Raw genomic sequence first — 191,038 nt, forward strand, 5'->3', positions numbered from 1 at the left:
CCCTACTCGACCTTCCAGCTCAATGGCGCACCGCTGTATCACCTGCCCACGCTGAGCTTCTTCGAACACTCCCAGCTCTTCCGCCTGGACGACACCATCGACCGCATGGAAGTGCTGCGCGGCGGCCCCAGCCCCATCTTCGGCAGCGGCCAGCCGGGCGTGACGGTCAACTTCATCCAGAAGGACGGCCGCAACCCAGAAGCCGGCCTGCGCGTCACCACCGGCACCGGCAACCTGAAGCGCGTGGATGGCGTCTACGCCGGCAAGCTCAGCGACCAATGGAACATCATGGTCGGCGGCTTCTGGCGCGAGAGCGATGGCGTGCGCGACACGCAATTCCCCGCGGACAGCGGCGGCCAGGCCAGCGTGGTGCTGAGCCGCAAGCTCGACAACGGCAGCCTGCAGCTCTATGCGCGCGCCCTGCGCGACCGCAACGCCTTCTTCACGGCGATTCCCGTCGTCGGCTCAGCCGACGGCAAGAGCGCGTCCAGCTACCCCGGCTTCAACGCCAGCAAGGACTATTTCTACGGCAACGAGCTGCGCAACATCGTGCTCGAGACCGGCCGTGCCTCGGGCCGCACCCTGCCCAATGGCAAACCCGAGATCATGCGCAGCACGGTGACCAAGGACCTGGCCGACGGCCGCGGCGCCGACGTGCAGACCTATGGCGCCAACCTCGACACCAAGCTCGGCGACTGGACGCTGACCAACAAGCTCAGCCACACGACGGGCGACACGCCGACCTACGCGCTGTTCTCCGGCGCCAACCCGCAGACGCTGTCGAGCTACATCACGTCGCAGGTCACCGCGGCCAATGCCGATGCCGCCGTCGTCGCAGCCGCCGGCCGCGTCGCCACCACGGGCACCGCCACCTTCACCAATGGCGGCGGCGCGGTCACGGGCACCACGCCCGTCATCGTCAACGGCATGTGGGCCGTCGACAAGGCGCTGCGCTCGACCAGCAACGAGACCCGCCTGTCCCGCGAGATCGCCCCGGGCAACAACCTGACCCTGGGCCTCTATCTCGCCGGCTACAGCTCGCATGACATGTGGACCCTGGGCCAGGCCCAGCTGATGACGGTGCAGTCCCATGCCCGCCTCGTCGACGTGATGCTGGACAACGGCGTCAAGGCCTCGCGCAACGGCTATGTCTCGCCGCCCTTCTCCTTCGACCTGGACGCCAGCTACAGCGGCAACACCCGCGCCTTCTTCATCGCCGACGAATGGCAGCTGACCAAGGAGCTGCGCGTCGACCTCGGCGCCCGCCGCGAGACCCAGCGCATCACCGGCACCATCGCCAACGTCAGCAATGGCGACCTCGATGCCGACCCGACGACGATCTACAACAACAACCTGGCCTACTTCAACGGCACGAACACGCTGATCGACAGCAAGCTGAGCCGCAGCTCCTTCACCGGCGGCGCCAATTACGCCTTCACGCGTGACTTCAGCGCCTTCGTGCGCGTCAACAAGGGTCATCGCCTGCCCGACTTCGACGTGCTGCGCGGCCGCGGTGCCAACGAGAGCCGCGACTCGGTCGAGGACATCACGCAGTTCGAGATCGGCCTGAAGACAGCCACCAAGCTCTACAGCGCGTTTCTCACGGCCTACCAGAACAAGCTGACCAACTCGCAGACCCAGCAGTTCACCAATGCCGGCAATGTCGTGCTGCGGCCCAACAGCAAGGCCTCGGGCGTGGAGTTCGAGCTGGCGCTGCGCCCCGGCTACGGCTTCGAGATCGCGGCAACGGGCAATCTGCAGGACGCCAAGTACAAGGACTTCCAGCAGTTCAGCGGCAACCGCGTCGAGCGCGCGCCGAAGTTCCAGGCCCGCCTCACGCCCAGCTGGCAGACGCAAACGGGCTTTGGCCAGCTGCGCACCTTCGCCACCTTCAGCCATGTGGGCGAGCGCTTTGCCGACCAGACCAACACGCTGAAGCTGCCGGCCTACCGGACGATCGATGCGGGCGCCGTGTTCTCCATGGACAACGGCCTGGAAGTGCGCCTGACCGGCACCAACCTGACCAACAAGGTCGGCCTGACGGAAGGCAACTTCCGCGTGCCGGGCCAGGGCGTGGGCCAGGACGGCGTCTTCCTCGCGCGGCCGCTGTTCGGCCGGGCCTATGAGCTGAGCGTCGGCTTCCAGTTCTGACGAGGCGCCAAGATGGCGACGCCTGAACTCCAAGCCCCACTCGACATGACCACCACTTCCATCCCCCTGTCGAGCGGCGGCCTGCGCATCAGGCTCGCCATCATCCTGACCTACATGCTGTTCGGCGCGCTGCTGAACAGCGTGGGGGCGGTCAACCTGCTGGTCGTGCAGACGCTGGGTGTGCCACGCGCCGAGGCCGCCCTGCTGGACGCTTGGAAGGACCTGCCCATCGCGTTCACGTCCTTCCTCGTCGCCTCGCTGCTGCCACGCCTCGGGCTCAAGCGCGCCATGCTGCTGGCCCTCGCAGCCGTCGGCGCGGCCTGCCTGGCCATGCCGGTGCTGTCGGCCTTCTGGGCCATCAAGCTGCTGTTCTGCACGCTGGGCGCGGGCTTTGCCCTGGTCAAGGTGTCGGCCTATTCCATGATCGGCCTGGTCACCCAGGACCGCGCCGGCCATGCGCGCTTCACCAACCTGCTCGAAGGCCTGTTCATGGTCGGCGTGCTGGGCGGCTTCCTGCTGTTCAGCCAGGCGGCGCACTCCCAGGGCCAGGCCTGGCTGCAGGTCTACAACATCCTCGCCGCGCTGGCCGCCGGCGCCTTCGCGCTGCTGCTGTTCAGCCCGCTGGACGAAGGTCCCATCCAGTCGCCCGACACGACGCTGCGCGAAGACCTCGTCGCGATGGCGCCGCTGCTGAAGCTGGCCCTGGTCGTCGTCTTCCTGCTGTCGGCCTTCCTCTATGTGCTGATCGAGCAGGGCATCTCGACCTGGCTGCCCAGCTTCAACAACGAGGTGCTGCATCTGCCCACGGCCATGAGCGTGGGCCTGGCGGTCATCATGCCGGCCACCACCGCGCTCGGCCGCCTGACCAGCGCCGCCGTCATCGGCCGCCTGGGCTGGTTTGCCGTCGTCATCGCCTGCCTGGTCGGCATCGCGGCACTCATCCTCATCGCCCTGCCGATGGCGAAAGGCGCCCAACCGTTGACGGGCGATGTCGACTGGCTCAATGCCCCGCCCGCCGCCTATCTGCTGCCGCTGACCGGCCTGCTGCTCGCGCCCATCTACCCGGCCATCAACTCCGCCATGCTGAGCGCGCTGCCGCAGCGCCGGCACGCGGCCATGACCGGCCTCATCGTCGTCTTCTCGGCCCTCGGCGGCACGCTGGGCAGCTTCATCACCGGCCGCCTGTTCGTCGCCTTCGACGGCACCACCGCCTTCGGCCTGCTGCTGGTGCCCGTCGCGGCGCTGGCGGTCTCGCTCACCCGGCTGCGCCGGCATCTCGTGTCATGACTTCCCGCTCCCAACGCCCCGGCGACCTGTTCGCCGCCGCGCCCATGCATACCGTCGCCCCGGCCCGCAGCACCACCGCCACGCCGCACGAGCTGTACGACGAACTCTTCGTCGCCGTGCAGATGACGCACGTCTTCGGCGACGGCAAGAGCTTTGTCGACGCCCGGCCCCGGACCGCGCCGGACCTGATCCGCGCCCGCTTCGAGGCCGAGCGCCGCCTGCCGGGCTTCTCGCTGCCGGACTTCGTGCACGCCCACTTCGAGCTGCCCGGCCACGAAACCCCCGTCGGCCCGCGCCTGGGCATCCGCGAGCACATCCAGGCCCTGTGGCCACTGCTGGTGCGCGAGCACCCCCAGGCCCAGGACGGCGAGAGCCTGCTGGCCCTGCCGCGCCCCTACGTCGTGCCGGGCGGGCGCTTCCGCGAGCTGTACTACTGGGACAGCTACTTCACGATGCTGGGCCTGGTGGCCGATGGCCGACGCGACTTGGCCGAGCACATGCTCGCCAACTTCGCCCACCTGATCGCCACGCACGGCTTCATCCCCAACAGCAGCCGCAGCTACATGCTGAGCCGCAGCCAGCCTCCCTTCTTCTTCCGCATGGTCGAGCTGCTGCACGCCGACGACCCCGCCGCCGGCTTCGCCACCCATCTGCAGTCGCTAAAGACCGAGCACGCCTTCTGGATGGCCGGCGAGTCCACGCTGGCACCCGGCCAGGCCCACCGCCGCGTCGTGCGCACGGCCGACGGCGCCCTGCTGAACCGCTACTGGGACGACCGCAGCACGCCGCGCGAGGAGAGCTGGCGCGAGGACGTGCTGACGGCCGACGCCGCGAAAGGCCGCATGCCCCCCGACGTCTGGCGCGACCTGCGCGCCGGCGCCGAGAGCGGCTGGGACTTCTCCGGCCGCTGGTGCGCCGACCCTGCCGACATCGCCACGATCGAGACGACGGCGCTGGCACCCGTCGACCTGAACGCGCTGCTGGCCGGCCTGGAGGCGGCCATCGCCCTGGGCGCCGCGCGCGGCGGCGACACCGCCACGGCGCAGGCCTTCGAAGCCCGCGCCACAGCCCGCCGCCAGCTGCTGCAGACCCGCTTCTGGCGTTCGGACGCCGGCCACTTTGCCGACCTGAACTGGCGCCAGTCCGGCGACCCACGCCCGCTGACGGCCGCCGCCCTGGTGCCGCTCTACCTCGGCCTCGCGACGCAGGCGCAGGCCGACGCCATGGCCGCCCAGGTGCAGCGTCATCTGCTCGGTGCCAACGGCCTGCTGACGACCGCGCTCACGACCGGCCAGCAGTGGGACGCGCCGAATGGCTGGGCACCGCTGCAATGGATGGCAGCCCTCGGCCTGGCCCACTACGGTCACGAAGCACTGGCGCGAGATATCGCGAGCCGCTGGTGCGCCAGCGTCCACCGCGTCTATCTCGCCACCGGCCGCCTGCTGGAGAAATACGACGTCGCCGAGGACCGGCCCGGCGGCGGCGGCGAGTACGAGACGCAGGACGGCTTCGGCTGGACCAACGGCGTCTACGTCGCCTTCCAGCATGGCCTGCTGAAAAGCCCCGCCCCCTGAGCCTCGGGGTCGGCCGCAGATCGGCCCGTCATGACCTCGGGCTAAGCTGGCGCCCGTCATGCCCGCCGACACGCCCGCGCTCAGCCCCGCCGCCCTCGCCCGCTGCATTCCCTTCGTCGTCTTCATGGCGCTGCTGGCCCTGCGCGGCTATCTGCCGGCCGACTTCGGGCTGGACGCGCGCTGGATCTACGGCGTCCAGACCCTCGTCGTCGCCGGCCTGCTGGCCTGGTATTGGCGCGACTACGGCGAGCTGGTGCGGCAAAACCTGCCCGAGGCCCGCGAGGCGGGCTGGGCCGTCGTCGTCGGCATCGCCGTGTTCGCGATCTGGGTGCAGCTGGACGCGTCCTGGATGCAGCTCGGCACGGCCACCGCCGCCTTCGTGCCGCTGGACGCCGACGGACGCCTGATCTGGTCCCTCGCCGTGCTGCGCCTGGCCGGCGCGGCCCTGGTCGTGCCCGTCATGGAGGAGCTGTTCTGGCGCAGTTTCCTGATGCGCTGGGTGCAGCACCCCGGCTTCGAGCGCGTGGACCCGCAGACCGTGGGCCTGCGCGCGGTCGTGGCGTCCACCTTCGTCTTCACTCTGGCTCACACGCTGTGGCTGGCCGCTGTCGTGGCCGGCCTGGCCTATGCGTGGCTCTACCGCCGCACCGGCAAGCTCTGGACCGCCGTCATCGCGCACGCGGTGACGAACGGGCTGCTGGGCATCTGGGTCATCGCGACCGGCCGTTGGGAGTTCTGGTAAGGCCCAACCCGGGGCGTTCGAGATCCCGGAAGGCCTCGAACACCCACGACCGCAGCCCGATGACGACGCTGTAGGGCCGCTTGTCGGCCGAGGGCAGCTTCTGGTCCAGCAGGTGCTGGCGCGCGAAGTCGTCCGCCGCGCGCTGCAGCCGCTCGGCCAGTTCGCGCGCGTGCCCTGCGCCGAACTCGCCGTGCACCAGCGTCAGCAGCTCGCCCTCGCCATCGAAGCCGCCTGCGAAGAAGTCGGCCATGACCCGCTCGCGAAAGAAGGTCATCACCGGCCCTTGCGGGCGCCAGCGCAGCGTCTTGGCGACCTTGAGCTTGTAGCGGTTTTGCGGGCGCAGCTCGATGACGCCCAGGCGGTCCAGCTGGGCCAGGGCCGCGACGGCATCCGCCTCGCTGATGCGGTAGCGCGCCAGCACGTCCTCCAGGACCCAGTGGCTCAGGCAGCAAATCGCGACGAGCAGCAGTTTGGGGTCGGCCACCACGGCGCGCTCCTGCTCCAGGCTCAGCTCTCGCAGGGCCGGCGCTTGGGCTGCGAGACGCCCGGCCAGCTCGGCGAACTCCAGCTTCAGCACGCGGCAGATCTCGTCCACGCGCGACAGCGGCATCTCCCCGCCCGGCGCCAGCATGCGTTTGACGCTGGACTCCGACAGGCCCAGCGCGTCGGCCAGCTCGGCATAGCTCAGCCCCTGCGTCTTCAGCTCGGCCTTGATCAGGGCCACCAGCGATTGCGTGCTCGACATGAGGCGCGACGGTAGCGCATGACGACACCGTCGCGGGCCATGAGCCGCCCTTTTCCGCCCGGCGCGGCGTTGCCGGGTCGCGTCAAACGCTACTTTTCGGCGCTTGCCACGCGCCTCGGAACTATTCCCGAGGCCGCCGCCGCCGGCTTCACGCAAGATCGCGGCCATTTCCACCCACGCCAACACGACACCACCATGGCTCAAGTTCACATCCGCCGCGACACCGGCGCCTGGCGCCTGCAGGTCTGGGTCTCCTTCGGCCTCAGCGTCATGCTGTGCGGCTCGGGGCTGGCCTGGCTGCCGGGGCAGGACCTGGACCGTGCCTTCATGGTCATGGGCTATGTGTTCTGCCTGTCCACGGCCTTCGCGCTGGCCAAGTTCATCCGCGACAACCAGGCCGCCCAAGTCGACACGCCGATGTGGCGCCTGGTCGTCTGGACCGGCTTCGCGCTGGCCATGGGCCTGACCGGCTGGGGCCTGTGGCGCATGGAGATCCAGCCCGTCTGGAAGGCTTACCTGGGCGTCAGCTGGCTCTATCTGATCTCCAACGTGTTCACGCTGGCCAAGATGCTGCGCGACGCCCATGAGGCCGACATGCTCGAAGCCCGCCTGCAAGGCCGCCGCGAGGCCGCGATGCAGGCCGACGCCGGCACCCAGTAACGCCAGGAGCCCGACATGAAGCACTTGTTCGCCACCACCACCCTGGCCCTGGCCGCCGCCGCGCTGGCGCTGCCGGCGCAGGCCCAGTCCGAGGTCAGCCTGGCCGTGTCGATGGCCCCCGTCGTGCTGTCGGTCGGCGCGGTCAGCGCCACCGGCGGTGCGTTGAGCGCCGTCCCCGCCGGCCTGCTGTCGGCCGGCGTGACGCTGGTGGTCGTCAGCGTCGAGCTCGTCGGCGGCGCGACCATCTGGGTGCTGGAGCGCGCCAGCGACGGCGCCCGCATCAGCCTCAAGGTGGCCGGCAAGCTGGCCGAGGGTGTCGTCGTGTCGGCCGGCGCGACGGTGGCGGTGTCGGTCATCGGCACCGGCACGCTGCTGTCGGCCGCGGGCCAGGTCATTGCCTTCATCCCCAACGAGATCGGCAAGGCCCTGCTCTACAACGAACAGGTGAGCCGTTGAGGCTGGCCCTGGCCCTCGCCGCGCTGGCCCTCGCCACGCCGGCCCACGCCGGCCGGCCCTGCGACGAGAAGCCCCCCACGCGCCGGCAGGTCGAGCAAGGCCTGAACCTCGCCCAGGCCACGGCCCGCCAGCTCGACGCCAGCGGCGCCCAGGTCGTCGTGCTGGCGCGGGCGGGGCAGGACCTAGGCAAGTACGGCCTGCGCTGGTCGCACCTCGGTTTCGTCTACCGGCAGGACGACGGCGTCTGGCGCGTCATGCACAAGCTCAACCACTGCGGCACCGACCACGCGGCCCTGTACCGCCAGGGCCTGGGCGAGTTCTTCCTCGACAACCCCTACCGCTACGAGGCCGCGTTCGTCGTGCTGAGGCCTGAGCTGCAGCAGGCCCTGCTACCGGTGCTGGCCGACAACGCCCGCGTCACCCGCTTCAACGAGCGCCGCTACAGCATGGTGGCCTATGCCTTCGGCACCAGGTACCAGCAGAGCAACCAGTGGGTGCTGGAGACACTGGCCGGCGCGGCGGCACCCGGCGTCGTCAGCCGGCGCGCCGCCCAGGACTGGCTGCAGAACCAGGGCTACCAGCCCACCGACCTGCACCTGTCCACGCTGACCCGCCTGGGCGGCCGCCTCACCCTGGCCAACATCGCCTTCGACGATCATCCGAGCGCGCGCCGTTTCAGCAGCCACATCGACACGGTCACCGTGGACTCGATGTTCGCGTGGCTGCCGCGCGCCGGTCTTTCACAAGCTCCCCAAACCGTCCAGCCATGAGCCAAGAACATCCCAACCAGTTCGCCCTGCTGGGCCAGCGCCGCTTCGCGCCCTTCTTCTGGACGCAATTCCTCGGCGCCGCGAACGACAACGTCTTCAAGTTCGCCTTCACGCTGATGATCACCTACCAGCTGCAGCTGGAATGGCTGCCGCCCAAGATGGCTGGCCTGGTCATCGGCGCGCTGTTCATCCTGCCCTACGTCCTCTTCTCGGCCACCAGCGGCCAGCTGGCCGACAAGCACGACAAGGCGCGGCTGATGCAGCTCGTGAAGAGCCTGGAGATCGCCATCATGGTGATCGCAGCCTGGGGCTTCTACGCCGCCAACGTGCCGGCACTGCTGAGCTGCGTCTTCCTGATGGGCCTGCACTCCACGCTGTTCGGCCCGGTCAAGTACGCCTACCTGCCCCAGCAGCTCAGCGAGCGCGAGCTGACCGGCGGCAACGGCATGGTGGAGATGGGCACCTTCGTGGCCATCCTGCTGGGCCAGCTGCTGGGCGGCATCCTCGTCGACACGCCCGTCGTCGGCCCGCAGCACGTGGCCTGGGCCTGCCTGGCGCTGGCCATCGCCGGCCGCGCCACCGCTCAGGGCATTCCCGCCAGCCCGTCCACCGACCCGGATCTGGTCATCAACTGGAACCCCTTCACCGAGACCTGGCGCAACCTCAAGCTCGCCCACGAGGGCGTCGCGGTGTTCCGCTCGCTGCTGGGCATCTCGTGGATGTGGTTCTTCGGCGCCGTGTTCCTCTCCAACTTCCCGGCCTTCGCCAAGGAGGTGCTGCACGGCAGCCCGCAGGTCGCGTCCCTGCTGCTGGCGGTGTTCTCCATCGGCATCGGCATCGGCTCGCTGCTGTGCGAGATGCTGTCCAAGCGCCATGTCGAGATCGGCCTGGTGCCGCTGGGTGCCATCGGCATGAGCGTGTTTGCCATCGACCTCTATTTCGCGGCGACCGGCCTGCCTGCGGCCGAGCCCTACAGCGTCGGCGCCTTCCTCAGCGTGGCGGCGCACTGGCGCGTGCTGGCCGACCTGACGCTGCTGGCGCTGTTCGCCGGCCTGTACAGCGTGCCCATGTACGCGCTGATCCAGCTGCGCGCCCAGCCCAGCCACCGCGCCCGCATCATCGCGGCCAACAACATCCTGAACGCCGTCTTCATGATCGCCAGCTCCGTCATCGCCGGCGCCATGCTGGGCGCGGGCCTCTCCATCCCGCAGGTCTTCCTCGCGGTGGGCATCGCCAACGCGGTGGTGGCCTTCTACATCTTCCTCATCGTGCCGGAGTACCTGCTGCGCTTCGTGGCCTTCGTGCTGACGCGGCTGGTCTACCGCTTTCGCATCGTCAACGACGAGCGCCTGCCCACCACGGGCGCCGCGGTGCTGGTCTGCAACCACGTCAGCTTCGTCGACGCGGTGCTGCTGATGGCCGCAAGCCCGCGGCCGATCCGCTTCCTGATGGACGCGCAGATCTTCCGCATCCCCGTGCTGGGCTGGATGTTCAAGCTGGCCAAGGCCATCCCGATCGCGCCACAGAAGACCGACCCGGCCACCTACGAAGCCGCCTTCACCGCCGCTCGCGCCGTGCTGGCGGACGACGAGATGGTCTGCATCTTCCCCGAGGGCGGCATCACACGCGACGGCGAGCTGCAGCCCTTCAAGGGCGGCGTCATGAAGCTCGTCGAGGGCCTGCCTGAGGTGCCCGTCATCCCGATGGCGCTGGGCAATCTGTGGGGCAGCTTCTTCTCGCGGGTGGAGGGCGGCCAGGCGATGGTCAAGCCGCTGCGGCGCGGCATGTGGAGCCCCGTCAGCCTGACGGTGGGCGAGCCGGTGCCGGTGGCCGGCATGTCCCCCGAGAGCTTGCGCGGCCGCGTGCAAGGCTTGCTGCAGGCCGGCGCATGAACCTGCTCGGGCGCGTCCTCGCCATCGCCGTGCTGGCCGTGGCAACGCTGGGCTTCGGCGCCATGGGCCTGTGCGGGGGTCTCTGGTCCGTGGCTGCCATTCCGGCGATGGTCATGTCGGGCGGCGGGGGCACCGTCGCCTTGCTGCTGCTGTCGCTGCCTTGCGCTTTCGGTGGCTTCTACATGGCCAAGCTGTGCGCGCGCAAATTGCAGGGCTTGACGCAAAGGTCTCCCACGGACGAGGAATCCCCATGACCCAAGACCCCGGCAGCCGGGCGCTGCGCTTGCTCACCCTGGCCGTGCTGGCCGTGGCCACGCTGGGCTTCGGCGCCGCCGGCCTGTGCGGCGCGGCATTCACGCTGATGTCACTGCCCGACATGTTCTCCAACCGCACCGAGAACTACGCCGGCGCCGCACTCGTCATCGCCGTGCCCAGCCTGCTGATCGGCGGCGGCCTGGCCTGGGCCTGCGGGCGCCTGCTGTGGCGCATGTTCAAGCGCCAGCCTTGATCGCCGAGGCCACCACCGCCGGCTGGGCGCACAGCGGCTTCGCCTGGGCCGGCATGGCGCTGGGCGCCGCGATGTGGCGCGCCAGGCTGCGGCGCCAGCCCACGGGCGGCGCGCTGGCGCCGGGCAACTTCGCCGTGCTGGTGGGCCTGCTGGTCGGCGCGGCGCTGGGCAACAAGCTCGTCTTCCTCATCGAGCGGCCCGACGTGGCCTTGGCGATGTGGCAAGGCCAGGCGGCCTGGCCCGGCCAGAGCATCGTCGGCGGCCTGCTGGGCGGGTTGATCGGCGTGGAGATCGCCAAGAAGTTCACCGACCAGACCCGCAGCACCGGCGACGCGATGGTGCTGCCCATCGCCATCGGTCTGGCCATCGGCCGCATCGGCTGCTTCCTCGCCGGCCTGCATGACGACACCTACGGCCTGCCCACCGCCTTGCCCTGGGGCGTGGACTTCGGCGACGGCACGCCGCGCCACCCGACCCAGCTCTACGAGATCGCCGTCGTGCTGCCCCTGGGCCTGGCGCTGCACCGCGCGCGCTTCGCCACGCCGGGCCTGGCCTTCAAGCTCTTCCTGGGCGGCTATCTGCTGTGGCGCTTCGCCGTCGAGTTCCTCAAGCCCGTTCCCGTCGCCTGGCCGCTCGGGCTGTCGGGCATTCAATGGACCTGCCTCGCCGCGCTGGCCGTCTACCTGCCCCTCACGCTGCGGGCCGCCCGCAGGACACCATGACCCGCAAAGTCCGCCCCTATCTTTTCTACGACACGACACAGTCCGTCTGCACCACCTGCCTGCGCCCGGTGGAGGCCAAGATCGTCATCAAGGACGACCAGGTCTACATGGACAAGTGGTGCCCCGCGCACGGCACCGAGCGCGTGCTCGTCAGCGACGACGCGGCGTACTACCGGCAGTGCCGCGAGGTGTTCGTGAAGCCGCCCGAGATGCCGCAGCGCTTTGCGACGCCCATGAAGTACGGCTGCCCCTACGACTGCGGCCTGTGCCCCGACCACATGCAGCACAGCTGCCTGTCCCTCATCGAGATCAGCGATCACTGCAACCTGCGCTGCCCCACTTGCTACGCGGGCTCGGGGCCGGAGCGGCTGACGCACCGCACGATGGACGAGGTGGTCGCCATGCTGGACGCCGTCGTCGCCAGCGAGGGCGAGGCCGACGTGGTGCAGATCTCCGGCGGCGAGCCCACGCTGCACCCGCAGTTCTTCGACATCCTCGATGCCGCCCGCGCCCGGCCCATCAAGCACCTGATGGTCAACACCAACGGCCTGCGCATCGCCCAGGACGCGGCCTTTGCCGAGCGGCTGGCGGGCTACGCACCGGGGCTGGAGGTCTATCTGCAGTTCGACTCGCTGAAGCGCGAGGCACTGATGGACCTGCGCGGCGCCGACCTGCGCCGGCCGCACGACGAGGCACTCGCGCGGCTGGAGGCGCTCGGCCTGTCCACGACGCTGGTGATGACCGTGAAGCGCGGCGTCAACGACGACGAGATCGGCGACGTCATCCGCCACGGCCAGAGCTACGCCTGCGTGCGCGGCGTGACGCTGCAGCCCATCCAGAATGCCGGCCGCGTCGAGGCCTACGACGCGGCGAAGCACCGCCTGACCGTCAGCGAGCTGCGCCGCCGCATCGCCGAGCAGAGCGGCATCTTCACGCCCGCCGACGTGCTGCCCGTGCCCTGCAACCCCGACACGCTGGCCATGGCCTATGCCTTGCGCGGCCCCGACGGCCTGGTGCCGCTGACGCGCTACCTCGATGCCGCGACGCTGCTGTCCGGCGACCGCAGCACCATCGTGTTCGAGGGCGACCCGGCGCTGAAGGCCTCGGTCTTCAAGCTGTTCTCCACCAACCACTCGCCCGAGAGCCAGTCCAACTGCCTGTCCGAGCTGCTTTGCTGCCTGCCGAAGATCGCCGCGCCCCAGCTCAGCTACCGCGACGTCTTCCGCGTGCTCATCGTGCAGTTCATGGACGCGCAGTCGCTGGACATCCGCGCGCTGAAGAAGAGCTGCATCCACATCGCGCAGCCGGACGGGCGGCTCATCCCCTTCGAGGCCTACAACCTGTTCTACCGGGACGGCCGCGCGCAGCAGCTGGCGGACATCCGCGCCGAGCTCGACCACGCCCGCGCCCTGCGGACGGCCGCGGGCTTGCAGATCCATCCGGCCTGAGCGGCCGCGCGGGCCGGTCCTGCGGATCAGTTCACGGAGGTCGCCACTGGCGCAGGGCGGCGTGCCGCCATTTCGCGGCCAGGCGCGTAACAATCGATTTCAACGTCCTCAGACCTGGAGTCGGGCACCCGTGTGCCCGCGCAAGCAAGATGAAGTCATTGCTCTTCGCGTTGGCCGCCTTCGGGCTGGCCCTGTCGGCATCGGCGCAGCCGACCGAATACCGCTTCTCGCCCGTGAACCAGGCCAACATCGCGACGGCGGCGTCCTACTGGAACCCCATCGTGGCCTATGTGTCGGAGAAGAGCGGCGTGAAGCTCGTGCTCAAGCTCGGCCGCACGTCCGCCGACACCACCTCCTACGTGCTGGCGCAGGAGGTGGACTTCGCCTTCACCAACCACCTCTTCAGCCCCGAGCGCGAGCAGCTCGGCTGGAAGGTCTTCGGGCGCCGCAACACGCCTGCGCCGCACGGCCAGATCGTCGTGCCGGCCGAGTCGCCCGTCACCGACCTGGCCCAGCTCGAAGGCAAGGAAGTGGGCTTCCCCGGCCCCGAGGCCTTCATCGCCTACAAGACCACCTACGCCCAGCTGCTGCAGCGCAAGATCAACGTGCGCACGGTCTTCGGCGGCAACATGGACGGCGCCTTCGCCCAGCTCTTCAGCGGCAAGGTGGCGGCCGTGGGCGCCAACTCCCAGCTCGTCGAGGGCTACACCAAGCGCGAGGGCCGCAAGTTCCGCGTGCTGTGGAACTCCGAGCCCTATCACGACCTCGCGCTGATGGTGGCGCCCAAGGTGCCCGAGCGCGACGCCCAGGCCGTGGCACGGGCCTTCGTCGGCATGGCCAGCGACCCGCAGGGCCGCGACATCCTGGCCAGCGCCAACAAGCTCATCGGCCTGCCCCCGGATGCCGTCTTCATCGCCTCCGACGGCCGCGAGTACGCCTCCTACCGACGTTTCTACCAGACGGCCCCCGTGGCGCTGCGCTGATCCCCGGCGCCGACTGCGACCCCCGATGCGCAGCCTCGCCGCCCTGCTGCCCCGCTCGCTGCTGAGCCGGGTCATGCTGCTCTATCTGGCAGCCCTGCTGCTGCTGGGGATGCTGGGCTTCGGCGCCTTCCTGGCCTACGAGATCCGCTCGAACCTGGACGATGCCGAGGCCGGCTCGCAGGCGCTGTCGGCGCTGCTGACGCCGGCCGTGTCGGATGCCGCCGTCATCGGCGACTACGACACCATCAAGCGCACGCTGGACCGCGCCATCGCCCACCCGCTGTTCGAGCGTGCCGCCTTCATCGACCTCAAGGGCGTGCGCATCGAGGTCGTGCGCCAGGACCGCCCCAGCCCGACGCCGCCGGACTGGCTGGTGCACCGCGTGGCGGCCGAGCTGGACGCCGTCAGCGCGCCGCTGGTCGTCGGCGGCCGCGACTACGGCATCACCCGGCTGCACATCTGGAGCGAGCGCATCGCGGCCGACATCTGGCAGGTCATGCGCATGGGCCTGGCCCTTGCCCTGTTCGGCCTGCTGGCCGGCGCGGCCCTCGTCTGGTGGCCGCTGCGGCGCTGGCTGGGGCATCTGGCGCGGCTGCAGACGCTCGGCGCCCAGCTGCGCCAGGGCGAATCGCAGATCCAGCCGCTCAGCGCCGTCGAGGCGCCGCTGGAGTTCCAGCGCACCTTCGAGGTCCTCAATCAGGTGGCCGCTTCGCTGCAGGCCGAGCGCGCCCAGGCCGCCGTCACGCTGGCATCGATCGCCGAGGGCGTGGCGGCCGTGAACCGCCCGGGTGAGGTCGTGCTGGCCAACCCGGTGCTGGGTCATCTGCTGGGCCAGCCCAGCCAGGCCTTGCTAGGGCAACCGGTCGCCGGCCTGTTGCCCGAACTCGCCGAGGGCCTGCAGGCGCCGGGCGAAGGGTGGCACGGCCGCCGCTTCGAGCGCGGCGACCAGGTGCTGGAAGCCAGCCTGACGCTGGTGCGGGACGAGCAGGGCGAGGCCGCCGGTGCCGTGCTCGTGCTGCGCGACGTGACCGAGCAGCAGGCGCTGGAAGACCAGCTGCGCGCCGAGCTGGCCGCGCGCGCCCACGCGATGCAGACCATGAGCGAGCTGCTTGGCTCGGCAGGCTCGCCGGCCGACGCCCGGCAGGTGAACGCCGTGGAAGCCCTGTCGCGCCAGGTGGGCGACCTCGTCGTGCGCCTGCGCCTGCAGGCCGACCAGCTGCACGCCATCTTCAACCTCAGCCCCGACGGCTTCATCTCCTTCGACGCCGAGCGGCGCGTGCAGTACGTCAGCCCCGCCTGCGCGCTGCTGACGGCGCTGGGCAACCGCCAGGTGCTGGGCCAGGACGAGGCCGGCCTGGAGGCCTTGCTGCAGGGCCGCATCGAGCATGCCGACAGCCAGCGCCCGCTGCGCCTGCAGGACCTGCGCGACCAGCCGCGCACCGTGCAGATGGCCCGGCCCATGCCGCGCATCCTGAGCTTCGCGCTGCACGACGGCGGCGGTGCCCAGACCTCGCAGATGCTGCATATCCGCGACGTCAGCCAGCAGTTCGAGCTGGACCGCCTGAAGAGCGAGTTCCTGACCACCGCGGCCCACGAGCTGCGCACGCCGATGACCAGCATCTTCGGCTTCTCCGAGCTGCTGCTGCACCGCACGATGAAGCCCGAGGTGCAGGCCGACCTGCTGCAGCGCATCCACCGCCAGAGCAAGGCCATGGTGGACATCCTCAACGAGCTGCTGGACCTGGCCCGCATCGAGTCACGCCGCGCGCTGGACTTCGAGTTCGCGCCGGTCTGCCTGCGGGACCTGGTGCGCCAGACCGTCGGCGACTTCGGCGCCCCTGAGGGCCGCGCGCCCGCCGAGCTGCAGCTGTGCGAGCCGGCGCCATGGGTGCAGGTGGACGCCAGCAAGCTGGGCCAGGCGCTGCGCAACCTGCTGTCCAACGCCTACAAGTATTCGCCCGGCGGGGGCCGCGTAAGCGTGCGCGTGCTGCCCCCGGCCGCGGGTCATGCGGGCATCGAGATCGAGGACGAGGGCATCGGCATGACGCCCGAGGAACTGGCCCACGTCACCGAGCGCTTCTACCGCGCCGACAAGTCCGGCGCCATTCCCGGCACGGGCCTGGGCATGGCCATCGTCAAGGAGATCGTCGAGCTGATGGGCGGCACGCTGCATCTGGCCAGCGAACCGCAGCGCGGCACGCGCGTGACGGTGCGGCTGCCGACGATCCCCGCACCCTAGGCGCGACGCAGGACCCGCCGCCAGCGGCGGCGCAGGCCGGCCTTCATGGCCCGCGCCGTGCGCCACACGGCGCTTGCGCGCACCCAGGCCAGCAGCTCGGTCTTCCAGGCGGTCCAGCGCGCATGCAGGCGGGCGAACCAGGGCAGCTGCATCAGCGCCGGCTGGATGAGCTGGAACAGCCAGGCCAGCAAGGCCGTGCCGACCAGCTTGGCCGCGATGACGACGCCCACGCCCAGCACGATGCGCCCCTGGGCCACCAGCCACAGCGCCGCGAGCTTGACGGGCAGGATCAGCAGGCTGGGCAGCAGCAGCACGACGAAGGCCCAGCGCGGCGGCAGCCGCTTGAGCAGGACCTCGACCTGCCGGATGACCGGCAGCCGGGCCAGCAGCGCGAAGGCCCGCCGCAGCGGCTCCCAGCCCCATTCCTCGAAGAGGATGAGCAGCGCGAAGACGACGCGGAACAGCCAGCGCAGCGGGGCGAGAAGGAACTTCAGCATGCGGCCATCTTCAGCGGGCAGCCCGGCCGGTGACGAAGGTCAGACCCCGCGCGCGCGGTCGGCGTGGAACCGGGCCCGCCAGGCCTCGAAACGGCCGGCGTCCAGCGCGTCGCGCATCTCCTGCATCAGAGCCAGGTAGTAGTGCAGGTTGTGGATGCTGGTCAGCATCGGGCCGAGCATCTCGCCACAGCGGTCCAGGTGGTGCAGGTAGGCACGGCTGAAGCCGGTGCAGCATTCGCACGTGCAGGTCTCGTCCACCGGCTTCTCGTCGGCCTTGTAGCGGGCATTGCGCAGGCGCAGGTCGCCGAAGCGCGTGAACAGATGGCCGTTGCGCGCGTTGCGGGTGGGCATCACGCAGTCGAACATGTCGATGCCCTGGCTCACGCCCTCCACCAGATCCTCCGGCGTGCCCACGCCCATCAGGTAGCGCGGCTTGTTGGCCGGCAGCTGGTGGCCGGTGTGTTCGAGGATGCGCTGCATCTCCGCCTTGGGCTCGCCCACGCTCAAGCCCCCGATGGCGTAGCCCGGCAGGTCCAGCTCGGCGAGCCCCGCTAGCGACGCATCGCGCAGGTGGGTGAACATGCCGCCCTGCACGATGCCGAACAGCGCGTTGGGGTTCTCCAGCCGGTTGAACTCGGTGATGCAGCGTTTGGCCCAGCGCAGGCTCAGCTCCATCGACGACTTGGCCTCGCGCTCGGTGGTGAGCACACCCTTGCTCTCGTAGGGCGTGCACTCGTCGAACTGCATGACGATGTCGCTGTTCAGCACCGTCTGGATCTGCATGCTGACCTCGGGGGTCAGCAGCAGCTTGTCGCCGTTCACGGGCGAGGCGAACTTGACGCCTTCCTCGCTGATCTTGCGCATCGCGCCCAGGCTCCAGACCTGGAAGCCGCCGGAGTCGGTCAGGATGGGCTTGGTCCAGCTCTCGAAGCGGTGCAGGCCGCCGAACTGCCTGACCACGTCCAGGCCCGGCCGCATCCACAGGTGGAAGGTGTTGCCGAGGATGATCTGCGCGCCCATCTCCTGCAGCGAACGAGGCGTGACGCCCTTGACCGTGCCGTAGGTGCCCACGGGCATGAAGATGGGCGTCTGCACGACGCCGTGGTTGAGCGTGAGCGTGCCACGGCGCGCGCGGCCTTCGGTCTTGAGGAGTTCGAACTTCAGCATGGGGGCGTGATTGTCGCAGCGGGGTTGGCATCAGGGTTGCAATCGATGCCAGGCTTCATCCCCTCGCACTAGGCTGGACGCGAATCCCGTCTACACCCACTATCGGCACATGCTTCAAGCGCCGACCCACGCCCTGCTGGCCGGACTACTGCTGGCCTGGACCGGCCTGGCCGCCCAGGCCTGCGGGCCCTACACCGCCGCGCTGTATCCCTACGCCCGCTTCTACTACGAAGACCCCAGGCTGGGCCCCAGCGGCATCGACAAGGACATGTTCGACGAGCTGTCGCGCCGCTCCGGCTGCCAGCTGCGTACGGTGGTGGAGTCGCGCGTGCGCATCTGGGACCAGATGCGCCGCGGCCTGGTGCAGCTGACGCTGTCGGCCATTCCCAGCCCCGAGCGGCGCGAGATCGCCGAGATGGTCCCCTATGCCCAGGGCCGCTATCACGTGCTGATGCGCCGCGAGCTGGCGGCGCGTGTGCAGAACATCCCGGCCTTCGAGGCCGACACGGCGCTGAAGCTGCTCGACGTGCGCGGCTACGTGCACGGCCCGACCATCGACGCCTGGGTGCTGCGCCTGCGCAGCCAGGGGCGCCTGATCGAGACCGGCGACTTCAAGACCGCCGCGCGCATGCTGCGCGCTGGCCGGGCCGATGCGCTGCTGGCCCTGCCCAGTAGCTGGGGCACGGCCATGGCCGCCTTCGACGACCCCGACGAACTGGTGGCCGTCGACGTCACGCCGGGCGAGCGCAGCGCCGTCGCGCTGGCCATGGCCCACGCCATGCCGGAGGCAGACCGCCTGCGCCTGCGCCGCGCACTGCAGGCCATGCTGGCCGACGGCAGCGTCCTCGACATCCTGCGCCGTCACCTGGGCGAGAAGGCCGCACGCGGGGCCATGTACACCGGCGACTGACGGCAGGGCGCGCGGACAATCGCGCCATGTCCCTGACCCTGGCCGCCCCGGCCTTGCACGAACTCGTCGTCAAGAAGAGCCGCTTCCTCGGCCGCGTGGAGCCCTGCGCCGACCGCGCGGCGGCGCTGGCCCGCGTCGCGGCGCTGCGCGCCGAACATCCCGGCGCCGCCCACGTCTGCTGGGCGCTGCTGGCCGGCGGCCACTCGGCCGCCAACGACGACGGCGAGCCCGGCGGCACCGCCGGCCGGCCCATGCTGGACGTGCTGCGCCACCAGGGCCTGGACGGCGTGCTGGCGACCGCCGTGCGCTACTGGGGCGGCGTCAAGCTCGGCGCCGGCGGCCTGGTGCGGGCCTACACCGACTGCATCGCCCAGGCGCTGCTGACAGCCGAGAAGGTCGAACGCGTGGCGCAGGTGGAACTGGGCTGCGAGCTGCCCTACGAGCTGGAGGGCCGGCTGCGCCGGCTGGCCGAGCAGCATGGGGCGCAGCTCGTCGACGCGCGGCACGAGGCCCGCGTGCACATGCGCTTCACCCTGCCAGTCACGGCGCGGGCAGCCTTCACGGCGGCCGTCGACGAAGCCGCTCAGGGCCGCGTGGCCTGGGCCCGCGAGAGCAGCATCGCGTCGCCGTAGCTGAAGAAGCGGTAGCGCTGCGCGATGGCGTAGCGGTACAGCGCCATGACCAGCTCATGGCCGGCCAGCGCACTCACCAGCATCATCAACGTGCTCCTGGGCAGGTGGAAGTTGGTGACCAGCCGATCCACCACGCGGAACTCGAAGCCCGGCGTGATGAAGATGTCGGTCTCGCGGGCGCCGGCCTGCAGCTCGCCGCCACGCGCAGCAGACTCCAGGGCGCGCAACGTCGTCGTGCCGACGGCGACGACACGGCCGCCCCGCATGCGGCAGGCAGCGACGGCATCCACCGTGGCCTGCGGCACCTCGAACCATTCGCTGTGCATCTTGTGCTCGTCGAGCTTCTCGACGCGCACCGGCTGGAAGGTGCCGGCCCCCACATGCAGCGTCACATGCGCGCGCTCCACGCCGCGCTGCGCCAGGCGAGCCAGCAAGGCCTCGTCGAAATGCAGTGCCGCCGTGGGCGCGGCCACGGCACCGGGCTCCTTGGCGAACACGGTCTGGTAGCGGCGCTCGTCATCGTCGCTGTCGGCATGGGCGATGTAGGGCGGCAGCGGCACATGGCCATGCGCCTCCAGCAGCGCGAACGGGTCGCCGGCGAAGCGCAGGTGGAAGAGCCCGTTGTCGGGCCCGCAGCGGCCCAGCACCTCGGCATCGAAGGCATCGGCAAAACGCACGCGGCTGCCCGGCTTGGGGCTCTTGCTGGCGCGCAGATGCATCCAGACCTCCTGCGTGCCCGGCAGCACGCGCTCGACCAGGGCCTCGACCGAGCCGCCGGTCGCTTTCATGCCGAACAGGCGTGCCTTGATGACGCGCGTGTTGTTGAACACCAGCAGGTCGCCCGGCGCCAGCAGCTCCGGCAGCTCGCGGAACACGCGGTCCACCGGCTCCGTGCCCGTGGCATCCAGCAGGCGCGACGCGCTGCGCTCGGCGGCAGGGTGCTGGGCGATCAGCTCGGGGGGGAGGTCGAAATCGAAATCGGCGACCGTGTGGGCCGGCGGGGCGGGGTGGCTCATGAGCGCTTGAGGGCCGGACAGACCCGTGCCAAACCAAAGGGGAGGCGGATTCTCCCATCGCCCCGGCTTGACGCAGCTCAAGGCAGTGCCGCCGGCGCGGTGCCAGCATGAGCACAAGGAGCTTCCATGACCACTGCCCTCACCCCCGGACAGCACGCCCTGCTGGAAAACGAACTGCAGATCGCGCGCCAGCGTGCCCAGGCCGCGCTGCAGGCCCAGCGCGAAGGCGGCGACCGCATTGCCCATGCCGCCGCGCTGCTGGCGGACGACCCCCATGACCTGCGCGAGCACGGGGCCGACCGCGAGCTCGACCAGGCGCGCGACGACCACCTGCTGGCCGAACTGCAGGCCATCGACGACGCGTTGCTGCGGCTGAAGACGCCCGGCTACGGCCGCTGCGTCGACTGCGCCGCCGTCATTCCCTTCGACCGGCTGCAGCGCCAGCCCCAGGCCCTGCGCTGCGTCGACTGCCAGACCACTGCCGAAGCCGCCCACTGACATCCCCCAGGAGATCCCAGATGTTCCACGCCGTCGTCCACCTCGACCACCACCACGCCCAGGTGCTGCATTTCGACGCCCATCAGGTGCACGCTGCCCGCATCGAGCCGCATGACCGGCGCGCCCATGGCCATGACGAGCACGCCGAACACGCGCTGTTCGAAGCCATCTGCCAGGCCGTGCAGGACACGCCCGAGGTACTGGTGACGGGCTCGCACATCGTCATCAGCCAGTTCCGCCACTACGTCGAGGCCCACCGGCCCAGGCTGGCTCCGCGCATCGCCGACTACCGTCCCGCCGCCGAGCTGAGCCAGGGCCAGCTGCTGGCGATGGCGCGCCAGTTCTTCCTCGCCCACGACCGCATGGCCGGCGTGCCCACACCGAGCTGAGCCGGCGCCGAGACGGCCGGCCGCGGGAAATCGCACGCCCGCAGCCGCCGGCTGCAAAGGCTTGTCATCCTGGCGACCTAGACTCGCCCGGACCCAGCCCTTGCCGACGTGAAACGCCGCTCCTGCCTCGCCCTGCCCGCCCTCCTCGCTGCGCGACCCGCCGTCGCCGACGAGGCCGTGCTGCTGGGCATCACGGAAAATCTGCCGCCGCTGAACTACCAGGACGACGGCGGCCCGCAGGGCTTCAGCGTCGAGCTGCTGCGCATGATGGCGGTGCAGGCCGGCATCAAGCTGGAGCTGCAGGTGCTGCCCTGGCAGCGCGCCATGCAGGCGGCCGAGGCCAACGCCCGCAGCGTGCTGTTCTCGCTGACACGCACGCCCGAGCGCGAGGCCCAGTTCCAGTGGGTGGGGCCGATCGCGCAACGCCGCATCCTGCTCTACAAGCTGGCCAGCCGCGGCGACCTGCAGCTGACGCAGCTGAGCGAGCTGGGCGGCGCCCGCATCGGCGTCGTGCGCGACTCCGCTGCCGACAAGCAGCTGCAGGCCGCCGGGCTCAAGCCGGGCCAGCAGCTGGAGCACGGCCTGGACGACGCCACCAACGTGCGCAAGCTGCTCGCCGGCCGCATGGAATACGTGGCCCTGCTGGACTGGGCCGCCGCCTGGAACCTGCGCCAGCTGCAGCTGCCCTACGGCACGCTGCAGCCGGTGATGGAACAGGACGCGACGCGCAGCTATTTCTACGGCCTGCGCCCCGACGCCGACCCGGCCCTGGTGCGCCGGCTGCAGGCGGCGCTGGACGCGCTCAAGCGCGACGGGCGCTACGAGAAACTGCGGCAGCGCTATTTCCGCTGAACGCGATCAGCCGGCGAGCTGCTGGTGCACGCGCTGCGCCAGCGGCTGCAGCTCCGTGGAGGGCTGGGCGCTCAACGCATAGCCGAACTCGCCGTCGGCCCAGTACAGCGTCGTGCGGCCATCCTGCTGCAGCAGCCGGAACTCAGCGCCCGCCGGCGTGGCGCCCGGCGCGAACACGGCCACGTACAGCGTCAGCCGGTCGCCATCGGCGTTCTCGTACATGAACTGGGCGCGCGGGCTGCCGGGCTGCGCCGCGTCGCCGGGCAGCAGGCGGCCGCCCAGCAGGGCGTAGCCGCGGTCGGTCAGCACGGGCACCTTGAGCGGGCGGCCGAGGCGCTTGCTGAGCCATTGCACGAGGTGGGCCTGCTCGGCGGCCGACACCTCCACCGGATGGCGCTTCTCGGCGCTGTAGACGGCAAAGGCCACACCGGCCTCACGGGCGAACTCGGGCACGCCCGCAGCACGGCCGGCGAAGGAGGCGGCCGGCCAAGCCGGGGCGCCAGCGTCGTGGCGCCCCCACTGGTAGCCGCCTGTGAGGCCCAGCGCCAGCAGCAGGCCCGCGGCCAGGGCCTGGGGCAGATGGCCGCGCCAGCGCTGGGACGCGGCTGCGCGCAGCACGATGCCGCCGAGCTCGGGGGGCGTGTCGTCCAGCGGCCAGTCGCGCGCCAGGCCCCGCAGCGCCTGGCGCTGGGCCTGCCATTGGGCCACGCGGGCTGCGGCCTCTGGGTCGGCGCCCAGCTGCTCCAGCACGGCCACGCGCTCCTCGGGCGGCAGCAGACCGTCGACGAAGGCATGCAGCCGGGCCTCCTCGGCGGACAGCGCGGGCGGAGAGGCGGCGTCGGTGGGGGGGGTGGGGGAACTCATCGCTTCATCCGCGTCAGGGGCACGATCTGGGCACCGGCGCGCGCCGCCGGCGCAAGGCGCAGCCGCAAGGCTTCACGCCCCCGATGCAGGCGCGACATGACGGTGCCGGCCGGCACACCCAGGATCTCGGCGGCCTCGGCGTAGGTGTACTCCTCGACGATCACCAGCAGCAGCACCGCGCGCTGGCCCGGCGGCAACGCGGCGAGGGCGCGTTCCAGGTCCAGCCGCTCGCCGGCCGGCGCGGCCGGGTCGGGCCGCTCGGGCAGCCCGTCCAGCGCCGCGTGACCGTCGTCGAGGTGCCAGTCGCGCAACTGGTTGAGGTGCAGGTTGTGCATGATGGACAGCAGCCACGACCGCAGCGCCGTGCCGGGGCGCCACAGGCTCCACTTGCGGCAGGCGCGCTCCAGCGTGTCCTGCACCAGGTCGTCGGCCCGCGTGGCGTCGCCGGTCAGCAGCCGGGCATACCGGCGCAGGGCCGGGATGTGGGCAAGCAGCTGTTCGACGGCCACGCCGAGCGTCCGATGTCAGGGCTTGGCGAGCTGCCAGACCTTGTTGAAGCCGTCGCCGCTGCGGTCGCCGGGCTTCTGGTCCTTGGCCCAGAAATACAGCGGCTTGCCCTTGTAGGCCCACTGGCGGGCACCGTCGTCGCGGGTGATGACGGTCCAGTCGCCGCTGGCGGCCGCACCGGCGGCCGCGGCCAGCGGCGGCCAGTTGGCGGCGCAGGGGCCGTTGCAAACGCTCTTGCCGCTGCCGGCGGCGTCCTTGTCGAAGGTGTAGAGCGTCATGCCGTTGGCGCCGACGAAGACGCCGTCGGCCACGTTGGCAGGGGCCGGCGGCGTGGACGCGCAGGCGGTAACGATCAGCAGCGCCGCGGCGGCGCTCAGAAGGCGGAGGTTCATGTCGGAGCCCGAAAGAGTTGAAGGGACATGACGGTAAACACGCGGGGGCCACCAACTATTCCATGCCGCCAGAATGCCGGCCATGACCGCGCCGCCGCCGCCCCTGGACAAGCCCCCGTCCGCGCCGAAATCCGCGCCCCAGAGGGCCATGGAAAAGCTCGGCCTCGTGCGCGACATCGACCTGGCCCTGCATCTGCCGATGCGCTACGAGGACGAGACGCGGCTGACCCCCATCGCCGCGCTGCGCGAGGGCGAGCCGGCGCAAGTGGAAGGCGTCGTCGTCGACTGCCAGGTCGAGCTGCGCAGCCGCCGCCAGCTGCTGGTGCGGCTGAAGGACGACTCGGGCACGCTGCTGCTGCGCTTCCTGCACTTCTACCCGTCGCAGCAGAAGCAGATGTCGGCCGCAGCCCGGCTGCGCGTGCGCGGCGAGGCGCGCGTGGGCTTCTTCGGCCGCGAGATGGTGCACCCGGTCGTCAAGGTGGTGGACGACGGCACGCCGCTGGCCACGTCCCTCACCCCCGTCTACCCCGCCTCGGCCCAGCTGCCCCAGGCCTATCTGCGCAAGGCCGTGGCCTCGGGTCTGGCGCGGGCCGACCTGCGCGAGATCCTGCCGGCCGGCGTCGTGCCGCGCGGGCTGCCGACGCTGAAGGACGCGTTGAACTACCTGCACCACCCGCCGCCGGACGCCTCGCAGGACGCGCTGCACGAGCACCATCATCCGGCCTGGCACCGCCTCAAGTTCGAGGAGCTGCTGGCCCAGCAGCTGTCGCAGCTGCAGGCCCAGCGCGAGCGGGCGCTGCTGGTGGCCCCCGCCCTGCGCACGCGGCCGGGCGGCCTGCACGAGAAGCTGCTGGCCGCCCTGCCCTTCGAGCTGACCGGTGCGCAACGGCGCGTGTCGGAGGAGATCGCACAGGACCTGGCCCGCCCCCAGCCCACCCACCGCCTGCTGCAGGGCGACGTGGGCTCGGGCAAGACGGTGGTGGCCGCGCTGGCCGCGGCGGTGGCCATCGACGCCGGTTGGCAGTGCGCGCTGATGGCGCCCACCGAGATCCTGGCTGAGCAGCATTTCCGCAAGCTGGTGCAGTGGCTGGAGCCGCTGGGGCTGAAGGTGGCCTGGATCACCGGCAGCGTGAAGGGCAAGGCCCGCCAGGCCATGCTGGACGCGGCCGCCTCGGGCGAGGCCCAGCTCGTCATCGGCACCCATGCTGTCATCGAGGACAAGGTGCGCTTCGCCCGGCTGGGCCTGGCCATCATCGACGAGCAGCACCGCTTCGGCGTCGCACAGCGGCTGGCGCTGCGCAACAAGCTCAAGGCGATGGACCTCGAACCTCATCTGCTGATGATGAGCGCCACGCCGATTCCCCGCACGCTGGCGATGACCTACTTCGCCGACCTGGACGTCTCCACCATCGACGAGCTGCCACCCGGCCGCAGCCCCATCGTGACCAAGCTGTTCACCGAGTCCAAGCGCCACGACGTCATCGACAAGATCCGCGGCGCGGTGGCCGACGGCGCCCAGGTCTACTGGGTCTGCCCGCTGGTGGAGGAAAGCGAGGCGGTGGACCTGCGCAACGCCACCGAGACGCACGCCGAGCTGAGCGCGACGCTGGCCGGCACGAACGTGGGCCTGCTGCACGGCCGCATGTCGCCGGCCGACAAGGCCGCCGTCATGGCCCAGTTCTCCAGCGGCGCGATGAGCGTGCTGGTGGCCACCACCGTCATCGAGGTGGGCGTGGACGTGCCCAACGCCAGCCTGATGGTGATCGAGCATGCCGAGCGCTTCGGCCTGGCGCAGCTGCACCAGCTGCGCGGCCGCGTGGGGCGGGGGGCGAAGGCGAGTGTGTGCGTGCTGATCTACAGCCCGCCGCTGTCCGACACCGGCAAGTCGCGCCTGAAGGCCATGGCCGAGACGACCGACGGCTTCGAGATCGCGCGCCGCGACCTGGACATCCGCGGCCCGGGCGAGTTCATGGGCTCGCGCCAGAGCGGCGCCGAGCTGCTGCGGTTTGCCGACCTGCAGGAGGACGCACCGCTGCTGGTGGCCGCGCGCCGTCTGGCCCCCGAGCTGCTGGACCGCGACCCCGCCGCCGCCGCCGCGCAGGTGAGGCGCTGGCTGGGGACGAAGGCGGAATACCTGAAGGCCTGATCAGCGCTGCACGCGGCGGGCCAGCGGGTCGCCGAACACCTTGAAGGCCAGCCAGCTGGCGTCGCCGCTGGCCATCGAAGCCTGCCGGGCCGCCAGCGATGCGGCGGCCAGTGTGCTGCCGTCCAGCAGCGAATCGTAGAAGGCCGTGGCGAACGCGTTCGACGCCCGGTCACGCACCGGCCACGACGCGCCGACGACGGCGCCCGCGCCGCGGTCGATCAGACGCCTCGGCCAGCCCCCCCAGGCCGTGAGGCTCAGGCCCATGCGCCCGGCCGCGCAGGCGTTCAGGAACACGAGGGGCCGGCGCGCCTCCAGCCGGGCCACGCTGCCCAGCATGCGCGCGCTAATCCCGACGGGGCTGACGCGCCCCTTGACCAGCTCGTCCGTGATGTAGAGCGTCGCCTCGTCGATCTGGCCCTGCTCGGCGTCGCCATGGCAGGCCAGATGCAGCACGTCATAGGTCGGATGCTCCAGAGCCTCGGCCAGGGCGTCGAAGTCGGCGGGAATGCGCGTCGGCGCGATCTGGCGCTTCGGCAGCTCCTGCGTGAAGTAGGCGACGTCCTCGACCACGTCGTCCGCCGGGTTGTTCGGGTAGGTCGCGGCCAGGTAGCTCCAGTGGTCGAGTGCCAGTTCACGCACCGCACCGCGCCCGCTCAGCCAGCGCACGAGCCCATGCTCGCCGAGGTAGCGGTCGTCGTCGCTCGTGCGCCCCGGGTCGTGCAGCCTGAGCAGCTCCCAGGGCACGTAGGGCTCCCAGGACATAAGGCGGATGGTGCCGGCGCGCTCGCGCTCGCGCCACAGCAGCTGGCGCAGCTCGGCGGGCAGCAGCTGGGTGCACAGATCCTCGGCGCTGGCTCGCAGCTCGGCGTCGAAGGTCCGGGCCTGCAGCGGGCTGCGCAGCACCTTGTTCGACAGCCGTTCGTAGGTGCGCTGGACAAAAGCCAGCTCCGACGCCGCCGCGCCGCCGTCGCGGTCCAGCAGCGGCGCGGACAGGAACTCGGCGTGATCCAGGTCCAGCGCCTTGCTCGTCACGCGGTAGCGGTAGCGCCGCTCGGCACCGGCCGTGACAGGCTCGACGTCCAGCCACAGCATGGGGGGCTCCGCCGCGCTGCCCCTGGGCGCGCCGGCCGCCTGGGCGCTGGCGCGCGGCAGCACCAGCGCGCCGACATGCACCCACAGGCGCAGCTGGCCCAGCTCGCGGCCATCCTGGCGGAAGACAACCGCCAGCTCGGTCGTACCTTCACGCAAGGCGCGGATCTCGAAGGCCCCGGGTTCCGGCTGATCGCCCTGCGGGACGGCCAGGCGCAGCAATTTCGGCCCTGTCACCTCGATCGCGTCGCCCAGCACGCTCAGCAGCACCGTCACGGGCCTGGCGGTGCTGGCCGAGGTCTTCAGCCCCGGCACGCCCGGCAACACGGGGCCGCGGCGCGCGATGAAGACCTCCACGATGTCCTCGCCGCCCTGGCGCATCGACTGCGGTGCCTTGGCCTGCAGCCACACGGAGGCCTGGAAGTCGTCCGAAGCGGGCACGGGTGCCACCGGCCGGGCGATCTCGGGCGGCGCCAAGGGCGCCATCGGCGCCTCGCGGGTCGTGCCGCCGAAGCGGCCCGCCGCGGGCGCGGCGCACTCGATCACGTCGACCGGCTGCTGGGTCTCGTTCAGCACGACGCACCGCGTGCCCGAGCCCTGCACGAAACCGGCGGCCGGCCGGCCCCAGCGGTCCGTCACCGGGCTCGCCGGCTGCCGCCCGAGGTCCAGCGCCTGTGCCAGCGTGGCCGCGTCGAACGAGGCATCTCCTCCGGCCAGCAGTTTCAGGAGCTCGTGCACGCGCCAGGCATGGAGCTGGCTCGCTGCGTCGCCGGCGCCCTCGCTCACGACGACAAGCCAGGCAGTCACCGGCAGCCGCTGCAGCAGCCGGCGCGCGGCGGCGCCGCTTTGCCGCGCCGACAGGGCGTGCACCGCCGCCATCAGCGCTGCCCCACCACGCCCACGGCGTCGGCAATCGGCTGCACGCCTTCGCCCGCCACCTCGACGCGATACGACCCCGCCGGCAGCGGCGCGAAGCGGGTCACGTAGTCGCCGTCGTCGCGATCGGCCAGGCGAGCGGCGGCCACCTGCAGACCACTCGTGCTGTCGATGACGCGGGCCTCCAGCAGGCGTCCCGGCTGGTCGGCGCCCACGCGCAGGGGCAGGGGCTCGTCGCCGAACAGCATGTCCGGCATCTCCAGCGACAGCGGTGCGCGCCCATCCGTGGCCAGGTATTTGCCCAGGTTGATCGACAGCCCAGTGATGACGCCTTCGACATGGTCCAGCACCGCATCGCTGTTCTGCAGCGCACCGTGCAGCGCCGCCGTGTACATGGCCCCGGCGCCGCTGCCGTCCTCCGGTGGCAAAGCCGCCACGCGGGGCACCGTGCCGTCGCCCGTCAGGTCCTCGCCGCCGAGATGCTGGTGCGCCACCAACTGCCCGCCGTGCAGGCGCGCCGACTGCAGCGTGGCCTGCGTGATGCCGACGACGGGGAACAGCGCATAGCCCCGCGGCCGGCTCTCTGCAGCGGCGCGGATCTCGGCATGGAAGGCCAGGGCGGCGGCGGCCCGCGCGGCGTCGACATGCGGCAGCCCCTGGACCTCGCCGGCGCGCTGCGCCGGGCCGTCGCTGCGGGTGAGCACGGGATAGATGGGCAGCAGCTGATAGACCGACGTGCAGCTGCGCACGAACTGCGTCAACGCGCCGAGCGCGACGGAGCCCATGCGCAGACCGTTGGCCAGCACGTCCAGCGCCTTGGGTGCGCCGCGATAAGGCGTGCCGAAGGTGATGAGGGCGCGCGTGACCTCGGCCCCCTTGAGCACATGCAGGTAGTGGCGGGCGACAAGACCGCCCATCGAATGCGCCAGCAGGATCAGCCGCGCATTCGGGTGCCCGGCGCCGCGCCAGCGCCGCAGCCATTCGCCGGCCAGCCGCGCCAGCCGACGCGCGGAGCTGCGGTTGCTGCGCCGCCAGTCGTAGGGGAAGTGGAAGTAGTTCTCGCCGTAGGTGACGTCAAAGCGCGACTCGATCCGCTCGCACAGCCGGCTGTAGCCGTCGATCTTCCAGAACCCCGGCAGCAGATGGAGGTCGGGCAGCAGCTGGCTCGCGTGGATGCCGTCGTCCAGCATCTCGCGCTCGTCGTCGTCGTCCTGCAGCATCAGCCCCTGCGCGATCGCCTCGCCGCCGGTCCACAGCGCCCGCGCGATGCCGCCCGGGGTGAAGCCCCAGACGACCTCGTCCCCCTTCTTCAGCACGCTGCCCATGATGCCGGGCAGCACGACGATCACGTCCGTCATCGGGTGTTTGGTCATGGCGTCTGCATCCTCTTCAACCCCAGTCGCCCACCAGCATGAACGGCGCCCAGTAGTAGGGCGCATCGAACACCGGCTGCCCGGCGCCCATGCCTTGTGCCGCGGCCAAGACGGCCAGGCGCTCCGCATCGGCGTCGCCCAGCAGCGACTGCCATTCGCCCAGCGTGCGCCGCCGCAGCGCCAGCGCGGCCTGGCGCAGCGCCTGCGCCTTGCGCCAGCGCGGCGCGGGCTGCAGCAAGGCGTCGTAATAGCCGTCGACGAGCAACCGCGTCGACAGGTCATCGACGCGCCACAGGCTGGCCAGCACGGCGGCCGCGCCGGCGAACAGGAAGCTGCGCACCAGGCCGCTGGGCTCGTCGCCGGACTGCACCTGCGTGCGCCCGCTGACGCAGGCACTCAGCACCACGAGCTCGGCGGCAATGCGTCGCTTGCGCACCTCCTCGGCGCTCAGCCAGCCCGAGGCGGCGTCATCGGGCGCGAGCTGCAGGCCGGTGCGCTCCGGATCGTCGGCATCGAAGGCGGCATGGCAGGCCAGGTGCAGCACGTCGAGCGTGCCGCCCGCGGCGGCGAGGGCGGTGTCCAGCGCCTGCACCGTGGCCAGCGGCCCCAGCAGCGCCTGCGCCCCGAAGCGGGCCGCCACGGCACCGGCCTCGGCGCGGGCGTCGGCGAGATCGCCAGCGGTGTCACCCAGCACGATGGCCTGCCGGTAGCCGCCACGGCGTCGCGAGCGGCACACGCCCATCACCGAGGCACTCGGCGAGTAGACGACTGGATGGCGTTCCAGCAGCGCGCGGCCATCGTGCAGCAGGGCCGCGTGCAGCGGCAGCTGGTGCATGGGCCCCCAGGGCACGATCCAGAGCAGGTCCTCGTCGCGCGCGATCTCGGCCGCGGGTGCCAGCAGAGCCGTCAACGTGGCCTGCGGCTCGGGGGCCGGCGCGTGGTGCAGCCAGGGCGCCGACTCGGCAAGCTCATTCAAGTCCGCCACCGTGACATCCAGCGCAAAGGGTTGCGCCGCCGCCATGCCGGCGCGCCAGGCCCAGCAGACGAGGCTGCCGTTCAGCCCGTAGTACTCCAGCAGGACGACGGCGGGCGAATCAGTCATCGAGCAGTGCTCCGATCTGCGCCGCGTCGAGCACCTGGCCCAGCGCGTCGGTCCGCGCGGCCAGGACGGCGGCGTCCATGCGCTGGTCCAGCCGCTCGATCGCGGCGTTCACGTCGGAGATGGCTTCGTCCAGCCGCGCGGGCGACATGGTGCGGCGCCCGCCGACGCTGGTCTGCGTGAGCGCCAGCGACGGGTCGAGCACCTGCAGCTCAGCCAGCCTCGCCGCATCGACATAGCCGATGCCGTAGCGCTGCATCTCCGCGTCCAGCTGGCGCAGCAGCCGCCGCCGGTCCTGCGCCGCAGTGCGGGCCTGCACGAGCGCGACGGCGGCGGGCGGCACGACGGGTACGTCGCTGGCCAGGCGGTCCAGCGACTCGCGGGCGCGGGTGCGTTCGACGAGGGACAGCGCCTGCATCGAGTCGTCGCGAAGAATGGCGAACTCGATGGCCAGGTTGAACACGGCGCCGAAGCGCGCATACCAGGTGCGGCGCGGCTCGGCGGCGCGCAGCGTGGCGCCGAACCCTTCGGTTAGGCGGATTGCCGCCATCGCCTGCCGCCAGGCTTCGTCGAGCTGGCCCTGCTCCTGCGCCAACCGGGCCCGCAGCACATGCCAGCCGATGCGGTCGATGACGCTCAGCCCGACCAGCGACGCCAGCTCGCGCATGCTGAGTTCGCGCGCCTCGTCCAGCCGGTCGAGCTCGATCAACAACTGGGCAAGGTTGGCGGCGACCACGCGCAGCCGCGAGGGATCGGCGCTGCGCGCGAACTCCATGGCCTGCAAATAGGCCTCGATCGACTCGTCCTTGCGGTCCAGCGCGTGCAGCAACGAGCCGCGAAGATTGGCCAGCGCGGCCTGGTGGCGTGTCTGCGCCATCGGCACCAGGCGCTCGGCGAGCTCGAGCGCCCGTGCCGGCTCGCCGTTGTCGCGCAGCCGGGCCGCGAGGTTGATGAAGCCTTGCAGGTAGTTGGGGTTGGGTTGCGCTTCCAGGTCCGGGCTGCGGTCCAGGACGTCCAGGAACTCCTCCCTGCGGCCCAGCCGCCCCAGTACATCCAGGCGCATCAGCTCGCTGCTGATCATCAGTTCCATCGAGAACAGCGGATACAGCAGCCGGTATTCCTGCTCCAGGACGAAGGCCGACGAGCCGCGCTGCTCCGACTCGCTGCGCTGTGACTGCGCCTGCTCCTGCAGCACGCCGGAAGCCGGGCTGTTGATCAGCTGCAGCAGCATACGCACGCTCTCAAGATGGTCGAGCGCGCTCTGCAGTTCGAAGACGCGCAGCAGGTTGTCGGCCAGGTACGAGTCGCAATGGCCGGCGCACACCGGCCAGCCCTGGGCCAGAAAGTCTTCCTTGAGTTGCCGCAGCGCCGGCACCGACCGCGAGTACTGGCGCTGGTTGCCCCAGGTCACCGCTTCGTCCAGGCGCACCAGCAGGTCGCGCAACCCGGGGCATGCCGCATCGAGCGGCTCGCCCACCTCGGCCAGATGAATCAGCGGCACGACGAACAGCGGCGTCGGCGCCAGCCGGTCGATCAGCCAGCGCAGCAGCGGCAGCGCATCCGCCGCGGCAGGTTGCGCCGTGGCAGCGCGTGACAGGTCGTTGATCGCATCGCGGATGCGCAACGGGCTCAGGGCGTCGTTCCAGGCGGCTTCGCGCGGGTCGATGCTGGCCGTCAGCAGGAGCTTGCCGCGGCGGTACAGCAGGAAGGCGACGTCCGGATCGCGTTCCAGCAGCCAGTTGTACTCGTCCAGCGCGATGCTGCAGCGCAAGGCCGTGTCGGCCGCGACGGCGCGCAGGCTGTGCGCGGCGGGCAGGTCCGGCGCGCCATCGAGCACCCGCTGCATCAGGTCCATCACGGCCTCCGCGTACTCGGGATGCACGGACATCGGCGCGACCAGCTCGATGGCTTCGCCGACCTGCGCGAGCCTTACCGCGTCGCCTGCCGCGGCCAGGCGGGCCTGGGCATCCGCTGGATTGCGGCCGACGGCGGCCAGGCGCGCCGCCCGCGCATCGGCGGCATCGCCGGCCGCCTCCAGCAGCTCGGCCTTGCGCAGCAAGGCCAGGGCAGCCGTGGCATCGTCGCTCTCGCGCTCGACGCGCTCCAGGTCGCGCAGCGCCGCCTCCCTGCGCCCCAGACCGGCGCAAAGCATCGCCCGCTGGAACAGCGCGAAGTCGAGCTGGTCGCGCAGCGGCGGCGCCCGCTGGTACGCGCGCCGGGAGATGTCCTGCGATTCGCCGGCTTCGGCAGGAGCCTGCGCGGCACCGCGCTGCTCGAGCATGAGGATGAGCCGGCCCAGGTCGTCGATGGCGTCGCCGGGACGATCCATGGCGCGGTAGATGCTCACGCGGAAATCGCGGTACTTCAGGTCCTCGGGCGCGAGTTCGATCGCCCGATTCACGGCGGCAAGCGCCGCTTCGGCCTGGTCCATCGCCAGCAGCGCGCCGGCCAGGTTGGCATGGGCCGACGCGTTGTGCGGGTCCGCGGCGGCAAGCGCCCGCCAGGCGCGCTCCGCCTCGCGCGGCAGTGCCTCGCGCTCGGCGGCCGACAGCTCGGCGTCTTGCAGCAACGTCATGGCGCTCAGGCCCAGGAAGCGCAGCGCGGCAGCATCGTCCGGCGCCCAGTGCAGCCAGCCGCCAGCGAGCTGGCGGGCGAGGCGGCTGTCCTCGCGGTGGTAGTAGACATGCCCCGTCAGCCAGCCCAGCTGCTGCGCGAAGGCTTCGTCAGGCGGCGCGGCGAAGCCATGGGGGTCGGCGCCTGTGCGCCGCGCCGCGAGCTGCGAGGCCTGCAAGGCGTAGGTGATCGCGGCGTCCAGGTCGGCCGGCGCGCCGTCGGCACCGGACAGCATCAGCGCGATGAGGTTCAGCAGCGCCCACAACTCGGCGTTGGTCGAGCCCGCGTCGCGGCTGGCGCGCCTGACCTGGGTGAGGGCCTGCAGGCCGATCTCCGACTGGCCGTCGGCCAGAGCCTGCTCGGCGAGCAGGTTGGCGGCGTTGATCAGCGCGCCGAGACGGTCGTGCCGGCCCGCCGTCCAGGCCTGCCACTCGACGGCGAAGTTCGCTTGCGCGTCACGCAGGGCTGACATGGCGCGCGGCACGAGGCCATCGGCCCTGGACGCACAGGCGCGGCACGCAGATGGCAGTGAGGCAGGCGGGTTTCATGCCGGTCGATGATGGCACAGCCGCCTGCGCTTGGCTTCCTCAGCAATAGGGGCGCAGCTGGGGCCGCAGGCCCGCAGCGTTCACTTGCAGGTGAAGCTCTTGGCGTTCACTTCCTTCACATTGCCGGCACCGCAGGTGGCCAGGGCCTGCTCGCTCATCTTGGCGACCGCATTCGTGTCGGGCGGCACATGGCTGGGCGAAGCGAACACGCAGGCGCTGAGCAGGGCGGCAGCGGCCAGGGCGAGGGCGGCGGAGGCGATGCGGGTCATGGGTCGTCGTCGTCGGAGTTGAAGAAGGCCGCAGCCTAGGCGAGCCGCCTCAAGGTGTCGCGCAGCCTGCGACGAGCTGCACGACGGCAGGGTCAGGCTGCAGCGGCGCCCGACACGCCGAGGCAGACGCCCAGGTCACGGGCCGTGGCCAGCGTGTCGCCGTCCAGCGGCACGGCCTTCATGCGGCCGGCCACCTCGACCAGCGGCACGGGGCGCACGTCGCGGCCGTCCAGCGCCACCATGACGCCGCTCTGGCCGGCCTCCAGCGCCCGCACGGCGGCGGCGCCGAAGCGCAGTGCCGCGACGCGGTCGAAGGCGGTCGGGCTGCCGCCGCGCAGCAGATGCCCGAGCACGACGCAGCGCGCGTCCTTGCCCGTCAACCGCGCCAGCGCCTGGGCCACCTGCTCACCCATGCCGCCCAGGCGCTCGGCATGGCCGGCCTCGGCAGGCGCACACAGCGCGCGCACGCCGTCGCGGGGGTAGGCGCCCTCGGCGACGACGACGATGGAGTAGGCCAGGCCCTGGGCCTCGCGCCGGGCAATCAGGTCTGCCACCGGGGCCAGGTCGAAGGGCAGCTCGGGCAGCAGGATGGCGTGGGCGCCGCCGGCCAGGCCGGCGTGCAGCGCGATCCAGCCGGCGTAGCGGCCCATGACCTCCACGGCGATGACGCGGTGATGGCTGGCGGCCGTCGTGTGCAGGCGGTCGATGCACTCGCTGGCGAAGCCGACGGCGGTGTCGAAGCCGAAGGTCATGACCGTGCCGTCGAGGTCGTTGTCGATGGTCTTGGGCACACCGACGACGCGCAGCCCGCGCTGGGCCAGGCGGTGGGCGATGGCGAGCGACCCGTCGCCGCCGACGGCCACCAGCGCGTCGATGCGCTCGCGGGCCAGTGCGTCTAGCAGGTCCTGCGAACGGTCGACCTGCGCCACGCTGCCGTCGGCCCGCGGGGTGGGGAAGGCGAAGGGGTCGCCCTTGTTGGTGGAGCCCAGCAGCGTGCCGCCCAACGCGGCGATGCCTTCGACGCGTTCGCGCGTCAGCTCGATGCAGCCCTCGCCCGGGCGGTAGCGCTCGGGGCGCAGCAGGCCGTCGTAGCCGTCGCGGATGCCGCTGCAGGTCCAGCCACGCTGCAGCGCGGCGCGCGTGACGGCCTGGATGACGGCGTTCAGCCCGGGCGCATCGCCGCCGCCGGTGGTGATGGCGATGCGGCGGATGGGAGGAAGCGGGGAGGCCATGGGCGCGAGTCTGCCACCCCGCGGCCCCTCACCGGGCGGCCGCCAAGAAGCCCTTGACCTCGCCGACCAGCCAGTCGGCGTCGTCCCACATGAGGAAGTGATAGCCGCGCTGGCTCATGGACAGCTTGGCGCCGCTCAGGCCGGCGTACTGGACCTCGAAGATCTTCCGGGTGCTTTCCAGCGTCGAGCCCATGGGCTCGAAGGCCGCCCAGGCGCCGAGCACCAGGGTGGGCGCGGTGATCTTCGACAGCAGCGGGCGCAGGTCGTCGCCCCACAGCTCGGACATGGCCTGGGCCGAGGTGGCGCGATCGCTGGCCAGGCTCCAGCCGTAGACGCGCTCGTTGTTGGCCGGGTTGCGGCTCATGCCCATGGTTCCTTGGCGGGCGCCGGCTTCCCACTGCTCCTTGCTGGCGCCCAGCATCTGCTGGCGCATGGCGACGGCCGCGCCCTTGGCGGCCTCGGGCGTCATGCCGCGCAGGCCGGCCAGGAAGGGCAGCGAATCGACGATGACGAGGCGCTCGATGCGGGCGGGTTTGTCGATCGCCATCTGCAGGGCCAGCACGCCGCCCAGGCTGTGGCCCATGACGACGGGCTTGTCGAGCTTGCGGTCGTCCAGGTAGGCCAGCAGGCGGTCGCGCATGCCACCCAGGAAGTCGTCCGTCGTCACCGCCGGCGCGCCCGCGAAGCCGGGCAGTTGCACGATGTGGCATTGCACGGCGGGCTGCAGCGCGGCGCAGGTCTCGGTCCAAGTGGCGGCGGCGCTGTTCAGGCCCGGAATCATCAGCACCGGACGGCCGCTGCCGACGACCTCGACCTGCAGACCGCGGAACTCGACCGGCGCGGCCTGGCTGTTGCTCACGTGCAGGGCGGTGGCGATGGCCACGGCGGCGCCGAAGAGGCCCATCCAGGAACGGTTGCGACGCGACATGCTTGTCTCTCCATCAGGGTTGCGATGGCGGGCATGTTGCCGCCGTTCCCGCGGGTCGCGGCGCCCGGATGACAAACGGCGAGCCAGGCGGACGAATGGCCAGCCGACGGGGTGGACGGCGCCCTACTTCAGGCGCTGCATCCAGTAGATCAGCACCTCGGTGCGCGGCTCGATGTCCGTCGGGCTGTAGGTGTAGGTCGGCACGACGTTGATGGCATCCATCGTGTTCAGGCCCGAGATGATGCGGCCGAAGACGGCATAGCCCGGGTTGGCGGCGTTCTGGTAGTCCAGGCTGGTGTTGTCGTTGACGTTGAAGAAGAACTGGCTGGTGGCCGAGTCGGCATCGCTGCGCCGGGCCATGGCGAGGGTGCCGCGCAGGTTGGACAGGCCGTTGTTGCTCTCCAGCCTGATGGGGGCGTAGAGCGGCGTCTTCGTCACCATGCCGCTGGTGTAGCCGCCACCCTGGATGACGAAGTCGCGGTCGACGCGGTGGATCAGCGTGTTCGTGTAGAAGCCCGCGGCGACGTATTTGTAGAAGTTGGCAACGGTCTGCGGGGAATAGCTGTCGTAGAGCTCGACGACGATCTCGCCGCTGCTCGTCAGCATGCAGACCGTGCCCCATTTGCTCGCCGCCGACGCGGCCAGGCCGGCCGGGCTGCAGGACAGCGTGGGCGGGTTGGGATTGGGATTGGGGCGCGGATATTGCGTGCCTCCGCCGCCGCCACCGCCACCGCCTCCGCCGCCACCACCACCACCGATGTCGACCTCGACGCCGCCGCCACAGGCACTGAGCAGGGCGGCCATGCCGACGGCGGCAAGGAGACTCAGAAGGCGGGTGGGCAGGCGCATGGGCTTCTCCGGTGGCGAACGGCTTGCTGGTCTCAACGCCAGCCTTCGCGCGCTGTTGACTCTGCTTACAAGCCTTTACGTGCGCTGGCTATAGTCCGCGCCGCCCGCCACGAGCGGACCTTTGTTCCACCCTTTGGTCGTTCCCCCATGCCCCTGCTCAGCACCCGCCGCTCCGCCCTTCTGCTCGCCTCCAGCGCGCTCATCGCCAGTCTCGGTCTCGCCGCCTGTGGCGGTGGCGGCAGCAGCTCGGGCACGCCGTCCAACAGCAACGACGCCTATGGCTGGGCCGGCGTCACGGCGCTGAAGATCGTTGACACCACGGTGGGCACGGGCGCGTCGGCCGAGACCGGCAAGACGGCCACGGTGACCTACGCCGGCTACCTGTACGACGTGCGCGTCGGCGACACCCGCGGCACCAAGTTCGACAGCGGCACGTTCTCGTTCAAGCTGGGCACCAATGCCGTCATCTCGGGCTTCGAGACCGGCGTCACGGGCATGAAGGTGGGCGGCAAGCGCACCGTCACCATCCCGGCCAGCCTGGGCTACGGCAGCACGGGCGCCGGCAACGGCGCCATCCCGCCCAACGCCGCCCTGGTGTTCGACATCGAGCTGACCGCCGTCAACTGAGTTCGATGTTGTCGATGAGCCGCGTGGTGCCCAGCCGCGCGGCGCCGAGTGCCACCAGGGGCTGGCCGTCGACGGCAGCCCCGAGGTCGTGCTGGCGGCGCAACGTCAGGTAATCGGGCGCCCAGCCGGCATCGCGCAGGGCCTGCATCGCGTCGGCCTCCAGGGCCGCCAGGTCGCGCTCGCCGGCCTGCCAGCGGGCGATCAGGGCCTTGAGGGTGCGTGACAGGCGCAGCGCCTCGACCTTCTCGGCTTCGCTCAGGTAGCCGTTGCGCGAGGACAGCGCCAGGCCCTCGGCGCTGCGGCGCGTCTCGCCGCCATGGATGGCGATGGGCAAGGCCATCTGCGCCGTCATGCGGCGCAGCACCATCAGCTGCTGGTAATCCTTCTTGCCGAAGACGGCCAGCGTCGGCTGCACGATGTTGAAGAGCTTGTGCACGACGGTGCACACGCCGGTGAAGAAGCCAGGGCGGAAATGGCCTTCGAGGATGTCGGCCAGCTCGGTGGGCGGCACCACCTTGTAGCCCTGCGGCTCGGGGTAGAGGGCCTTCTCGCTGGGCGCGAAGACGATGTCGCAGCCGGCACCCTCCAGCAGCTGGCAGTCGCGCTCCAAGGTGCGCGGGTAGGTGTCGAAGTCCTCGTGCGGCGCGAACTGCAACCGGTTGACGAAGATGCTGGCGACGACCGCGCCCGCCGGGCCGACCAGCTCGCGCGCCTGCGTCACGAGGGCCAGGTGGCCCTCGTGCAGATTCCCCATGGTCGGCACGAAGCCGCGCTGGCGCTGCGAAGCGAGGGCGTCGCGCAGCTCGGGAATGGTGTGGATGACCTGCATGTCAGAACCCGTGCACTTCGTTGACCGGGAAGGTCTTGGCCTTCACCTCGTCCACATAGCCCTTCACGGCGGCCAACACGGAGTCCTTGCCGGCCATGAAGTCCTTGACGAAGCGGGGCTTCCTGCCCGGTGTGATGTTGAGCATGTCGTGCAGCACCAGCACCTGGCCCGAGCAGCCCACGCCGGCGCCGATGCCGATGACGGGCACCGGCGAGGCGGACGTGATCTCGGCGGCCAGCGCGGCCGGCACCATCTCGTACAGCAGCATGGCCGCACCGGCCTCGACCAGCTCCATCGATTCGCGCTTGATGCGCGCCGCACCGGCCTCGTCGCGGCCCTGCACCTTGAAGCCGCCCAGCGCGTTCACCGTCTGCGGCGTGAAGCCGAGGTGGGCGCAGACCGGGATGCCACGTTCGGCGATGAAGCGCACGGTGTCGGCCGTCCAGCCGCCGCCTTCGAGCTTGACCATGTGGGCGCCGGCCTTCACCAGCGCCGCGGCGCTCTTCCACGCCTCTTCCTTGCTGACGTGATAGCTGTCGAAGGGCAGGTCGGCAATGATCCAGGCCCACTTGTGGCCGCGCGACACGCAGAAGGTGTGATAGACCATGTCCTCCAGGCTGACCGGCGCCGTGGAGCCGCGGCCCTGCAGCACATTGCCCAGCGAGTCGCCGATCAAGAGGATGTCCACGCCGGCCTCGTCCAGCAGGCTGGCGAAGGCCGCGTCGTAGCAGGTCAGCATGGCGATCTTCTCGCCGCTGGCGTGCATCTGCGCCAGGCGCGGCAGGGTCATGGGCTTGCGGTCTGCGGTCATGTGCTTCTCCGTAGAAACCCCGATGGGGCTGCCGAGGCGGCCGCAGTGTAGCGTTCGGCCCTATGACCCTGACCGAGCTCCGCTACATCGTCGCCGTCGCCCGCGAGCGCCATTTCGGCCGCGCGGCGGAGGCCTGCTTCGTGTCGCAGCCGACGCTGTCGGTCGCCATCAAGAAGCTGGAGGAAGAACTCGATCTGAAGATCTTCGAGCGCGGCGGCAGCGAAGTCAGCGTGACGCCGCTGGGCGAGGAGATCGTGCGCCAGGCCCAGTCGGTGCTGGACCAGGCCGGCGCCATCAAGGAGATCGCCAAGCGCGGCAAGGACCCGCTGGCCGGCGCGCTGCGCCTCGGGATCATCTACACGATCGGCCCGTACCTGCTGCCCGAGCTCGTCAAGCACACCATCGAGCAGTACCCGCAGATGCCGCTGATGCTGCAGGAGAACTTCACGGTGAAGCTGCTGGAGATGCTGCGCACCGGCGAGCTGGACTGCGCCATCATGGCCGAGCCCTTCCCCGACGCGGGCCTGGCCACGGCGGCCCTGTACGACGAACCCTTCGTCGTCGCGCTGCCCGCCACCCACCCGCTGGCCTCGCGCGAGGACATCTCCGCCGAGGAGCTCAAGCGCGAGACCATGCTGCTGCTGGGCACGGGCCATTGCTTCCGCGACCATGTACTGGAGGTCTGCCCCGAGTTTGCGCGCTTCTCCAGCGATGCCGAGGGCATACGCCGCAGCTTCGAGGGCTCGTCGCTGGAGACCATCAAGCACATGGTGGCCTCGGGCATGGGCGTGACCGTCGTGCCCCAGCTGTCGGTGCCCCGCGAGGCCCGGCCCTTCGCCCGGCCGCCCCAAGAACGGCAGCGCGCCCTCGGGGGACCGACCAGCTATTCGCTGGGCGTGGGAGCTGACATTGCGCACCTGCGCTTCGTGCCTTTCAGCGAGCCCATCCCGACGCGCCGCGTCGTGCTCGCCTGGCGGCGCAGCTTCACGCGCTACGAGGCCATCGCGGCGCTGCGCAACGCCATCTACGCCTGCCAGCTGGACGGCGTGACGCGGCTGAGCTGAGCGACCTCACCCACCCCTAACCCTGAACTCGCGCAGGACACTCGGCTTGCACGAACATCGGGCGCCGTCCGATGATGATTTTGGCTATTGTTAGATTAGTTCTATTTGAAACAAATGGTCGATAGTTGTCATTAAGCTTTGGCCTTCCCCCCGACACCAGGAGCCGACATGAGCGACCCGACCCCCGCCAAGCCCGCAGGCAAGTGCCCCTTCCACCACGCCGCCGGTGGCGGCACGACCAACCGGGACTGGTGGCCCGAGCAGCTGCGCGTGGACCTGCTGAACCAGCATTCGGCCAAGTCCAACCCGCTGGGCGAGGGCTTCGACTACGCCGCCGCCTTCAAGTCGCTGGACTACCGCGCGCTGAAGGCCGACCTCGTCAAGCTGATGACCGACAGCCAGGACTGGTGGCCGGCCGACTTCGGCCACTACGGCCCGCAGATGGTGCGCATGGCCTGGCACGCGGCCGGCACCTATCGCACCGTGGACGGCCGCGGTGGCGGCGGGCGCGGACAGCAGCGCTTCGCGCCGCTGAACTCCTGGCCCGACAACGTCAACATCGACAAGAGCCGCCGCCTGTTGTGGCCCATCAAGCAGAAGTACGGCCAGAAGATCTCCTGGGCCGACCTCTTCATCCTGGCCGGCAACGTGGCGCTGGAATCCATGGGCTTTCGCACCTTCGGTTTCGCCGGCGGCCGCGAGGACGTCTGGGAACCCGACCAGGACGTGAACTGGGGCGCCGAGACGAAATGGCTGGCCGACGACAAGCGCTTCCACGGCGACCGTGAGCTGGACAACAACCTCGCCGCCACCCACATGGGCCTGATCTATGTGAACCCGGAAGGCCCCAACGCCAGCGGCGACTACCTGGCTGCGGCCAAGGACATCCGCGCCACCTTCGGCCGCATGGCCATGGACGACGAGGAGATCGTCGCGCTGATTGCCGGCGGCCACACCTTCGGCAAGGCCCACGGCGCCGCGCCCGAGCACCACAAGGGCCCCGAGCCCGAGGGCGCCGGTATCGAGGCCCAGGGCCTGGGCTGGCACAGCGATTTCGGCAGCGGCCACGGCAAGGACACCATCTCCAGCGGCCTGGAAGTGACCTGGACCAAGACGCCGGCACTGTGGAGCAACGGCTTCTTCGAGCACCTGTTCAAGTACGAATGGGAGCTGACGAAGTCGCCCGCCGGCGCCAAGCAGTGGGTGGCCAAGGACGCCGAGGCCGTCATCCCCGACGCGCATGTGAAGGGCCTGTTCCACAAGCCCACCATGCTGACGACCGACCTGACGCTGCGCTTCGACCCCGAGTTCGGCAAGATCTCCAAGCGCTTCCGTGAAGACCCACAGGCCTTCGCCGAGGCCTTCGCCCGCGCCTGGTTCAAGCTGACCCACCGCGACATGGGCCCCAAGGCGCGCTACCTGGGCCCCGAGGTGCCCCAGGAAGACCTGATCTGGCAGGACCCGCTGCCCGCCGCGACGCTCAAGCCCACGGCGGCCGACATCGCCGCCGCCAAGGCCGCCATCGCAGCAGCCGGCCTGTCGGTCAGCGAGCTGGTGTCGGCGGCCTGGGCCTCGGCCTCCACCTTCCGCGGCGGCGACAAGCGCGGCGGCGCCAACGGCGCCCGCCTGGCACTGGCCCCGCAGAAGGACTGGGCGGTCAACCGCGGCGTCGCCAAGGCCGTGGCCACGCTGCAGGGCATCGCCGGCAGGCTGTCGCTGGCCGACGTCATCGTGCTGGCCGGCAGCGTCGGCATCGAGCAGGCCGCCAAGGCTGCGGGCGTGGCCGTCGAGGTGCCGTTCGCGCCGGGCCGGGTCGACGCGACCCAGGCCCAGACCGACGTCGAGTCCTTCGCCGTGCTCGAGCCGCTGGCCGACGGCTTCCGCAACTACCGCCCCAGCCCCATCGGCGCGCCGACCGAGGCCTTGCTGATCGACCGCGCCCAGCTGCTGACGCTGACCGCGCCCGAGCTGACCGTGCTGGTGGGGGGCCTGCGCGTGCTGGGCGCCAACTTCGACGGCGGCCCGCACGGCGTGTTCACCGACAGGCCCGGCACGCTGAGCAACGACTTCTTCGTCAACCTGCTCGACATGGCCACGGCCTGGAAGGCGGCTGACGCATCGGGCGAGATCTTCGAAGGGCGCGACCGCAAGACCGGCGCCGTGAAGTACAGCGGCACGCGGGCCGACCTGGTGTTCGGCTCCCACTCGGTGCTGCGCGCCTACGCCGAGGTCTACGCAAGCGCCGACGGGCAGGCGAAGTTCGTCGCCGACTTCGTCGCCGCGTGGACCAAGGTCATGAACCTGGATCGCTTCGACCTGGCCTGAAAGCGGGCCCGGGGGGCCTCAGCCGGCCAGCCGGAAGGCCCCCACCGCGGCCGCGAGGCGCTCGGCCTGCTGCTTGAGCGCCTCGGCCGCCGCCGCAGACTCCTCGACGAGGGCGGCGTTCTGCTGCGTCAGCTCGTCCAGGTGGCCGATGGCCGTGCTGACCTCGCTGATGCTGCCGCTCTGCTCGCGGCTGGCCGCGGCAATCTCCTGCATGATGCCCGTCACCTGGCCGACCGAGCCGACGATCTCGTTCATCGTCTCGCCGGCCTCGTTGACGAGGCGCGCGCCGCTCTCCACCCGCTCGACCGAGGCCGAGATCAGCGTCTTGATCTCCTTGGCCGCGTCGGCCGAGCGCTGCGCCAGCGAGCGCACCTCCGAAGCCACCACCGCGAAGCCACGGCCCTGCTCGCCAGCCCGCGCGGCTTCCACAGCGGCGTTCAGCGCCAGGATGTTGGTCTGGAAGGCAATACCGTCGATGACGCCGATGATGTCGGCGATGCGGCTGGAACTGCTGCTGATGTCCTGCATCGTGCTGACGACGCGCGACACCACGTCGCCGCCGCGCTGGGCCACCGTGGACGCCGCCGACACCAGCTGATTGGCCTGGGCCGCGCGCTCGGCGTTGAGCTTGACCGTGTCCGTCAGCTGCTCGGTGGAGCTGGAGGTCTGCTCCAGGCTGCTGGCTGTCTGCTCGGTGCGCGAGGACAGGTCCTGGTTGCCGACGGCGATTTCCTGCGAAGCCGTGCGCACCGACTCGCTGCTGTCGCGGATCTCGCGCAGCACGCCGCTGAGCTTCTCGACAAATGTGTTGAAGCTGCCGGCAATCTCGGCCAGCTCGTCCTCGCCGGCGGTGCTGACGCGCCGCGTCAGGTCGCCGTCGCCGGAGGCGATGTCCTGCATCACCTCGTTGAGCTGGGCCAGCCGGCGCAGGCGCTGCGCCACCAGGCCGCCGATGACCAGGCCGGCCAGCACCAGCACGACCGCCGCCGCCAGCAGCGAACTGACGGCCAGGCTGCGCAGGCCGGCGAGGGCCTCGGACCGGTTCAGCGCGATGACCAGCACCCAGTCCGTGCCCTTGACCTCGGCGGCCAGCAGCTCATGCGCCACACCGTCGACGTCGGCGGCCTCCAGCTTCGCGCCGGCGGCCAGCTGGCGCAACCGCTCGGCGGACAGGCCGGCCACGGCGTCCCTGGCCGGCGTGCCCCCGCGCTTGAGGTCGGGGTGGGCGATGAAGTTGCCGTCCTTGTCGGTCAGGAAGGCGAAGCTGCTGGGCGTCGGCCGGATGGACTTGACGATGTTGACGACGTTGTCGAGGAAGACGTCCCCCGCAGCCACGGCCGTCGCCTTGCCGCCCTCCTTCACCGCGACGGCGAAGGTCACCACCATGCGCTGCGTCGCGGCGTCCTTGTAGGGCGAGGTCAGCACCGGCCCGCTGGCGCCGGCGGCCAGCAGATACCAGGGCCGGCCGGTGGGGTCGTAGCCCTCGGGGAGCTGCTGCGGCGCGTTGAACAGAATCCGCTTGTCGGCGAAGGCGATGTAGCTGTTGTCGAAGCCGCCGGAGTCGTGGGCCTGCACGAGGAACTTGACCGCGTCGCCCTCGGGCACAGTGGCCACCGGCATCGTCGAGCGCACGACGGCGGCCTTGGAGGCCGCCCAGTCGGCGATCGCCTGGGCCTGGGCCTGGGCGAGCCCCAGCGTGTTCTGCTGCAGGTCACCGAGCACCCGGCTGCGCGCCGTCAGGTAGTTGGCCACGGCCAGGGCCAGCAGGCCCAGCATCATCGCGACGACGGCGAGCGCGACGAGCTGCGCGCGCAGGGACTTGAACTTCGCAAGCATGGCATCCCTCCAGAAGCCGGCTGCCAGGTTTTTTGCGGCGCCGCTGCCCACCCTTGGGCCGACTCTATCGACCGCCCCGCGCGTCGTCCATCCACCCCCGCGCCCACCGGCGCCGCGCGAATCCGTTAGGCTCAGCCGGTCACGTTCACGGAGCTGCCATGGCCAAGAAATCCACCGCCCCCGCCCCCAGCATCGGCATCAGCGAGAAGGACCGCGCCGCGATCGCCGCCGGCCTGTCCAGGCTGCTGGCCGAGACCTACACGCTGTACCTGACGACGCACAACTTCCACTGGAACGTCACCGGGCCGATGTTCAACAGCCTGCACGCGATGTTCATGGCCCAGTACACCGAGCTGTGGAACGCGGTGGACCCCATCGCCGAACGCATCCGTTCCCTGGGCCATGCCGCGCCCGGCAGCTATGCCCAGTTCGCCAAGCTCAGCGGCCTGCCCGACGCGCCGGCCACGCCGCCCAAGGCCATGAAGATGGTCGAGCTGCTGATGCAGGGCCACGAGGCCCTGGCCCGCACGGCACGCGCCCTCTTCCCGCTGCTCGACAAGGCCGGCGACGAGCCCAGCGCCGACCTGCTGACCCAGCGCCTGACGGTGCACGAGCAGACCGCCTGGATGCTGCGCAGCCTGCTCGAAGAGTGATGAAGGTCGCCGTCCTCACCTTCGACGGCTTCAACGAGCTGGACAGCTTCATCGCGCTGGGCCTGATCAACCGGCTCTACGCCCAGGGTTGGTCGGCCGCCATCACCAGCCCGAGCGCGCAGGTGACGTCGATGAACGGCGTCACCATCAACGCCCAGCAGCCGCTGGAGTTCGCCAACGAGGCCGACGTCGTGCTGTTCGGCAGCGGCATCCACACCCGCACCATCGCCAACGACAGCGCCCTGTTGGACCGGCTGCAGCTGGACCCGCTGCGCCAGCTCATCGGCGGCCAGTGCTCCGGCACGCTGCTGATGGCTCGCCTCGGGTTGCTGGCCGACATGCCCGCCTGCACCGACTCGACGACCAAGCCCTGGGTCGTGGAAGCCGGCGTGCGCGTCGTCGAAGAGCCCTTCCACGCTCGCGGCCCCATCGCCACGGCCGGCGGCTGCCTGGCCTCGCAGTACCTGGCCGCCTGGGTCATGGCCACCCGCGCCGGGCTGGACGCGGCGCGCAGCGCGCTGCACTACGCGGCGCCGGTGGGCGAGAAGGACGCCTACGTCGAGCGGCTGCTGGGCGTCGTCAAGCCTTTCCTGCCGCCGGCCTGACGGCGCTCGTCGCCCGGCGCAGCCGGGCGATGCCCTCAGCGATGGAGCCCACCGTCACCTGGTGGTACTCCGAGCCGGCGGGCAGTTGCTCCATCAACCGGCGGTGCGCCTTCGGCAGCGCGTGATAGGGCAGATAGGGCGCCACATGGTGCAGCGCATGGAAGCGCAGGCCCACGGGGCAGAGCAGCAGCGTGATGAGCCCGTTGGAATCGACGTTCAGCGAATCCAGCAGCTGGCCACGCGCATCGCGGCCCTGGGCTTCCTCGACGTAGAGATGCGTGCCACCCAGCGCGCGGATGGTGTTCAGCGTCGCGATGGCGATGACCAGCAGGGCCCAGGCCACCACCCATTGCCAGCCGGCCAGCACACCGACAGCGGCCAGCAGCCAGGCCCAGGCGCAGCACCACCACTCGACTGCCATCGCTTCGGCGCGCGCACTCTCCTTGATGGCCGGCGCATGGAAAGGCATGCGCAGGGCCATGTGCACGAACTCCGGAATCATCTTCTCGCGGATGGGCGGCAGCACGGTGGCCAGCGGCGTCAGGATGGCGAAACGCACCCACAGTGCCAGCGGCAGCGCGAGGTTCAGCGCGAACAGCTTGGCGCTGGCCGCACCGGCGCGGCCATGGAACTGGTCGTATTCGCCGTCCTCCGGCGTGCCGTAGGTCAGCTTGTTGTGGTGCCCCTGGTGGATGGGCAGGTAGAGCAGGAAGGGGATGAGCAGCGGGATGCCGGAGACCGCATGCCAGGCATGGCGGAAGGCCTTCATGCCCTGCTGATGGAAGATCTCGTGGATGAAACCCAGCGTGCGGTAGAGCAGCAGCACCGCCGCGACGAAGGCCGCCACGCGCAGCGCCACCGGGCCTGGCAGCACGGCGACGGCGAAAGCCGGCCAGCCCAGGCCGGCACACAGCAGCAGATCGGCGAAGTAATGCGCCTGATTGGGCTCACGCAGGTCGGCCACCAGCTCCTGCACCCGCTTCATGTCCACCTGCTTGTCCATTGCATCCTCGTCTCGCAAAGCCCGCCAACGATAATCCAGGGCTAGCCCCTGCTCCAGCTCTTTCATGTCCGAACCCATCGCCAGCCGCATCGAGACGGAAGTCCGCCGCCGCCGCACCTTCGCCATCATCAGCCACCCCGACGCCGGCAAGACCACGCTGACGGAGAAGCTGCTGCTGTTCTCGGGCGCGATCCAGATCGCCGGCTCGGTGAAGGCGCGCAAGGCCTCGCGGCACGCCACGTCGGACTGGATGGAGATCGAGAAGCAGCGCGGCATCTCGGTGGCCTCGTCGGTCATGCAGATGGAGTACCGCGATTGCGTCATCAACCTGCTGGACACCCCGGGCCACCAGGACTTCTCGGAAGACACCTACCGCGTGCTGACCGCCGTGGACGCGGCGCTGATGGTCATCGACGCGGCCAACGGCGTCGAACCGCAGACGCGCCGTCTGCTGCAAGTCTGCCGCGCCCGCAACACGCCCATCCTGACCTTCGTCAACAAGATGGACCGCGAGGTGAAGGACCCGCTCGCGTTGATGGACGAGATCGAGCAGGAACTCGGCATGACCGTCGTGCCCTTCACCTGGCCAGTCGGCATGGGCAAGCAGTTCCACGGCGTCATGGACCTGCGCCAGCAGCGCATGCGCGTGTTCGCGCCCGGCGAGGACCGCGTGGCCGGTACCGAGGAGGTGCTCGAAGGCCTGGACAACCCCGCGTATGCGGAACGCTTCGGCATGCAGTACGACAACGCCAAGGGCGAGATCGAGCTGGTGCGCGAAGCCGCCCCCGAGTTCAGCCATGACGACTTCCTGAGCGGCCGGCAGACGCCCATGTTCTTCGGCTCGGCGGTCAACAACTTCGGCGTGCAGGAGGTGCTGGACGCCCTCGTCGAGCTGGCGCCGCCGCCGGACGTGCGCGAAGCCATGCAGCGCACCGTCAAGCCCGAGGAGCCCAAGTTCACCGGCGTGGTGTTCAAGATCCAGGCCAACATGGACCCGGCCCACCGCGACCGCATCGCCTTCGTGCGCGTGGCCTCGGGCCGCTTCGAGCGCGGCATGAACCTGAAGGTCGTGCGCTCGGGCAAGACGCTGCGCCCCAACAGCGTCGTGACTTTCATGAGCCAGAAGCGCGAGCTGCTGGACGAGGCCTTTGCCGGCGACATCATCGGCATCCCCAACCACGGCGTGCTGCAGCTGGGCGACACCATCACCGAGGGCGAGGCGCTGCAGTACACGGGCCTGCCCTTCTTCGCGCCGGAAATGTTCCGCTCGGTGGAAGTGGCCGACCCGCTCAAGACCAAGCAGCTCAAGGCCGGCCTGCAGCAGCTGGGCGAGGAGGGCGCCATCCAGGTCTTCCGCCCCGTGGCCGGCACGGTGCTGCTCCTGGGCGCCGTCGGCCAGCTGCAGTTCGAAGTGGTCGCGCACCGGCTGGAGCACGAGTACGGCTGCAAGGCGCGCATCATGCCCAGCCGCTTCCAGGTGGCCCGCTGGGTGACCTGCGACGACCCGGCCGAGCTGAAGCGCTTCATCGACGCCAACGACCACCGCATGGCCTACGACGCGGTCGATGCGCCCACCGTGCTGGTCGAGTACGCCCCCGAGCTGCGCGCCATCGAGGCCAACTGGCCCAAGATCAAGTTCCACGCGCTGCGCGAGCACGCGGGCCTGGTGTTCCAGCAGCGGCTGGACGGCTGAACGGCGGCGCGGACGCGCCTCTAACATCCGGCGATGCCGCCTTCCGTCGCCCACCCCTGCCCGTCTTGCCGCCAGCCCATGCAGGCGCGCGTCCTGCCCGGCAACTACGGCAGCCAGGTCGAGATCGACTTCTGCTTCGCGTGCCACGGCATCTGGTTCGACCACCTGGAGAACATCAAGCTCGCGCCCGCGGCCATCGCGACGGTGTTCAAGGAGATGCACGGCCACCAGGACACGCCGCGGCTGCCGCTGGCCCAGTGGCTGGGCTGCCCGCAATGCCGCAGCGGCCTCGTGCAGGGCTTCGATCTCGTGCGCAGTGGCCGCTTCATCACCCACCGCTGCCCCCAGCAGCACGGCCGCTTCAGCAGCTTCGCGTCCTTCATGATAGAGAAGGGCTTCGTGCGCCAGCTGACCCGCCCCGAAATCGCCGACATCGCGGCCAAGGTGGCTGTCATCCACTGCAGCAGCTGCGGTGCGCCGGTGGACCTGCGCCGCGAGGACGCCTGCTCGCACTGCCGCTCGGCGCTGTCGCTGCTGGACCCGCAAGCCGTCGAGAAGGCCCTGGAAGCCCATGCCCGGGCGAGCGCGGCACGCCCGCGCGTCGATATCGCGGACGCCCTGGTCGCCATGGCGCGGGACCGCTCGCGTGAAGCGCGCCAGCCGGTGCGGCCCGGCGGTGCGCACCTGCTGGACGCCGCCTTCGCCGTGGACCTGCTCAGCGTGGGCCTGAACCTCGTCAGCAGCCTGTGGGACGACTGAGCGACACCATGGCCAGACCCACCGACTTCGACCAGGGCCTGGCCCTGCACCAGCAGGGCCGCCTGGCCGAGGCCGAGCCGCTCTACCGCCGCGTGCTGCGCACGGCGCCCACCCATTTCGACGCCCTGCACCTGCTGGGTGTGCTCTGCGGCCAGACCAGCCGCTTCGACGAAGCCCACACGCTGCTGACCCGGGCGCTGGCTCAGCGCCCCGACAGCGCGCCGGCCCTCAACAACCTCGGCAACACGCTGGGCAGCCTGGGCCGTCACCAGGAAGCCGTGCAGGCCTTCGAGCGCGCGCTGGCCCAGCGCCCCGGGGACGCCAAGGCCTTGCGCAACCGCGGCACCAGCCTGCGCGCGCTGGAGCAACCCGTGCAAGCCCTGGCCAGCTTCGACGCCGCCCTGGCCCTGCAGCCCGACTACGCCGACGCGCTGATCGGCCGCGCCGAATGCCTGCTGACGCTGCACCGCCGCAGCCAGGCCGTCGAGGCCTTCCAGCAGGCGCTGGCGCTGGGCAAGGACGCCGATCAGGTCCGCTACGCGCTGGCCTCGCTGGGCGTGGGCAGCGCGCCGACGACGGCGCCGGCTGAGTACGTCGAGGCCTTGTTCGACATGTACGCGCACAACTTCGACCAGCACCTCGTCGAACGACTGGGCTATCGCACGCCCGAGCTGCTGCATGCCGAGTTGCTGCTCGCCCGCCCGCCCGGCGGCGCCGACGTCATCGACCTCGGCTGCGGCACCGGCCTGTGCGGCCCGCTGCTGCGCCCGCTCGCCCGCCACCTCGTCGGCGTGGACCTCTCGGGCCTGATGCTGGCCAAGGCGCGCGAGCTGGGCCTCTACGACGAGCTCGTGCAGGGCGACGTCGCCGGGGTGCTGGGCGAGCGCCCGCAGCGTTTCGACATCGCCGTCGCCGCCGACGTCTTCGTCTACATCGGCGACCTGGGCGCCGTCTTCGCCGCCGCCTTCGCGGCGCTGCGGCCGGGCGGCCTGTTCGCCTTCTCGGTCGAGGCCTGCGGCGACGGCGAGAGCGAGGATTTCCGCCTCGGTCCCACGCGCCGCTACGCGCATTCGCAGGCCTATCTGCAGCGGCTGGCTGACGCCCAGGGCTTCGCCGCCGAATCCGCGCAACACTGCGTCATCCGCAAGGAAAGCGACGCGGGCGTCGAGGGCTGGCTGATGGTGATGCGGCGCGGCTGACCGGCGCTGCGATGATGCTGCTTCTTTCCCCGTCTCCCACCGCATCCCGATGAGCAAGCGCCTTCTCCCCGTGGTCCTGGCCCTGGCTGGCACCTTCGCCCAGGCCGCCCCCGAACTCGAAACCGTCGTCGAGGGCCTCAAGACGCCCTGGGCCCTGGCCTTCCTGCCCGACGGCCAGTTCCTCATCACCGAGCGCGACGGCGCCCTGCGAACGGCCCGGCCGGGCGGCAAGCCCAGCGCGCCCATCGCCGGCGTGCCGGCCGTCGTTGCCGAGGGCCAGGGTGGCCTGCTGGACGTGCAGCCGGACAGCGACTTCGCGCGCAACCGCACGATCTACTTCTGCTTTGCCGAGCCCGGCGCCGACAAGAAAACCAACAGCACCGCCCTGGCGCGCGCCCGGCTGAGCGAGGACGCCAAGCGGCTGACCGACGTGAAGGTCATCTTCAGCCAGCTTCCGAAGATGGACAGCAAGCACCACTTCGGCTGCCGTATCGCCGAGGCGCCCGACGGCAAGCTCTTCCTGAGCCTGGGCGAGCGCTTCAAGGGCATGCAAAGCGCGCAGACGCTGGACAACCACCTCGGCAAGATCGTGCGCGTGGGCAAGGACGGCAGCGTTCCCACCGACAACCCCTTCGTGAACACCCCCGGCGCCCTGCCCGAGATCTGGAGCTACGGCCACCGCAACTCTCAGGGCCTCATCATCGACGCGCAGGGGCGCCTCTGGGAGCACGAGCACGGCCCCCAGGGTGGCGACGAGCTCAACCTCATCGGCCCCAAGCTGAACTACGGCTGGCCCGTCATCACCTACGGCGAGAACTACGGCGGCGGCAAGATCGGCGACGGCATCTTCGCCAAGGCCGGCATGGAGCAGCCCGTCGTCAAGTGGGTGCCGTCCATCGCGCCGGCCGGCCTCGTGCGCCTGAAGAGCGCCAAGTACGGCCCGACCTGGCAGAACAGCTTCTTCCTCGGCTCGCTGAAGTTCGGCCACCTGGAACGCGTCAAGCTCGACGCCGACAACCGCCCCGCCGAGCAGGAGCGCCTCTTCCCCGACGCCGGCCGCATGCGCGACGTGCGCGAGGGCCCCGACGGCCTGCTCTATCTCGTGCTGGAAGCGCACGGCCGCATCGTCCGCGTGAAGCCCTGAGCCGCCAGGACCCGGCGGGGAAGGCCGGACCGGCTCAGTATTTCTTCGGCAGTTCCTGCGGCGGCGCGTAGCCGGGCACGGCCCGTGCCGCGCCGCCCGTCAGTGCGGCTTGGCGCGACAGCAGCTTCCAGGGCGAGCTGTCCGTCTGCCAGAGATCGACGACGAAGACCGGCGCAGGGCCCCGGACGCGCGGCTGCAGCAGGAAGCTGGCCTGCAGGCGGCCCGGGGCGAACTCGCGCGCCGCCATGAAGCGCACCGCGTAATCGCCCGCACCGGGCCGCTGCGTCATGGCATCAACCCAGTCCTCCAGGGGCACGGCCTCGGCCGGGCGCTGGGCGACGAGCATCTGGAAGTCGTCGTCCAGACGCTGCTCCAGGCCGCGCGCGTCCCGCGCTCGCGCGAGCGCCAGCAACTCCTCCTCGGCCTGCGTGGCCAGCTGCACGAGGCGGGTCGGCAACGGTGCGGCGGGGCCTGCCGCTCCGGCCGCCGCCGCGGCCAGTGCGAGCAGCAGGCCGGCCGCGCTCACTGCAGCTTGTTGACGTAGTCCGTGTAGCACTTGTTGTCGGCGGCGGACAGGTTGCGCTGGATCAGGTAGCTGCGGGCGCCCAGCGTCTGGTTGTAGTAGGCACCGTTGGCAGCCTGCTTCTGGTTGCTGCCGAAGGTCCAGGCGCATTTGTCCGCGTTCTCGGCGCCGCTGGCGTCGTACCAGGCATTGGCGTTCGGATCGGTCAGCGTCTCCTCCAGCTCATGCGCCACGACGGAAGCCATGCCATCGACGCCCGGGTTGCCGTTCGGGCTGGTCGTCTGCGCAGCGCAGGCGCTCAGACAGCGGTTGGCGTTGCCGACGAAGCTGAACTTGACGTTCTGGCCGGCGATGACGGCCGAGCTGTGCCAGCCGCAGTACTTGTTGCAGAAGCCCGAGGATTCCGCGACGTCGGTCGAGGTCAGCACGAAGTAGATCGCGTTCGGGTCGGCGGCGCCTTTCTTCGTGATGTAGGACTGCACGACGGACTGCACGCGGGCATCGGACAGCCGGGCGCCCTGGCTGTACGCATCCGTGCCCTCGTTGTAAGTGCCAAGCAGCGCCGACACGCTGCCGTTGGACGAGGTGTAGCTCTTGCTGATGCCCAGATAGTTGGAGCCGCTCAGTCCCGCGAACAGGTCGCGCATGATCTGCTGGCCGGACGCCGTGTCGCTGCCGTTGCCCTGATTCCAGTTGCCGTACCAGATCACGTGGATGTTGGGCTGGCCGACCATCACCGGGCCGCCATGGTTGGTGATGGGCGACAGCGCCGCCGTGCCGCCGACGGTGGGCGCGTAGTTTCCGGACGCGTCGGGATTGGGGCGGTGCAGCACATGGCGATCCGGGTTCAGTTCGGGCTCGGCAGCGGCGGCGGCGGCGGCGAAGGCGAGCCACAAGCTGGCGGTGAGGAGGCCGAGGCGGGTGAGGCTTTGCATGAGGGATTCCTGTCAGCGCGGGTGGATGATGAGGATGCCGCCGGCACCGAAGGCCTCCCGTCGAGGCGCGGTACCGTGCAGGCGCCGCTCACGTTAAGGGGCGCTGCGCCGAGCCCGCCCGCGGATAACCCTAGCGAAGGCTGCAGGAGGCCGTCTTCAAGCTGACGCCGGGCCGTCGGCAGCCGCGGCGCCTGCGGCCGGGGACAATCGCCGGCCGCACTGCGCCTCCCGACATGCCCGCGCCCGACTGGTTCTCGCTCGCCCAACTGCCGGGCTATCTCGCCTTCGTGCTGGGCGTCGGCTGCTTCCTGCAGACCGACGACCGGCGTTTCAAGCTCTTCATGACGGGCGAGTGCGTGGCCTACGTCGCGCACTTCGCGCTGCTGGGCAACCCGACGGCGGTGGCGAGTTCGCTGCTGTCCATGCTGCGCTCGGTGCTGTCGCTGCACACGCGCTCGAAGTGGGTGGCGGTCGTCGTCGTGGCGGCCAACCTGGGCTTCGGCCTGGCGATCGCGCACAGGCCCAGCGACTGGCTGCCGCTGACGGCCTCCTGCCTGGGCACCATCGCCCTCTTCACGCTGCAGGGTGTGCCGATGCGGCTGCTGATGCTGTGCGGCACGGGCCTGTGGATCGCCAACAACCTGATCGCCGGCTCGATCGGCGGCACGGCGCTGGAGGTGGTCGTCGCGGCGGTGAACCTGACGACCATCGCGCGTCTGCTGCGCGAGGGTCGACAGGCGGCGGTCAGCGATTCGCCGAGTAGTTGACCGGCAGCCAGTCGTAGCCCTTGCCGTCGGCGCGCAGGCGGCCGATGCCGGGGAAGCTGATGTGGGTCACGGCAACGTAGTAGCCATCCTTGGCGGCGGCCGCGTAGGCCTTCTTGCGGGCAGGTGCCGCGGCCTTGGGGTCGCTGTCGAACTGGATGGTGACCGCGGGGTCGGGGAACTGCACGGCGGCGACGTGCATCAGGTCGCCCCAGAACATCATCTTCTGGCCCTGGCTCTCGGCAACAAAGTTGCTGTGGCCGGGCGTGTGGCCGTAGGCCGGGAAGGCCTTCACACCGGGCACGATCTCGACGCCATCCTTGCTGCCATCGAAGGGCTTGAAGCGGCCCGCGTCCGCAAAGCCCTTGACCAGCGCCGCCACGGCCTTGCCGCCATCGCCGCCCTTGGCCACCTGCTCGGGCGCCAGCCAGAAGTCGCTGTCGCGCCTGTCGATGCGCAGCTGGGCATTGGGGAAGGCGGTGCTGGAGGCGCCGCCGACGTGGTCGCCGTGCATGTGGGTGATGACGATCTCGTCGACCTGCTCGGGCGCATAGCCGGACGCCTTGAGGTTGGCCAGCACGCGACCGGCCGTGGGGCCGAAGAGGCCCGCGGTACCGGTGTCCACCAGGACGATCTTGGCACCGGTGTTGACGAGGTAGGCGTTTACCGAGGTTTCCAGCGGCACGCCGAGGTAGGCGTGCTGCAGGGCGCGGACCGTGTTGGCGGCGGGCTGCTGCAGCAGCTTGTCGACGGGCAGGTCGATGGTGCCGTCGGACAGGGCGGTGATCTCGAAGTCGCCCAGCTGCAGGCGGTACCAGCCGGGCGCCTGGCCCTTGAGCTGCGGGCCGGCGGCGAGGGCCGTCGTGGCGGTGAAACCAAGGGCGAGGGCGGCGGGCAGCAGGCGTTCGAGCATCGTGGTCTCCAAGGGGGGTGAAAAGGTGCGGCGCAGGATAGCGGCGTCCTCGTGGCCTCGCAGTCCCAAGGGTCGTTGTCCGGGAAGCGGACAGCGCCGCCGCCATCGATTGACTGGATTTCAGACATCGCCACGGTGCAAGACGGCCAAAACGCGGGTTAGCTCGCAAGGGTTTGCCTGTAACTTGCCCCGACTTGGCGCGGGCACGGCTTTTGCGCTGGAGGGGGCTGGCACCCGAAGACATCAAACCAGGAGACAACGCCATGCCCCGACGCCACCCGGCGCGCACGCCGCTGCATTTCGCCATCCTCGCCGCCCTCGGCGCCGCCCTGCCCGCCGGCGCCCAGACCACACCGGCCAACGAAGTCGCAGTGACGACGCTGGACGTCGTCAAGGTCACGGCGCGCAAGCGCGAGGAGACGCTGCAGGACGTGCCGGTGGCCGTCACAGCGCTGACGGCCGACCAGCTTGACAAGCTGGCCATCAAGGACCTCGGCGACCTGCAGGGCCAGGTGCCCAACCTGACCATCTACGCCGCACGCGGCAGCAACACGACGATCACGACCTTCATCCGCGGCGTCGGCCAGGCCGACCCGCTGTGGGGCGTGGATCCGGGCGTGGGCATCTATTTCGACGACGTCTACATTGCCCGCCCGCAGGGCGCGCTGCTGGACGTGTACGACGTGCAGCGCGTGGAAGTGCTGCGAGGCCCGCAGGGCACGCTGTACGGCAAGAACACCATCGGCGGCGCGGTGAAGTACGTCTCCAAGCCGCTGCCGCAGCAGACGGAGGGCTCCGTGACGCTGGCGGTCGGCAACTACGGCCAGGTGAACGCCAAGGGCGGCGCAGGCACGGCCGTGGCCGATGGCCAGTTCCGCTTCCGCGTGGCCGGCGCCAGCCTGAACCGCGACGGCTACGGCAGGAACCTGACCGACGGCAGCCCGGCGAGCGACCAGAACACCACCAGCGGCCGCTTCTCGGCTGGCTGGTTCCCGACGGGCTCGACCTTCAATGCCCAGGTGTCGGTGGATCGCACGATCGATGCCTCGCACATGCGCGGCTTCCAGCGCCTGAACGTCAGCGCCTTCGACCCCGCCAAGACACCCGCCACCACGGGCCGCTACGACATCGCCAGCGGCATGCCCAACGCCAACCGCACGACCAGCGAGGGCGAGTCGCTGACGCTGAACTGGGGCGTCAGCGATGCCTGGAGCCTGAAGTACATCCTGGCCCACCGCGCGTCGGACACCAACACCTCCATCGACTTCGACGGCCTGCCCAACAAGATCGCCGACGTGCGCGCCGAGTACCACGACAGCTCGCAGAGCCACGAGCTGCAGGCCATCTACGAGGGCCAGAACCACTCGGGCGTCGTCGGCCTGTACTACTTCGACGGCCGCGCCGGCGGCACGGTGCGCAACAACTTCTTCAACGCGAGCTTCGGCACGACCAACGGCCTGGTCTACACCGAGGGCAAGGCCGTCTTCGGCGACTGGAGCTGGCGCCTGACGCCGCAGTTCAGCGTCAGCGCGGGCCTGCGCTACACGGATGAAACCAAGCGCGCCGTCGTGCTGAACCAGGCCTTTGCCAACGACACTTTCAGCGGCACGCCCATCGCGGTGCCGGCCAACTTCGACAACAGCCGCTCGGTCACCAACACCTCGCCGCGCGTCTCGCTCGAATACAAGGCCAGCAAGGAGATCAAGCTCTACACGACGGCCTCGCGCGGCTTCAAGAGCGGCGGCTACAACATCCGCGCCAACACACTGGCCTTCCCGACGTCGAGCAAGCCCTTCAACGACGAGAAGCTGGACTCGCTGGAGCTGGGCGCCAAGATGATCCTGGACGGCGGACGGCTGGAGCTGAACACGGCCGTCTTCCACAACAAGTACAAGAACGTGCAGCTCTCCGTCTTCACGAGCTACACCCAGGCCAATGGCCAGCCGGGCTTCTTCGGCGACTTCACGAACGCCGGCAAGGCGACCGTGCAGGGCGCCGAGGTGGAGTTCCTGTGGACGCCGACGACGGCCTGGCGCATCAGCGGCAACCTCGCCACGCTGGACGCCAAGTACGACGAGTACATCGACCGCGGCGTCAACGTGGCCGATCAGAAGAAGTTCACCAACACGCCCAAGTTCCAGGCCAGCCTGAACATCGAGCATGCGGCCAAGCTGGCTGTGGGCACGCTGCGCTCGCGCCTCGGCGTCACGCATCGAAGCAAGGTCTATCCGACGACGGACCTGTCCGAATCGTTGGCGCAGGACGCCTACACGTTGGTCAACGCCGGCCTGATCTGGGAGAAGGACGCCAAGCTGAGCTTCTTCCTGCAGGGCAGCAACCTGGGCAACAAGGCCTACAAGACGGACGGCTACAACATCGCCGCGCTGAGCGTGCTGGACGCCTTCTATGGCCCGCCGCGCACATTCACGATCGGCGGGACGCTGAAGTTCTGACGACGGTGAAGCCACACGGCTTTGCGGGCGGCCCGGTGGGCCGCCCTTTGTCGCTTCAGGACGCGCGGCCGGCGCGGTACATTGCGCCGGCCATGCCGCTGTCCAAAAACCAGACACCCGCCGCCCTCGACATCCCGCAGGACGTCGACGGCCTGCTGCGCCTGGCCGCGCAGTCGATGTTCGACGTGCTGGCGCGGTCGACGGAAGGGATGATGGTCATCGACCGTCACCACCGCGTCGTCTGGATCAGCGACGGCTACAAGCGCTTCCTGCCGGCGCTGGGCTTCACCGGTGAACACGAGTTCGTCGGCAAGCGGGTCGAGGACGTCGTGCCCAACACGCAGATGCTGCAGGTGCTGGAGACCGGCAAGCCCGTGCTGGTGGACCTGCTGACCAACAAGGCCGGCACCTTCCTCGTCAGCCGCCTGCCGCTGAGGAACGACGCCGGCGAAGTCATCGGCGCGCTGGGGCTTGTGCTTCTCGATCACCCCGAGACGACCATGCAGCCGCTGATACAGAAATTCGGCCGGCTGCAGCAGGAGCTGGAGGACACGCGGCGCCAGCTGGCCGCCCAGCGCCGGCCCAAGCACACCATCACCAGCTTCATCGGCGCCAGCCCCGCGGCGCTGGAAGTGAAGCGCCAGGCCCGCCGCGTGGCCCAGACGGATTCCACCGTGCTGCTGCTGGGCGAGACCGGCACCGGCAAGGAGCTGCTGGCCCACGCCATCCACTCGGCCTCCAAGCGCGCGCACCGGCCGCTGGTCAGCGTCAACATCGCCGCTGTGCCGGAGACGCTGCTGGAGGCCGAATTCTTCGGCGTCGCGCCCGGCGCCTACACAGGGGCGGAGCGCAAGGGCCGCGACGGCAAGTTCAAACTGGCCGACGGCGGCACCCTCTTCCTCGACGAGATCGGCGACATGCCGCTGGCCCTGCAGAGCAAGCTGCTGCGCGTGCTGCAGGAGCAGGAGGTGGAGCCGCTGGGCAGCAACACCGTCATCCGGGTGGACGTGCGCGTCATCGCCGCGACGAGCCGCGACCTGGCCGCCATGGTGGCCGCCGGCAGCTTCCGCGCCGACCTCTACTACCGCCTCAACGTGCTGCCCATCCGCGTGCCGGCGTTGCGCGAGCGCCTGGACGACATCGAGGCGCTGGCCGAGGCGCTGGGCGAGGACATCGCCCGGCGCAGCGGCATGCCGCAGAAGCTGCTCAGCCCCGACGCCATCGAATGGCTGATGCAGCAGCCCTGGCCGGGCAACATCCGCGAGCTGCGCAACACGCTGGAGCAAGTCAGCCTGATGAGCGACGACATGCAGCTGACGGCGGCGCACTTCCAGGGCGGCGCGGCGTTGCCGGCCGCGGCCGAAGCGCCCGTGGCCACGGCACCGCAACCCGTGGCCGCCACTGTGACCACCGCCCAGGCCGTCGCGCCGCTGCCGGAACTCATCGAAGCCCTGGAGCGCGACGCCATCGCGCGCGCCCTCCAGGCCACGGGCGGCAACCGCATGGCGGCCGCCCGGCTGCTGCAGATTTCCCGGGCTTCGCTGTACGAGCGGCTGGCACGCTGGCCCGACCTGGAAGTCCAGGTTTCAGGCAACGCCTGAATTTCGGACACTCACGCCGTCCCTACCGGCCGAAAACCTCGGGACAACCCGGACGAAATCCGCCCCCGGCGCCCCTTCCCCGCCGGGCACGGCCCTTGCGAAAAGGGAAGACACCGTCTGCCGACAGAGCAGACACGACGAACTTCAGGAGACAAGCCCATGCGCTTCACCACGCGCCGCTTTGCCATCGCCGCTGCAGCCGCCATCGCGCTGCCGAGCCTGGCCTTCGCCGCCGGCAACGAGATCCGCATCGCCCACGTCTACAGCAAGACCGGCCCGCTGGAGGCCTACGGCAAGCAGACGCAGATCGGGCTGATGATGGGACTGGACTACGCCACGGGCGGCACGATGACCGTCGCGGGCAAGAAGCTGGTCGTCATCGAGAAGGACGACCAGGGCAAGCCCGACGTGGGCAAGAGCCTGCTGGCTGCCGCCTACGGCGACGACAAGGCCGATATCGCGGTGGGCCCGTCCTCTTCCGGCGTGGCGCTGGCCATGCTGCCCGTCGCCGAGGAGTACAAGAAGATCCTGCTGGTGGAACCCGCGGTGGCCGACTCCATCACCGGCGACAAGTGGAACAAGTACATCTTCCGCACCGGCCGCAACTCGTCTCAAGACGCCATCGGCAACGCCGTCGCCTCCGACATCGCGGGCCTGAACATCGGCATCCTGGCCCAGGACTACGCCTTCGGCCGCGACGCGGTGAAGGCCTACAAGGAAGCGCTGAAGAAGGCCAAGATCGTCCACGAGGAATACCTGCCCACGGCGACGACCGACTTCACCGCCGGCATCCAGCGCCTCGTCGATTCGCTCAAGGACAAGCCCGGCCCCAAGGTCATCGCGGTCGTGTGGGCCGGCGCCACCACGCCCTTCGGTGCACTGGCTGCGCTGGACCTGCAGAAGCGCTACGGCATCGCCGTGGGCTCGGGCGGCAACATCCTGCCGGCCATGACGGCCTACAAGCAGTTCCCCGGCATGGAGGGCGCGACCTACTACTACTTCGGCATCCCCAAGAACCCGGTCAACGAGTGGCTGGTGGCCAACCACTACAAGCAGTTCAAGGCACCGCCCGACTTCTTCACGGCAGGCGGCATGAGCGCCGGCATCGCGCTGGTGGAAGCGCTGAAGAAGACCAGCGGCGACACGGCCACCAACAAGCTCATCAAGACCATGGAAGGCATGAGCTTCGAAACGCCCAAGGGCAGGATGACCTTCCGCACCGAAGACCACCAGGCCATGCAGTCCATGTACCACTTCCGCATCAAGGTGGACCCGGCCTTCGCCTGGGGCGTGCCGGAGCTGGTGCGGGAGATCAAGCCGGAAGAAATGCAGGTGCCCATCCGCAACAAGCGTTGAACGAAGCGGGCGACGGCAAGTGCTTGAGACCAAGAACCTGACGATCCGCTTCGGCGGCCATGTGGCCGTCGACGGCGTGAGCTGCGTCTTCCAGCCCGGCACGCTGACGGCCATCGTCGGCCCCAACGGCGCCGGCAAGACGACCTACTTCAACCTGATCTCGGGCCAGCTGTCCGCGAGCAGCGGCGAGGTCTGGCTGGACGGCGAGAACCTCACGGCGCAGCCGGCGCCCGTGCGCACGCGCCGCGGCCTGGGCCGCGCCTTCCAGCTGACGCAGCTGTTCGCCCACCTCACCGTGCTGGAGAACGTGCGGCTGGCCGTGCAGGCCCGGCACGGCAAGGGGCTGCGCATGCTGTCGGTGTGGCTGTCGCACAAGGAGTTGATCGACGAGGCACGGGCCATCCTCGACCGCGTGCGCCTGGCCTCGCGCGCCGACGACCTCGCCGCCAGCCTGCCGCACGGTGACCAGCGCAAGCTCGAAGTGGCGATGCTGATCGCGCTCGACCCCAAGGTCTATCTCTTCGACGAGCCGACCGCCGGCATGAGCGTGGACGAGGTGCCCGTGGTGCTGGACCTGATCCGCGCGCTGAAGGCCGAGAAGCGCCACACGCTGCTGCTGGTGGAGCACAAGATGGACGTCGTGCGCGAGCTGGCCGACCGCATCATCGTGCTGCACCAGGGCAAGCTGGTGGCCGATGGCGACCCGGCCACCGTCATCGCCTCGCCCATCGTGCAAGAGGCTTACCTGGGAATGGCGGCATGAGCGCCGAGAGCTGGGCCGCTCCCGATCCGACGCGCGTCCCCCCGGGCGAGGGGCCGACACAGACATTGCTGTCGCTGAAGGGCGTGCACACGCACGTCGGGGCGTATCACATCCTGCACGGCGTGGACCTCGACGTGCCGGCCGGCCAGGTCACCATGCTGCTGGGCCGCAACGGCGCCGGCAAGACCAGCACGCTGCGCACGCTGATGGGCCTGTGGACGGCCAGTGCCGGATCGGTGACGTTCAAGGGCGAGGACATCACCCAGTTCGCCACACCCGACATCGCCGCACGCGGCATCGCCTACGTGCCCGAAACCATGGGCATCTTCGGCGAGCTCAGCGTGGCGGAGAACCTGCTGCTGGCGGCGCGCTCGGCCAAGCGCCTGGCCGATCTGGACGCGAAGCGCCTGGACTGGCTGTTCGGCCTCTTCCCCGCGCTCAAGACTTTCTGGCAGCACCCGGCCGGCAAGCTCAGCGGCGGGCAGAAGCAGATGGTGGCCATCGCCCGCGCGCTGATCGAGCCGCGTGAGCTGCTGGTGATCGACGAGCCCAGCAAGGGGCTGGCGCCGGCCATCGTGGCCAACCTGATCTCGGCATTGCGGCAGCTCAAGGGCACGCAGACGACGGTGCTGCTCGTCGAGCAGAACTTCCGCGTCGCCGCGGAACTCGGCGACCAGGTGGCCGTGATGGACGACGGCCGCATCGTGCACCGCGGCGCCATGCGCGAGCTGATCGAAGACTCCGGCCTGCAGCAGCGCCTGCTCGGCCTCTCCCTGGCGGCCCACCAATGAAGCTCGACCCCCGACCGCTGACGCTGCTCGCCGCACTGATGCTGCTGGCCCTGCCGCTGACCGGCAGCGCCAGCACCTGGCTCAACCTGACCCTGGCCGGCCTGGCCATGGGCCTCATCATCTTCGTCATCGCCTCGGGCCTGACGCTGGTGTTCGGCCTGATGGACGTGCTGAACTTCGGCCACGGCGTGTTCATCGCGCTGGGTGCCTTCATGGCCACCACAGTGCTCGCCGCGCTGGCGCCCTGGGCCACCAGCCCCGACATCGCCGCCAACCTCGCGGCCCTCGCCGCCGCCTGCCTGGCCGGCATGGCCATCGCGGCGGCCGTGGGCGTCGTCTTCGAACGCGTGCTGGTGCGGCCCGTCTACGGCCAGCACCTCAAGCAGATCCTCATCACCATGGGCGGCATGATCATCGGCGAGGAGCTGATCAAGGCCAGCTGGGGTGCACAGCTGATCCCGCTGGAGCTGCCGCAGACCCTGCGCGGCATCTTCCTGCTCGGTGACGTGGCAGTGGAGAAGTTCCGCGTGCTGGCGATGGTCGTCGGTGTCGTCGTGCTGGTCGGCCTGCTGCTCGTGCTGAACCGCACCAAGATCGGCCTGCTGATCCGCGCTGGCGTGCAGGACCGCGAGATGGTCGAGGCGCTGGGCTATCGCGTGCGGCGCCTCTTCGTCGGCGTCTTCGTCGCCGGCGCCGCACTGGCCGGCCTGGGCGGGGTGCTCTGGGGACTGGTGCAGCAGGGCGTCACGCCGCAGATCGGCGCGCAGGTCAACCTGCTGCTCTTCATCGTCATCATCATCGGCGGTCTGGGCTCGACGGTGGGCTGCCTGGTGGGCGCCCTGCTCGTCGGCCTGGTGGCCAACTATGTGGGCTTCATCGCGCCGAAGGCGGCCCTCTTCTCCAACATCGGATTGATGGTCGCCGTGCTGCTGTGGCGCCCGCAGGGCCTGTACCCGGTGGGAGCCAAGTGATGCTGCGTGCTCTGCTCTCCCACGACCTGCCGCGCAGCAAGCCGCTGGCGCTGCTGCTGGCGCTCTGTTTTCTCGGCCTGCTCGGCGCGCCCTTCATCTTCCCCGGCACGCAGGCGCTGAACGTCGCGGCCAAGATCCTCGTCTTCATCCTGCTCGTGGCCAGCTACGACCTGCTGCTGGGCTACACCGGCATCGTCAGCTTCGCGCACACGATGTTCGTCGGCATCGGCGCTTACGGCATCGCCATCGCATCGACGCGACTGGGTTCGGACTGGTCCTCGCTCGCCATCGGCTTCGTCGCCGCGCTCGCGCTGAGCGCCGTGCTGGCGCTGGCCATGGGCCTGGCCAGCCTGCGGGTCAAGGCCATCTTCTTCGCGATGATCACGCTGGCCGTGGCCTCGGCCTTCATGACGCTGGCCTCACAGTTGAGCGACCTGACCGGCGGCGAGGACGGCCTGAACTTCCAGCTGCCCGAGGCGCTGAGGCCGTCCACCGAGTTCATGGAGGACCCGGTGCTCGGCGTCATGCTCGACGGCCGGCTGCTGACCTACTACGTCCTATTCGTCGCCGTCGCCGCCCTCATCGCCCTGCTGCTGCGCATCGTCAACTCGCCCTTCGGCCGCGTGCTGCAGGCCATCCGCGAGAACGAGTTCCGTGCCGAGGCCATCGGCTACCGCACCGTCGTCTACCGCACCGGCGCCAACGTCATCGCGGCCCTGGTGGCCTGCTGCGGCGGCGCGCTGCTGGCGCTGTGGCTGCGCTACACCGGCCCCGAGACGGCCATGAGCATGGAGATCATGCTGGACCTGCTGCTCATCGTCGTCATCGGCGGCATGGGCACGGTCTACGGCGCCGTCATCGGCAGCGTGCTCTTCATCGTGGCGCAGAACTATCTGCAGGCCCTGCTCAAGGGCGCAGGCTCGCTCGTCGAGGGCGTGCCCGTGCTGAGCACGCTCGTCTCGCCCGACCGCTGGCTGCTGTGGCTGGGCCTGCTGTTCGTGCTGGCCGTTTACCACTTCCCCGGCGGCATCGTCGGGCGGCTGCGGCTGGCGGCATGGGCCCGCGGCAGGAACGGGAGGAGAACAAGAGCATGAAGTCCCGCTACGTCAACTGCCTGGGCCGTGAGCTGCACCTCACCGAGTGGGGCGACCCGTCGGCGCCGACCGTCATCGCCTGGCACGGGCTCGCACGCAGCAGCCGCGACTTCGACGACTTCGCCGCCGCGCTCGCCAGCCGCTGGCACGTCGTTTGCCCCGACACCCTGGGCCGCGGCCTGTCGCAATGGGCGATCGCCCCGGCCAGCGAGTACTGCCTTGCCTTCTACGTCGAACAGGCCGAGGCGCTGCTGGATCAGCTCGGCCTGGGCAAGGTGTACTGGGTCGGGACGTCCATGGGGGGCGCCATCGGCACGCTGGCCGCGGCGACCCGCTTGCGCGGGCGCATCAAGCGCCTGGTGCTGAACGACAACGGCCCCGAGCTGGCCGCGCCGGCCCTGGCGCGCATCAAGGCCTATGCCGGCCAGCCGCCCAGTTTTGCCACCGTCAGCGAGCTGGAAGGCTATTTCCGCGAGATCTACGCCAGCTTCGGTCACCTGAGTGACACGCAATGGCGCCACCTGACCGAACACTCGCTGCGCCGCCTGCCCGACGGCCGCGTGACGACGCACTACGACCCCGCGCTCGTGGCGCAGTTCGAACACCACCCCGACGACTACCTGCTGTGGCAGGCCTGGGACCAGCTCGACCTGCCCGTGCTCTGCCTGCGCGGCGAGGAATCGACGCTGCTGACCGCCGAGACCGCCCAGGCCATGCGCGAGCGCGGCCCGCGCGCGGCGGTGGCCCTCATCCCGGGCTGCGGCCATGCCCCGGCGCTGAACACGCCGGAGCAGATCGGCTTGATCGAGCGCTTCCTGTCTGCCGATCAAACCCCGTGAATGCCCGTAAGCCGTCGTCACGCATGAAGGCCTAGAGTCGCGCAGCCAACCCCCACGTCCATGAGCGAATTCATCCTCGAGACCCAGGACCTGACCAAGGAGTTCAAAGGCTTCACCGCCGTCGACTCGGTCAATCTGCGCGTGCAGCGCGGCCACATCCATGCGCTGCTGGGCCCCAACGGCGCGGGCAAGACCACCTGCTTCAACCTGCTGACCAAGTTCCTCACGCCGACGCGCGGCCGCATCGTCTTCGCCGGCATCGACATCACCGGCGAATCCTCGGCCCAGATCGCCCGCCGCGGCGTCATCCGCAGCTTCCAGATCTCTGCCGTGTTCCCCCACCTCACGGTGCTGGAGAACGTGCGCATCGGCCTGCAGCGCTTCACCGGCACGAGCTTCCATTTCTGGAAGGGCCTCGCCGGCCTGAAGACGCTGGACAGCCGCGTGCTCGACCTGCTGGAACTCGTCGACCTGCGCGACATGGCGAACGTGAAAGCGGCCGACCTGCCCTATGGCCGCAAGCGCGCGCTGGAGATCGCCACCACCATGGCCATGGAGCCGCAGCTGATGCTGCTGGACGAACCCACCCAGGGCATGGGCCATGAAGACGTGGACCGCGTGACCGCCCTCATCAAGCGCGTGGCCGAAGGCCGTACGGTACTGATGGTGGAGCACAACATGAAGGTGGTGGCCAGCATCGCCGACCGCATCACCGTGCTGGCCCGCGGCGCCGTTCTGGCCGAGGGCGACTACGCCACCGTGTCCAAACACCCCGCGGTGCTGGAGGCCTACATGGGCACCGAAGCGACCGAACTGCAGGGAGCGCACTGAGATGGCGACTCCAGCACTTGAGATCACCAACCTCCACGCCTGGTACGGCGAGAGCCACATCCTGCACGGCATCTCCTTGAGCGTGCAGCCCGGCCAGGTCGTCACGCTGCTGGGCCGCAACGGCGCCGGCCGCACGACGACGCTGCGCGCCATCATGGGCCTGACCGGCGCGCGCAAGGGCTCGATCAAGGTTCACGGTGAAGAGACGATAGCCCTGTCCACGCACCGCATCGCCAACCTCGGCATCGGCTACTGCCCCGAGGAGCGCGGCATCTTCGCGTCGCTCACCACCGAGGAGAACCTGCGCCTGCCGCCGCTGCTGAAGGCCAGGCGCGGCAAGGTCATGAGCGAGACCGAGATCTACGCGATGTTCCCCAACCTCGCGGAGCGCCGCCACAGCCCGGGCACGCGCCTGTCGGGTGGCGAGCAGCAGATGCTGGCGGTCGCGCGCATCCTGCGCACCGGCGCGGACATCCTCTTGCTGGACGAGATCTCCGAAGGCCTGGCCCCCGTCATCGTGCAGGCCCTGGCCCGCATGATCCGCGCGCTGAAGGCCCAGGGCTTCACCATCGTCATGGTTGAGCAGAACTTCCGCTTCGCCGCCCCGCTGGCCGACCACTTCATCGTCATCGAGCACGGCGAGGTCGTGCTGTCCTTCCCCGCAGCCGACTTGGCCGTACACCAGGCCCAGATGGACGAGCTGCTCAGCGTCTAACCCGACAACCCCCTGGAGACAAACCATGAAGAAGACCCTCATCGCCGCCGCACTCGCCAGCTGCGGCTTCGCCGCCCAGGCCCAGATCTCGGGCGACGTCATCAAGATCGGCTTCCTGACCGACATGTCCAGCGTGTATGCGGACATCGACGGTGCCGGCGGCGTGGAGGCCATCAAGATGGCCATCGCCGACATGAAGGGCATGGTGGCCGGCAAGAAGGTCGAGATCATCTTCGCCGACCACCAGAACAAGGCTGACGTCGCCTCTGCCAAGGCCCGCGAGTGGATCGACACCCAGGGCCTGGACCTGCTCATCGGCGGCACCAACTCCGGCGCCAACCTCGCCATGGCCACCGTGGCGGCCGAGAAGAAGCGCCCCTTCATCTCCATCGGCGCCGGCAGCTCGGCGCTGACCAACGCCAATTGCACGCCCTACACCATCCACTACGCCTACGACACCGTGGCCCTGGCCAACGGCACCGGCGGCGCGGTGACCAAGGCGGGCGGCAAGAACTGGTACTTCCTGACCGCCGACTACGCCTTCGGCGCGGCCCTGCAGGCCGACACAACGGCCGTGGTGCAGAAGAACGGCGGCACGGTCAAGGGCAGCGTCAAGCACCCGCTGAACGCCAGCGACTTCTCCAGCTTCCTGCTTCAGGCGCAGGGCTCGGGCGCGCAGATCCTGGGCCTGGCCAACGCCGGCGGCGACACCATCAACGCCATCAAGGCCGCCAACGAATTCGGCATCACCAAGGGCATGAAGCTCGCCGGCCTGCTGATGTTCATCAACGACGTGCATTCGCTGGGCTTGAAGACGACGGAAGGCATGTACCTGACCGACTCCTGGTACTGGAACCAGACGCCGGAAGCCCGCGCCTGGAGCCGCCGCTTCTTCGAGAAGATGAAGCGCATGCCCTCCTCGCTGCAGGCCGCCGACTACTCGGCCGTCACGCACTACCTGAAAGCCGTCGAAGCCGCCAAGACCGACGACGCCGACAAGGTCATCGCCCAGATGAAGGCCACGCCCATCAACGACTTCTACACCAAGGGCACCATCCGCAAGGAGGACGGCCGCGGCATCCACGACATGTTCCTGATGCAGGTGAAGTCGGCCAAGGAATCCACCGAGCCGTGGGACTACTACAAGGTCGTGGCCAAGATCCCGGGCGAAGAGGCCTTCACCAAGCTCGCGGACAGCAAGTGCCCGCTCGTCAAGAAGTGATCCCCTGAGGGTGCGATGACTGAGTTCTTCGGTATTCCCCTGCCGGCCCTGCTGGGCCAGCTGCTGCTCGGCCTGGTGAACGGCTCGTTCTACGCGATGCTGTCCCTGGGCCTGGCGGTCATCTTCGGCATGCTCAACATCATCAACTTCGCCCACGGGGCGCTGTACATGATGGGGGCCTTCTTCGCCTGGATGGGGCTGGAATACCTGGGGCTGAACTACTGGTTCATGCTCGGTCTCGCGCCGCTCGCGGTGGGCGTCATCGGCATCGTCATCGAACGCACGATGCTGCAGTGGCTCTACAAGCTGGACCACCTCTACGGCCTGCTGCTGACCTTCGGCATCACCCTCGTCATCGAGGGCGTGTTCCGCAGCTTCTACGGCGTGTCGGGCCAGCCCTACCAGGTGCCGGACGCGCTGCAGGGCGCCACCAACCTCGGCTTCATGATCCTGCCCAACTACCGCGGCTGGGTCGTCGTCGCCTCGCTGGTGGTGTGCTTCGCGGTGTGGGCGCTGATCGAGAAGACGTCGCTCGGCGCCAAGCTGCGTGCCGGCACCGAGAACCCCAAGCTCGTGCAGGCCTTCGGCATCAACGTCCCCGCCATGGTGACGCTGACCTACGCCGGCGGCGTGGCCCTGGCGGCCTTCGCCGGCGTGCTGGCCGCGCCCATCCTGCAGGTCTCGGCGTTGATGGGATCCAACCTCATCATCGTGGTGTTCGCCGTCGTCGTCATCGGCGGCATGGGTTCCATCCTCGGCTCCATCCTGACCGGGCTGGGCTTGGGCATCGTCGAGGGGTTGACCAAGGTCTTCTACCCCGAGGCCTCCAACACGGTCGTCTTCGTCGTCATGGCCATCGTGCTTCTGGTTCGTCCCGCCGGCCTCTTCGGTAAAGAGAAATGAACAAGAAGCTCATCGGCTACGCCGCGCTGTTCATCGGCATCGCGCTCTTGCCCGCCTTCGGCGCCTATCCCGTCTTCGTGATGAAGGTGCTCTGCTACGCGCTGTTCGCCTGCGCCTTCAACCTGCTGGTGGGCTTCACCGGCCTGCTGTCCTTCGGCCATGCGGCCTTCCTCGGCACGGCCGCCTACGTGACCGGCCATGCGCTCAAGGTCTGGGGCCTGCCGACGCCGGTCGGGCTCATCGTCGGCATGCTGGGCGCGGCCGGCGTGGGCCTGCTGTTTGGCCTGCTGGCCATCCGCCGCTCGGGCATCTACTTTTCGATGATCACGCTGGCCCTGGCGCAGATGCTGTACTTCTTCTTCCTGCAGGCGCCGTTCACGGGCGGGGAAGACGGCCTGCAGAGCGTGCCGCGCGGGACATTCCTGGGCATCGACCTCCACAGTGACCTGACGCTGTTCTACGTCGTGCTGGGCATCTTCATCGCCGCCTTCTGGCTGATCTACCGCATCGTCCATTCGCCCTTCGGCCAGGTGCTGACCTCCATCCGCGAGAACGAGGCCCGCGCCACCTCGCTGGGCTATGACACCGGCCATTTCAAACTGCTGGCCTTCGTGCTGTCCGCCGGCCTGGCCGGCCTCGCGGGCGCCACCAAGACCCTGGTGCTGGGCTTCGCGACGTTGACCGACGCGATCTGGACCACCTCCGGGCTCGTCATCCTGATGACGCTGGTGGGCGGCATGGGCACGCTGGTCGGCCCGATGGTCGGGGCGCTGGTCATCATCGCGCTGGAGAACAAGATCGGTGACCTCGGCAACCTGCTGGCCGACCTGACCGGCGTGGCCTGGTTCAACAGCCTGGGCGAATCGGTCAGCCTCGTCACCGGGCTGATCTTCATCGTCTGCGTGCTGGCCTTCAGACGCGGGCTGGTGGGCGAGGCGATGGCGCTGCTGGAACGCAAGCCGAAGGCTTCTTCTTCCTGAACACCAGCACGTTGCCCGCCATCACGAGCAGCAGGCCCGCCAGGGCCGGCGCCGTCCACACATAGCCCTCGGCCCAGGCCGACACATTCAGCGCCACGACCGGGAACAGCACCGTGCTGTAGGCCGCCCGCTCCGGGCCGAGGCGCCCCACCAGCGTCAAATAGGCCGTGAAGCCGATGACCGAGCCCGGGATGGCGAGATACAGCAGGGCGCCGACGTAGCGCGTGCTGGCATCGAACACCAGCGGCACGCCCGCCACCAGCGCATAGCCCGTCAGGATGGCTGTGCCCACCGCCATGCCCCAGGCGTTGGTCTGCACCGGCTTCAGCCCGGCCTTCTGCAACGCGGCCGACAGCAGATTGCCCGTCGAGAAGCACAGCGTGCCCCCCAGCGCCCAGGCCAGGCCCGCCGCCGTGGCATGCCCGCCGCTGATCTCCGGCCAGAACAGCAGCACCAGGCCCGTGAGCCCCAGCGCTCCGCCCGCCAGCACCTGCGGTGCGATGGCCCGGCCATGCACCACGCGCGCCAGCAACGCGTTCCACAGCGCCGCGCTGGAGAACACCACGGCCACCAGCCCGCTGGCCACCGTCTGGCTGGCGTTCAGGAAGCAGACGAAGTTCAGGCAGAACAGGCACAGGCCCTGGGCCAGCACCCAGCCCAGCGCCTTGCCGCGCGGCACCACAAGCTGGCGCCGCCACAGCAGCCACACGAACAGCACCAGCGCCGCCAGTCCGAAGCGGTAGGCGATGGACAGCGCGATGGGCACGGCGCCCAGCTGCCACTTCAGCGCGATCCAGGTCGTGCCCCAGATCAGCACCACCAGCACATAGAGAAAAGCATTCATGCCGCCAGCATGGCCGCTCGGCCGCCGATGCGATTGCACATTCCTGCGCATCGTCGCCCCTGCCGGAGCACAAGGAAGGGCTGCGGCTCTAGCATCGCCGCATGCCTGACCTCACCGCTGGCGCAACCGCCCACCAGCCCGTCTTCGACGTGCTGGGCCGCTCCCACGCCCGCCGCGAACGTGAGCTGGCGCTCGCCAACGGCCTGCGGCTGGTGCAGTGGTGCAACCACGGCGGCCGCATGGACTACCAGCGCCCCGGCCACCACACGCTGTCGGTCTATCTGCAGGGCGGGCACGACACCCACCTCATCGAGACCCCGCGCGAGACCGGCCACCCGGGCTGCCACTGCATCCTGCCCGCCGAGCACGAGTCGCGCTGGAACGTCGCCGGGCCGCTGCGCTTCGTGCACCTCTACCTGTCGGCCGGCACCTGGGCCGACCGCATCGTGCGGCTGATGGACGCCGAGCCCCGCGCCATCACGCTGGAGCAGCGCATCTTCGGCGAGGACGCAACGCTGGCCACCTGGGCCCAGGGCGTCGCCGCCTGCGACTGGGCCGACCCCACCGAACGCCTGCGCATCGACGCCCTCAGCCAGTCCGCGCTGGACCACCTCGTGCTGCAGGCAGCCCAGCCCCGGCAGCGCGAGCGGGCAGAGCGCCAGGGCCGTTCCCTGGGCGGCCTGTCCGGCGCGGCGCGACGCCGGGTGCTGGCCTTCGTCGACGCCCACCTCGACAGCCCCGACCTCAGCCTGCCCCGCCTCGCCGCCGAGGCCCATCTGTCCGAGTTCCACTTCGCCCGCATGTTCCGCGCCTCCATGGGCTGCACGGTGCACGACTGGGTGGCCGCCCGCCGCCTGGACCGCGCCCGCGCCCTGCTGCGCGAAACTGTCCAGCCGCTGGCCGACATCGCTGCCGCCTGCGGCTATGCCGGTGCCAGCCACCTCAGCCGCCACGTCAAGGCGTCCACGGGCGCCACGCCGGGCCAACTTCGGCACGCGCTGCGCGGGCGCTGACTGCTGCCAGTACGCCGTCAGCATTCACGCACGAGTTAGGGGGACCGCACCCGCCGGAGATGGCCCACCATCGAGCCATGGCCACGTCCGCCCGCTTCAAGTTCACCGCCACGTTGCTCGTGTCGGTGCTGGCTGTCGTGCTGACGCTTTTCGTGCCCGGCGAGAACGACGCGGCCGACAGCCCCGTGCGCACCGCCAGCCTGCTGCCGCCGCCGCAGCGCTGAGCCGCGCCGCGACGCCCCGATGGCGTGACAAACGACGCCTCCCAGCCCACAGATCGACAGCCCCGTTCGCGAAGCAGACACTCACTGGCGCGATGATGTGTGCCTTTGAAGTAGCACCCGCGCCCCGACGATGAACGAGCTGTTGACCTGGACCCTGGCCGCCGTGGCGGCTGCCGTCGTGCTGCTGCTCCTCTGGCTGGGCCGGCGCCGCCAGCAGCAGGCCCGTGCCGACGCCGAACGCCGCGAGGCCCAGCGCGTCGCCCAGGAGCAGGCCGAGTACGCCGCGCACGCGTACCGGCCGCCGGCTGACCCGGCCCGCGAGCAAGCCGATGCCCAGGCCTTGCGTGAGGTCGAGGAAGCCGTCGCCCGCCGCCTGGCCGAGCAGCGTGCCGAGGAAGAACGCATCGAAGCCGAGCGCGTTCGCGCCGAACGCGAGGAGGCCGCCCGCCTCGAAACCCAGGCCCGGGCCGCCCGTGAGGCGGCCGCCGCCGAGGCGCTGCGCCTGGCCGAACAACGTGCCGAAGCCGAGCGCCTGGCCCGTGAGGCCGCGGAACAGGCCGCCAGGGAAGCCGCCGAGGCCGCCGAAGCCGAACGCGTCGCCCAGGAGCGCGCCGAGGCGGAGCGCCTGGCCCGTGAGGCCGCTGCGCGCCGGGCAGAGGAACAGGCCAGGGCACAGGCGGAAAGCGAGCGCCTGGCCCGCGAGCAGGCCGCACGCGAGGCCGCCGAGGCCGAGCGCCAGGAAGCCGAACGCGTCGCCCGCGAAGCCGAAGCCCTGCGCCTGGCCGCCGAGGAAGCGGAGCGCGAAGCCGCCCGCCGCCTGGCGGAACAGCAGGCCGCGGCCGAAGCCGAACGCGCCGCTGCGGAGGCTGCCGCAGCAGCAGTCCGGGCCACCCGCGAGCTGCGCGCCGACGAGACCCTGGTGCTCGTCGCCGACGACTCCAAGATCGTGCGCGTCAAGATCAGCCGGCTGCTGACCGGCCAGACCTACCGCGTCGCCCTCGCCGAGAGCGGCGAGCAGGCCCTGGAGCTGCTGGCCGCGGAGCGCCCGCACGTCGTCATCACCGACGTCGAGATGCCCGGCATCGACGGCTTCGAGCTGACCCGCCAGGTGCGCGCCAACGCCGCCTGGGCCGACCTGCCCGTGCTGATGATCACCTCGTCCGACGACAAGCGCGAACAGGCCGACGCCGCCGGCGTGACCCAGCTGCTCGGCAAGCCCTATTCGGAAGAAGCGCTGATCGCCGCCATCGAGCGAGCGCGCCTGGCCGTGCGCGTGCCGGCCTGAGGTTTCGCCCGGCCGCGCAAGGCAGCGGTCCGAACAGCCGGTGTCGGTCAGGCACCGGCAGCCGCGGAATGCCGCTATGGTCGGGCCTCACGCGCCACCCCGACCGCGGCCATGGAATTCCAACGATTCACCGCGCCCGACCCCGCGGCGCTTGAAGCCGGCATTGCCGAACAGCGCATCCAGCTTGCGGCCGCCGCACGGGCAGGCGATGCGCTCGCTGTGGTCGACCACACGGCCGATCTCGGCAGCCTGCTGACGACGGCGCGACGCGACGCCGAGGCGCTGGAATTGCTGCAAACCCAGCTCGACCGCGTCGAGACCTTCTCCGGCTCCGAGGTGGCCGGCTGGTTCTGGAACGCCTACGCCACGGCCCTGCAGTACAACGGCCGGCGCGACGAGGCCGAGCCGGCCTTCGCCCACGCATTGGCGCTGTCACGCACCGGCGGCTGGCAGCGCCTGCAGTCCTTCGTGCTGCAGCACTGGGGCCGCAGCCTGGTCGAGCAAGGCCGGCTCGACGACGCGCAGGCCCGCTTCGAGGAAGCCCTCGCCCTGCGCCGCCAGCTGGACGACCCGCGCACGGCCGCCACGGAGCGGGCCCTGACGGGCCTGGCAGAACTGCGCGAACGACCGGACGTGCATCGATCGGGCTCGCCCACCCCGGGCAGGGGGCTGGAACTGCCCTGACACCCTCCCTACACTGGACCGCGCTGGTGATGCAGCCGGCCAGTCGAATCGGCTGCGTACGTGGCGCGCGGGGAGCGCGTCGCCGAAACGGAGGAATGGAATGATCACGACAACCATCCTGCGATTGCGCGGCCTCGGTGGCAGGACCGCCTGGCTAGCCGCCCTGCTGGGCGCGCTGCTCGCGGCACCGCCAGCCCATGCGGCTCGCGATGCGCTCGAGAACCGCTACGACATCAAGGTGTACGCCAATGCCGGCAAGCCCGACCTGACGGTCGACCCGATCCGGCTCAAGTCCCAGCTCAACGTCATCGATCGCTACTTCGACCCCGACAACGCCAGCGACCGCTGCGCCGTGGCCGAAGGCGCCGTCGGCGGCTACGGCTGGCGGCGGCTGATGGTGTTCGACGTCGTCATCGTCAATGCCGGCGACGGCGACCTGGTGGTGGGCGACCGCAGCGATCCCGCCAACCCCTATGCCGGCGCCTTCTATTTCGACGCCTGCCACGGCCATTACCACATGGCCGGGTTCTCCGAGTACCGGCTGCGCTACAAGTCGGACGGCAACGTCTCCACCATCGGCCGCAAGCAGGGCTTCTGCTTCGAGGACTCCTTCAAGTACAGCGGCAGCAAGAGCGCCGGCTTCCATTGTGGCTACCAGGGCATCACCAGCGGCTGGGGTGACTGGTACTACAAGCAGCTGCCGGGCCAGTGGATCGACGTCACCGGCGTGTCCGAGGGCGACTACGAGCTCGAGGTGGAGATCAACCTGCAGCCCGATCCCTACAAGTTCGACCAGGGCGAAAATCGCTACCCCGACGTTGTGCGCGTGCCGGCCAGCGTGCCCAAGCGCAGGGAACGCTAGGCGCGGCGAGGGACCGGCGCCCCTCGCTCAGCGCGGCACCGCGGCCAGCAGCTTGCCGATGAACTCGTTCAAAGCCGGCCCGTTGTCTATCCACCGCACCACGGCCACGACATCGTTCTCCCAGTCGATGTAGATGATGTTCTGCCCGTTGCCGCGGAAGGTCACGCTGCTCTCGGGCGCGGCCGGCAGGGCCTTGCGACCCGTGTTGAGGAACCAGTTGCAATAGCCGTACTCGGCGTTGTCCGGCCCCGGCTGGCGGGCCTTGGCGATCCAGTCGCGGCTCACGATCCGCCGCCCCGCCCACTCGCCCTGGCGCAGGAAGAGGTAGCCGAAGCGCGCCATGTCCCAGGCGTCGATGAACATGCCGCCGCCCCAGTGGCCGCCGCCGCTGACCGACTGCATGCGCTGGCCGTCCAGCTCCACCCAAGAGTTCTCGTAGCCCTGCCAGCGCCAACGGCTGGACGCGCCGATCGGGTCCATGACCTGCTCGCGCAGCACCTCGGGCAGCGGCCGGCGCCAGACCTGCAGCGCGGCCAGGGCCAGCACGTTGACACGCACGTCGTTGTACTTGTAGTGCGTGCCCGGCCCGTAGACGGGCCGGTTGGGCCAGTCCTCGGGCGTCTTGCCCACGGGGCGGTCGGCCCAGTCGGGCTTGCCCCACAGCGTGCCCTGCCAGTCGCTGGTCTGGCGCAGCAGGTGCTCCCAGGTGATGGGCGCGTTCTTGGCCGAAGTGAACAGCTCGACGCCGGGCGGCATGGCGTCGGCCACGCGCTCGTCGGTGCCCTTGATCAGCCCCTGCTGCCAGGCCAGGCCCACCACCGTGGACAAAAAGGTCTTGGTGATGCTGTGGCTCATGTCCACGCGCCGCGTGTCACCCCACTCGGCCACCACCTTGCCGCGGCGGATGACGAGGCCGTTGATGGCGGCCCGCTCGCGCGTGGGGCCGATCTGGCCGCCGAAATAGGGCTCGGCCTTGCCGAAGGTCTGCGCCAGCGCCAGCGCCTGGTCGCGCGGCAGCGGGTTCTCGTGCGCCTGGGCGTAGGCGACGGCCTCAGCCAGCCTAGCGGCATCCATGCCCACCGCGGTGGCTTCAGCGCGCTGCCAGTCGCCGCGCGGCGGGAAGTAGGCCGGCTCGGCGGCAGCGAGCGTCGAGGCGAGGGCGGCGAGGAGGACGAGGCGGCGGTGGAGGCTCATCGGACCATTGTGGCGAGGTGCTCCGGGTCGAACGCCGCACCGCGAGGGGCTATTTCTTCGTCGCCCGGGTCATCAGGTAGTGCTGGCGCACCACGTTGTTCTCGAAGTAACGCGCAACGAAGCCGTCGAGCTCAGCCCTGAAGGCCGCGAGCCTGGCCGGCTCGTCCTTCAAGGCGGCCACCAGTTTCACCACCGGGCCTAGCGTCTCCTCGATGCCTTTTCGGTAGTGCTGCGGGCTCAACGCCGGGAACAGCATGACCGAGCGGTCGAAAACGACGTCCGTCACGGCATCCCCGAGCCGCTGGCGGACGATGTTGGGATCGCCCCATTGCGGGGGCGGGGCTGCTCCCGGCGGCGGCGGGACGAACCTGCCGACCAGCGCGAACATCTGCCCCACGTAGTGTTCCGGCGGCCACGTGGAAAACGCAATGGTGCCGCCAGGCTTGAGGACGCGCAGCATCTCCGCGATGGCGACATCCGGCCTCGGCGCGAACATGTGACCGAACTGGCTGATCACCGCATCGAAGGTCGCGTCCGCGTAGGGCAGGGCTTCGACATCGCCCTCCGTGAATTCAATCTCGACGCCGGCCAGTGCCGCATGCTGCCTGCCGTGCTGGATCAGCACCGGAGACAGGTCGAGCGCGCGGACCTTCGCGCCTGCGCGCGCTGCCGTCAGCGCCGCCACGCCAGTGCCGCAGCCGACATCGAGCACGAGCTGCCCCGGGCCGATGCGCGCGTGCCTGACGAGTTCCGCGGCCGTCATCGTCGTGACGGCTTCGAGTGGCGCGAAGAGCGACCAGCCCTCTCGCTGGATGGCCTTGAGCTGGGCAAACGGATCGTCTGACACGGTGGACTCCTTCCAGGGGCGGCGATGGAGGACGCGATTGTTGCCCCCAAGGACGCGACCCGGCAAGAAGCGAGACGTTACGTTCCGCCCCCGCGTCCCGCCTCGATCCCGGAACCTCCCTCTCCGGCTTCGTCGTTCAACTTCGGCCGGACCCCATACAGACGTCGCGACAGCGCGCCGCCGCGTTCGATCAGAAAGCTGCACAGCCGCCCCGCATAGCCCACAGTCACCGCCTCGCGCACCGAGGGCCGCCCGGCCAGGGCCTCGCGCCAGGCCTGCACCCGCGGCATGCCTTCGAACAGGCCCTCAGGCGGAATGACGGCGAAGTAGCGGAACACCGGACCGAAGGCAGCGTCGACGAGACCGAAGCGCCGACCGGCGAACCAGGGGCCCGCTTCCTCGCGTTCGGCCAGCGCGGCTTCAAGCTGCTCGAAGCGACCGCGCAGCGCGGCATAGGCGCGCGTCAGCGCCGGCTCGTCCGCCGCGCTGTAAAGCACGGCGATGCCGCTCAGCACCGCCGAGCCGAACTCCACCCAGGCTCGCTCGCGGGCGCGGGCCAGCGGGTCCTGTGGGTGCAGGCGAGGCGGGCGCGTCTCGTCGAGGTACTCACAGATGACGGCAGACTCGAACAGCGCCTCGCCGCCCACCCTGAGCACCGGCGTCTTGCCCTGCGGCGACAGGCGCAGGAACCAGTTGGGCTTGTTCGCCAGGTCCACGTCCACGCGCTCGAAGGCCACGTACTTCTCCTTCAGCACGATGGCGGCGCGCTGCACGTAGGGGCACAGCGCATGGCTGACCAGTACCAGGCCGCTCACGCCGCCGCCGGCGTGAAGCGGCGGCTGGTGCGCAGCGCCGCGGCGCCATCGCCGGCCAGCCATAGCACGACCGACATCGCGGCCAGGAAGACCGGGTACTCCCAGCCCCCGCCCGATGCATTGAAGACCCAGCCGTTGGGTGCATGCACCCAGGCCGCGCCGACCAGGATGGGCAACAGGCCGAGCGCGACCTGCCGCGGGTAGACGCCCGCCAGCAGCAGCGCGCCGCCGAGGGCCTCGGCCGCGAAGACGGCATAGGCCAGCGCGCCCGGCAGGCCCTGGCCGGCAAAGAACTGCGCCGTGCCCGGCAGCGTGAAGACGAAAAGCTTGAGCCCCGCGTGGGCCAGGTACATCAGGCCAAGGGACAGGCGCAGCAGCAGCAGGCCCAGAGGGGTCGAGGAGGCCATGGACATCTCCAAAACGGTGTTGCGATGCAGCCAATGTAGGCAGGCAATCCGCGCATGAAGATAAGCAGGCAAGACAACTCCGATTGCAGCCATGCAATACGCACTCGCCCCCGCCGACCTCGCCCTGGTGCTGGCCCTGCACCGCGCCGGCACGCTGGCCGCGGCCGGCGAGCGGCTGGGCGTCAATGCGTCCACGGTGTTCCGCATGCTGCAGCGCCTGGAGCGTGGCCTGGGCCAAACCCTGTTCGAACGCGGCCGGCGCGGCTACAAGGCGCTGGCGCTGGCGCGCACCCTCGCCACCCAGGCCGAGCAGGTGGAGGCAGCGCTGGAGGCCGCCCGCGCCGCCGCCCAGGCCCAGCCCGGCCAGGCCGCCGGCACGGTGCGCATCACGACGACCGACACGCTGCTGCATGGCCTGCTCGCGCCCGCCCTGGCCGCCCTGCACAGGGCCCAGCCGCGGCTGCAGTTCGAGCTGCACACGGGCAACGAGCTGGCCAGCCTCACGCGGCGCGACGCCGACATCGCGCTGCGCGCCACCAGCAAGCCCCCGGTCCACCTGATCGGCCGCCGCGTCGGCCCCATCCGCGTCGCCCTCTACGCCGCGAAGTCCAGCGCCATCAAGCACTGGGACCAGGTCGAGGCGGGCGCCGCCGCCTGGGTCGCGCCCGACGACGGCCTGCCCGAGCACCCCTCGGTGCGCTGGCGGCAGAAGCACTTCCCGACGCTGCAACCGGCCTTCCGCACGGGCAGCGTGCAGAGCGTGGCCGAGCTGGTGGCCCTGGGCGTGGGCGTGGGCGTGCTGCCTCTCCTCCTCGCCGAGCCGCGGCGCGAACTGCGCCGGCTGACCGAGCCGCTGGACGAGGCCCAGACCGATCTATGGCTGCTGACCCATCCCGAGACCCGCCATCTGCAGCGCGTACACACGGTCTACGAGCACCTCGCCCGCACGCTGGCCCTGGATTGAGCAGGATCAAGCCAGGGGCGCTTGACCTTGCCATCATGGGAGGGTTGACGATGCCCGCCTCCACCGCCACTCCCGCCACGCCATGAGCACCACCGCCACCCTGAACGACGTGACACTGCAGGTCAGCGGCATGACGTGTGCCTCCTGCGTGCGACGCGTCGAGAAGGCCTTGCAGGCCGTGCCCGGCGTGCAGGCGGCCAGCGTCAATCTCGCGACCGAGAAGGCCTCGGTCCAGGCCCTGCCCAATGTGCCGACCGAAGCGCTCCAGGCTGCGCTCGACAAGGCCGGCTACCCGGCCACTGTCGTCGAAGCCGATGCACCGCCCCCTCCCGAAGCGCCCGCCGGCCTGCCCGCCTGGTGGCCGGTGGCCGCCGGCGCGGCGCTGACGCTGCCGCTGGTGCTGCCCATGCTGGGCGGCCTGTTCGGCGTCATGTGGATGCTGCCCGGCTGGCTGCAGCTGCTGCTGGCCACGCCGGTGCAGTTCGTGCTGGGCGCGCGCTTCTACAAGGCCGGCTGGCACGCGCTGCGCGCCGGCAGCGGCAACATGGACCTGCTGGTGGCCCTGGGCACCTCGGCGGCCTATGGCCTCTCGGTCTTCCTGATGTGGCGCCACCCCGGCCATGCCCATCTCTACTTCGAGGGCTCGGCTGCCGTCATCACGCTGGTGCTGCTGGGCAAGTGGCTGGAGCAGCGCGCCAAGCGCCAGACGACCGACGCCATCCGCGCACTCAACGCGCTGCGGCCCACCACGGCCCGCGTGCTGCGCGGCGAGGTGGAAGTGGAGGTGCCGGTGGCCGAGGTGCGGGTGGGCGATGTCGTCGTCGTGCGGCCCGGTGACCGCATCCCCGTGGACGGCGAGATCGTCAGCGGCCGCAGCCATGTGGACGAGTCCCTCATCACCGGCGAGAGCCTGCCGGTGGCCAAGGCGGCGGGCGAGCATGTGACCGGCGGCGCCATCAATGCCGAGGGCGCGCTGACGGTGCGCACGACGGCCGTCGGCGCGGAGACGGCGCTGGCCCGCATCATCCGCATGGTGGAGTCGGCCCAGGCCGCCAAGGCGCCCATCCAGCGCGTGGTGGACCGCGTCAGCGCCGTCTTCGTGCCGGTCGTGCTGGTGGCTGCGGCGATCACCTTCGCCGGCTGGTGGCTGCACAACGGCGACGCCGAGCAGGCCCTCGTCAACGCGGTGGCCGTGCTCGTCATCGCCTGCCCCTGCGCGCTGGGCCTGGCCACGCCGACGACGCTGATGGCCGGCACCGGCGTCGCAGCCCGCCAGGGCATCCTCATCAAGGACGCCGAGGCGCTGGAGCTGGCCCACGCGGTGACGGTCGTCGCCTTCGACAAGACCGGCACGCTGACGGTAGGCCAGCCCACGCTGACCGCCGTGCTGCCGGCCGAGGGTCAGAGCCGCGACACGCTGCTGCAGCTGGCCGCGGCGCTGCAACGCACGAGCAGCCACCCGCTGGCGCTGGCCGTGCTGGCCGAGGCCCAGGGCCTGGCCGCGCTGCCCGTGGAGCAGGCCGGCGCGCTGCCGGGCCGCGGTGTCGAGGGCGTCGTGCAAGGGCGGCGGCTGTCGCTGGGCAGTGCCCGCCTCGCGCAGGAGCTGGGCGTGGCCAGCGGCGCCCTCGCGGCGGAGGCGCAGCGGCTGGAAGCCCAGGGCAACACCGTCTCCTGGCTCATCGAGGGCAGCCGGCTGCTCGGCCTGCTGGCCTTCGGCGACCGCATCAAGGACACGGCCGCCGCCGCCGTGGCGCAGCTGCAGGCGCGTGGCATCCGCACCGTCATGCTGACGGGCGACAGCCGCGGTGCGGCGGCCGGCGTGGCCCAGACGCTGGGCATCACCGAGGTCCACGCCGAGGTGCTGCCGGGCGACAAGGCCGCCACCGTGCAGCAGTTGCGCGCGGGTGGCGCCGTCGTCGCCTTCGTCGGCGATGGCCTCAACGACGGGCCGGCGCTGGCGGCGGCCACGGTCGGCTTCGCGATGGCCGGCGGCGCCGACGTGGCCACCGAGGCCGCCGGCGTCACGCTGATGCGCGGCGACCCGCGCCTGGTTGTCGACGCGCTGGACGTGTCGCGCCGCACCTACGCCAAGATCCGCCAGGGCCTGTTCTGGGCCTTTGCCTACAACGTCGTCGGCATCCCGCTGGCGGCCTTCGGCCTGCTCAACCCGGTCATCGCGGGCGCCGCGATGGCCTTCAGCAGCGTCAGCGTGGTGGCCAATGCGCTGACGCTCAAGCGCTGGCGCGGCACGGCCACGGAGGTGCGGCCATGAACATCGGCGAAGCGGCGCAGGCCTCGGGCGTGTCGGCCAAGATGATCCGGCACTACGAAAGCATTGGCCTGTTCGCGGCGGCGGCACGCAGCGAGGCCGGCTACCGCGTTTACGGCGAGCGCGAGCTGCACCTGCTGCGCTTCATCCGCCACTCGCGCGACCTCGGCTTCTCGCTGGAGCAGATCCGCGCGCTGCTGGGCCTGTGGCAGGACCGCGCCCGCCCCAGCCGCGAGGTGCGGGCGCTGGCGCAGAGCCACCTCGCCGAGCTGCAGGCCAAGCTGGCGGAGCTGCAGGCCATGAAGACGACGCTGGAACAGCTGGTGCATAGCTGCCATGGCGACGACAGGCCCGACTGCCCCATCCTCGACACGCTGGGCGCCGACGTCGTAACAAAGCGCTGACACAACCGCGCTATCGTTGGCCATCCTCATCAGCCCGCGAGCCCACGATGCGCCTCGTCCTCCTCGCTTCATTCGCCCTGGCCGCCGCCTCCGCCGCGCAGGCCGACTCCTTCGTCTCCTCCGCCGCCGGCGCCGGCTCGGCCTCGTCGGGCAGCGTGTCCGACTCCTTCAAGCAGTCCTCCGGCAGCAGCAGCGGCGGTGAACGCCGTGCCGAAGGCCGCTACCGCGTCACCGAGGTCGCACAGGCCGAAGAGGCCGGCAAGCTGCGCCTGAAGCTGGAACGCGAGGGCGCCGCGCCCGTCGAGCTGACGCTGCCCCAGCAGGCCCTGGCGGCGCGCACCGTCAACGTCGGCGACGAGGTGCAGGCCACGCCCCAGGCCTACGGCATCGCCTTCGCCCACGCTGACACCGGCCAGGCCTTCTACCTGGTGCTGGAAGACGCCTGGCACCGCGAGCTGGCAGCACGCGTCGTCAAGCCTTGATCCGTACCGCGCTGGCAGCGGCGCTGCTGGCAGCCGCGGGCGCGGCGCAGGCCGGCTCGCTGCCGCCGCGCGGCTGTGACCGCCCCGTCAACGTCACCGCCACCCAGCAGGACCGGCTGCTGCGCTTCGCCGCCGTCGTGCGCGAGGCCCTCGCCACCTCGGGCGCCAGCGCCGCGCTGATCGCACGCTCGGGCACCGACCTGTCGCGCTTCGGCCTGCGCTATTCGCACGCCGCCGTCGCGCTGGCCGAAGGCCTGGACACCCCCTGGGCCGTGCGCCAGCTCTACTACGCCTGCGAGGAGGGCCAGCCCCGCCTGTTCGACCAGGGCCTGGCCGGCTTCGTGCTCGGCAGCGACGACGCGACCCAGGGCTATGTGAGCCTGCTGCTGCTGCCGCCCGAGGCCGCCACGCCGCTGGCGCGGGCCGCCCTCGACAAGCCCCTCGCCCTTGGCCTGCTGAACGCGCGCTACAGCGCCAACGCCTACCCCTTCAGCAGCCGCTACCAGAACTGCAACCAGTGGGTGGCCGAGCTGCTGGCCGCAGCCACCGCCGGAACCACCGCGCGCACCGACGCTCAGGCCTGGCTGCGCTCCCAAGGCTATGCGCCCGAGCCGGTGCACGCCTCGCCCTGGCTGATGCTGGCCGGCCGCTTCGTGCCCTGGCTGCATTTCGACGACCACCCGGCCGAGCTGCTCGACGCCGGCACCGTGCAGACCAGCCTGCCCGCCAGCCTCGAAGCCTTCGCGCTGCAGAACTGGCCCGCGGCGCGGCGCATCGAGCTCTGCCACGGGCCGCAGGGCGTCGTGCAGCGCGAAGGCGGCGCGCCGCTGGCGCCCGGCTGCATGCCGCAGCCGGGCGACCGGGTCACGCCGCTTGACTGATCAGGCGGTCACTGCGACGGGCGGCTGTACCTGGTTGCGCCCGGCCTGCTTGGCGATGTACAGCTGCTCGTCCGCACGCTTCAGCAGCGATTCGCCGCTTTCGTCAGGCTGCCGCTGAGCGACGCCCAGGCTGACGGTCACGCGCAGCCGCTGCCCGTTGTCGATCACGACGCCTTCGCTCTGATCGACCAACACCCGCAGGCGTTCCGCCACCTCAAGCGCCTGAGCCAGCGTTGTCTCTGGCAACACCAGCACGAACTCTTCGCCCCCGTAGCGCGCCACCCAATCAGAGCTCTCGCGCAGCGTGCTGCGCAACCACTGCCCCATGGCCGCCAGGACACGATCACCCGCCGGGTGGCCATGGCTGTCGTTGACGGCCTTGAAGCGATCCACATCGCAGAACACCACCGACAACGGTCGCGCATACCGCTCGGCATGGGCCAGCGCTTCCGGGTACTTCTGCGTAAACGCCAGACGGTTGTGGCAACCGGTCAACGGGTCAGTCACGGCCAGCGTCTTGAGGGTGTCCAGGGCGGTCTGCAACTGCTCGGTGCGTTCGGCGACGCGGGCGTCGAGCTGATGCACATGCTCGGCCACACGCTTGTGCAGCCCGGCCAGGCTGGCAGCCACGCGGTCGAGCTCGTCGGGTACCCGGCCGGCGGGCGGCATCCAGGTCGGGGCCGGCTCGCCGGCGCGCAGATGGTCCAGGCTGGCAGACAGCGCGGCCAGCGGGCGATGCACGCGACGGTGCACCAGCACCAGCGCCATGCCCAGCAACAACGTCGTCAGCGCCAGGCCAGGCAGCAAGGCGCGAAGCACCTGGCCGACCGCCTCGCGCCGCAGCACCGCGGCATCGGGAAAGACCAGCAGCTCACCGATCACAGCGCCCACGGAGCGGGTGTCCACTGACCGGGCCCAGGTCGTGATGCGCACGCTGGGCGGACGGGGCCCCGTGCGGATGGGAAAGACCAGGGGCTCGACACCCTCCGCCAGCGAGGCCTGCCCAGCTGCGGCAAAGGGACGGGTCCCGCCACGCTCACGCACCACCAGATACCCGACGCCTGGAATGCCCATGGCTGTGTCGAGATGGCCCTGCGTCAGGTCGGGCGAGACCTGCCACAGCGTCTCGGCGATATTGCCGGCCATCGACTCGACATAGCGGCTCAGCGCAGCCTGCAGGCGCTGCTCGGCGTCGTGACGGGCCCACAGCCCCATCGCGGCGGCCCAGACCACGCCAAGCATCAGGCCCCACAGGGCGATTGCCTTGATGAGGCGCCTTGCGAGGGGCTGGTGGCGCGCTGCGGTCATGGGAGTCGAAAGGGCATGAAAGCCGCGATGTTAGGCACCGCCGGCACCCGCACCGTTGGCGAGGCGCGGTCTCTTTTCACGATGTCACCGCTTCGAGTCGGGGCGGGCCGAATGCCGAAACTCGACAAAACTGCGGATGTCATCCGCGCCGCGGCTGCGCACAGTCCGCCCCCACAAGATCACTTTGTTGACCAGGGGGCCCTATGGACGAATTGCTGGACCGGGACGCCGACGCGGCGACCACCGACACGACGACGACGGACACCACGACCGACAGCGGCGGTGCCGAGCTGCGCGGCTCGTCGTTCGACTACCTGACCCAACCCGGCGCCGACCTGGCTGCCAAGGCCCAGGCCTTCCATGCCTGGGCGCAGACGCGGGTCAGCCACGGCGTCTTCCCGTATGCCAAGCGCCTGGGCGGCCGGCCGGGCGCAACGGCCGAGCTGACGCTGCTGGACGGCCAGCGCCATGCGGGGCTGAACTTCTCGTCGCAGGAATACCTGTCGCTGGCCCGCCACCCCAAGGTGTGCGCCGCGGCGCAGGCGGCGATGGAGCGCTACGGCGTGCACAGCGCCGGCTCGACGGCGCTGGCGGGCAACGTGGAAGAGGCCACGGCGCTGGAGGCCGAGCTGGGCGAGCTGCTGCGCATGCCCGAGGTGCTGCTGTTCCCGACCGGCTGGGCCGCGGGCTTCGGCGCCATCAAGGGCCTGGTGCGCGAGACCGACCACATCGTCATCGACCAGCTGGCACACAACTGCCTGCACGAGGGCGCGCGCGCGGCCACGCCCAACATCCACCTGCACCGCCACCTGGACGTGGACCACGCCGAACGCCTGCTCAGGCGCGTGCGCCAGCGCGATCCGCACAACGGCATCCTGGTCGTCACCGAGGGCTGCTTCTCGATGGACGCCGACTCGCCCGACATCGCCCGGCTGCAGGCCGTGGCGCGCGCCCACGGCGCGCTGCTGATGGTGGACGTGGCCCACGACCTCGGCAGCCTGGGCGCCGGCGGCGGCGGCCAGCTGGAGATGCAGGGTGTGCTGGGCCAGGTGGACCTGGTGATGGGCTCGTTCTCCAAGACCTTCGCGTCCAACGGCGGCTTCGTCGCCAGTCATGACCGCGCGATCAAGGAATACCTGCGCTTCTACGCGGCGCCCAACACCTTCTCCAACGCGCTGTCGCCGGTGCAAGTGGCCATCGTGCGCGCCTGCCTGGCCATCGTGCGGTCGAGCGAGGGGGCGCTGCGGCGCGAGCGGTTGATGCAGGCCATCCTCGGCCTGCGCGGCGCGCTGACCGAGCAGGGCATCACCGTGCTGGGCCATCCCTCGCCCATCGTGCCCGTCATGCTGGGGCCCGACGCGCTGGCCCGCGTGGCCAGCCGCGAGATGGCGCAGGCCGGCCTGCTGGCCAACCTCGTCGAGTATCCGGCGGTGTCGATGAACAGCGCGCGGCTGCGCATGCAGGTCATGGCCGACCACACGCCCGCGCTGGCGCAGACGGCCGCGCGCATCGTGGCCGATGCGCTGCAGCGCGCTCGCGCGCTGACGGGCGAGCTGCAGTGATCAGGGCCGCGAGGGAATCTTGAGCCCGCGCTGCACGGCCGGCCGCGCGAGGAAGGACTGCAGCACGCGGTCCACGTTGCTGAAGTCGACATAGCCCACCAGGTCGGCAGCGCCGTAGAAGCCGATCAGGTTGTTGACCCAGGGGAAGGTGGCGATGTCGGCGATGCCGTACGCGTCGCCCACCAGCCACTCGCGCCCGGCGAGGTGTTCATCCAGCACCTTCAGCAGCCGGCGCGACTCGGCCACGTAGCGGTCGCGCGGGCGCTTGTCCTCGAAGTCCTTGCCGGCGAATTTGTGGAAGAAGCCGACCTGGCCAAACATCGGCCCGATGCCGCCCATCTGGAACATCAGCCACTGCAACGCCTCGAAGCGCAGCGCCGTGTCCTCAGGCAGCAGCTGGCCGGTCTTGCTGGCCAGGTAGACGAGGATGGCGCCGCTCTCGAACAGGGCCAGCGGTTTGCCGCCCGGGCCGTGGGGGTCGAGGATGGCGGGGATCTTGTTGTTCGGGTTCAGCGACAGGAACTCGGGACTGTTCTGGTCGTTGCTGTCGAAGCGCACCAGGTGGGGCTCGTAGGGCAGGCCCGTCTCCTCCAGCGCAATGGACACCTTGACGCCGTTGGGCGTGTTCAGCGAGTAGAGCTGCAGGCGGTCCGGGTGCGCGGTGGGCCATTTCTTCGTGATCGGGAAGGCGCTGAGGTCGGTCATGGGGCGGCGCGTCGAAATGCGGAACGGCGATTGTGGAGTTGCGAGAATGCCCCCATGACTTCTGTTCCCGCCCCGGCGCCGTCGCGCCTGGCTCTGTACCTGCAGCTGATTCGCTGGGACCGCCCGGCCGGCTGGCTGCTGCTGCTGTGGCCCACGCTGTCGGCGCTGTGGATCGCCGCGGATGGCTGGCCGGGCTGGCATCTGCTGCTCGTCTTCACCCTCGGCACGGTGCTGATGCGCTCGGCCGGCTGCTGCGTCAACGACGTGGCCGACCGCGAGTTCGACCGCCACGTGCAGCGCACCGCGCAGCGGCCGGTGACGACGGGCGCGGTGTCGGTCAAGGAGGCGCTGCTGCTGGGCGCGGCGCTGTCGCTGGTGTCCTTCGGCCTGGTGCTGACCACCAACCCGCCGGCCATCCTGCTGAGCTTCGCGGCACTGGCCGTGGCCATCGCCTACCCCTTCGCCAAGCGCGTGCTGGCCATGCCGCAGGCGGTGCTGGGTGTGGCCTTCTCCTTCGGCATCCCGATGGCCTTCGCCGCGGCGCTGGGCGGGGTCGAGTGGCATCTGCATTCGGTGCCGCTGTCGGCCTGGGCGCTGCTGGTGGCCAATCTGTTCTGGGTGCTGGCCTACGACACCGAATACGCGATGGTGGACCGCGAGGACGACCTGAAGATCGGCGTGCGCTCCTCGGCCATCGCGCTGGGCCGCTGGGACGTGGCCGGCATCATGGCCTTCTACACCACCTACCTGGCGATGTGGGCCGGCCTGGGCCTGCGCCTGGGCCTGGGCCGCTGGTTCCTCGCCGGCATCGCGGCAGCGGCGGCGCAGGCGGCGTGGCATTTCACGCTGATCCGCCGGCGCGATCGCGCGGGCTGCTTCACGGCCTTCCGGTCCAACCACTGGCTGGGCTTTGCCGTGTTCGTCGGCACGGCCCTGGACCTGGCGCTGCGCTGATGGACACGCGGCGGCGCTTCCTCGGCTGCGGCGGCGCGCTGCTGGTGCCGGGCTGGGCCCATGCCCAGGCCGCCGCGTCGGCTGCGGGCGACACGCTGGTGCTGGCCAATGCCGTCTACCCGCCGCTGGTCAATCCGCAGGGCCATGCCAGCGGCGAGGGCGTGGACATCGAGATCGCCCGCGAGGCGCTGCGCCGCGGTGGCTTCGCCGGCACCCTCGACGTGCAGTGGGTGCCCTGGAAGCGCGTGCTCTTCATGCTGGAGCGCGGCCTGGCGGACTTCACGACGACGGTCAACCACAGCGCCGAGCGCGACCGCTTCCTGCGCTGGAGCATGGCCTACCGCGCCGGCGTGCGCTATCACTTCTACAGCCGCAAGGGCGCGGGCCTGAAGCTGCAGCATCTCGAGGACCTGCACGGCCACAGCCTCGCGCTGAGTGCCGGCTTCATCTACCCCAAGGCGGTGCTGGAGATGGCGCACGACCGCGTCGAGTACGGCCGCGACGTGGGCGGTGCGGTGCAGCTGGTGGAGCGCGGGCGCGCCGAGATCGTCATCGTCAGTGCCTTGGCCGGCACCTGGGAGATCCGCCAGCTGGGGCTGGCCGACCGGCTGGAGCGCCTGGCGCTGGAGTACTTCAACCCCGAGCCCACCTTCATGGCCTTCTCCAGGCACAGCCAGCGCGGCATGGCCGCGCTGGCGGCCATGGACGCCGGCCTGGCCAGCATGCTGCGCGACGGCAGCATCACGCGCATCGAGAAGCGCTACGTGCGCTAGGCCTTCGGGAAGCGGGCGCGGATCTCGTCCATCCAGCCCAGCAAGGCCAGCGTTTCTGCATGCGGCATGCGCGGGCTCTCGACCAGGCCGGCGCGGATGCATGCTTGCGCCTCGGCGATCTCGCCCTCGAAGCCGTTGACGGCGTAGGGCGCCGCCATGCGCTCCGGGGGCGCCTTGCGGGTGACCAGCTCGACCGCCTCCGAGCCCCAGAAATCCACCGGGAAGCGCAGCGCGGCCTTGGACCCCAGCGCCTCGAAGGCGTTGACGGAGGCCGCGTCGAAGCCGCAGCGGAACTGCGAGGTCACGCCGCCGGGGAAGTGCAGCGTCACGTGGACGGCCGCGTCCACGCCGGTCGGCGCGATCTTGGCCTGCACGTCCATGGATTCGGGCTCGGGGCAGACGCCGCCGTTCATCTGCTGCAGCACCCAGCGCGTCACTGCCAGGTTGTAGATGCCGATGTCCCACAGCGCGCCGCCGGCGAGCAGAGGATTCCACTGGCGGTGCAGCGGGTCGTACACGGACGCGAAGCAGAAGCTGGACTGCATCGCCCGCAGCTCGCCGATGGCGCCCTCGCGCAGCAGCCGGCCGGCCAGGTCGTAGGCCGGCAGGAAGCGCGTCCACAGCGCCTCCATCAGGAAGACGCCTTTCTCGCGCGCCAGCTCGACGAGGGCCTGGCCCTCGGCACGCGTCGTCACCAGCGGCTTCTCGCACAGCACCGGCTTGCCGGCCTCCAGCGCGGCGCGGATGTACTCGCCGTGGTTGGAGTGGGGCGTGGCGATGTAGACGGCGTCGATGGCCGGGTCGGAGAGCAGGTCCGCCAGCGCTGTCGTCACGCGCGCCAGTGCGCCGTCGCCCCGCCACTGCTCGGCATAGGCCTGGCCCTTGGCCGCGTCGCGCGCAAACACGGCGGCCAGGCGCGCGCCCGGCACGGCGGCCAGCGCGCCGGCAAAGCGGTTGGCGATGCCGCCCGGGCCGATGACGCCCCAGTTGAAGAGTTGGTTGTCGTCATGAGCCATGGTTGCCTAGCGCCTTCACGAGATCGGACTGGGTGAGGATGCCGACGAGCCTTGCCTGCTCGCCGACGATGGGAATGTGGTGATGGCCGGTGTCGGAGAACAGCGGCACGAGTTCGGCGATGGGCCGCTCGGCGCTGGCCACGCGCACCTGCCGGCTCATGATCTGGCCGACCACCTCGGGCTTGGTCGAGTGCGTGGCCGGCGAGGGCTTGAGCAGGGTCTGCAGCCGGCCGCCCAGGCCCTCGCGGCGGTCGGCCTCGGCGGCGCGCATGAAGTCGGCGCGCGTGACGATGCCGACGATGCGCTGCACGCGGTCCACCACCGGCAGGGCCTTGATGTTGTGCTCCTGCAGCAGCGCCCAGGCGTCGGCCAGCGGCGTGCCGAACTCGGCCGTGACGACGGGGCTGGACATGATGTCCGCGCAGCGCAGGCCGCCCAGGCGCTTGCGGTAGCTCATCAGCTCGGCCTCGTGCAGCAGGCCGGCGAGGTCGTCGCGCGGCACGTCCAGCACCTGGTTGTAGCGGGCCAGCACGGCGTCCAGCTCGGCGTCGCCGAAGCGCGGCAGCGCCAGCTGCGCGCCGGTGGGTGTCTGCACATGCTGGGCGTGCGGGTAGCGGCGGCCGGTGAGGCTGTTGTAGGCCATGCCAGCCAGCACCAGCAGCAGTGAGTTCAGCGCCACGGGCTGCAGCGCGAAATGCCAGTCGCGCGTCGCCGTCAGCACCATCAGCAGGCTGGCCGCGCCGCCGGGCGGGTGCAGGCAGCGCAGCAGGAACATCAGCGCGATGGCCAGCGCCACGGCCACCGCGGCCACGGCCAGCGGCGGCAGCGGCAGGGCGTGCAGGCAGGCGATGCCGACCAGGGCCGACACGGTATTGCCGCCGACCACGGCCCAGGGCTGGGCCAGCGGACTGGCCGGCACGCCGAAGACGAGCACCGCGCTCGCGCCCAGCGGCGCCACCAGCCAGGGCAGGCCCGGCGCCATCGTCATCTGGCTCAGCAGGCCGGCCAGCAGCAGGCCAAAGCCTGCCCCCAGCACGACGCGCAGGCGCTCGCGCGCGTTGACCGCCTGCGGCGCGGGCCTCAGCGCGTTCAGCCAGACAAGGACACGGTCAGGCAAGGAGGCAGAGGACATGGACGGCGGCAGGGCAAGAAGGCCGGGGCCGCCGATTGTGTCCGCCGCCCGCGCCGGCGCCGGTTCAAACGGGTTTCATCAGCCCTTGCCCAGCAGCCCGCTCATCTGCACCTTCAGCACCTGGGCCTGGGCGCGGCGCTCCTTGGTCGCGGCACGCTGGTAGGCGGCCTCGGCCTTCTCGCGCAGCGCGACGGCGCGCTCCAGCGCCTCCTGGTAGCGCTCGACGGTGTAGGTGTTCTCGGTGCCGATGTAGACGCTGCGGGCCAGCGGCGTCTCGCCGAAGCGCGGCAGCGTCACCGCGAAGCTGCAGTCCCGCACGCGGCTGCCGGCGCGCTGGCGCACGATGGGGCCGGAGATGCCCGAGGGCAGATCGCTCTGCTTCTTGCGGCTGGGCGTGCGGCGCAGCCGCGACGGCGCCGGCAGCGTCGCAATGCGCTTGAGCAACTCCTTGGTGGCCATCGCCAGCGCCTTGCGGGCGCCGCTGCCGTCCTGGCTGTGGTCGGAATACAGCTTGGTGCCGCCGTAGCGCAGCTGCCAGCCATGGGTCGACAAATGATCGATTCTTTGAATGCATTGCGGCACGACAAAGCGCTCGCCGCTGAAGATCACCACGTCACGCGTGTTCATTACTGCCCCCAGTCATCCAGCCCGCCTTTGCGTCTTTGCGCGGCGGGTCTACTAACGCCCCTCTGGTACGGACTGAGTTTATGAGCGTTTATGGGGTCGCCGCTAATTTATGAGTCCGTGAAAACACTTCCACGCGACAGCGTCAGCTCATTGACAGCTAAATACCGACCCGGCCGATCGCGAGGCGCCGGACCTCGGGAAAACACGGTCCGCGCCGACGCTAGCGGCCGCGGCGCCCCGGCCGCTGGCCTGCCAGCGCCGGTGCGAACAGTTCCATGACGCGCAATTGCGCGCCGCTGCGGCTGAACACCGAGTTGCGCGACCACAGCATCTGCGGCGAGGCCGGCACGCCGGTGGCCGCCAGCCATTGCCGCCCGGCATGGCGGCGCGTGAGGCCCTGGCGCGCGAGGCGGCGCGGCTGCAGCTCGCTGCGGCTGATGCGGTGGTCGTCGTAGAGCAGATGGGCCAGCGGCCGTGTGCCCAGGCCCTTGAGCGCCCGCCAGGGGCCGGTGGTGGCGCGCTGGTGCACGGCCGAACGGGCCCAGACGAGCGGCTCGCCGTCGACGCGCAGGATGACCTCGCGTACGACGGTCAGGCCGCGCGGCGGCAGACCCAGGGCCGCACGCTCCAGCGCCCGGAACGGCGCCACGCCCTGGCGCAGCAGCTGCACCTCGAAGCGCTGGCCCAGGCGGGCCAGGCGGCGGCTCAACGAGCCCGGCGCCCGCAGCCAGTCGCGCAGGCTGTCGCGGGTGGCGATGCCCACTCAGCCGAACTCGCGGCCCAGCTCCGCGGCGCGCTTCTGCGCGGCCAGCACGGCGCGGCGGATGGCGGCATCCACCGCGTCTGCCTGCATGGACGTGATGGCCGCATGCGTCGTGCCGCCCTTGCTCGTCACGCGCTCGCGCAGCGTCGTGGGCGACTCGTCGGACGCCAGGCCCAGCGCTGCCGCGCCGGCGCAGGTCGCCAGCGCCAGGCGCCGGCCCTGCTCGGCGGTCAGGCCCATGTCCAAGGCCGCGGCCATCATGGCCTCGACAAAGAAGAAGAAATAGGCCGGGCCCGAGCCCGACAGCGCCGTCACGGCGTCGAGGTCGTCCTCGCGCTCGACCCACAGCGTCTGGCCGGTGGGCGCCAGCAGCCGCTCGACCGCCGCGCGCTCGTCGGCCGACACGGCCGGCCGCGCGTACAGGCCGGCGATGCCCTTGCCAATGAGGGCCGGCGTGTTGGGCATGCTGCGCACGACGCGCTCGCTGCCGGTGAACTTGACGAGGGAAGCCGACGGGATGCCCGCCATCACCGATAGCTGCAAAGCCCCGCCCAGCCAGGCCTGCAGCGGCTCGGCCGCGGCCGTGAAGAGCTGGGGCTTGACGGCCCAGACGACGGTGGACGCCCGCGCCAGACTGGCATCGCCCGCGGCCAGGGCCTGCACGCCGAACTGGCCGACGAGCTTCTCGCGCTGCGGCGCATAGGGCTCGACGATGATGAACTGCGCGGGGCTCATGCCGGCGCGCAGCAGGCCGCCGATGACGGCGCTGGCCATGTTGCCGCCACCGATGAAGGCGATCGTTTCTGCACTCATGGTGCGCAAGTCTAAGGGCCTGGTTTTGCCGGGGCCGGCGGGAAACAAAACAGCGACGTCGTGCGGCTATCGTTGCGGCTCATGAGCCTTCCCCGCCCGGACCGCCGCCTGCTGCTCGTCGCCACCCTTGCCCTGGCCGCCTGTGCCGGCGGGCCGCCGCCGCCCAGGCCCTGGGCCGAGACGGCGACGCGCGAGCTGAACCTGGCGCTGGGCAGTTTCGAACTGCTGGGCCGGCGCCTGACGCTCACGCGCAGCCACTCCGCGGCGGGGCCGCTGCCGGTCGTCGTCTACCTGCCCGGTCTCGGCCAGGACAGCGAGGCCGGCCAGCGCTGGGCCGCGGCCTGGGCCCAGGCCGGCTATGCGGTGCTGGCCGTGCAGCCACTGGAGGAAGACGCCACCGCCTGGCGCTCGCCGCTGGCGCGCACCGGCGAGTTCCGCGCACTGGGCGAGCTGCACTACGGCGACGCGATGCGCGCCCATCGCCTGGCTGCGTTGGGCCGCCTGCTGGCTGCGCTGCAAGCCAGCCCGCAGGCGGCCGGCGTGGCGCTGGACTGGCAGCGCGCGGCGGTCGCCGGCTACGAGACCGGTGCGCAGACGGCGCTGGACCTGGGCCGCGAGGCAGGCGGCTGGCAGCCCCGCGCGGTCGTCGCCATCAGCCCGCCGCCGATGGAGGCCGCCGCGACCACGCCGCCGGCCCTGCTGCTCACCAGCGACGCCGACGGCGATGCGCTGGGGCTCTTCAGGCACCCGGCCGAGCGCCGCCGCGCCTTCGACATGCTGCGCCCCGGCGCCGGCTGGCTGCTGAGCGCGCCCGGCCTCTCGCATGCGGCGCTGTCGGGCACGCTGGCACCGGAGGGCTGGCACGCCCAGGACCAGCACCGCGGGCGCGACGCCGCGGGCGGGCCGCAGCAGCGCGGTGGCATGGGGGGCGTCCAGCACGGCCCGGCCGGTGGCGCGCCGCGCGGCCCCCGCAGCGGCAGCGCCACCGAGGCCGCCCAGGCTGATCTGGGTGAGGCGATGCGCCTGAGCACCGCCTTCCTGGACGCCTGGCTGCGCGGCGCGGCCATGCCAGCCAGCCCCTGGCTGGCCGCGCGCTAGGACCATGAGGAAGATCCTCGTCTGGGTCGTGCTCGGCGTGCCGCCGCTGCTGCTGGTGTACTGGGACGACCGACACGGTCATCACCTGCCCAAGTGGCTGCTGATGCTGTCGGCCGCGCCGCTGGTCATCGCCCTCTTGCTGAGTGACGACGACGACGAGGCGCCGGGGCCCATCGGCAACTTCGTGCTGTTCATGATGGGCATGTTCGGCGTCTTCATGGGCATCGTGGGATTCCTGCTGCGCGACGCACCGGTGCTCTACGGCATGGGCAGGATGTTCGTCTGGATGGTGCCGGTCGGCCTGGTCATGGGCATCGTCGCGGTGATCCGCGGGCTGCGCGACTGAGGCGTCGTCTAGACCACGCGTAGAGCGATCAGGTCGCGCGCCGTCTGCACGATGGCCTCGCGTGGCGGTCGCGGCACCCAGCCCAGCAGCTCGCGCGCATGGCTTGCGTCCTGATGCCGCGCGGTGCCCAGCTCGCTGGCGGCGTTGCGCACCAGCGGGCTGAACTTCGCCATCAGTCGCACGCTCCAGTCGGGCAGCGTCAGCGTGGGCACGCGACGGGCCTCCTCGCCCAGCTCGGCCCGCAGGATGGCCGCGATCTCGCGCAGCCACAGGAAGCCGCCACAGGCGATGAAGCGCTCGTCCGCCATGCCGGGCGCCGTCAGCGCGCGCCAGTGCAGGTCGGCCACGTCGCGCACGTCCACGATGCCGAAGCCGATGCGCGGCAGCGCCGGCATGCGGCCCTGCAGCAGGCTCTGCACGATGACGACGCTGGCCGAGTAGTCGGCGCTGGCCACCGGGCCCAGCACGACGGAGGGATTCACGGTGCAGAACTCCAGCCCGCCGCCCTCGCGCGCCACCCATTCGCGCGCGGCACGCTCGGCCACCGTCTTGGACTGAATGTAGGGCGGGATGCCCGGGGTAGCCAGATTCGTCCAGTCACTCTCGGTGAAGCGGTGCTCGCCGGGGCCGTGGCCGTAGGAGATGGCAGCGACGGACGAGGTCATCACGACGCGCCGCACGCCGGCATCGCGCGCGGCCTTCAGCGCCCGCAGCGCGCCGTCGCGGGCCGGCACGATGAGTTCGTTGGCATCGCGGGGCACGCCGGCGGGCAGCGGCGAGGCCACGTGCGCGAGATGGCTGCAGCCGGCCGCAGCCTCGGCCCAGCCGGCATCCAGCATCAGCTCGGCGGCGAAGCAGCGCAGCTGATCGCGCCTGTCGCCGCGCTGCGCGCCGAGCAGCTGGCGCAGCGCCGGCTCGCGCGCGAGGTCGCGCAGGGTGGCGTTCACCTGCCAGCCCTGGGCCAGCAGCTGGCGGATCAGCACGCCGGCGATGTAGCCGGTGCCACCGGTGACGAGGATGCGGGGCGGGGTGCTCATGCGGCCGATTGTGCGGGCCGCCCATGACCGACGGCACCCGCGGGCGACTGCGCATTGCCTTCGCCGGAGCAGCCGCGGACAGTCACGGCTTTTCCAGATCCGGGATTCCGACTTGACCTCCGCCACCCTGACCGCGGCCATCGACGCCACAAGCGACGCCCGCGCCCGCCACGACCGGTCCTTCCTGGGCCACCCCGCCGGCCTGGGCTGGCTGTCCTTCTGCGAGCTGTGGGAGCGCTTCAGCTACTACGGCATGCAGGCGCTGCTGGTGCTCTACCTGAGCAACTACCTGTTCATGCCCGCCAACATCGGCCAGGTGGCCGGCATGGATGCGCTGCGCCATGCCATCGAGAACGTCACCGGCCCGCGCTCGCCGCAGCAGCTGGCGTCGGCCGTGTTCGGTCTCTACGTGGGCCTGGTCTACCTGACGCCCATCTTCGGCGGGCTGCTGGCCGACCGGCTGCTGGGCCGCACGCGCACCGTCGTCATCGGCGCGCTGCTGATGGCGACGGGCCATTTCCTGATGGCCTTCGAGACGGCGCTGCTGCCGGCGCTGGCCTGCCTGCTGATCGGCGTGGGCTGCTTCAAGGGCAATATCGCCGCCCAGGTGGGCGACCTCTACGCGCCGGGCGACAAGCGCCGCGCCAGCGCCTTCCAGATCTTCATGCTGGCGGTCCAGATCGCCGTCATCGCCGCCCCCATCGTCTGCGGCACGCTGGGCGAGAAGGTGGGCTGGCACTGGGGCTTCGGCTCGGCCGGCGTGGGCATGCTGATCGGCCTGTTCGTCTACCTCGCCGGCCGGCGCTGGCTGCCGCCCGAGCCCGCACGCGGCGCGGCCAGGGCCGCCGAGGCCAGGCAGCCGCTGGGTCGGCGCGCCGTGCTGCAGGTGGCGCTGCTCGTGGCCATCATCCCGCTGCTGATGCTCTCCATCGTCGGCAACCAGCAATACAACAACGGCTTCCCGCTGTGGTCGCAGCAGCACATGGACATGACGGTGGGCGGGTTCGAGGTGCCGGTGACCTGGCTGCAGGCCGTGGACGCGCTGCTGAGCACCACGACGATGCTGGCGTCGCTGGCCTTCTGGCGCTGGTGGGCCACGCGGCGTCGCGAGCCCGACGAGATCTCCAAGATGGCCCTGGGCTGCTTCGTCGCCGCCGCGGCGCCGGCGCTGCTGATGATCCCGGCGCTGGCCATCGAAGGCGGCGGCGCGCGCATCAGCATCCTGTGGTCATTCGCCTATGCCTTCGTCAACAACATCGGCTTCGCCAACATCATGCCGGTGGGCTTGGCGCTGTACTCGCGCGCCGCGCCGCGCGGGCTGCAGGGCGTGATGATCGGCATCTACTACCTGCACCTGTTCTTCGGCAACAGCTTCGTCGGCTGGCTGGCCGGGCTGCTGGAAACCATACCGGGCTCGAAGTTCTGGGGCCTGCACGCCGTGCTGGTGGTGGCGGCCGGCGTGGGCCTGCTGGCGGTGAAGCTGGTGTTCGGCCGGCTGCTGGCGCCTGATGAGGACGCTGCCCGTCCCTAAACTGCGCCGCATGATCACCGTCCACCACCTCAACAACTCCCGCTCGCAGCGCGTGCTGTGGCTGCTCGAAGAGCTGGGCCTGCCCTACGAGGTCCAGCACTACCAGCGCGACGCCAAGACCTCGCTGGCGCCGCCCGAGCTCAAGCGCGTGCATCCGCTGGGCAAGAGCCCCGTCATCACCGACGGTGGCCTGACGGTGGCCGAGAGCGGCGCCATCCTGGAGTACCTGGTGGACCGCTACGGCCAGGGCCGGCTCAAGCCCGCCAACCAGGCACCCCAGGACGAGGACACGCGGCGCTATCGCTTCTTCATGCATTTCGCCGAGGGCTCGGCGATGTCGCCGCTGCTGATGAAGCTGGTGTTCTCCAAGATCCTCAAGTCGCCCATGCCGTTCTTCGCCAAGCCCATCGCCAAGGGCATCGCAGCGAGGGTGCTGGGCGGCTTCGTGCAGCCCAACATCGACGCGCAGCTGCGTTTCCTGGAGGCCGAGCTGGCCTCGCGGCCCTGGTTCGCCGGGCCGGAGTTCACGGCCGCCGACGTGCAGATGAGCTTTCCCATCGAGGCGGCCGCGGTGCGCGGCGGCGACATGGACGCCTACCCCAGGCTGCGCGACTTCCTCGCGCGCATCCATGCGCGGCCGGCCTACCAGAGGGCCCTGGAGCGCGGCGGCCCGTACAGCCTGATGAGCTGAGCCCCCTACACTTCGCCCACGCCGCAGCACGCGGCTTCCCCGTCTTGCCCCGCAGGCCTGTCGCCCGGCCGCTGTGAATCAGCGGCGCTGACCTCCCCGTGTCGCATTGCGCTCGTGATTCATCACGGCAGGTCACCCGGAGGGCACATGCCCGGCTATGAAGTCAAAGTCCAGACGCTCGCCATCGACGGCGCAGCGGATCTGCAGATCCGCTCGCTGCTGGACCACCAGCAGTTCGCCGACCCCGCCGGTGCGGCCCAGGCCCTGGGCATCTCGTCCGCGCAATGGCCGCTGTTCGGCCAGGTCTGGCCGTCGGGACTTCAGCTGGCCGCTGCGATGGCCGTGCGGCCGCTGACCGAGGGCGAGCGCATCCTGGAGATCGGCTGCGGCCTGGCCCTGGCCAGCCTCGTCTGCCACCGCCGCGGCGCCGAGGTCACGGCCAGCGACATCCACCCGCTGGCCGGCGCCTTCCTGCTGGAGAACCTGCGCCTGAACGAGCTGGCCCCCATGCGCTACTGCCATGGCGACTGGAGCGAGGATGCCGTGGCACCCGCCAGCGGCCAGCCCCGCGTGCAGGGGCGCTTCGACCTCATCATCGGCAGCGACGTGCTCTACGAACGCGACGACGGCGGCGCGCTGGCGGCCTTCATCGAGAAGCACGCCCTGCCGAGCTGCGAGCTGCTCATCGTCGACCCCAACCGCGGCAACCGCACAGCGTTCGGCAAGCGGATGGCGGCGCTGGGGTTCGAGTTCAGCGAGACGCTGCTGGCTGCGGAAGCGGGGCGGCCGGACTATCGCGGGCGGCTGATGCGCTTCGTGCGCGCCTGACGCGCTAGCGTGCGCCGGGGCCCGCGCACCACTGCTGCTCGCAAGGCACGCCGTCGCGGTTGCCATCCATCTGTGTGCCGGGGCAGTGGTTGATGAACCAGGTGGCCTCGGCGCAAGACCTCATCTGCGAGCAATGGGTCCGGCCGTCACAGCGGAACCCGGCCGGCGAGCCGATTGTTTCCGGCTGCTGAGCCGGCACGACGGCGGGCGGCATGCTTTGCAGATGCCGTCGATTCGCGCCGGCCTGGTAGCGCTCATAGCCCCAGGTCACGGCGCCAGCGACCAGGCACAGCACCAGGCCGGCACCAAGCCAGCTTGTCCAACGCGATGGCGCGGGGCCTGTGCGCCCGCGCCTGGGCGGCTGCGCCGGCCCAACGGCGCTGCGGATCACGTCCACGGCCTGCGGCTTGCCGTCCTTGCCCCGGCCCAGCTCGAAGCTGAGCGTCTCGCCGACCACCGGCCGCGAGCCGTCGCGCGGAAAGGCGCCGATGTGCACGAAAAGCTCTGCACCACCCCGCGTCGGCGCGATGAAGCCGAAGCCGCGCTCGTCGTTCCAGGAACGCAGGATGCCGGTCGATCTCATCGCCGCGCATCCTTCGGCCCGTACGCCACCACCCTGCACCCCGCCCCCTGCGGGTTCTCGCAGCAGGCCGCCAGCTGCTTCAGGCTCTCGCTGAACTGCGCGTCCCACTGCGCCCGGCTATGCAGATTGCCCGGGCTCATCCAGTGCGATTGCGGAAACCTCTTCGACCATTCGTCGCCACCCTCCTGCGGCGCGCGGCCGGTGGACTGTCTCATCGCCACCTGGCAGGAGTTCATATTGCCCATGCGGTGGCAGGCCGTGCAGGTGTTGCCGCGCGTGGTGATGCCGAAGGCATTGAGCTTCGCCCAGGCGCGCTTGAAGTCCTCGCCAATGGCCTTGGGCTGGTAGAAGCCGAAAGGGTCGCCGGGCAGCTGCGTGGTCTGCGCGATGTAGGGCGAGACCATGAACGGCCCGCTGTCGTGGCAGCTGATGCAGGCGGGTTGGCTATTGGCGACCTTGGCGGGCGTCAGCCAGACCTTGTCGGCGGGCACCGCGGGGCGCTTCAGCGTGCTGGGCGACGGCACGGCGCGGCCGTCGATGCCTGTCCCCTCGCTCAGCGGCGCCTGGGCCTTGGCGGTGAACCAGCAGGTCTTGCCGTCCTTGAGGCTGTGCGAGATGACGTTGATCTCGTCGAACAGCCAGCTGCCCGCGGGGCGCGCCACCTGCTTGCGGCAGACGGCGCTGATCTGCGCGGTCTTGTCGTCGCGCAGCACCAGCGCGCGGCTGCCTGGCACGCAGGGACTTTGCGCATCGGCCTGGGGCAGCAGCGAGGGGCGGTCGCAGCGCGCGGGCGCGGGCTGGGGTGGCACGGGCTTGCCATCGGCGGTGATGGGGATCTCCTCGCCGGCCATGCAGTCGAAGGCCGGGATCTCGGCGATCTGCTCGGCGCACTGGCGGCCGTACTCGAACAGTGTCTCGGCCTGGGCAGCGCCCGCGAGAAGTAGCAGCAGCAAGGCTCTCATGCGACCACCAGCCCCTTCTCCGCCAGCACGACGGCGCGGATGGCCTGGTGGTAGCGGGCATAGCCGGTGCAGCGGCAGATGTGCTGGCCGACGGCGTCCTCGATCGCGGCGTCGAGCTGGTCGCGTTGGACCGGCTGCACGCGCAGCCGGGCGAGCAGCATCTCGGTGGCCATGACGAAGCCCGGCGTGCAGTAGCCGCACTGGAAGGCGAAGTGATCGAGGAAGGCCTGCTGCACGCGACTGGGACGCTCCATGCTGCCGGTGCCTTCCACCGTCGTGATGGACTGGCCTTGCAGCAGGGCGACGGGCGTGGAGCAGGCGAGCATGGGCTGGGCCTGGCTCGGGGGCGCGCGGCGGGCGGCGACGGTGCAGGCCTTGCAGACGCCGATGCCGCAGCACAGACGGGTGCCGGAGAGACCGAGTTCCTCGCGGAGGAAGTCGATGAGGGGGAGGTCGGTGGGGACCTGGGTGTCGACGGGCTTGCCGTTGACGTGGAATTGGACTTTCACGAGATCGGTCATGGCTTTGCCCCTTCGGCTTGCTGCCAAGCGCGGTGCCGGGATTTCGCCCCGGCGGGCGACCTACTTTCTGTCCCGCCAGAAAGTAGGCAAAGAGCTCCCCCCGACGGCACCGCCCTTCGCTTCGCTGCGGGTTCCCTGCGCTGCCCAGGCCTTGAGGAGGGCCCGCACGAAACTCGCGCCGCTACGCTCTGCTCAAACAGTCGTGCGGAGTCAGAAGTTGAAGTGCGCTTCGCGCACGCCCTCAAGTCCTTCCGCTGCACGGCGGTGCTAAAGGGGGTAAGAGGAATACCTCGGTGCGAACGGCTTCCGGGCTTGGCGACAAGGCTGTTCGGCTGTTCCTTCACCCCTCTTTGGAGGAGCCGAGAAGCGCAGGAGCCCGAGGCGCGGGCGAAGCACGCTTCGTTGACTGACTCCGCGCAGCTGTTTGACCGCAGCGTAGCGGAGGGAGTTCTGCGCGGGCCTCGGGTTCCGAGCATCGCAGGGGACCCCGCAGCGCAGCGGAGGGGCGACGGAGCAGGGGCGCCTTTTTGCCTTCTTTTTGGTCGCTCAAAAAGAAGGTCGCCCGCCGGGGCGACGTCCCGGCTGAGCCTGGCCACAAACCCGCTCATCGCAAAGCCCTCTCAATGTCGGCGGCAGTGATCGGCAACGCCCGAAACCGCTTCCCCGTCGCATGCGCAATCGCATTCCCCACCGCCGGCGCGATCGGGCACAGCACCGCCTCGGCAATGCCCTTGGCCGTCGGCTCGTCGCTCGGCAGCGTCGTGATGTTCAGCCGCCCGAGCGGCACATCCCCCGACAAGGCCACGTGATAGCGATCCAGGTTCCAGCGCCCATCGCCCGCCCCGCCCGCCTCCAGCGGCAGCTTCTCAAGCAGCGCATAGCCGATGCCCATCGCCACGCCGCCCTGGGCCTGCCCCTGCAGCAGGTCAGGCTGCAGCACGCGGCCGGCATCCACCAGCAGCTCGACGGCCACCACCCGCGGCTCGAAGCTCCCGGGCCCGATCTCCACCGCCACCAGCGCGCCCGACGGCGCATACAGGCTGCGGCCATACAGCGCCGCCTCGGGGTTGGGCGGGATGACGTTCTGGCGCAGCACGGCCGTCCAGCTCGAAGAGCCCCCCGCGCGCAGCGACAGGCCATCGATGGGCAGCCACGGCGTCGCACCCGTGGGCAGCGCATAGCTGGCCGACACCCAGGCGCCTTCGTAGAGGCCGTGCACCATCGCCGCAGTCGTGTGGCCGCCCGCGTGGGCCTTGGCCGCCAGCGCGGCCAGCGCCAGCGGGGCCAGGCCCGGCGCCACGAGCCGGCCCGCGTCCCAGCGCGTGCGGCCCTGCAGCTGCGCCAGCGGCAGGCCCCACAACGCCGCCGCGGCGGGCAGCAGGCCGGCCTCGAACAGCACGCGGCTGGCCTGCTCGGTGACGTGCACCTGATGGAAGGCCGTCAGGCAGGCGCTGCTGGACATCGCGAAACCCGCCGTCCAGTTGGGCTTGCTCCAGTCGCCGCCGGCATAGGTGCTGACGTCCAGCGCGTTGAAGCTGCCGACGTCGCCCATGACGATGTCGTGGGCGTTGCGGCCCAGCCAGGCAGCGGTGGAGATGGCCAGCGTCGTCGCCGAGCCATTGCCCATGTCCACGCAGTTGGTGCGCACGGCGAGCCGGCCGTCGGGAGCAAGCGCCACCTCGGCCATGACGCCGTCCTTGCCCGTGCCATAAGCCTGGTTGGCCAGTGCGAAGCCCACGCCGTAACGAACGCCCTCCCGCGCCTTGCGGGCCTTCACGGCCTCGCGGTCGCGCCACAGTGCGTGCTCGCGCGAGCGGCGGCAGATCTCGCGCAGCGTCATGGCCTGGACCAGCGGCGCGCCGGTGATGGTGCGGTCGCCCTCGCGCAGCGCGTTCAGCTCGCGCAGCACGATGGGGTCGCGCTTGAGCGCCACGGCCACCTCGTCCACCAGCGTCTCGACGGCGAAGCTGGCCTGCGGCCCGCCGAAGCCCCGCATGGAGCCCGCCACGACGCCCAGGCTGGGCTGGGCGGCGGCATCCACATAGGCCTGGCGGATGTCGTAGCCCGACAGGCCGCAGTAGCCCGCGAGCATGGCGACGAACTGGCTGTAGTTGTTCTGCCCGCCCGAGGGCAGCACCTGGCGGCTGCCGAAGGCGAGGAAACGGCCCGTCGCGGGGTCCACGGCGATCTGCTGCGTGATGCGGCTGGCCAGCTGCTTGAGGCCGCCCTGGAACTGCTCGTAGCGGTCCTGGGCGATGCGCACCGGCCCGTCGGCCAGCGCCGCCGTGACGGCCAGCAACGGCGGGAAGGTGGACACGTCGCGCCCGCCGAAGCCGCCGCCCGGGTAGCAGGAGTTGAGCACCACGGTGCCGACGGCGATGGGGCAGGGCGGGCCGAACATCGCCAGGCTGTCGCCCGCGTCGCCGTTGGTGGCCTGGGTGCCGAGCACGAGGTGCAGCGTGCCGCCGCCGCTGCGGTCCAGCCAGGCCAGGCCCGCCTCGGGCTCCATGAACATCGGGTCCAGCACCTGGGTCTCGTAGGTGCCCGAGAGCTTGAGCAGGGCCGGGTCCTGCAGCTGCGCGTCGATGCGCGCGCGCAGCGCCTTGGCCGTGCTGTTGCAGGGCTGGGCGGCGGAGTCGGGCGCATAGGGGTCGGACTCGCAGCCCACCTGCACCTGTGAGAAGGGCGCGAGGCCCGGTGCGTCGAAGCGCGTGAGGTAGGTCGCCGGCGGGTAGGGCGTGGCGGGCTCGGCCGGGATGGCATCGCCGCTCTTCACGACGCCGGGCTCGAACTGCAGGGCGCGCTTGGCCCGACGAAATGCGTTCTGGTCGGCGAACACGAGGATGGCGACCGGCTGCCCGTAGAACTGCGGCGCCGTGCCCCAGGGCACCAGCAACTGCTTGACGCCGTTGGCGCCGGCCATGGAGAAAGGCAGGCTCAGGTTGAGCGAGGCGAGGTCGCGCTGCGGCCAGGGGTAGCCGGGCAGCGGTGCCTGGGTGATGGTCAGCAGCGGGGCGACGCCGGCAGCTTCCAGGCGCGACAGGTCCAGGCCCGTGAAGGCTTGGCCGGGCCGGGTGGCGCGCAAGATGAGGGCCATGCGCTCGCTGCGCGGCCAGCCGGGCATGTCGGCGGCGCGGAAGTCGCGGGCGTAGATCTTCTGGCCCGTGACCTTGGCCAGCCCGTCGATGCGGAAACGCGCCTTGCCGGGGCCACCGGACCAGTCCGGCGCGCTGGGCGGCGTGAGCGGCTGGGTGGGTGTGCCGACCGGCTGCGGCAGCGTGCCGGGCCGCTTCAACGCGGCCGGCCGGGCCAGGGCCAGCTCGTGCACCAGCAGCGTCACCGCTGCCGCACCGCTGCCGATGACGCGCCGCCGCGTCAGCTGGAATGGACCGTTCGGGGTCTGAGACACGCCTGCCTCCCTCCAATCAACTGGGGGACGAGTGTGTCACCGCCGTGTGGCGGCGATGAGAGGGCCAGCCCCCCGCAGTTCTGCCGGGTTACGCGGTGGGGCGGCTGCGGTAGAAGGTCAGGGGCTCGGCCTTCAAGGCCTTCAGCACGTTCTTGCGCATCGCGCCGACGACGTGCATCTCGCAGGGCTTGCAGTCGAAGCGCAGCGTCAGCGTGTCTTCGCCGTGCTTGAGCGTCAGCGGCTCGGCGCGCACCGTGCCCTGCACGCCGGTCACGCCCTTGGCCTGCTTGGGGCAGAGGCTCAAGGACCAGCGCACGCAGTGCTTGGTGATCATCAGCGGTACCTCGCCCAGCTCCTCGTGGCTCTCATAGGCCGCGGCGATGAGCTTGACGCGGTGGCGCGCGTAGAACTGCGCGGCACGGCCGTTGTAGACGTTGGCCAGATAGGTCAGCGAGTCCTCGGGGTAGGGCACGGGGGGCTCGACGGGCGTGGCGCGCGGCAGGCGCTCGAAGGCCGCCTCGCGTGCCGCTTCCAGCGCCGCGATGCCGTCGCGGCGCAGCGCGTTGAGCTTGCTGGCGGGCAGGAAGAGCGGCTCGCCGCGCATCGCCAGGCGAACGCGGCGGGCCTCGAAGATCGTGTCGCCGAGTTTGCCCAGGCCTTCCTTCAACTGCGCCTCAGCCTGCTTGGCATCGCGCGCCGGCTCGTGGGCGGCGGCCAAGTGCACGGCAGCCTTGGCACCGGTCTCATCCTTCAGGCTCAGCTCGAAGCCGCCCTGCACCTGGGCCAGCGTCAAGTCCACGGCGATGCGGCGCTCCGCGCTGGGCTTCGCCAGCAGCCGCTCCCAGGCCATGTCGCGGTTGCGGCTCAGCGCCGTGCCGGGGAAGAGATCCTTCAGATCGCCGAAGGCCTGGCCTTTCGAAAGATTCGGCTCGATGCGCCACAGCGTGCCGCCGAGCGGCGTGGCCACGTTGACGGGTACGCCCTGCAGCTCGCCCTGGCGGTCCCACCAGGTCAGCGCATCGCCGTTGTTGACGACGCGGGTCGCGTCGCCGGTGTCCACGTCGAAGTCCTCGGCGCCCACGCGCTTCACCTCTCCCAGCGGCATGCCGGCATGCTTGGGCGTGTCGAAGGCGCCGATGTCGATCTGGCGGCCGTTGACGAAGTAGTCCGTCCCGCCGCGGTTGAAGGCCTGTTCGGGCTCGGGCGCGAACGTGAACGTGCAGCGGCCGTGGCCGGTGCGGGCCAGCTCGGGGCGGCGGGAGAGGATGGCGTCCAGCAGCGTGCGGTAGTGGGCCGTCACGTTCTTGACGGTGGCCATGTCCTTGTAGCGGCCTTCGATCTTGAAGCTGCGGATGCCGGCGTCGATGAGCGCCTCCAGGTTGGCGCTCTGGTCGTTGTCCTTCAGGCTCAGCACATGCTTGTCGTGGGCAACGACGCGGCCCTGGGCATCCGTCACCGTGTAGGGCAGGCGACACTCCTGGCTGCAGCTGCCGCGGTTGGCGCTGCGGCCGGTGTGGGCATGGCTGATGAAGCACTGGCCGCTGTAGGCCACGCACAGCGCCCCGTGCACGAAGAACTCCAGGTGCGCCTGCTGCACCTCGGCCTTGATGGCGCGGATCTGCTTCAGGTCCAGCTCGCGGGCCAGCACCATCTGCGAGAAGCCCACGTCCTGCAGGAAGCGCGCCTTCTCGGGCGTGCGGATGTCGGTCTGCGTGCTGGCGTGCAGCTGCATCGGGGGCAGGTCCAGCTCCAGCAGGCCCATGTCCTGCACGATCAGCGCGTCCACGCCGGCGTCGTGCAGCTGCCACGCCAGGGTTCGCGCTCCCTCAAGCTCGTCATCGCGCAGGATCGTGTTCAAGGTCACGAAGATGCGGGCGTTGAAGCGGTGGGCGTGGCGCGCCAGGCGGGCGATGTCCTCGATCGGATTGCCGGCCTTGTCCCGCGCGCCGAAGCCCGGGCCCCCGATGTAGACGGCGTCGGCGCCATGGTTGACGGCCTCGATGCCGATGTCGGCATCGCGGGCGGGGGCGAGCAGTTCGAGTCGGGTGGGCGAGACGGCGGGCATGCCGAATTTTACGAAGCCGGCCCCTCGTCCTTGATCTGGTTTGTTGCGACGCAGCATGAGTCGTACTAGTCTTTCCCTGGTGCGCCGCACGGGCGCCAAGGGAGAAGAAGACATGAAGACCTGGATCGAGCGCCTCGGTGTGGGCCGCAAGCTGGCGGCCGTGGCATTGGTCAGCGCGTTGATGGGGCTGATCCCCTCGGTGCTCTATCTGCGCCTGGCCCTGGTGGTCGAGACCCAGCAGAGCAAGGAGGCCAGCGCCCTGCCCGCCGTCACGCTGGGCCTGAAGCTGGCCCGCCTGACCGCGCAGCACCGCGGCCTCGCCAACAGCCAGCTCAACGGCGACGCCACGGCCGAGGCCAGGCGCGCGGCCGTCTGGCGTGACCTGCAGGCCCTGAAGGCGCCCAGCCTGGACGCCACGCGCGCGGCGCTCGGCCCGGCCCTGCTGAGCGGCCTGGAAGACTACTGGCGCGCCCAGGAACAGCTGGCGGGCGAGATCGGCAACCGCGGCCTGGCCGCGGCCGACAGCTTTCGCCGCCACACCGAGCTGATCGACGCCCGCCTGGCCTGGGTCTACGACGCGGCGGTGGCTTCGGAGCTGGTGCTGCACCCGCTGGCGAACGGCTATTTCCTGCAGGACGCCGCGCTGCAGCACCTGCCGCGCAGCGCCGAGCTGCTGGGCCGGCTGCGCGGCGCCGGCATGGGCATGCTGGCCAAGGGCGAGCTGGCGCCGGCCGACCGCCAACGCCTGCTGGTGCTGCTGGAACGTGCCCTGGTGGACCAGGCCAACGCCGACCGCGCGCTGCGCCATGTGGCGCTGCCGGGCAAGACGGGCGAGCAGCTGGCGGCGCTCTCGGCCCAGGTCAAGTCCAGGCTGGGCGAGGCCCGGCAGAAAGCCCTGCAAGGCCTCATCGAGCCCGAGGCGCCGCAGCTGCAGGCCCCCGACTGGTGGGCCGTGACGACGGCGGCCATCGACGCGCAGTACGCCCTCGGCGACGCCGCGGTGGCCGACCTGCAGCAGGATCTGCAGCAGACGCTGGCAGAGGACCGCCGCAACATCGCCCTCTGCCTGGGCCTCATCGCGGCGCTGGCCTCGGCGGGAGGCTGGCTGCTGTGGACCATCGCCCGGCAGACCTCGCGCTCCATGGGCCGCGCGCTCGGTATCGCCCAGGCCGTGGCGGAGGGCGACCTGGCCCACCGGGCCGAGGTGGACCGGCAGTCGCGCGACGAGGGCGAGCGCCTCACCGCCGCGCTGCTGGACATGGCCGCGCGGCTGAGCGAGGTCGTCGGCAGCGTGCGCAGCCGTGCCGACGAGGTGGCCAACGCCAGCCAGGAGATCGCCGCCGGCAACGCCGACCTGTCGGCGCGCACCGAGAACCAGGCCAGCGCGCTGGAGCAGACCACCGCCGCCGTCGACACCGTGCGCCAGGGCCTGGAGCATGGCGCCGCGCAGTCGGGCCATGCCGCGGAGCTGGCCGGCGAGGTGCGCCAGCTCGCCGAGTCCGGCGGACGCACGGTGGCCACGCTGGCCGAGACGATGCGCGAGATCCTGACCAGCTCGCAGCGCATCGCCGACATCATCGGCACCATCGACGGCATCGCCTTCCAGACCAACATCCTGGCGCTGAACGCCGCCGTCGAGGCGGCGCGGGCCGGCGAGCACGGGCGCGGCTTCGCCGTCGTCGCCGGCGAGGTGCGGGCCCTGGCCCAGCGCGCCGGCAGCTCGGCCAAGGAGATCCGCACGCTGATCGGTGCCAGCGTGGAGCGCGTCGGCGCCGGCCACGCCCAGGGCGAGGAGGCGGCCGCGCTGATGCAGCGCGTGGTGGACGCCGTGGGCCGCGTGGCGGGCCTGATCGGCGAGCTCAGCACGCTGTCGCGCGACCAGCACCTCAGCATGGACGAAGTGGGCGTGGCCGTGCACCAGATGGACGACATGACCCAGCAGAACGCCGCGCTGGTGGAGGAAAGCGCCGCGGCGGCCGAGAGCCTGCGGCGCCAGGCCGAGGCGCTGCGCGAGGTGATGGCGCGGTTCAGGACCGCGCAGCACTGACTAGCGCGTGAGCCGGTAGATCAGCAGCGCCGCGCGGATGGCGCCGCGCTCGATGGACGCGATCTCCAGCCACTCGTCGGGCGTGTGCGCGCCGCCGCCCGCGGCGCCCAGGCCGTCCAGGCTGTCGATGAGGGGCGCGACGAATTGCACGTCGCCCGCGCCACGCTGGCCCGGCGGGAAGGGCACGACGGCGCCCAGCCCCGCATCGGCGCTGGCCTGGGAGTAGGCCTCCAGCAGCTTCAGGTTGCCGGGCGTGGGCGCCATCGGCGGGTAGTTCTCGTGGAAGATGATCTTGGAGCGCGTGCCGGGCAGGGCCTGCTCGACGATGGCCTGCATGCGCTCGCGTGCCTTTGCGCCCTGCGCGGCCGTCAGGTAGCGCAGGTCGCCGCGCACCTGGGCGTCGCGCGGGATGACGTTGGTCTTGCCGAAGGCCTGGCCCTGGCTCTCGGCGTCGTCCCACTTGGCGCTGGTGCCGGCCACCAGCGTCGCGGCATTGAAGGTCAGGTCGGGCTCGATGAGCTGCTCGCGGAAGGCGTTCAGCACGCGCGCGGCCTCATAGACGGCGCCGAAGCCGTCGCGGCCGAAGACGCCGGCCGAGTGGCCGGTGCGCGCCGTCACGTCAAGCCGCCAGCCGCCCGAGGCGCGGCGGCCGATGGTGGCAGCGTCGCGCCCCTGCTCGTCACGCGTGGCGCCCTCGAACGCAAGGGCCACGTCGCTCTGCCTGGCGGCGTCGATGAGGGCGGCTCGCGCCACCTCGGCCGGACTGCCGACACGCTCCTCGTCGCCGGTGAACACGGCCCGCACGGTGCGCCCCTGCAGCGCGCCGGCCTCGCTCAGCGCCCGCAGCGCCAGCAGGATGACGACGTCGCCGCCCTTCATGTCCGACACGCCCTGGCCGCGCACCTTGCGGCCGTCGGTTGCCCAAGGCGTCACGGGGCTGTCCTTCTCGAAAACGGTGTCGAGGTGGCCGATCAGCAGCACGCGCTTGCCCCGGTCGCCCTGGCGCTCGGCGACGAGATGGCCGGCACGGCGCATCTCCGCGGGCACGTCAACCCAGCGCGTCTTGAAGCCCAGGGCCTCGAACTCGGCGCCGTAGACGGCCCCGACCTCGCGCACGCCGGCCGGATTCAGCGTGCCGCTGTTGATGAGCACGCTGCGCTCCAGCAGCTTCAGCGCGTCGGGCGTCAGGCGCTGCACGTTCGCCACGATCTGCGCCTCCTGGGGGTCCAGCCCGGCGGCCAGCGCCGGAGACGTGACGAGCAGCAGGGCCAGGGCGGTTCGGATAGCGTGCGGGATCTTCATGCCTTGAGTGTCACCCGCCCGCCATGCAACGCCGCCTGCTGCTGACCCTGCCCCTCGTGCCTTGCCTGCCCGCATGGGCCGCCAGGCCCTCCACGGCCCTGCCCAGCGTGCAGGTTCTGCCCGAGCCGCTGGCCATGCCGGGCCTGGCCCGCACGCGCACGCTGCGCCTGTGCCTGCCGCCGAGCTACGCGAGCGAGCCGCAGCGCCGCTACCCCGTCATCTACATGCACGACGGCCAGAACCTGTTCGACGCGGCGACGAGCTTTGCCGGCGAATGGGGTGTGGACGAGACGATGGAAGCGCTCGCGAAGGCCACCGGCTTCGAGGCCCTCGTCGTCGGCGTCGACAACGGCGGCATGAAGCGCAACAGCGAGATGGCGCCCTACGACCACAAGGAGCTGGGCAAGGCCGAGGGGCCCGCCTACCTCGACTTCATCGTCAACACCGTCAAGCCCTTCATCGATGCCGGCTGGCGCACCCAACCCGGGCGCGAACACACCGCGCTGATCGGCAGCTCGCTGGGCGGCCTCATCAGCCACGCGGCCCTGCTCGGCCATGGCGATGTTTTCAGTCGCTACGGCCTGTTCAGCCCGTCCTACTGGGCCGCACCCCAGCTCTTCGACGCCACGGCCAAGGCCCGGCTGCCCGCCGGCACCCGCATCCACCTCTACTGCGGCGGCCGCGAAGGGGGCAGCATGGCGGGGCAGACCCGCCAGATGCACGGGCAGCTGGCGCGCCAGCTGCCGCCGGCCGGGCTGAGCCTGAACATCGCCGAGGCCGCCGGGCACAACGAGGCGGCCTGGCGGGCCGAGCTGCCGTCGGCCCTGAGGACGCTGTTCAGCTTGTGAAGGCGTCGTCCACGGCGTTGCTGCGCGCGATGACCAGCCGCTTCTCGGCGCGCCAGGCGGGCAGGCTGTCCGGCGCCTCGCGCGGCGACAGGCCGTTGGCGCGGATGGCGCCCACATAGCCGTCGCGGCCCTGGGCCTTGGCCGCGTAAAGCGCCGAGTCGGCCAGGGCCAGGCAGGCGCGCCAGTCCCACAGCCGCGGGTGGCGCGGGTCCAGCGGGAAGGCGCAGAAGCCGATGGACACGGTGACGTGCACGGTCTCGCCGGGAGCGATCTCGAAGGGCTTGTCGCGCACCGCGGCGCAGACGCGCGCGGCCAGCTCGGCGGCGTCGCGCCGGTCGGTCTCGCGGGCCAGGGCCAGAATCTCCTCGCCGCCCCAGCGCACCAACGAATCCGTCTCGCGGAAGACCTGGCGCAGCCGCTGGGCCAGCTGCACCAGCACCGCGTCACCGGCCGCATGGCCGTGCAGGTCGTTGACGCGCTTGAAGTGGTCCAGGTCCAGCACCATCAGCACCAGGTCGGCGTCGGGCCCCGGGCCCTGCCCGTCGGTGGTCTCGAAACGGCGCAGGCACAGGCGCAGGTCGTCGTCCAGGCGCAGCTCCAGGTAGCGGCGGTTGCGCAGGCCGGTCAGCGCGTCGGTCAGGCTGAGCTCGCGCAGCTCGGCGGTGCGCTCGTCCACCAGCGCCTTCAGCTCGGCCTGGCGCCGGCGCAGCAGCCGCGTGCGCCAGCGCATCCAGCCCCAGATGCCGGCCAGCGCCCCCAGCGCGCCGCCGATGCGCGCCCAGTCGGTCTCCCACCAGGCCGGCTCCAGCATGACGGGCAGCTGCAGCTGCTCGGTGCCCCACAGACTGTGATGGGCCGTGGCGCGCACCTGCAGCACGTAACGGCCGGGCTTGAGCGGCCCGAAGCTGGGGTTGCGGCCGCTGGCGTCCACGCGGGTCCATTCGCCGTCCAGGCCCTCCAGCCGGTATTCGTAGCGCAGCCGCGCCGGGTCGGCGTAGTCCAGCGCGGCGAACTCCACCGACAGCGTGCGCTTGCCGGGCGGCAGCTGCAGGCCCTCGCGCAGCGAGCGCGGCTGCTCGTGCGGCTGGCCGTTCACGCGCAGGCCGCTGATGACCAGCGGCGGGTTGGACGGCTGCGGCGCCCAGGCATCGGGCTGCACGCGCAGCAGGCCGCGGCTGCCGCCGAACAGCAGGCCGCCACCGGGCAGCTCGGTGCTGGCAAAGAACCAGAAGCTGCCGAAGTTGGCGCCCTCGGCGCTGCCGAAGCTGTCGAGCCGGTCGGCGGCGGGGTCGTAGACGTAGAGCTGGCTCCAGATGCGGCCCTGGCCGTCCTCGTGCAGGTTGCCGCCGAACACGCCCTCCACGCCATGGCGCTCGCTGATGCGCTCGAAACGCGCGCGGCCCTCGGCGTCCCAGCCCTTGAGCCGGTGCAGGCCGCTGACGGGCGTGTCCACCCACAACCTGCCGTCGCGCCCCCACAGCAGGCTCATGACGATGGGGCTGGCCAGCGCCTCGGTGGGCGACTGCGGCACCACTTCCAAGCCGCCCGGCTCACCCTTTGCCGCCTCGCGCTCGCGGAACAGGCCTTGCTGGCCACCCACCCAGAGCCTGCCGTCGGGCGCCGTCTTCAGCACATAGATGCCGCCGTGCAGCAGCGCGCCGCCCAGCGGGTGCACGCGTTCCAGCGCCGCCGCGGTGCTGCTGGCGAGGCGGTACAGGCCCTCCTGCATGCCCAGCCAGAGGCTGCCGTCGCCGCGCAGCATCAGCTGCTGGGCACGCCCACCGTCCAGCGGCCAGTCGCGCAGCAGGCGACCGTCAGCGGCCCGGTGCTCCAGCCGGCCGGCGGCGGCCATCCAAAGGCTGGCGTCGGGCGCCTCGGCCATGATCTCGACGACGCTGCGCCGCTCGCGCGGCCATTCGCCTAGCGTGGCCAGCTCGCGGCCGGGGCGGCCGTCCAGGCGCACGACGTGGCCGGTCTGCGTCGGCGCCAGCACCTCGCCGTTCTTCAGCGCCAGCACGGCGCGCACGTCGGCCTCGGCCAGCGGGCTGGCGGTATCGGCATCGGGCCCGCGCACGGCCAGGGCCGGGTGGTTGAGGTGGCGCTGCACGCCCAGGCCGTAGCCGCTGACCCACATCGCGCCGCTGCGGTCGCGCAGCAGGCCGCTGATGTCGTTGCCGGCTAGGCCCATGGCGCGGCGCGGGTCCTGGCGCAGCTCGGCCTCGACGGCGCCGCTGGCCGGGTTGACCCAGAACAGCCCCACCTTGGCCCCCACCCAGAGCCTGCCGTCGGCGGCTTCGGCGACGGCGTTGATGGGCATGTCCAGCGCCTGCACCCAGCGCACCTGGCCCTGCTCGACGACGCCCAGGTGCCCGTCCTGCGTGCCCAGCCAGACGCGGCCGGCGCGGTCCTCGGTCAGCGTCTGCACGGGCATGCCGTCGGCCAGGCCGGGCAGGGCGATGTTCTCCCAGGCCCCGTTGACGAGACGGGCCAGACCGCGCCAGTGGCCGGCCCAGACGACGCCGTCCCTGCCCACGCACAGCGCCAGCACGCGGGCCTCGGCCTGGTCGCGCCAGCGCAGCTCGTGGGCCTCGTAGCGCCGGGTGGCAGGGTCGTAGCGGTACAGGCCGCGGCCCAGCGTGCCGACCCAGATGGCGCCGTCGCGGCCCTGGGCCAGCGCGCGGATGGAGGGATGGGGCCCCGCGCCCCCCTGGGCGCTGCCATGGCTCTCGACGCGGTCCCGCTCGGGGTCGTAGGCCACCAGGCCCTGGAACTCCGTGCCTATCCACATGCGGCCGTCAGCGGCCGGCGCCATGGCCCGCACCCAGCCCAGGCTGCGCTTGGCCACCGTGTCGCCGGCGAACTCGATGGGGCGCAACCGGTAGCCGTCGTAGCGCGTCAGGCCCTTATTCGTCGCGATCCACATGAAGCCGGCGCGATCCTGCGCGATGGCCGGAACCGAGTTCTGCGGCACGCTCACGCTGCGGAACTGCACCTCCATGGGCCCCACGCCGGCGCCTGCCTGGGCCATGCCCAGGCCCAGGGCCATCCACAGGGCCGCCAGGCCACGAACTAGGGGGTGCATGGGGCGGCATCCTAAGCGCCGGAGGCTCCGGCACCGGGCCGCCGGGGCCTTAAACCGGGGCGAATGCGTCAACCACGACACGCCCATCCAGCAAACGCAGCACGCGCGAGGCCTGGGCGGCGTGTTCGGCCGAGTGCGTGACCATGACCAGCGTCGTGCCTTCGGCGTTGAGTTCGCGCAGGATGCGCATGACCTCGGCGCCATGGGCGCTGTCGAGGTTGCCGGTGGGCTCGTCGGCCAGCAGCAGCGCCGGGCGGGCGGCGATGGCGCGCGCGATGGCGACGCGCTGCTGCTGGCCGCCGCTCAGCTGGCTGGGGCGGTGGCCGGCGCGGTGGGCGAGGCCCAGCCGGGCCATGACCTCGTCGACGCGCACGCGGCGCTGGCGGGCGGGCAGCTCGCCGTACTCCAGCGCCAGCGCGATGTTCTCGGCCACCGTCAGGTCGTCGATGAGGTTGAAGCTCTGGAAGACGAAGCCGATGCGGCCCCGGCGCAGCGCGTTGAGCTGGCGCTCCCCCCAGCCGGCGACGTTGTGGCCGTCGAACCAGTACTCGCCGCCGCTGGGCGCGTCCAGCAGGCCCAGGATGCCCAGCAGCGTGGACTTGCCGCAGCCCGAGGGGCCGGTGATGGCGAGGTATTCGCCGGCCTCGATGTCGAGGTCCAGGCGGTCCAGCGCCGTGGTCTCGATGTCGCCGGTGCGGAAGGTCTTGGTGAGGTGTCGGAGTTTGAACATGGTTCAGTTCAGTTGAAGAGCGGAAGCGCCCGCGAAGGCGCGGTAGGGAGAGACGACGACCTGCTCGCCGGCCTTCAGGCCGCCCAGCACCTCGACGACGCCGTCGGCGCGCCGGCCCAGCTGCAGCGGGCGGCGCTCGGCATGGCGGCCGTCGGCGTCGAGCACGAAGGCCCAGGCGCCGCCGGTGTCGGCGTAGAAGCCGGCATCGGGCAGCAGCAGCGCGTCCCGGGCCTGGCCCAGGGTCAGGCGCACGTCCAGCCCCTGGCCCACCTGCAGGGCCGGTGGCTCGGCATCGAAGGCCAGCTCGACGGCGAAGCGGCCGTCCTTGACCTGGGGGTCGATGCGCACGAGGTGCAGCGCATGGCTGCGGCCCTCATGCAGCAGTTCCGCGGCCAGGCCTTCGCGCACGCGGCTGAGATGGAACTCGTCCAGGCGCAGCTCCAGCTTGAAGCGGCCCAGGCTGTCCAGGCGGGCGATGCGGCTGCCGCTGCGCACGCTCTCGCCCACCTGCAGCGCCAGACCCGTCACGCGCCCCGCCACCGGCGCGCGCACGGCCAGCCCCTCGCTGGCGGCGCGCATGGCGGTGAGGCGCTGATCGAGATCGGTGACGGCGCGCTGCATGGCCCGCACCGACTGCTCGCGCGTGGCCAGCTCCTCGCGCCCGTCGGCCTGCAGCTGCGCGTAGAGGCGTTCGGCCATGGCGAGCTTGTCGGCCGATTCCTCCAGCGCCGCCGGCGACAGGAAGCCCGTGGCGGCCAGCTCGCGGTTGCGCTGGTGGGCGCGGCGGGCACGCTCCAGCTCGAACTGGCCCTGGGTCAGCTCGCGCCGCTGCTGGGCCCGCGCCTGCATCCAGGCAGCGCGGAAGGTGGCGAGGTTGGCGAGCTGCTGGGCCGCCTCACTGGAGCGCGCCATCAGCTCCTGCGCTCGCTGGCTGCTGGCCAGCACGACCAGCAGCTGGCCGGCCGCGACGCTGGCGCCGTCACCCACCAGCACCTGCTCGACGCGGCCGTCCTCGGTCGCGTCCAGCAGCACGGACTGCAGCGGCTGCACGGTGGCACGGCCGGGCACGACGTCGCGGAAGCTGCCTTGCCTGGCGGGGGCGATCTCCACGTCGGCCCGCGCCACCGGCACGCCGCGCGGCCAGGCACGCAGCAGCAACCCGGCCAGCGCGACCAGGGCCACGGCCGCGAGCACCCAGCGCCAGATCCTGCGGGGCAACGCCACGCGCCGGTCCATCGCGGCGCCGGAGGTCAGCACTGCCGTCATCCGCGCAAGGCCTGCAGGGGGCGCAGCGCCAGCGCGGCGACCAGGTGGCGAGCCACGGCCAGCGCCGTCACGGTGGCAAGCAGGGCGACGGCGGCCAGCAGCACCCACAGCGAGGCCGGCCCCACGGGCGCGCGCTCGACGAAGTCCGCCAGATAGCGCTGGCTCAGCCAGGCCGACAGCGGCAGCGCCACCACGCAGGCCGCCGCCAGCACACCGCCGAACTCGCGCGCCAGCAGCGCCGCCACGGCCGCCGGGCCGGCGCCGTGCAGCTTGCGCAGCACGATCTCGCGCTCACGCAATCGCAGCGTGTAGGCGGCCAGCGCGTAGATGCCCACGGCGGCCAGCCCCAGCGCCATCAGCCCTGCAACACCCGCCAGGCGACCGAGCCGCGCGTCGTCGGCCACCCGCTGCAGCACCATGTCGCGCGCCGGCAGCGCGTTGGCATTGGCGTCAGGGAAGTGCTTGTTGACGAGGGCCGACAGCTTGTTGCGCGTGGCGAGCGGGTCGCGTGTATGCACGCTGATGACGCCGGCGCCACGGCTGGACACCGGCGAGAGCGCATGCGGCTGGGCCGGGCTGCGCGGGTCCTCCAGCCGGATGTCATCAATGACCGCGACCACCGTGGCCGGCTTGCCGTCACGGTACGTCGGCGCCACGCCCAGCGTCTGGCCCACCGCTACCTCGGGACTGGCAAAGCCCAGCGCGCGCACGGCGCTGCGATCCAGCACGACGGCGTTCTGCGCCGTCTCGGCCACGTGGTCGTCCGACAGCCGGCCGGCGACGATACGCATGCCGTAGGTCTGCAGGTAGCCCGGCGTGAAATCCACGCCCCCGCGCAGGTTCACCGCCGTGCCGCCCGGGCCGCGGAAATCCGAATACCAGCTGGAGAAATCGCGTCCAGGTACGTCGTCGGCCGCCGCTGCGGCGATGACCTCGGGCCAGCGGCGCACCTCGTCGAGCAGCGCCTCCGACTGCGCGGGCTCGCACCACCAAGGCAGCTCGATGGCCACGCGGTCCTGCAGCTCGAAGCCTCGCGGCATCGTGCCGGCGTGCTCCGTCTGCCACATCACCGTCAGCGCCAGCGACGCGAACAGCGCGGCAGCGCCGAACTGGCCCGTCGTCATCAAGCGGCGCAGCCAGCGGCCGGCGGCGCCCTCGCTATAGCTGCGGCCGGCCAGCGACTCGGCGGGCCGCACGCGCAGCGCGATGCTCGTCAGCGGCAACGCGCTGAGCGCGGCGATGGCGACGCAAAGCAAGCCGGTCAACACCACCATGCCCGTACCCAGCACCGGCGCATGGAAGGCGTGCTGCATCAGCGCCTCCACCAACGGCACGGCCCACCAGGCCAGCAGCAGGCCCAGCGCACCGGCCAGGCCCACAACGACGCCGGCCTCGCCAAAGAACTGCGCCGCCAGCCGCGCCGTACCGGCGCCGAGCGACTTGCGCAGCCCGATCTCGCGCTGGCGGCGCAAGGTGCGCACGCTCCACAGGTTGATGAAGTTGATGACCGCCAGCGCCAGCACGCCAGCCGCCGCCGCCGCCAGGCCGCCCAGCTGCAGTCGGCGCTGCGGGCTGCCCGCGCCGTGCAGGCCCACGTCCACCACAGGCATCGCGCGCAAATAGGCCCAGGCGCCACCGCCCTTCAGGAAGTCGGCGGGCAGGCCCGGGGGGGTGGGCTGCTGCGCCAGCAGGCGTTGGGCCAGGTCCGTCATCTGCTGCGCCGCGGCGCCAGGCCGCAGGCGGGCGAACAACCGGCCATTGGGCGCGGTCCAGCTGTCCGACAACTTGAGGTAGGCCTTGGCCGCGGGCGAGTGGAAGCTGCCCAGGATGTCGAAGGTCAGCGCGCCGTTCAGGTTGGGCGTGGGCAGCACGGCCTTCACGGTCAGCGGGAACTGCATGGCCGGCGCGCTGCCGTCGGGCGCGGGCGGCAGCGAGATGGTGAACGTGCGACCGAGGACTTGCGCCGTGCCGAAGAGTCGTTCTGCGGCGTCCGCGCTGAGCGCCACGGACTCCGGCGAACCCAGTGCCGCCCGCAGGTCGCCGGCCAGCGTGCGCAGGCCGAACAAGGCCTGCACGTCGCCATCGGCCAGCGCGATGACGAGCCGGCTGCTGCGCTTCAGGCCCTTGGCATCGGCGGCCTGCGCGGGCAGCTGCGTGTAGAGCACGCGGGTCATCGCTTCGACCGGCGCGCCGTTGGCCAGCAGCGCCGCGTGAAGGGGCACGGCCGGCACCGTGGGGAACCAGTCGGTCGTGCTGCCACCCGGGCCGCGCACCCGCCACTCGAAAGTGACCAGGCGATCCTGCTCGGGCAGGTCGCCGTCAGGCCGCAGCGTGTCCTGCAGAAAGCTGGCCGTCAGCAGCGTGAGCGCCAGGCCCAGCGCTAGGCCGGCGATGACGAGGGCGGCCGGGCCGGGTTCGGCGCGCAGCTGGCGCCAGGCGCCGCGCCAGAGGATGGAAGAGGGAAGCAGCTTCATGAGCGCTTTGGTGCAAGAGCCGGGCCAGGGGTCCTTCCCCTGGAGAAGCACGCCGCGATGTCCGCTAGTGAACACCTGAGGTGTTCGCTTCCGGACACCGCCTTGCCCGGCCCCGGGGCCGCGCTTAGAGTCGCGGCCGCCCATGACCATCCTGATCCTCGACGACGACCCCGACGTGGCCCTGGCCGCGCGGCTGGCGCTGCGCAAGCTGGGCCCGGTGGCCGTGCGGCATTCGCCTGCCGAGCTGGCCGCGGCGCTGGACGAGATCGCCCCCGACGTGCTGCTGCTGGACATGAACTTCATGCCCGGCGCCAGCGACGGCGCGGCGGGCCTGGCGCTGCTGCGTGACGTGATGGAGCGGCGCCAACCGCCCGCCGTCATCGTGATGACGGCCTATGCCGAGGTGGAGCTGGCCGTGCAGGCGCTCAAGGGCGGTGCAGTGGACTTCATCACCAAGCCCTGGCCCAACGAGCGGCTCGTCGCCTGCGTGCAGGCGGCGCTGGCGCGACGCGCCCCGCCACCCGCGGTGGGCGAGCTGCTAGGCGAGTCGGCGGCGATGCAGGGCTTGCGCGCGCAGATCGCCCAGGTCGGTGCCAGCGAGGCCAGCGTGCTCATCCTGGGCGAGAACGGCGTCGGCAAGGAGCTGGTGGCGCGCGCACTGCATGCCGCTTCACCACGCGCTGCCGGCCCGCTGCTGGCCGTGGACATGGGCTCGCTGCCCGAGGCGCTGGTGGAGAGCGAGCTGTTCGGCCACAGGCGCGGCAGCTTCACCGATGCCCGCGAGGCGCGGCCGGGCCGCTTCGTCGCTGCGGCGGGCGGCACGCTGTTCCTGGACGAGATCGGCAACCTGCCCTTGCCACAGCAGGCCAAGCTGCTGGCCGCGCTGGAGCGCCGCGAGGTGACGCCGCTGGGCAGCGACAAGTCCGTGCCCGTCGACGTGCGCGTGCTGGCCGCCACCAATGTGCCCGAGGCCGAGCTGTTCGATGCGCGGCGCTTCCGGCCCGACCTGCTGTACCGCCTCAACACCGTGGTGCTGCGCGTGCCGCCGCTGCGCGAGCGCGGCGCCGCGGACGTGGCGCTGCTGCTGCGCCACTACCTCGCGCAGTTCGCCGGCGGAAGGCCGGCACGCGAGCCCGACGCCGAGGCGCAGGCCCGGCTCTGCGCCTACGCCTGGCCGGGCAATGTGCGCCAGCTGCGCCAAGCCTGCGAGCGCGCGACGCTGCTGGCGCGCGGGCCGCGCTTCACCTGGGCCGACTTCGGGCTGGGCCACATCGCGCCGCCCGGCCCGGCGCCGGCGCCGGGGCTGGACCTGGCCCAGCGCGAGCGCGAGGCCGTGCAGGCCGCCCTGGCCCAGGCCGAGGGCAACATCAGCCAGGCGGCCAAGCTGCTGGGCGTGAGCCGCGCAGCGCTGTACCGGAAGCTGGACAAGCATGGCCTTTGATCGTGCTCGCGTCGTTGCTGCGGCACTGCTGCTGGCCGCGGGCGCGGCTGCGGCCGGTGCCTCGCTGGATTCGCCCCGCCTGCTCGTCGCCTGCGCCCTCGCCGGCCTGGCCGCCGCGGCCTGGGGCTGGGCCGCGCTCGGCCGACTGGCGCACCGGCCAACGCCGCTGCCCCCCGACCCGCCGCCAGCGCCGCGGCCCGACCTGGGCGCGGCCCTGGAACACGCGCCGCTCGCGCTGTGGCGACTCGTGACCGGCACCCCGCCGCTGGCGCTGAACGCCGCTGCGCGCCGCCTCGCGGCGCCGGGCCGCGCTGTGGAGCCCGCAGCCCTGCTCGCGCTGCTGGATGCCGAGCCAGGCCGCCGCGTCGTCACGCTGCCGACCGAACACGGCCAGGAGCGCGCCGTGCTGGCGGTGTCGGCCCTGACCGTGCAGGGCGAGGCGTGGCGGCTGGCGGCGCTGGCGCCGATCGAGTCGGAGCTGGAGACCGAGGCCCTGGCCGCCTGGCGCCAGCTGGTGCAGGTGCTGACGCACGAGATCATGAATTCGCTGACGCCCATCGCCTCGCTGGCCGCGAGCTCGCCGGCGCTGCTGGAGGCCGGCGAGCTGGACGAGCTGCAGGTGGCGCTCGCGACGTTGGCGCGACGCGCGGCGCACCTTCAGGCCTTCGTCGAGCGCTACCGCAGCGTCAGCCAGCCGCCGACCGCCACGCTGGCCGACACGCCGCTGCTGCCGCTGCTGCAGGCCGTGCAGGGTCTGGTGGAACCAGCCTGGGCCCGGGCGGGTGGCCGCGTGGCGCTCAGCGTCGAGCCAGCGAGCCTCTCGCTGCGCACCGATGCGGCCCAGCTGGAGCAGGTGCTCATCAACCTCGCGCAGAACGCGTTGCAGGCCTGCGCCGGCCGGCCCGCGCCAGCGCTGCTGATCGAGGCCCGCCTGAGCCGCGGCGCCCGGCTGCGGCTGACGGTGGCCGACAACGGCCCGGGCGTCGCGCCGGGGCTGGAGTCGCGCATCTTCACGCCCTTCTTCACGACCCGCGAGGGCGGCAGCGGCGTGGGCCTGGCCGTGGTGCGCCAGCTGGTGCACGGCCTGGGCGGCACGGTGCGCCACGCCAAGCGGCCCGGCGGCGGCGCCTGCTTCGTGCTGACCTTCTGAGCCAGGGCACGCCGGTCAGATGAGATAGCCGCCCGCGACCTCGACGGTCTGCGCGTTGATCCAGCCGCCGTCCTCGCCCAGCAGCGCGGCGATGACGCGGGCCACGTCCTGCGGCTCGCCGACGCGGCCCAGCGCCGTCTGCCCCGCCAGAAAGGCCTCGAAAGCCTCGCTCAAGCCGCCGCCCAGCTCGGTGCGGATGGCGCCGGGCGAGACGGCGTTGACGCGGATGCGGCGCTCGCCGAACTCCTTGGCCATGTAGCGCGTCAGCACCTCCAGCCCGCCCTTGAACGCAGCATAGGGCGCCACGCCGGCGGTGGCGACGCGCGTGGTGGCGCTGGTGACGTTGACGATGGCCGCCCCCGGCCGCAGCAGCGGCAGCAGCGTCTGCGTCAGGAAGAACGGGCCCTTGAGGTGCACGTTCATCAGGCCGTCGAACTCGGCCTCGGTGACGGTGGCGATCGGGTTGAAGAGGCCGTGGCCGGCGTTGTTGACGAGGCCGGCGAGCTGCGTGGTGCGCCAGCGCGCGGCCAGCACCTCCTGCACCGCGGCACGGAAGGCGGCGAAGCTGCCGGCGTCGCCGACGTCAAGCCGCAGTGCGACCGCCTGGCCACCCTCGTCCTCGATGCGGCGCACGACGGCCCGGGCCGCCTCGGCCTGGGCGTGATAGGTCAGGATGACGCCCTGGCCGCGCCGCGCGGCCTCCAGCGCCGTGCTGGCGCCGATGCCGCGGCTGCCGCCGGTGATGACGATGGTGTTGCTGAGGGTGTTCAAGGCTGGACTCCGAGGGGATGGGAAGGCCCCGAACGATAGGAATCGCGGCGGCGGCGCGCGCGCCGCTTCCTGGCGGATTCCTGCCTGTTCCTGCCGGCCTGCGCCGCGGCGGGCGGCAGGCAGGGTCCAATGCCGGCATGCATCAGCAACTCGACGAGCTGCGCCGGCTGGCCGCCCGCGCGGAGAACCGCCGCACGGAGACGGGCATCCCGCGCGTGGCCATGGTGCAGGGCGCCATCCCCGAGCATGAGCTGGCCGCGGTGTACGAGCCCATGGTCAACCTCATCCTGACGGGCGGGAAGTCCATCACCGTGGGCGGGCGGACGCTGCACTACGACCCCGCGACCTATTTCGTGATGTCCGTCGACCTGCCGGCCGCCGGCGCCGTGCGGGCCGCCGCCGATGGCTCGCCCTACCTGGCCGTGGCGCTGTTGCTGGACACGGCCGTGCTCGCCGAGCTGCTGGCCGGTCTGCCCGATGCTGCCCACGCCGCGGCCGACGACTCGGGCTTCTGCGTGGCGGCGGTGACGCCCGAGCTGCTGGATGCCTGGGTCCGCATGCTGCGGCTGATGGACCACCCGACCGACATCGCCGCGCTGGCGCCGGCCTTCGAGCGCGAGATCCTGTACCGCGTGCTGCAAGGCCCCATGGGCTGGATGCTGCGCGGCATCGCAACACCCGACTCGGCGATGGCGAGGATCCACAAGGTCATCCGGCGCATGCGGGCCGACTTTGCCCGGCCCCTGCCCGTCGAGGCCCTCGCGGCCGAGGCGGCCATGAGCGTCTCGGCCTTTCATCGCCGCTTCAAGGCCGTGACCGCCCTCAGCCCGCTGCAGTACCAGAAGCAGTTGCGGCTGCTGCAGGCGCGCCGGCTCCTCCTGGGCAGCGGGCAGAGCGTGACCGCGGCCGCCCACGAGGTGGGCTATGAGAGCCCGACCCAGTTCAGCCGCGAGTACGCGCGCGCCTTCGGCCGGCCTCCCGCCCGCGACGTGGCCCGCCTCGCCGCCGGCTCCGAGGTGTGAACAGCGGGCAAGTCGTGGCGATATGCCGGCTTTCCTCTGTGGTGAGACCCAGTGGCGGGTGTTAGGCTGCCCGCCATCAAACCCCGGGGATGGAGATGTTTCACGAGTTGCAGGAGTTGTTGGGCGCCTATCTGATGCCGGTGCTGATCGCGATACCGCTGGCCATCATCGTGCTCATCGCCGCCTTCAAGCGTGACGACTACCGTCCGACACGCGAGTACACGCCACCGCCCCGGCCGCCCGAGGGCGTGCCGCGCGCCACGGCACCGGTGGTGCTGCCGCCGCTGCCCATCAGTCCGAATGCCGGCCCCAATGCCGGCCCGTCGATGGCCAGCGCCTTCGTCACGGCGCCCACGCCCATGCAGCCGCCGGCCGCCGCGCCGGTCGTGCCCGAGGGTCCGCCCACGGTGCTGGTGGCCGACGACTCGGCCGTCGTGCGCACCAAGCTCAAGCGGCTGCTGGAAGGCGCCGGCTTCACGGTGGTCCAGGTCAACGACGGCAACGAGGCCCTGGCCCAGCTGGACGAGAAGCCCGAGATCGCCGTGCTGATCACCGACCTCGAGATGCCCAACAAGGACGGCTTCGAGCTGATCGCCGACGTGCACGGCAGCCTCGTGACCGAGGACCTGCCCGTCATCGCCATCACCGGCCACGACGAGCTGCACGGCCGCGTGGGCCAGATCGAGGGCGTCTACGGCATCTTCAAGAAGCCCTGGAACGACCGCGAGCTGCTCAAGCGCGTGGAGTCCCTGGTGCATCTGCGCTCCGCCGCTTCGCGCCGCGGCCGCCGCGTCAGCGACCTGCGCCCGCCCGCAGCCTGACGCCCCTCGTCCGGCCGGTCCCACGAGGGCAGGGCGATGCTCCCGGCATCGAGCCGCGTGCACATCACGCAGGACGGAAGCTCCACTTCATCCGGATCTCGGCCTGCCCGCTGCCCGCAGGCAGGCGCGCCTGGTCCTGGCCCTCGGCGCTGAGTTGCTGCAGGCGCTGCTGCAGCCAGGGCTGGGCTTCGCGCCACTGCAGGCCGATGCGGCCCTCCTGGCGCTGGGCGCGACGGTTGGTTTCCTCGCGGGTGCTGATGCCCTGAACGTCCTGCCGGACCATGCCCAGCGCCGTCCAGAGGCGGCCGTTGCGGGTGTCGAGCACGGCCATCAGGCTGGGGCAGGGGGTGTCGTCGCGACGCGTCTCCTGGCCCTGGGCCGTCTCGGTGTACGTGACGACGCCCTGCACGTCGTCGAACCGGCCCTTGACGCGATCGTCCAGCCGCGCCGTGGTCTGCAGGCCACAGGCCATCACGCCGTTGAAGATCAGATAGGGCGTGGCCGGGCCGCCGTCATCGGGCGCGTCCTCGCCGCCGCCGGCCTGCCGGCGGGCCTGGGCGCGGCAGGCCTCGCGGGCCTTGCCGGCGGCTTGCTTTTCGCAGGCGGCTGCGGCGTTGCCGTAGGCCTGCAGCCGCGCTTGAGCGCCGGGGTTGGCGCCGGGCATGGCCGCGGCGCTGAGCGCCGAGGCCTCGCGCATCAGGCAGGCGCTGTCCTGGCCACAGCGGGCCTGCAGGGCCTGCGCCTTGGCCTGCATGGCCTGCCAGTCCGGCATGGCGGCCATCGGCGCGGCGGCCGTGTGGCGCTGGGCCGCTTCGGCCTGACGGCGTTGGTCGTCGAGGTCCAGGGGGTTGAGGGTCGTGGGCACGCCGTCGCTCTGCAGCAGGGCACTGAACTGCCAGCGCTGGCTGAGCGTCTGCTCGCCGCGCTCGGCGCCGGCCTGCACGGGTCCCTGGCGCTGCAGTTCGACGTCCAGCACGAGGCGGCGCCGCTGGGCAGCCTCGGCCTGGGTGTTGTCGGCCAGCAGCCAGAAGGCGGCCAGGGCGAGCAGCAGCGTGAGGCCGCTGCGTGGGGGAGTCGGGGAGGCGGCTGGCATGGGGGGCTCCGTCAAGGCTGGGATGGCCGGCATCGTCGGCCGCCTGGCGCGCCGGCGCATCGCCCATGAAGAGCCAGCGACGGCGATGGCACCGATGGCTCCCGCATGGCTCTCGCGAGCGCCGGCGCCTGCGCCGTGCACGAATTCACCCCGTTGACCGACGGTTACTCGACCACCGGCGCGCCCAGCAGGGATGATCCGAAGGACATCCTTCAGGAGCCGCTCGAATGTCGTACATGGACCCGATGGACCAGCAGGCGCTGGACGTCAAGATCTCGGAGCTGCTGGTGGCTACGGCCGACGGCCATGACCCCGATCTGGACCGCAACATCAGCGACGTGCTGCAGATGCTGCGCAAGCAGCTGCGCATGGACGTGGTGTTCGTGTCGGAGTTCGTCGACGGCGAGCGCGTCTTCCGTTTCGTGGATGGCGGCGTGCCGCTGGGCCTGCACGCGGGCGACTCCGCACCGCTCGAAGAGAGTTATTGCCAGCGTGTCGTCGAGGGCCGCATGCCCGAGCTGGTGACCGATGCGCGCGAGCTGGTCGCGCGTGGCGAGTTGTTCGATCCCGGCATTCCGGTTGGCGCCCATCTGAGCACGCCGGTGGTGCTGCCGGACGGCCGCGTCTACGGCACGGTCTGCTGCTTCAGCGCCGAGGCCCAGCCCGACCTGCAGCAGAGCGCACTGGCCTGCCTGCGCCAGTGCGCGCGGCTGGTGGCGCGCAAGGTAGAGGTCGAACCCCACGCCGGCTTTGCGCCGACCCAGCAGGACTGGCCGGCAACGGAGCGGGCACCCTTCCCCGGCGGCGCCGGGGAGGACTGATTCAGCGGCCGGGCTGGGCGCGCGGGCTGATCAGCGCGGCGGCCGCGGCCAGGCCGAGGGCAAGCAGCAGCACGGGCAACACCTGGCGCGTGGCGGGGTCGAACAGCAGGCCGGCGCCGGCCAGCGCGGCGCTGCTGGTTAGCGCATCGCTGAGCTGCAGCGAGGACGTGTTGGCGCCCTGGGCCTCGGGCGCGGACAGCTTGAGCAGCAGCACCGACAGCATCGGGAACGACAGGCCAATGCCCAGGCCGACGACGGACCAGCCCGCGAACACCCACCACGACGGCAGCGCCAGCAGCAGCGGCGCGATGACGACGGCCAGGCCGGCGGCCGCCAGCGCGAAGCCGCCCGGCAGCAGACGATGGCGTGCCTCGGCGCCGTGCACACGCGCCTGCAGCGCGCTGCCGATGCTCCAGGTGACGGCGCCGGCGCTGAGGGCGGCGCCGGCCTGCGTCAGGCTCCAGCCGAAGTGCTGGGTCAGCAGCAGCGGCAGGAAGGCCTCGGCGCTGGCAAAGGTGGCGGCAATGAGGCCGCGCAGCAGGATGACGGTCGGCAGGCCGCGCGCCGCCGTCAGCGTGCCCACCGGCAGCAGCAGGCCGGCGGCGACGCCCGCCACACCGAGGCCGACGAGGAAGAGCAGCGCCGCACCGACGCCGCTCTGCTGGCTGGCCGCGTGCAGCGTCAGCGCGCCGGCGCTGGCCAGCACCGCCCAGCGCATCGCGCCCCAGCGCAACACCTCGCCCGTACCGGTGCCCACGCGCCGCAGCGCCGGCAGCATCAGGCCCGCGGCCACGGGCACGGCGGCGGCCACCGTCAGGAACACCGAGCGCCAACCCAGCCATTCGACGAGCACCGACGCCAGCGCCGGGCCGACGAGGCCGGGCACGACCCAGGCGCCCGCGAACATCGCGAACATCTTGGGGTGCAGCCGCTGCGGCACGACCTGGGCCACGCCGACGTAGAGCGTCACGCCCAGCACGCCGCTGCCCAGGCCCTGCAGCGCGCGGCCCAGCACCAACACCGGCATGCTCGACGCGAAGCCCGCCAGCAGCAGACCGGCGAGGAAGGCCGCCAGGCCGGCCAGCGCGGCGCGGTAGGGGCCGCGCTTGTCGCAGAGCTGGCCCGCGGCCGTCATTCCCAGCACCGAGGTCGCCAGCGTGGCGCCGAAGGCGAGGGCGTAGTAGGACAGGCCCTCCAGCGCCCCGGCCACGGCCGGCATCGCGGTGGCGACGGCGATCGACTCGAAGGCCAGCATGGAGATCAGCGCCACGGCGCCCCCGCAGGCGGCGCGGCGGCCGGGGGCAAAGAGGGTGTCGTCGTGGGCGGGCAGCGGGGTCACGGGGTTTGCGAGGTTCATGGGCGGGAGCTTGAAAGCTCAAGTGCACTTCAAGTCAAGCGGGCCTAGTCCAGCGAATCGGCGAAATCGGTGGTGCGCAAGGGACAATCACGGCATGTCAGTTTCGGTCCTCCACTGTGCCTCGGCCGGCTTCGAGTCGGCCTGCCGCATCCCTGCCCTGCCCGCCTCGCACCGCAGCCACGGCCTGCATGGCCACAGCTATTTCGCCACCGTCCGCACGGCGCTGCCGGCGGGCTGGGCAGCCTTCCCCGGCGGCGAGGTCGAGGCGCTGCGCGCGCGCATGGCCGCCGCCGTCGCGCCGCTGGACCACGCGCTGCTGAACGACCACCTGCCCGAGCCCACCGACGAAAACCTCGCCCGCTGGGTGCGCAGCCGTCTCGCAGCAGACGTTCCCGGCATCGTGCAGGTGGGCGTGCAAAGCACCACCCACAGCGGCGTGGACCTGGACAACGCCGGCCACGCCCATGTCTGGCGTCGCTACCGCTTCCAGGCCGCCCACCAGCTGCCCAACGTGCCGGCCGGCCATCAGTGCGGCCGCATGCACGGCCATGGCTTCGAGGTCATCCTGCATGCCAACGCGGACCTCGGCGAGCGCGACCTGTCCATCGACTACGACCACCTCGACGAGGTCTGGGCGCCGCTGCACTTCGAGCTGAACTACCGCTGCCTGAACGACATTGCCGGCCTGGCCAACCCCACCAGCGAGAACATCTCGGCTTGGCTGTGGGACAGGCTAAAGCCGGCGCTGCCGGAGCTGAGCTGGGTGACCGTCTACGAGACCGGCTCCAGCGGCGCCAACTTCAACGGCAGCAGCTACCGCATCTGGAAGGAGATGACGCTGGACAGCGCCGTTCGCCTGCACCAAGCGCCCGGTGGCCATCCGCTGGCCGGCACGCACGGCCACACTTTCACGTTGAGGTTGCACCTGGCCGCGCCGCTGGACCAGGTGATGGGCTGGACGGTGGACTTCGGCGATGTGAAGACGCTGTTCAACCCGATCTTCAAGCGGCTGGACCACCACCCGCTGTTCGAGATTGCCGGGCTGCCGGATGGCGACGCCGCCTCCATCGCCGCCTGGGTGCTGCGCGCGGGCGGCGGCGTGCTGCCGCAGATCGACCGCGTGGACCTCTACGAGACGCGCGGCTCGGGTGCCATCGTCAGCCGCGCCGACTCGGAAGAATTGATTCCCGTATGACCTACTCCGTCAAAGAGCTGTTCTTCACCCTGCAGGGCGAAGGCGCCCAGGCCGGCCGCGCGGCCGTGTTCTGCCGCTTTGCCGGCTGCAACCTCTGGACCGGCCGCGAGCAGGACCGTGCGACGGCGGTCTGCACATTCTGCGACACGGACTTCATCGGCACGGATGGCGAAGGCGGCGGCAAGTTCGCGACGGCGGACGAGCTGGCGGACGTGATTGCCAAGGCTTGGCCGGGCGGTGGCAAACCGTATGTGGTGTGCACCGGCGGCGAACCGCTGCTGCAACTGGACACGCCGCTGATCGACGCCCTGCACGCCCGCGGCTTCGAGGTCGCCGTCGAAACCAACGGCACCCAGCCCGCGCCGCCGGGGCTGGACTGGATCTGCGTCAGCCCCAAGGCCGACGCGCCGCTGGTGCTGACCTCGGGCCACGAGCTGAAGCTGGTCTACCCGCAGCCGCTGGCCCAGCCGGAGCGGTTCGCCGGGCTGGATTTCCAGAACTTCTTCCTGCAACCCATGGACTCGGTGCTGCAGCGCGAGCACACCAAGGCGGCGGTGGCCTACTGCATGAAGCACCCGCAGTGGCGGTTGTCGGTGCAGATGCACAAGGTGGTGGGCATTGCCTGACCGACCATCTCGTTTGATGCTCAGCCGCGTTCGGCAGCCTTGCCAAGCACCATCAGCAGCAGGGCGGTGAGGAAGTAGACCGTGGTGAAGATGGCCACGGCACCCACACAGACGAGCATGGCGAGAAATAGGAAGGCCTCGTAGCCACCGGCACCGGTCGCACGCAGCAGGGCCAGCGTGCCAAGGACGCTCGGCAACGCCACCAGGCCCGAAACGACGAGCCCGACCACACCGAGCCTCTCCCTGGCCTTCCAGGCCACGATGACTGGCCAGACGACCAGCAACATCACGACGAGCGTGCCTTGTACCGAAAAGGTCATGAAACGGCTCTTTCGTCAGAAGCGGGTATGAAGTCTTCATTCTTACCCGTCCGGCATCCGGAAATGCGCCTAGCAGCCCATCTCCACCGCCTGCAGCACCCTGCCCTCACGCGAATCCGCGGCCACGGCAATCCAGCGGCTGACATGGCCCGCTTCACCGACCTGCACCGGCACCGTCCACTCCGCGCGGCCACCGCCTTCCCAGGCCGGCAGACGGACGTACTCCCGCACGACGCTGTCATGTTTCAGCGTCTCGCCGCGGTTCTCGCCTGCGCGCACGCGGCTATGGTGGCCGTCTTCCACGCGCACCCACCAGACCTGGATGCGCGGCGGCGCGCCGGGCAGGGCCTCGGCGACCAGCTTCAACTCGCCGGCGGCATTGCGGCTCCACGCCAGCCGCACGCGGGCCGGCTCGGCACCCGGCGCAGGCAGCGAGGCACTGCGCCAGTCCCGCCCGTTGACGACGATCTGCGGCGTGTAGGCGTAGCGCGAGCCGTTGACGCCCACGCCCTGTTTCTGCCGCTCGGTGTAGGCGGGGCTGGAGAAGCGGTCGGGCCAGCCCAGGCCGTTCCAGTAGTCCACATGGAAGGCCGCGGCGATGACGCCGGGCTGACCCTTGAGGCCGCTGAGCCAGCGGTCGGCTGGCGGGCAGGAGGAGCAGCCCTCGGAGGTGTAGAGCTCGACGACGCGCGGCACCGTGGCGCCGCTTTGCATGGTGGCGGCAACGGAGCAGGTCTGGGCAATCGCGGCGGGGGTGGCCAGAGCCAGCAGGAGGAGGCGCAGCTTCATGCGTTCTCAGTCGTCGAGCCGCGATTCAACCTGACATGCAGCCAAGAAAAAAGGGCGCCGCGAGGAGGCGCCCTTTCGAGGACCGGATCGCGCCGGATCATGCCAGCCGGCTTGCAGGCCGTCTGGCCTTCGTCCGACGCCGGACTCAGAACCGGTAGCCGATGCCGAACTTGATGGACACGGGGTCCAGCGTGGTCTCGATGGTCTGGCCGGTGGACAGGCTGCCGGTGGTCTTGATGAAGGTCTTGGTGACCGACAGGCTGGCCGACCAGTCCCTGGTGACGTTGTAGGCGCCGCCGAGTTCCACGGTCGTGCCAAAGCGGCTCTTCATGGACAGCGTCGTCGGGTTGCTGCTCGTGCCGCCGGTGATGCCGGACAGCACGGCCGTGGCGCGCGGCTTGAAGAAATAGCCGTAGGTGACGCCCGCGCCGACGAAGGGGCGCAAGGCACTGTTCGCATCGCCGAAGCGGTACTGGGCCAGCAGCGTGGCTGGCAGGGACTTGACGGTGCCCAGCTTGCCCACGCCATCGATGGCGCCGGCGCCGACGACGTCGTGCTTGAAGGGCGCCGAGATCGGCAGGTCGATGCTGATGTTGTCGGTCCAGTAGTAGGTGATGCCGCCGACGAAGGAAGTGGCCTTCTTTACGTCGACCTTGGTGCCGGCCAGGCTGGGCGCGGTCAGGTCACCGCTGTCGACGCGGGGGGTGATCTGGGCGGCGCCGCCGTAGACGACGACGCTGCCGGCCGACTGCGCGAAGGCACTGCCTGCAGCGAAGGAGGCCAGCAGCGCGGCCACGGCACCGGGGAGGAGCTTGGTTTTCATGGGTTTTCTCCGAATGTGTCGAGGTGCGGCTTACAGCCAACCCTTGATGGCCAGGGACTTGCCGATCAGCTGCTGCGTCAGCTGGTGGCCGTAGGGCGTGGGGTGGAAGCTGTCGGAGAAGGCATAGCTCTTCCACCAGTCGACACCTCCGCTGACGCCGGCGGGCGGCGCGGCGGACAGGGCCGTGGCGGTGCAGGTCGGGAAGTCGTAGGTGGGCAGGCCGTCGCTGCCGACACCCTTGATCGGGCAGGCCGGCGTCTTGACGTTGGTGAGGCCGAACTGGGCCGGCGTGGCGACCTGGTCCTGGAAGGCCTTGTAGAAATCGATGACGACGATGTTGTCGTTGCCGGCGAACTTGGCCGCGAGCTGGGTGTTGAAGGCGGTCATCCAGCCCTGGAACAGGGCCTGCGACTGCGCGCGCGCCGTGGCACCGGCCGTGCCCCCGCCACTGGCCGCGGCGATGCCGTCCAGCACCATCTGGAAGCGCGGCGTGAAGGTCACGTCGGGCATGTTCATGAGCACCACGTGCGTGGCGCCCTTGTCGAGCACGCTGGCCTTGATCTGCGCGGCGAACTTGTCGGCCAGGGCCGTCATGTAGGTGGCGCCGATCTGGGCCGTCGTCGTGGCGCCACCCTGCAGCGCGGCGCCGATCTGGGCGGGCGTCAGCAGCGTGCCGAGCAGGGCCGAGTAGGTCTTGCCGGCATCCTTGGGGATGCTCAGGTAGGCACCGACGAGGTCGGCCGCGTCATTGCCGCCGCCGTCGATGATGACGAGGTCGCTGGCCGTGTAGCTGCCGGCCGCGGCATAGGTGGCCATCTGCGTGCCCACGTTCAGCGGGTTGGCCGCGCCGCCGGTGCCGGTGTAGGTGATGCGGCCGCCACCGATCGAGTAGTTGGTGCAGCCAGTTTTGGCCGTGTTGGCCGCGAAGGTGGTGCCGGTGAAGACGAAGAAGTTGCACAGAGTCTGGCCGTAGTTGGCGGCCACGCGCTCGGCGTAGATCAGGTTGTCACTGCTCTGGACGGTGAACTTGTAGCCGAAGGTGCCGCTGTCCTGGATGGAGTCGCCGAACACCTTGACCGACGAGATCTTGACCGCGGGTGTCGTGTCCGCTGTCGCACCGCCGCCGCAGCCGGCGACCAGCAGGCTGCCCAACAGCGCCACCGAGGCGGCGGCGATCCGTGTGGGGAAGGGTTTCATCGTTGTCTCCTGGGCGACGGCACGTCTCGGCCGCATGAAATTCGGGGAGCGCAACTCTAGCCACGGCTTTTTAGAACGGTCGTTCGTTTTTCATCTTGTTTCGCGTAAAGAAACTTCGCTGAAGGGCAGGAGCAAGTCTGTGGATGGCGCCGGGACAACTGCATAGATATCCACAGGCCGGCGCCCTCGCCCGAAGTTGTTCCCAATCGCGGGTCAAGTCGTCCCGGCTCCCGCACACAGCCTTGTGCCGAGGCCAAGCACTTGCCGCGCAAGGACTTTTTTGCCTTGTCCACAGCGCGGGCGGCGCTCTACTACGACCACTACCTTGAAATCTTCAATACCGCTTAGGAATACAGAAGACACTTCCACCATGGATTTCCCAGCGTTGCAGCGCCGCCTGCGCCAGTTCGCCGCCGACCGCGACTGGCAGCCCTACCAGACCCCCAAGAACCTCGCGATGGCCATGACGGTGGAGGCCGCCGAGCTGCTGGAGATCTTCCAGTGGCTCACACCGGAGCAGTCGCTGGAGCTCAGCGACGACCAGCGCCGCCACCTCGGCGAGGAGCTGTCTGACGTGCTGCTGTACCTCGTGCAGATCGCGGACCATGGCGGCGTGGACCTGGATGCCGCTGTCGAGCGCAAGCTGGCCCTGAACGCCATCAAGCACCCGCCCAGGAAGTCTTGAGGAGGTCTTGATGGAAACCATTGCCGTCGTCGACTTCGAGACGACCGGCCTCGGGCCGACCAGCGGGGGCCGTGCCACCGAGATTGCCGCCGTGCTGGTGCGCGACGGCACGATCGTCGATGCCTGGAGCAGCCTGATGAACAGCGGCGCCTGGGTGCCGCCGCAGATCCAGGCGCTGACGGGCATCACCAATGCCATGCTGGCCGACGCGCCGGATTCGGCCAGCGTCATGCGAGAGCTGGCCCGCTTCACCCAAGGCTGCCCGCTGGTTGCCCATAACGCGGCTTTCGACCGGGGCTTCTGGCAGGCCGAGATGGCACGCGCCGGCGTCGCGCCCGACCCGGCGCATGAGTTCGCCTGCACGGTGCTGCTGTCGCGCCGGCTCTGGCCCGAAGCCAGGAGCCATGGCCTGGGCGTGATCACGCAGTTCCACGGCATCCGCTTCGACGGCCGTGCCCACCGCGCGATGGCTGATGCCCGCGTGACGGCGGAGTTGTTACTGAAGGTTCAGACCGAGGTGGCCCGGCGCTTCGCGCTAGACCTGGGCGGCGTGGCCGTGGACCACGCCCTGCTGGCCCAGCTGCAGCGCACGCCGCTGCGCTGGATCAGGCGCGGGCTTGTCGAGCATGTGAAAGCGCAAATCAAGACGGCTTGAGCGCAGGAAAAATTTCTGTCAAGACCCGGCGTCACCGCAATGGGCAAGGACAATCGCGCCCTTTCGTCCCCGTGCTATTGCTCAAGAGTTCCATGTCCGTGATCCAGGTTCGCCCCGCCACCCTGCGCGATGCCAAGGCCATCGCCGAGATTCACGTCGCTGCCAGCCAGGATGCCTACAAGGCCCTGCTGCCCGCGGCCGCGCTGGATGCGATGTCGGTGCAGAAGCGCCAGGCCTTCTGGCGCGAGGCCATCGACCTCTGCGAGCCGCAGGTCATCGTGGCCCATCTCGACAACAAGATCATGGGCTTTGCCGGCTTTGATCGTTCGCGCGACAAGGGCACGCCAGCCACGACCGGCGAGGTCTGGGCGATGTTTGCCGACCCGGTGCACTGGGACAAGGGCGTGGGCCTGGCGCTGTGGGATGCCACGCGCGACGGCCTGCAGGAAGAAGGCTGCACCAAGGCCACGCTGTGGTGCTACCTGCGCAACGAGCGTGCGCTGCGCTTCTTCGAGCTGGCCGGCTTCAAGCGCGAGCTGGGCAGTGCCCGCACGACCGAAGTGGGCGGCGCCCGCGTCGAAGAGATCCGCCTGCATCGCTCCCTCGTCTGAGCTGACGCAAGCGCCCAAGAGAAAAGCGCCCCGCGGGGCGCTTTGTCGTTGTGCCGGCTGCTGATCAGCCGCGACGGCGGCGGGCGATGAAGCCGACGGCCAGCAGGCCGGACAGCATCAGCGCGTAGGTCTGGGGCTCGGGCACGGCGGCCGCCATGGCGATGTTGCCCGTCGGCAGCGACGACGTGACCGCGACCCAGTTGCCGGCATCTGCGAAGGTGGCGAGCCACTGCTCCTTCGTCTTGGCCGGACCGGCGAGCACCGAGCTGCTGATGCTGATGCCGCCTGCCACCTTGTAGTTCAGCGACAGCGCGGTGCTGCCTGCGACCAGGCCCGTCGGCACGGCACTCGTGCCGGAGTCGACGGCGGCCTCGAAGCCGTTGGTGTCGTCCAGCACGAACAGCTGGGTTTGCGTGGCGGTGTTGAACAGCGGGTTGGACGCGTTGCTGTTCTGGAAGGCGGTGATCTGGTCACCCGAGGTACTCAGTGCCAGCGAGGCGTAGCTGCCGGACGTGGCGCCGGCGATGGAACCGCTGGTCGTGAAGCCGCTGGACGTGCTGGAGACGATGGTGCCGGCGCTGACCGCGGCAGTGGCCGTCCAGCGGGTCAGGTTCTCGTTGCCGTCGCCGTCGGTGGCGGTGGAGCCACGGAAGGCGGAGCCGGTCCAGCCGTTGTCAGTGAAGTAGACGACCTCACCGGCCGCGATGTCGTTCAGGGTGACGAACACGAAGGAATCCGGCGCGCCGTTGTTGATGCGGCCGATGATGGCGATGTCGCCGGCGACAAGGGCTGCCTGGGCAGGCGCAGCAGCGGCGGCGGCCAAGGCGAGGGCGAGCAGGGTCTTGGTCATGACTTGTCCGGAAAGTGGAGTGGCGGGTTTGCGGCGCCACTCTGGCGACGCGTCATGACCGAGCCGTGAACGGAGAACTACGGGACGGGCGAGTCCCCCCAACCGAGGGGTGCGGATCTCAGAGGCAGTAGCCGCCGCTTTCCAGCGCCCAGCCGTCGGTGGCGTCGTCGTGGCGCTGCACGTGCACGGGGCTGAGCTTCTTGGCCGCGGCGCGCTCGACCAGGCCCTCGGCCTGCTCGGGTGCCAGCTGCAGTGCGAAGCGGGCCCAACGCTTCTGCACCAGGGGCAGGGCCCAGGCGTCTTCCAGCGCCCAGCGGATTTCGTGAGCTTCCTGCAGCTCGGCCGCGGCCAGCACGCGCGGGGCGAGGGCGAGCAGGAAACGGTTGAAGTCGGTGCGCAGCTGGTCGGTGGGCAGCAGGGCTTCCAGCCGGCTCAGCCGGGCGCTCCAGCCCGGTGTGGCGAGCTGGCGGGTCACGAAGGCCTGCAGGGCCTGGATGGGGTTGAACAGGCGCAGGCGGTTGGGCGGCAGCACGCGCAGCGGGATTTGCGCCGCCTCTTCGTGGCTCAGCGGCGTGACGAAGCTGGTCAGCACGGTCAGCCGCTCCCAGTCGGCTTCGGCCAGGCCGCCGATACGGGTGATGGGGCCGGCCGCACAGCTGGCGGCCATGTCGGCCAGCGCGGCGTGGCCGCGGCTGCCTTTGGCCTGGTTGGCGCGGCGGCTCATGACGGCGAGGTTGCCGGCGGCATAGCCGGCGTCGTCGCGGACGCGGTCGATGCTGCGGTTGTCGGCGCCCAGCAGCTCGCGGGTGACCGGGCAGTGCGAGGTGTCCAGCTGGGCCAGGTGGTGGGGCGTGAGCTGGATGTCCTCGAAGCTGCGGCCGCGCGCCCAGGCATGGGTGCGCAGGGCCAGCCACAGCTCGACCTGGGGGGTGGCGGGCGTGCGCACCGGCCGGCTGGAACGCGAATTGGCCGCCAGCCAGCCGCGCTGCAGCGGCGACTGCGGGTAGAGGTGGGCGATGGGCGGCGTGACGCCGTGCAGCGCGTAGTCGCGGCCCAGGGCCAGGCCGGTGCGCTCGTGGGCGCTGGCTTCGCGCGCGGCGGCCGGGGCGTCGTCCATGTCCAGGTTGAACTGGACGAGGGCGGGGCGGGCATTGGCTTGCAGGTTGATCGCGGCTTGCATGGTGGGCTCCTTGGACTGAGGCTCGCCGGGAAGTCGCGGGCCTTGGAAAGCAGTCTGTGAGCCTGCTGGCTCATGAGATGATCCACCTGGAAAACACTGTGAATTTATTCAGCATGGACCGCACCGAACGCTTCTACAAGATCGAGCAGCTGATCCGTTCCCGCGGCTGCGTGTCCTTCGCGGCGCTGATCGAGGCGCTGGAGGTGTCGCCGGCCACGCTCAAGCGCGACCTGGCCTATCTGCGCGAGCGGCTGGACGCGCCCATCGAGTACGACGCCGGCGACAACGGCTACCGCTTCGGCCAGCAGTGGCGCGGTGGCAAGCACGAGCTGCCGGGCGTGTGGTTCAACGAGGCCGAGCTGCACGCGCTGCTGACCATGCAGCAGATGCTGGCCGGGCTGGACGAACAGGGCGTTGTCGGGCGTCATCTACAGCCCATGTTCGACAAGATCACCGGCATGCTGGGCGTGGACGCTGCCGAGGCCGATGAACTGCGCCGTCGCGTCAAGCTCATCGGCACGGCGCGCCGGCGCATGGCCAGCGACAGCTTCGAGACCGTCGGCAGTGCCGTCGTCAAGCGCCGCCGCCTGGCCATCCGCTACCGCAAGAAGCGCGACGGCGTGGCCAGCGAGCGCGAGGTGTCGCCGCAGCGGCTGGTGCATCACCGCCACGCCTGGTATCTGGACGCCTGGTGCCATGCCAGCAATGCCTACCGCCGATTTGCGCTGGACGGCATCGAGGCAGCCTCGCTGCTGGACAGCGAGGCCAAGGCCGTGCCTCTGGCCGAGCTGGAAGCCGAGCTGGACCAGGGCTACGGCATCTTTGCCGGCGGCACACCGCGCGAGGCCGAGCTGGTGTTCAGTGCCGAGTCGGCGGCCTGGGTGTCGCGAGAGGAATGGCACCCGGCCCAGCGCAGCGACGTCCTGCCTGACGGCCGCTGGCGGCTGCGCCTGCCCTATGTGGATGACACCGAGCTGCTGATGGACCTGCTGCGCCATGCCGGGCAGGTGGAGGTGGTGGCGCCGGCGGCGCTGCGCGAGGCCTATGCGCAGCGCCTGCGCCAGGCCGTTGCCAGCCTGTAGGACAAGCGCGCTTCATTTGCGATGCGTCATATCGGCCGCATCCAATCGCGTTAGGCTTGGCCCGTGTTTGATCCCCGACCGAGGAGCCCGCGATGAGCGACGCAACCCATGCGAAGGAAAAATTGGCCTCTGATTTCCGTGCGGTGATGGACGACATCGACGCGCTGATGACGGCCACGACGAACAAGGCGGACGGCGAGGTCAAGGCCTTGCGCGAACGCATCCAGGACCGCCTCTCCGGTGCCAAGGAAAAGCTGCTGGACGCCCAGCACGAGGCCATCCAGCGCGCCAAGGACGCCGCCACGGCGACCGACGACTATGTGCATGCCAAGCCCTGGCAGGCCATCGGCGTTGCTGCGGCTGTCGGCTTGGCCCTGGGTGTCCTGATCGGCCGCCGCTGATCAAGAGCCCCCCTTGAGCGACGACAAGGAACCCGTCTCCGCGCCGCTACGGCGGCTCGGCGCCTCGATGCTGACGCTCGGCCGCATCCGGCTCGAACTTTTCGCGATCGAGGCGCAGGAAGAGAAGGAGCGCATCGCCAGCCTGCTGCTGTGGGCCGTGCTGGCCGCGCTGCTGGCGGGCTTCGGGCTGCTGATGGTGATCCTGCTCGTCACCGTGGCGCTTTGGGACAGCCACCGGCTGCTCGCCCTGGGCGGCGGCACGGTGGTGCTCGTGGCGGCGGCCGTCTTCGCCGTGCTCAAGGTCAAGGCGCTGATCGATCAGCCAGCCAGCCTCTTCCAGGCCAGCATCGGCGAGTTGCGCGCCGATGCCGACACGCTGCGGCGCCGGCCGGGGCCATGATCCCGAGGATTCCCGCCGACCCGGCCGAGCGCGCCGAGCGCAAGGCCAATCTGCTGCTCGCTTCAGAGTTGCTGCGCGGGCAGGCCGCCCTGGCGGTGGATGACCTGGGAGGGCGCGCCGACGGCCTCGTCGTGCGCGTGATGGCCTGGCGCAGCCTGCTGTCCAATCCCATCGTGCTCGCTGCAGCCGGCGGGGGCGCCGCCTTCTTCGCGGCGAGCGGCCAGCAGCAGCGTGGCCGGCTCTGGCGTGGGCTGCGCTGGGCCTGGCTGGCGTGGCGACTCTGGCGCCGCCGCCAGCCCTAGATCAGCGGACTGTCGCGGCCCCGCGTGTGGGCCGGCGCGGTGTCCAGCTCGTGCAGCCAGGGCATGGCCGAATCACGCCAGACCTGCACCATGGGCTTGAGCTGGGCCCGTTCGTTCACGCAGCCCAGGCGGAAGTTCAGTGTCCTGGGCACGTCCGCCTCGGTGGCGAAGAGCTGAGTGCCGCAGTCGCCGCAGAAGGCCTGGGCGCGCCGGTTGCCGCTGGCGGCCACCTTCACGTAGTTCCTGGGCGAACCCTGCAACTCGACCTGGTCGACCGGGATGGGCACCACGGCGCGGAAGGGCCCGCCGGAGATGACCTGGCAGTCGCTGCAGTGGCAGGCAAAGACCTTGGCGGGGTCTGCCAGCGCCGTGAAACGGACGGCGCCGCAATGGCATTGGCCGGTGATCTTCATGAATGGCTCCTTCAGTTTCCCGCAGCGTCCAGGCGCTTCATGCGCTCGCTCTGCCAGTAGACGTCGTCACCGCCCAGCCCGTCGAGGTTGGCGCGGTTGAGCACGCGGGCCAGCACGAAGAGCAGGTCCGACAGCCGGTTCAGGTACTGGCGCGGCGCGGCGTTGATAGGCTCGGTCGCGGCCAGCGTGATGACGGCACGTTCGGCGCGGCGGGCGATGGTTCGGCACACATGCGCGATGGCCGCGCTGCGCGTGCCGGCCGGCAGGATGAATTCCTTGAGCCGCGGCAGGTGCTCGTTGTAGTGCTCCAGCGCCTCGTCCAGGCGCAGCACGGCGGCGTCCTTCAGCAGCGTGCCGCCGGGCCAGGAGAGTTCGCCGCCGAGGTTGAAGAGCTCGTGCTGGATGGTGACGAGCAGGTCGCGGACGTCGTCGGGCAGGGGTTCGGCCAGCAGCAGGCCGAGGTTGGAGTTCAGCTCGTCGACGTCGCCCATGGCCTGCACGCGCAGGTGGGTCTTGGGCACGCGGCTACCGTCGGACAGGCCGGTGGTGCCGTCGTCGCCGGTGCGGGTGGCGATCTGTGAAAGTCGGTTGCCCATGATGGCGGGTGCGGGTCGGTGGTCGGACCCGCATCCTGCCTGAATCTCAGGGGCCGCGGCGGTGCTGGGTCAGTGGCGGCGGCCGCTGCGGTGGAAGTCGGGCTTGTGTGCCGGCGCGGCGTGCGGGTGCAGGCCCGGGTTGTCCGGCAGTTGCTCGACGGCGAGCCCGGCCGGCGGTTTCTGGCCCGGGTTGCGGGACTGGCCCGTCAGCTCACGCCAGCGCGCCACCAGCACGTCGAAACGGAGGGCGCCGAGCGCGAGCAGCGCAACGGCGAGGATCAGCAACAGCCAGGTGAGACTCATGGTGAAAGCTCCGGTGAGGACAGCCCCATGCTGGCACCGTCGGCGGCGCGCTGCAACACAATCCGCTGATGTGGATCAGGAGAGTCGTCGATGAACGCGCCCACCCCGTTTGACGCCGTTCGGGACGCCGTCGCGGCGCCGCTGCCCGAGGGGCTGCTGGCCGCCCTGCAGGCCCAGTTCGGCGCGCGCTGCTCGACGGCGCTGGCCGTGCGCCAGCAGCATGGCCGCGACGAATCCGTCTTCGACGTGCCGCCGCCGCAGGCCGTCGTCTTCGCCGAGAGCGAGGCAGAGGTCGCTCGCGTCGTCGCGCTGTGTGCCGAGGCCTGCGTGCCGGTCATCCCCTACGGTGCCGGCTCGTCGCTGGAAGGCCATCTGCTGGCCGTGCGCGGCGGCATCAGCCTGGATATGTCGCGCATGAACCGGGTGCTGCGCATCGATGCCGAGGACCTCACGGTTACCGTGCAGCCTGGGGTCACGCGCAAGCAGCTGAACGAGGCGCTCAAGCACGAGGGTCTGTTCTTCCCCATCGACCCCGGCGCCGACGCGTCGCTGGGCGGCATGGCCGCCACGCGCGCCAGCGGCACGAACGCGGTGCGCTACGGCACCATGCGCGAGAACGTGCTGGGCCTGCGCTTCGTGTCGGCCAGCGGCGAGGTCGTGCGCACCGGCTCGCGCGCAAGGAAGAGCAGCGCGGGCTACGACCTGACGCGGCTGCTGATCGGCAGCGAGGGCACGCTGGGCGTCATCACCGAGCTGACGGTGAAGGTGCACCCGCTGCCCGAGGCGGTGTCGGCGGCGGTCTGCTTCTTCCCCACGATCGATGCCGCCGTGCGCACGGCCATGCAGATCATCCAGATCGGCGTGCCCATCGCCCGCTGCGAGCTGCTGGATGCCAACGCGATCAAGGCCGTCAACGCCCACGACAAGCTGGGCCTGAAGGAGGCGCCCATGCTGCTGATGGAGTTCCACGGCAGCGAGGCCGGTGTGGCCGAACAGGCCGCGATGGTGCAGGAGGTGGCGGCCGACCACGGCGGCGAGGCCTTTGAGTGGGCCACCACGCCCGAGGCGCGCACGCGGCTGTGGACAGCGCGCCACCACGCCTACCTCTCCGGCCTGCAGATGCGCCCCGGCTGCCGTGCCGTGACGACGGACACCTGTGTGCCCATCTCGCGGCTGGCGGAGAACATCAACGCTTCCGTCGCCGAGGTCGAGCAAGCGGGCTTGCCCTACTTCATCGTCGGCCATGTCGGCGACGGCAATTTTCATATGGCCTATCTGCTGGACCCCGTCGACCCCGGGGAGCTGGCGACGGCCGAGCGCCTGAGCGCGCAGATGGTGGCGCGGGCGATTGCGCTGGAGGGCACCTGCACGGGCGAGCATGGCATCGGGCTGCACAAGCAGGGCTTCCTGCTGGACGAGACGGGGGTGGAGGCGGTGGCGCTGATGCGGGCCGTCAAGGCGGCGCTGGACCCGCTGGGCATCCTCAATCCGGGGAAGGTCTTCGCTTCCTCAAACTGAACGAGGCTATTGCCGTCCGGGCTTCCTAAACTGGGTCGATGAACACCACCGCCGCCCCGCCCGCTGGCGCGCTGCGCCAGTTCGATGACCTGCCCGGCCCGCGCGGCGTGCCGGTGTTCGGCAACCTGCTGCAGATCGACTCCACGCGGGTGCACCAGCAGGTGGAGGCCTGGTGCAAGGAGTTCGGGCCGATCTTCAAGCTGAAGCTGGGCAGGCGGCGCCTCGTCGTCGTCGGCGACCACGAACTGATCAGCACGGCGCTGCGAGACCGGCCCGAGGGCTTCCGGCGCACGCAGCGGCTGGAGGACGTGGGCCGCGAAATGGGCCTGAACGCGGGGCTGTTCGCCGCCAATGGCGAGGTGTGGAAGCGCCAGCGCCGCATGGTCATGGCCGGGTTCGACCCCGTGCACGTGAAGCGCTACTACCCCTTCCTCCTGCGCGTGGCCGAGCGCCTTGTCGGGCGCTGGCAGGTGGCCGCGCGTGAAGACCGCCGCATCGAGCTGCAGGCCGACCTGATGCGCTTCACGGTGGACGCCGTGGCGGGCCTGGCCTTCGGCGAGGACGTCAACACGCTGCAGTCCGACGAGGACGTCATCCAGCAGCACCTGAACCGCATCTTCCCGGCGCTGTTCCGCCGCATCTTCGCGCCGCTGCCAACCTGGCGCTGGTGGCCCTCGGCCGAGGACCGTGCGCTGGTGCGCAGTGTGGCGGAGGTGAACGTGGCCGTGCAGGGCTTCATCGCCAAGGCGCGGGCGCGGCTGGCCGCTGACCCGGCGCTGCGCGAGGAGCCGGGCAATCTGCTGGAGGCCATGCTGGCGGCGGCCGACGAACCCGGCAGCGGCATCGACGACGAGCAGGTGGCCGGCAATGTGCTGACCATGCTGCTGGCCGGCGAGGACACGACGGCCAACACGCTGGCCTGGATGATCTGGCTGCTGTGGCAGCACCCCGAGGCGCGGGCCCAGGCGCGGGCCGAGGTGGATCGCATCTGTGGCGACACGGCCCTGCCCAGCCTGGAGCAGCTGGGGCAACTGGACTTCGTCGAGGCCTGCGCGCACGAGACGATGCGGCTGCGGCCGGTGGCGCCCATCAACACCATGCAGGCCGTGCGCGACACGCGCGTGGGCGACGTGCAGGTGAGCGCCGGCATGGTGGTCATGGCCGTCATGCGGCGCGATGCCACCAGCGAGCGCCACCTGGATCATGCGGCGGCCTTCGACCCGGCGCGCTGGTTGCTCGACGCCAAGCAGGCCGGGGCGGCCAAGCGCTTGAGCATGCCCTTCGGCGCCGGGCCGCGTATCTGCCCGGGGCGCTACCTGGCGCTGATGGAGATCACGCTCGCCGCGGCGGTGCTGCTGCGGCATTTCGACCTGGCGGCGGTGGACACGCCCGATGGCCGGGCGCCGCGCGAGCTGCTGCAACTGGCGATGGGGCCGGTGGGACTCTCGATGCGGCTGCGCTCGCGCGGTTGGCCACAATCCTCCACTTCGCAGCCCTCTTGAGAAGACATCCATGTTCAACCACATCATGGTCGGCACCAACGACATCGAGCGCAGCAAGCGCTTCTACGACGCGGTGCTGGCCGTACTCGGCGCGCCTGCGGGCTTTCCCAGCGCGGCGCCGTCGGGCCACCAGCGCGTGTTCTACCGCCATGGCGGCAACAGCTTTGGCATCAGCCAGCCCATCAACGGCGAGCCGGCCTGCCACGCCAACGGCGGCACCATCGGCTTCAAGTGCGAATCGGCCGAGCAGGTGAAGGCCTTCCACGACGTGGCCGTGGCCCATGGCGGCCAGTCCATCGAAGAGCCGCCCGGCCTGCGCGAGGGCGCACTGGGTGCGATGCACCTGAGCTATGTGCGCGACCCCGACGGCAACAAGCTCTGCGCCGTCTACCGCCTGCCCAAGGCCTGAGCGCGGTCGGTCAGCGGCGGCGCAGCGTCATCAGGGCCGCCAGGGCCAGCACCAGCAGGCTCAGCGTCGACGGCTCGGGCACGCTGCTGGTCGGCCCGGTGGCCTGCGGCGAGACCTCGAAGTCGGTCAGGCGCCAGCGACCGGTGGGCAGGCCGCCGTTGAGCCCGTCCGTGCTGGCCAGCAGGCCCCAGAAGTCCAGCACGCGGTTGCCGGGGTTCTGGTCGAAGGCGGTGCGGAAGAAGTGCTCGTACAGGCCGTTGCCCGACACCTGTGGCGTGGCCCCCGGGAAGGCATAGGCCGCGGGCGTGCCGCTGCGCGACCAGGGCTGGCTGAGGCTGAGCAGCATGTCGTTCGTCAGCATGGGTGCGGTGTCGGTCGAGGTGGCGCCGACGCGGACCGAGCCCAGGCTCGCGCCCGCGGCAGCCGCGGTGGCGAAGTGCGCGTTGCCGAGCTGGATGTGCAGGGCCGAGATGCTGTCGTAGCTCCACACCCAGGTGCCCGCCGAGGGGGTGTTGCGGGTCAGCTGGTCATCGAAGTCCAGTGCCAGGCTCAGCGAGATGTCGCGCAGCTGGTTCCAGCTGTTCGTGCCGTTGACGCTTTGGGCCAGCGCGTTGGCGGCGGCCGAGTTCAGCGTGGCCTGGCTGCTGGTGGCGGTGTAGAGGCCGTTGATGTGCAGCGTCATGGGCGCGGCCTGCGAGGGCAGGCCGGCGAGCAGGGCGCTGGCAGCAAGTGTGACCTGGTGCAGGGTACGGGTGATGGAGCGCATGGCGGGTCTCGTGGAGGAGTGGGTCTCTTCGTGAAACGCCGCCTGGCTGCCGCAAAAGGCCCATGCACCCCCGCGAATGGGTGTTCGCGCCGCCATGAAAAACGCCGCCCGGAGGCGGCGTCGGAGGTCGGGCCAAGGGCCTTTAGAACATCGCCTTGAACTGCACGCCGTAGGTGCGCGGCTCGTTGATGAAGCCGGTCAGGTTGTTGAAGTCGATGGCACCGGTCACGCGGACCTGGTTGGTGAGGTTGCGCACGAAGCCGGCGGCCTCGTACTTGCCGTTGCCCCAGACGTAGCCCACGCGCAGGCCGCCTTCCGTGAGGGCCTTGCCGGTGAACTCGGTGGCCTCGTACAGGAAGAAGTTGACCTTGGAGCGGTAGGCCCAGTCGGTGTAGACGTAGACCTCGTCGCCGCTGGCCAGCGGGATGCTCCAGCGGGCGGTGAGGTTGTAGGTCCACTTCGGCGCGTTGGGCAGGGCGTTGCCGTCCACCATGGCGTTGCCGTTGACGATGGGGTCCAGCACCGTCGGGAAGGTGCCGTTGACCTTCAGCGAGCCGCCCGGGGGCACGCCCAGGGCCGCGTCCTTGATCTTCGTGTTGTTCAGCGAGCCGCCGAAGGTGACGAGCAGGTCCGGCGTGATCAGCGCTTCGAGGTTGAGTTCGGCGCCGTTGCCGGTGGCCTTCTTGGCGTTGAGCAGGCGGGTGGCGTTGCTGCTGCCGCCCACGGCCGTCAGCTGCAGGTCCTTGACGGCGTAGCTGAACAGCGAGCCGGACAGGCGCAGCGTGCGCTTGAGCAGTTCGCTCTTGAAGCCCACCTCATACGAGTTGACGCTTTCCGGGCCGGCCTGGGACTGGCCGGCGAAGGCCGAGGCGTTCTGCATGGACGACGCGCGGAAGCCGTTGGCGTAGCGGGCGTAGAGGTTGGTCGTCGCGTCGAGCTTGTAGGTGGCGGACAGGTCGCCGCTCCACTTGCCGTCGTCCGTGCTGGCGGTCGTGCCGGCCGAGGTGTTGAACAGGCCGGTGCCGACGTGGGTGGTGGACAGGTCCTTCTTGTCCTTGGTGTAGCGCAGGCCGGCGCGCACCTTCAGCTCGTTGCTGACGGCGTAGTTCACCGAACCGAAAGCGGCCCAGGCCTTGTTGGTCTGGGAGGTGTAGATGTGGTCGGCTTGGGCGTGGGTGGTCGTGTTGTAGGTGATGTTGTCGATCGTGTACTTCTCGTCGAAGGCGTACACGCCGGCCTGCCAGCTCAGGGGGCCGCCGGTGTTGGACTCCAGGCGCACCTCCTGCGTCAGCTGGCGGTGGCCGTTCATGCCGCTGCCGGTCTCGGACTGGAAAGGCACGCCGGCCTGGCCGGGAACGCCGCCGTCGATGTCGCCGCGCGACAGCGGCTTCACGTGCTCGCCGCCGGTGATCGAGTAGACGTTGACGCCGGGCAGCGACCACTTCAGGCGCAGGCTGCCGCCGGTCTGCTTGAGGGTCTGCTCGTTGACGCCGTTGAAGGCGACGGTGTCGCTGCTGAAGCCGTCGGCCAGGTCGTTCGTGCCGCGCTTGATGGCGTTGGCGCGGAAGAGGCGCGGGCTGCCGTCCAGGTCGCGCACGTGCACGTTGGCCAGCGCGCTGAACTGCTTGTGCGGCTCGTACAGCACCTGGGCACGCACGGCGGTGTCGCGGTAGCCCTCGGTCTTGGGCGTGGCGGCACCCGCGGCGGTGTTGTCCACCCAGTCGCTACGGCGCTGGCTCTGCGCGGAGATGCGTGCGGCCCAGTCGCCCGACAGCGGCAGGTTGGCTGCGCCTTCGAGGTTCAGCGTGCCGTAGTTGCCGACCGTCACGCTGGCGTAGCCGTCCTGCTTGTGGCTGGGCTTGACGGAGTCGAACTTGACGACGCCGGCCGGGGTGTTGCGGCCGAACAGCGTGCCCTGCGGGCCGGCGACCACTTCCACCGCGGCGGTGTCGAAGATGGGGAAGCCCTTGAGGATGGGGTTCTCCTGGATCACGTCGTCGACGATGACGCTGACCGGCTGCGAGGCGTTGAGGCGGAAGTCGGTGTTGCCGTAGCCGCGCAGGTAGAAGCGCGGGAAGGCGCGGCCGAAGCTGGACTCGATGTTCAGGCTGGGCACGCGGCCCGACAGGAAGCGCAGGTCCTGGCCGCCGGAGGCCAGCACGTCGAGCTTCTCGCCGCTGATCTTGCTGACGGCGTTGGGCACGTCCTGGATGTTCTCGGCACGGCGCTCGGCCGTGATGACGACGGTTTCGAGCTGGCTGCGGTCCTTGGGGGCCTCCTGGGCCAGGGTGGGCAGGGCGGCGCTGAGGGCCAGGGCCAGCAGGGTCAAGCGGGGGGCGTACATCTGACAGCGACTCCAAAAAATACGGCCCCAAAGCAGGGCCGGCGGCGATTGTGCGGAGCGCCGCGTGACGTGACGGTGGTCAGGCCCGGGGGTGTTGCGCAAGTCTGACGGACCCGTCAGTTTTCAGACGGGCGAGGCTGGTGCCCGCGCACCGCAGCCGTGCCGGCGCGCACGAGAATGCGGCGCATGAAACGCCGCCCCCTCCTCGCCGGCCTGGCTTTCGCGCCATTGGCCCGCCGCAGCCTCGCCGCCACCGCCCCGGACTTCGCCGCGCTGGAGCGCGGCGTGCAGGGGCGCCTGGGCTTGTTCGCGCTCGACACCGGCAGCGGCCGCACGCTGGCCCACCGGGCCGACGAGCGCTTCTCCACCGCCTCCACCTTCAAGATCCTGCTGGCCACGCGTGTGGCCCAGGGCGTGGAAGGCGGGCGCTGGCGCTGGGAGGACGAGGTCACGCTGCACAGGAGCGACCGCGTGGCCCACTCGCCCGCCTTCGACCGGCTGCTGCCCCGCGGCCGCGCGACGCTGGCGGAACTGGTGCAGGGCATCGTCGTGGAGAGCGACAACCCCTGCGCCAACCTGCTGCTGCGTCACTGCTGCGACTCGCCCGCGGGCCTGACGATGTGGCTGCGGGAGCAGGGCGACGCCGTCACGCGGCTGGACCGCTGGGAGCTGGAGCTCAACGAGAACGCGCCCGGTGACCCGCGCGACACCAGCTCGCCGCGCGCCTTCGCCAGGACGCTGCAGCACCTGCTGCTCGGCCCCGGCCTGAGCCGCCCCAACCAGGCGCGACTGTGGGCGGACCTGCAGGCCTCGCAGACGGGGCTGAAGCGCCTGCGCGCGGGCGTGCCGGACGCCGGCTGGCGCGTCATCGACAAGACCGGCACCGGCTGGCGCGGCGCCGTCAACGACGTGGCGCTGGTGTTCCCGCCGGACGGGCGCTCGCCCTGGGTGGTCGTGGCGCTGCAGTCGGATTCGCGCGCCTCGACGGACGAGCTGAGCGCCGTGCTGGCTGACGCGATGCGCCTGGTGGTGCGCGCCTGGGCTTGAGCCCGGTGCCCGTGGCTAGGCCAGCGGCGCGAACTCGCTGACCGTGCGGTCGCGCCCGTCCAGCTTGGCCCGGTAGAGGGCGCGGTCGGCGCGGTCGATGGCCAGGTGCAGGTCCTCGCCCGGCGCGCACTCGGCCACGCCGGCCGAGAAGGTGATGTGCAGGCCCGGCACGATGGCGTCGAAAGGCGTCGCCGCCAGGGCCGCGCGCAGCCGTTCGACGAGGGCGGCGGCCGTCTGCGCGCTGGCCTGCGGCGTGACGACTAGGAACTCCTCGCCCCCCCAGCGGCCGGCGAAGTCGCTGGCGCGCAGCGTCGCGTGCAACGTGGCGGCGAACTGGCGCAGCACCGCGTCGCCGGCGGCATGGCCATGGTTGTCGTTGACGGCCTTGAAGTGGTCGATGTCGATCAGCACCAGGCTCATGGTCTGGCCGCTCTGGCGCTGGTTGAGCTGCTCGGCGGCCAGGCGCTCGCTGAGGTGGCGGCGGTTGCTGATGCGGGTGAGCTCGTCGTGGTGGGCCAGGTACTGGATGCGGGCCAGCGCCGCGCGCAACTCGGCCGTGCGCGCGCCCAGCCTGGCGCGCAGCCGGGCCATGTTGACCGACAGCACCGACACCGCCGTCATCAGGATGGCCGCGAAGCTGAAGTGCAGCAGTTCGACCGCGAGCGGGAAGCGCACCGGGTCTGTGCTGGCGCCATGGGCCATCGCCGCGCCCAGCGCGGCCAGCCCGAACAGGTAGAGGCCGAAGGCCTGGCGCTGCGACAGCACGAACATGCCCCAGACCAGGTTGAGCAGCATGATGGCGATGATGGCCCCGCGCAGCGGTGGGTCGATGGCATAGCCCCAGGCCGTGATCAGCACGCCGAAGAGCGACTGCGGCAGCGTCAGCGAGGGGTCGCTGCCCAGGTGCCGGCTCAGGCCGGTGCGCACCAGCAGGTAGAAGGCCGTGATGCCCGCCAGGCTGATGCCGCTGACCCAGGCGCCGGGGCCGGCTTCCATCAGGCCGAGGTTGACCTGCACCGCCACGTTCAGCGCGAACAGGCCGTAGACCGTCAACGCCAGCAGCGTCAGCTTCACCGCCCCGCGGCCCTGGCCTTCGGGGCCGAGCAGCCAGCCGGTCCAGCCCTTGGGGCCGGATGCGGAGTGGGGCGCGGGTGTCGGCACGGTGTCTGGCAGGGTGCGGGAGCGCCGGGGAGGATAGCGGTCGCCGCGCCGGCGTGGCGGCAGGACACAGTTCGTTGCACGGCGAAGCGTCGCGGGGTTGATGGCGCCCACACTGGCTGCAACCCATCCACCCGCGAGCACACCATGTCCATCACCTGCTTCATCCGCTACGAACTCGACCCTTTCCAGCGCGAGGCCTTCCGGGAATACGCCCAGGCCTGGGGCCGCATCATTCCTCGCCTGGGTGGCCGTCTGCTGGGCTACTGGCTGCCGTGGGAAGGCACGAACGACGAGGCCTGGGGCCTGGTCGGCTTCGACTCGCTGGCCGACTACGAGGCCTACCGCACGCGGCTCAAGGCCGACCCCGAGGCGCAGGCCAATTTCGAGTTCGCGAAAGCGCAGCGCTTCATCCGCCGCGAGGAACGCACTTTCTGTGAGGATGTGCGCCCATGATCGCCGTCATCTTCGAAGTGCAGCCCACCGAGGCGGGCCGCCCCGCCTATCTCGACCATGCTGCGGTGCTCAAGCCCATGCTGGAACAGATGGACGGCTTCATCTCCGTGGAGCGCTTCCAGAGCCTGGCCGACCCGGGCAAGCTGCTGTCGCTGTCGTTCTGGCGCGACGAAGCCGCCGTGCGCGGCTGGCGCGAGATGGAGCGTCATCGCGAGGCCCAGGCGGCCGGCCGCGGCGGGTTGTTTTCCGACTACCGGCTGCGTGTGGCCCAGGTCGTGCGCGACTACGGGTTGAACGACCGCGAGCAGGTGCCACGATGACCGCCGAGCCGCGCCTGGCCCGGGTGGCGGCGGCGATTGCCGACCCGACGCGGGCGCGCGTGCTGGCCCGCCTGCTCGACGGCCGCCTGCACACGGCGGGCGAGCTGGCCACGCACGCGGGCGTGACGGCGGCCACCATGTCGGCCCACCTCAAGCTGCTGGTGGACGAAGGCTTGGCCCGCATGCGGCCGCAGGGGCGGCATCGCTATTTCGGCCTGGCCGATGGCGACGTGGCGCATGCGCTGGAGGCTTTGCTGCGCGTGGCCGATGGCCGCGACGCCGGCCCCGCTGCCGACCTGAAGCGCTGGCAGAAGCCCGGGATGCGCGGCCTGCGGCATGCACGCAGCTGCTACGGGCATCTGGCGGGCGAGTTGGGTGTGAAGTGGCGCGAGATGCTGCTGGCCAAGGGCTGGGTGACGGCGGCGCCGGACGGGCGGTATGACCTCAGTGAAGCAGGCCGCGAGGCGTTGGCGCCACTGATGCCGGAAGGTTTTGGCACCAATGGCCGCGTGCTCTACGACTGCGTGGACTGGTCCGAACGCCGCGACCACTTCGCCGGGCCGCTGGCGGTAGCGTGGTTGGAGGCGATGCTGGCCCGGGGCTGGCTGCGGCGCAGCGAGGCCTCGCGCGAGCTGCGCATGACGCCGGTGGGGCAAATGGCGCTCGCGGATGGCTTGCTGGCGGCGGGTCGTTGACCCCACCGGCCCTGGCCGCGGAGGGCGGCCGGCAGAATGCCTCTTGCGTTTCACTCCTGCGTTTGTCCCATGGCCTGGTTGCTGCTCGTCGTCGCCGGTTTGCTCGAAGTCGGCTGGGCCATCGGCCTGAAGTACACCGAGGGCTTCACGCGCCCGTTGCCCACCGTGCTGACCGTGGGTGCCATGGTGCTCAGCGTCGGCCTGCTAGGCGTGGCGATGAAGACGCTGCCGGTGGGCACGGCCTATGCCATCTGGGTGGGCGTGGGGGCCGTGGGCACGGCCGCACTCGGCATGGTGCTGTTCGGCGAGGCGGCGACGGTGGGGCGGCTGGTCAGCCTGGGGCTGATCGTTGCCGGCATCGTGGGGTTGAAGCTGGCGTCCTGAAGCCGGCCTTGCGAGGCGAGGCTACTTCGGGAAGCGCTCCAGCCGCCTGGCGTCCTTCGGGGGCTCGTACTGCGCCATGTTGAGCTGCATGGCGAGCAGGGTGTAGTAGGCGTTGACGCCGGTGAGATCGACCACGCCCTGCTTGCCGAAGCGCTTCTCGGCACGCGCGTAGGTGGCATCGGAGACGCGCTTGTTGCGATGCAGTTCGATGGAGAAGTCGTAGACGGTCTCTTCGTCCTCGCTCATGCCCACAGGCCGTCGGCCGTCGGCGATGGCGTCGGCAACGGCCGGCTTGATGCCGGCCTTGAGGGCGATGGGGTGGTGGACGTACCACTCGTAGTCCTGCGTCCATTCGCGTGCCGTCACGAGGATGACCAGCTCGCTCAGCGTGGTGCCGATGGCGGACTTGTAGCGCAGGTAGTCGCCCATGGCTCGCGCCTGGGTCATGACCTGGGGGCTGTACATCAGCGGTTCGAAGGGCCCGAAGACCGGCACTTTGCGGGCGGCCTCGAAGTCGGCGGCGGCCTGCTTCTGCTCGGGCGTGTAGCTGGCCGGCGGGATGGTGGGCAGGCGGGCCTGGGCACAGGCCGGGCCGGCGTGCCAGCACAAGGCGGCCAGGGTGGCTGCAGCGATCAGGGAGCGGTTGCGCATCGATAACCTCCGGGGTGTGGCGGGTTTGCCTGCCCGGCCCAGGATATCGGCCGCCATGGGCGGCGGCCCTGGGGTTTGCGCGTGGCGCCGGGGCTCAGCCTTGCTGAGCCGGCACGTTCCAGCGCCGCGTCACGTCGCCTCGGGCGTTGACGCTTTCCAGGTTGACGGCAAAGCCCCATAGCCGGCCGACGTGGCGCAGCACTTCCTGTGCGCTGTCGTGCAGCGGGCGGTTGAGGTGCTGCACATGGCGCAGCGTGAGGGAGCGGTCGCCGCGCAGGTTGACGTTCCAGACCTGGATGTTGGGCTCGCGCGTGGAAAGGTCGTACTGGCGCGACAAGGCCTGGCGCAGGTGGCGGTAGCCGCCTTCGTCGTGGATGGCGGAGATCTCGTACTCGCTCTTGGCCTCGTCGTCGAGGATGGCGAACAGGCGGAAGTCGCGCATGATCTTCGGGCTCAGGTACTGGCCGATGAAGCTCTCGTCCTTGAAGTTGCGCATCGCGTGGTCCAGCGTGGGCAGCCAGTCGCTGCCGGCGATGTCGGGAAACCAGGCCTTGTCCTCGTCGGTGGGCGCCTCGCAGATGCGCTTGATGTCGGTGTACATCGCAAAGCCCAGCGCGTAGGGGTTCAGGTTGGCGCCGGGGTGCTGGTAGACGACGTTGGTGTGGGACTTGAGCCACTCGATCATCATGCCGTCGGAGAGGTACCCGTCGTCGTACATCTGATTGAGCAGCCGGTGGTGCCAGAAGGTGGCCCAGCCCTCGTTCATCACCTGGGTCTGGCGCTGCGGATAGAAGTACTGCGCGATCTTGCGCACGATGCGCACGACCTCGCGCTGCCAGGGTTCCAGCAGCGGCGCGTTCTTCTCGATGAAGTACAGCAGGTTCTCCTGCGGCTCGTCGGGGAAGCGGCGGCTTTCGGCAGCCTCGTCGGGGCGGTCGGGCTTCTTGGGCAGGGTGCGCCACAGGTCGTTGACCTGCATCTGCGCGTGGTGCTCGCGGTCCTTCAGACGCGCTCGCTCCTCGGCGAGGGACAGCTTGGCAGGGCGGCGGTAGCGGTCCACGCCGTGGTTCATCAGTGCATGGCAGCTGTCCAGCAGCGTCTCCACGGCTTCCAGGCCGTAGCGCTCCTCGCAGTCGGCGACGTAGTTCTTGGCGTAGACGAGGTAGTCGATGATGGACGACGCATCCGTCCACATGCGGAACAGGTAGTTGCCCTTGAAGAAGCTGTTGTGGCCGTAGCAGGCGTGGGCGATGACGAGGGCCTGCATGGCCAGCGTGTTCTCCTCCATTAGGTAGGCGATGCAGGGGTCGGAGTTGATGACGATCTCGTAGGCCAGGCCCATCTGGCCGCGCTTGTAGCTGCGCTCGGTGGCGATGAACTCCTTGCCATAGCTCCAGTGGCGGTAGTTCACCGGCATGCCGACCGAGGCGTAGGCGTCCATCATCTGCTCGGCCGTGATGACCTCGAGCTGGTTGGCATAGGTGTCCAGGCCGAAGCGCTCGGCCGTCTGCCTGATGACGGTGTGGTACTCCTCGATCAGCTCGAAGGTCCAGTCATTGGGCGAGGGCAGGGGCTGGGTGGGCCTGTGCAGCAGCGGCAGCATGCGCCTCAGCGGGTCGCGCTGGCGGCGCTCGGGCAAGCCGGGCGGTGGCGTGGCCACGCGCTCGGCGTGGCGGCGATCTTCCTTGCAGCTCATGACGTCGCGCCCTCCTTCTTGAACAGCTCGCGGAAGACGGGGTAGATCTGCGAGGCCTCGACAGCCTTGCGCATCGCGAAGTGCGGCACCTCTTCGCTGAGCTTCTGGTATTCCTCCCAGAGGTTCTGCTCGGGCTCGGCCACCTGCACGTAGGCGAAGTAGCGGCACAGCGGCAGCAGCTTGTCGGCCAGCAGCTCGCGGCAGCGGCCGCTGTCGTGGTGCCAGTTGTCGCCGTCGCTGGCCTGGGCGCCGTAGATGTTCCACTCCGTTGGCGAGTAGCGCTCCTTGATGATCTGCTCCATGAGCACGAGGGCGCTGGACACGACCGTGCCCCCGGTCTCGGTGGCGTGGAAGAAGTTCTGCTCGTCCACCTCCTGCGCCTGCGTGTGGTGGCGGATGAAGACGACGTCGATCTTCTCGTAGTGGCGTGTGAGGAAGAGGTAGAGCAGGATGAAGAAGCGCTTGGACAGATCCTTGCGGCCTTCGTCCATGGAGCCCGACACGTCCATCAGGCAGAACATGACGGCGCGCGTCGTCGGCACGGGAATGCGGGTGCGGGCGCGGAAGCGCAGGTCGATGGGGTCGAGGAAGGGGATGGCCTCGATGCGCTGGCGCAGGTGGGCGATGCGCTCGCGCGTCTCGGCCAGCAGGCGCGGGGTCTCGGGGCGGTCTTCCTTCAGCAACTCCTGCTCGCGGGCTTCGAGCTCGTGCAGTTCGCGGCGCTTGTCCATGCCCAGGGCAATGCGCCGGCCCAGGGCGCCGCGCATGGATCGCACGACATGCAGGTTGGTGGGCGTGCCATCGGAGACGAAGCCGGCGCGCTGCGACCGCCACTCGGGCGTGTCGGCCAGCGAGGTGCGGGCGAGGTTGGGCAGGGCCAGGTCGTCGAAGAAGACCTGCATGAACTCTTCCTTGCTGAGGTGGAAGACGAAGTCGTCCTCGCCCTCGCCCTGGTCACTCGCTTCGCCGCCACCTCCGCCCCCGCCCTGGCCGCCCTTGGGCTTGGCGATGCGGTCGCCCTTCACATACTCCTGGTTGCCCGGCCGCACGACCTCGCGTACGCCGCCGTCACCGTGGCCGAAGACAGGTTCGGAGAGGTCCTTCTTCGGGATGTGAACGTCCTCGCCGCGCTCCATGTCGCGGATGCCGCGGCCGTCCACCGCACGCTTCACCGCCTCGCGGATCTGCTCCTTGTGGCGGCGCAAGAAGCGCTCGCGGTTGCCAATCGACTTGTTCTTGCCGGAGAGGCGTCTGTCGATGATCTGCTGCAGGGACATCGAGCGACCTGCTTTCTTAGCTGGACTTGCGCACCCTCAAGTACCACTCGCACAACAGCCGCACCTGCTTGGCCGTGTAGCCCTTGTCCACCATGCGCTGCACGAAGTTCTCGTGCTTCTTGGCGTCCTCGGCGCTGGCCTTGGCGTTGAAGCTGATGACGGGCAGCAGCTCCTCGGTGTTGGAGAACATCTTCTTCTCGATGACGGTGCGCAGCTTCTCGTAGCTGGTCCACAGCGGGTTCTTGCCCGCGTTGTTGGCGCGCGCCCGCAGCACGAAGTTGACGATCTCGTTGCGGAAGTCCTTGGGGTTGGAGATGCCGGCCGGCTTCTCGATCTTCTCCAGCTCGGCGTTCAGCGCCGCGCGGTCGAAGACCTCGCCGGTGTCGGTGTCGCGGTACTCCTGGTCCTGGATCCAGTAGTCGGCGTAGGTGACGTAGCGGTCGAAGATGTTCTGGCCGTATTCGGAATAACTCTCCAGGTAGGCGGTCTGGATCTCCTTGCCGATGAACTCGGCGTAGCGCGGGCTCAGCTGCTCCTTGATGAAGCCGACGTACTTCTCCTCCAGCTCCTTAGGGAACTGCTCGCGCTCGATCTGCTGCTCAAGCACATACATCAGATGCACCGGGTTGGCGGCCACCTCGGAGCTGTCGAAGTTGAAGACCTTGGACAGGATCTTGTAGGCGAAGCGCGTGCTGATGCCGCTCATGCCCTCGTCGACGCCGGCGTAGTCGCGGTACTCCTGGTAGCTCTTGGCGCGCGGGTCGGTGTCCTTGAGGTTCTCGCCGTCGTAGATCTGCATCTTGGAGTACAGCGACGAGTTCTCCGGCTCCTTCAGCCGCGTGAGCACCGCGAACTGGCTCATCATCTTCAGCGTGCCGGGGGCGCACTTGGCCTCGGCAAGCGAGGAGCCGCGGATCAGCTTCTCGTAGATCTTGACCTCCTCGCTGACGCGCAGGCAATACGGCACCTTGACGATGTAGACACGGTCGAGGAAGGCCTCGTTGTTCTTGTTGTTGCGGAAGGTCTTCCACTCGCTCTCGTTGCTGTGCGCCAGCACGATGCCGTCGAAGGGGATGGCGCCGAAGCCCTCGGTGCCCTTGTAGTTGCCCTCCTGCGTGGCGGTCAGCAGCGGGTGCAGCACCTTGATGGGCGCCTTGAACATTTCCACGAACTCCAGTAGGCCCTGGTTGGCCAGGCACAGGCCGCCGGAGTAGCTGTAGGCGTCGGGGTCGTCCTGGGCATAGGTCTCGAGCTTGCGGATGTCGACCTTGCCGACCAGGCTGGAGATGTCCTGGTTGTTCTCGTCGCCCGGCTCCGTCTTGGCCACGCCCAGCTGCTTGAGAACGCTGGGGTAGCGCTTGACGACCTTGAACTTGCGGATGTCGCCGCCGAATTCATCGAGGCGCTTGACGGCCCAGGGCGACAGGATGCGGTTGAGGTAGCGGCGCGGGATGCCGTAGTCGCGCTCCAGCAGCGGACCGTCCTCGATGGGGTCGAAAAGGCCCAGCGGGCTCTCGTTCACCGGCGAGCCCGCCAGCGCGTAGAAGGGCACCTGCTCCATCAGGGTCTTCAACCGCTCGGCGATGGAGCTCTTGCCACCGCCCACGGGGCCCAGCAGGTAGAGGATCTGTTTCTTTTCCTCCAGCCCTTGAGCCGCGTGCCTGAAATAGGACACCACCTGCTCGATGGCTTCTTCCAGGCCATAGAACTCGGCGAAGGCCGGATAGATCTTGATGGTCTTGTTGGCGAACAGGCGCGACAGCCGCGGGTCGTTGCGCGTATCGAGCATCTGCGGCTCGCCGATGGCCTGCAGCATCCGCTCGGCGGCGGTTGCGTAGGCGAGGGGATTCTTCTTGCACTCGGCGAGGTAGTCCTCCAGCGAGAGCTCCTCGACCTTGCTGCGCTCGTAGCGCGCTGCGAAATGGCTGATGACGTCCATGCCCACCTCCTGCGGTTTGAACTCCACGCAGTCACAGGCACGATCCGTGCCCGAGGGGACTGGGGGGTTCTGATCGCGCCTCAACTGCAAGGCGTCATCAGAACTCTCCACTCGGTTGATCGGCAGCTTGGCGCTACCGGCAACCCGTCAATCACAAGAATAAGCCGCTGCAAGCCCACCAACAAATCAGCTCGCTGTTTCGTTGACAGGGTGCCGGTCCAGCATACGCCCGCCGTTCAGGCAAGACCTGGCACTTTTCGGGCAAACCACACGAACCCGGGGGGCTTGTGGCAGGCCTCCGACAGAGCCGTTGGTGAAGAACTGTTGCAAGGGTGACGAGCGTCACGGCCGCATCGCGGCGTCAGGGCGCGTCATGCCTGCGGGCCTGCCTGCCCGCGGGGTCTGTCCGGTCCGCGCTCAGCCGCCGCGCAGCTTGTCGAGGATGCCCGACAGCGCGTCCAGCGAGTCGAAATGGATGGCCAGCTCGCCGCTCTGGCCGCCGCGCTTGCCGCGCTTCTTCACGCGCACCTCGACAGTGGCGCCCAGCGCGTCGGCAAGCTCTTCCTCCAGGCGCAGCACGTCGCGGCTCTTGTCGCTCTTTACGCGCAGCAGCGGCGCCTGGCGCGCGGCGCCCTGCTGCCTGGCGACCAGCTTCTCGGCTTCGCGAACGCTGAGCTTCTTGGCGGCGATCTCGCTGGCCGTCGTGATTTGCGTGGCGCCATCCAGCGGCAGCAGCGCACGGGCATGGCCCATGTCCAGGTCGCCGGCCATCAGCATGTTCTGCACCGGCGCCGACAGGTTCAACAGCCGCAGCAGGTTGCTGGCCGCGCTGCGCGAGCGGCCCACGGCTTGGGCGGCCTGCTCGTGTGTTAGTCCGAACTCGTCGGTGAGCCGCTTGAGGCCCTGGGCTTCTTCCAGCGGGTTGAGGTCCTCGCGCTGGATGTTCTCGATCAGCGCCATCGCGGCGGCCGACTCGTCGGGCACCGCCTTCACCAGCACGGGCACCTCGCGCAGGCCGGCGAGTCTTGCGGCACGGAAGCGCCGTTCGCCAGCAATGATCTCGTAGCTCACACCGCCGTCCGGGGCGATGGGCCGCACCAGGATGGGCTGCATGATGCCCTGGGCCTTGATGCTCTCGGCGAGCTCGTACAGCGAACCCTCGTCCATGCGCGTGCGCGGCTGGTACTTGCCGGCCTGCAGCTGCTCCAGCTTCAGCACCGAGGGCAGTTCGGTGGCGGGCGCTTCGCTGACTTTGGGGCCCAGCAGGGCTTCCAGGCCTAGGCCGAGGCCTTTGGGTTTCTTCGTTGCCATGGGGGCGGATTGTCGGTGAATGGGTGCCCCCGAACCTGCCGCTTTGCGTCAGGCCTCCCGAGGGGGTGCGAAGCGGCTAGGGAGCGGCCCGTCGCCGCTTCAGCGCTTCACCAGGCTTTCCAGCAGGGCGCGGCCTTCCGGCCAGTCCCCCAGGCCCGACTCGGCATTCAGATGACCCCGCGGCCCGGCGATGACGACGCTGCTGCCCCAGTCGTCAGCCATCTGCGCGCTGCGCTCGGCAGCGCCGTAGGGGTCGTCGCTGCTGATGACGGTGATGCTCGGAAAAGGCAGGCGCGGGCGGCGGATTGGGCGCCAGTTGTGCAGCTGGGGCGGCATGTCCTCGCGCTCGGTGTCGGGCGGGGCGACCAGCAGCGCGCCTTTGACTCGGCCCGTGTGCCGGGAATGCTCGGCCCAGCTGGCCACCAGCTGGCAGCCCAGGGAATGCGCAACCAGCACGGCCGGTGCGTCGTCCTGCAGCAGCACCTCGTCCAGCCGCGCCATCCAGTCGCCGCGGCGGGGCCAGTCCCAGTCGTGCTGCTCGACGCGTTCGTCGCCGTGCAGCCGCTCCCAGCGGCTTTGCCAGTGGTCGGGGCCGGAGTTTTGCCAGCCGGGGAGAAGCAGTACTCGCGATGGATTCATGGTTTGCCCTTATCCTGCACAGCTCGATTTTCAGTGCTTGGAGCAGCGGCGATGACGTTCAAGGTGTTTGTGGATGGCCAGGAAGGCACCACGGGTTTGCGCATCCACGAGTACCTCGCGGCCCGCAGCGACATCGAGGTGCTGAAGATCGACGCCGACAAGCGCAAGGACCCGGTCGAGCGCGCGCGCCTGCTGAACGCCGCCGACGTGGCCTTCCTGTGCCTGCCCGACGCCGCCTCACGCGAGGCGGCGGCCATGATCGCCAACCCCAATACCTGCCTCATCGACGCCAGCACGGCGCACCGCACCGTGCCGGGCTGGGCCTTCGGCCTGCCGGAGCTTGCCAGGGGCCAGCGCGACGCCATCCGGGCGTCCAAGCGCATCGCCAACCCGGGCTGCCACGCCAGCGCCTTCATCCTGGCCGTGCGGCCCCTGGTGGACGCCGGCCTGCTGCCCAGAGATGCCGCCGTCAGCGCCACGTCCATCACCGGCTATTCGGGCGGCGGCAAGTCCATGATCGCGGACTACCAGCAGCAGCCCCTGCCGGCCCATCTGCAGGCGCCGCGGCCTTATGGCCTGGGCCTGAAGCACAAGCACCTGCCGGAGATGATGGCGCACACGGGCCTGGCCACGCCGCCGGTCTTCATGCCCATCGTCAGCAATTTCTACAAGGGTCTGGCCGTCAGCGTGCCCCTGCACCTGAGCCAGTTCAGGGCCGGCACGACGGCCGAGGCCGTGCAGGCGGCGCTGGCCGCCCACTACGAGGGCGAGCGCTTCATCCACGTGATGCCGCTGCGCGATGCGGCGACGCTGGAGGCCGGCTTCTTCGACGTGCAGGCCTGCAACGACACCAACCGCGTCGACCTCTTCGTCTTTGCCAGCGACAACCAGGTGCTCCTCATGAGCCGCCTGGACAACCTCGGCAAAGGCGCCAGCGGAGCCGCCGTGCAGGCGATGAACGTTCACCTGGGCGTCGAGGAAAGCCTCGGCCTGGTCTGATCCCCAACTTGACGTTGCGCCCAGGCGCGGCGTCGCGATACTGCGGTCCCCTGGACAGGAGGACCATCCGTGGGCAAGACCCGACCGCTGCCGGAGCACGAGCAGCTGCTCGAAGGCGTACACGTCGCCAGCGCCCGTGATGCCCTGGGCGTACCGCTGGCCGCGGTGGACGACCGCTCGCGCCAGGGCATGGCCCAGCAGGCCTTGCGCTGGACCTATGTGCTGCGTTCGCGCCAGCGCTGGGTGCGGGACGGCAGCCTGCGCGAGCAGCTGGAGCAGGACGCGCGCGACAGCCTGGCCGCGCTGGGCATGGGCGAGGCGCAGCTCCGGGCGATCAGCCAGGAGCCGGTGCTGGTGGTGCGCGTGCCCTACCGGCATGAGGCGCTCGACTGGGCCGGGCGCATCCTGCCCTGGGAGTATTTGCTGGCCGCGGCGACGCGCGAGCAGCGCCGCGGCCTGTCGGACCGGCCGAATTCGCTGACGGTCATCCGCGAGCTGCAGGTGCAGCACGAGGTCGAGGGGCGCTGGCTGCCGATGCCGCGTGCCGCGGTGACGCTGCCGTCCTGGCCGCAGCTGCGGGCGATCTTCGTCAACACGCTGCCGGCCGAACTGCGCGAGACGTGGAGCGTTGACGAGGAGCTGCAGAACTACCGCCGTGCGCTGCCCAAGGGGGTGGCGCTGCGGGTCCTGGACTACCCGAGCCTCGACGACCTGGCGCGGGCCGTGCAGGAACAGCGGCCGCATCTGCTGCATTTCGCCGGCATGGATGCGCACCAGGGCGTGCGCGAGCTGATTGCGGCCCGGGGGAATGCGGCATCGGTCGAGCTGATGGACTGGGATGCGCCGCAGCTGCGGCGAGCCGACGAGGTGCAGGCCGACAGGCACCGCATGGTGGATGGCCTGCTGCTGCGCGGCAGCGGCGGCATGCCGCAGCTGGTGTCGGCACAACGGCTGGCCCGGGCACTGGGGCAGGCCGGGGCACCGGCCTATCTGACGACGCTGAACGTGTGGAACAGCGCCGCCCGCCTGGCGCCCCTGCTGATCGCGGAAGGCGCGACGCTCGCGGCGGTGGGCTTCCAGGATGCCTTCGACGACGCGCTGGCCGAGGTGCTGCTGAACCAGCTGCTGCGCAGCCTGTTCGCCAGCGGTTTCGACCTGCCGCTGGCCTTCGAGCAGGCCTGGCGGCTTGTGCGCGAACAGCCCGAGCCCGTCGAAGCAACGGCCGTGACCCTGTGGGTGGGCGCGCCGGTGCTGGTGGACGAAGCCACGCGTGCGCGGCATGCCGAGCTGGCGCCGCGCCTGCCGCTGCCGGCGCCCGACACCGCCCCGGCCAATGCCAGCGTGCAGCTGCACATCGAGCCGTTTGCGGAGCTGAACTATTCGGCCCTGCACAACGCGCAGCCCATCTTCAAGCGCTTCCTGCTGAGCTGCGAGGCGCCCGAGGCGGCGCAGCCGCTGGACATCGAGGTGGCCGTGCACATGGGTCTGGAGCAGGCGCGCTTCCAGCGCCGCGTAGTCATGCAGCACCAGCGCGAGAACCTGACCCAGCGCATCCATGTGCCGCTGACGGCGGACATCGCCCGCGGTCGGCGCGAAGCCGTCAATTCGACGCTGAGGGTCAGCGTCAGGCAGGGCGACAAGGTGCTGTACGACGATAGCCACCGCCTGCGGCTGATGCCCGTGGACCAGTGGCGCGACAGCCGCCACGACGGGCGCTGGCTGCCGTCCTTCGTGCTGCCTCGCGATCCCATGGTGGCGCGGGCCATGCTGCAGGCCCAGCGCTACAACCGCGTGCTGCGCGACGACCCCGGCGCCGGCTTCGAGGGCTACCAGTGCGTGCCGAGCGGCGAGTTCAGCGAGGACACGCTGCGCGGCGTCGACCAGCAGGTCCAGGCCATCTGGGCGACGCTGCTGCATGACTGGCAGCTCGGCTACATCAACCCGCCGCCAACCTACAGCGACGGGCGCGACTCGCAGCGCCTGCGCATGCCGTCGACGGTGCATGCCGAGCGCGCCGGCACCTGCATCGACCTGGCGCTGCTGTTCGCGGCCTGCCTGGAGCTGATCGACATCTACCCGGTGATCTTCCTGCTTGAAGGCCATGCCCTGCCGGGCTGGTGGCGGCATGCGGCCTTCCGCGACGAGTACATCGGGCTGCGGCCGATGAGCTTCGAGGGCCTGGTCGACGCCGGGGTCGACGCGTCGACGGAACAGGCGGTGAGCTGGCAGGCCGGCAAGGCCAGCTGGCCCGAGGTGAAGGCCTGGATCCGGGAGGGCAAGCTGGTGCCCATCGAGACGGTCCGGCTGACGGAGCAGTGCGGCTTCGTCGAGGCGATCGAGGCCGGCATCGCGGCGCTCAACCGCCGCGAGGACTTCGACTCCATGCTCGACATCATCACCGCGCGCCATGCCCTCGTGACTCCGCTGCCGATCATCCAGGAGGACGTATGAGCGAAGCGTCCAAGGCCCTGTGGGCCGCCGTCGGCACCCAGCTGAGCGACCCGTTGCCGCCGGACCTGGATGCGGCGGTGCTGCCGATCCAGCAGCGCCGCCGCCGCGGCAGCGGCTACGCGGCGCTGGGCGATCCGCGGGCGGCGGTGCGCCTGGTGCGCGACGAGGAGATGCTGCGCTGGGTCTACGAGCCGCCGGTGCAGCGCCGCCGGCTGGATGGCTACCGGCGCAACTGGCGCAGCTACGGCGTCGATCCGCGGGACACGGCGCAGCGCATCGCCTTCAACGAGCTCGGGGCCAACCAGCTGACCCAGGCGCTGCAGAACCTCGACCGCCGCCTCAACCCCGCCCTGGCCGAGCTCGCCGCCCCGGCCCAGGGGTTGCGGCGCTGGGACGGCAAGCGCTGGGCGCCGCTGCCGCCGGGCTTCGTCGCCGGCCTGGGCGGGCGTGTGCTCGTGCTGGTGCATGGCACCTTCAGCGCCAGCGCGATGTATGCGGCCGAGTTCGCGGCCACGCCAGACGGCGCGGCCCTGTTCAAGCAGCTCGGTGCCCGCTACGCCGCCGTACTGGCCTTCGACCATGCGACGCTCAGTGTCGCCCCCTGGCTGAACGCGCTGGCCCTGAAGGACGCGCTCGAGGGCTGCAAGGCCGAGCTGGATGTCGTCGGCCACAGCCGCGGCGGGCTGGTCATCTCCTGGCTGTTGCGGCTGGCCACCGCCTTGCCGGTGCGTCAGGCGCTTTTCGTGGGCTCACCGATGGCCGGGACGTCGCTCGCGGCGCCCGACAAGATCCGCCAGGCCCTGGACACCCTGGCCAGCCTGACCGATGCGCTGGCCGAAACCGCGCTGCGTGGGGGGCGCGTCCTGTCGCCCGGCCTGCAGGCGCTGGCCCTGGGCGTGGGCGGCCTCGCCTGTGTCCTCGGCCGGGTGCTGCAGCTGGGCGCCCGGCTGCCGCTGGCCGACGCGGCCATCGGGCTCGTGCCCGGGCTGTTGGCGCAGGGACGGGTGAGCAACAACCTGGAGCTGGCCCAGCTCTATCCGCTGACCACCCAGGCCGACATCCATGCCATCGGCGGCCAATACAGGCCCAATCAGATTGACGAGCCGATCTGGAAGGTTTGGAAGCGCCTCAGCAACCTGAAGGGCCAGGCGATGTATCACGGTGCCGACCTGATCTTCGACCAGCCCAACGACCTGGTCGTCGACAGCGCCTCGATGAACCGGCTGGGCGACCTCACGCTGGCGGCGCCGCAGTGGGAGGATCTTGGCGTCAGCGCCGAGACCCATCACACGAACTACTTCCAGGACCCGCGGGTGCTCGGCTGGCTGGATCGGCGCTTGCGCTGAGTCTTGCCACCGCCCGTGCGCCGCATTCAGTTGACGGCCACTGTCTGGTTGCCCGCCTGACGGCGGCGCCAGGCGGCCGGAGGCATGCCGTATTCGCGCCGGAAGGCACGGCTGAAGGCGGTGTCGGTCTGGTAGCCGACCTCCTCGGCGATGTGCGCCAGCGGCGCGTTGCTGCGCGCCAGCAGGTTGGACGCGAGCATCATGCGCCACTGCGCCAAGTACTGCATGGGTGACTGGCCGACCAGCTGCGGGAAGCGTTCGGCCAGCACTGAGCGCGATGTGCAGGCCGCACGCGCCAGCTCCTCCAGCGTCCAGGGCCGGGCCGGCTCGGCATGCAGGGCGCGCAGGGCGGCGCCGACGATGCGGTCATTGACGCCGGCGAGCCAGCCCGTGCCCTGTTCCGCCTGCTCATTCATGTGGATGCGCAGGACCTCGATGAACAGCACTTCGGCCAGCTTGGCGAGCAGTCCCTGGCCGCCGGGACGCGGCGAGCGCGCTTCGGTCAGCGCATAGCGCACCGAAGCCTCCAGCCACAGGCCGGCGTCGGAGCCGCGCACGTTCACGCGCACGACGGGCGGCAGCCCGGCCAGCAGCAAGCGCGCCAGGCGTGCGTCGCAGGCCAGGTAGCCGCACACCAGTTTGGTCGTGGCGCCGCCGCCGCCATAGGCCAGCAGCCGGGGCCGGCGCGCCAGCACCTCGTGCAGCCGGGCGCCCTGAGCCGGCGGCAGGCCGGGCTGGGAGCCCATGCGATGCGCGTCGCCATGCGGGAACACGACGACGTCGCCGGCCATCAGGCGCAGGGGTGCCGCGTCGCCGAGTTCGACCCAGCATTCGCCCTCGGTGATCATGTGGAAGATCACGACGCGCTCGGCGGTCGGCTCCAGGTAGGGGGCGGCGGCATCGGCATGCGGCGCCTGGTAGCACCAGGGTGCCGTGAAGCGCCCGTGCAGAAAGATCGCACCGACCAGGCGCACCACGCGCAGGGTCTGCGACAGGGCATCCATCACGCCGCCAGTTCGATGTGCAGGGTCACGGGCAGGGCCTGTTCGACCGCGCAGGTCACCGGTGAGCAGCCCGTGGTCGACGCCACCAGGGCGCGCAGGCGGTCGTCGGCAACGCCGGGCGCGGCAATGCGCACGTGCAGCGCGATCGCCAGCGGCCCGGCCGGCACGGGGCGGCCGTCCGGCTCGGGGATGGCGAGCAGGCCGCGCGCATCGGAGCGGCTCGTCGCGCGCACCTCCAGCGTCTGCAGCACGATGCCCTCGGCAGCGGCGGCCATGGCGATGCGCGTCACCGAGCAGGACGCCAGGCCGGCGCGGAACAGCCAGCCCGGGGTCACAGCGCTGTCCTCGCCGCCGATCTCGGCCGGCATGTCGGTCGCCATCGAGAGGCCTTTGTCGCTGTTCACGAGGGTGCGCAGGCCCCCGTCCCAGCGTGCCGTGGCCACGGAGTCCTCGCTGACGCCGGCCTGGGGCTTGCGGCGCAGCAGGGCACTGACTCTGTCGATGGATGCGGCGATCCGTTCCATGCTCATGGTGTTTCTCCGCTGGGCCAGGGTGGCGCGATTCTGCGGCTGGGGCCGGCGCGCCGCCAGAGGGGGCGGCCCCCGGCGGACGCTCGGGCAGGAGATGCCGACGCTCGGGCAGGACGGCGCGGCGCGCGGCGCCGACATTGGCTCGTCGCCATCCACCGGAGCCCGCGCATGAACGCACCCACCGACTTCGCCGCCATCAAGACCCGCCAGCAGGCCGCCTGGGGCAGCGGGGACTACGCCGTCATCGGCACCACGCTGCAGATCGTCGGCGAGCAGCTCGCCGAGGCGGCCGACCTGAAGACGGACGAGCGCGTGCTCGACGTCGCCGCCGGCAACGGCAACGCGACGCTGGCCGCAGCGCGCCGGGGCTGCCTCGTCACGTCGACCGACTATGTCGGCGCCCTGCTGGAGCGGGGTGCCGAGCGCGCCCGCGCCGAGCGGCTGGAGGTGCATTTCCAGACGGCCGACGCCGAGGCCCTGCCTTTTGCCGACGCGAGCTTCGACGCCGCGGTCTCCACCTTCGGCGTGATGTTCACGCCCGACCATGCGACGGCGGCCCGCGAGCTGGCCCGCGTGGTTCGCCCAGGCGGCCGCATCGGCCTGGCGAACTGGACGCCGGACAGCCTGGTCGGCCGCATGTTCAAGCTGCTGGGCCGTTATGTGCCGCCGCCGGCCGGCGCGCAGCCGCCGTCGCTGTGGGGCACGCAGGCGCATCTGAACGCACTGTTCGACGGCACCGCAGTGTCGATGCAGGTCGCTTCGCGCCACTTCATGTTCCGCTACCGCTCGGCGGCGCATTTCGTCGAGGTCTTCCGCAACTGGTACGGGCCCGTGAACAAGGCCTTCGCGGCCCAGACGCCCGAGCAGGCCGAGGCGCTGGCGGGCGAGCTGACGGCGCTGCTGGACGGCATGAACCGTGCCGGCCCGGGGGCGCTGGTCGTGCCCGCTGAGTACCTGGAGGTCGTCATCACCCGGGCCTGAGCGTGGCCATGGACGAGCGCCTGCAGCGCCGCATCCAGCGCTACGGCTGGGATCGTGCCGCCGACGACTACGCGCGGCACTGGCACGGGCCGTTGGCCGGCCTGCAGGGGGAGCTGCTGGCACTGGCCGCGCCGTCGGCCGGTGAGGCGGTGCTCGACGTCGCCTGCGGGACGGGCCTGCTGGCGGCCGCCGCTTCCCGGGGGGTCGGGCCGGGCGGCCGTGTGCTGGGGGTGGACCTGTCCGAGGCCATGGTGCTGGCGGCGCGGCGGCATGCCGGCGAGCTGGGCCTGGCGCAGGCCGGCTTTGCGCGCATGGATGCCGGGCAGCTGGCCCTGCCCGACGGCAGCCGTGAGGTCGGCTTCGACCTGGCCCTGTGCTCGCTGGGCCTGATGTACGTGCCGGACCCGCAGGCTGCGCTGCGCGAGCTGTGCCGCGTGCTGCGACCGGGCGGCCGCGCCGTGCTGGCCGTGTGGGGCGAGCGTGCGCGCTGTGGCTGGGCGCCGCTGTTCGGCGTCGTCGACGCGGAGGTGAGCAGCGAGGTCTGCCCGCTGTTCTTCGGTCTCGGCCAGGGGGATGCGCTGGCGCGCTGTTGTGCCGCCGCCGGCCTGCAGGTCGGGCTGCAGCGGCGGCGCAGCGACTGGCTGGACTACGCCGATGCCGACGCGGCCTGCGCCGCGGCGTTCGCCGGCGGGCCGGTGGCCCTGGCCTGGTCGCGCTTCGACGCCGCGGCGCGGGAGCGGGTGAGGGCGCGCTACCTCGATGCCATCGCACCGTGGCGCCAGGGGGCGGGCTATCGGCTGCCGGCCGAATACCTGATCGTCGTCGCGCAGCGCCGCGCCGACGGCTGATCGGTGCGGCGCTATTGCGCCACCAGCTCCACGCGCCGGTTCCTGGCCCGCCCGGCTTCGTCGCCGTTGCCCGCCACCGGGGCCAGGCTGGCCAGGCCCTTGGCGCCCAGGCGCTTGGCATCGACCTTGTACGGCGCCGCGGTCAGCGCCAGCACGACGGCGCGGGCGCGCTCCATGCTCAGCGTCTGGTTGGCCTCGAAGCTGCCGACGTTGTCGGTGTGGCCGACGATCCAGGCCTTCAGCGCGGGCTGGCTCTTCAGCAGCTGGGCCATCGCGTCGAGCTGGGCCCTGGACTCGGGCTTGAGCTCGGCGCTGCCGGTGTCGAAGAACAGGCCGTACAGCGCGATCCTGCCTTCGGCCTGCAGGCCCTGGGCGATGGCCCTGGCGTCCACCGTGACCTGGCCGGTGGGCATGGCCCTGGGCTCGACGATCTCGATGTAGGTGGCCGCGCGGTTGGTGTGCTCGTTGGCGGCCATGGACGTGAACAGCAGCAGGTTCAGCGTGCGGCCGCCGCTGGTCAGCGTGCCCACCAGCATGCGGGCCTGGTCGTGGCTGATGGACATGGCCAGCGGCCAGGCGCTGCTGCGGTATTCGGCGGTGGCGCCGGGCACGTCACCCTCGGCCCAGCGCATGCCCTTGGCGCGCTCATAGCCGTCCAGCGCGAAATAGGCCTTGGTGCAGCCCTGGGCCTCGGTCTCGCACTGCCAGGTGGGCTTGAAGCCGGCGGCGGCGAGCGCCTGCTGGTGGTTGCGGAACACCTCCAGCGGGCTCTTGCCCAGTGGCGACAGGTAGAAGAGCCGCGTGGCCTTGCCTTCCAGGTTCACCGGGCGGGCGAACTTGTCGTTCTCGGTCTTGGACACGCCGCTGGCGTCGGGGAAGCTGCGCTGCTCCCAGTCCTGCTGGTCGTAGCCGACGAGCACGCTGCCGGTGAAGCGCTTCAGCACGGGGTGGTCGGCGCTGCCGGAGACATCCGCCCTGGGGGCCTCGGCGAGGGCCGTGGCGGCGATGCCGAGCGAGGCGATGAGGGCGAGGGCGGCGCGGAAGGGCGTCATGGGCGGCGGTGGGTTGGGAGGCGCGATGTTGACGCAGCCAACGCCCAAGACCCCAGCTGCGGCGACATGCAAACGTGGGAGCCGAAAGGGGGGACGAGCCCCGGCTCAGACCAGCTTCGTTTCCGGGCTGCGGTAGTGGTAGCGGTAGGCGAAGACGAAGCCCATGCGCGTGTAAAGGCGCTGGGCGGTCTCGTTGTCGCTGCCTACCTGCAGATAGGCTTGGCGTGCGCCCTGGCTGTGGGCGAGGGCCAGCAGGGCACGGCACAGGCGCTCGCCATGGCCTTGCCGCTGAACGGCCGAGGCGATGTCGTAGAGGCCGACGATGTCGCCGTCGACGACCATCTGGCCGCAGGCCAGCAGCTGGCCAGCGGCGTCGTTGAGCGCAAAGCCCTGGTAGGTGACCGGTGCGTTAGCAATGCGCTCTGCATGGGCGGCGATGGCCGTGGCGGACGAGCCGCGCAGCGCGCCGACGAGGGCGGCGTAGGCGGGCGCGTCCAGGGCCTGAAGGGCGACCGGTGCGGGCGCGGGGTCGAGGGCGGCTAGCACCATCACGTCGGCCGCATCGAACACGCCCCAGCCCTTGGCGGCCAGGTGGGCGTCGAGGTCGACGGGCTGGCTCCAGGGCGTCACGCGCACGGCCAGCGGCAGGCCGGCGGCATCGTAGGCGGCCTGGCAGCGGGCCAGCAGTTCGTCCAGCGGCAGCTTGCCCTGGCGCAGCGCGTTGATGCAACGCGAGCGCTTGGCCTTGCCGGGCGACAGGCGGATCAGCCAGCCGTCGATGTTGGCCTGCTGGGGGGGAGCGCTGGCGTCGAGGCCGGCGAGTTCGGCGCGGAGGGCGAGGGCGTCAGTCATCGTCGAGCAGCTTGGAGGGGTGGTGCCAGACGCAGCGCCACACGGGGTGCTGCCGGCCGGCGAGCGGGTCGCTCAGCTGTGGGTCCCGCACCTCGGCGCCCAGGCGCTCATAGAAGCCCCGGGCCGCAGTGTTGACGTCCAGCACCCAGAGGTAGAGCGGGCGCGTCGAACCCGTGCGGCGCAGGCGCTCGGCCACGCCCTGCATCAGTCGCCGGCCGATGCCGCCGCCCCGGAGGCCGGGGGCGACGTGCAGGTTGTCGATGTAGTCGCCCCAGGTCGGGTCGTGGTCGGGCATCACGTAGGCGAAGCCGAGCAGCTGGCCGTCGCCGTCCTCGGCCACCAGACCCCAGTGCGGGCCGGCCTCGCCGGGCTGGAGGCGGGCCCGCCAGGTCTCCCGGCGTTCGGCATCGGCTTCGTGGTTGAGGTAGTGGTCGCTGAACACGCCGCGGTAGGCGCTGCGCCAGCTGGCGGCGTGCAGGGCGGCGATGGCGTCGGCGTCGCCGTCGTGCATCGGGCGCAGCGTGACCGCGCTCACCGCATCGTCTCGATCCGCTTCACCATCTCCTTGGCAAAGTCCACGAACGCCTGCGCACCCTTGGAGCTCGGGTCGAAGACGACCCCCGGCAGGCCATAGCTCGGTGCCTCGGCCAGTCGCACGTTGCGCGGGATGACGGTGTCGAACACCTTGTTGCCGAAGTGAGTCTTGAGCTGGTCGCTGACCTGCTGCTGCAGCGTGATGCGCGGGTCGAACATGACGCGCAGCAGGCCGATGATCTGCAGGTCGGGGTTCAGGTTGGCGTGGATCTGCTTGATGGTGTTGACCAGGTCGGTCAGGCCTTCCAGCGCGAAGTATTCGCACTGCATGGGCACGATGACGCCGTGGGCGCTGCACAGGCCGTTCAGCGTCAGCATGGACAGCGATGGCGGGCAGTCGATGAGGATGAAGTCGTAGTCCTTGCCAGCCTCGGCGAGCGCCGCCTTCAGGCGTGCCTCGCGGCGCTCCAGCGCGACCAGGTCCACCTCGGCGCCGGCCAGTTCGCGGTTGGCGCCGAGGACGTCATAGCCGGCCTTCTCGGCCCGGGCCTTGGCTTCGGCCAGGGAGGCGGACTCCAGCAGCACGTCGTAGACGGTGAGCTCCAACTTGCGCTTGTCGATGCCCGAGCCCATGGTCGCGTTGCCTTGGGGATCGAGGTCGACGACCAGCACCCGCTGGCCGATCTGCGCAAGGCCGGCGGCGAGGTTGACGGTGGTGGTGGTCTTGCCGACGCCGCCCTTCTGGTTGGCGATGCAGAAAATCTTGGCCATGGGTTCCAGTTCTCGACTGCCGGCATCGTACCGGGGAGAGGGCGGGTCGACCCTCGGGCGCGACCCGTGAAGTGACCTCAGCGAGGCTTCATCCAGATGATGCAGCGCTGGGCGTCCAGGCCGGGAACGGCCAGCTGTTCCACGTGAAACACATCCACGTCGGCGGGCAGGGCGGCGATTTCGTCGGCCGGGTGCTGGCCCTTCATGGCCATCCAGACGGCACCCTCAGCAAGATGCTTGCAGGTCAGGCTGGTGAAGTCGACCAGGGATGCGAAGGCGCGCGAGGTGATGACGCCGAAGGGCTCGGTGGTCAGCTGTTCGACGCGGCTGTGCACGCCATGCAGGTTGGGCAGCTTCAGCTCGGCCGCGACCTGCTGGATGAAGGTGGCCTTCTTGGCGACGGCATCCACGCAGCTGACGTCAGTGCCGGGGCAGCAGATGGCGATGACGACACCCGGCAGGCCGCCGCCGGCGCCGACGTCCATCAGCCGCGCCGGCGCGCCGTGGCGCTGCAGCGGTGCGATGACCGACAGGCTGTCGACCAGGTGATGGCTCAGCATCTGGGCCGGATCGCGGACGGCGGTCAGGTTGTAGACCTTGTTCCACTTCTGCAGCAGGGCCAGGTAGGCCAGCAGCTGGTCGAGCTGGGTGTCCGTGAGTTCGAGGCCGAGTTCGTTGGCAGCCGCCTGGAGCGTGGCCCTCATGCGGCTTCCGCCTCGGTGAAGCCCTTGAACTTGCCCTTCTTCAGGTGCACCAGCAGCAGCGAGATCGCAGCCGGCGTGATGCCGGAGATGCGCGAAGCCTGGCCCAGCGTTTCGGGCTTGTGCTTGTTCAGCTTCTGGCGCGCCTCGAAGGAGAGGGCGTGGACGAGGCCGTAGTCCAGGTCGTCGGGCAGCTTCAGGTGCTCGAAGTGGGCGGCGCGGGCGACATCGTCGACCTGCTTGTTGATGTAGCCGGCGTACTTGGTGCTGATCTCGACCTGCTCGGCGACGAGGTCGGCGAGCTCGCGGCCCAGTTCGGCGACCAGCGTTTCACGTGAGACACCGGCCTCAGGTCGTGCGATCGCAGCGACCTCGGCGACGGTGTCGAAGCCGACACCCGGCCGGCGCAGCAGGTCGGCCAGGTTGTATTCGCGCTCCAGCGCCTTGCCAACCAGCCGCTCCGCGTCCGCCGCCGGCAGGATGCCGGGGTGCACCCAGGTGCTTTTCAGCTTCTCAGTTTCACGTGAAACAGCGTCGCGCTTGCGGTTGAAGGCGGCCCAGCGTTCATCGTTCACCAGGCCCAGCTGGCGGCCGGTCTCGGTCAGGCGGGCGTCGGCGTTGTCCTCGCGCAGCTGCAGCCGGAACTCGGCGCGGCTCGTGAACATGCGGTAGGGCTCGGTCACACCCTTGGTGATGAGGTCGTCCACCAGCACACCCAGGTAGGCCTGGTCGCGCGCCGGCGTCCACGGGCCGTCGCCGCGGACTTGCAGTGCCGCGTTCAGGCCGGCGAACAGGCCTTGTGCTGCGGCTTCCTCGTAGCCGGTGGTGCCGTTGATCTGGCCGGCGAAGAACAGGCCCTGGATGACCTTGGTCTCGAACGAGGCCTTCAGCCCGCGGGGGTCGAAGTAGTCGTACTCGATGGCGTAGCCGGGACGCAGGATGTCGGCGTTCTCCAGGCCGGGGATGCTGCGCACCGCGGCGAGCTGGATGTCGAAGGGCAGGGAGGTGGAGATGCCGTTCGGATAGAACTCGTGCGTCGTCAGGCCCTCGGGCTCCAGGAAGATCTGGTGCGAGTCCTTGTCGGCGAAGCGGTTCACCTTGTCTTCGATGCTCGGGCAGTAGCGCGGGCCCACGCCCTCGATGACGCCGGTGAACATGGGGCTGCGGTCAAAGCCGCTGCGGATGATCTCGTGCGTGCGCGCATTCGTGTGCGTGATCCAGCAGGGCACCTGCTGCGGATGCATGGCCGTGCTGCCCATAAAGCTGAACACCGGCACCGGCGTCAGGTCCCCCGGCTGCGCCTCGCACTTGCTGAAGTCGATGGTGCGGCCGTCGACGCGCGGCGGCGTGCCGGTCTTCAGGCGCCCCTGCGGCAGCTTCAGTTCCTTGAGCCGCGCCGACAGCGACACGGCCGGCGGGTCGCCGGCGCGGCCGGCGCTGTAGTTCTCCAGGCCGACATGGATGCGGCCGTCCAGGAAGGTGCCGGCCGTCAGCACGACGGCGCGGGCGCGGAAACGGATGCCAGCCTGGGTGACGGCACCGACGACGCGGTCCCCCTCCACCATCAGGTCGTCCACCGCCTGCTGGAAGAGTTGCAGCTTGGGCTGGTTCTCCAGCCGGCGGCGGATGGCGGCCTTGTAGAGGATGCGGTCGGCCTGGGCGCGGGTGGCGCGCACGGCCGGGCCCTTGCTGCCGTTCAGGATGCGGAACTGGATGCCGCCTTCGTCGGTGGCCAGCGCCATCGCGCCGCCCAGCGCGTCGACCTCCTTGACGAGGTGGCCCTTGCCGATGCCGCCGATGCTGGGGTTGCAGCTCATCGCGCCCAGGGTCTCGATGTTGTGGGTCAGCAGCAGCGTCTGCGCACCCATGCGCGCGGCGGCCAGCGCCGCCTCGGTACCGGCATGGCCGCCGCCGACGACGATGACATCGAATTCCTTGGGGTAGAGCATCTCTTCATCCATTCCGCATTTCGGGCCGAGCGCCGGGTCGCTCCCAAGCCGGCCCGCTCAGGCGTGCGCTTGCCGGTCGAGCCGGCAAGCATCGCCGTCCCCTCGGGGGACCGTCCAAGGTATTCCCTGGACGAGGGGCACCCATGCCATCGGGCAAACCCAGAATTTTACGAAGCGGCTGTGGATAAGTCATCCACCGGATTTCTCGGGCGCGAGCCTCACGCGCAGGCCGCCGAAGGTGGGCGAGCGGTCCACCGTCACGGCCCAGCCCTGCAGCGCTGCGATGCGCCTCACGATGGACCAGCCCAGGCCGCTGCCCGGCTGGGCCCGGCCGTCGCCGCGCTGGAAGCGCTGGCCCAGGCGCGCCAGGCCGGCGTCGTCCAGGCCCGGCCCACCGTCCTCGATGCTCAACCGCCAGCCATCTGCGGCGGCGTCCACCGTCAGCGTCACCGGGCTGCCCGGCGGGCTGTAGCGCAGCGCGTTGTCCAGCAGATTGCGCAGCAGCACCTGGGTCAGCAGCGCGTCGCCCAGAGCCTGGACCGGTCCGGATGCGTCTAGCGCCAGTGCATGGCCCTGGTTCAGCGGGCTTTCGGCGGCGTCGGCCACGGCCTGGCGGGTCAGCTCGGCCAGGGCCAGCGGCGCGCGCGGCGGCGCGGCGGCGGCTTCCAGCCGGGCCAGCATCAGCAACTGGTCGATGAGGCGGGCGGCGCGGTCGCAGCCGGCCAGCGTGGCGGCCAGCGCGTGGGTGCGCTCGGCCTCGTCCCGTGCGCCCAGGGCCACCTGGGCCTGGGTGCGGATGGCCGCGATGGGCGTGCGCAGCTCGTGTGCGGCGTCGGCAGTGAGCCGGCGCTCACCTTGCAGCAGCGCCTCGATGCGCGAGAACAGCGTGTTCAGGGCCGCCATCAGCGGCGCCAGCTCGGTCGGTGCGTCGGCCAGGGCGAGGGGGGCGAGCTGGTCGGGGCGGCGCGCGGCCAGCTCGGCGCGCAGGCGGCGCACAGGCGCCAGCCCCCAGCGCAGCACGGCCGCGCCCAGCAGCACCATCAGCACCAGCGCCGCGCCGCCCAGCGCCAGCAGCGGCCCCAGCGTGGCCCACAGGATCTCGCGCCGTGCCGACTCGCGCTCGCCGACGAGCACGGTCACGTCCGCGCTGGCGCCGTGCGCGACGAAGACGCGCCAGTTCGTGTCTCCGCGCGCGACCGTGTGGAAGCCGCCCGCCATGCCGGCCACCAGCGGCGCGAGCGGCGCCTGCGATGAGCGCAGCGCGAGCCGGCCCTCGTGGAAGACCTGGAAGACGGCGCGCGGCGCGTAGCGGTGCAGGCTGGGCGCGTCCAGCACGGCGTCGTCGTCGTGCGCCAGTCGGCCGCTGTGCTGCACGACGAGCAGGGCGGCGGCCTGGCTCAGGTGGGCGTCCAGCAGCTCGTCGAGCTCGTGCTCGGCCTGGCGGAGCGCCAGCGCGCCGGTCAGGCCACCGACGCCCAGTGCCACGGCCAGCACGCCGGCCAGCAGCCGTGCCTGTAGCGAGGGCAGGCGCTTCATGAAGACGGTCATGGCTGGGGCACCCGGTAGCCCACGCCGCGCACCGTCTCGATCAGCCCGGCGCCGAGCTTGCGCCGCAGGTGGTGTACATGGACCTCGATGGCGTTGCTGTCCACCTCCTGGCCCCAGGCGTAGAGCTGGGCCTCCAGCTGCTCGCGGCTCAGCACGCGGCCGGCCTGGCGCAGCAGCAGGGCCAGCAGGTCGAACTCGCGCGCCGACAGCGCCACCTCGGCGCCGCCCCGCGTCACGCGCCGCGCGGCCGGGTCGAGCTGCAGGTCCTGCCAGGCCAGCAGCTCCTGCGGCTGGCCGTGGGCGCGGCGCACCAGCGCGCGCAGCCGCGCGCCCAGCTCGAACAGGTCCACCGGCTTGACGACGTAGTCGTCGGCCCCGCCGTCCAGGCCGCGGATGCGGTCGGGCACGGCATCGCGCGCCGTCAGCACGAGGACGGGCACCGTGCAGCCGGCGGCGCGGGCACGGGCCAGCACGTCGAAGCCGTCCAGTCGCGGCAGGCCCAGGTCCAGCACCGCGGCGGCGTAGGGCGCGGCGCGCAGCTCGCGCTCGGCCGCCTCGCCGTCGCGCACCCAGTCGACCTGGAAGCCCTGCTGGCGCAGCCCGGCGCGCAGGCCGTCGCCCAGCAGCGGATCATCCTCGGCAAGCAGGATGCGCATCGTCGTCAGTCGTCGTCGTGGTCATGGCCGCGATGATGCCGCCCTTCGCCGCCCTGGCCCATCTCGGCCGAGCCACCGGCGTCGCGCCAGGGCGAGGACGGGCCCAGGCTCCAGGCCCAGAAGCCCAGCGTCGCGGCGAGCAGGCCCACGGCCAGGCCGCGGTGCATGGCACGCGTTGGCGTCGTGCCGGCGGGCACGGCCTTGCGGCCGGTCAGCATCGCGGGCACGAGGCGGTCGCGCGCCAGCCAGCCGGTCAGCAGCACCGCAGCCACGTGCACGCCCACCAGCAGCAGCAGGCCGTTGGCGAGGGCCTCGTGCACTTCCTCCCAGGCCTCGCCGCCCTGCCAGGCCAGCCAGCCGCTGCCGGCTGCTGCCAGGCCTGCGGCCAGCAAGGCCAGCACGGCCCAGCCGCCGGCCGGGTTGTGGCCGGCATGCGGTGCGGCACGGCCGGCCAGCAGCTCGCGCAGATGACCGATGACGGCCGCCGGCCCGCGCACGAAGTTCGCGAAGCGCGCTGGCGGCGTGCCGATGAAGCCCCACAGCAGGCGCAGCACCATGGCGCCGGCCAGCGTGAAGCCGAAGCTGATGTGAACCGCTCGCCAGCCATCGGCCTCGGCGGTCAGCCAGGCGCCTGCCAGGCTGAGCGCCATCAGGGCGTGCAGCAGGCGCACGGGGGCGTCCCACAGCGGCTGGGTGACGGTGGCGGGCGGGTGGGCCGGCGCGTCGGCGGCCGGCAGGTCGGTGGAAGTCGAGGTCATGCGAGGCTCCTGAGGCGGATGCCGCGATGCTGGCGCCGCCGGCTTAGGGTTGTCTGAAGGCAAGCCGCCTGCGGGGCATGCTGCAATGCCCCCATGCCCATCCCGCCCGACCCCGCACTGGCACCGCTGGCCGAGCTCGCCGCGCGTGCCCAGCCGATGCGGGTGCCGGCCGGCACCCGCCTCTTCGACGCCGGCCACCCCTGCCCGGGCTTTCCCATCGTCGACGAGGGCAGCGTCAGCGTGTCGCTGCTCGCGCCGGATGGCCGGCGCATGGAGCTCTACCGTGTCGAGCCCGGCGAGGTCTGCGTCGTTTCGGCCACCTGCCTGTTCGCCCACCGCGTGGCCACGGCCAGCGGCGAGGCGCGCACCGAGACGGCGCTGCGCCTCATCGCCCCGGCGGACTTCGAGGCCGTCTGCGAGCGCGACCCCGTGCTGCGCCGCTACGTCATGGGCCTGATGGCCGAACGCCTGGCCGACCTGATGGCCTTGGTGGAGGCCGTCGCCTTCCAGCGCCTGGACCAGCGCCTGGCCGCTCTGCTCAGCGCCCGCGGCCCGCGGCTGGCAACCACCCACCAGCAGCTGGCCGACGAACTCGGCACCGTGCGCGAGATCGTCAGCCGGCTGCTGCGCCGCTTCGAGCGCGACGGCTGGGTGGTGCTGGGGCGCGAGCGCATCGACATCGCCGACGCGGCCGCGCTGCAGCGGGTTTGCGCTGGCTCAAGCCCTGTGTGACCGCGGTCACCGACAGTTCGCCGTGCAGTCTCGAAGATCGCGTCACCATCCCTGAAGGAGAGCCTGATGTTCAAGACCAATGTTGGCGGCATTGACCGCATCGTCCGCATCCTCGCCGGTCTGGTGCTGCTGGCCCTGGCCGTCACCGGGACCATCGGCGCCTGGGGCTACATCGGCCTTGTGGCGCTGGCCACCGGGCTGATGAGCAGCTGCCCGCTGTACAGCATCTTTGGCTTCAGCACCTGCCCGCTGAAGTCCTGAGGCCGTGGCGGGACAATCCCGCCATGGAATGCCGCCCCCGCTGCGCCGCCTGCTGCATCGCGCCGTCGATCAGCTCGCCCATCCCCGGCCACCCGAACGGCAAGCCGGCCGGTGTGCGCTGCGTGCAGCTCGATGAGGAGGACCGCTGCCGGATCTTCGGCCGGCCCGAGCGCCCGGCCGTGTGCGGCTCGCTGCAGCCCAGCGAGCTGATGTGCGGTGACAGCCGCGAGCAGGCCATGCGCTGGCTGGGCTGGATGGAGCGCGAGACGGCGCCTGGTCAGGCCGGCTGAAGCCCGGCGCCACGCGCCCGCCAGGCCCTGGCGCGTGGGCGGTCCCAGTATTTGCCGAAGAAGTGCTGCAGCACCGTGTTGGCCGGCCGCTCGACGAAGGTCACCGCGCCGGCCACGGACAGGCTGCCCGTCAGCGCATAGGTCACGCCGAACGAGGTGCCGAGGTGCAGGATGCCGAAGACTGGCGGTCTTGGCCATGGTGCTATTGCCCGGTGAAATCGAATAGCCAAATGCTGATTTTTCTCGTCACCGGCGGCCAATCACTTCCGGCCATGCCGGCGATCGCGTTTAGGCTTCGCCGCCATGACGCCCGCCGACACCCCCGTCCCGCCGGCCAGCCTGCTGGGTCGCCTGGCCGAGCAGCGCGGCGCGTTTGCCGACGCCTACACGCTGCGCCTGCCGCGTGCCGTCACGCTGGCCGAGTTCGTCGAGGCCTTCTACACGACGCGGCTGTTCAAGGTCGAGAGGGCGCTGCTTGCGCTGATCGGCAAGCCCGCCAGCGACGCGATGGCGCGGGCCCTGGCGCGCGGCGAGGGTGAGCGGCTGGCGGTCTGGACCGTGGAGGCCCGCGAGGGCGATGAGCTGCTGATGCACGAGGACAGCGGCGCCACGCGCTCCTGGTTCAAGGCCCAGGCGGGCGAGGGCGGGGCGACGACGTTGTGGTTCGGCTCGGCTGTCGTGCCGCGCCGTCGCGGCGCCGGCGGTGAACCGCGCTTCGGCAGGGTCTTCCACGCGCTGCTGGGCTTTCACCGCCGGTACTCGCGCGCCCTGCTCAGCGCGGCGGCCCGCAAGCTCTAGGACCCCGTGCCCTTGCCGCTGACCTTGGCCGTCACCGGCTGCTTCGTCGCCACGTCCTCGATCCAGGCCTCGCAGGTCTCGGCCGCGATGCGCCCCGCCACGCGGTAGGCCTTGCCCGCCTCGGGCGTGAAGCCCACCTCACCCACCGTGCGACAACTCGCGTTCGACATCGAGACCAGCGGCGACGGGTACTGGGTCGCGGCCTGCAGGCGCACCCGGGCCGGGCGCAGCGCCAGCTCGTTGGTCAGCGCCACGGCGGCCAGGGTCATGCCGCTGCCCTGGCCTGCGCGCGCGCTGGCCATGCTGCTGCTGGACAGGCGCCGGCCATCGACCTCGGTCATCTCGAAGACGTGCAGGCGCTGGGGGCTGATGGCCACGACCTGGTCGGCGACGTTGGCCGTGGGGCCGGCGTAGTCCGGCGGCGTGGCGGGCTCGAAGGCGCTGAAGCTCTTGAGGCCGGTGCAGCCGGACAGCAGCAGTGCCGCGGCGGCCAGGGAGGCGAAGCGTTTCATGCGGCGCGCAGCTTACCGTGCCACCGCTGCCCGCATCGACCGCGCCACGTAAAGCAGCGCCACGGCCGCCAGCGCGAAGCCGACGGCGACGCCCGGCATCACCTGGCTCCAGCGCAGCGCCTCGCCCTTGAGCACGCTCATCATCAGCGTGTTCTGGGCAAGACCTGGCACCCAGAAATACCAGGCCGCCTCGCCGCCCGGGTTCAGCAGGCTCACCATGGGCATCAGCGTGACGGCCGTGATGACGAGCGTGCTGCCGGCCTGGGCCTCCTTGAAGGTCTTGGAGCGGATGGCCAGGGCCATCAGCAGGGCCGAGAGGCCGGCGGCCAGCGGGATCTGCAACAGCCAGAAGGCCAGCACCTCGGGCCCGCCGAAGCTGAACTGGGCCTGCAGCACGTCGCTCTTCAGCAGCCACTGCGCCGGCACGAAGCTCAGGGAAGACAGCAGCGCCACGGCCATGCCCATCAGTGCGACGGCGCCCCACTTGCCGGCCACGATGGCGCCGTGCGGCGCGGGGTTCATCAGCAGCGGCTCCAGCGAGCCGCGCTCGCGTTCACCGGCGGTGCTGTCCAGCGCCGCGGTAAGGGCGCCGTAGAGCACGGCCATGATGATGAACATCGGGATGATGCCGGTCAGCCGCGCCGCGCGGGCCTGGGCGCTGGCGAGGTCGCGCTCCTGCAGGTCCACGGGTTCCAGCAGTTCGGTGGACACGCCGCGCATCGCCAGGTTCAGCGAGGCGCGCTCGCGGTTGAAGCCGTAGAGCAGGCCCTTGATGGCGCCAACGCCGGCCGCCGCGCGCTGGTTGGCGCTGTCGCTGACCACCTCGACGGTGGGCGCCTCGCCGGCCAGCAGCCTGGCCTCGAAGTCCTTGGGTACGACCAGCACCGGCTCCAGCAGCTTGGTGCCGCGCAGCCGCGCCTCGTAGTCCTCGGGCGCGGCCTTGAGCGTGTAGGTCTGGCGCTCGATGAAGTTCTTCAGCGTGGGCGCGGCCTCGATGTTCACGGCCAGGATCTCGCGCTTCTCGGCGCGCTCCTCCAGCGAGGCGATCAGGCCGGAGAGCGCCATCAGCAGCAGCGGTCCCATCAGCACGGCGGGGATGAGCAGGCGCAAGAGCGTGCGGCGGTCGCGCAGCGCATCGGAGAGTTCTTTAGCAAAGACGATGAGTGCTTGTTTCATGCCGCCACCTCTTCCGGAAATGCGAGCTTGACGAAGGCGTCCTCGAAGCGGGATTCGCCGGCCTGGGCCAGCAGCTCCGACACGCTGCCGCGGGCCACGCTGCGGCCCTTGGAGACGACGACCACCTCGTCGCAGAGCTGCTCCACCTCCTGCATGATGTGCGTGGAGAAGACGATGCACTTGGCGCCGCCCTCGGGGCTCTTGAGCCAGCGCAGCGCCTCGCGCAAGGCGCGGGTGGCCAGCACGTCCAGGCCGTTGGTGGGCTCGTCGAGCACGATGTTGGCGGGGTCGTGCACCAGCGCGCGGGCCAGGGCCGTCTTCATGCGTTCGCCCTGGCTGAAGCCGTCGGCACGGCGGTCGAGGATGGCGCCCATGTCGAGCAGCTTCGCCAGGGTCTCGGCGCGCGCGTTGGCGGCGTCGGGGCTCATGCCTTGCAGGCGGCCGTAGTAGACGATGTTCTCGCGCGCCGACAGCCGCGGGTACAGGCCGTGGGCGTCGCCGAGGATGCCCATGCGCGACAGCGCCTTCAGCGGCGCGTCCTTGACCGCAATGCCGTCGACCGTGATGTGGCCCGCGTCCGGCGGGAACAGGCCCGCGAGCATGCGCAGCGTCGTCGTCTTGCCGGCGCCGTTGGCGCCCAGCAGGCCGGTGATGCGGCCGTTGCCGGCGCTCAGCGAGACACCCTGCACCGCGTGCACGACGCGCCTGGCGCCGCGCTTGAAGAGGCTGCCGCCGCTCTGGGCGGTGAACTGCTTGTGAACGTCCTGGATGGTGATCATTTCGCGGCTCCCTCCCGAACCGGCTGGAAGGCGACGGGGCGCGGGATGCGCGTGGCGCAGGCGGCGTCCTGGGGCAGGGCGGCGGCATCCAGCTTGGCGTCGATGAAGCGGAACACCAGGTCGCGCATGCAGCCCAAGGCACTGACGCCATGGCCGGCCTCGGGCACGACGATGTGCTGCACGCGCTCCGGGTGGCCGGCGCCCAGCGCCTTCGCGACCTGCTCGCCGTGGCGTGGCGGCGTGGCCGGGTCGGCACCGCCACTCAGCACCAGCACGGGGCTGGGCGCGGGTGGCACCTTGTAGAAGTCGGGCGACGCCTCGCCGCGGGGCCAGGTCTTGCAGACGTGGGCGTACATCTCGGCGTCCTGGGTCTTGAAGTCCACGCCGGGCACGTCGCGGGACTCGCCAATGCGTGGCGCGTCCTCGGCGCAGATGACCGAGAAATGCATGCCCATCGCGAGACGCATGGACGGGTTGCTGCCGAAGGCCGTGCTGAGGCCGAACAGGCCGGCAAAGCCGCCCCCGTTGGTGCCCTCGTTGGCGGCGGCCTGGATGGCAGCCGGCAACGCGGCGGCCAGGGCCGGCTGGTAGAGCGGCCCGCGCACGGCGCGCAGCAGCAGGTCGCGGGTCACGGTGAAGTGCTCGGGCACGCCCGTCAGCGGCTGCTGCACGGTGACTTGGCGCGGCAGCGAGGCCAGCAGCTTCTGCCAGTCGGCGCGCAACGTCGGGTGGGTCTTGGCGTTGGCGTCGAGCAGCTTGTCCAGCGCGGCCTGGCCGTCGGTCGAGAAGCTGGCCGGCAGCACCATGTCCGGCGGCGCCACGCCGTCGATGACGGTGCGGCGCACCTTGGCCGGGAACAGGCGCAGGTATTCCAGCGCCGCCCGCGTGCCGTAGCTGGCGCCGACGAGGTTCCACTGCGGCACGCTCAAGCGTTCGCGCACGGCGTCCATGTCCTGCATGGCGATCGTCGTCGTGAAGAAGCGCAGGCCGCCGTCCTGGCCGTACGGCAGCTTTTCCAGCGTCGCGCGGCAGGCCTCGACGCGGCGCAGCTGGGCCGCGCCGTCCAGCTGCTCGGTGAGGGGCAGCTTGCTGTCGTCGGGGCAGTCCAGCGGCGCCGAGCGGCCGGTGCCGCGCTGGTCGATGAAGACGAGGTCGCGGCGGTTGTTCAGCCGCGAGAGCCGGGGCAGCACGCGCGACGCCACCTTGATCGCGCTCTGGCCGGGGCCACCGGCCAGCAGCAGCACGGCGTCGGGCTGCTTGTTGCGGGCCAGCGCCGGCACGACGAGGTAGTGGATGTCGATCTTCATGCCGTCCGGCCGGGCCGGGTCCAGCGGGCGCTGCATGCTGCCGCATTGCAGCTCGTTGGGGATGCCGTCGACGCGGCAGGGCATGAGCGGCGTGCCGGCCAGCGCCGGCAGGGCCAGCCATGCGGCGGCGGCCATCAGGGTGAGGCGGCCGATGCGGCCGGGGACAAGCGACATGCCAGGGGCTCGTGGGAGTCGGGAGGCCCGCAGTATCCGGGCCGCCCTGCGCGGCCGCGACGGGTTCCGGCATGGGTGGCCGGTCCGGCCGCATGAATGGCGGGCCGGCGCGACGAGTGGCGGTTATGCCTTTCGGCCAGGCCGGATGCCGTCGCCCTTGCTGCCTTGCGGCCGAGGCCCCGACGGCGGGTGCGACCTAGCCTTGTTTCGAGCGGGTCGTCCGCTCACCCCACGGGAGATGACGATGAAGTTCGATATCCATCAGATGCAGGCCGGCCTGCGCCGCCACCGCGTCGCGCTGCTCGTGTGCGCGACGGTGGCCCTGTTGCAGCTCGCGCTCAGCGGTGTGCTGCTGCTGCGCCCCAGCGCGCCACCGGAGCCGGTGGCCGTCACGCGGGCCACGCCCGCCCCGACGCCGGCCGGCGACGAAGACACCGGCGCGCTGCCCACGGTCTACCCGGGCGGCTGATCGGGGCGGGGCACGCCGGCCACGACGCCGGCATGAAGGGAGAGATGTCATGGAGATCCTGATCCTGCTTTGCTGTGGCCTGCTGTCCGGCTTCCTGGCCGGGCTGCTGGGCATCGGCGGCGGCTTCGTCGTGGTGCCGGCCATGCTGGCGCTGCTGCCGGCTCACCTGGCGGCCGGCGCGCCGTTGCCGCAGGTGGCCGTCGCGACGTCGCTGGCGGCCATGGTGCCGACGACGCTCAGCGCCCTCGTTGCGCAATGGCGCCGCGGCGCCTTCGACGCGTCGGCGATGCGTTCGCTGGCGCCGGGCATCGTGCTGGGCGCCTGGCTGGGCGCCGTGCTGCTGCCGCATCTGCGGCCGGCCTGGGTGGCGCTGGTGTTCGCCGCCTATGCCGGCTATTTCGCGTGGCGGCAGTTCCTGGCGCGCCCCTGGCGCTGGGGCGAAACCTGGCCGGTGAGCGTAGCGGCGGTGGCCATCGGCAGCGTCAGCGTGCTGGCCGGCGTCGGCGGTGCGGTCTTCACCGTGCCCTATCTGGAGCAGCGGGCGCTGCCCATGCACAGCGCGGTGGCGACCTCCAGCGGCGTCGCGCTGCTGCTGTCCGTGGTGGCGCTGGCCAGCCTGGCCGGCCAGGCGGCGCCGGTGTGGTGGACGGCTGCGGCCTGGATCGGCACGGCCGCCGTGCTGGCCGCGCCGCTGGGCGTGCGCTGCGCCCATGGCCTGCCGGTCAAGCGGCTCAAGCAGGCCTTCGCGCTGCTGCTGGTGGTGGTCGCCGTGTCGGCATTGCGCAAGGCGCTGACCTTGTGAGGTGCTTGCCGCCCGGTCGGCTGTGGCGGGATGATCGCGGCGCAGCGGAGGCCGGCGCATGACGGTGAAGGCGGCAGGTGGGAGCGGCGGGGCGTGGCGCCGGGCATGGGCGGCCCTGGGCCTGGCCGCGTGGGTGTTGCTGGCCGGGGCGGCTGAGCCGCTGCGCGTCGTGGCCACCGCCGAGTGGCAGGACGCCGCCGGCCGCTGGCAGACGGTGAGCCTGCCCGACGGCGGCAACGGCGCGCCGGGCCAGGCCGCCGAGCGCCGCTACCGCTGGACCCTCGGCTTCGACGTGCCGGCCCGGAGCCGGGCGCTCTATTTCCCCGGCATGCAGGCCCAGGCGAGGCTCGTGCTGAACGGCCAGCTGCTGCACGACAGCCTGGCCGCCGGCGCCGAGCTGCCGCGCGCGCCGGACTGGCCGCTGCTCGTGGCCGTGCCCGACGCGCTGTGGCGCTCGGGCGAGAACCAGGTCGAACTGCTGGCGCGCGGCGCGCCCTTCATCGAGGTCTCGCGCCTGGAGGTCGGCCCGCTGCGCGAGCTGCAGGCCCGCCAGCGTGCCAAGCTCGGCGGCACCGTCGTCGGGCCGCTGGTGTCGGGCGCCGTCATCGGCGTGCTGGGCATCGTCATGCTGGCGCTGTGGGCGCGGCGGCACGAGGTCATCGTTGGCAGCTTCGGCCTCGCGGCGCTGGGCTGGGGCCTGCACAACGCCTGGTCGGCCTGGCCCGTGCTGCTGCTGCATCAGCCCCACCAGATGATCTGGTGGCATGTGCTGCTGGGCTTCTGGATCGGCATGGTCGTCATCTTCTGCCTGCGCTATGCCGACTGGGTGCTGCCGCGCGCCGAGCGCGCGTTGTGGGCGCTGGCGCCGGCCAGCGTGCCGTTGCTGTATGCCGGCGCGGCGGCCAACCGGCTGGTCGTGGCGACGCACTGGTGGCGCCTGGGCCTCATCGTCGTCGTGGCCGGCGGCGTGGCGGCCATGCTCAGCGCGATCTGGCGCCGCCGCGACCTCGACGCCTGGCTGATCGGCGGCTCGGCCGTCGTGTCGCTGGGCTTCGGCGTCCACGACTGGCTGGGCGACCCGACCGACAACAACTTCGTGCGCCTGGTGCCCTACACGGGCCTGGTGTTCGTCTTCGTCGTCGTGCGCCTGCTGGTGGACCGCTTCATCGCCGCGCAGCGCTCGCTGGAAGGTCTGAATGCCGAACTGGAGCAGCGTGTGGCAGCCCAGAACGCCGAGCTGCGCCGCGCGCTGGACGACATGCGCCAGGCGCGCGACGCGGCCGAGGCGGCCGGGCAGGCCAAGGCCCGCTTCCTGGCCGCCGCCAGCCACGACTTGCGCCAGCCGGCCCACGCGCTGGGTCTGTACCTCGCCGCGCTGCGCCAGCAGCCGCTGCCGGCCGAGCCGGCCGAGCTGGCCGAGCGCATGGCCCGCTCGCTGGCGGCGCTGGACAGCCTGTTCAACAGCCTGCTGGACGTGTCGCGCATCGATGCCGGTGCCGTCGTGCCGCGTTCGGCCCCCATGGCCTTGGCGCCCCTGCTGCAGCGCCTGGCCGACGAGGCGGCCCCCCAGGCCGAGGCACGCGGCCTGCGCCTGGCGCTGCGCCTGGGCCGGGGAGCCAAGGCAGCCCTGGCGCTGACCGACGCGCTGCTGCTCGAACGCATCCTGCGCAACCTGCTCGGCAATGCGCTGCGCTACACGGCGCGCGGTGGCGTGCTGCTGGCTCTGCGCCGGCGCGGGCCGAGCTGGCGCGTCGAGGTCTGGGACACCGGCATCGGCATCGCGGCCGAGCACCGCGAGCGCGTCTTCGAGGAGTTCTTCCAGGTTGGCAACGCCGAGCGCGACCGTAGCGCCGGCCTGGGCCTGGGCCTGGCCATCGTGCGGCGGCTGGCAACGCTGCTAGGCCTGCCGCTGGCGCTGCATTCGCGGCCCGGGCACGGCACCGTCTTCATGCTCGCGCTGCCGGTGCTGCAGGCCCCGCCGCCCGCCGAGACGCCGGCGACGCCCGTGGCCGCGCCCGTGCCGCTGGCCGGCCTGCGCGTCGGCGTGCTGGAGGACGATGCCGACGTGCGCGACGCGCTGACGCGGTTGCTGCGCGGCTGGGGCTGCGAGGTGCAGGCCGCCGGTCAGGCCGAGGCAGGCTTCGCGCCAGGCATCCAGGCCCTCGTCGTGGACCAGCGCCTGCCCGGCGGGCGCAGCGGCGTCGAGGCCGTGCAGCGCCTGCGCGGGGCGCTGGGCAGCGCGCTGCCGGCGCTGGTCGTCACCGGCGAGTCCGACCCGGCGGTGCTGCGCGAGCTGGCCGCTGCGGGCCTGCCGACGCTGGCCAAGCCCGTGCCGGCCGAACGCCTGCGCGAGTGGCTGGAGGGCGTCGTGACGGGGAGGGCGCGATGAGGGTGCTGGTGGCCGACGACCATCCGCTCGTGCGCGATGCGCTCGCCCGCGCCGTGCGCGGCCTGCGCTCGCGCGACGGCGAGGCCGGCGACGTGCAGGTCTGCGAGGCCGGCGACCTGGCGGCGGCGCTGGCCGGCCTTGCGGAGCCGGTGGACCTGGCCCTGGTGGACCTGCAGATGCCCGGCATGGACGGGCTGGGGGGCCTGCAGGCGCTGCGCGAGGCCCTGGCCGGCCGGCCGCTGGTGGTCACGTCCGGCCATGACGACGCGGCCACCATCCGCGCCGTGCTGGCCGCCGGCGCGGTCGGCTTCATCCCCAAGACGGCGGGTGCCGAACTGCTGCTGCAGGCGCTGCGCCTCGTGCTCGGCGGCGGCGTCTACGTGCCGGCCGAGGCCCTGTCGGGCCTGGCCGCAGAGCCCGCGCCGGCGGCCCCGCCCGCGAGGCTGACGCCGCGCCAGGCCGAGGTGCTCAAGGCCCTGGCCCGCGGCGAGCCCAACAAGCAGATCGCCCGCGAGCTGGGCCTCAGCGAGGGCACGGTCAAGCTGCACCTGGCCGCCATCCTGCGCGTGCTGCAGGCGCGCAACCGCACCGAGGCTGTGGTGCGGGCGCGGGCGCTGGGCTGGCTGGACTGAAGCGCGCCAGGGATCGGAGGGCGGCGTATGCTGGGCCGCCCTTCAGACCGCCACCCTTCGGGAAGCCAGCCATGACCCTCTGCCCCATCGCCATCGTTGCCGGCTGCGCCAAGTGCCCGGCCTTCAAGGTCTGTCCGCTGAAGACCGTCATCGGCGACGCGCCCAAGGCGCCGCCGGCCAAGACCGCCAGGCCGCGCAAGAAGTGACGTCCGGCGTTCCCGACCGCAACCACCCCTGCTGCGGCCGCCGCGCCGCGATGAAAGGCTAGCGTGCAGACACTCGACGAGATGCGCGACCGTTGCCTGCTGACCGATGAACAGCATGCCGAGATCGGTGCCTGGGTCAGCCAGGCGCGCACCCCGGAGGCCATACTGGCCATGCCTGAGGGCCTGTGGCGCACGCTGGAGCTGGCCAGCGTGCTGATGGATGTGGACGCCGACCTGCGGCGCGAGCCGCTGCTCGCAGACGGCTAACCGGTCGTCGCCAGCGCCCCGGCCATGACCAGGGCCAGCAGGCCCAGGCCGATGATGAACCAGTGCAGCACCGCCAGCAGCGCGGCGCGCAGCACCGTCGTCCACCAGCTGGCCTCGTGCACGCGCTTGAGCGCCACCACCGGATAGATGTTGGACCAGGCCCAGGCAGCGAACGCGACGAGGCCCCAGGGCAGCAGCACGGCCAGCAGCAGCATGCCGTACCAGGCCGCGTGCAGGTGCATGGCGAAGACGAAGTGCGCGCCGTAGGGCTGACGCCAGAACAGCAGCTTGAGCAGGCCGGCGAAGAAGGGCAGGGAGCACAGCACCGCATAGGGCGCCAGGCCCATCATCGTGGCGCCCATGGCGCGCACGGAGCCCTGGGGATCGGCGCGCCAGTGCTCCTCGGCGCGGTGGATGCGGTCCTGCGTGCCCTGGGGCAGTTGGGACGCCAGCCCGGGCCCGACGATGTGGAAGTCCCCGCTGTGCTCGGCCATTCTCTTCTTGACCCTGGCCATCTTGGCGGCCGCCACCGACGGCGCCGAAGCACCCTCCGCGGCCACCTGCACGGCCTCGTCGTCATCCAGACCCAGCGTGTTCGTGCTGCCCGGCATCAGCTTGAGCGCCAGGAAGAACAGCAGGCCCAGCGTGAGCAGCAGGCGCAGCGGCAGCACATAGCGCTGCTTGCGGCCGGCGAGGTATTCGCGCGTCAGGAAGCCCGGCTTGGCCATCAGGCCCCACAGACTCTTCCACAGCGTGCCCTCGACGGCGATGTAGTGGCTGACGAACTCGTGCACGAACTCCGTCAGCGAGGGCGGGTGGTTCGCCGTGTCCTGGCCGCACTGGCTGCAGAAGCGGGCGCCCGCGGCCAGCGGGGTGTTGCAGTTCAGGCAGGCGCCGCTGCTGCCGTGGCCGTGCGCGGCCTGCGGCTTGCTGCCGGCCAGGCCGGCCATCTCGGCCGAGGCCGCCACGGCGGCGCCGCCGCCGGTCAGTCCGCTGAGCTCGTCCATGGCCTCAGGCCTTCTTGGTTTTCAGCAGGCCCTCGCAGGCCGAGCGGGCCTTGGCGTCGCCCGCGTCCAGCTTGCCGCAGACGCCGTCGAGCTGGGCCTTGAGGCGGCCGACGGCGGCGGCCTGGGCCGGCGACTGGGCCCAGCTGCCGAGCAGCGACGTCACCTTCTTCAGCGAGCGCTCGCTGCGCTCGTAGAAGGCGCCGGGGTCCTTCCCGGCCTCGGCGAACAGCTGGGCAGCCGTCTTCTCGATGCGCGGCGTGTCCTCGGGCGCGAGCTCGATCAGCGCGCCGAAGTAGTTGGCGCCCCACTGCAGCCGCGTGGCCGGGCCCTCGCTCTTGTCGAAGGCCTCCTCGTACCAGCGCAGCGCGTCGGCCTTCTTGCCCTGCTTCCGGGCGTTGCCGCCGAGCTGGCTCATCAGGTAGTAAGGCGAGTGGCTGCGCGCGAGGGCCGACTTCAGCAGCTCGTCGCTCTCCTTCCACAGCCCTGCGCGGCCCAGCAGGTGGGCGGCCTCGGTGACGACGGCCTGGCGCTCGTAGCCGTCGGTCACCTCACGGTTGGCGCGGCCGGCCTGGTCACGCGCCTCGGTCAGCAGGGCGGCCGGGATGCCCTTGGGGTTGGGGTCGTCCTTGGGCGAGTCCAGGCGCGCCAGGTCGATGCGTGCCTGCAGTGCGTTCAGGCGGTCGGCGCGGGAGAGGGTGGTGTCGGCGTTCAGGCGCTTGAGGGCCGCGTCGAACTCGGCGACGACCGTGTTGCGCGTGTCGCCCGGCTGCGTCAGGGCCTTGACCAGATCGGGCGCCTCGTTGGCCAGCACGTCCATCTGCGCATGGGCCTGGGCGCCGTCGTTGAGCACGGCGCGCAGGCGCGGCAGCTGGGCCGGATCGGCCGGTTTGCCCTCGGCCAACGCGCCGACGGACTTGAGCCACAACCGTGTCGCCGTCTCGGCGTCGGCGCCCTCGCTGGCCTTGGCCAGCTGGGCCAGCGTGGCCGGGCGCTGCTCGACCGGCAGCAGTTGCTGCTCGTCCGTCTCCCAGCCGTAGAAGCCCAGCAGCCGCCATTCGTTGGCGCTGAGTTTCCTTCCGGCCTTGGCGTCGGCCAACACGGCCTTGACCGGGCGGCCGCTGGACAGGCCGAGCTGCAGCACCTTCATGACCTGGGCCGCGTCCGCCTCGCCGGGCAGGCGCGTGATCTCGCTGCCGGTCGGGCCGAACAGGATCATCGTCGGGTAGCCGCGCACCTTGAAGCGCGCGCCCAGCTTCTGCGCGCCGGGCGCGTCGCCGTCGATGCCCACGGCCACGAAGGCCTTGCTCTGCTCGATGAAGTCCGCGCGGTTGAAGAGGGTGGCTTTCAGCTGGTTGCACGGCGGGCACCACTTGGCGCCCCAGTACAGCAGCACCGGCTTCTTCTCGGCCCTGGCCTGGGCGAAGTAGCGGTCGATGTCGGCGTCGGTCGCGGCGGCCTGCCAGGAGACGCCCGGACCGGACGCGGCGTGGGCGAGGGGTGCGGTGGCCAGCAGTGCGGCGGTGACCAGCGCGGCGAAGCGGGGGATGAGCCTCATCGGTGCGGGGTGTCGATCGTGTCGAAGCGCCGATTCTCTGCTGCCTGCGCGCCGCAGAATGCGCGCATGCCGAATAAGCAACCGCCGCGGCTGCATGACGTCGTGGCCATGCTGCGCGCCCAGGCCCGGCCCGGGCAGCTCAATGCCATGGCCCGCTTCGGCCTGACCGGCGACGCCCGCCTGGGCCTGGCCGTGCCGACGCTGCGCGCGCTGGCCCGCGATCTCGGGCGCGACCACGCCCTCGCCCTGGCGCTGTGGGACACCGGCATCCCCGATGCGCAGATCCTGGCCGGCATGGTGGCCGAGCCCGCGACGCTGACCGCCGCGCAGATGGACCGCTGGGTGGCGGGCATGCGGGCCTGGGACGTATGCGACCAGGCCTGCCTCAATGCCTTCGTGAAGAGCCCGCTGGCCTGGGCCGCCATTGCGCGCTGGGCGGCGTGCCAGCCCGAGTTCGAGAGGCGCGCCGGCTTCGCGCTGCTGGCCGTCGCCGCGGTGCACCAGAAGACCCGGCCGGATGCCGATTTCCTCGCCTGCCTGCCCCTGATCGAGGCTGCAGCCGACGACGAGCGCAATTTCGTCAAGAAGGCCGTCAGCTGGGCGTTGCGCCAGATCGGCAAGCGCAGCCCGGCCCTGCGTGAGCCGGCGCTCACCTTGGCGGAGCGGCTATGCCGGCGCGAGGAGAAGTCGGCGCGCTGGATAGGCAGCGATGCACGGCGGGAGCTGGCAAAGGCGGCCTTTCTTAATTGACTCCGACCCCATTTTTCATCCCGCTTTGGAGGGTGATCGGGGGGGATGCCGGGGGGGCTCCTCCCCCTTCGCCCCACCCTCTGGGTGATGTCCGGAAACCGGCTCGGCGCCGATGCTGACGGTGTGGCGTTCTTCACGTCGCCGAACACCTCAAACCCGGAGCCGCGCCATGCAATTCGTCGCTTCCTCGCCGTCGCCCTGGTTCAGCGCCAAGCCGGCCCAGCCCATGCCGACGCGCGGCGCTGACCTCATGGCCGCCGCGCGCGGATGCGGCTGGTACGACTCCAGCTTCGACCTGGCGCAGGGCCTTGAAGCCAGCGAGCAGGACCATGACGCGCTGTACCAGCTCTGGGAGTTGTCCCGGAACTGAAGCGGCTACAGCATGCAGGCCAGCTTGGTGCCCTGCAGGATGGCCCGCTTGGCATCCAGCTCGCCGGCTTCCAGCGCGCCGCCGATCAGGTGAACGCTGGCGCCCGCCGCCTTCAACGGCGCTTCCAGCTCGCGCAGCGGCTCCTGGCCGGCGCACAGCACGATGGTGTCGGCCTCGATCAGCTGGGCGTCCTTGCGTTGCTCGCCGTAGCTGACCCACAGGCCCTCGGGCGTGATCTGCTCGTAGTTGACGCTGGCCAGCATGTCCACTTTCTTCATCTTCAGCGCGGCGCGGTGGATCCAGCCGGTCGTCTTGCCCAGGCCCGCGCCGGGCTTGCCAGCCTTGCGCTGCAGCAGCGTGATCTGGCGCGTGGGCGCCTCGGGTGCCGGCCGCAGCAGGCCCGCCCTCACCTGCTCGGGGTCGCCCACACCCCAGTGGCGGCGCCAGGCTGCCGGGTCCAGCGTCAGTGAATGGCCGGCCTCCAGCAGGTACTCGGCCACGTCGAAGCCGATGCCGCCGGCGCCGACGATGGCCACGCGGCTGCCCACCGGCCTGTCGTGCCTCAGCACGTCGATGTAGCTCAGCACCTGGCCGCGGGCCTGGCCCTCTTCCTGGCCCTTGATCTTCGGGTTGCGCGCGCTGACGCCGGTGGCCAGCAGCACCTCGTCGAAGCCCTTCAGCGCGCCCGCATCGACCCGCGTGTTCAGCCTCAGCTCCACCCCGGTGATCTCGATGCGCCGGCGGAAGTAGCGCAGCGTCTCGCTGAACTCCTCCTTGCCGGGGATGCGCCGGGCCATGTTGAACTGGCCGCCGATCTCGGCCGCCGCGTCGAACAGCGTCACCGAGTGGCCGCGCTCGGCCAGCGTCGTCGCTGCGGCAAGCCCGGCCGGGCCGGCGCCGACGACGGCGATGCGCTTCTTCGCGCCATTCACCGGCTTGACGACGATCTCCTGCTCGTAGGCCGCCCGCGGGTTCACCAGGCAGGTGGAGATCTTCTGCGCGAAGGTGTGGTCCAGGCAGGCCTGGTTGCAGGCGATGCAGGTGTTGATCTCGTCGGCCCTGCCCTGACGCGCCTTCTTGACGAACTCCGAGTCGGCCAGGAAGGGCCGCGCCATGGAGACCATGTCGGCCGAGCCGTCGGCCAGCACGCCCTCGGCCACTTCGGGCGTGTTGATGCGGTTGCTGGTGATCAGCGGCGTCGTGATGCCCTCTTCTCGCAGCTGGGCGCGCAGCTTGGCGGTGACCCAGGCGAAGCCGGCGCGCGGCACGCTGGTCGCAATCGTCGGGATGCGCGCCTCATGCCAGCCGATGCCGGTGTTGATGATCGTCGCGCCGCCGCGCGACACGCGCCGCGCCAGCTCGGCGACTTCCTCCCACGAACTGCCGTTGGGCACCAGGTCCAGCATCGACAGGCGGTAGATGATGATGAAGTCCGGCCCCACCGCCTCGCGCATGCGGGCGAGGATCTCCAGCGGCAGCCGCATGCGGTTTTCGTAGCTTCCGCCCCAGGCGTCGGTGCGCTGGTTGGTGTGCGCCACCAGGAACTGGTTGATGAAATAGCCCTCGCTGCCCATCACCTCCACGCCGTCGTAGCCGGCCTCGCGGGCCAGCCTGGCGCAGCGGATGAAGGCGCGGATCTGGCGCTCGATGCCGCGGGCACTCAGCTCGCGCGGCGTGAACGGCGTGATGGGTGACTGGATCCGCGACGGCGCCACGCACAGCGGCGAGTAGCCGTAGCGGCCGGTGTGCAGGATCTGCAGCGCGATCTTGCCGCCCTCGGCGTGCACGGCGTCCGTGATGATCTTGTGGCGCCGCGCGGCGCCCGAGGTCGCCAGCGTGCCGGCGAAGGGCTTGGCCCAGCCCTCGATGTTGGGTGCGAAGCCGCCGGTCACGATCAGCCCGACCTCCCCCTTGGCCCGCTCGGCGAAGAACACGGCCATGCGCTCGAAATGCTTGCGGCCATCCTCCAGGCCGGTGTGCATGCTGCCCATCAGCACGCGGTTCTTCAGCGTCGTGAAGCCGAGGTCCAGGGGGGCGAGGAGGTGGGGGTAGTTCATCCCGGCGATGCTAGCGACGGCACGGCGCCGGAATTGGAGAGTTTTCCTCAGCCCAGTGGTGATGGCGGGTCGTCAATCGCCAGCAACAGTTCTTCACCCGCTGCTAGTTGGCGGCAATCGTGACATCCTCGGCTTGAGTTCTAATCGCGAGTCCGCGTATTTGGGATTTGGCCCGGCGGTTTGGTTTTTTCGGAGAGTTCTCAATGCGATTCACCCCCTGGGCCACCCGGCTGGTCCTGACGCTGAGCCTGTCGGCCACCGCCTTCCTGACCGCCTGCGGCGGCGGCGGCAGCGGCAGCAGCAACACCCAAGTGCGCCTGCTGAACGCCACGCGTTCCTATTCCCAGCTGGATCTGACGGTCAACGACAAGACCATCAACAGCAAGATCGCCTACGCCAGCGTGGGCGAGTACGGCAGCGTCGACACCAACGCCACCGCCACCAAGGTGCTGACCAGCGACGTGGGCACCAGCGTGTCGGCCACGACGCCCACGCTGACCTCGGGCAGCAACTACACCTTCATCACCTACGGCTTCGCCGGCGCCATCCGCACGACGCTGCTGCAGGAAGCTGAAGTCGTGCCCGATGCCAACAAGGCCAAGCTGCTGGTGCTGAACCTGGCCCCGGATGCCGGCGCGCTGGACGTCTACGTGACGACCGCGGCCGACGACATCAACTCCGCCACCGCGCTGACCACCAACCTGCAGGGCGGTGCCGGCAGCGGCTACATCCAGATCAACTCGGGCACCTTCCGCGTGCGCGTGACCGGCTACAACAAGCGCACCGACCTGCGCCTGGACATCCCGGCCGTCACGCTGGACTCCGCCAGCGTCAACACGCTGGTGCTGACCGCCTCCGAGGGCGGCGTGCTCGTCAACGGCATCTCGCTGGTCCAGAAGGGCGCGGTCAAGAACTTCGCCAACACCCAGAGCCGCGTGCGCACCGTTGCGGCCCTGACCAGCGGCGGCACCGTCGGCTCCACCATCAACGGCCAGCAGATGTTCAGCAGCGCGATCAGCCCGCTGATCAGCGACTACGTGACGACCAGCGCCGGTGCCAGCACGCTCGCCGTGACGGTCGGTGGCGTGACCTACCCCTTCAACGCCCCGACGCTGACCGCCGGCAAGGACACCACGCTGCTGGTCTGGGGCGACGCCGCCGCACCCAAGATGTCGGTGCTGGACGACGACAACCGCCTGCCCACCGTCTCCGGCAACGTGAAGATCCGTCTCGTCAATGCCATCGCCGCGCAGACCGCCGGCGTGTCGCTGAACGTCGACTTCAGCGCCATCGCGTCCAACACGCTGCCCGGCACGGCCTCCGCGCCCAACAGCATCTCGTCCACGACCGCCTCGCAGGTCGACGTGACGGTGCCGACCTCGGCCACGGCGATCTACACCAACACCTCGCTGGCCTTCCCGGCCAACAGCGTGTGGACCTTCTTCGCCGTGCCCAGCGCCACGGCCGTCCAGGGCATGACCGCCCTGCCCAAGCGCGAGCGCCCGTAAGCCCCGGCTTCAGCCCGCACAAGAGCCCCCGCGCCACTGGCCGGGGGCTTTAATGAGATGGTCACCCCATCTCGTGTTTGCCCCGAACACCCCGGTGACATAAGTTGCCGGGGTGTTCTTCTATGTGGCGGAGGTCATCATGGACTCTGTAACGATGGTCGGCATCGACCTGGGCAAGCACTCGTTTCACCTGCACGGCCAGGACCGCAAGGGCTTGGCGGTGTTCCG

The 191,038-nt window shown here is 70.8% G+C and carries 187 protein-coding genes and 1 pseudogene (1 of these 188 running past the window's edge); 103 read left to right on the forward strand and 85 right to left on the reverse strand.

Annotated elements, in window-relative coordinates; genetic code table 11:
- The 4 genes in view from AC07VX_RS05290 to AC07VX_RS05305 are tightly spaced (at most 58 nt apart) and all read left to right on the forward strand, a layout consistent with a single transcriptional unit that may run on beyond the window.
- Window positions 1-2,151: the 3' portion of a TonB-dependent receptor gene (locus tag AC07VX_RS05290; RefSeq protein WP_493162720.1), read on the forward strand. The gene continues 369 nt to the left of window position 1, outside the view; 2,151 of the gene's 2,520 nt are visible here — the last part of the coding sequence; the start codon falls outside the window, past its left edge; its stop codon occupies window positions 2,149-2,151.
- A 45-nt stretch (window positions 2,152-2,196) separates the two neighbouring features.
- Window positions 2,197-3,438 carry an MFS transporter gene (locus AC07VX_RS05295; protein ID WP_493162719.1) on the forward strand — a complete coding sequence of 414 codons (1,242 nt, stop codon included), beginning with the start codon at window positions 2,197-2,199 and terminating at the stop codon, window positions 3,436-3,438.
- Window positions 3,435-5,012, forward strand: a complete 1,578-nt coding sequence (treF, locus tag AC07VX_RS05300; protein ID WP_493162718.1) for an alpha,alpha-trehalase TreF — start codon at window positions 3,435-3,437, stop codon at window positions 5,010-5,012. Before AC07VX_RS05295 ends, treF begins: the two co-directional genes overlap by 4 nt.
- Window positions 5,013-5,070: 58 nt before the next feature.
- Complete coding sequence (locus AC07VX_RS05305) at window positions 5,071-5,754, forward strand: CAAX prenyl protease-related protein (RefSeq protein WP_493162717.1); 684 nt, start codon at window positions 5,071-5,073, stop codon at window positions 5,752-5,754.
- On the opposite strand, the gene AC07VX_RS05310 is transcribed toward AC07VX_RS05305, so the two are convergent.
- The gene (locus AC07VX_RS05310; RefSeq protein WP_493162716.1) at window positions 5,723-6,499 is read right to left on the reverse strand and encodes a helix-turn-helix domain-containing protein; all 777 of its coding nucleotides are present in this window, start codon (window positions 6,497-6,499) and stop codon (window positions 5,723-5,725) included. The two genes, AC07VX_RS05305 and AC07VX_RS05310, sit on opposite strands and share 32 nt — an antisense overlap.
- A gap of 195 nt (window positions 6,500-6,694) precedes the next feature.
- Here AC07VX_RS05310 and AC07VX_RS05315 point away from each other — a divergent pair, with 195 nt between their 5' ends.
- The 10 genes from AC07VX_RS05315 to AC07VX_RS05360 all read left to right on the forward strand — a co-directional run bounded on the left by AC07VX_RS05315 (window position 6,695) and on the right by AC07VX_RS05360 (window position 16,177).
- On the forward strand, window positions 6,695-7,159 hold the full coding sequence (locus tag AC07VX_RS05315; protein WP_493163823.1) for a YiaA/YiaB family inner membrane protein: 465 nt from the start codon (window positions 6,695-6,697) through the stop codon (window positions 7,157-7,159).
- Window positions 7,160-7,174: 15 nt separating this feature from the next.
- Window positions 7,175-7,615 (forward strand): hypothetical protein, encoded by a 441-nt coding sequence (locus tag AC07VX_RS05320; RefSeq protein ID WP_493162715.1) that lies wholly within the window; start codon window positions 7,175-7,177, stop codon window positions 7,613-7,615.
- The gene (locus AC07VX_RS05325; protein WP_493162714.1) at window positions 7,612-8,385 is read left to right on the forward strand and encodes a DUF2145 domain-containing protein; all 774 of its coding nucleotides are present in this window, start codon (window positions 7,612-7,614) and stop codon (window positions 8,383-8,385) included. The genes AC07VX_RS05320 and AC07VX_RS05325 overlap by 4 nt, the downstream gene beginning before the upstream one ends.
- Complete coding sequence (locus AC07VX_RS05330; protein WP_493162713.1) at window positions 8,382-10,277, forward strand: MFS transporter; 1,896 nt, start codon at window positions 8,382-8,384, stop codon at window positions 10,275-10,277. The genes AC07VX_RS05325 and AC07VX_RS05330 overlap by 4 nt, the downstream gene beginning before the upstream one ends.
- Entirely contained in the window at window positions 10,274-10,531 is a 258-nt protein-coding gene (locus AC07VX_RS05335; protein WP_493162712.1) for a hypothetical protein, read from the forward strand. The genes AC07VX_RS05330 and AC07VX_RS05335 overlap by 4 nt, the downstream gene beginning before the upstream one ends.
- The gene (locus AC07VX_RS05340) at window positions 10,528-10,785 is read left to right on the forward strand and encodes a hypothetical protein (protein WP_493162711.1); all 258 of its coding nucleotides are present in this window, start codon (window positions 10,528-10,530) and stop codon (window positions 10,783-10,785) included. Before AC07VX_RS05335 ends, AC07VX_RS05340 begins: the two co-directional genes overlap by 4 nt.
- The gene (locus AC07VX_RS05345) at window positions 10,782-11,507 is read left to right on the forward strand and encodes a prolipoprotein diacylglyceryl transferase (protein WP_493162710.1); all 726 of its coding nucleotides are present in this window, start codon (window positions 10,782-10,784) and stop codon (window positions 11,505-11,507) included. The genes AC07VX_RS05340 and AC07VX_RS05345 overlap by 4 nt, the downstream gene beginning before the upstream one ends.
- Window positions 11,504-12,955: a radical SAM protein gene (locus AC07VX_RS05350; RefSeq protein ID WP_493162709.1), complete on the forward strand. Its 1,452-nt coding sequence runs from the start codon at window positions 11,504-11,506 to the stop codon at window positions 12,953-12,955. Before AC07VX_RS05345 ends, AC07VX_RS05350 begins: the two co-directional genes overlap by 4 nt.
- Window positions 12,956-13,104: 149 nt before the next feature.
- On the forward strand, window positions 13,105-13,938 hold the full coding sequence (locus AC07VX_RS05355) for a phosphate/phosphite/phosphonate ABC transporter substrate-binding protein (protein ID WP_493162708.1): 834 nt from the start codon (window positions 13,105-13,107) through the stop codon (window positions 13,936-13,938).
- Window positions 13,939-13,963: 25 nt separating this feature from the next.
- Window positions 13,964-16,177 carry a sensor histidine kinase gene (locus AC07VX_RS05360; protein ID WP_493162707.1) on the forward strand — a complete coding sequence of 738 codons (2,214 nt, stop codon included), beginning with the start codon at window positions 13,964-13,966 and terminating at the stop codon, window positions 16,175-16,177.
- Here the strand turns inward: AC07VX_RS05360 and AC07VX_RS05365 are convergent.
- Window positions 16,174-16,674 (reverse strand): hypothetical protein, encoded by a 501-nt coding sequence (locus AC07VX_RS05365; protein WP_493162706.1) that lies wholly within the window; start codon window positions 16,672-16,674, stop codon window positions 16,174-16,176. The genes AC07VX_RS05360 and AC07VX_RS05365 overlap by 4 nt on opposite strands.
- A gap of 39 nt (window positions 16,675-16,713) precedes the next feature.
- Window positions 16,714-17,841, reverse strand: coding sequence for a tRNA guanosine(34) transglycosylase Tgt (gene tgt / locus AC07VX_RS05370; RefSeq protein WP_493162705.1), 1,128 nt, complete (start codon window positions 17,839-17,841; stop codon window positions 16,714-16,716).
- A gap of 109 nt (window positions 17,842-17,950) precedes the next feature.
- Here tgt and AC07VX_RS05375 point away from each other — a divergent pair, with 109 nt between their 5' ends.
- Entirely contained in the window at window positions 17,951-18,751 is an 801-nt protein-coding gene (locus AC07VX_RS05375; RefSeq protein ID WP_493162704.1) for a substrate-binding periplasmic protein, read from the forward strand.
- A gap of 26 nt (window positions 18,752-18,777) precedes the next feature.
- Window positions 18,778-19,383 carry an IMPACT family protein gene (locus AC07VX_RS05380; protein WP_493162703.1) on the forward strand — a complete coding sequence of 202 codons (606 nt, stop codon included), beginning with the start codon at window positions 18,778-18,780 and terminating at the stop codon, window positions 19,381-19,383.
- On the opposite strand, the gene queA is transcribed toward AC07VX_RS05380, so the two are convergent.
- Window positions 19,335-20,399, reverse strand: a complete 1,065-nt coding sequence (gene queA / locus AC07VX_RS05385) for a tRNA preQ1(34) S-adenosylmethionine ribosyltransferase-isomerase QueA (protein ID WP_493162702.1) — start codon at window positions 20,397-20,399, stop codon at window positions 19,335-19,337. The two genes, AC07VX_RS05380 and queA, sit on opposite strands and share 49 nt — an antisense overlap.
- Before the next feature lie 126 nt (window positions 20,400-20,525).
- Here queA and AC07VX_RS05390 point away from each other — a divergent pair, with 126 nt between their 5' ends.
- From AC07VX_RS05390 to AC07VX_RS05400, 3 genes are all read left to right on the forward strand, one after another.
- Complete coding sequence (locus AC07VX_RS05390) at window positions 20,526-20,897, forward strand: TraR/DksA family transcriptional regulator (RefSeq protein ID WP_493162701.1); 372 nt, start codon at window positions 20,526-20,528, stop codon at window positions 20,895-20,897.
- Between the two features lie 20 nt (window positions 20,898-20,917).
- Window positions 20,918-21,286, forward strand: a complete 369-nt coding sequence (locus AC07VX_RS05395) for a hypothetical protein (protein ID WP_493162700.1) — start codon at window positions 20,918-20,920, stop codon at window positions 21,284-21,286.
- Between the two features lie 108 nt (window positions 21,287-21,394).
- Window positions 21,395-22,138, forward strand: coding sequence for a substrate-binding periplasmic protein (locus AC07VX_RS05400; protein ID WP_493162699.1), 744 nt, complete (start codon window positions 21,395-21,397; stop codon window positions 22,136-22,138).
- Between the two features lie 6 nt (window positions 22,139-22,144).
- Here the strand turns inward: AC07VX_RS05400 and AC07VX_RS05405 are convergent, their stop codons facing one another.
- Genes AC07VX_RS05405 through AC07VX_RS05415 form a run of 3 tightly spaced genes read right to left on the reverse strand, consistent with a single transcriptional unit; the run spans window position 22,145 to window position 23,901 of the window.
- Window positions 22,145-23,002: an anti-sigma factor family protein gene (locus tag AC07VX_RS05405; RefSeq protein WP_493162698.1), complete on the reverse strand. Its 858-nt coding sequence runs from the start codon at window positions 23,000-23,002 to the stop codon at window positions 22,145-22,147.
- A complete protein-coding gene (locus AC07VX_RS05410) occupies window positions 22,999-23,511 on the reverse strand; it encodes an RNA polymerase sigma factor (protein WP_493162697.1) in 513 nt (170 codons plus the stop codon). The genes AC07VX_RS05405 and AC07VX_RS05410 overlap by 4 nt, the downstream gene beginning before the upstream one ends.
- A gap of 15 nt (window positions 23,512-23,526) precedes the next feature.
- Window positions 23,527-23,901, reverse strand: a complete 375-nt coding sequence (locus tag AC07VX_RS05415; protein ID WP_493162696.1) for a COG4315 family predicted lipoprotein — start codon at window positions 23,899-23,901, stop codon at window positions 23,527-23,529.
- A gap of 73 nt (window positions 23,902-23,974) precedes the next feature.
- On the opposite strand from AC07VX_RS05415, the gene recG reads away from it, so the two are divergent.
- Complete coding sequence (recG, locus tag AC07VX_RS05420) at window positions 23,975-26,047, forward strand: ATP-dependent DNA helicase RecG (RefSeq protein ID WP_493183868.1); 2,073 nt, start codon at window positions 23,975-23,977, stop codon at window positions 26,045-26,047.
- Here recG and AC07VX_RS05425 read toward each other — a convergent pair whose 3' ends face one another.
- The 8 genes from AC07VX_RS05425 to AC07VX_RS05460 all read right to left on the reverse strand — a co-directional run bounded on the left by AC07VX_RS05425 (window position 26,048) and on the right by AC07VX_RS05460 (window position 36,923).
- Window positions 26,048-28,015, reverse strand: a complete 1,968-nt coding sequence (locus AC07VX_RS05425) for a CHAT domain-containing protein (RefSeq protein WP_493162693.1) — start codon at window positions 28,013-28,015, stop codon at window positions 26,048-26,050.
- A complete protein-coding gene (locus AC07VX_RS05430) occupies window positions 28,015-29,385 on the reverse strand; it encodes an esterase/lipase family protein (RefSeq protein WP_493162692.1) in 1,371 nt (456 codons plus the stop codon). Before AC07VX_RS05430 ends, AC07VX_RS05425 begins: the two co-directional genes overlap by 1 nt.
- 16 nt (window positions 29,386-29,401) lie before the next feature.
- Window positions 29,402-30,487: a CHAT domain-containing protein gene (locus tag AC07VX_RS05435; RefSeq protein WP_493162691.1), complete on the reverse strand. Its 1,086-nt coding sequence runs from the start codon at window positions 30,485-30,487 to the stop codon at window positions 29,402-29,404.
- Window positions 30,480-33,569, reverse strand: coding sequence for a hypothetical protein (locus tag AC07VX_RS05440; RefSeq protein WP_493162690.1), 3,090 nt, complete (start codon window positions 33,567-33,569; stop codon window positions 30,480-30,482). Before AC07VX_RS05440 ends, AC07VX_RS05435 begins: the two co-directional genes overlap by 8 nt.
- Window positions 33,570-33,725: 156 nt before the next feature.
- The gene (locus AC07VX_RS05445) at window positions 33,726-33,914 is read right to left on the reverse strand and encodes a hypothetical protein (protein WP_493162689.1); all 189 of its coding nucleotides are present in this window, start codon (window positions 33,912-33,914) and stop codon (window positions 33,726-33,728) included.
- Between the two features lie 92 nt (window positions 33,915-34,006).
- Complete coding sequence (locus tag AC07VX_RS05450) at window positions 34,007-35,146, reverse strand: 6-phosphofructokinase (RefSeq protein ID WP_493162688.1); 1,140 nt, start codon at window positions 35,144-35,146, stop codon at window positions 34,007-34,009.
- 28 nt (window positions 35,147-35,174) lie between these two features.
- Entirely contained in the window at window positions 35,175-36,074 is a 900-nt protein-coding gene (locus tag AC07VX_RS05455) for an alpha/beta fold hydrolase (RefSeq protein ID WP_493162687.1), read from the reverse strand.
- Between the two features lie 123 nt (window positions 36,075-36,197).
- A complete protein-coding gene (locus AC07VX_RS05460) occupies window positions 36,198-36,923 on the reverse strand; it encodes a peptidylprolyl isomerase (RefSeq protein WP_493162686.1) in 726 nt (241 codons plus the stop codon).
- Window positions 36,924-37,070: 147 nt separating this feature from the next.
- Between AC07VX_RS05460 and AC07VX_RS05465 the strand changes: the two genes are divergently transcribed.
- On the forward strand, window positions 37,071-37,550 hold the full coding sequence (locus AC07VX_RS05465; RefSeq protein WP_493162685.1) for an FKBP-type peptidyl-prolyl cis-trans isomerase: 480 nt from the start codon (window positions 37,071-37,073) through the stop codon (window positions 37,548-37,550).
- Here the strand turns inward: AC07VX_RS05465 and panC are convergent.
- Window positions 37,543-38,379, reverse strand: coding sequence for a pantoate--beta-alanine ligase (panC, locus tag AC07VX_RS05470; RefSeq protein WP_493162684.1), 837 nt, complete (start codon window positions 38,377-38,379; stop codon window positions 37,543-37,545). The two genes, AC07VX_RS05465 and panC, sit on opposite strands and share 8 nt — an antisense overlap.
- Before the next feature lies 1 nt (window position 38,380).
- A complete protein-coding gene (gene panB, locus AC07VX_RS05475) occupies window positions 38,381-39,190 on the reverse strand; it encodes a 3-methyl-2-oxobutanoate hydroxymethyltransferase (RefSeq protein WP_493162683.1) in 810 nt (269 codons plus the stop codon).
- Between the two features lie 62 nt (window positions 39,191-39,252).
- Between panB and AC07VX_RS05480 the strand changes: the two genes are divergently transcribed.
- Both AC07VX_RS05480 and katG read left to right on the forward strand, forming a co-directional pair.
- A complete protein-coding gene (locus tag AC07VX_RS05480; RefSeq protein ID WP_493162682.1) occupies window positions 39,253-40,254 on the forward strand; it encodes a hydrogen peroxide-inducible genes activator in 1,002 nt (333 codons plus the stop codon).
- Between the two features lie 168 nt (window positions 40,255-40,422).
- Window positions 40,423-42,579 (forward strand): catalase/peroxidase HPI, encoded by a 2,157-nt coding sequence (gene katG / locus AC07VX_RS05485; RefSeq protein ID WP_493162681.1) that lies wholly within the window; start codon window positions 40,423-40,425, stop codon window positions 42,577-42,579.
- 18 nt (window positions 42,580-42,597) lie between these two features.
- On the opposite strand, the gene AC07VX_RS05490 is transcribed toward katG, so the two are convergent.
- On the reverse strand, window positions 42,598-44,415 hold the full coding sequence (locus AC07VX_RS05490; protein ID WP_493162680.1) for a methyl-accepting chemotaxis protein: 1,818 nt from the start codon (window positions 44,413-44,415) through the stop codon (window positions 42,598-42,600).
- 158 nt (window positions 44,416-44,573) lie between these two features.
- On the opposite strand from AC07VX_RS05490, the gene AC07VX_RS05495 reads away from it, so the two are divergent.
- Both AC07VX_RS05495 and AC07VX_RS05500 read left to right on the forward strand, forming a co-directional pair.
- Window positions 44,574-45,068 (forward strand): Dps family protein, encoded by a 495-nt coding sequence (locus AC07VX_RS05495; protein WP_493162679.1) that lies wholly within the window; start codon window positions 44,574-44,576, stop codon window positions 45,066-45,068.
- A complete protein-coding gene (locus tag AC07VX_RS05500) occupies window positions 45,068-45,673 on the forward strand; it encodes a type 1 glutamine amidotransferase family protein (RefSeq protein WP_493162678.1) in 606 nt (201 codons plus the stop codon). Before AC07VX_RS05495 ends, AC07VX_RS05500 begins: the two co-directional genes overlap by 1 nt.
- Here AC07VX_RS05500 and AC07VX_RS05505 read toward each other — a convergent pair.
- On the reverse strand, window positions 45,648-46,676 hold the full coding sequence (locus AC07VX_RS05505; RefSeq protein WP_493162677.1) for a fatty acid desaturase family protein: 1,029 nt from the start codon (window positions 46,674-46,676) through the stop codon (window positions 45,648-45,650). The two genes, AC07VX_RS05500 and AC07VX_RS05505, sit on opposite strands and share 26 nt — an antisense overlap.
- Window positions 46,677-46,740: 64 nt before the next feature.
- On the opposite strand from AC07VX_RS05505, the gene AC07VX_RS05510 reads away from it, so the two are divergent.
- The 4 genes from AC07VX_RS05510 to AC07VX_RS05525 all read left to right on the forward strand — a co-directional run bounded on the left by AC07VX_RS05510 (window position 46,741) and on the right by AC07VX_RS05525 (window position 51,471).
- Window positions 46,741-48,369: a peptide chain release factor 3 gene (locus AC07VX_RS05510; RefSeq protein ID WP_493162676.1), complete on the forward strand. Its 1,629-nt coding sequence runs from the start codon at window positions 46,741-46,743 to the stop codon at window positions 48,367-48,369.
- A gap of 78 nt (window positions 48,370-48,447) precedes the next feature.
- On the forward strand, window positions 48,448-49,128 hold the full coding sequence (locus AC07VX_RS05515) for a hypothetical protein (protein WP_493183869.1): 681 nt from the start codon (window positions 48,448-48,450) through the stop codon (window positions 49,126-49,128).
- An 8-nt stretch (window positions 49,129-49,136) separates the two neighbouring features.
- Window positions 49,137-50,327, forward strand: a complete 1,191-nt coding sequence (locus AC07VX_RS05520) for a tetratricopeptide repeat protein (protein ID WP_493162674.1) — start codon at window positions 49,137-49,139, stop codon at window positions 50,325-50,327.
- 49 nt (window positions 50,328-50,376) lie between these two features.
- Entirely contained in the window at window positions 50,377-51,471 is a 1,095-nt protein-coding gene (locus AC07VX_RS05525) for a PQQ-dependent sugar dehydrogenase (RefSeq protein ID WP_493162673.1), read from the forward strand.
- Window positions 51,472-51,505: 34 nt separating this feature from the next.
- On the opposite strand, the gene AC07VX_RS05530 is transcribed toward AC07VX_RS05525, so the two are convergent.
- Both AC07VX_RS05530 and AC07VX_RS05535 read right to left on the reverse strand, forming a co-directional pair.
- Window positions 51,506-51,997, reverse strand: a complete 492-nt coding sequence (locus AC07VX_RS05530) for a hypothetical protein (RefSeq protein ID WP_493162672.1) — start codon at window positions 51,995-51,997, stop codon at window positions 51,506-51,508.
- Entirely contained in the window at window positions 51,994-52,929 is a 936-nt protein-coding gene (locus AC07VX_RS05535; protein WP_493162671.1) for a hypothetical protein, read from the reverse strand. The genes AC07VX_RS05530 and AC07VX_RS05535 overlap by 4 nt, the downstream gene beginning before the upstream one ends.
- A gap of 233 nt (window positions 52,930-53,162) precedes the next feature.
- On the opposite strand from AC07VX_RS05535, the gene AC07VX_RS05540 reads away from it, so the two are divergent.
- Complete coding sequence (locus AC07VX_RS05540; protein ID WP_493162670.1) at window positions 53,163-53,696, forward strand: YgjV family protein; 534 nt, start codon at window positions 53,163-53,165, stop codon at window positions 53,694-53,696.
- On the opposite strand, the gene AC07VX_RS05545 is transcribed toward AC07VX_RS05540, so the two are convergent.
- Window positions 53,674-54,606 (reverse strand): MBL fold metallo-hydrolase, encoded by a 933-nt coding sequence (locus AC07VX_RS05545; protein WP_493162669.1) that lies wholly within the window; start codon window positions 54,604-54,606, stop codon window positions 53,674-53,676. The genes AC07VX_RS05540 and AC07VX_RS05545 overlap by 23 nt on opposite strands.
- 263 nt (window positions 54,607-54,869) lie before the next feature.
- On the opposite strand from AC07VX_RS05545, the gene AC07VX_RS05550 reads away from it, so the two are divergent.
- The 13 genes from AC07VX_RS05550 to AC07VX_RS05610 all read left to right on the forward strand — a co-directional run bounded on the left by AC07VX_RS05550 (window position 54,870) and on the right by AC07VX_RS05610 (window position 69,125).
- Complete coding sequence (locus tag AC07VX_RS05550; RefSeq protein ID WP_493162668.1) at window positions 54,870-57,059, forward strand: TonB-dependent receptor; 2,190 nt, start codon at window positions 54,870-54,872, stop codon at window positions 57,057-57,059.
- Between the two features lie 92 nt (window positions 57,060-57,151).
- The gene (locus AC07VX_RS05555; RefSeq protein WP_493162667.1) at window positions 57,152-58,660 is read left to right on the forward strand and encodes a sigma-54 interaction domain-containing protein; all 1,509 of its coding nucleotides are present in this window, start codon (window positions 57,152-57,154) and stop codon (window positions 58,658-58,660) included.
- 159 nt (window positions 58,661-58,819) lie between these two features.
- Window positions 58,820-60,016 (forward strand): substrate-binding domain-containing protein, encoded by a 1,197-nt coding sequence (locus AC07VX_RS05560; protein WP_493162666.1) that lies wholly within the window; start codon window positions 58,820-58,822, stop codon window positions 60,014-60,016.
- Between the two features lie 19 nt (window positions 60,017-60,035).
- Window positions 60,036-60,779 carry an ABC transporter ATP-binding protein gene (locus AC07VX_RS05565; RefSeq protein WP_493162665.1) on the forward strand — a complete coding sequence of 248 codons (744 nt, stop codon included), beginning with the start codon at window positions 60,036-60,038 and terminating at the stop codon, window positions 60,777-60,779.
- Entirely contained in the window at window positions 60,776-61,570 is a 795-nt protein-coding gene (locus AC07VX_RS05570; protein WP_493162664.1) for an ABC transporter ATP-binding protein, read from the forward strand. Before AC07VX_RS05565 ends, AC07VX_RS05570 begins: the two co-directional genes overlap by 4 nt.
- Window positions 61,567-62,541, forward strand: coding sequence for a branched-chain amino acid ABC transporter permease (locus tag AC07VX_RS05575; RefSeq protein WP_493162663.1), 975 nt, complete (start codon window positions 61,567-61,569; stop codon window positions 62,539-62,541). The genes AC07VX_RS05570 and AC07VX_RS05575 overlap by 4 nt, the downstream gene beginning before the upstream one ends.
- Window positions 62,541-63,635, forward strand: a complete 1,095-nt coding sequence (locus AC07VX_RS05580) for a branched-chain amino acid ABC transporter permease (RefSeq protein ID WP_493162662.1) — start codon at window positions 62,541-62,543, stop codon at window positions 63,633-63,635. The genes AC07VX_RS05575 and AC07VX_RS05580 overlap by 1 nt, the downstream gene beginning before the upstream one ends.
- A complete protein-coding gene (locus tag AC07VX_RS05585; protein WP_493162661.1) occupies window positions 63,632-64,474 on the forward strand; it encodes an alpha/beta fold hydrolase in 843 nt (280 codons plus the stop codon). Before AC07VX_RS05580 ends, AC07VX_RS05585 begins: the two co-directional genes overlap by 4 nt.
- 60 nt (window positions 64,475-64,534) lie before the next feature.
- Window positions 64,535-65,305 carry an ABC transporter ATP-binding protein gene (locus AC07VX_RS05590; RefSeq protein ID WP_493162660.1) on the forward strand — a complete coding sequence of 257 codons (771 nt, stop codon included), beginning with the start codon at window positions 64,535-64,537 and terminating at the stop codon, window positions 65,303-65,305.
- Between the two features lies 1 nt (window position 65,306).
- A complete protein-coding gene (locus AC07VX_RS05595) occupies window positions 65,307-66,020 on the forward strand; it encodes an ABC transporter ATP-binding protein (RefSeq protein WP_493162659.1) in 714 nt (237 codons plus the stop codon).
- Window positions 66,021-66,045: 25 nt separating this feature from the next.
- On the forward strand, window positions 66,046-67,242 hold the full coding sequence (locus AC07VX_RS05600; protein ID WP_493162658.1) for an ABC transporter substrate-binding protein: 1,197 nt from the start codon (window positions 66,046-66,048) through the stop codon (window positions 67,240-67,242).
- Window positions 67,243-67,257: 15 nt separating this feature from the next.
- Window positions 67,258-68,145 carry a branched-chain amino acid ABC transporter permease gene (locus tag AC07VX_RS05605; protein WP_493162657.1) on the forward strand — a complete coding sequence of 296 codons (888 nt, stop codon included), beginning with the start codon at window positions 67,258-67,260 and terminating at the stop codon, window positions 68,143-68,145.
- Window positions 68,142-69,125 (forward strand): branched-chain amino acid ABC transporter permease, encoded by a 984-nt coding sequence (locus AC07VX_RS05610; RefSeq protein ID WP_493162656.1) that lies wholly within the window; start codon window positions 68,142-68,144, stop codon window positions 69,123-69,125. Before AC07VX_RS05605 ends, AC07VX_RS05610 begins: the two co-directional genes overlap by 4 nt.
- Here AC07VX_RS05610 and AC07VX_RS05615 read toward each other — a convergent pair.
- Window positions 69,058-69,969 carry a DMT family transporter gene (locus tag AC07VX_RS05615; RefSeq protein WP_493162655.1) on the reverse strand — a complete coding sequence of 304 codons (912 nt, stop codon included), beginning with the start codon at window positions 69,967-69,969 and terminating at the stop codon, window positions 69,058-69,060. The genes AC07VX_RS05610 and AC07VX_RS05615 overlap by 68 nt on opposite strands.
- 101 nt (window positions 69,970-70,070) lie before the next feature.
- Between AC07VX_RS05615 and AC07VX_RS05620 the strand changes: the two genes are divergently transcribed.
- From AC07VX_RS05620 to AC07VX_RS05640, 5 genes are all read left to right on the forward strand, one after another.
- Window positions 70,071-70,982, forward strand: a complete 912-nt coding sequence (locus tag AC07VX_RS05620) for a helix-turn-helix domain-containing protein (protein WP_493162654.1) — start codon at window positions 70,071-70,073, stop codon at window positions 70,980-70,982.
- 77 nt (window positions 70,983-71,059) lie between these two features.
- A complete protein-coding gene (locus tag AC07VX_RS05625; RefSeq protein WP_493162653.1) occupies window positions 71,060-71,206 on the forward strand; it encodes a hypothetical protein in 147 nt (48 codons plus the stop codon).
- 130 nt (window positions 71,207-71,336) lie between these two features.
- Complete coding sequence (locus AC07VX_RS05630; protein ID WP_493162652.1) at window positions 71,337-72,491, forward strand: response regulator; 1,155 nt, start codon at window positions 71,337-71,339, stop codon at window positions 72,489-72,491.
- Window positions 72,492-72,602: 111 nt separating this feature from the next.
- Entirely contained in the window at window positions 72,603-73,175 is a 573-nt protein-coding gene (locus tag AC07VX_RS05635) for a tetratricopeptide repeat protein (protein WP_493162651.1), read from the forward strand.
- Window positions 73,176-73,275: 100 nt separating this feature from the next.
- Window positions 73,276-74,037 (forward strand): lysyl oxidase family protein, encoded by a 762-nt coding sequence (locus AC07VX_RS05640; protein ID WP_493162650.1) that lies wholly within the window; start codon window positions 73,276-73,278, stop codon window positions 74,035-74,037.
- 27 nt (window positions 74,038-74,064) lie between these two features.
- Here AC07VX_RS05640 and AC07VX_RS05645 read toward each other — a convergent pair whose 3' ends face one another.
- The 4 genes from AC07VX_RS05645 to AC07VX_RS05660 all read right to left on the reverse strand — a co-directional run bounded on the left by AC07VX_RS05645 (window position 74,065) and on the right by AC07VX_RS05660 (window position 77,306).
- Window positions 74,065-75,231, reverse strand: a complete 1,167-nt coding sequence (locus AC07VX_RS05645; protein WP_493162649.1) for a serine hydrolase domain-containing protein — start codon at window positions 75,229-75,231, stop codon at window positions 74,065-74,067.
- A 49-nt stretch (window positions 75,232-75,280) separates the two neighbouring features.
- A complete protein-coding gene (locus tag AC07VX_RS05650) occupies window positions 75,281-76,078 on the reverse strand; it encodes a class I SAM-dependent methyltransferase (RefSeq protein WP_493162648.1) in 798 nt (265 codons plus the stop codon).
- A 77-nt stretch (window positions 76,079-76,155) separates the two neighbouring features.
- Window positions 76,156-76,893, reverse strand: a complete 738-nt coding sequence (locus AC07VX_RS05655; protein ID WP_493162647.1) for a glutathione S-transferase family protein — start codon at window positions 76,891-76,893, stop codon at window positions 76,156-76,158.
- Complete coding sequence (locus tag AC07VX_RS05660; protein ID WP_493162646.1) at window positions 76,890-77,306, reverse strand: DoxX family membrane protein; 417 nt, start codon at window positions 77,304-77,306, stop codon at window positions 76,890-76,892. The genes AC07VX_RS05655 and AC07VX_RS05660 overlap by 4 nt, the downstream gene beginning before the upstream one ends.
- Window positions 77,307-77,391: 85 nt before the next feature.
- Between AC07VX_RS05660 and AC07VX_RS05665 the strand changes: the two genes are divergently transcribed.
- From AC07VX_RS05665 to AC07VX_RS05685, 5 genes are all read left to right on the forward strand, one after another.
- Complete coding sequence (locus tag AC07VX_RS05665) at window positions 77,392-78,264, forward strand: LysR family transcriptional regulator (protein ID WP_493162645.1); 873 nt, start codon at window positions 77,392-77,394, stop codon at window positions 78,262-78,264.
- A gap of 82 nt (window positions 78,265-78,346) precedes the next feature.
- Window positions 78,347-80,536: a heavy metal translocating P-type ATPase gene (locus AC07VX_RS05670; protein ID WP_493162644.1), complete on the forward strand. Its 2,190-nt coding sequence runs from the start codon at window positions 78,347-78,349 to the stop codon at window positions 80,534-80,536.
- Window positions 80,533-80,937: a Cu(I)-responsive transcriptional regulator gene (gene cueR / locus AC07VX_RS05675; RefSeq protein ID WP_493162642.1), complete on the forward strand. Its 405-nt coding sequence runs from the start codon at window positions 80,533-80,535 to the stop codon at window positions 80,935-80,937. Before AC07VX_RS05670 ends, cueR begins: the two co-directional genes overlap by 4 nt.
- A 47-nt stretch (window positions 80,938-80,984) precedes the next feature.
- A complete protein-coding gene (locus AC07VX_RS05680; protein WP_493162641.1) occupies window positions 80,985-81,419 on the forward strand; it encodes a hypothetical protein in 435 nt (144 codons plus the stop codon).
- The gene (locus tag AC07VX_RS05685; RefSeq protein ID WP_493162640.1) at window positions 81,416-82,300 is read left to right on the forward strand and encodes a DUF2145 domain-containing protein; all 885 of its coding nucleotides are present in this window, start codon (window positions 81,416-81,418) and stop codon (window positions 82,298-82,300) included. The genes AC07VX_RS05680 and AC07VX_RS05685 overlap by 4 nt, the downstream gene beginning before the upstream one ends.
- On the opposite strand, the gene AC07VX_RS05690 is transcribed toward AC07VX_RS05685, so the two are convergent.
- Window positions 82,301-83,608, reverse strand: a complete 1,308-nt coding sequence (locus AC07VX_RS05690; protein WP_493162639.1) for a GGDEF domain-containing protein — start codon at window positions 83,606-83,608, stop codon at window positions 82,301-82,303.
- 203 nt (window positions 83,609-83,811) lie between these two features.
- Between AC07VX_RS05690 and AC07VX_RS05695 the strand changes: the two genes are divergently transcribed.
- Window positions 83,812-85,170, forward strand: coding sequence for an aminotransferase class I/II-fold pyridoxal phosphate-dependent enzyme (locus AC07VX_RS05695; protein ID WP_493162638.1), 1,359 nt, complete (start codon window positions 83,812-83,814; stop codon window positions 85,168-85,170).
- Here the strand turns inward: AC07VX_RS05695 and AC07VX_RS05700 are convergent, their stop codons facing one another.
- Window positions 85,171-85,875, reverse strand: a complete 705-nt coding sequence (locus AC07VX_RS05700) for a glutathione S-transferase N-terminal domain-containing protein (protein ID WP_493162637.1) — start codon at window positions 85,873-85,875, stop codon at window positions 85,171-85,173.
- A gap of 54 nt (window positions 85,876-85,929) precedes the next feature.
- On the opposite strand from AC07VX_RS05700, the gene ubiA reads away from it, so the two are divergent.
- Together ubiA and AC07VX_RS05710 are read left to right on the forward strand one after the other, a co-directional pair.
- Window positions 85,930-86,829, forward strand: a complete 900-nt coding sequence (gene ubiA, locus AC07VX_RS05705) for a 4-hydroxybenzoate octaprenyltransferase (protein ID WP_493162636.1) — start codon at window positions 85,930-85,932, stop codon at window positions 86,827-86,829.
- On the forward strand, window positions 86,829-87,602 hold the full coding sequence (locus tag AC07VX_RS05710) for a substrate-binding periplasmic protein (RefSeq protein ID WP_493162635.1): 774 nt from the start codon (window positions 86,829-86,831) through the stop codon (window positions 87,600-87,602). Before ubiA ends, AC07VX_RS05710 begins: the two co-directional genes overlap by 1 nt.
- On the opposite strand, the gene AC07VX_RS05715 is transcribed toward AC07VX_RS05710, so the two are convergent.
- From AC07VX_RS05715 to proC, 5 genes are all read right to left on the reverse strand, one after another.
- A complete protein-coding gene (locus tag AC07VX_RS05715) occupies window positions 87,599-88,618 on the reverse strand; it encodes a Gfo/Idh/MocA family protein (protein ID WP_493162634.1) in 1,020 nt (339 codons plus the stop codon). The two genes, AC07VX_RS05710 and AC07VX_RS05715, sit on opposite strands and share 4 nt — an antisense overlap.
- On the reverse strand, window positions 88,608-89,750 hold the full coding sequence (locus AC07VX_RS05720) for an HPP family protein (protein WP_493162633.1): 1,143 nt from the start codon (window positions 89,748-89,750) through the stop codon (window positions 88,608-88,610). The genes AC07VX_RS05715 and AC07VX_RS05720 overlap by 11 nt, the downstream gene beginning before the upstream one ends.
- Window positions 89,751-89,828: 78 nt before the next feature.
- Window positions 89,829-90,377, reverse strand: coding sequence for a hypothetical protein (locus AC07VX_RS05725; protein ID WP_493162632.1), 549 nt, complete (start codon window positions 90,375-90,377; stop codon window positions 89,829-89,831).
- 220 nt (window positions 90,378-90,597) lie between these two features.
- Window positions 90,598-91,140, reverse strand: a complete 543-nt coding sequence (locus AC07VX_RS05730; RefSeq protein ID WP_493162631.1) for a chorismate--pyruvate lyase family protein — start codon at window positions 91,138-91,140, stop codon at window positions 90,598-90,600.
- The gene (gene proC, locus AC07VX_RS05735; protein ID WP_493162630.1) at window positions 91,141-91,953 is read right to left on the reverse strand and encodes a pyrroline-5-carboxylate reductase; all 813 of its coding nucleotides are present in this window, start codon (window positions 91,951-91,953) and stop codon (window positions 91,141-91,143) included.
- 81 nt (window positions 91,954-92,034) lie between these two features.
- On the opposite strand from proC, the gene AC07VX_RS05740 reads away from it, so the two are divergent.
- Both AC07VX_RS05740 and AC07VX_RS05745 read left to right on the forward strand, forming a co-directional pair.
- Window positions 92,035-93,051: an alpha/beta hydrolase gene (locus tag AC07VX_RS05740; RefSeq protein WP_493162629.1), complete on the forward strand. Its 1,017-nt coding sequence runs from the start codon at window positions 92,035-92,037 to the stop codon at window positions 93,049-93,051.
- 4 nt (window positions 93,052-93,055) lie between these two features.
- Window positions 93,056-93,397, forward strand: coding sequence for a hypothetical protein (locus AC07VX_RS05745; RefSeq protein ID WP_493162628.1), 342 nt, complete (start codon window positions 93,056-93,058; stop codon window positions 93,395-93,397).
- An 8-nt stretch (window positions 93,398-93,405) separates the two neighbouring features.
- Here the strand turns inward: AC07VX_RS05745 and AC07VX_RS05750 are convergent, their stop codons facing one another.
- On the reverse strand, window positions 93,406-94,434 hold the full coding sequence (locus tag AC07VX_RS05750) for an SDR family oxidoreductase (RefSeq protein WP_493162627.1): 1,029 nt from the start codon (window positions 94,432-94,434) through the stop codon (window positions 93,406-93,408).
- Between the two features lie 112 nt (window positions 94,435-94,546).
- On the opposite strand from AC07VX_RS05750, the gene AC07VX_RS05755 reads away from it, so the two are divergent.
- The 3 genes from AC07VX_RS05755 (at window position 94,547) to AC07VX_RS05765 (ending at window position 97,484) form a co-directional block, all read left to right on the forward strand.
- Window positions 94,547-95,965 (forward strand): peptide MFS transporter, encoded by a 1,419-nt coding sequence (locus tag AC07VX_RS05755; protein WP_493162626.1) that lies wholly within the window; start codon window positions 94,547-94,549, stop codon window positions 95,963-95,965.
- A 10-nt stretch (window positions 95,966-95,975) separates the two neighbouring features.
- Entirely contained in the window at window positions 95,976-96,656 is a 681-nt protein-coding gene (locus AC07VX_RS05760) for a glutathione S-transferase family protein (protein ID WP_493162625.1), read from the forward strand.
- Window positions 96,657-96,803: 147 nt separating this feature from the next.
- A complete protein-coding gene (locus AC07VX_RS05765; protein WP_493162624.1) occupies window positions 96,804-97,484 on the forward strand; it encodes a class I SAM-dependent methyltransferase in 681 nt (226 codons plus the stop codon).
- A 4-nt stretch (window positions 97,485-97,488) separates the two neighbouring features.
- Here AC07VX_RS05765 and AC07VX_RS05770 read toward each other — a convergent pair whose 3' ends face one another.
- The 5 genes from AC07VX_RS05770 to AC07VX_RS05790 form a co-directional block, all read right to left on the reverse strand.
- Window positions 97,489-98,067, reverse strand: a complete 579-nt coding sequence (locus tag AC07VX_RS05770; protein WP_493162623.1) for a cold shock domain-containing protein — start codon at window positions 98,065-98,067, stop codon at window positions 97,489-97,491.
- The gene (locus tag AC07VX_RS05775) at window positions 98,064-99,029 is read right to left on the reverse strand and encodes a hypothetical protein (protein ID WP_493162622.1); all 966 of its coding nucleotides are present in this window, start codon (window positions 99,027-99,029) and stop codon (window positions 98,064-98,066) included. The genes AC07VX_RS05770 and AC07VX_RS05775 overlap by 4 nt, the downstream gene beginning before the upstream one ends.
- Window positions 99,026-99,538, reverse strand: coding sequence for a (2Fe-2S)-binding protein (locus tag AC07VX_RS05780; RefSeq protein ID WP_493162621.1), 513 nt, complete (start codon window positions 99,536-99,538; stop codon window positions 99,026-99,028). The genes AC07VX_RS05775 and AC07VX_RS05780 overlap by 4 nt, the downstream gene beginning before the upstream one ends.
- 616 nt (window positions 99,539-100,154) lie before the next feature.
- Window positions 100,155-102,959, reverse strand: coding sequence for a xanthine dehydrogenase family protein molybdopterin-binding subunit (locus tag AC07VX_RS05785; protein ID WP_493162620.1), 2,805 nt, complete (start codon window positions 102,957-102,959; stop codon window positions 100,155-100,157).
- Between the two features lie 88 nt (window positions 102,960-103,047).
- Window positions 103,048-105,024: a peptidase U32 family protein gene (locus AC07VX_RS05790; RefSeq protein ID WP_493162619.1), complete on the reverse strand. Its 1,977-nt coding sequence runs from the start codon at window positions 105,022-105,024 to the stop codon at window positions 103,048-103,050.
- A gap of 112 nt (window positions 105,025-105,136) precedes the next feature.
- Between AC07VX_RS05790 and AC07VX_RS05795 the strand changes: the two genes are divergently transcribed.
- On the forward strand, window positions 105,137-107,071 hold the full coding sequence (locus AC07VX_RS05795) for a methyl-accepting chemotaxis protein (RefSeq protein WP_493162618.1): 1,935 nt from the start codon (window positions 105,137-105,139) through the stop codon (window positions 107,069-107,071).
- On the opposite strand, the gene AC07VX_RS05800 is transcribed toward AC07VX_RS05795, so the two are convergent.
- Window positions 107,072-108,373, reverse strand: a complete 1,302-nt coding sequence (locus AC07VX_RS05800; protein ID WP_493162617.1) for a M20/M25/M40 family metallo-hydrolase — start codon at window positions 108,371-108,373, stop codon at window positions 107,072-107,074. It abuts the gene before it with no gap.
- Between the two features lie 23 nt (window positions 108,374-108,396).
- On the opposite strand from AC07VX_RS05800, the gene AC07VX_RS05805 reads away from it, so the two are divergent.
- Window positions 108,397-109,221, forward strand: a complete 825-nt coding sequence (locus tag AC07VX_RS05805; protein ID WP_493162616.1) for an alpha/beta hydrolase — start codon at window positions 108,397-108,399, stop codon at window positions 109,219-109,221.
- Here the strand turns inward: AC07VX_RS05805 and AC07VX_RS05810 are convergent.
- From AC07VX_RS05810 to AC07VX_RS05825, 4 genes are read right to left on the reverse strand one after another with little or no spacing between them, the layout of a single operon-like run.
- Window positions 109,211-112,303 (reverse strand): diguanylate cyclase, encoded by a 3,093-nt coding sequence (locus tag AC07VX_RS05810; RefSeq protein WP_493162615.1) that lies wholly within the window; start codon window positions 112,301-112,303, stop codon window positions 109,211-109,213. The genes AC07VX_RS05805 and AC07VX_RS05810 overlap by 11 nt on opposite strands.
- Before the next feature lie 49 nt (window positions 112,304-112,352).
- Window positions 112,353-113,033, reverse strand: coding sequence for an ABC transporter ATP-binding protein (locus AC07VX_RS05815; RefSeq protein ID WP_493162614.1), 681 nt, complete (start codon window positions 113,031-113,033; stop codon window positions 112,353-112,355).
- Between the two features lie 3 nt (window positions 113,034-113,036).
- Window positions 113,037-114,299 (reverse strand): efflux RND transporter periplasmic adaptor subunit, encoded by a 1,263-nt coding sequence (locus AC07VX_RS05820; protein WP_493162613.1) that lies wholly within the window; start codon window positions 114,297-114,299, stop codon window positions 113,037-113,039.
- Entirely contained in the window at window positions 114,296-116,773 is a 2,478-nt protein-coding gene (locus AC07VX_RS05825; protein WP_493162612.1) for an ABC transporter permease, read from the reverse strand. The genes AC07VX_RS05820 and AC07VX_RS05825 overlap by 4 nt, the downstream gene beginning before the upstream one ends.
- A gap of 142 nt (window positions 116,774-116,915) precedes the next feature.
- Here AC07VX_RS05825 and AC07VX_RS05830 point away from each other — a divergent pair, with 142 nt between their 5' ends.
- Entirely contained in the window at window positions 116,916-118,214 is a 1,299-nt protein-coding gene (locus AC07VX_RS05830) for a sigma-54-dependent transcriptional regulator (RefSeq protein WP_493162611.1), read from the forward strand.
- On the forward strand, window positions 118,204-119,364 hold the full coding sequence (locus AC07VX_RS05835; RefSeq protein ID WP_493162610.1) for a sensor histidine kinase: 1,161 nt from the start codon (window positions 118,204-118,206) through the stop codon (window positions 119,362-119,364). The genes AC07VX_RS05830 and AC07VX_RS05835 overlap by 11 nt, the downstream gene beginning before the upstream one ends.
- A 15-nt stretch (window positions 119,365-119,379) precedes the next feature.
- On the opposite strand, the gene AC07VX_RS05840 is transcribed toward AC07VX_RS05835, so the two are convergent.
- A complete protein-coding gene (locus AC07VX_RS05840) occupies window positions 119,380-120,135 on the reverse strand; it encodes an SDR family NAD(P)-dependent oxidoreductase (RefSeq protein ID WP_493162609.1) in 756 nt (251 codons plus the stop codon).
- A 137-nt stretch (window positions 120,136-120,272) separates the two neighbouring features.
- Between AC07VX_RS05840 and AC07VX_RS05845 the strand changes: the two genes are divergently transcribed.
- Entirely contained in the window at window positions 120,273-121,157 is an 885-nt protein-coding gene (locus AC07VX_RS05845; protein ID WP_493162608.1) for an AraC family transcriptional regulator, read from the forward strand.
- An 89-nt stretch (window positions 121,158-121,246) separates the two neighbouring features.
- Window positions 121,247-121,978, forward strand: coding sequence for a response regulator (locus tag AC07VX_RS05850; protein WP_493162607.1), 732 nt, complete (start codon window positions 121,247-121,249; stop codon window positions 121,976-121,978).
- 64 nt (window positions 121,979-122,042) lie between these two features.
- Here the strand turns inward: AC07VX_RS05850 and AC07VX_RS05855 are convergent, their stop codons facing one another.
- Window positions 122,043-123,071, reverse strand: a complete 1,029-nt coding sequence (locus AC07VX_RS05855) for a hypothetical protein (RefSeq protein WP_493162606.1) — start codon at window positions 123,069-123,071, stop codon at window positions 122,043-122,045.
- Between the two features lie 227 nt (window positions 123,072-123,298).
- On the opposite strand from AC07VX_RS05855, the gene AC07VX_RS05860 reads away from it, so the two are divergent.
- A complete protein-coding gene (locus AC07VX_RS05860) occupies window positions 123,299-123,892 on the forward strand; it encodes a GAF domain-containing protein (RefSeq protein WP_493162605.1) in 594 nt (197 codons plus the stop codon).
- Window position 123,893: 1 nt separating this feature from the next.
- Here the strand turns inward: AC07VX_RS05860 and AC07VX_RS05865 are convergent, their stop codons facing one another.
- Window positions 123,894-125,249, reverse strand: a complete 1,356-nt coding sequence (locus tag AC07VX_RS05865; RefSeq protein WP_493162604.1) for an MFS transporter — start codon at window positions 125,247-125,249, stop codon at window positions 123,894-123,896.
- A 94-nt stretch (window positions 125,250-125,343) separates the two neighbouring features.
- On the opposite strand from AC07VX_RS05865, the gene AC07VX_RS05870 reads away from it, so the two are divergent.
- Both AC07VX_RS05870 and queE read left to right on the forward strand, forming a co-directional pair.
- The gene (locus AC07VX_RS05870; protein ID WP_493162603.1) at window positions 125,344-126,444 is read left to right on the forward strand and encodes a 6-pyruvoyl trahydropterin synthase family protein; all 1,101 of its coding nucleotides are present in this window, start codon (window positions 125,344-125,346) and stop codon (window positions 126,442-126,444) included.
- Window positions 126,441-127,070, forward strand: coding sequence for a 7-carboxy-7-deazaguanine synthase (gene queE / locus AC07VX_RS05875; protein WP_493162602.1), 630 nt, complete (start codon window positions 126,441-126,443; stop codon window positions 127,068-127,070). Before AC07VX_RS05870 ends, queE begins: the two co-directional genes overlap by 4 nt.
- Before the next feature lie 20 nt (window positions 127,071-127,090).
- On the opposite strand, the gene AC07VX_RS05880 is transcribed toward queE, so the two are convergent.
- From AC07VX_RS05880 to AC07VX_RS05895, 4 genes are all read right to left on the reverse strand, one after another.
- Window positions 127,091-127,390, reverse strand: coding sequence for a hypothetical protein (locus AC07VX_RS05880; RefSeq protein ID WP_493162601.1), 300 nt, complete (start codon window positions 127,388-127,390; stop codon window positions 127,091-127,093).
- Between the two features lie 69 nt (window positions 127,391-127,459).
- On the reverse strand, window positions 127,460-128,179 hold the full coding sequence (locus AC07VX_RS05885; protein WP_493162599.1) for a DUF1223 domain-containing protein: 720 nt from the start codon (window positions 128,177-128,179) through the stop codon (window positions 127,460-127,462).
- 145 nt (window positions 128,180-128,324) lie between these two features.
- On the reverse strand, window positions 128,325-129,002 hold the full coding sequence (locus tag AC07VX_RS05890; protein ID WP_493162598.1) for an OmpW/AlkL family protein: 678 nt from the start codon (window positions 129,000-129,002) through the stop codon (window positions 128,325-128,327).
- A gap of 30 nt (window positions 129,003-129,032) precedes the next feature.
- Entirely contained in the window at window positions 129,033-130,199 is a 1,167-nt protein-coding gene (locus tag AC07VX_RS05895; protein ID WP_493162597.1) for an SGNH/GDSL hydrolase family protein, read from the reverse strand.
- A 370-nt stretch (window positions 130,200-130,569) separates the two neighbouring features.
- Here AC07VX_RS05895 and AC07VX_RS05900 point away from each other — a divergent pair, with 370 nt between their 5' ends.
- The 3 genes from AC07VX_RS05900 to AC07VX_RS05910 all read left to right on the forward strand — a co-directional run bounded on the left by AC07VX_RS05900 (window position 130,570) and on the right by AC07VX_RS05910 (window position 132,150).
- Window positions 130,570-130,884, forward strand: coding sequence for a nucleotide pyrophosphohydrolase (locus AC07VX_RS05900; protein ID WP_493162596.1), 315 nt, complete (start codon window positions 130,570-130,572; stop codon window positions 130,882-130,884).
- A 10-nt stretch (window positions 130,885-130,894) separates the two neighbouring features.
- Window positions 130,895-131,539: a 3'-5' exonuclease gene (locus AC07VX_RS05905; RefSeq protein ID WP_493162595.1), complete on the forward strand. Its 645-nt coding sequence runs from the start codon at window positions 130,895-130,897 to the stop codon at window positions 131,537-131,539.
- 92 nt (window positions 131,540-131,631) lie between these two features.
- Window positions 131,632-132,150 carry a GNAT family N-acetyltransferase gene (locus AC07VX_RS05910; protein WP_056875792.1) on the forward strand — a complete coding sequence of 173 codons (519 nt, stop codon included), beginning with the start codon at window positions 131,632-131,634 and terminating at the stop codon, window positions 132,148-132,150.
- Between the two features lie 64 nt (window positions 132,151-132,214).
- Here AC07VX_RS05910 and AC07VX_RS05915 read toward each other — a convergent pair whose 3' ends face one another.
- Both AC07VX_RS05915 and AC07VX_RS05920 read right to left on the reverse strand, forming a co-directional pair.
- Window positions 132,215-133,000 (reverse strand): PEP-CTERM sorting domain-containing protein, encoded by a 786-nt coding sequence (locus AC07VX_RS05915; protein ID WP_493162593.1) that lies wholly within the window; start codon window positions 132,998-133,000, stop codon window positions 132,215-132,217.
- Between the two features lie 118 nt (window positions 133,001-133,118).
- Window positions 133,119-134,180 carry a hypothetical protein gene (locus AC07VX_RS05920; protein WP_493162592.1) on the reverse strand — a complete coding sequence of 354 codons (1,062 nt, stop codon included), beginning with the start codon at window positions 134,178-134,180 and terminating at the stop codon, window positions 133,119-133,121.
- 113 nt (window positions 134,181-134,293) lie between these two features.
- Between AC07VX_RS05920 and AC07VX_RS05925 the strand changes: the two genes are divergently transcribed.
- From AC07VX_RS05925 to AC07VX_RS05940, 4 genes are all read left to right on the forward strand, one after another.
- Window positions 134,294-135,262, forward strand: coding sequence for a helix-turn-helix transcriptional regulator (locus AC07VX_RS05925; protein ID WP_493162591.1), 969 nt, complete (start codon window positions 134,294-134,296; stop codon window positions 135,260-135,262).
- A 92-nt stretch (window positions 135,263-135,354) separates the two neighbouring features.
- A complete protein-coding gene (locus tag AC07VX_RS05930; RefSeq protein WP_493162590.1) occupies window positions 135,355-135,663 on the forward strand; it encodes an ElaB/YgaM/YqjD family protein in 309 nt (102 codons plus the stop codon).
- Window positions 135,664-135,676: 13 nt separating this feature from the next.
- Window positions 135,677-136,063 (forward strand): phage holin family protein, encoded by a 387-nt coding sequence (locus AC07VX_RS05935; protein WP_493162589.1) that lies wholly within the window; start codon window positions 135,677-135,679, stop codon window positions 136,061-136,063.
- Window positions 136,060-136,365 (forward strand): hypothetical protein, encoded by a 306-nt coding sequence (locus tag AC07VX_RS05940; RefSeq protein ID WP_493162588.1) that lies wholly within the window; start codon window positions 136,060-136,062, stop codon window positions 136,363-136,365. The genes AC07VX_RS05935 and AC07VX_RS05940 overlap by 4 nt, the downstream gene beginning before the upstream one ends.
- On the opposite strand, the gene AC07VX_RS05945 is transcribed toward AC07VX_RS05940, so the two are convergent.
- From AC07VX_RS05945 to AC07VX_RS05955, 3 genes are all read right to left on the reverse strand, one after another.
- Window positions 136,362-136,778: a GFA family protein gene (locus AC07VX_RS05945; protein ID WP_493162587.1), complete on the reverse strand. Its 417-nt coding sequence runs from the start codon at window positions 136,776-136,778 to the stop codon at window positions 136,362-136,364. The two genes, AC07VX_RS05940 and AC07VX_RS05945, sit on opposite strands and share 4 nt — an antisense overlap.
- A gap of 11 nt (window positions 136,779-136,789) precedes the next feature.
- On the reverse strand, window positions 136,790-137,374 hold the full coding sequence (locus AC07VX_RS05950) for a cob(I)yrinic acid a,c-diamide adenosyltransferase (protein WP_493162586.1): 585 nt from the start codon (window positions 137,372-137,374) through the stop codon (window positions 136,790-136,792).
- Window positions 137,375-137,443: 69 nt separating this feature from the next.
- Window positions 137,444-137,677: a hypothetical protein gene (locus tag AC07VX_RS05955; RefSeq protein ID WP_493162585.1), complete on the reverse strand. Its 234-nt coding sequence runs from the start codon at window positions 137,675-137,677 to the stop codon at window positions 137,444-137,446.
- A gap of 90 nt (window positions 137,678-137,767) precedes the next feature.
- On the opposite strand from AC07VX_RS05955, the gene AC07VX_RS05960 reads away from it, so the two are divergent.
- From AC07VX_RS05960 to AC07VX_RS05970, 3 genes are read left to right on the forward strand one after another with little or no spacing between them, the layout of a single operon-like run.
- Window positions 137,768-139,195 carry an FAD-binding oxidoreductase gene (locus tag AC07VX_RS05960; RefSeq protein WP_493162584.1) on the forward strand — a complete coding sequence of 476 codons (1,428 nt, stop codon included), beginning with the start codon at window positions 137,768-137,770 and terminating at the stop codon, window positions 139,193-139,195.
- A gap of 38 nt (window positions 139,196-139,233) precedes the next feature.
- Complete coding sequence (locus AC07VX_RS05965) at window positions 139,234-140,697, forward strand: cytochrome P450 (RefSeq protein WP_493162583.1); 1,464 nt, start codon at window positions 139,234-139,236, stop codon at window positions 140,695-140,697.
- 10 nt (window positions 140,698-140,707) lie between these two features.
- Entirely contained in the window at window positions 140,708-141,106 is a 399-nt protein-coding gene (locus AC07VX_RS05970) for a VOC family protein (protein ID WP_493162582.1), read from the forward strand.
- Window positions 141,107-141,116: 10 nt separating this feature from the next.
- Here AC07VX_RS05970 and AC07VX_RS05975 read toward each other — a convergent pair whose 3' ends face one another.
- Both AC07VX_RS05975 and AC07VX_RS05980 read right to left on the reverse strand, forming a co-directional pair.
- Window positions 141,117-141,872 carry a PEP-CTERM sorting domain-containing protein gene (locus AC07VX_RS05975; protein WP_493162581.1) on the reverse strand — a complete coding sequence of 252 codons (756 nt, stop codon included), beginning with the start codon at window positions 141,870-141,872 and terminating at the stop codon, window positions 141,117-141,119.
- Window positions 141,873-142,014: 142 nt separating this feature from the next.
- Window positions 142,015-144,216 (reverse strand): TonB-dependent receptor, encoded by a 2,202-nt coding sequence (locus AC07VX_RS05980; RefSeq protein ID WP_493162580.1) that lies wholly within the window; start codon window positions 144,214-144,216, stop codon window positions 142,015-142,017.
- Between the two features lie 186 nt (window positions 144,217-144,402).
- Between AC07VX_RS05980 and bla the strand changes: the two genes are divergently transcribed.
- Entirely contained in the window at window positions 144,403-145,263 is an 861-nt protein-coding gene (gene bla / locus AC07VX_RS05985) for a class A beta-lactamase (protein WP_493162579.1), read from the forward strand.
- Between the two features lie 15 nt (window positions 145,264-145,278).
- Here bla and AC07VX_RS05990 read toward each other — a convergent pair whose 3' ends face one another.
- On the reverse strand, window positions 145,279-146,424 hold the full coding sequence (locus AC07VX_RS05990) for a GGDEF domain-containing protein (protein WP_493162578.1): 1,146 nt from the start codon (window positions 146,422-146,424) through the stop codon (window positions 145,279-145,281).
- Window positions 146,425-146,568: 144 nt separating this feature from the next.
- On the opposite strand from AC07VX_RS05990, the gene AC07VX_RS05995 reads away from it, so the two are divergent.
- The 4 genes and pseudogenes from AC07VX_RS05995 to sugE all read left to right on the forward strand — a co-directional run bounded on the left by AC07VX_RS05995 (window position 146,569) and on the right by sugE (window position 148,276).
- Complete coding sequence (locus AC07VX_RS05995) at window positions 146,569-146,877, forward strand: NIPSNAP family protein (RefSeq protein WP_493162577.1); 309 nt, start codon at window positions 146,569-146,571, stop codon at window positions 146,875-146,877.
- Window positions 146,874-147,228 (forward strand): annotated as a pseudogene (locus AC07VX_RS06000) (antibiotic biosynthesis monooxygenase family protein); the annotation flags it as partial. The gene AC07VX_RS05995 and the pseudogene AC07VX_RS06000, both read left to right, overlap by 4 nt.
- The gene (locus AC07VX_RS06005; RefSeq protein ID WP_493162576.1) at window positions 147,194-147,892 is read left to right on the forward strand and encodes an ArsR/SmtB family transcription factor; all 699 of its coding nucleotides are present in this window, start codon (window positions 147,194-147,196) and stop codon (window positions 147,890-147,892) included. The pseudogene AC07VX_RS06000 and the gene AC07VX_RS06005, both read left to right, overlap by 35 nt.
- Window positions 147,893-147,961: 69 nt before the next feature.
- Window positions 147,962-148,276: a quaternary ammonium compound efflux SMR transporter SugE gene (gene sugE, locus AC07VX_RS06010; RefSeq protein WP_493162574.1), complete on the forward strand. Its 315-nt coding sequence runs from the start codon at window positions 147,962-147,964 to the stop codon at window positions 148,274-148,276.
- Window positions 148,277-148,297: 21 nt separating this feature from the next.
- Here sugE and AC07VX_RS06015 read toward each other — a convergent pair whose 3' ends face one another.
- From AC07VX_RS06015 to AC07VX_RS06040, 6 genes are all read right to left on the reverse strand, one after another.
- On the reverse strand, window positions 148,298-148,927 hold the full coding sequence (locus AC07VX_RS06015) for a carboxymuconolactone decarboxylase family protein (RefSeq protein ID WP_493162573.1): 630 nt from the start codon (window positions 148,925-148,927) through the stop codon (window positions 148,298-148,300).
- Between the two features lie 94 nt (window positions 148,928-149,021).
- Entirely contained in the window at window positions 149,022-150,530 is a 1,509-nt protein-coding gene (locus AC07VX_RS06020) for a SpoVR family protein (RefSeq protein WP_493163822.1), read from the reverse strand.
- An 89-nt stretch (window positions 150,531-150,619) separates the two neighbouring features.
- Complete coding sequence (locus tag AC07VX_RS06025; RefSeq protein ID WP_493162572.1) at window positions 150,620-151,900, reverse strand: YeaH/YhbH family protein; 1,281 nt, start codon at window positions 151,898-151,900, stop codon at window positions 150,620-150,622.
- 16 nt (window positions 151,901-151,916) lie between these two features.
- The gene (locus AC07VX_RS06030) at window positions 151,917-153,839 is read right to left on the reverse strand and encodes a PrkA family serine protein kinase (protein ID WP_493162571.1); all 1,923 of its coding nucleotides are present in this window, start codon (window positions 153,837-153,839) and stop codon (window positions 151,917-151,919) included.
- Window positions 153,840-154,256: 417 nt separating this feature from the next.
- Window positions 154,257-155,150, reverse strand: coding sequence for a ParB/RepB/Spo0J family partition protein (locus AC07VX_RS06035; protein ID WP_493162570.1), 894 nt, complete (start codon window positions 155,148-155,150; stop codon window positions 154,257-154,259).
- 99 nt (window positions 155,151-155,249) lie between these two features.
- Window positions 155,250-155,789, reverse strand: a complete 540-nt coding sequence (locus AC07VX_RS06040) for an RBBP9/YdeN family alpha/beta hydrolase (RefSeq protein WP_493162569.1) — start codon at window positions 155,787-155,789, stop codon at window positions 155,250-155,252.
- A 51-nt stretch (window positions 155,790-155,840) separates the two neighbouring features.
- On the opposite strand from AC07VX_RS06040, the gene argC reads away from it, so the two are divergent.
- From argC to AC07VX_RS06055, 3 genes are all read left to right on the forward strand, one after another.
- Complete coding sequence (gene argC, locus AC07VX_RS06045) at window positions 155,841-156,788, forward strand: N-acetyl-gamma-glutamyl-phosphate reductase (RefSeq protein WP_493162568.1); 948 nt, start codon at window positions 155,841-155,843, stop codon at window positions 156,786-156,788.
- Between the two features lie 69 nt (window positions 156,789-156,857).
- Window positions 156,858-159,239, forward strand: a complete 2,382-nt coding sequence (locus tag AC07VX_RS06050) for a hypothetical protein (RefSeq protein WP_493162567.1) — start codon at window positions 156,858-156,860, stop codon at window positions 159,237-159,239.
- Window positions 159,236-160,585 (forward strand): esterase/lipase family protein, encoded by a 1,350-nt coding sequence (locus AC07VX_RS06055; protein ID WP_493162566.1) that lies wholly within the window; start codon window positions 159,236-159,238, stop codon window positions 160,583-160,585. Before AC07VX_RS06050 ends, AC07VX_RS06055 begins: the two co-directional genes overlap by 4 nt.
- A gap of 26 nt (window positions 160,586-160,611) precedes the next feature.
- Here the strand turns inward: AC07VX_RS06055 and AC07VX_RS06060 are convergent, their stop codons facing one another.
- A complete protein-coding gene (locus AC07VX_RS06060) occupies window positions 160,612-161,589 on the reverse strand; it encodes an AraC family transcriptional regulator (protein WP_493162565.1) in 978 nt (325 codons plus the stop codon).
- A complete protein-coding gene (locus AC07VX_RS06065; RefSeq protein WP_493162563.1) occupies window positions 161,589-162,119 on the reverse strand; it encodes an OsmC family protein in 531 nt (176 codons plus the stop codon). Before AC07VX_RS06065 ends, AC07VX_RS06060 begins: the two co-directional genes overlap by 1 nt.
- A 168-nt stretch (window positions 162,120-162,287) precedes the next feature.
- Between AC07VX_RS06065 and AC07VX_RS06070 the strand changes: the two genes are divergently transcribed.
- A complete protein-coding gene (locus AC07VX_RS06070; RefSeq protein WP_493162562.1) occupies window positions 162,288-163,100 on the forward strand; it encodes a class I SAM-dependent methyltransferase in 813 nt (270 codons plus the stop codon).
- An 8-nt stretch (window positions 163,101-163,108) separates the two neighbouring features.
- A complete protein-coding gene (locus AC07VX_RS06075) occupies window positions 163,109-163,948 on the forward strand; it encodes a class I SAM-dependent methyltransferase (protein ID WP_493162561.1) in 840 nt (279 codons plus the stop codon).
- 11 nt (window positions 163,949-163,959) lie between these two features.
- Here AC07VX_RS06075 and AC07VX_RS06080 read toward each other — a convergent pair whose 3' ends face one another.
- The 9 genes from AC07VX_RS06080 to AC07VX_RS06120 all read right to left on the reverse strand — a co-directional run bounded on the left by AC07VX_RS06080 (window position 163,960) and on the right by AC07VX_RS06120 (window position 172,769).
- Window positions 163,960-165,000: an OmpA family protein gene (locus tag AC07VX_RS06080; protein ID WP_493162560.1), complete on the reverse strand. Its 1,041-nt coding sequence runs from the start codon at window positions 164,998-165,000 to the stop codon at window positions 163,960-163,962.
- 105 nt (window positions 165,001-165,105) lie between these two features.
- Window positions 165,106-165,852 (reverse strand): GNAT family N-acetyltransferase, encoded by a 747-nt coding sequence (locus AC07VX_RS06085; protein WP_493162558.1) that lies wholly within the window; start codon window positions 165,850-165,852, stop codon window positions 165,106-165,108.
- Complete coding sequence (locus AC07VX_RS06090) at window positions 165,845-166,387, reverse strand: GNAT family N-acetyltransferase (protein ID WP_493162557.1); 543 nt, start codon at window positions 166,385-166,387, stop codon at window positions 165,845-165,847. The genes AC07VX_RS06085 and AC07VX_RS06090 overlap by 8 nt, the downstream gene beginning before the upstream one ends.
- Window positions 166,384-167,157 (reverse strand): ParA family protein, encoded by a 774-nt coding sequence (locus AC07VX_RS06095; RefSeq protein WP_493162556.1) that lies wholly within the window; start codon window positions 167,155-167,157, stop codon window positions 166,384-166,386. The genes AC07VX_RS06090 and AC07VX_RS06095 overlap by 4 nt, the downstream gene beginning before the upstream one ends.
- 77 nt (window positions 167,158-167,234) lie before the next feature.
- On the reverse strand, window positions 167,235-167,861 hold the full coding sequence (rsmG, locus tag AC07VX_RS06100; RefSeq protein WP_493162555.1) for a 16S rRNA (guanine(527)-N(7))-methyltransferase RsmG: 627 nt from the start codon (window positions 167,859-167,861) through the stop codon (window positions 167,235-167,237).
- Entirely contained in the window at window positions 167,858-169,807 is a 1,950-nt protein-coding gene (gene mnmG / locus AC07VX_RS06105; protein ID WP_493163821.1) for a tRNA uridine-5-carboxymethylaminomethyl(34) synthesis enzyme MnmG, read from the reverse strand. Before mnmG ends, rsmG begins: the two co-directional genes overlap by 4 nt.
- Before the next feature lie 189 nt (window positions 169,808-169,996).
- Window positions 169,997-171,355, reverse strand: a complete 1,359-nt coding sequence (locus tag AC07VX_RS06110; protein WP_493183870.1) for an ATP-binding protein — start codon at window positions 171,353-171,355, stop codon at window positions 169,997-169,999.
- The gene (locus AC07VX_RS06115; RefSeq protein WP_493162553.1) at window positions 171,352-172,011 is read right to left on the reverse strand and encodes a winged helix-turn-helix domain-containing protein; all 660 of its coding nucleotides are present in this window, start codon (window positions 172,009-172,011) and stop codon (window positions 171,352-171,354) included. The genes AC07VX_RS06110 and AC07VX_RS06115 overlap by 4 nt, the downstream gene beginning before the upstream one ends.
- Window positions 172,012-172,016: 5 nt before the next feature.
- Window positions 172,017-172,769, reverse strand: coding sequence for a cytochrome b/b6 domain-containing protein (locus AC07VX_RS06120; protein WP_493162552.1), 753 nt, complete (start codon window positions 172,767-172,769; stop codon window positions 172,017-172,019).
- 93 nt (window positions 172,770-172,862) lie between these two features.
- Between AC07VX_RS06120 and AC07VX_RS06125 the strand changes: the two genes are divergently transcribed.
- The 3 genes from AC07VX_RS06125 (at window position 172,863) to AC07VX_RS06135 (ending at window position 174,052) form a co-directional block, all read left to right on the forward strand.
- A complete protein-coding gene (locus AC07VX_RS06125) occupies window positions 172,863-173,501 on the forward strand; it encodes a Crp/Fnr family transcriptional regulator (RefSeq protein WP_493162551.1) in 639 nt (212 codons plus the stop codon).
- 66 nt (window positions 173,502-173,567) lie between these two features.
- Window positions 173,568-173,762 (forward strand): YgaP family membrane protein, encoded by a 195-nt coding sequence (locus AC07VX_RS06130; RefSeq protein WP_493162550.1) that lies wholly within the window; start codon window positions 173,568-173,570, stop codon window positions 173,760-173,762.
- Window positions 173,763-173,785: 23 nt separating this feature from the next.
- Window positions 173,786-174,052, forward strand: coding sequence for a YkgJ family cysteine cluster protein (locus tag AC07VX_RS06135; protein ID WP_493162549.1), 267 nt, complete (start codon window positions 173,786-173,788; stop codon window positions 174,050-174,052).
- Here the strand turns inward: AC07VX_RS06135 and AC07VX_RS06140 are convergent.
- On the reverse strand, window positions 174,040-174,198 hold the full coding sequence (locus AC07VX_RS06140) for a DUF2061 domain-containing protein (protein ID WP_493183871.1): 159 nt from the start codon (window positions 174,196-174,198) through the stop codon (window positions 174,040-174,042). The two genes, AC07VX_RS06135 and AC07VX_RS06140, sit on opposite strands and share 13 nt — an antisense overlap.
- Window positions 174,199-174,355: 157 nt before the next feature.
- Here AC07VX_RS06140 and AC07VX_RS06145 point away from each other — a divergent pair, with 157 nt between their 5' ends.
- The gene (locus AC07VX_RS06145) at window positions 174,356-174,850 is read left to right on the forward strand and encodes a hypothetical protein (protein WP_493162547.1); all 495 of its coding nucleotides are present in this window, start codon (window positions 174,356-174,358) and stop codon (window positions 174,848-174,850) included.
- On the opposite strand, the gene AC07VX_RS06150 is transcribed toward AC07VX_RS06145, so the two are convergent.
- From AC07VX_RS06150 to AC07VX_RS06165, 4 genes are read right to left on the reverse strand one after another with little or no spacing between them, the layout of a single operon-like run.
- On the reverse strand, window positions 174,847-175,362 hold the full coding sequence (locus AC07VX_RS06150; protein ID WP_493162546.1) for a hypothetical protein: 516 nt from the start codon (window positions 175,360-175,362) through the stop codon (window positions 174,847-174,849). The genes AC07VX_RS06145 and AC07VX_RS06150 overlap by 4 nt on opposite strands.
- A gap of 12 nt (window positions 175,363-175,374) precedes the next feature.
- Window positions 175,375-176,538, reverse strand: a complete 1,164-nt coding sequence (locus AC07VX_RS06155) for an ABC transporter permease (RefSeq protein WP_493162545.1) — start codon at window positions 176,536-176,538, stop codon at window positions 175,375-175,377.
- Window positions 176,535-177,317 (reverse strand): ABC transporter ATP-binding protein, encoded by a 783-nt coding sequence (locus AC07VX_RS06160; protein WP_493162544.1) that lies wholly within the window; start codon window positions 177,315-177,317, stop codon window positions 176,535-176,537. Before AC07VX_RS06160 ends, AC07VX_RS06155 begins: the two co-directional genes overlap by 4 nt.
- Window positions 177,314-178,798: an alpha/beta hydrolase gene (locus AC07VX_RS06165; protein WP_493162543.1), complete on the reverse strand. Its 1,485-nt coding sequence runs from the start codon at window positions 178,796-178,798 to the stop codon at window positions 177,314-177,316. The genes AC07VX_RS06160 and AC07VX_RS06165 overlap by 4 nt, the downstream gene beginning before the upstream one ends.
- A gap of 244 nt (window positions 178,799-179,042) precedes the next feature.
- On the opposite strand from AC07VX_RS06165, the gene AC07VX_RS06170 reads away from it, so the two are divergent.
- The 6 genes from AC07VX_RS06170 (at window position 179,043) to AC07VX_RS06195 (ending at window position 183,563) form a co-directional block, all read left to right on the forward strand.
- Window positions 179,043-179,267 carry a hypothetical protein gene (locus tag AC07VX_RS06170; protein WP_493162542.1) on the forward strand — a complete coding sequence of 75 codons (225 nt, stop codon included), beginning with the start codon at window positions 179,043-179,045 and terminating at the stop codon, window positions 179,265-179,267.
- Between the two features lie 49 nt (window positions 179,268-179,316).
- Complete coding sequence (locus AC07VX_RS06175) at window positions 179,317-180,069, forward strand: sulfite exporter TauE/SafE family protein (protein ID WP_493162541.1); 753 nt, start codon at window positions 179,317-179,319, stop codon at window positions 180,067-180,069.
- A gap of 58 nt (window positions 180,070-180,127) precedes the next feature.
- Complete coding sequence (locus AC07VX_RS06180; protein WP_493162540.1) at window positions 180,128-182,458, forward strand: hybrid sensor histidine kinase/response regulator; 2,331 nt, start codon at window positions 180,128-180,130, stop codon at window positions 182,456-182,458.
- Window positions 182,455-183,090 (forward strand): response regulator, encoded by a 636-nt coding sequence (locus AC07VX_RS06185; protein WP_493162539.1) that lies wholly within the window; start codon window positions 182,455-182,457, stop codon window positions 183,088-183,090. Before AC07VX_RS06180 ends, AC07VX_RS06185 begins: the two co-directional genes overlap by 4 nt.
- Before the next feature lie 71 nt (window positions 183,091-183,161).
- Window positions 183,162-183,296 carry a hypothetical protein gene (locus tag AC07VX_RS06190; RefSeq protein WP_493162538.1) on the forward strand — a complete coding sequence of 45 codons (135 nt, stop codon included), beginning with the start codon at window positions 183,162-183,164 and terminating at the stop codon, window positions 183,294-183,296.
- Window positions 183,297-183,359: 63 nt separating this feature from the next.
- The gene (locus tag AC07VX_RS06195; RefSeq protein WP_493162537.1) at window positions 183,360-183,563 is read left to right on the forward strand and encodes a hypothetical protein; all 204 of its coding nucleotides are present in this window, start codon (window positions 183,360-183,362) and stop codon (window positions 183,561-183,563) included.
- Here AC07VX_RS06195 and AC07VX_RS06200 read toward each other — a convergent pair.
- Both AC07VX_RS06200 and AC07VX_RS06205 read right to left on the reverse strand, forming a co-directional pair.
- Complete coding sequence (locus AC07VX_RS06200) at window positions 183,560-184,570, reverse strand: DUF3667 domain-containing protein (RefSeq protein ID WP_493162536.1); 1,011 nt, start codon at window positions 184,568-184,570, stop codon at window positions 183,560-183,562. The genes AC07VX_RS06195 and AC07VX_RS06200 overlap by 4 nt on opposite strands.
- Window positions 184,571-184,574: 4 nt before the next feature.
- Window positions 184,575-186,125, reverse strand: a complete 1,551-nt coding sequence (locus AC07VX_RS06205) for a thioredoxin family protein (RefSeq protein ID WP_493162535.1) — start codon at window positions 186,123-186,125, stop codon at window positions 184,575-184,577.
- A 66-nt stretch (window positions 186,126-186,191) separates the two neighbouring features.
- Here AC07VX_RS06205 and AC07VX_RS06210 point away from each other — a divergent pair, with 66 nt between their 5' ends.
- Together AC07VX_RS06210 and AC07VX_RS06215 are read left to right on the forward strand one after the other, a co-directional pair.
- Entirely contained in the window at window positions 186,192-186,875 is a 684-nt protein-coding gene (locus AC07VX_RS06210) for a DNA alkylation repair protein (protein ID WP_493162534.1), read from the forward strand.
- Window positions 186,876-187,044: 169 nt separating this feature from the next.
- A complete protein-coding gene (locus AC07VX_RS06215) occupies window positions 187,045-187,245 on the forward strand; it encodes a hypothetical protein (protein WP_493162533.1) in 201 nt (66 codons plus the stop codon).
- Window positions 187,246-187,250: 5 nt separating this feature from the next.
- Here the strand turns inward: AC07VX_RS06215 and AC07VX_RS06220 are convergent, their stop codons facing one another.
- Window positions 187,251-189,302, reverse strand: a complete 2,052-nt coding sequence (locus AC07VX_RS06220) for an FAD-dependent oxidoreductase (protein ID WP_493162532.1) — start codon at window positions 189,300-189,302, stop codon at window positions 187,251-187,253.
- Window positions 189,303-189,505: 203 nt separating this feature from the next.
- On the opposite strand from AC07VX_RS06220, the gene AC07VX_RS06225 reads away from it, so the two are divergent.
- Complete coding sequence (locus AC07VX_RS06225; RefSeq protein WP_493162531.1) at window positions 189,506-190,810, forward strand: DUF4397 domain-containing protein; 1,305 nt, start codon at window positions 189,506-189,508, stop codon at window positions 190,808-190,810.
- The last annotated feature ends 228 nt before the right edge of the window (window positions 190,811-191,038 follow it).

Source organism: Roseateles sp. GW821-FHT03B02 (assembly GCF_059421025.1).

Bases quoted from the DNA above. Each gene is read 5' to 3' on its own strand.
- AC07VX_RS05295 (WP_493162719.1), top strand. From the start codon at position 2,197: ATGACCACCACTTCCATCCCCCTGTCGAGCGGCGGCCTGCGCATCAGG.
- treF (WP_493162718.1), top strand. From the start codon at position 3,435: ATGACTTCCCGCTCCCAACGCCCCGGCGACCTGTTCGCCGCCGCGCCC.
- AC07VX_RS05305 (WP_493162717.1), top strand. From the start codon at position 5,071: ATGCCCGCCGACACGCCCGCGCTCAGCCCCGCCGCCCTCGCCCGCTGC.
- AC07VX_RS05310 (WP_493162716.1), bottom strand. From the start codon at position 6,499: ATGTCGAGCACGCAATCGCTGGTGGCCCTGATCAAGGCCGAGCTGAAG.
- AC07VX_RS05315 (WP_493163823.1), top strand. From the start codon at position 6,695: ATGGCTCAAGTTCACATCCGCCGCGACACCGGCGCCTGGCGCCTGCAG.
- AC07VX_RS05320 (WP_493162715.1), top strand. From the start codon at position 7,175: ATGAAGCACTTGTTCGCCACCACCACCCTGGCCCTGGCCGCCGCCGCG.
- AC07VX_RS05330 (WP_493162713.1), top strand. From the start codon at position 8,382: ATGAGCCAAGAACATCCCAACCAGTTCGCCCTGCTGGGCCAGCGCCGC.
- AC07VX_RS05335 (WP_493162712.1), top strand. From the start codon at position 10,274: ATGAACCTGCTCGGGCGCGTCCTCGCCATCGCCGTGCTGGCCGTGGCA.
- AC07VX_RS05340 (WP_493162711.1), top strand. From the start codon at position 10,528: ATGACCCAAGACCCCGGCAGCCGGGCGCTGCGCTTGCTCACCCTGGCC.
- AC07VX_RS05350 (WP_493162709.1), top strand. From the start codon at position 11,504: ATGACCCGCAAAGTCCGCCCCTATCTTTTCTACGACACGACACAGTCC.
- AC07VX_RS05355 (WP_493162708.1), top strand. From the start codon at position 13,105: ATGAAGTCATTGCTCTTCGCGTTGGCCGCCTTCGGGCTGGCCCTGTCG.
- AC07VX_RS05360 (WP_493162707.1), top strand. From the start codon at position 13,964: ATGCGCAGCCTCGCCGCCCTGCTGCCCCGCTCGCTGCTGAGCCGGGTC.
- AC07VX_RS05365 (WP_493162706.1), bottom strand. From the start codon at position 16,674: ATGCTGAAGTTCCTTCTCGCCCCGCTGCGCTGGCTGTTCCGCGTCGTC.
- tgt (WP_493162705.1), bottom strand. From the start codon at position 17,841: ATGCTGAAGTTCGAACTCCTCAAGACCGAAGGCCGCGCGCGCCGTGGC.
- AC07VX_RS05375 (WP_493162704.1), top strand. From the start codon at position 17,951: ATGCTTCAAGCGCCGACCCACGCCCTGCTGGCCGGACTACTGCTGGCC.
- AC07VX_RS05380 (WP_493162703.1), top strand. From the start codon at position 18,778: ATGTCCCTGACCCTGGCCGCCCCGGCCTTGCACGAACTCGTCGTCAAG.
- queA (WP_493162702.1), bottom strand. From the start codon at position 20,399: ATGAGCCACCCCGCCCCGCCGGCCCACACGGTCGCCGATTTCGATTTC.
- AC07VX_RS05390 (WP_493162701.1), top strand. From the start codon at position 20,526: ATGACCACTGCCCTCACCCCCGGACAGCACGCCCTGCTGGAAAACGAA.
- AC07VX_RS05395 (WP_493162700.1), top strand. From the start codon at position 20,918: ATGTTCCACGCCGTCGTCCACCTCGACCACCACCACGCCCAGGTGCTG.
- AC07VX_RS05405 (WP_493162698.1), bottom strand. From the start codon at position 23,002: ATGAGTTCCCCCACCCCCCCCACCGACGCCGCCTCTCCGCCCGCGCTG.
- AC07VX_RS05415 (WP_493162696.1), bottom strand. From the start codon at position 23,901: ATGAACCTCCGCCTTCTGAGCGCCGCCGCGGCGCTGCTGATCGTTACC.
- recG (WP_493183868.1), top strand. From the start codon at position 23,975: ATGCCGGCCATGACCGCGCCGCCGCCGCCCCTGGACAAGCCCCCGTCC.
- AC07VX_RS05425 (WP_493162693.1), bottom strand. From the start codon at position 28,015: ATGGCGGCGGTGCACGCCCTGTCGGCGCGGCAAAGCGGCGCCGCCGCG.
- AC07VX_RS05430 (WP_493162692.1), bottom strand. From the start codon at position 29,385: ATGACCAAACACCCGATGACGGACGTGATCGTCGTGCTGCCCGGCATC.
- AC07VX_RS05435 (WP_493162691.1), bottom strand. From the start codon at position 30,487: ATGACTGATTCGCCCGCCGTCGTCCTGCTGGAGTACTACGGGCTGAAC.
- AC07VX_RS05440 (WP_493162690.1), bottom strand. From the start codon at position 33,569: ATGTCAGCCCTGCGTGACGCGCAAGCGAACTTCGCCGTCGAGTGGCAG.
- AC07VX_RS05445 (WP_493162689.1), bottom strand. From the start codon at position 33,914: ATGACCCGCATCGCCTCCGCCGCCCTCGCCCTGGCCGCTGCCGCCCTG.
- AC07VX_RS05450 (WP_493162688.1), bottom strand. From the start codon at position 35,146: ATGGCCTCCCCGCTTCCTCCCATCCGCCGCATCGCCATCACCACCGGC.
- AC07VX_RS05455 (WP_493162687.1), bottom strand. From the start codon at position 36,074: ATGTCGCGTCGCAACCGTTCCTGGATGGGCCTCTTCGGCGCCGCCGTG.
- AC07VX_RS05460 (WP_493162686.1), bottom strand. From the start codon at position 36,923: ATGCGCCTGCCCACCCGCCTTCTGAGTCTCCTTGCCGCCGTCGGCATG.
- AC07VX_RS05465 (WP_493162685.1), top strand. From the start codon at position 37,071: ATGCCCCTGCTCAGCACCCGCCGCTCCGCCCTTCTGCTCGCCTCCAGC.
- panC (WP_493162684.1), bottom strand. From the start codon at position 38,379: ATGCAGGTCATCCACACCATTCCCGAGCTGCGCGACGCCCTCGCTTCG.
- panB (WP_493162683.1), bottom strand. From the start codon at position 39,190: ATGACCGCAGACCGCAAGCCCATGACCCTGCCGCGCCTGGCGCAGATG.
- AC07VX_RS05480 (WP_493162682.1), top strand. From the start codon at position 39,253: ATGACCCTGACCGAGCTCCGCTACATCGTCGCCGTCGCCCGCGAGCGC.
- katG (WP_493162681.1), top strand. From the start codon at position 40,423: ATGAGCGACCCGACCCCCGCCAAGCCCGCAGGCAAGTGCCCCTTCCAC.
- AC07VX_RS05490 (WP_493162680.1), bottom strand. From the start codon at position 44,415: ATGCTTGCGAAGTTCAAGTCCCTGCGCGCGCAGCTCGTCGCGCTCGCC.
- AC07VX_RS05495 (WP_493162679.1), top strand. From the start codon at position 44,574: ATGGCCAAGAAATCCACCGCCCCCGCCCCCAGCATCGGCATCAGCGAG.
- AC07VX_RS05500 (WP_493162678.1), top strand. From the start codon at position 45,068: ATGAAGGTCGCCGTCCTCACCTTCGACGGCTTCAACGAGCTGGACAGC.
- AC07VX_RS05505 (WP_493162677.1), bottom strand. From the start codon at position 46,676: ATGGACAAGCAGGTGGACATGAAGCGGGTGCAGGAGCTGGTGGCCGAC.
- AC07VX_RS05510 (WP_493162676.1), top strand. From the start codon at position 46,741: ATGTCCGAACCCATCGCCAGCCGCATCGAGACGGAAGTCCGCCGCCGC.
- AC07VX_RS05515 (WP_493183869.1), top strand. From the start codon at position 48,448: ATGCAGGCGCGCGTCCTGCCCGGCAACTACGGCAGCCAGGTCGAGATC.
- AC07VX_RS05520 (WP_493162674.1), top strand. From the start codon at position 49,137: ATGGCCAGACCCACCGACTTCGACCAGGGCCTGGCCCTGCACCAGCAG.
- AC07VX_RS05525 (WP_493162673.1), top strand. From the start codon at position 50,377: ATGAGCAAGCGCCTTCTCCCCGTGGTCCTGGCCCTGGCTGGCACCTTC.
- AC07VX_RS05535 (WP_493162671.1), bottom strand. From the start codon at position 52,929: ATGCAAAGCCTCACCCGCCTCGGCCTCCTCACCGCCAGCTTGTGGCTC.
- AC07VX_RS05540 (WP_493162670.1), top strand. From the start codon at position 53,163: ATGCCCGCGCCCGACTGGTTCTCGCTCGCCCAACTGCCGGGCTATCTC.
- AC07VX_RS05545 (WP_493162669.1), bottom strand. From the start codon at position 54,606: ATGCTCGAACGCCTGCTGCCCGCCGCCCTCGCCCTTGGTTTCACCGCC.
- AC07VX_RS05550 (WP_493162668.1), top strand. From the start codon at position 54,870: ATGCCCCGACGCCACCCGGCGCGCACGCCGCTGCATTTCGCCATCCTC.
- AC07VX_RS05555 (WP_493162667.1), top strand. From the start codon at position 57,152: ATGCCGCTGTCCAAAAACCAGACACCCGCCGCCCTCGACATCCCGCAG.
- AC07VX_RS05560 (WP_493162666.1), top strand. From the start codon at position 58,820: ATGCGCTTCACCACGCGCCGCTTTGCCATCGCCGCTGCAGCCGCCATC.
- AC07VX_RS05570 (WP_493162664.1), top strand. From the start codon at position 60,776: ATGAGCGCCGAGAGCTGGGCCGCTCCCGATCCGACGCGCGTCCCCCCG.
- AC07VX_RS05575 (WP_493162663.1), top strand. From the start codon at position 61,567: ATGAAGCTCGACCCCCGACCGCTGACGCTGCTCGCCGCACTGATGCTG.
- AC07VX_RS05580 (WP_493162662.1), top strand. From the start codon at position 62,541: ATGCTGCGTGCTCTGCTCTCCCACGACCTGCCGCGCAGCAAGCCGCTG.
- AC07VX_RS05585 (WP_493162661.1), top strand. From the start codon at position 63,632: ATGAAGTCCCGCTACGTCAACTGCCTGGGCCGTGAGCTGCACCTCACC.
- AC07VX_RS05590 (WP_493162660.1), top strand. From the start codon at position 64,535: ATGAGCGAATTCATCCTCGAGACCCAGGACCTGACCAAGGAGTTCAAA.
- AC07VX_RS05595 (WP_493162659.1), top strand. From the start codon at position 65,307: ATGGCGACTCCAGCACTTGAGATCACCAACCTCCACGCCTGGTACGGC.
- AC07VX_RS05600 (WP_493162658.1), top strand. From the start codon at position 66,046: ATGAAGAAGACCCTCATCGCCGCCGCACTCGCCAGCTGCGGCTTCGCC.
- AC07VX_RS05605 (WP_493162657.1), top strand. From the start codon at position 67,258: ATGACTGAGTTCTTCGGTATTCCCCTGCCGGCCCTGCTGGGCCAGCTG.
- AC07VX_RS05610 (WP_493162656.1), top strand. From the start codon at position 68,142: ATGAACAAGAAGCTCATCGGCTACGCCGCGCTGTTCATCGGCATCGCG.
- AC07VX_RS05615 (WP_493162655.1), bottom strand. From the start codon at position 69,969: ATGAATGCTTTTCTCTATGTGCTGGTGGTGCTGATCTGGGGCACGACC.
- AC07VX_RS05620 (WP_493162654.1), top strand. From the start codon at position 70,071: ATGCCTGACCTCACCGCTGGCGCAACCGCCCACCAGCCCGTCTTCGAC.
- AC07VX_RS05625 (WP_493162653.1), top strand. From the start codon at position 71,060: ATGGCCACGTCCGCCCGCTTCAAGTTCACCGCCACGTTGCTCGTGTCG.
- AC07VX_RS05630 (WP_493162652.1), top strand. From the start codon at position 71,337: ATGAACGAGCTGTTGACCTGGACCCTGGCCGCCGTGGCGGCTGCCGTC.
- AC07VX_RS05635 (WP_493162651.1), top strand. From the start codon at position 72,603: ATGGAATTCCAACGATTCACCGCGCCCGACCCCGCGGCGCTTGAAGCC.
- AC07VX_RS05640 (WP_493162650.1), top strand. From the start codon at position 73,276: ATGATCACGACAACCATCCTGCGATTGCGCGGCCTCGGTGGCAGGACC.
- AC07VX_RS05645 (WP_493162649.1), bottom strand. From the start codon at position 75,231: ATGAGCCTCCACCGCCGCCTCGTCCTCCTCGCCGCCCTCGCCTCGACG.
- AC07VX_RS05660 (WP_493162646.1), bottom strand. From the start codon at position 77,306: ATGTCCATGGCCTCCTCGACCCCTCTGGGCCTGCTGCTGCTGCGCCTG.
- AC07VX_RS05665 (WP_493162645.1), top strand. From the start codon at position 77,392: ATGCAATACGCACTCGCCCCCGCCGACCTCGCCCTGGTGCTGGCCCTG.
- AC07VX_RS05670 (WP_493162644.1), top strand. From the start codon at position 78,347: ATGAGCACCACCGCCACCCTGAACGACGTGACACTGCAGGTCAGCGGC.
- cueR (WP_493162642.1), top strand. From the start codon at position 80,533: ATGAACATCGGCGAAGCGGCGCAGGCCTCGGGCGTGTCGGCCAAGATG.
- AC07VX_RS05680 (WP_493162641.1), top strand. From the start codon at position 80,985: ATGCGCCTCGTCCTCCTCGCTTCATTCGCCCTGGCCGCCGCCTCCGCC.
- AC07VX_RS05690 (WP_493162639.1), bottom strand. From the start codon at position 83,608: ATGACCGCAGCGCGCCACCAGCCCCTCGCAAGGCGCCTCATCAAGGCA.
- AC07VX_RS05695 (WP_493162638.1), top strand. From the start codon at position 83,812: ATGGACGAATTGCTGGACCGGGACGCCGACGCGGCGACCACCGACACG.
- AC07VX_RS05700 (WP_493162637.1), bottom strand. From the start codon at position 85,875: ATGACCGACCTCAGCGCCTTCCCGATCACGAAGAAATGGCCCACCGCG.
- ubiA (WP_493162636.1), top strand. From the start codon at position 85,930: ATGACTTCTGTTCCCGCCCCGGCGCCGTCGCGCCTGGCTCTGTACCTG.
- AC07VX_RS05710 (WP_493162635.1), top strand. From the start codon at position 86,829: ATGGACACGCGGCGGCGCTTCCTCGGCTGCGGCGGCGCGCTGCTGGTG.
- AC07VX_RS05715 (WP_493162634.1), bottom strand. From the start codon at position 88,618: ATGGCTCATGACGACAACCAACTCTTCAACTGGGGCGTCATCGGCCCG.
- AC07VX_RS05720 (WP_493162633.1), bottom strand. From the start codon at position 89,750: ATGTCCTCTGCCTCCTTGCCTGACCGTGTCCTTGTCTGGCTGAACGCG.
- AC07VX_RS05725 (WP_493162632.1), bottom strand. From the start codon at position 90,377: ATGAACACGCGTGACGTGGTGATCTTCAGCGGCGAGCGCTTTGTCGTG.
- proC (WP_493162630.1), bottom strand. From the start codon at position 91,953: ATGAGTGCAGAAACGATCGCCTTCATCGGTGGCGGCAACATGGCCAGC.
- AC07VX_RS05740 (WP_493162629.1), top strand. From the start codon at position 92,035: ATGAGCCTTCCCCGCCCGGACCGCCGCCTGCTGCTCGTCGCCACCCTT.
- AC07VX_RS05745 (WP_493162628.1), top strand. From the start codon at position 93,056: ATGAGGAAGATCCTCGTCTGGGTCGTGCTCGGCGTGCCGCCGCTGCTG.
- AC07VX_RS05750 (WP_493162627.1), bottom strand. From the start codon at position 94,434: ATGAGCACCCCGCCCCGCATCCTCGTCACCGGTGGCACCGGCTACATC.
- AC07VX_RS05760 (WP_493162625.1), top strand. From the start codon at position 95,976: ATGATCACCGTCCACCACCTCAACAACTCCCGCTCGCAGCGCGTGCTG.
- AC07VX_RS05765 (WP_493162624.1), top strand. From the start codon at position 96,804: ATGCCCGGCTATGAAGTCAAAGTCCAGACGCTCGCCATCGACGGCGCA.
- AC07VX_RS05770 (WP_493162623.1), bottom strand. From the start codon at position 98,067: ATGAGATCGACCGGCATCCTGCGTTCCTGGAACGACGAGCGCGGCTTC.
- AC07VX_RS05775 (WP_493162622.1), bottom strand. From the start codon at position 99,029: ATGAGAGCCTTGCTGCTGCTACTTCTCGCGGGCGCTGCCCAGGCCGAG.
- AC07VX_RS05790 (WP_493162619.1), bottom strand. From the start codon at position 105,024: ATGCCCGCCGTCTCGCCCACCCGACTCGAACTGCTCGCCCCCGCCCGC.
- AC07VX_RS05795 (WP_493162618.1), top strand. From the start codon at position 105,137: ATGAAGACCTGGATCGAGCGCCTCGGTGTGGGCCGCAAGCTGGCGGCC.
- AC07VX_RS05800 (WP_493162617.1), bottom strand. From the start codon at position 108,373: ATGAAGATCCCGCACGCTATCCGAACCGCCCTGGCCCTGCTGCTCGTC.
- AC07VX_RS05805 (WP_493162616.1), top strand. From the start codon at position 108,397: ATGCAACGCCGCCTGCTGCTGACCCTGCCCCTCGTGCCTTGCCTGCCC.
- AC07VX_RS05810 (WP_493162615.1), bottom strand. From the start codon at position 112,303: ATGCACCCCCTAGTTCGTGGCCTGGCGGCCCTGTGGATGGCCCTGGGC.
- AC07VX_RS05815 (WP_493162614.1), bottom strand. From the start codon at position 113,033: ATGTTCAAACTCCGACACCTCACCAAGACCTTCCGCACCGGCGACATC.
- AC07VX_RS05820 (WP_493162613.1), bottom strand. From the start codon at position 114,299: ATGACGGCAGTGCTGACCTCCGGCGCCGCGATGGACCGGCGCGTGGCG.
- AC07VX_RS05825 (WP_493162612.1), bottom strand. From the start codon at position 116,773: ATGAAGCTGCTTCCCTCTTCCATCCTCTGGCGCGGCGCCTGGCGCCAG.
- AC07VX_RS05830 (WP_493162611.1), top strand. From the start codon at position 116,916: ATGACCATCCTGATCCTCGACGACGACCCCGACGTGGCCCTGGCCGCG.
- AC07VX_RS05835 (WP_493162610.1), top strand. From the start codon at position 118,204: ATGGCCTTTGATCGTGCTCGCGTCGTTGCTGCGGCACTGCTGCTGGCC.
- AC07VX_RS05845 (WP_493162608.1), top strand. From the start codon at position 120,273: ATGCATCAGCAACTCGACGAGCTGCGCCGGCTGGCCGCCCGCGCGGAG.
- AC07VX_RS05850 (WP_493162607.1), top strand. From the start codon at position 121,247: ATGGAGATGTTTCACGAGTTGCAGGAGTTGTTGGGCGCCTATCTGATG.
- AC07VX_RS05855 (WP_493162606.1), bottom strand. From the start codon at position 123,071: ATGCCAGCCGCCTCCCCGACTCCCCCACGCAGCGGCCTCACGCTGCTG.
- AC07VX_RS05860 (WP_493162605.1), top strand. From the start codon at position 123,299: ATGTCGTACATGGACCCGATGGACCAGCAGGCGCTGGACGTCAAGATC.
- AC07VX_RS05865 (WP_493162604.1), bottom strand. From the start codon at position 125,249: ATGAACCTCGCAAACCCCGTGACCCCGCTGCCCGCCCACGACGACACC.
- AC07VX_RS05870 (WP_493162603.1), top strand. From the start codon at position 125,344: ATGTCAGTTTCGGTCCTCCACTGTGCCTCGGCCGGCTTCGAGTCGGCC.
- queE (WP_493162602.1), top strand. From the start codon at position 126,441: ATGACCTACTCCGTCAAAGAGCTGTTCTTCACCCTGCAGGGCGAAGGC.
- AC07VX_RS05880 (WP_493162601.1), bottom strand. From the start codon at position 127,390: ATGACCTTTTCGGTACAAGGCACGCTCGTCGTGATGTTGCTGGTCGTC.
- AC07VX_RS05885 (WP_493162599.1), bottom strand. From the start codon at position 128,179: ATGAAGCTGCGCCTCCTCCTGCTGGCTCTGGCCACCCCCGCCGCGATT.
- AC07VX_RS05890 (WP_493162598.1), bottom strand. From the start codon at position 129,002: ATGAAAACCAAGCTCCTCCCCGGTGCCGTGGCCGCGCTGCTGGCCTCC.
- AC07VX_RS05895 (WP_493162597.1), bottom strand. From the start codon at position 130,199: ATGAAACCCTTCCCCACACGGATCGCCGCCGCCTCGGTGGCGCTGTTG.
- AC07VX_RS05900 (WP_493162596.1), top strand. From the start codon at position 130,570: ATGGATTTCCCAGCGTTGCAGCGCCGCCTGCGCCAGTTCGCCGCCGAC.
- AC07VX_RS05905 (WP_493162595.1), top strand. From the start codon at position 130,895: ATGGAAACCATTGCCGTCGTCGACTTCGAGACGACCGGCCTCGGGCCG.
- AC07VX_RS05910 (WP_056875792.1), top strand. From the start codon at position 131,632: ATGTCCGTGATCCAGGTTCGCCCCGCCACCCTGCGCGATGCCAAGGCC.
- AC07VX_RS05915 (WP_493162593.1), bottom strand. From the start codon at position 133,000: ATGACCAAGACCCTGCTCGCCCTCGCCTTGGCCGCCGCCGCTGCTGCG.
- AC07VX_RS05920 (WP_493162592.1), bottom strand. From the start codon at position 134,180: ATGCAAGCCGCGATCAACCTGCAAGCCAATGCCCGCCCCGCCCTCGTC.
- AC07VX_RS05925 (WP_493162591.1), top strand. From the start codon at position 134,294: ATGGACCGCACCGAACGCTTCTACAAGATCGAGCAGCTGATCCGTTCC.
- AC07VX_RS05930 (WP_493162590.1), top strand. From the start codon at position 135,355: ATGAGCGACGCAACCCATGCGAAGGAAAAATTGGCCTCTGATTTCCGT.
- AC07VX_RS05940 (WP_493162588.1), top strand. From the start codon at position 136,060: ATGATCCCGAGGATTCCCGCCGACCCGGCCGAGCGCGCCGAGCGCAAG.
- AC07VX_RS05945 (WP_493162587.1), bottom strand. From the start codon at position 136,778: ATGAAGATCACCGGCCAATGCCATTGCGGCGCCGTCCGTTTCACGGCG.
- AC07VX_RS05950 (WP_493162586.1), bottom strand. From the start codon at position 137,374: ATGGGCAACCGACTTTCACAGATCGCCACCCGCACCGGCGACGACGGC.
- AC07VX_RS05955 (WP_493162585.1), bottom strand. From the start codon at position 137,677: ATGAGTCTCACCTGGCTGTTGCTGATCCTCGCCGTTGCGCTGCTCGCG.
- AC07VX_RS05960 (WP_493162584.1), top strand. From the start codon at position 137,768: ATGAACGCGCCCACCCCGTTTGACGCCGTTCGGGACGCCGTCGCGGCG.
- AC07VX_RS05965 (WP_493162583.1), top strand. From the start codon at position 139,234: ATGAACACCACCGCCGCCCCGCCCGCTGGCGCGCTGCGCCAGTTCGAT.
- AC07VX_RS05970 (WP_493162582.1), top strand. From the start codon at position 140,708: ATGTTCAACCACATCATGGTCGGCACCAACGACATCGAGCGCAGCAAG.
- AC07VX_RS05975 (WP_493162581.1), bottom strand. From the start codon at position 141,872: ATGCGCTCCATCACCCGTACCCTGCACCAGGTCACACTTGCTGCCAGC.
- AC07VX_RS05980 (WP_493162580.1), bottom strand. From the start codon at position 144,216: ATGTACGCCCCCCGCTTGACCCTGCTGGCCCTGGCCCTCAGCGCCGCC.
- bla (WP_493162579.1), top strand. From the start codon at position 144,403: ATGAAACGCCGCCCCCTCCTCGCCGGCCTGGCTTTCGCGCCATTGGCC.
- AC07VX_RS05995 (WP_493162577.1), top strand. From the start codon at position 146,569: ATGTCCATCACCTGCTTCATCCGCTACGAACTCGACCCTTTCCAGCGC.
- AC07VX_RS06005 (WP_493162576.1), top strand. From the start codon at position 147,194: ATGACCGCCGAGCCGCGCCTGGCCCGGGTGGCGGCGGCGATTGCCGAC.
- sugE (WP_493162574.1), top strand. From the start codon at position 147,962: ATGGCCTGGTTGCTGCTCGTCGTCGCCGGTTTGCTCGAAGTCGGCTGG.
- AC07VX_RS06015 (WP_493162573.1), bottom strand. From the start codon at position 148,927: ATGCGCAACCGCTCCCTGATCGCTGCAGCCACCCTGGCCGCCTTGTGC.
- AC07VX_RS06020 (WP_493163822.1), bottom strand. From the start codon at position 150,530: ATGCTGCCGCTGCTGCACAGGCCCACCCAGCCCCTGCCCTCGCCCAAT.
- AC07VX_RS06025 (WP_493162572.1), bottom strand. From the start codon at position 151,900: ATGTCCCTGCAGCAGATCATCGACAGACGCCTCTCCGGCAAGAACAAG.
- AC07VX_RS06030 (WP_493162571.1), bottom strand. From the start codon at position 153,839: ATGGACGTCATCAGCCATTTCGCAGCGCGCTACGAGCGCAGCAAGGTC.
- AC07VX_RS06035 (WP_493162570.1), bottom strand. From the start codon at position 155,150: ATGGCAACGAAGAAACCCAAAGGCCTCGGCCTAGGCCTGGAAGCCCTG.
- AC07VX_RS06040 (WP_493162569.1), bottom strand. From the start codon at position 155,789: ATGAATCCATCGCGAGTACTGCTTCTCCCCGGCTGGCAAAACTCCGGC.
- argC (WP_493162568.1), top strand. From the start codon at position 155,841: ATGACGTTCAAGGTGTTTGTGGATGGCCAGGAAGGCACCACGGGTTTG.
- AC07VX_RS06055 (WP_493162566.1), top strand. From the start codon at position 159,236: ATGAGCGAAGCGTCCAAGGCCCTGTGGGCCGCCGTCGGCACCCAGCTG.
- AC07VX_RS06060 (WP_493162565.1), bottom strand. From the start codon at position 161,589: ATGGATGCCCTGTCGCAGACCCTGCGCGTGGTGCGCCTGGTCGGTGCG.
- AC07VX_RS06065 (WP_493162563.1), bottom strand. From the start codon at position 162,119: ATGAGCATGGAACGGATCGCCGCATCCATCGACAGAGTCAGTGCCCTG.
- AC07VX_RS06070 (WP_493162562.1), top strand. From the start codon at position 162,288: ATGAACGCACCCACCGACTTCGCCGCCATCAAGACCCGCCAGCAGGCC.
- AC07VX_RS06075 (WP_493162561.1), top strand. From the start codon at position 163,109: ATGGACGAGCGCCTGCAGCGCCGCATCCAGCGCTACGGCTGGGATCGT.
- AC07VX_RS06080 (WP_493162560.1), bottom strand. From the start codon at position 165,000: ATGACGCCCTTCCGCGCCGCCCTCGCCCTCATCGCCTCGCTCGGCATC.
- AC07VX_RS06085 (WP_493162558.1), bottom strand. From the start codon at position 165,852: ATGACTGACGCCCTCGCCCTCCGCGCCGAACTCGCCGGCCTCGACGCC.
- AC07VX_RS06095 (WP_493162556.1), bottom strand. From the start codon at position 167,157: ATGGCCAAGATTTTCTGCATCGCCAACCAGAAGGGCGGCGTCGGCAAG.
- rsmG (WP_493162555.1), bottom strand. From the start codon at position 167,861: ATGAGGGCCACGCTCCAGGCGGCTGCCAACGAACTCGGCCTCGAACTC.
- mnmG (WP_493163821.1), bottom strand. From the start codon at position 169,807: ATGCTCTACCCCAAGGAATTCGATGTCATCGTCGTCGGCGGCGGCCAT.
- AC07VX_RS06110 (WP_493183870.1), bottom strand. From the start codon at position 171,355: ATGACCGTCTTCATGAAGCGCCTGCCCTCGCTACAGGCACGGCTGCTG.
- AC07VX_RS06115 (WP_493162553.1), bottom strand. From the start codon at position 172,011: ATGCGCATCCTGCTTGCCGAGGATGATCCGCTGCTGGGCGACGGCCTG.
- AC07VX_RS06120 (WP_493162552.1), bottom strand. From the start codon at position 172,769: ATGACCTCGACTTCCACCGACCTGCCGGCCGCCGACGCGCCGGCCCAC.
- AC07VX_RS06125 (WP_493162551.1), top strand. From the start codon at position 172,863: ATGCCCATCCCGCCCGACCCCGCACTGGCACCGCTGGCCGAGCTCGCC.
- AC07VX_RS06130 (WP_493162550.1), top strand. From the start codon at position 173,568: ATGTTCAAGACCAATGTTGGCGGCATTGACCGCATCGTCCGCATCCTC.
- AC07VX_RS06135 (WP_493162549.1), top strand. From the start codon at position 173,786: ATGGAATGCCGCCCCCGCTGCGCCGCCTGCTGCATCGCGCCGTCGATC.
- AC07VX_RS06145 (WP_493162547.1), top strand. From the start codon at position 174,356: ATGACGCCCGCCGACACCCCCGTCCCGCCGGCCAGCCTGCTGGGTCGC.
- AC07VX_RS06150 (WP_493162546.1), bottom strand. From the start codon at position 175,362: ATGAAACGCTTCGCCTCCCTGGCCGCCGCGGCACTGCTGCTGTCCGGC.
- AC07VX_RS06155 (WP_493162545.1), bottom strand. From the start codon at position 176,538: ATGAAACAAGCACTCATCGTCTTTGCTAAAGAACTCTCCGATGCGCTG.
- AC07VX_RS06160 (WP_493162544.1), bottom strand. From the start codon at position 177,317: ATGATCACCATCCAGGACGTTCACAAGCAGTTCACCGCCCAGAGCGGC.
- AC07VX_RS06165 (WP_493162543.1), bottom strand. From the start codon at position 178,798: ATGTCGCTTGTCCCCGGCCGCATCGGCCGCCTCACCCTGATGGCCGCC.
- AC07VX_RS06170 (WP_493162542.1), top strand. From the start codon at position 179,043: ATGAAGTTCGATATCCATCAGATGCAGGCCGGCCTGCGCCGCCACCGC.
- AC07VX_RS06175 (WP_493162541.1), top strand. From the start codon at position 179,317: ATGGAGATCCTGATCCTGCTTTGCTGTGGCCTGCTGTCCGGCTTCCTG.
- AC07VX_RS06180 (WP_493162540.1), top strand. From the start codon at position 180,128: ATGACGGTGAAGGCGGCAGGTGGGAGCGGCGGGGCGTGGCGCCGGGCA.
- AC07VX_RS06185 (WP_493162539.1), top strand. From the start codon at position 182,455: ATGAGGGTGCTGGTGGCCGACGACCATCCGCTCGTGCGCGATGCGCTC.
- AC07VX_RS06190 (WP_493162538.1), top strand. From the start codon at position 183,162: ATGACCCTCTGCCCCATCGCCATCGTTGCCGGCTGCGCCAAGTGCCCG.
- AC07VX_RS06200 (WP_493162536.1), bottom strand. From the start codon at position 184,570: ATGGACGAGCTCAGCGGACTGACCGGCGGCGGCGCCGCCGTGGCGGCC.
- AC07VX_RS06205 (WP_493162535.1), bottom strand. From the start codon at position 186,125: ATGAGGCTCATCCCCCGCTTCGCCGCGCTGGTCACCGCCGCACTGCTG.
- AC07VX_RS06210 (WP_493162534.1), top strand. From the start codon at position 186,192: ATGCCGAATAAGCAACCGCCGCGGCTGCATGACGTCGTGGCCATGCTG.
- AC07VX_RS06215 (WP_493162533.1), top strand. From the start codon at position 187,045: ATGCAATTCGTCGCTTCCTCGCCGTCGCCCTGGTTCAGCGCCAAGCCG.
- AC07VX_RS06220 (WP_493162532.1), bottom strand. From the start codon at position 189,302: ATGAACTACCCCCACCTCCTCGCCCCCCTGGACCTCGGCTTCACGACG.
- AC07VX_RS06225 (WP_493162531.1), top strand. From the start codon at position 189,506: ATGCGATTCACCCCCTGGGCCACCCGGCTGGTCCTGACGCTGAGCCTG.